Below are 230686 nucleotides of genomic sequence, written 5' to 3'. Positions count from 1 at the left end.
AATTGTAATCGTTGCAAACGATGCATTAAAAAGTACGGCACAAAAACAAGGCTAATATAGCAAATTCCCTCTACCTATGAGGTCATTATATATCCAACCCCGATGCAAAACATCGGGGTTTTTTTATTTATTAATTTCGGTTATTGAAATTTATTTCATTATTTGAAATTTCTTATAAAAACAATATCTTTGAATAATGGTAATACTAATCAAAAAAACACTTTCGTTATTTGCAGAGAAGTATCCATCATCAGCTATTCCATTAAATAACTGGTATGAAATTACCAAAAAAGCTGATTGGAATAAATTTGCTGATATTAAAAAAAGCTTTAACAGCGTTGATTATATAGGTAATGATAGGTACGTATTCAATATAAAAGGAAACGATTTTAGAATTATTGCCATGATATTTTTTGATAAGCGTACAATCTATATTCGTTTTGTTGGTACTCATAGTGAGTATGATAAGGTAGATTGCTCAACAATTTAAATTTTGTAATGATGATTGATAAGATTAGAAATGAAACACAATACGATTCAGTTATGAACTTAATTGAAGGATTTATAGCTAAGGCTACAGCTGGTGGCGGGTTTCATTCATTATCTGAACTAGAAACTAATGAACTCGAAAAACTTAGTTTATTGGCTGAAAAATATGAAGATAATGTTTTAAAATTAATGCCATTGCCATTAACCATAAATGCAGTAGTTCAGCGTAAAATAGAGGAATTAAATATCAATCAGGTTAAATTGGCTAAAATGCTTGGTTTAGGCGCTCCAAAACTTTCACAAATATTAAGTGGCAAGCGAGAACCCGATGTATTGTTTCTGAAGGCTTTGCACAATAAGTTAGGTATTAGTGGTGATTTTCTTTTAGAGTGTGTTTAAGAATAAATATCTTCAAAGTAACTCACCACCAGCGATTTCATCAGCAATTCCTGTTCAAGCATAGTATAAGGTGGAATCGCCTTAACCAGTTTCCAGTGTGGCCAGCCATCCTGATCCAAACCCTCCAGTTCGTAAAAACCCATTTCACTTAATAATCGGCATGTTGCAATATGCATTAATTCTTCTTTTTGTCGCTTGCTGTATTTTTTAGGCCCTTTTCCTAATTCCTGTACACCAATAAGAAAAAGCATCACTTTTAAATCAGGGAAATCTGAATCAAATTCTTTAGAAATTCTTTCTTGTAAAATTTTCCACTTGCTGTTAATCTCCGACGGTTTCATATTCTGCAAAGATAGTGTAAAAAGGTTTAAGCCATAAGGTAAAAGGTTTATGGTTTAGCGCTTAAGATTAAATCATAATTGTATTTTTGGTTACATTTATAAGCTATGAGTACAAATTCAAATAAAACAATTACAGCAGGCTTATTAGCCTATGGCATGTCGGGTAAAGTTTTTCACGCACCTTTTTTAAGTACCCATAGCGGCTTTAATTTAAAAGCAATTGTTGAACGCAGCAATAAAAATGCGGTAAAAGACTATCCTGATATTTTAAGTTACAACAGTATTGATGAACTTTTAAATGATTCGGAAATTGAACTGGTTGTTATAAACACGCCAAATAACTTGCATTATGAACACTCAAAAGCCGCACTCGAAAAAGGTAAACATATTCTTGTCGAAAAACCATTTACGGCAACATCAGCTCAGGCGAAGGAATTATTTGATTTGGCAGATGGGGTTGGCAAACAAATTTTTTTCTATCAAAACCGTCGCTGGGATAGTGATTTCGCATCAGTAAAGAAAGTTCTGGCTAGTGGAAAGTTGGGTAAATTAAATGAAATGCATTTACGCTACGATAGATACAGAAATGTTATCGGACCAAAAGCCTTTAAAGAAAAAGCAATTGAAGCGAGCGGTTTACTTTATGATTTAGGTCCGCATCTTTTGGATCAGGTAATCAGTTTATTCGGAAAACCCTTAAGTTACCACAAAGTTTTAGGTAAAAACAGAAAGGATACCGAAGTTGATGACTATTTCACCATCCAGTTAAATTATCCGGATAGCGTAAATGTATTTGTTACGTCGAGCATGCTGGTTGTAAATCCGCAGGCAGCTTTTGTTCTGCATGGGGTTTATGGAAGCTTTATTAAACAACGGGCCGATATACAAGAAGAGCAATTACTTGCCAGGATGAAACTTACTGATGAAGGTTATGGAATAGAACCTGCAGGCAAAAATGGTTTATTAACCACCATTGATAATGAAGGAAATAAAACGGAAGAAATTATTCCATCTGAGGTTGGAAGTTATTTGCCACTTTTTGATGCTGTATATCATTCGTTAATAGAAAACAGGCCTTATCCGGTTACGAGAACAGATGTTATCATTCAGCTGGAGATGCTGGAAAGTTAGTGGCTCATGGTTTATAGCCATTATGTAGTAACCTAATCTATCAGCCATTGGCTATCAACCTCATTTATTATTCTTCAAAAACCAAATATGAATTCATTACCATTTGCTTATTTGCTCCCGATTTTTCTTATCGCTTTATATTTTATCCTGCGGAAGAAAAAGCCAGCAATTGAGCCCTTAACTGAAACGGACAGGCAGATTTTAAACGATTATGTAAGTTATTACCATCACCTGGATTCGACTGATAAAATAAAGTTTGAGCAAAAAGTCGCAGAATTTTTCAGTACGGTAAAAATAGAAGGTGTTGGCGTTGAAATGACAACATTAGATGAATTGTTAATTGCATCAAGTGCGGTAATACCAATATTTGGATTTAACGATTGGCAATATAAAAACCTTACAAGCGTTTTGCTTTATCCGGATACCTTTAATAAAGATTTTCAATTTGAAGGGGGTGAAAGAAATATCGAAGGAATGGTTGGCAGCGGTTATATGAACGGACAAATGATTTTATCCCGCTCCGCTTTAAGGCTTGGTTTTTCAAAAAGCGCCGGTAAAGAAAACACGGCAATTCATGAGTTTGTACATCTTCTGGACAAATCTGACGGGGCAACGGACGGTATTCCTGAAAACCTGATGAGCCATGAATATACTTTACCGTGGGTAAAAATGATGCATGAGGAAATGGAACGAATTGAAGATAATAAATCGGATATTAACCCTTACGCAATTACGAATCAGGCCGAGTTTTTTGCTGTGGTGTCAGAATACTTTTTTGAAAAACCCGAATTATTGAAAGACAAACACCCTGACTTATATCACCAACTTAGCCGTATTTTTGCACAGCAACCAGCTGGATAATAATAAATCACAATTACCAAAATTCAATAATCAAAAACCGATAGTCAAAGCTCAATAATCAATTTTCAAACAATAAACGAGCGATCAGTTTAGCAATCAAACAATGAAAGCAATAAAAATTTTATCAGTTATTCTTTGCCTGTTATCATTAAGCGCCTTTGGCCAGAAAACTTATATTTTGAAACAAGAATATCCTGTTGGTAAAAAATACAGCTATGCTATTAATTCCGATCAGATAATTAATCAAAAAATTGATGGTAAAGAAATCAGTTATATTCAAAATGTTGGAACGGATTACATTTTTAATATTAAAAGTTTGAAAGGAATAGATAAAACCATTCAGGTAACCTATAAGCGGTTAACAATTAAATCTGTTGGCATGGGAAATGAACTTATTTTAGATTCAGATAAGGAAGAAGCGGGAAAGCCAAATCCTTTTTCTGGCTTAAAAAATGCCGGTTTTAGTATGTTATTAGCATCAAACGGAACTGTGAAATCTATTTCAGGCGTTGATAAAATGGTTGATAGTATAGCCGCAAAAATGACGACTGATACAGCTCAGCTTAAACAAATGAAGCTTTCTTTGGGCAAGCAATTTAACGCAGAAGTGATAAGGCAAACGATGGAATCATCATTAAAAATATTTCCTGATAAAGCAGTTAAAATTGGCGAAAGTTGGGTTGTTAATACTAAAATGCAAATTACAATGCCCATTGAGGCTATCACAACCTATACATTAAAGGAAGTTAAAGATAATGTTGCGACAATAAGTATAAAAGGCAGTTTAATTTCTAAAGGAAATTTTGAAACGATGGGCAACAAAATGCAAACCGATTTGAAAGGCATGAACATTGGAGATGCACAGGTTGATATCAGAACCGGTATAATTTTAAACAGCCATACCAGAACCGAGTTATACGGTAAAATGAAAGCTTCGGAGCAGGATATTGATTTTGATCTGGAGGGTATAAACAAAATTGTTGGCAAGGAGATTAATTAATTTTCCTTCGCCCGGTTTCAATTAATGAAGCAATCTTAATTTTTTGGGTTTTTAAAAAGGTCGTCTTCTCGATCCGATAGCTATCGGATGACGAAGCTTCGAGGAGATTATCTCCTTTATCGTCCTGTCATTTATATTGATTTTTATACAATAAATTACGCCTCAACATAACGATAAATTATTATACAATGATTAGAATCCAAAAGCATTTACAAACTCCCTATTAAAGCCACCAGAAACTCAGTCGTTATTTCGATATGTGGAATATGCCCGCAGGCTTCAAATTCTACAATTTTAGAGCCTTTTATTTTAACAGCTGTATTTTTCCCAAGAAACTTATACTGCCCGTAAATTACTTTCTGATCATCAGTTAACAAAGCTTTGCCAATTATCGTTCTATCTTCTTTACCAATAAATAAAATCGTTGGTACTTTCAGGTTTTGAAATTCATCCGCAACAGGTCCGTCGTAAATCATTTTATAAGTTAATGCGGCAACTTTAGCATACCTGGGGAAATCAGCACTATAAATTACACCTGCTGCCACATTCACCAGGGTCTCATAATCAGGTTTCCAATAGGTAAAGTAGCTTCTGTAATACTGGCGAATGCTTTCCGGTGTATTTTTAAGTTCACGTTGATATTGTTCCTCAACAGTAGAGGCGGGAACAAATGTTTTATAATCTTCCAAACCAATCGGATTTTCGAGCAGCAATTTATCTACCCTTTCAGGAAACATTAACGCAAAACGGGTGGCTAACATTCCGCCCATGCTATGCCCTAAAATTGAAGTTTTTTGTATGCCTAAAGTATCGAGCAATTTTTTATTCCAAGCTGCAAGCTGTTGGAAAGTGTAATTAATAATAGGTTTTGATGAACGTCCGAATCCAATCTGATCAGGAACGATAACCCTAAATCCACTTCCCGTTAAAGCTTTTATAACATTTCCCCAATAATACCCGCCAAAGTTTTTACCGTGGAAAAGCATAACCGTTCTACCATTAGGGAATTTAGTTGGCGCTACATCCATATAAGCCATTTTTATATCCTGGCCTTCCACTGTAATTGGTAAATAATTAATCTGGTAAGGATATTTTACATTTTCCAGGTTAACGGATAGGGTATCTATTTTTTGAGCATATGTATTTGAAAGTGATAATAATGCAATGGCAATAAGAAAGAAAAATTTTTTCATGGTAGAATAGATATATCTGCTAATCGGCCTAATTTAATAATAATTAATACTTTTGAGCCGACCAAATAGATTAAAAATCATGCCCATTTTTTATTTAGGTGATGGCCAGCTCCATATAAATACAATTTCAGAAATTACATCAGGCAATTACGTTATTGCCCTGAGTGAAAAAGCGATTGAACGCATTAATAAATGCAGAACCTATTTAGATGATAAGCTGGCAATTAATAATGAGCCCGTTTACGGCATAAATACAGGTTTTGGATACCTTCAGAATGTTAAAGTAGAACAAGAAAACTTAACTAAATTACAACACAATTTATTGCTTTCTCATGCCTGCGGAACTGGCGATGAAGTGCCAAAAGAAATTGTAAAGTTAATGTTGCTTTTAAAAATTCAATCCCTTAGTTATGGTTTTTCTGCCATTGCTATATCAACGGTACAACGTTTAGTCGACTTTTATAACCATGATATTTTTCCGGTTGTTTACACACAGGGTTCTTTGGGCGCTTCAGGCGATCTGGCGCCACTGGCGCACCTGGCATTACCGCTCATTGGAGAAGGCGAAGTGATTTACCAAAACACTAAAATTAAAACTTCAGCACTTTACAAAACGTTGAACTGGCAACCGCTTTCTCTACAATCTAAAGAAGGCTTAGCTTTAATAAACGGGACCCAGTTTATGAGTGCTTACGGGGTTTATGTTCTTATAAAAACACAAAAACTAAGTAGCTGGGCAGACAAAATAGCGGCGATTTCTATAGACGCTTTTGATTGCAGAATAGAACCTTTTGATGAATTGAGTCATCAGATAAGACCTCATAAAGGACAAATTGAAACCGCACAAATCATTCATTCTTATTTACAAGGGAGTGAAATTATAGTTCAGGCAGGAAAGCAAACACAAGATCCGTATTCGTTCCGTTGCGTGCCGCAGGTGCATGGAGCCAGTAAAGATAGCATTGCCTACATCCGGTCGGTTTTTGAAACCGAAATTAATGCTGTTACCGATAACCCGAATGTATTTCCTGATGAAGACAGAATCATTTCTGCAGGGAATTTCCACGGACAGCCATTAGCCTTAAGTCTGGATTTTCTATGTATTGCTTTGGCGGAATTAGGTTCTATTTCGGAGCGGAGGGTTTTTCAGTTAATTTCCGGTCAGCGGGGACTACCGCCTTTTCTAGTTAAAAATGCAGGCTTGAATTCAGGCTTAATGATTGCTCAATATACCGCAGCATCTATTGTAAGTGCAAATAAACAGCTTTGTACGCCATCATCAGTCGACAGTATTGTGAGTAGCAATGGCCAGGAAGACCACGTGAGTATGGGGGCAAATGGTGCAACGAAATGTTTAAGCGTAGTTAAAAATCTAGAAAACATTTTAGCCATTGAACTTTTAACGGCAACGCAAGCTTTAGATTTACGGAGGCCGCTAAAATCGTCAGTTATAATTGAAGAAACATGTTCAGCTTACAGAAAGTTGATAAGTTTTAATGATGCCGACAGGATTCTGGCAGATGATGTAAAAAAATCAGTAAGCTTTATGCAGGAATTTGATGCATAAAACTTACTGAAAAGCGTATTCTTATTTATTAAACATCGTTTTTAAAATCGATGCGGGCATAACGACTAATGTAGAATCAGACAGGCTTCCTGAAGATTTTTTTATACTGATATCAGATATTGTTAAAGAACCTTTACCGCCAGTTTTTACCACTAGATTATCGATGCCAAATTTATTTTCATTGGCCTCACCACCATCTATAAATATATTTGATTTACCGGAAGCATCAACATTGAGTGAGTTGTAAGATGTTAACTCTGTTTTTAAAGTCGAGCTTTTTAAAGTCAGTTTAAATTCTTTTATAGAAGATTGATTGATATAAAGTTCTTTTACACTGTCTGCCAAGAGTGTTAAATGATTAAATTTAGCATCTGAATCCAAATCAATATTAGCAATTTTATATGCATTTAGCGTAAAGGCGTCCTTGCTATCAACAGCTAAATCTAATCTTTCACCTTTAGCAAAAGATAAGCCACTAAAGTTTGGCGCATAAACAACCAGCGATAAATAAGGGCCTGTTTCTTTAGTAATATCTTTAACCGAAATTTGTAATACCCCTTTTTCATCAATTTTGTAATTTATCAAATCTTTATATTCCTCTGGTATTTTTAATCCGGTTTGCGTATCAGTTATCAAACGAATATTTATTACCCTGTTTTTAGCATCGGCTAAATTTAAGGCGGTAAAAGGTTGTGTAAGTTTTATGCTGATATAGCCTTCGGTTTTTGTACCAAAACTGTTTATACTTTTACTTTCAGCAGCCATTGTTTTGGCATCGCTATAATTCATTTTAACAGTTACTGCAATCACCATGATCGGAATTATGATGAGTGAAACTGCTAACGCAATTAATAGTTTATTACTTGTTTTCATGTTTTAAACGTTAAAATTTTCTTTAACAAATGTTTCATATTTGGCTTTAAGTTCATCAAAACCGATGTTTAACAAATAGATGTTTCTGAATACGACAGGTAATTCATCATCTATAAATTGCACTTTTCTATAGCCTTTTACATTTTCTATTGCGCTTTCATCAACAAAGAAACCAATGCCCCTTTTGTTGTTAATGATATTTTTATTCTGCAGCAATTCGTATGTACGCATCACGGTGTTTGGGTTTACTTCCATTTCTACAGCGAGTTCTCTAACTGAAGGTACTTTTTCCTCGGCTTTCCATTTTCCCAGCAAAATATGTTCGCAAACATAATCTGCTATTTGAAGGTATATTGCCTTATTATCTCTGAATTCCATATCTCTACCAATTAAAAAATTAAACCTCTTTTTCTTTCAGGCGGATATAAGCTATCGCCCAGAATATTAATGTTAAGGCTGTTGTTATCAAGAGAATTAGCAGAAGAGCAGAATCTCCATTATTTCGATAGTTGCCGTGATTAACCCTAACCATATCACTTGTTAAAATATCTGCCGCCTTAAAAATTATATAGGCCGTAATACCAGAAAAAATCATGACCGAAATCGCTGTTTTTATGTAATGAAACCGGTTGAAATAAACAGAACCCAAAAGGAAAATGCTTGTGATAAGAAATGGTGAGGCAAAGAAGTACCCGCAATATTCAAGGTAATTTTTGTCATTAAATAGTTGATGCGAGATACTTTGAGCTTCAGTTACTTTAGGATTTATACCTTTAAACGCATCGATATTGGAATTTAAATATTTTACAAAAGCCAGGTCGGTTAAATAGAATATTAGCAGGTAACTAAACAAGCTGATTATTGCCGTGTAAAATATGCCTGATAAAAACTTTTCGAAAACAGATGCTGGTGTCATTAATTCTAAAATAGCCCTTGATTTTTGCCCCAGCAGATTAAAATAGTTACTGGCTATAATGCTGATAAACAAAAAGCCCAGAAAAAGGAATAATCCATATCTAAACCGCATATCAAGGTTGCCATCATAATCTGTAATGTTATTACTGTGAATAGATGGAATGAAATAGCTGTAAAAGCCGATAATAATTCCGATCAGCACAACTAAAGTTCCTAGGTAAATTTTTCCAAAATCCAACCATTGTCTTTTAAGCAATAAGCCAAATCTGTTTATGTTAAATGTATTGTTCATCGCTAATTGAATAAGGGTTTAAATTTGATTTTTTCTGCGAGAATAGCATTGAATAAAAGTTCCATATCCAGCTTGCTGTCTTCATTATGGTAATTCGGCATAACGGCATTATATCCGGATAAAGATGCCTCCGCGTAGATAATGCTCTCATCTAATTCCTTCACTTTTTTGAAAGTCAGCTTTTGTGTAATCTCATCAACCGAAGCTTTCAGCGCAACGTCATGCTCATCCAGCATAATTACAGTATCTATTAAGTTATCCAGATCTCTAACCTGGTGGGTAGATATGATGATGCAGCGATCGTCTGTTAAAACCGATGCCATAATCTTTCTGAACTGCGCTTTCGAAGGAATATCCAATCCATTAGTAGGTTCATCCATAATAACCAGTTTTGCCTGGGTTGCAAGCCCGAATGCAATAATGAATTTCTTTTTCTGGCCATAACTCATATTAACCAGTTTATTACTGGCCGGAATATCAAATTCTTTTAATAACTGCGAAAAGTAAGTATGATTAAAGTTTTTATAGAAAGGCGCATTTGCTTTTACATACGAATCGATTTTTACCGATGGCAGATAGAATTCTTCAGGTATAAAGCAAATTTGCTCCAGCAAAGCAGGTTGGCGTTTAACAGGATTAAAACCCATTACGTCCAATGTTCCGCTTTGGGCATAAACCAAACCGGCAAGATTTTTTAGTAAACTCGATTTGCCTGCGCCGTTTTTTCCAAGCAAACCGTAAATATGGCCATTGCTTAACTGCATATTCATATTTTTAAATAATGGTTTATGCTTGCTGTAACCAAAATTCAGATTGTTAATTTTTATCATGCTTACTGTATTAGTTAAATAATACACTAAAATATGTTGTATTCTGATAACCTCCAAATTATTTTTGAAATATTTTATTAAATGCCCTTTTATAACGTTTTTGTAAAATATCAGTTTAATAATTGTTGCATCAAAACATCCTTAACCCGCAGATTGTATGTTTGTATAGTAACACCGTTATATGGATAAAAAATGGGCATACTTACTGGTCAGACTAGCAATTGGTTTAAGTTTTTTTGGTCATGGTTTGGTTCGCTTACCAAAACTTAATGGTTTCAGCAATTGGATGATGGGGCAATTTTCGAAATCACTATTGCCCGATTTTCTGGTTCAGCCTTTTAGTTATGCGTTGCCGATGCTTGAATTTGCTTCAGGATTAATGATTTTAATTGGCTTATTCACCCGGCAAGGTTTGTTGCTTGCCGGATTGGTCTGTTTGGCTTTAATTTTTGGTACAACCATGATAGAAAACTGGGAAGCTTTGCCCTCACAACTTATCCACGTTGCATTCTTAGCCATGTTACTGGTATACCTTCCGCAAAACAGTTATGCGGTGGATAAACTTTTTAAAAAATAATTATGGAATACAGAAAAATTGGAAATTCAGATTTAGAACTTTCGGTCATTACGTTTGGTGCCTGGGCAGCAGGTGGCTGGATGTGGGGCAGTACCGACAGAAACGATGCAATAAATGCAATTAAGGCAGGCTACGATTTAGGCGTAACCTCAATTGATACTGCGCCGATTTACGGACAAGGTGATAGTGAGGAAATTGTTGGCGATGCCATTAAAGGAATCTCCAGAGATAAACTTCAAATTGTTACGAAGTTTGGCATGCGCTGGGATCTAGCCAAAGGCGATTTAGCGATGAAATCTAAAAACAATAATGGTGAAGACATTGATGTTTATAAATACGCTGGAAAAGAAAGCGTAATTTATGAATGTGAGCAATCTTTAAAGCGTTTAGGTACAGATTATATCGATTTATATCAAATTCACTGGCCGGATGTAACGACACCCATTAGCGAAACCTTTGAAGCAGTTAGCCGATTAATTGAGCAAGGTAAAGTGCGTTATGCCGGCGTTTGCAATTATAACGCAGCACAATTAAAAGAGGCAAATGAAACATTAGAAATCGTTTCTAATCAGATTCCTTTCAGCATGGTTAATCGCGCTGTTGAGGATGAAACCGTTCCTTATTGCATAGAACATAACAAATCTGTTTTAGCTTATAGTCCGATGGAACGTGGTTTATTAACGGGAAAAATGACGGCTGATTACGAATTCGAAGAAGGAGACCATCGCAAGGGGAATAAATTTTTCTCCCCTGAAAGCATTGAGAAAACGAATGCATTTTTAGCGAAGATTAAGCCTTTGGCTGATGAAAAAAATGCAACTTTATCTCAGTTGGTTCTGCGCTGGACAATTGAGCGTCCGGGTATCACAATTGCTTTGGTGGGTGCAAGAAATGAAAAACAATCTGTTCAAAATGCAGAAGCAATAAATGTAAAATTGAGTGCTGAGGAAATTCAGTTTATCAATACGGAATTGAAAAACGCAGGGTTTTAATATTAATGACAGATTACGCAAAGATTTCTTTTATGATGATAAGTCTTAGTGTACTCTGTGTATAATTTTTGTGCCTTGTGGTTAAAAAAAAAGATATGTCTAAATTATTTTTCCCTTTAAAATTAAAGGATGTTACCTTAAAAAATAGAATTGTAATTTCACCAATGTGCCAGTATTCTGCCGTTGATGGCTTTGCGAACGATTGGCACCTGGTTCATTTGGGAAGTCGAGCCGTTGGCGGAGCCGGATTGATCATTCAGGAAGCTTCGGCCGTTGTTCCGGAAGGAAGAATCACTTACGCTGATTTAGGCATCTGGAAAGATGAGCACGTGGAGAAACTGAAACAAATCGTTTCTTTCATCCATGATAATGGTGCAATTGCAGGTATTCAGCTTGCGCATGCAGGAAGAAAAGCAAGTTGCGATTTACCCTGGAACGGAGGCGAACAAATTGCTGAAGGCGAAAACAGTTGGTTGCCGGTTGGTCCATCGCCTATTCCATTTAAAGCAGGGCAAGTAACGCCGCACGAATTAAGCATTCAGGAAATTCAGGACATCGTTTTTGCCTTCCGTGCTGCGGCAAAAAGAGCTGTGGATGCAGGTTATAAAGTAATTGAAATTCATGCCGCACATGGTTACTTATTACATGAGTTTTTTAGCCCTTTAAGTAATAAGCGCACCGATGTGTACGGTGGAAGTTTCGAAAACAGAATTCGTTTAACAATTGATGTTGTAGAGGCGGTTCAATCAGTTTGGCCTGAAAACCTGCCGATATTTGTTCGCATTTCGGCTACCGACTGGACTGAAGGCGGATGGGATGAAAATGATTCTGTTCAGTTGGCTGCGGTGTTAAAAGATAGAGGCGTAGATTTGATTGATGCTTCATCAGGTGGAAATGTTCCCGACGCAAAAATCCCGGCAGGACCAAATTACCAGGTGCCTTTTGCTGATAAAATCAGAAATGAAATTGGCATTTACACCGGCGCTGTTGGTGTAATTGTTGAAGCACATCAGGCAGAAGAAATTTTGGAGCAAGGCAAAGCCGATTTAATTTTTATCGCTCGTGAATCGTTAAGAGATGCTTATTTTCCAACCCATGCTGCCCAGATTCTAGGCGATGATACCGAATGGCCAAATCAGTATGTGCGGGCAAAAAGGGAAGTTTTTAAAAAGTGAGGTTAATATTTAGCCACAGATTTACAGATTATAAGTGTTGATTAATCTGTAAGTCTGTGGCTTTTTATTTGTTTCATCTTCCAGCCCATTTCAGCCGCCGAAGCCTGCCCACCACAGACAGGCAAGCTTTTATACGGGTACTACTTCACTAAAGTAAAAGGTACATACAATCCAAAGGTGATGTTCCTTCCTGTATTGTAAACCCCTAAGTTCGGATTTTCGTAATCGAAACGACCCGGTTTAAACCGGCTTAAAGCATCGTAATATTTTTGGTTTAGCAAGTTATTTGCAGAAACTGATAATTTAACAGGTTGTTTACCTAAATTAAAAGTTGCTCCAATGCCGGCGTTTAATAAAGTATAACCACTTGTAGGGGTTTCAAATACAGCATCAACACGGTTTTGTTTAAACGCAGAGTTTATTCCGACAGATAAATAAGCATCGTTTGTGCCTTTTATTTTAGGCTCAAAACGCAGTTCATTTCTAAGTGTTCCGGCAGGAATAAAAGCCAATGGTCTGCCTAAAGTATTATTCTGTGCATGAACATAACCAAAGGTATTTTCAAAATGGATAAACGAAACCGGGTGGATGGTTAAGCTTGCTTCTGCACCGTAAAGATTTGCATTTACTTGCCCGTAGCGGTAAACCGGGTATTCGTCGCCTTCAGCCGTAATGATTTCACCATTGTTTGATGCATAAATGAAATTGTGTACGTAATTATTATAAATGCTTGCACTGGCACTTACTACCTTACCTTCATATTCCAAAGCGGCATCTACCTGGTAACTGCGCTCCGGACTTAAATTCGGATTACCGATTTCATAACGGAAAGTACCTTCATGCACGCCGTTTGAGCCTAATTCAGCCGGGTTTGGTGCGCGAAATGCAGAACCCGCATTTGCTTTAAAGTTCCATTCTTCGTTAAACTGATGTGTAAAACCTAAGGCACCGCTTACATTCGAGAATTTATTTTCAAACGCAGGGAATTGCTCATCGCCATCCACAAACAATTGTTTGCCAATATTTTTACGGTAATCGTAACGGGCACCTAAGCTGAAGGTATTGTTTTCCCAGTTTTTCTTTGCGTAAGCAAAAACACCGACACCATAGGTATTGTAAGCAGGAATTAAAAACTCGATGCCTTTATTCTGACTTTTACCTGCATCAGCACTTATACCAAATACAGGTTGCCAGCCGTTGCTGGTTTCGTGGATGTAATATTTTAAATCGGCATTGTATGTTTTAAGGTCAAAAAATAAAGAAGGATCAGGGCCGTCTTCTAACTCGCGGCGTTGGTTTTGCTGGTAACCAAAATCTGCTTTTAAATTCCCGTCACCAATTATAAAGTTGTTGTTTAAAGCAATTTTAAAATGCCTGATGTCCTGACGGGGATACTCTAAATCCCTGCTTTTGAAATCTGACGATGAAAAAGGATTGCCGTCTTCTTTAACAAAATTCCCTGCAGCATCTAAAGTTGGTTCATAAAAACCGATATTATTACGAAAATTGGAAACATTTAAATGCGTGTAGCCCCAGCTTTTATTTAAGCCAATCATACCACTTAAATCTGTTTCATTAAAGCCGGAGTTAGGAAAATAACCGGTTGGCGTTTTAAAAGAATAGGCGTTTTTATACGTTCCACGGGCACGCCATACAAATCCATTTTCATTGCCATTTAACATCAATGAGTTTGCGGTCAGGCCATTGTTGGTTGCGTAATTGGTGATAAATTCACCTTTAACTTGTCCTTCCGGAGCCGAACTTGGCTCTAATAAATTGATAACGCCACCAAGCGCATCAGAGCCATATATTAATGATGCAGCGCCGCGTAAAACCTCAACCCGGTCTGATTTAAACTGGTCGATTTCGATGCCATGTTCGTCGCCCCATTGCTGGCCTTGCTGTTTAATTCCATCGTCCAAAGTTACAATTCTGTTGTAACCTAAACCCCGTATAACAGGTTTTGATATGGACGGACCTGTTGTTATTTGTGATACCCCGGGAATTTTTGTTAATGCATCAATTAAATTTGTTGATGGCTGTAGTAATTGATCCTTACCTAAAACAGCAGCCGAAGCACTGTTTCTTTTGCTGGTGCTGCTGATTAAGCTTCCGGTGATAACCACTTCTTTAGTTTCTATCGCAGTAGGCTGAAGCGAGAATTCCAGTACACTTGCAGTTGCAAAATTTATAGTCTGTGTTGCGGTTTTATAACCAATAAAATGAACTTCTACTAAATAGGTTCCTCTCGATGGAAGGTTATTTAACGTAAATTCCCCATCGCTGTTGGTTTGTGCGGTAACCTTTAAATCCGGGATAAATATGGTTGCTCCAGGTAAAGTTTGTTTTGTTGAAGCATCTGTAACCTTACCTTTTATGTCTTTTAGTACGTTCGCAAAAACTGAAGTACTTAATAATGTATATAGAATTACAAAGCCTATAAGCTGTAATTTTTTCATGATATGCGTGTTTTGAATTGTATCGGATAGCCAAACAAATAGCGCTTACATAGCCGCTATGCTTTAGTATCTCATAATTAAAAATTTGATTAAATACCCTAAAGGGTTTTGAGCTGAAAAAAAATTAGGCTAAAGGAGGGCCGCGTAAACTGGTACGCTTTATTTCTGTAAAGAAACTTTTAAGTACAGGGTTCGCCTGACTGAATATTTTTGCGGAAAGAAATATTTTATAAAGTTGATGCGTTTGAACGTAATTTTTTTCGAAGCCGGCGTTACAAATTAAGCAATTATCGGCATGTGCCTGTACATGGCTTAAATGTTTGCAGTTAACTTCTTTGGTTACAACCGGAACAGGCTGATGATGATGGATTAAATTCCATGGGGTTAAGGCAATAGCAAAAACCATCAGCATTACTGCTGATAAAAAACGGTTAATATTTTGCTTATGCTTTTTCAATTTGCCAAAAATAGCAATTACTATTCAATTAATATTTTTACTTACTGGTTGGTGTCCCACCAAACAGCTAAGTTAAGTTTCGGTCGGTGAGACACCAACCGATAGATAGTTAAAATATTTTGCTTATGCTTTTTCAATAAGTCAAAAATAGAAATAACTATTCAATTCTATACCTTTGAAAGGTAACATTGCTTTTATAGTACGTATTTGCCAAACTCATCACCAGGTAAAGCTTATTTTAACAAATCCAGAATACCTAAAACGGTTAATTTCTTTTGATCGCCGCTTTGCATATCTTTCAGGGTTAATTCGCCGGTTGCAATTTCATCGCCACCGATTAAAATTACATAAGGAATTTTCTTGGCATCGGCATAGGCCATTTGCTTTTTCAGCTTTGCGGACGATGGGTAAAGCTCGGCTGAAATGCCCGCATTTCTGAATTGTTGTAAAATGGGTAAAGCATATTTTTCTGCTTCAGCATCGAAATTACTGATTAAAACCTTTGTTCCGATTTCTGCTGATGCGGGAAAAAGGTTCAGCTCTTCCAATACATCATAAATTCTGTCTGCGCCAAAAGATACACCAACACCGGTTAAATCTTTCAAGCCAAACATGCCGGTTAAGTCATCGTATCGGCCACCGCCGCCAATGCTGCCCATGGCAACTTCATTGGTCTTCACTTCGAAAATGCAACCCGTGTAGTAGTTTAAGCCTCGAGCTAAAGTAATATCCAGTTCAAGCTTCGCTGTTAATGGCAAGGCGTAAGAAATTAAGCTTTCTACATATTCGAAAACCTGCTCAATTTCAGCAATACCTTTTAAGCCGGTTGCTGATGAAGATAGTACGGTTTTTAAACTTTCCAACTTTTCAACGTTCGAACCTTGCAACAATATCACCGGATGAAGTTTTTCCAAATCCTCTTCCGTAAAACCACGTTCTAATAATTCTTTACTAACACCATCCAAACCTATTTTATCCAGTTTATCGATGGCAACCGTCATATCGATAATTAAATCAGGTTTGCCTATAATCTCGGCGATGCCTGATAGAATTTTTCTATTATTAATTTTTATACTGAAATCCTTCAGGCCTAATTTGGCTAATGCTTCGTTGTAAATCAGGATAAATTCGGCTTCATTTAATAAACTTGTTGAACCAACCACATCTACATCACACTGGTAAAACTCACGGTACCTTCCCTTTTGTGGCCTGTCGGCACGCCAAACCGGCTGCACCTGGAAACGCTTGAAGGGTAAGGTTATTTCGTGCTGGTGCATCACCACATAACGAGCGAAGGGTACGGTTAAATCGTAACGCAGGGCTTTTTCGGAGATTAGCGGAATCAGCTTATTGCTATTTTCTTCTTCTGAAAAGTCGAAAGATTTCTTTTTAGGGTCTTTTAAATATTCCCCGCTGTTCAAAATTTTGAAAATCAATTTATCACCCTCGTCCCCATACTTTCCCGTTAGGGTAGAAAGGTTTTCAAAGCTTGGGGTTTGAATTTCTGCATAACCATATTTTTTAAAAACCGATTTAATGGTGTCATAAATAAAGTTGCGTTTCACCATTTCAACAGGTGTAAAATCGCGTGTACCTTTTGCTAACGAGGGTTTAATAACTGACATAGCCGCAAAAGTACAAAAAGGTTTATTAACCGCCGACATGTTTTACCACCAGGGCACTAAGAACACAAGGTTAAAGTTACCTGTCAGAAAAGATAAATTATATTATTGGCGATTCGCTATTAATTTGCCAACACTGCAATCAGTAAAATCCTCAAATCGGTGAAATCAACCTGCAGAAAAATCTTCATAATCAATCCGCAGGAAATATCGAATATAATACCTTGCTTTATAGGCAAAAAACTTAAATTTGCGACAACAAAAAAAAATATAATGAGTTTCAGAATAGAACACGATACCATGGGCGAGGTGCAGGTGCCTGCCGACAAATACTGGGGTGCACAAACCGAACGCTCACGCAATAACTTCAAAATCGGACCTGAAGGTTCAATGCCTAAAGAAATTATTCATGCTTTTGGATACCTGAAAAAAGCAGCTGCTTTAGCAAATACGGAGCTAGGTGTACTTTCTGCGGAGAAAGCCGAGTTAATTTCCAAAGCTTGTGATGAAATTATCGCGGGTGATTTAGATGACCAGTTTCCATTGGTTATTTGGCAAACCGGTTCTGGTACACAAAGTAATATGAATGGAAATGAAGTGATTGCCAACCGCGCGCACGTCATTAACGGTGGCGCACTGGCTGACGATAAAAAAGTACTTCACCCGAACGATGATGTGAATAAATCGCAATCCTCAAACGATACTTATCCAACGGCGATGCATATTGCAGCCTATAAATTAACGGTAGAAAATACCATTCCCGGTTTAGAGAAATTGCGTAATGCACTGGCAAAAAAAGTAGAAGAATTTTCCGGAATTACCAAAACGGGGCGTACACATTTTATGGATGCAACACCATTAACTTTGGGACAGGAATTTTCCGGCTATGTGCAGCAAATCGATAACAGCATTAGGGCAATTAAAAATGCTTTGGTTATGGTTGCAGAGTTAGCTTTAGGCGGTACTGCTGTTGGTACAGGTTTAAATACGCCAAAAGGTTATGATGTTCTGGTCGCACAAAAAATTGCTGAATTAACAGGCCTGCCTTTTGTAACCGCTCCGAATAAGTTTGAGGCTTTAGCGGCCCACGATGCTATGGTTGAGCTTTCCGGTGCTTTAAAACGTACTGCGGTTGCCTTAATGAAAGTTGCGAATGATGTGCGTATGTTAAGTTCAGGGCCGCGTTGTGGTATTGGTGAAATCGTTATTCCAGATAATGAACCAGGTTCCTCGATCATGCCGGGAAAAGTTAATCCAACGCAACCGGAAGCATTAACGATGGTTTGTGCGCAGGTTATTGGTAATGATGTTGCCGTTTCTGTTGGCGGTATGTCCGGGCATTTTGAATTAAACGTTTTTAAGCCTTTAATCGCGGCGAACGTATTGCAGTCGGCACGTTTAATTGGCGATGCATGTGTTTCTTTCACAGATAAATGTGCGGAAGGCATTACGGCTAACTTACCGGAAATTGAGAAACACCTGCAAAATTCGTTGATGCTGGTTACCGCTTTAAATCCACATGTGGGTTACGAAAATGCAGCCAAAATTGCGAAAAAAGCACATAAAGAAAATAAAACTTTAAAAGCGGCAGCTGTTGAATTAGGCTTATTAACCAGCGAACAATTCGATGAATGGGTTCGTCCGGAAGATATGGTTGGCAGCTTAAAATAAGCTACAGGCTCCTAAGTATAACTTAAGAACGCTAATCAAAGATTTGGGTTCTTAAGTTTAAACATCCTTTGTAAAAAACACTGAGATTGTTAAGGTGTTGTATAACTTAAAAATAATTTAATCCATAAGAATATGAACAATTCGATAATGGCAACACTTTTTAGCCTGGTTTCCATCATTTCTCCTTTGCTCGTGTTAATAGGAAGTATATACTACATTAGCAAAAAGGTTGGCGCTGATTCCATTTTACTGCTCATCGGCTCGGGTATCGGGTTTCTGATTAACGTGTTTTATATTTTAATTCCTTATTTAATAAGCAGGAATAATATGCCAGCATCAAAAGTAACCCAGCTTTACCCTATTGTCGGTATTGTAAGCATTTTTTCAGGTATTTCCTTTGCTGTGGGGTTCTTTATCCTCGTTTATAACACCATTGCCAAACAAAATAGTATCGGGAATCAATTTTCTTTTAATAAAGATTGAGACATTAAATGCAGAACTTAAAACCTGGGAAAACACCATTAGCGAGATTAGGAATTTTATCTGTTTTGCTCTTCACATTTTTTCTTTTGTTGTTGGCCAGCTGTTCACCGCGCCCAAACATTCAGGGTAAGGGGGAAGCATTTATGCAGGGTGTTTGGAATGAAGATTCGGTGGCTTTCAGTAATAAATTGAGTAATTATACGCAACACCATTTTAAGTTTACCTGCGATTCGGTTTACATAGATTTAGTAACGCACAGCAAAATAAATTTTTACGAAGATTCCTGCTACAATAAAGGCATCTGGAAAGAATACGCCAAAGGTGTTTACGCAGTGAAAGGCGATACACTATTTATAGGTGCAACTTTTACACATGCCAATTACAAACAAAAAATTTCAGGGTGTTACCGCATCGGCAGATATGATAAAAACTTCCTGATTAAGAAAAAAGCTGCTGATACATTAGTTTTGGAAAGTTTAAGCGACCAACGCGAAATCACCTTATCGCTCAAAGAAAAAGTTACCTGTGTACAAAAAGAATTATAATATGATATTTGAATCAATAAAAAAGAAACTTGCCATTATTGCAGTAATTAGCTTATTAAGCCAGTTGCCAATGCAGGTAAATGCCTGGGGAATGATTGGCCATCGCGTAGTAGGCGAAATCGCAGACAGCTATTTAAATGCAAAAGCCCGAAAAGCAATTCAGTCTATTTTGGGTACCGAAAGCTTAGCCATGTCGGCAAACTGGGGCGATTTTATAAAATCGGATTCTGCCTATAATTACATGTACAACTGGCACTTTGTAAATCTCCCTGGCGGTTTAGATAAACAAGGTGTTTACAATATTCTGGAAAGTGAAAAAGCGCCAAATCTTTATAACAAAATTATAGATTTAACCGCTGTTTTAAAGAAATCGGGCAGTACAGTTGAAGAAAAGAAATTAGCGCTTCGTATGCTTGTACATATGGCGGGCGATTTATGCCAGCCCATGCATGTAGCACACAAGGAAGATTTAGGCGGTAATAAGGTTTCTGTACTATGGTTTAATGAAAAATCTAATTTACACCGCGTTTGGGATGAGCAGCTAATCGAATATCAGCAATTAAGTTATACAGAGTTTTCCAAAGCAATTAATCATCCATCAGCTGTTCAGTTATACAATTGGAGAAATACAAGCTTAAAAGATTGTATTTACGAATCTTATCTGGTTTGCGGTAAAATTTATGACAACACTAAACCCGATTCAAAATTAGGCTATCGGTATAATTTTGAATGGGTAGATACGCTGAATCAGCAATTGTTAAAAGGTGGTGTTCGCCTGGCGAAAATGTTGAATGATATTTATGGTTAAAGTTATAATTACCTCTTTTTATTATTTAGTGTAGCGAAAATTAACAAGGTTACGTTTAGTAATTAAAGCCCAAACCTCATGAAAAAAATATTAGTCATTTTAGCGTTTTGTACAGTTTTAGGCTGTAAAAAAGATGCAGATAAGACGCTTACCAGTAAAAACTGGAAAATAGAATCTGCAACAGTTACACCTGCTTTAACGATTGGCAACAAAACAAATACTAATTATATCGAATTAATGGGTGGCGGTAGCTGCATTGCAAATATGATGATTTCATTTTCTGCTAACGGGACTTTTACTTCAGGTTCTAATGGCGCCCTTTGCGATATGATAGCGACTACTGATATTAAAACCTGGAAAAGAAACGGAGACCAGATTATATTATCCGGGAGCGAAAATTTTCCAATGATATTAAAAGATAATAAACTAACACAAACGATAACAACAAAACCTATTGGAGGAATTGTTTACACTTATGTTTATGTCTATAAAGCCCAATCTAAATAATTTTGAAAATTTTAATGGTTTGCTTGGGCAATATTTGCCGTTCGCCTTTAGCGGAAGGGATTATGCGTCATTTATCTGACGAAAAAAATCTAAACTGGGAAATTGCATCTGCAGGAACAGGAAACTGGCATGTTGGAAAAGCACCGGATTATAGAAGTATTGCCGCAGCGAAAGCAAGTGGATATGATATTAGCACTCAACGCGCTCAGCAGTTCGACCATTCCATGTTTGCTAAATATGATTTGATTTTTGTGATGGACAGGAATAATCTGAAAGATGTTCAAAGCCTGGCTAAAACCGAAGAAGAGCGTAAAAAAGTTAAATTATTCCTGGATAACGATGAAGTTACAGACCCTTATTGGGATAATGCCCTTTTCAGCCCGGTTTGTAAACAGGTTGAAGAAAGATGTAAGGCAATTATCAAACAACTTTCTTAATTTAGAACTAAATTAAAGAAAAAACACACGCTAACCATCTGTTATGAAAAAGCTATTTTCTATTTGTCTGCTACTTGCGGCTATAATTTTATTTCAAGGTTTTGTTTCTGGAAAAAAGAGTCCCAGGGTTTTAGTTTTCTCTAAAACGAAAGGCTACCGACATGCATCTATAGAAGCCGGAAAAACAGCTATCCAAAAATTAGGCTTAGCACATCATTTTTTAGTTGACACGACTGAAAATGCAGCATTATTTACAGAAGCCAATCTTAAGAATTACTCGGCAGTTATTTTTTTAAGTACAACCGGAGACGTTCTGAGTGATGCACAGCAGGCCGCATTCGAAAGATATATTCAGGCCGGGGGTGGTTATGTAGGTATTCATGCAGCAACAGATACTGAATACGGTTGGCCATGGTATGGAAAACTTGCCGGTGCTTATTTTTTAAGTCACCCAGAACAACAAAATGCCCGATTCATCATAAAAGACAAGAAACATCCATCAACCAAATTCATGACAGATTCTGTTTGGATGCACAGAGATGAATTATATAATTTCAAAGACATTAATCCCGATATTAAGGTGCTTATTACACTCGATGAATCTTCGTATAAAGGTGGTAAGAACGGCAATTTTCATCCTTTCAGCTGGTACCACAATTTCGACGGGGGAAGATCTTTTTATACTTCAATGGGGCATACGGATGAAACCTGGAACGAGGAGCAGTTTCTAAAGCATCTGTATGGTGGAATTGAATACGCAATTGGCGGACAGAAAAAACTCGACTATTCAAAAGCCCATACTAAGCTGCCTTAAACCGGCCATTAGTTAGTGGTTTAACATTTTCGTTAACGAGGTAAATGTATTTAAGCATACAAAAGGAAGCAACCGCTCCGAATGTGTGCCATAAGAAATGCGTGCCTGTACTTAATATTTCCCATTTATCAGTAATACGAAAGGTTAAAGCAAATATAAAAGCTATTAATGCAAAGCCGACCCATTTTCCATTTCGCCATTCGGTTTTAAACAGGTATCCAAAAACAGGAAATAGAACTAAAGCAGCCATAAACGCATAGTTGATATTGATAAATATCTGAAAATCACCGCCAGTAAATTGTTTTCGTAAAAAGAACTGGAAAAAAGCATAAATCAGGACAATAAGGGCCGCGAAATACCATTTCGTAATTTTAGCCAGAAAGTAAGTTCCTGCAGCCAGACAAAGCAACATTATCGGTATCCAGTCCATCATAATAAAAACAGGCCAGCGCCTTAAACCATGATAGGTTGTTCCACCAATGCCACCTACATATAATAAAATTAATGCGATGGTTAAAAAAGTATGCTGTTTAAAATTTCCCCAAAGTTTAAAAGTCCAGTATACCGCAATACCCAGGAAAAAACAACTCGTAATCGTATTTAACGGTTCGGGGAATAATTGACTGAGGTTTGTTTCTGTGTAAACCGTACCGCCATCAGGAGGATTCTGAATTAAAATGTTCATGATTTTTATAACATTTTATGAAATTTAATGTTTGCTCAGAATATTTTTTGAGGCTTTTAAGCACTAATAAGTAAGCGGCCGGCGGAGGCAAAACATATTTCTTCGGCGTCGTGTATTCACATTAATGTACGTTAAGCTTGATCGGTATTTAAACGGGAGATTCGATTACCTGCAATACTTATCCATAAGAATATAAACAATTAACTGCTATAGCTTATAGGAATAGAATTTTTATAAAAATGACAAACCTTTTCTGTTTAGATCATGTTGAAATAGTACATAAATCTATAAAAAACATGAAAACGACAACAGTAACAACAGAAGTTTTAAACGACCTTGTTCAAATTAATAATGACCGTATTGAGGGTTATGAAAAAGCACGCAAAGAATTAAAAGATGGCGATGAAGATTTAAAATCTTTATTCTTAAATATGATTGAAGAAAGTCAGAAATATAAATTAGCATTAGCTACAGAAATTTCTGCTTTAGGAGAAGATATAGAAACCGGTACAACAACATCAGGTAAAATTTACCGAGGATGGATGGACGTTAAAGCTTTATTTACAGGTCACGACCGTCAAACTGTTTTAAACAATTGTGAGTTTGGCGAAGATGCTGCTCAGAATGCTTATAAATTGGCTTTAGAAGAAGAGGATTTACCTTCAAACATCAGGTCATTAATTTCTGATCAGAAAGCATCTTTAAGACAGTCGCATGATGAAATTAAAAGATTACGCGACGCTCAGGCATAAGTGAGTGAAATATAAAACGGAAAACCTCCTTCGATTGATTAATCGGAGGAGGTTTTTTTATTACGGTCGTTCGTCATTGCGAGGAACGAAGCAATCCTAATGCGAAGGCTAGTAGCGATCGTTGTAAGATTGCTTCCTCGGCTGAAAAAGCCTCCTCGCAATGACGACCTTAAGCCTCCAATTCCTTATCCAAATGTTCTGTAACCCGTTGAATCGTATTATCAATTGTGTTACTTAAAATCGTTAAGTAAGAACCTTTTTTAGCATTGTCAATTGCAATTTGTAAACACTCTGTACTCTTATTATTAATGATAATTTCTTTGTTGGGATCAACTTCTTTAATGCCTTTCACCAATAAATCAATTAATTCATCCTGTGTTCGCCCACGCAGGTATTTTTCCTGGCAAATGTAAATTTTATCAAACATTTGTGCTGCAATACGGGCCGTTTCGATAATATCTTCGTCTCGCCTGTCGCCGGTTCCTGAAATTATGCCCACATGTTCTGTTGATTCTACACTTTGCAGGTAAGCCTTAACGCCATTAAAGCCATCCGGATTGTGTGCAAAATCAACCAGTACTTTAAAATCCTTGAACCTGAAAACATTCATTCTACCAGGCGTATGTGCGGCCGATGGGATAAAAGTTTCAAGCGATAAACGAATATCATCGGTTTTATAACCCCATAAGTAGGCTGCAAGTGTTGCTGCAAGCACGTTTTGAATCATAAAGTTTACCGAACCACCAAAGGTTAAAGGAATGTGCGTAGCCTTATCAACCCTTAATTTCCAGTCACCGGTTTTTATGGTAATGTAACCATTTTCATAAATCGCTGCAATACCACCTTTCCGGCAATGTTCTTTAATAACCGGATTATTTTCATCCATACTAAAGTACGCTACATTACAACGGGCATCCCTGGCAATTTTAACACAGTAACCATTGTCGGCATTTAAAACGGCCCAGCCTTTACGTCGAACAGCGCCAACAACTACTGCTTTTACCCTGGTTAAATCATCCAGGTTATGAATATCAGAAATACCCAAGTGATCTTCCTGAATATTTGTTACCACGCCGATATCACATTGATTAAAGCCTAAACCCGCTCTTAAAATACCGCCGCGGGCAGTTTCTAAAACAGCAAATTCGACTGTCGGGTCTTTCAATATAAATTCTGCACTAACCGGGCCTGTGGTGTCACCTTTCATCAACATGGTGTTGTGTACATAAACGCCATCAGATGTGGTATAACCAACTCGTTTACCATTGCTACGAATAATATGTGCAATTAACCGGGTTGTGGTTGTTTTTCCATTGGTACCTGTTACCGCAATAATCGGAATCTGCGATAATTTTCCCGGCGGATAAAGCATGTCAATTACCGATGCAGCTACGTTTCTGGGTAAGCCTTCGCTAGGTGCCAGGTGCATTCTGAATCCTGGTGCAGCATTTACTTCTAAAACAACACCACCATTTTCAGTTAGGGGTTGTGTTAGGTTTTGCGCCATAATATCAATACCGCAAATATCCAATCCTATTACCCTGGAAATCCTTTCGCAAATGAAAATATTTTGCGGATGAACGATATCGGTTACATCAATAGATGTTCCGCCGGTACTTAAATTGGCCGTAGATTTCAGGTAAACAACCTCACCTTTCTCCGGAATGGTTTCTAAAGTGTATTCCTTTTTGGCAAGTAAATCCAGTGTATCCCTATCAACCGCAATTTCTGTCAGCACATTTTCATGTCCATAACCGCGGCGCGGATCTTCGTTTTCCTTGTCAATTAATTCCTGTATGGTATGGATACCGTTGCCCTTTACATGCGCCGGATCACGTTGTGCAGCTGCAACAACTTTATGATCAATAACCAGTACACGAAAATCATATCCGGTAATAAATTTTTCTATAATAACCCTGCGGGAATAGGTTTTAGCATAGTCGAAAGCTGCTTTCGCAGCCTCCAGCGTTTTCACATTAATGGTCGCACCCTTACCGTGATTACCATCTAAAGGTTTAAAAACCAATGGGAAACCTACCTTTTTAACAGATGCTTCCACATCATCAGGATTTGAAATGGTCACGCCAGATGCGACAGGAATGGCAGCTTCAGTTAATAAACGCTTTGTTTCTTCCTTATTACTTGCGATATCTACGGCAATGCTGCTGGTTTTTTCGGTCATGGTTGCCCTGAAACGAACCTGGTTTTTACCATAACCCAATTGCACCAGGGAACTTTTATTTAACCTGATCCATGGAATACTTCTGCTAACCGCTTCCTGAACAATGGAGCCGGTGCTCGGACCTAAGGCTTCCAGTTCGCGAATTTCCTTCATCCGGCGGATATCGTGATCCAGGTCATATTCAACATTATCAATTAAAGCCTGTGCAATTTTTACCGAAGCTTCTGCGGCATAAACGCCAACTTTTTCCTCCAGGTAACTGAAAACCACATTATATATGCCTTCGGTTTTAGTTTGGCGTGTTCTGCCAAAACCGGTTTCCATACCTGCAATGGTTTGAATTTCCAGTGCAATATGCTCAATAACATGCCCCATCCAGGTACCTTCTTTTACCCTGGTAAAAAAGCCGCCTTCTACACCTTTAGAGCAACGATGGCTGAACATGCTTGGCAAAAGTTTTTCTATCCGTTCACTAAATCCTTCAATTGTATTTGTTGGCCTTTGTTCCAATTCCTCTAAATCGAGGCGCATTTGGATTAATTTTTTGCGGTTTATCGACCAGATATTTGGCCCTCGTAGCACTTGTATGTTTGATATCTTCATGTAATATTTTGTCCTTTTTATTTATCAGGGGTTTGGGATAACCTATAATTCAATTTTCAGAAATAATTGATGATTGTAAATTATACATTTATTTTGAAAATAGATACTGCATTTACCTAAATCAATTTTAAGCGAGAATTGTTTTGTTTTCAGGGTACAGCAATTAAACTTTTGATATAAATATTTCAACTTTTGTTAATAAAGTTAAGATTATTGACAAAAAAAGTCGTGTTTTTTATCTTATCCTGATATATTTGGGTTTTTTGATACAATAATAATACACGAAGAATGGTTCCGAAAGGTAAACTCATCATCATAGGTGGCGCAATAAACACTGGCAGTTTTGCAGAAACGCAATTTGGACTACCGGATAATATGAATTTTTTTGAACGCGGAATTTTAAAAAGAATTACCACTGAGTCTATTAAAAATACCGAATCACGCTTTGAAATCATTACCACTGCTTCACTAATGCCTGAAAAAGTTGGCGAAGAATATATTAAGGCTTATGCACAGCTGGATGTTCATAATGTTGGGGTTTTGAATGTAACCAACCGTGAAGAGGCAAATGCCGAAGAAAATTATGAACGTATAAAAGCTGCTGAAGTAATTATTTTTACCGGAGGTGACCAGTTGCGTTTATCGTCTATATTCGGAGGAACTAAAATCCATCAGATTCTTTTAGAAAAATATAAAAATGAACCGGTAGTTATAGCAGGGACATCAGCCGGTGCGGCCGCAAGTTCTAAAAACATGATCTACCAGGGAAGCAGTAAAGATGCTTTACTAAAAGGTGAAGTAAAAATTACCGGTGGCTTAGGTTTTATTGACGATGTAATCGTTGATACCCACTTTGTACAACGAGGAAGAATCGGTCGTTTATTATATGCCGCCGCCAGTAACCCGGGTATTTTAGGCATTGGTTTGGGTGAAGATACCGGACTTTTCATTTCCGACGGGCATATAATGGAGGCAATCGGTTCTGGTATGGTAATTTTAGTTGATGGCCGCCAGATGGCGGATACAAACCTTACCGACGTGGAAATGGGTCAGCCGGTTTCAATAAAAAACATGGTTGTGCATGTAATGTGCGATGGCGATGTTTATAATTTAACGGATCATAGTTTAGTTATTCATCACCCAAAAGTTGTTCCGATAGGATAATGCAGTGTCCAGTTAAAAGTTATCAGTTTGAGGCGTTCCATTTCTTGATACTAACTACTTGACACTAAAATCTCGATACTAAAAAATGAAATTAATTATACACGGTGGTTTTTTCAGCGAATCATCTACCAACCAGGAAACAAAGAAAGCCAAGCAAGATGCGCTGGCAAATATCGTTACCCTAGGACACCAATATTTAAAAAACCATACGGCTTTAGAAACGGTAGTTTACACCGTTGCTTTGTTGGAAGATAATGATTTATTCAATGCAGGTATCGGTTCTCAGATTCAAAGTGATGGAAAAGTGAGATTAAGTGCGGCGCTGATGGATGGTAAAACCGAAAAATTCAGTGGTGTAATTAATGTTGAGGATGTTAAAAATCCAATTGAAATTGCTCAAAATCTTTTAGCTTATGATGATAGGGTTTTAAGTGGAGATGGTGCCCTGAAATTCGCCAGAGATAATGGTTTTGAATATTTTAATCCGATAACTGCACAGCGCCAATCTGAATACGAAGCAAAATTAAATCAGCAGAACAATAAAGGCACCGTTGGCTGTGTTGCTTTAGATGCAGCGGGGAACTTAGCTGCCGCAACTTCAACCGGTGGTAAAGGTTTCGAAATTCCCTGCAGGGTTAGCGATTCAGCAACTGTTGCAGGCAACTACGCAAATCAATTTGCCGGCATCTCTTGTACCGGTGTTGGAGAAGATATTGTGAGTGGTGCATTGGCCGCAAAAATTGTAACCCGAGTTACCGATGGATTTTCTTTAAAGGAGGCCTGTGATAAATCTTTTTCCGAACTTAAAGCATTTGATGGCTTTGCCGGTGTCGTCGGCATTTCTGCCAATGGCGAAATTTACCACTGCGATTCACATCCATATATGGTTTGGGCATCTTTCGATGTTAATTTACAGGTATTTAGCTGAAAATTGATTTAAAGTATTATTTTTGTTGCATGACTAAAATGGTGTTGGCTTTTTTAAGCCTTTTTGCCTCTTTACAACTTTACGCACAAAATATTGATAAATCTGATCAGGATCCTGGCTTTGGCGGGAGCGCAATAAATATTGCGGTTTCCAGGTACGACCTCGCAGAAGGAACCAATTATTTTGAAGACGCAGAGGATTTAGAGAAAAAAGGCGATTTTAATGAAGCGCTTACCTTATTTGGTAAGGCGGCCTTTGAATTTAATGCGGTAAAAAATTTCGGATTATATTGCCAGGCGCTGCTAAAGATGAGCAATATGCATTACCTGTTGGGCCGTTTCACTGATGCAGAACAAATCCTTTTAAATGTTGTGCTGAAAAATTACTCAAAAATGGGTAGTCGCATTGGGCAGATGAACACTTACAATATTTTAGGTAAAGTTTACCTTGCCGAAAATAAATACACGCAATCGATGTGGTTCTACACACAACAAGGTATTCTGGCTAAGCAGACAGGCAGCAATAATTCTTACATTGAATCGGTATTGGGTGTAGCACAGGTAAAAATCAAAAAGAAAGATTTTGTCTTGGCTTCGAAAGATTTAAACCGTGCAGAGCTTTTGGCTAAATCCATAAAGAGCAACCAATATAAAGCGCAGATAAAAGAGTCTCGCGAAATAATTGCGGGAAAAACAACTTCGAAGAAATAATCTCCTCGGTAAAAAAAGCATTCAGGTTAAATCCTTTCTAAAAATCATTTACTTTTATAAGTAAAATTGATTGAGAATTAGCAATATTGTCATTCTACACCCTAAAATCAATTGTCGGCCCAAGACAGAAATTTGAATTAATCTGTTAATTTTTGTTAAAATTATATTGCTCTAATGTGCTGATTTTAAAACAAAAAGTGCCTTAACGCGTTATTTTAACACAATTGCCAGATAAAAATCTTTTAGTTAGATTTGATAGAATTAACAAGAGACGGTAATAATGCTGTCTCTTGTTTGTTTATTTGCTAAAATGGTATCATATTGGCTATATAGAATATAGAAATGGATTTTAAATTATTTAAAGAGATGTTGAAGAGAATATTTTTTGTGCTTTTTACCGCCGCAGTGCTAGCTTGCCACGCGGCCCCGAAAACCCAGCCAGTTGTAGAAGGTATAACTAATGTGAAGCCCGATGAACAACAACAACTGGTTATCAAAGAAGTGGTGAACCTGATTGAAAGCTATAATTATAAAAAGCTCGAAATCAATGATTCCATATCTTCGCTCATTTTAGATAAGTATATCAAATCGCTGGATCAGGGAAAGAATTATTTTCTGGCATCGGATATAAAGGAATTTGAAAAATACAGATACACCCTTGATGATGATTTCAAAAATGGAGATTTAAGCGGGCCATTCTATATATACAATGTTTATGCTAAACGCCTGAACGAATATTTTAGCTATTCTTTAGCGCAGATTAAAAACAAATACGATTTCAATCAGAACGACACCTATGTTTATGATAGAGAAAAAATGCCTTGGGCCACATCTGTCACAGCCTTAAACGACACCTGGAAAAAACGCATTAAATACGAGTTAATTAATTTAAATTTAGCCGGAACCACACAGGTTAAAAATGTAGAAACGCTAACCAAGCGTTACCAGAATTTACAGTCGCAGACTTCTAAAACCAATAACCAGGATGTGTTTCAGATTTTAATGGATGCTTTTACAGAATCTATAGACCCGCATACAAATTACTTTAACCCGGTGAATGCCGTAGCTTTTAATGAAGATATGTCTCGCTCATTTGAAGGTATTGGTGCACGTTTACAATTGGAAAATGAGGTCGTTAAAATCTCAGAAATCATTGCCGGCGGACCAGCATTTAAAGACAAACAATTAAGTCCCGGAGATAGAATTATCGCAGTTGCGCAAGGTGATGGCGAATTTGTTGATGTAGTTGGCTGGAGGTTAGACGCTACGGTATCGAAAATCAAAGGCGCTAAGGGCACTAAAGTTCGCTTGAAAGTAATTCCTGTCGGAAAAGAAATGTCATCGAAACCGGTTATCATTTCTTTGGTGCGTGATAAAGTAGTTCTTGAGGAAACGTCAGCTAAGAAAAAAGTAAAAACCATCACTCAAAATGGTAAAGAATATAAAATGGGTATCATTACCCTACCAGCTTTCTATGCCGATTTTAAAGCTGCAAATGCCGGCGATAAAAACTATAAAAGCACAACCCGTGATGTTAGAAAACTTATCGATTCACTAAAAACTTTCGATAAAGTTGATGCAATCGTAATGGACTTACGCGGCAATGGTGGCGGCTCATTGGTTGAGGCCATTTCATTAACGGGCTTATTTATTGACAGGGGTCCGGTTGTTCAGGTTAAAGATTTACGTGGCAAAATAGAGGTTGATGAAGATGAAGCAACTGGTGTAGCCTGGGATGGTCCTTTCGGTGTAATGGTAGACCGTTTGAGCGCTTCGGCTTCTGAAATTTTTGCCGGTGCGATTCAGGATTATGGTCGGGGAATCATTATGGGTAGCCAAACCTATGGTAAAGGAACCGTACAATCTTCTATCGATTTGAACAAACTGGTTAATCCAAGCATGCTTCAAAGAGTTGCAGGTTTAATCACTAAAAATAAAACGACAGGAACCGCACCATCATCAGCAACAGCTGCCGATATCAACCTAGGTCAAATTAACCTTACAATGGCTAAATTCTACCGTGTAGCCGGGAGCAGTACGCAGCATAAAGGTGTTACACCTGACGTTGTTTTCCCGTCATTATATCCAATGGATAAAATTGGTGAGGATACGGAACCATCAGCTTTGCCTTGGGATGTTATTCCGAGTTCAAACTTTAAAGCTGTAGCAAACTTAACAGCAGTTAAACCTAATTTAATTAAAAACAGCGAGCAACGTATCGCGAACTCTTTAGATTTTAAATATTTGAAACAAGATATCGCAGAACTTAAAAAACGCGATGCGGAAACTTCAGTTACTTTAAACGAAGAAAAATTAAAAGCAGAGCGCGATGCCCAGGAAGCTAAAACTTTAGCCAGAGCAAATGAGTTAAGAACTGCAAGAGGCTTACCTCCAATTAAAAAAGGGGAAAAAAATACCAAACAGGATTCATTTGATTTTATTGAAGACGAATCATTACACGTAATGGGCGATTTTATGCAACAATCTGGCAACTATGTGATGAATCTTGGTTTAATGCCGAAGAATAATTAATTACGATAATTCAATGAAAAACCCGCTAAAGTTTAAACTTTAGCGGGTTTTTTTATAACCATCATATCTTAAAGAGACTTCTTAAGTTTTATTTAGCCTGCTGACCAGGTTGGTTCTGCCGGTTCAATTGCATGGCCATCATTTCTTTCATTGTTTTGTTCATGCCTTCTGTACTGCCATCAAGAAAGATAATATTGCCTTCGCCATATTCAGCAAATTGTTTAATTGCTTCAGTCCACATGGTGAACAGAATTACCGAAGTATCTAAATTGGCTTGCTGCATTTCATGAGCAGCATTGGTCATACCTTTTGCAACTTCTTCCCTAAACAATGCAATACCTTGTCCACGTAACTGAGCGGCTTCACGTTCGGCCATAGCCGCAATTTTAATGGCATTACCATCCGCTTCCGCGCCTTTAGTTTTGGTAATCAGCAAAGCCTGACCTTCGTTTTCTGCTGCAGCCTTTAAGTTATTAGACGCTACAACTCTGCTCATCGAACGCATAATTTCCTCATCAAAGGTAATGTCGTTCAGTTGTAAATCCTGTAAGTGGTAACCCCAGCCATCTAAAACCTGATCTATTTGTTCCTTTACATGAAGCACAATTTCATTTCTTTGTGCCAAAACGTTTGCCTGTTTCTGTGTAGCAACATATGCACGAATGGAGCCTTCGATTGTTCTGATTAAAGCCTGCATAAGGTTCGTTGCATCAACAAATTTGAAGGCTACATTTTTAATGGTTTCTTCATCCTGATTAACAACGGAATATAAGAGCATTGCCTTAAAATAAACATTTGCCTGATCTTGTGTTACCGCCTGGAAAGATAATTCAACAGAACGATTTTGGATTGAAATACGGGAGTAAATCTGTTCAATTAGTGGGATTTTGAAATTCAATCCCGGCCTCAGCTGCCTTTGGTATTTACCAAAAACGGTAATTACAGCAATGGTGCCCTGTTTTACCGTAACGAAAGAGCTTAACAGGATAATAATTCCGAAGAAAATTAGAATGTAGACTATGTATTGCATCATATTAGATTTTTTATGAAGTTATAAAAAAATTCATACAAACTACATCATGGTTTTTGTAGCTTTATTCTTTACGAACTTAAATACATAAAAATGAAAAACAATTTATTTCTGCCTGCTGCAGCTTTATTACTCTTCGCAGCTTGTCGGAACGATAAAAGCCATCAGGCAACAGAAGCCGATCAGAGAACTGTATTTTTCGACACGGCCGGAATGGATACTACCGTAAAACCCGGTGATAACTTTTTTCTTTATGCAAATGGAAAATGGATGAAAAATGCTCAGATTCCGAAAACAGAAACTGGCTGGGGTTCATTTTATACACTTTATAATGATAACCTTAAAAATTTAAAGAGCATATTGGAACACGCTGCAAAAAGTAGTTCGCCCGAAGGTACTGCCGAACAAAAAGTTGGCGATTTTTATGCAAGCGGCATGGATTCATTAACCATAGAGAAACTTGGAACAGCGCCGATAAAACCACTGTTATCGAAAATTGACGCCATAAAGAATGATAAGGATTTGATCAGTTTCGTTGCAGATGGATTTAAAAATGGCGAAGGCGATTTGCTGGGTTTCGGTATCGAACCTGATGACAAAATCAGCTCTAAAAATGCTTTAGTTTTTTCACAATCGGGAATAAACCTGCCTGAACGCAGCTATTACCTGGATCAGGATGATAAGGCAAAAAAAATCAGAACGGAGTATGTAAAGTATATCACGAAGATATTCAGTTTATCCGGCGATTCAGTAAATGCGGCTAAATATGCTGATGATATTTTGAAATTGGAAACGGCAATTGCAACTGCTCATTCAACTCCGGTAGAACTTCGCGACCCGCAAAAAAACTATAACAAATTCGCTGTTGCCGACTTTCAGAAGCAAATGCCAAACATTGATTTTAAATCTGTTTTGAGCAAATTAGGTGCAAACACCGATAGTGTTATTGTTCGCCAGCCGAAATATTATAAGGCGTTATCTGGCTTGATCAAAAGTCAGCCAATTAATATCTGGAAGGAAAAATTAAAATTCGATGCCCTAAATGCTGCAGCAAATGCACTTACAAAGGATTTTAGGACAGCCAAATTCGATTTCTTTGGCAAAACATTGTACGGACAGCCATCGCAAACAGAACGATGGAAAACAATGGTAAGCAATACCGATAGAAATCTTGGCGAACTTTTAGGACAGCTTTATGCCGAACAATATTTCAAGCCTGAAGCAAAAAAACGGATGCTTGAGTTGGTAAATAACCTTCAAAAAGTTTATGAAGACAGGATAAAAAAAGTTGATTGGATGACTACGGAGACCAAGAAAAAAGCGCTGGAGAAGTTAAATGCTTTTGTAAAAAAAATAGGTTATCCCGATAAATGGAAAAAATATGATGATGTAGAGATTTCAAAAAATACCTATTACGCAAATCTTCAATCGGCTAAAAAGCATGATTATAAAGAAATGATGGATAAGCTGGGTAAACCCGTTGACAAAACAGAATGGGGTATGACGCCGCCAACTGTAAATGCTTATTATAACCCTTCATTTAATGAAATCGTATTTCCAGCCGGAATTTTGCAGTTTCCGTTTTTTGCATTTAATGCCGATGATGCAATAAATTACGGTGCAATCGGTGCTGTTATTGGTCATGAAATGACGCACGGCTTTGATGACCAGGGCCGCCAATATGATGCGGCAGGTAATTTAAAAGAATGGTGGACAAAAGATGACGCCGCCAAGTTTAAGGCTAAAGCGGATAAAGTTGTGGCATTTTACAACAATTTCTCTTTGCTGGATAATCAGCATGTAAATGGTGCATTAACTTTAGGTGAAAACCTGGCAGATATTGGCGGGTTAAATATTGCCTATGATGCTTTTAAGCTAACCAAACAAGGTAAAAGCAACGATAAAATCGATGGCTTTACACCAGACCAGCGTTTCTTTTTAGGTTTTGCACAGGTTTGGAGAATGAAAAACAGGGACGAGAGTATGCGTGTTCGCTTAAAAACTGACCCGCATAGTCCGGAAATGTTCCGCGTAAATGGACCGGTTTACAATATGGAAGCATTTTATAGAGCTTTTAACATTCCGGCAACAGCCAAAATGTACGTTGCACCTGCAAACAGGTTAGGTGTTTGGTAGCCGGATTACCAAATAATTTTACCAAAAAGGCATACTAAGATCTATTTTTAAGCCGCAGGTTTACAGATTAAAAATCTGCGAATCTGCGGTTTTCATTTTCAAAACCTTAAACTTTAAAACAAAAACCGATAATTATTGTCTTTACTCTGATAATTTTAAAACTATGAATGTAAAACGCACTTTTGGCACAGTCCTGACTATTTTAGGAATAATTGGATTAATTTATGCAGGTTATGGATTTGTACAACACAGCCAGCAAACCAGAGGATTATTAGTTTATGGTATAATCGGATTAATATTCTTCGTTTCGGGAATTGGTTTGGTAAAAAATACTAAGGATGAGGTGTAGGCTATTATCTCCTCTTCAAATATTTTCCCGAAAAAGATATAGCAAAACTGCTGCACCAATCGCGAAACCAAGGTAAGCACCATCTTTAAAATCGGTAGTTCTCTGTAATAGAAGTACAATTAGCATAATTATTTCTTCTTGCCCTTAATTATTAGAAACTGGCTATAAGCAACCAATGAACCTGCCAAAATAATAATACCTGCAGATAATAAGTTTTTTGGATTTTTATTAATGTAAAAAGCTGCGGCTAAAACCAGAATTGCTGCGGCCAGGCCAACGATGTAGTGAAGAATTAATCCTTTTTTCATGTTTAAAATTAGCGATTTTAACCGCTTAGTTAAGTAGTAATTAATTAAATGAGTTTCGACGTTCTATCATTAAAAGATTCAAAAAAGTCGTCATCTCGATCCGATAGCTATCGGATGAAGCGCAGCGAAATGGAGAGATCTATTTAAACAGATTTCTCGGCTTCGTTCCACTCCGCTACCATTGACGTTATTTATTAACTTTCTTTAAATCAATATTTTATAAATAATGCATGTTTGCAATTTATAAGGCCTTAGCACTGTTTCTCCGTTCTGCTTTAAATCGGCCTAACAAATTTTTGGGATGCACTATCCAAGCCAAAGCACAAGCTTAAATACAAAAACGGCGTAGCCCTCATGAATACCTATTAAAACGATAAATACTTATGAATAATTTTCAGCCGGCAATTATTAATTAGTTATCATTGTTTTTAATTGTATTAATGAGCTCGCAAAATGCTCGGTTTTGTTTCTTTTGTTGCCAAACCTGCGAAGCAAGCTTGAAGACCAATAAAAATATAAACTTCTCTGAAAAACAAAAAAGCCTGTCCGGCCAGGACAATAAAACACCCCGCCCTGCGGGCACCCCTCTAAAAGAGGGGAATGCAAATAGTAAATGTCATTTATATTGATTTTATGAAATAAATTGATCCCCTCAATATGAGACAACTTGCAACCTATTCTTTTACTACAGAAATCCTGTTATTTTCAAACAGCAGCTTGTGGCCTTTAAAATCTTCATCCGTTAAATCCTTAATTCTTTTGAAAGCAGTACCATTTTTATCAATAGTTAGTCTGCTTATTTTATCCTGCTTAACAGAAACAACATCAGCATAAAGGAAATCGCCCTTACCATTTATTTTAAGCTGAATCAGGGGCGCAAAGCCATTATTGCCTTTTAAGCTGAACATGCCGTAGGTACAAAAATTACCCATGCTGTAGGCAATAAATTTATTTTTATAAACCTCAACAGCACGGCTTACATGTGGCCCATGGCCTAAAACAGCATCAGCTCCGGCATCTATCACCGCATGGGCAAAAGCATATACATTGCCCCTGTTTTCATTGTAAAAGAGTTCATTTTTTCGGGTTACATGTTCAAATCTTGCGCCTTCACCGCCTCCGTGAAACGAAACAATAACAATATCCACCTGTTTTTTTAAGCGGGCTACCAATGCTTTTGCGCTGTCTATTTTATTAATAGAAACCGTATTTTCATTCGGTGCAAAGGCACAAAAGGCATATCTAATGCTATCTCTCTCGAATATTTCATAAGGTTTATTTACTTGCCCTGCATAATGAATTTTCAAAGAATCTAAAATTCTGGCGGTATTTTTTCTGCCTTTTGAGTCAAAATCACCAACGTGATTATTTGCGATACTCAAAACATTAAAGCCTGCTTTCTTGTAAATACCAGCATAACGTTCAGGCATACGGAAAGCATAGCAATTATTTGGGTTTATGCCGTTGCATTTGGTTGAATTGCCTGAATTTAAAAAACAGCCTTCCAGGTTTCCGAACACAATATCACCTTTTAACAGGCTATCAACGGCCTGAAAGCTATTTATGGCATCATCTGGCGGAAGATTTGCTGTGGATGGAAAAGCCGAACCAAGCATAATATCACCAACTGCGGTTATGGAAATCGTATCCTTAATTTTTCTGATGACAGTATCAGCAGCTTTTGGCTCAACGATAATAACCTGCGCACTATTACTGGTACAGCTTATAAATATGATGACGACGAGGAATGATAAAATTATGCTATTGGTTAACTTCATTAACTGATTTTATAATAAAAAAATCCTCCAAAATTGCTTATGGAGGATTATATATGTTCAATCTGAAATCGCAAATCTACGATCGTAAATTATATTTTATTCTACCGTAAAATCCTTTTTAAAGGATTCAAGAATTCTTCCGCCTTTATAAAAATAGCGGCTGTAGTAAGGTTCATTCAAATTACTAATCACAACGCCACGGGAACTTGATGCATGTGCGAATCTGTTATCGCCAAGGTATATGCCAATGTGTGAAATACTTCTGCTTTTTATTTTAAAGAAAACTAAATCGCCTTCTTTTAAATCTTCTTTAGACAATGGGTCTACCATGCTGAAGATATCTCTCGAATTTCTTCTTATTGTTGTGTTGAAAACTTTGTCGTAAATCGCTTTTGTAAAAGCGGAGCAATCAATACCCTTTTTTGTATTTCCACCGAAACTGTAAGGGGTTCCGATCCATTCATATACAAATTTATATAGTTTTAAATTCGAAGTCGCATCAACTGCAACACCCATAACCTGAGAAAAATACTGCGATGCAAGATTGTCTGGGTCGTTTAATTCTTTGCCGGATTCTTTTGTTTTTGTTTGCGAAAATGCGGCTGAGAGCGTGCAAATAGCGATTAGAGATGAAAACAAAATTTTTTTAATCATGTTATACAGTTATGTTTGGGTAAACTACTTACACATTAACGTACACCACATGGGCTTATTGTTGGTTGTCAAAAATATCAATAATACAAATGTTATCCAAATGTTTGACGGTAAAAATCAAAAGTTATTAACATTTTCTGCTTTTAAGCTAAAGTTTTTTGGCTCAACATATGAAAATAGTCTTTTTAATTATAAATGAATTTTTTTCTGTAAACGGATTTGAAAATTAGGGTGAAATACGTTTTTACAGAATTTAATTTCTCGTCGAATAAACAACTAAAGGATATAAAATTGCAAAGTTTTAAAACCATAAAATCAGAACTAATCTCTAAATTCCGCATATAATTGTAAAACAACTGTTAAAACAACAATTAAGGTGAATAACATGATGTTTTTACATTAGAAAGTGCCAAAAATTACAATAAAAAAATTAGATTTGCTGTCGCAAAAAAACAAATATCCTAAATGAGTGCAGTAGAAATAAATAAAGATACCTGGTTAAAGTGGTTCGAATCGATGTTGCTTATGCGCAAATTCGAAGAGAAAACAGGCCAGTTATACGGACAACAAAAAATTCGTGGCTTTTGTCATTTATACATTGGACAAGAGGCTGTAGTTGCAGGCGCAATATCTGCCATGCAAAAAGGCGATTCGATGATTACTACTTACCGTGATCACGCTCATGCGTTAGCTTTAGGTGTTAGTGCCGATAGCATTATGGCAGAAATGTATGGTAAAGCTACAGGTTGCTCTAAAGGTAAAGGTGGTTCAATGCACATGTTCAGCAAAGAACATAATTTTTATGGTGGCCATGCCATTGTAGGAGGTCAGATTCCACTGGGTGCAGGTGTTGCTTTTGCAGAAAAATATAAAGGAACAGATAATGTTAACATTTGTTATATGGGCGATGGTGCTGTGCGCCAGGGTGCATTAAACGAAACTTTTAACATGGCTATGCTGTGGAAATTGCCGGTAATTTTTGTTTGCGAAAACAATGGTTATGCAATGGGTACTTCGGTACAACGTACTACAAACATGACCGATATTTATAAAATTGGTTTAGGTTTTGATATGCCATGCGCGCCGGTTGATGGTATGGACCCGGTTGCTGTACATAATGCAATGGATGAGGCTATTCAGCGTGCCCGTAAAGGTGAAGGACCTACTTTCTTAGAAATGAGAACTTACCGTTACCGTGGTCACTCCATGTCTGACCCTGCAAAATATCGTACTAAAGAAGAATTAGAAGATTATAAAGCAAAGGATCCGGTTGAACATGCAAGAGAAACTATTCTTAAAGAAAAGTATGCAGATCAGGCCTGGATTGAAGAAATAGAAGCTAAAGTAAAAGGTATTGTAGATCAGGCTGTGAAATTTGCAGAAGAATCTCCTTGGCCAGATGCATCTGAGTTATACAAAGATGTATACATGACGGAGAACTACCCTTACGTAATGGACTAATTTTAAAAAGATTTCAATTAATTAGATATAATGGCTGATGTAATTAAAATGCCCAAAATGAGCGACACCATGACCGAAGGGGTTTTGGCGAAGTGGCACAAAAAAGTGGGCGATAAAGTGAAAAGCGGCGATGTTTTGGCAGAAGTAGAAACTGACAAAGCAACAATGGATATGGAATCTTATTGGGACGGAACGCTTTTATACATAGGTGTAGAAGAGGGTACTGCTGTTCCGGTTGATGCAGTAATGGCCGTTATCGGAAAAGAAGGTGAAGATTATAAAGCGGCATTAGAAGCTGAATCAGGAAGTCAGGCGTCGGGAAGTCCGGAGTCTGAAGATACGGCGCCTAAAGCTGAAAGTGAAAAGCCAAAAACGGAAAACGAAGAAGCCCTTGCTCAGGGTGGTGGTTTAAGCGAAGAAGAATTAGCAGCAAAAGGTGTTACGGTTATCCGCATGCCTTTGTTAAGCGATACCATGACTGAAGGTGTTATAGCTGAATGGCATAAAAAAGTTGGTGATAAAGTTAAAGATGATGATGTTTTAGCTGATGTAGAAACCGATAAGGCCACTATGGAAGTTATGGGTTATGCAACCGGTACTTTGTTACACATTGGTGTTGAGAAAGGTCAGGCAGCTAAAGTAAATGGAATTATCGCTATCGTTGGTCCGGAAGGAACAGATGTTAGCGGGATTTTAGCTGGAGGAGCTCAAAGCTCAAAGCCTAAAGCAGAAAGCGAAGAAAAAACAGAAACTCCGAAAGAAGAAAAACAAGCTGCAACTGCTGATGCAGGTTCATCTGCGCCGGTTCAGGAAAGTTCTTCTGACAGCAGGGTGAAAGCGTCGCCTTTGGCTAAGAAAATTGCTAAAGATAAAGGAATCGATTTATCGCAGGTTGCCGGTAGCGCAGAAGGTGGGCGTATCATTAAAAAAGATATCGAAAACTTTAAGCCAGCTGCTGCACAAGCAGAAAGCGGTAAGGCAAAAGCGGAAAGCGCACCAGCAGAAAAACCTCAGGCTGCGGCACCAGTTATTCCAACATTTGTTGGCGAAGTTAAATTTACTGAGCAGCCAGTTTCGCAAATGCGTAAAGTAATTGCAAAACGTTTAGCCGAAAGTTTATTTACTGCTCCACACTTCTACTTAACTATAAGTATTGATATGGATAACGCAATGGCTGCCCGTACGGCAATTAATGCAGTTGCTCCGGTTAAAGTTTCTTTCAACGATATCGTAATTAAAGCGGTTGCTGTTGCACTTAAAAAACATCCTGCGGTTAATTCATCGTGGGGTGGCGATAAAATCCGTTTCAATGAACATACAAACATCGGCGTTGCTATGGCTGTTGAAGATGGTTTATTAGTACCTGTAGTTCGTTTTGCTGATGGTAAATCATTATCGCACATTTCTGCGGAAGTAAAAGATTTTGGTGGAAAAGCAAAAGCTAAAAAATTACAGCCTGCAGATTGGGAAGGAAGTACTTTCACGGTTTCTAACTTAGGTATGTTTGGTATTGATGAATTTACATCAATTATCAATTCTCCTGATGGTGCAATTTTATCAGTTGGTGCAATTCAACAGGTTCCTGTGGTTAAAAATGGGGCTGTTGTTCCTGGAAACATAATGAAATTGACTTTAGGTTGCGATCACCGTGTGGTTGATGGTGCAACCGGAGCGCAATTCTTACAAACTTTAAAAGGTTTACTGGAAGAACCAATCAGGTTATTAGCTTAATAATTGTCATCCTGAACTGGCTTACACTGCGCCGGATTGAAGGATAAAATATACTCAAAGCCATTCCTTTTCAGGAGTGGCTTTTTTTGGTTTAATAGCGTTGCTATTTTTTTTTATAACTGTATAAATTTGCAATAATGAATCTCCCGCTGATTTACGCTAATTAGGCAGGTGTTATATGCACTTTATAAGCAGGAATAATTTTAACACAAAAATCTGGAGGAATCTTCCTGATCTGCAGGAAATACCAAAAACAATCTGATTTTTACTATTTTTGATTAGAACCCTAAATCAAACTCAATGAAAAAGATATTTCTCTTTATAGCATGTACTTCAGCTCTGATGGCTTGTAAGCAAAGTAATAAAACCGACAAAACGGAAGCAAACAAAAAATTTGCCTCGATGTGTGAAACCTATTATCAGGATGGATTAAAATTAAGTCCAATCGCAGCGACATACATTGGCGATGAACGCTATAATGATTTATTACCGAATGATGGGTCGCAGGCCTATATTGCGGCGAATAAAAGCTTTAATGAACGCTACCTCGATAGTTTAAAAAATTATGATAGAGAAAGCCTGGATAACAACGACAAACTCTCTTTCGATTACATGAAAGATCAGCTTGAAATGAACATCGAAGGTTTTAAATACCATTCAGAATATTTTCCTTTCAACCAAATGTTTGCTTTGCCCTTAACTTTTGGCCAGTTAGGTTCGGGAACAGGTGCACAACCTTTTAAAACGGTTAAAAACTACGAAGATTGGCTTAAACGTGTAAATGCATTTTCTGTGTGGGCAGATACTGCTATTGGGAATTTCAAAAAAGGAGCCAATGCAGGTTTTGTTCTGCCAAAGGCGTTGGTAGTGAAAATGATTCCTCAAATGCAAAGTATGGTTGTAGCCACGCCTGAACAAAGTTTGTTTTATGGTCCGGTTAAGTTAATTCCCTCCTCGTTTTCTGCAGCTGAAAAACAAAAAATTACTGAAGATTACCGCAAAGCGATAACCAACGTAATTGTACCTACCTATAAGAAACTAGCCGATTACCTTAAAAACGACTATTTACCAAAAGCAAGAGCCACATCGGGTTATTCGGCTTTACCGGGTGGTGCTGAGTGGTATGCATATTTGGTTAGGCAGCAAACCACCACGAATAAAACCCCTGAAGAAGTTTATCAAACAGGTTTAAAAGAAGTAGCCAGAATTAAGGGCCAAATGGATAGCATTAAAAATCTGGTTGGATTTAAAGGGGATTTGAAAGCTTTTTTCGAATATATGAAAACGGATAAGAAATTTATGCCATATAAAAATCCGCAGGAAATCCTGGCTGCCTTTGAAAATATCCACCAGCGTATGAAGCCCAATTTGAAAAAGATGTTTGAGAAAGAGCCTAAAACGCCTTTCGAAATCCGTCAAACAGAAGCATTCAGAGCGGCGTCGGCGAGTGCAGAATACAATCAGGGTTCGGCAGATGGCAAACGTCCCGGAATATTCTATGTGCCAATTCTGGATGCAAAAACTTTCAATACCACATCGGGAATGGAGTCTCTTTTCTTGCATGAGGCTATTCCTGGTCATCATTATCAAATTTCATTAACACAGGAAAATACATCACTACCCAATTTTCGCCGCTTTGGTGGCCATAATGCTTATGTAGAAGGTTGGGCTTTATATTGTGAGTCTTTGGGTAAAGAACTTGGCTTATATCAGGATCCTTATCAGCATATGGGTGCTTTGGGCGATGAAATGCATAGAGCCATTCGTTTAGTTGTTGATGTGGCGATTCACACTAAAAATATGACCAGAGAGCAAGCGATAAAATATATGACAGATAACGAAGCCATCAGCACAGAAGGTGCAACGGCCGAAATAGAACGCTACATGGGTATACCGGCACAAGCTTTAGGCTATAAAACGGGCGCCATGAAAATCAGGGAATTAAGAACTAAATATGAAAAAGAATTAGGGACGAAATTTAAACTTGCAGCTTTCCATACCGAAGTTTTGAAAGATGGGTCTTTGCCGCTATCAGTTTTTGAATCGAAAATGGATGTTTGGGCGGCAAACCAGAAGTAGATTTATTCGTCATTGTATATAGTTATCAAAGAAGTCGTCATTTCGAGCGAAGTGCAACGCAGCCGAGAAATCTGTCTAGATAGATCGCTCCATTCCGCGATGCTCCAGTCGAAATGACGATTATTATTTACGCCGTGGTTCATGTCCGCACGAGTCACTATCATCCCAATTCATCAAATCTCGAAACCCTTTTCTGATAACATTGTTAATTATAAAACACTTAATCATGGATAAAGAAAAATTAATTCAGGAAGCATACCTGGTTTCGCATACAATAGAAGAGAACGGAAATTTCCCTAACAATCCGGTTTACCCTTTAATGATTTATAAAGGCGCATTTTTAATTCATCCTGATGATAAAATTGATGTGATTAAAACTGTTTTTGCACAGAATGGCTATTCAAATGCTTGGGTTGATGGGATTTTTGATTACCACCATTACCACAGCAATACACATGAAGTTATGGGGGTTTTTTGTGGGAATGCAGATGTGCAGTTTGGCGGCGAACATGGTGTTTGTATAGAATTAGATAAAGGTGATGTGGTTGTAATTCCAGCCGGCGTTGCGCATAAACGACTTAGGGCCAGCGATGATTTTACAGTTGTTGGTGCATACCCAAAAGGTTCGGATTATAACATGAAATATGGAAAGGCTGAAGAACGTCCGGAAGCAGATGAAGCCATAGCTCAAGTAGAACAGCCCGACAGCGACCCGGTTTATGGTAATAATGGCCATTTATTCGAATGCTGGTACAATAAAAATTGTAAGAATGTGTAAAACTCTTTGCTTTTAACGCTTCAAAATTCTTTAATTTTCGGGTTTTAAATTTAGTCTGCCTGAATACATGAATTTTAGATATATTAGTGCTGCATTTTTCATCTCTATAACGCTCCTCATCGCTTGCAACAGTAAAAAATCAGAAGAAAAAAAAGCTGCTGATGCGAAAATCAGAACAAAGGAAGACGATAAAGCCGACAGCCTGCTTTTAGTTTATAACCCAGCAAAGGGCGATAAATGGATCGCCGATTTCGTGGATAATCTGCATAAAAAATACGGATTCAACGGAAATATGCTGGTAGCAAAGGATGGTAAAATTTTATATGAAAAAGCAATTGGTTGGGCAGATTACCTTCACCGCGATAGCTTAACTATAAATTCAGAATTTGAGCTTGCTTCTATTACCAAAACTTTTACCGGAACTGCAATTATGCAATTGGTTGAGTCGGGAAAAATATCCTTAAACGATAATGTTAAAAAGTTCTTCCCGAATTTTCCTTACGAAGGCATAACTGTAAAGTTACTGCTTACGCACCGCAGCGGGATGATGAACTATGTTTATTTTATTGATGATATCTGGCGCAAAGAAAAGCGTAATATGAAAAAGGGTGTTACCAATCAGGAAGTAATGGATATTATAGCTGAGCGCAAACCAAATCCCTATGTAAAACCCGATAACCGTTTCCATTACAACAATTCAAACTTCATGGTTTTGGGTGCAATTATCGAAAAGGTAACCGGTCAGCGTTACTCACAATACATGATGGAACATATTTTTAAACCTGCAGGCATGAAGCACACACATGTTTACAGTACTACTGAATATGAAAAAGTGCCTGTTGATGTTGTAGGGCACGACCGCAGCTGGAGGTATTCTGTGGTTCAAAACTTTTTAGACGGACCTGTTGGTGATAAAGGAATTTATAGCACCGTTCATGATTTGGTATTATATGACAAATACTTAAAAAATAATCGATTCATTAATAAACAAAGTACCGATTCATCTTACGTGGGTAGAAACAAACCTGTTAACGGCCACTTCAATTATGGTTATGGCTGGAGAATGTTCGATGGCGAAAGTATGGATAAAGTGGTTTACCATACCGGCTGGTGGCATGGTTTCCGACATATTTATGTTCGCGATTTAAATAAAAACATCGTTGTAATTTTCTTAGGAAATTTAACAAACGGAAGCTTAATGCATCTGGATGATTTATACAAACATCTAAATATGCCAATCATAAGAAAAGGCGCCTACCACGGGAACGGTAGTTTACCCGGTAGCGATGAAGATTAAAATTAAAACCTCGAATTTATTCGAGGTTTTTTTATAAATATCCTTTTCGTTGCATTTGATTTACATAAAAACATCAATCTAAAAAACAATTTAGCTTAATTTCGTTTTATTATAAAAACAACAAATTATGTTCGATAAATTATTCGCGGCACAACAAAAGGCCGAAGAGATTAAGAAACGTTTAGATACCATTTCGGTATTCGGCGAAGTTGAAAATGGCGCCATTAAAATTACCGCAACGGCTAATAAGGCAATAACAGGTGTTTCGATTGATGAGGAATTTTTAAAAAATGCTGATAAAGAGGAGTTGGAAGAATTACTGTTAACGGCAATTAATAAGGCACTTGCAAATGCAGAAGAAGTTAGCTCAACAGAAATGCAGGCTTCTGCTAAAGATATGCTGGGTGGCTTAGGCGGTATGTTTGGTCAATAAGCCAAAAGCGTAAAGTCTAAAGCTGAAAGCAAAGATACCATCGTAAATCATATTGTTTGATTGCTTTATTGTCTTTTTTCATGCGCCCTCTTGATACCTGATATTAAAATCTTGATACTAAAAAACTATGAACTTAACTTATTACGGCCAATCATGCTTTTTAATTGAAGCTGACGGCAAAAAATTTCTTTTTGATCCATTTATAAAACCTAATCCTTTAGCCAAAGATATCGACACCTCGAAAATCGAAGCTGATTATATTTTGATTAGCCACGGTCATGGCGATCATGTCGCTGATTTAGTTGAACTTGCAAAGCAAACCAATGCGGAAGTATTTGCTATGGTAGAAGTAGCCAAGTGGATTAAAGAACAAGGTGTGGAAAAGGTTACGGACATTAACTTCGGAACCCAGGAACTTTCATTTGGGAAACTTCGTACGGTTTGGGCAGTTCATAGCAGTTCGAATCCTGATGGCAGTTATGGTGGAAATCCGGCTGGTTTTGTCTTGAATTTAATGGGTAAACAAATTTATTTTGCCGGTGATACGGCTTTAACTGTGGAGATGAAGTTACTTGCAGAACTGCATAATCTAGATTATGCTATTTTACCAATCGGTGGACACTATACAATGGGTGTTGACGATGCTGTAATTGCGGCTAAATACATCGATTGCGAAAAAATCGTTGGTGTACACTACAATACTTTTCCCCCAATCAGTATTGATACTGAAGATGCGGTAGCGAAATTTAAACGCGAAAATAAAACCCTGCTGTTACCTCAAATTGGTGAGACGATAGAGCTATAAACCCGCCAAATAGCCACAGATTTACAGATTACATTGAAATCTGCAAATCTGTGGCTTAGATTTTAGATGGTAAGGCATAAAAAAAGGGTTCCAGAAAAATCGGAACCCTTTCAATTGTAAACCTAAAACTAATTCTTTTTAGCTGCAGCCTTATTTGCTTTATAACGCATATCTGCAGTACCATCTTTCTTCGTTGGGCCTGCAACTTTAGTTACTGCTTTTGCTTTATTTTCTTTAAAACGCATATCTGGCGTTCCGTCGGCTTTCATTTTTGATGCCGTTGTAGTCGTTTTAGTTTCTACTTTTTTAGCATCCTGTTTAACGCCTGCTTTTACTGGAGCAGTTGTAGTTTTTACTTCTTTTTTTACAACTTTTTTAGCCGGAGCGGTAGTTGCAGGTGTTTGAGCAAATGCTGTAGTTAAACCAAATGCTGCGATTGCGATTAAACTCAATAATTTTTTCATGTTCTTAATTTTTGTTTTACTCGTTTATTTGTTGATATAAAATTGATTAATCGGGATGAAGATTTAATGAAGATAAGAAAAACCAGAATTCGTACATCAATTGAGTGAAAAGTTTATATTCAAAGTTTGTTTCATATCAACGGGTTTTCCGTCTTCAGTCGCGGGAATCCATTTTGGAGAACTCATTACAACTCTTTTTGCTTCAGCAGTGAGGCTATCTCCGGGTGAAGAAACAACTTTAAAATCCTTAGGATTCCCTTCTTTATCAATCGTTAAAAGAAAATAAACCTTTCCTGTTAATCTTGCATTGAGTGCATCTGCAGGGTATCTTATATTTCTCACGAGGTACTGGTAAAACATTTTTAAACCACCCGGAAATTGAGGACGGGTCAGATTCAATAATTTAACAGCACTTTTATCCGGGGTTGACAGCACGCCGTCTTTGAAGACTTTAATGGAAATCAGCTTGCTGTCTTCACTATAAAATTTCCATTCGCCGGTCATTTTTCCGTCTACATAGTTCCCCTGTTCCATTATTTTTCCATTAGGATAGTATGATGTAAAAGGTCCGTTCAGTATATTTTCGCTGTATGTTTCAGATTCCATTAATTGCCCTTCAGGATGATTCCTCGTCCACAAACCGGTTTTATTTCCGTTTATATAAATGCCTGAAAGACTAACCTTTCCACCTTGATATTCTACGTAAGCCCCATTTAACATATTCAGTTTGGAATCCGCAAAAGTTTCCTTTTTAAGTAGGTTAAGATTTTTATCAGAGGTTATCCTTATCCAGCCGGTACGGTCACTTTTATATACTTTATAAACATTAACAGCTTTTTCAGACTTCTTTATTTCTTTACCGCCGATGTTGGTGTAGCTATACAAAGTATCGCTTTGTTGTGCAAAAGCCGACAACGAGATAATACTAAAAATCAAAAATAAAATCCCCTTCATGACAATAATTAATGGGCTGCCAGCCAGTTATCGCCCTCACCGATCTCAACTACAATTGGAACAGTTAATTTAATTGCATTTGCCATTTTATCCTGAATAATTGCTTTCATTGCATCTTTCTCCGTTTTCAAAACATCAAAAACCAACTCATCATGCACCTGCATGGTCATGGTAGATTGTAATCCCTGTGCTTTCATCTCCTTATGAATGTTGATCATGGCGATTTTAATCATATCGGCCGCCGACCCTTGTATTGGGGCATTAATGGCATTTCGCTCTGCGAAGCCACGAACAGTCTGGTTAGCAGAATTAATATCCCGTAAATACCGTCTTCTGCCCATAATCGTTTCCACAAATCCATTTTCACGGGCGAAATTCATGGTATCGCTCATATAACGTTTAATGCCCGGATATTGTGTAAAATATTGTTCAATAATTTCGGCGGCCTCTTTACGTGGGATACCTAAGTTTTGAGATAATCCGAAAGCCGATTGTCCGTAGATAATACCGAAGTTCACGGCTTTTGCATTTCTACGCTGTGTGCCATCAACTTCTTCGATACCGATTCCGTAAACTTTTGCTGCGGTTGCGGTATGTATATCGATACCTTTGCTAAATGCATCGAGCATATTTTCTTCCTTACTGATTTCGGCAATAATTCGTAGTTCTATTTGTGAATAATCGGCAGAAAGCAGGATATGATTTTCATCCCTTGCGATAAATGCTTTACGAACTTCCCTGCCCCGTTCGGTACGGATAGGAATATTTTGTAGATTCGGATTATTAGAGCTTAATCTTCCCGTAGCTGCAACGGCCTGGTTATAGGAAGTGTGTACACGACCTGTTTTTGGATTTACCATCAACGGTAACGCATCAACATAGGTAGATTTTAGCTTCTGTAGCTGGCGGAAATCTAAAATATCCTGAACAATATCGCTTTTGCTTGCCAAAGCCGTTAAAACATCTTCACCGGTTTGATATTGGCCGGTTTTGGTTTTTTTTGCTTTCGGATCCAATTGCAGTTTATCGAATAACACTTCGCCCAACTGCTTTGGAGAAGCCAGATTAAATTTAATTCCGGCTTTATCATAAACGTTCTGTTCAAACTTAATAATATCCGTTTCAAGTTCTTTCGAATAAGCTTTCAACGTTTCTATATCAATGCGGACACCTTCTTTTTCGATATCGGCTAATACATACACGAGCGGGTTTTCAATTTCCTCCGCTAATTTAGCCGCATTTAATTCTTTTAACTTTGGTTCAAAAATGTGTGCCAGCTGCAAGGTTACATCCGCATCTTCTGCAGCATAATCCACCACATCAATTACCGGAACATCGCGCATGGTTCCCTGGTTTTTGCCTTTCGGGCCGATTAATTTTGTAATCGAGATAGGCGAATAGCCCAGGTAATTTTCTGATAACACATCCATACCATGACGGGTATCGGGGTCGATCAGGTAATGCGCCAGCATGGTATCGAAAATTTTCCCTTTAACTTCCAGTCCATACCATTTGAAAACTAAAATATCGTATTTAGTATTTTGACCTATCTTTTCGATTTTTTCATTTTCTAATACGACTTTAAACTCATCAACAATGGCCTGGGCTTCTTCACGATGTTCAGGAACCGGAATATAATAACCTTCGCCCGGTTTTATCGAAAATGATAAACCTACCAATTCGGCCATATTTGCGTCTGTACCTGTTGTTTCGGTATCGAAAGAAATTCTTTCCTGTGTAAGTAATAGTTTAATCAGCTCGGCACGTTGTGCAGCAGTTTCTATTAATTGATAGTTGTGCTCCGTATTTTCTATTGTTCTGGCCGGAAGCTTTTCAACAGGTTCTTCTTCCTCCAATGTATTGGTATACTGGATGGCTTCCCCCGGATGATTGCCAAACAAATCGGTTTGCGTACCTTCCTGGAATTTGGCTGTTGTTACAGAGAATTCATCGCCAAAAACGCGGCGACCTAAGGTTCTGAATTCGAGTTCCGTAAAAAGGGGTTCTAATAAATCTTTACTTGGATCGCAAAGTTCTAAACTTGCCTCATCTAATTCAACGGGAACATCTAAAAGAATGGTCGCCAGTTTTTTAGATATTAGGCCCTGTTCGGCAAAGTGCTCTACATTTTCGCGTTGTTTACCTTTCAACTCATGCGAATTGGCAATGATGTTTTCCATCGAGCCATATTGCTTAATTAAAAGCTTGGCCGTTTTTTCGCCAATGCCCGGAATGCCGGGAATGTTGTCTACAGCATCGCCCCACAAACCCAAAATATCAATAACCTGAAGCACGTTTTCAATCTCCCATTTCGCCAAAACCTCTTTTACGCCTAATATTTCCATATCGTTGCCCATACGGGCAGGTTTGTAAATGAAAATATTTTCAGAAACCAGTTGTGCAAAATCTTTATCAGGGGTCATACAATAAACCTGGTAGCCCTTTGCTTCCGCTTTTTTGGCCAAGGTCCCGATAATATCATCCGCTTCGTAACCATCGGAGGTAATTACCGGAATATTGAAGCCCGTAATCAGTTTAATCACATAAGGCATGGCTGCGGCCAAATCTTCCGGCATGGCCTGTCGATGTGCTTTATAAGCTTCGAAAGAGGTATGCCTTTCTGTCGGGGCATCCGTATCGAAAACAACGGCAATATGCGTTGGTTTTTCTTTCTTTATAACATCAAGCAATGTATTGGTGAAACCCATTACGGCCGATGTATTTATCCCAGTTGAAGTAAAACGGGGGTTTTTGCTTAATGCGAAATGCGCCCTGTACATCAGCGCCATTCCATCTAAAAGAAAGAGTTTTTTATTATTCATGTGATTACACAGATTTGAGATTACACCGATAAGTCGATTTCATCCATTGATAAATTAACCAAAGTTAATAATCTGGTGAAACTAAAACGTATGAAATTTTAGGAATGATGTGTCAAAAGCATTAAAATTGCGTTATCCTAAATATTGACCTTTACTATGAGAATTTTTCTTTTTCTGACGGCTATTCTTTTCTTCGGTTTTCGAATGGCTTCTGCACAGGATTTTATCGTTAAAAATAATGATGATGTGATTCGTGGAACGATAAAGGGAACGGATTACTTTTCTGTTTTTATCAGTGCTAATGATGAAGCAGATGTAATTTTGCCCGCAAAGGATGTTAAAAATTTCTTTTGGAATGGAAATAGTTATTTAAGCAAAGGTTTTGCAACGGGTAAAAATTTAGAGTATCGGTTTGTAAAAGTGATTGAGCTGGGAAAAGTGAATCTTTATTCATTTGGAGGGGAGACTTTAATGCCCGTTCAAAAGCAGAAGAAAGTAAGGTTTAGTCCATCAATAGGAATAGGTACCGGAACCGGTGGCTATGGCGGTATGGGAATGGGCGGCGGAATAAGCATTGGTGGCGGCAGGAATGCGCCAGAGCGACCGGCCGGCGCACCCATTGTGAGGTATTTTATTGAAAAGCCAGGTGCAGGGCCACTTCAGGAAATCCCGGTTAAAGCGATAACCGAAGACGCAAAGAAAGCAGAGGTTAAAACAATCTTACTTCAAAAATTAGGTGATGATCCAAATTTAAAAGCACAGGTTGAAGCAAACACAACTCTGAATAGTAAAGACGTAACAGAGTTGGTTAGGGCTTATAATGAGGTGTTCAGGATTAAAGGATAGACCAGGATTTTTACGATTTAAGGATTGGTTTATCTTCAATCCTTAAAGTCGCTTATGCACTTGCATTCAATTCATCCCAGTATTCAACAGCTCTGCGGTAATGAGGAATTACAATGCTTCCGCCAACTAAATTGGCAATCATAAATATTTCGTTCATTTCTTCGCTGTTCACACCTGCCTCATGGCATTTGCCTAAATGATATTTAATGCAATCATCGCAACGTAAAACCATAGAAGCCACAAGACCAAGCATCTCTTTTGTTTTAACATCCAATGCGCCATCGGCGTAAGATGTGGTATCTAAAGCAAAAAACCGTTTAATATTTGTATTGGCGGTTTCCATTATTCTATCGTTCATTTTCTCGCGATAGCCGTTAAATTCTTCTACTAACTTGCCCATATTTTTTAATTATTGATTGAGTGCTATTTGAATGCGTAAATATTGATGGTTTCAAAATTAATTGTGAACCTGCTAATCGAGGTTAATTTCTTCCATCGGGTTCCAAAAAACCTTTTTAAAATTCACAACTTTATCGTTTTTTACTTCCACACCTTCAGCAGCCAAAAGTTGTTCCATTAACTCTGGCGGACTAAAATGGAACTTCCCGGTTAATAAACCACTACTGTTTACCACACGGTGTGCAGGCACTTTCGGGTGCGCCATACCGGCATAAAGCATTGCATGACCAACCATTCTTGATGATTTTGCCGCGCCTAAACTTTTAGCAATTGCGCCATACGATGTTACCCTTCCTTTTGGGATCAACCTGGCAACCTCATAAACCTGCTCGTAAAAGTTAGTGTTCATTATTCAAATGAAAATTGAATGTAGTTTATGTTTTTATCGTGCAACAAATATTTTTTCTCGTAATAGGTTTTTATCGATAAAACGTCATCCACCAGTTCTGATGTATATAAATGGTCGGTATTTTTAAAAACTTTTAAACCTGATTCTTCAACCTTTTCGCAAGTATATGCATACAGCTGGTCATTATCCGTTTTAAGATTTACCCGTCCTCCCGGTTTTAAAATGTGCTTGTATTTATTTAAAAATGCAGGGAAAGTTAAGCGTTTCTTTTCTCTGCTGATTTGGGGCTGAGGATCGGGAAAGGTTATCCAGATTTCATCAACTTCGCCTTCACCGAAATAATCAAGCAAGTTTTCAATCTGAATCCTTAAAAAAGCAACATTATCTATTCCGTCTTCAATTGCAGTTTTTGCACCACGCCAAATGCGGTTACCCTTATAATCGATACCTATAAAGTTTTTATCGGGGAATAAACGGGCTAAATTGACTGAATATTCACCTTTTCCACAAGCAAGTTCCAATACAATCGGTTTGCTGTTTTTAAAATGTGCTGCTGCCCATTTGCCCTTTAGTGGCTTTCCCTCTTCTAATTGATATACGTTTGCGAAAGTCTCTATCTCCGCAAAACGCCTAAGTTTATCTTTACCCAACAGTTTTTTTTCAGCAAAAGTAAGATTTAAATTATTTACCGGATTATTTTTCTTTTTGAATGGTTATATTATCTGTAATTCGTTGTATTTTTGAAAAATTTAACTCATTACCATTGGAAAAAAATGCTAAGATATATGTTGCGGGTCATCGCGGCATGGTTGGTTCTGCTATTTACCGTAAACTGCAAAAAGAGGGTTACACTAATCTCCTCACAAAAACATCATCAGAACTGGATCTGCGCAACCAGCAAGCTGTTACTGATTTTTTTGCAGCAGAAAAACCTGATTATGTATTTCTTGCCGCAGCTAAAGTTGGGGGTATTGTAGCAAATAATACTTACCGGGCCGATTTTCTTTATGAAAACCTGGCGATACAGAATAATGTAATTCATAATGCTTATTTAACCGGCGTTAAAAAGTTAATGTTTTTAGGATCCAGTTGTATTTATCCTAAATTAGCAGCACAACCGCTTAAAGAAGATTATTTATTAACCGGGACTTTAGAAGAAACCAATGAACCTTATGCCATAGCAAAAATTGCCGGCATAAAAATGTGCGATGCTTATCGCGACCAGTATGGCTGCAATTTTATATCGGTAATGCCTACAAATCTTTATGGCTATAATGATAATTACCATCCACAAAATTCGCATGTGCTTCCGGCATTAATCCGCAAGGTGCATGAAGCCAAAGTAAATGGCGAAAAACAAGTTACGGTTTGGGGTTCAGGTTCACCAATGCGCGAATTTTTATTTGCTGACGACCTGGCGGATGCCTGTTATTTCTTAATGGAAAACTACAATGAACCAAGCCTGATTAATATCGGCGTTGGGCATGATTTAACCATTAAAGATTTAGCACTTACAATTGCGGCTGTTTTAGGCTTTGAAGGGGAACTGGTTTTTGATGCGAGTAAACCCGATGGCACACCACGTAAGTTAATGGATGTTACGAAGCTTCATAATTTAGGCTGGAAACATAAAATAGAATTACCCGAGGGCATTGCTTTGGCTTATGAAGATTTTATGAGCCGGTATTAATAACATATTTTGTAAAAAAGGGTCTGCCTAATAAATCAATTTATGTTTGAATCTTATTTTTCCAAGCTTTCGGCTATCATTTGGAGATAACAAAAAGCAGCTGTCTTACTGAAATTGTCGAAAGATAAAGTTTCTATCGGTTGGTGTCTCACCAGCCGATAGGTTAAAAAAAGAAGCTGTCTCATAATCAAATTATCTCTGACCTTGTCGGTAAGGCCTTAAAAGCAATTTTTACAGGTCTTTCAACAAACCCGCATTTCGTGTTTATAAGACAGCCTCGAAAGCTATAGCATAAATGCTTTTAAATAAGGTTGTGCATAATCCCCATCGTCTTTAAATACAGCTATTAAAACTTTTTTAAGACCCGCATTATCTATCGGTTTGCCTTTAGCGGGTGGTAGCAATTCCTTTTCGGGAACGGTAACCTCCGTTATTTTTGTTGCAAACCAGGTAATGTTATCATGCGGTAAGGCCAGTCCAAGTATCATTCCCGGTAAACCGGTAAAAGATTCCGGTCCGCCCGATACGGCAATCTGATTACAATAATAAGCAACCACATAAACTGAATCCATTATAATTGCGTTCGCTCTCCGGCATTCGTATCCTGCAATATCACGGGTTTCATCTGTAATCTTCCAGTTAATTTTACGAACACTATCCTTTACCAGATATGTTGCCTCATATACACTTTTCTGGATAATGCTTGTTTCAGTTTTAAAATCAGTGGCGATAATATTCTTTAAGTCGGCTATTGGATTGTTATACAGCCAGTTATTGGTTGCGGGTGTAGATTCATCATCGAACTTATAAAGAGCCCTATCACTGTTAAATTTTAAGGTGCTTTTTGCTGCTTTAAACTGGGGGTTGTTCTTTTTATAATTGTCGAAAGCTTGTTGCATATAACTTTCATTATTCTTATTTATTTTTTTCTTTATTAAGGCATACATATTTGATCTTTTCTCAAATTCTATTATGCCATTTTTTATAAAGTGTACATTCTGTGCAAAGCAATTATTAGCTAAGAAAATAATTGTGCAAATAATAATATGTTTTAATGTCGTTTTCATAGTGATTACTTTTGAGGTTTAACGCCGCCGCCCATTCTGGTAAAATCCCAGCTTACTGTGGCCATAAAATATCTTCTGATTGTTGTATAACTTGTTTGTGTAATGTTACCGTTAAAAGCAGAACGGCTGAATCCCTGATTTTGATTAAGAAGATCATTACCTTTAATGGATGCCCTTAAATTCTGGGCCTTAAAAAACTTTTTGCTAAATGTTACATTCAATAAAAATTGCGAAAAGGATTCGTTAAAGGCCTGTGTTTTTCCTCTGTATGTATATTCTCCATCTGAATTGATTTCAAATTTACCGGGTAATTGTACAGACCCTGAAAAATAACCTGAAGCACCCCATCCATTACTATTAAATGCCTGCTGTACAGAGGCTTCGGTTGTTGTATAATCAGGACCGAAATAAGCATAAAAATTATATTTTCCCTCTTTATATCGGTTTATATTAATTTGAGGAGAGTAAGTCATATTTTTAGTTTCATTCAAAACGTTATTAATATAATTATATGAATTGTTTCCATTCATATTGAAGCCTAGTCCCATGGTAATGCCTAAAATCTTTCTGTCGATACTCGAATAGACACTAAAGTTAGCGGGTACTTTATCAGTGAGATTTACGGCCTGGTAAGTACTTTTACCTGCAGCATCGGTAAACACGTTATTTACAATCGGGTTGTTCGTAAAGCTATAATATCCACTGATGTATAGGGACTGACTTGTTAATACCTTATATGTATTATAGCGCACGTTTAAGGAACTTCTAAATGAAGGCTTTAATTCAGGATTACCAAGCGTGATGTTCAGCGGATCGGTATTAACTCTGATTGGCTGAATTTGATCTAAAGATGGCTGATTTGTGTTACCATTATAATTTATTCTGAAAGATTTTTGTTGAGAAAAATTGTATTGATACATGGCCTGAGGCATGTAGTTTACGAAGTTTCTATTATACGTTTTATTGTTGTATAAATCTTCCTGTTTAAAGTTGACACCGCTAAATTTAGAACCGGCATTAATTACCGTTTTACCTTTTTTGTAATTGAAAATAGCACCACCCTGATTTATGGTTTGATTCAACTGATAATCGTTACTGAACTGATTATCTAAAATATCGTACCTTCCAGACATTGACTCGTTAAATGATTTTCGATCTGATCTGCCGGTTATCAGGTTTAACCCATAGTTTACAATCAAACTTAAAGATTTGGAAAGCGGTTCCGTGTAGGCAAGATTTGATTTAAATGCACTGTTTGTGATATCATTAACCTTATACTGATTAACTCGAGCAATGCTATCTAATGTTCCTGCAGTATTATAAAAACTATTTGTAGAATTTAAGTAGCCTTCAGTTTGACTGTTCGTGGAAGACTGACTTAAATTAAGAGACAACGTTCGTCCTTTTTTCTTCAGTTTTTTAGTCAATAAGGCATTGAAATTAAATATCTTATCATCCGCATCATTTGTCAAAGTTCTTGAGCTGGTATTCAGAAGGCTATTATCGCCCCGGGTGCTCAGCGTTCCATAATCCTGAAAAGTTTTGCTTTGTTTTAATGTGCCATCTACATTTACTTTTAAAGTCAAAGTTGTATCCAGCTTAATCTCATACATCGCATCCAGTTTTTGTCTGAATATATCATTATCAAAAGTTTGGTTGGAGGTATTATTTATAATGCCGGAAGCCAAATTATTCTGGCTGATGGTATTTCTATCTCCGGTAACCTTTAACGAACCTATCTTGTAATTTGTATTCAGGGTTTCTTTATCGCTATTCCATTTATTATCGAAGTGTAAACCACCGGTTCTTGCCACAGGAATACCCTGGTCATTGTATTGTCCGCCCCATCCTTCAAATTCATCGCCACCTCCGGTAAAATAAATGCCGCCATCATCGCTAACAGTAGCATTGCCAGATGATCCGAGTTTTTGGCTATCTTCCCAGTTTAAGCCTACCTGGCCATTATTGCCCAATAATCCATAGGCGGAAAATTTCTTTTTACCTGTAAACTTGTTGAACAGCAGCTGACCCTGATAGTAGTTATCGGTACCAATTCCTCCGGTAGCTTTCCCAAAATAACCATTCTTTGCATTTTCTTTTAATTTAATATTCAGCGTTTTGGTTTTTTCGCCATCATCAATACCCGTAAAAGTTGCCTGATCGCTTTTTTTATCATATAGCTGAACCTTATCCACCATATCCGCCCGTATATTTTTGGTTACCAGGGTCGGGTCATCACCAAAAAATTCTTCTCCATCTACCAATACTTTAACGTTTTTTTGCCCTTGTGCGGTAATCTTTCCGTCTTTATCAACCTGAATACCCGGGAACTGTTTAATTAAGTCTTCCACCTTCGAATTCGGCTCTATACTATATGCCTGCGGATCAAATTCTGTTGTATCGCCTTTAATTTTTATCGCCGAGCGATTACCTTTTATAATAACATCCGCTAAAATCTGCGCTTTACCGGTGAGGTTAATCTTGCCATAATCAATATCTTTCTTGGTAGAATCTAACGTAAAGTGATCTACAAAATCTGCATATTTTGGATAAGAGACTAAAAGGATGTACTTGCCATTTCGGATGTTACCCACTTCGAAAGAGCCATTATCCAATGCCCTGGTAAATTTTACCATTGTCGAATCTTTGGCATTTAAGATCGAAATAGAGGTATTCCCTAAAATTGTTGTAGATGCCGTGTCTATAATACGACCTTTGATAGTGTGTAAATTTTGTGCGTTTACCGAAACAAAACAGAAAATCAGAAAGCACAACGAGAGGAGTTTTCTTTTCATAGATGGAGTTGGTTTATCCATCGAATATAGAACTAATTAATTAGTTTAAAAGAGCATTAACACTTTTTAACAAAAATGTTATATGGGGCTAATTGCTTTGTTAATCGTTTTAGTGAATTGTTAAAAAGATAAATAAGTTTTCGTATAGATATTACAGGCGTTCGTCTAGAATTACAGCTTAGTGGTATAATTGCGGCATTTCGGCTGAAACGTTTTCGAAATGTTGTGGTCTTATATTCAAAACAACCTAAAAATTAAGGGTTTAAGAAAAAAGATTTATAACATATAAAATATTAAAGTCATGAAAAATTCTATCAAAAACGTATTCGTTGCCGCTTTAACAATAGTTGCTTTAAGCAGCGCAACAACAGTAGCAAGGGCTACAGAAATTAATGCAAACTATACTGCTTTAACTCAGGTAAAAAACATTACTAAAATTGCTGTTTCAGGAAATGTTAAACTTATACTTATTCAGGATAATAAAGAAAGTATCGAAGTTTTCGATAAGTATTATTCGAACAATGCATTGGTACAACAACAAGGTTCAGAATTGCGCATAAGTTCTTTCAGCAAAAACGCTTTAACAGTTATCGCACACGTTAACAATATTTCATCAATAGAAGCTTCAAATACTTCAACCGTAGCAACTGCCGGAAAATTCAACTTGTTAAACTTAAATGTGGTTTTAAAAGACAAAGCTACTGCCAACATTAACGCAAATACAGTTAATCTGACTACAATAATTAATGATGGAACAAGCTTAAATTTAGAGGGAACAACTGAAAGCCATACAGCGGTTTTAGGCAATGAAGCGAAAATGAAATTAGACGATTTTGCTTCAGCAGATACTAACATCAGCATTTCACCAAAAGCGATTTACGCCGGTAACTTATCTCGCTACGAAGATTTAAAAATCGACTTATTAGAAAAACTTTTCTGAGTTAAACTAGAGTTACTAACTTTTTAAAAGTTAGTAACTCTTTCGCACTATTAATGCCCTGTTTTCTGAATGAAAATTAAAATAATCAGCCCGGTCTCCAAACCAATTAATTACTTCATCTTTTTTTAAATTGCTTGGTTTATCAATCAAAATTCTTTCATAAGAACTCCATCTCCAATCTCTGAAATCTTCTAATAAGCCATGCTTTTCTGGATTTGCATGAATGTAAAAAACCATTTGTGTAAAATAATCTTCTGAATCAATTATCGTCCTTTTAAAAGGCTTCTGAAATAATGAACCAACCCGGGTATTTTGTTTATTAAATGCCATGGCATAAGATTGAAAGAATTTTTGAAACTGATGCGCGACGATGTCATGAGCACTTTTTCCCAAAATATTTAACGTTAATTCATCTTTAATGCGGATAAGTAAATGGAAGTGATTCCCCAACAAGCAATAAGCATATGTTTCTACAAACGGTGTTAAATATTTGTTATACTGTTTCAGGAAATACGTATAATTTTCATTGCTTTTAAACATTAGCTGTTTATCTATCGTGCGGTTATAAATATGGTAGAAACTTCCACATTCTAATTTTTCATGGTAATGTTCTTTTTTTGCCATGTTGAGAATTATATAAAGTTACTAACTTTTTAAAAGTTAGTAACTTAGCACATAACTACAAATCAAACTTTATTCCCTGCGCTAGAGGTAGCGTATTTGAATAATTTATCGTATTCGTCTGCCTCCGCATATAAGCTCTCCAGGCATCAGAGCCACTTTCCCTACCGCCTCCTGTTTCTTTTTCACCACCAAAAGCACCGCCAATTTCAGCACCTGAAGTTCCGATATTAACATTCGCTATGCCGCAGTCAGAACCCTGATTGGAAAGAAACTGTTCTGCTTCCCGCAAATTTAACGTCATAATTGCAGATGATAAACCTTGTGGAACACCATTTTGTAAGGCAATTGCTTCATCTAAAGTTTTGTATTTAATCAGGTATAATATTGGTGCAAAGGTTTCATGCTGAACAATTTTGTAATCATTTTTTACCGCTGCAATACAAGGTTTAACATAGCAGCCACTGATGTATTTATCGCCCTGTAAAACGCCGCCCTCTACAATAAAATTTCCACCTTCGACTTTACATTTTTCAATTGAATCGAGATAAGCTTTTACAGCATCGGTATCGATCAGCGGACCGACATGATTATTTTGATCTAATGGATCGCCAATTTTTAATTGCCCGTAAGCTTTGACCAGCTTGGCTGTAAATGCATCGTAAACACTTTCATGAATAATTAACCTTCGGGTAGATGTGCAACGCTGACCTGCCGTACCAACCGCACCAAAAACAGCACCTATCAAACTCATATCTAAATCCGCATATTCTGATATGATGATGGCATTATTTCCACCCAACTCCAATAAGCTTTTACCTAAACGGGCACCAACGGCCGCACCGACTTCTTTACCCATCCGGGTAGAACCGGTCGCTGAAATTAAAGGAATGCGATTATCATTCGACATGAATTCGCCGATTGTTCTATCACCTGTAATAAGATTCGAAACACCTTCCGGGATATTGTTTGCCTGCAAAACTTCAGCTATAATTTTTTGACAGGCAATTGCCGTTAAGGGTGTTTTTTCTGATGGTTTCCAGATGCAAACATTCCCACAAACCAGTGCCAGCGCCGCATTCCAGCTCCAAACGGCAACCGGAAAGTTAAATGCGGAAATGATACCTACAATTCCAAGTGGATGCCATTGCTCATACATTCTATGGCTCGGACGTTCACTGTGCATGGTTAAGCCATAAAGCTGACGAGATAAACCAACTGCAAAATCGCAGATATCTATCATTTCCTGTACCTCGCCAAAACCTTCCTGTAAGCTTTTACCCATTTCGTATGAAACCAGTGTGCCTAAAGCTTCCTTATGATGGCGTAAGGCATCGCCTAACTGACGCACAATTTCACCCCTCTTTGGCGAAGGAACTGTTTTCCAAAAGATAAAAGCGTTCTGCGCTTTTTCAATTACTGAATTATAATCTGCTTGAGTAGTCACCTTTACCGATGCAATTTTGTGTCCGTCAACAGGAGAAAAACTATCAATAATTCCGGCGTTTGAAGCGCCTCCCCATTCGCTTCCCGTACTAAAAGCAGGGTTATTGGACGCTATTCCCAGTTTATTTAAAATCGATTGAACATCTGTTTTCATAATATATTTGCTCGTTAAAATTCTTATCAGCCCGATTTTCAAAGCTAAGATTTACATTGGTCTTTTCTTCTGGTATCAATAATATAAACGATTTGCCAGCCTTTTTCACCTTTAACCAGTTGAAAGGAATTCACTCCGCAGTGGCTGAACTGCTCATCAACATAAAATTTATAATCTGTCCATACGCTGGCTAAAGGTCCATCAATTAATACCTTTGTAAAAACAATTCGCTCATCGTATTTCTGCTTATGTGGCGTACCGATAAATTTTATAAATTCCGGCACAGGCTCTGTTCGGACAGTGTTTTTTCCATCTTTACTAACAATGGTTTGTAAAATGCTGTTCGGTGCAAAGGCAGATGCCGCCAAAGTACTGTCGCCGGTTTTCATTCCCAGGAAAAGATTGTTGACTGTTTTTTTAACCGCGTCTTCATCAGGGCTTTGCGCCTTCAAACTCTGACCAAAAAATGCACATATAAGTGCTAAAACGAATACGCTTTTCATGACTTGCTGATTAGATTAGGAATATAAAATTATGTTATTTTTGTAAAAGAAGGGAAAAGGAACCGCGTTATAGAAAAATTTGGTGATTATTCACACATCTAATTACAATCAATATGGTTTATTTCAGCGGTTTACGTTAAAATAAATAGCCAATGTTAATAATTATTTTTTAACCCCATTGGTAAATATTGTAAACTTATAATGTGTTTTTCTGCTAAATGGCACGGTTCTTTAATAGTATAACGATATGGAAGAAGAATTCTTTTTTGAATCCAATGAAGATGCTCAACGCTCGGTAGAACGTTACGAAGAAATGATCCGGAATAAGGATCAGTATTTTTTCGATGCAGGCGCTTTTGAATACATTGTTGATTTTTACATCGAAAAAAATGATCCGGTAAAAGCTTTACAGGTTGTTGATTATGCAATAAGTCAACATCCTTATGCCACTGTTTTTTTAATTAAGCAGGCGCATCTTTTTATTTTAACAAATAATAACGAGCAGGCATTTTTAGCCTTGCAAAAAGCAGAACTGTTAGAGTCATCAGAACCTGATATTTATTTACTTCGCGGGAATATTTATCAAAATACAGAGCGTTACAGTGAAGCGCTGGAGAATTATGAGAAGGCTTTGCTTCTGGCTGAAAGTACAGACGAAATTTTGCTACAGATTGCTTATGTTTACCAGAACATGTCTGATTATGAAAGTGCCATTACTTATATAAAAATGAGTCTGGAACAAAATATGGAAAATCAGGATGGTTTATACGAACTGGCTTTTTGTTATGATGTATTAGACAAGCAGGAAGAAAGCATTAAATTTTATCAGCAATATATTGATACCGATCCGTATTCATACGCGGCCTGGTATAATTTGGGCAACAGTTTTCATAAGCTTAATCTTTTTGAAAAAGCGATTGATGCCTATGATTACGCCATCTTAATTAAGGAAGATTTCAGTTCGGCCTATTTCAACAAGGGTAACGCTTTGGTTCAGTTAGATAAATATGATGAAGCGATAGAGGTTTACAGACAAACTTTTGAATACGAACAACCAAATGCCGATACCTACTGTGCTATTGGCGAGTGTTACGAAAAGTTGGAAAAAATGGACGAAGCCCGTTCTTATTATAAGAAATCGGTGAAAATGGATCCAAAAATGGCAGATGCGTGGTTTGGAATCGGTGTTACCTTAAATCATGAAGAGCGTTATTTTGAATCCTTGCATTTTTATAAAAAAGCAATCGATTTAGAGGCGGAGAATCCTGATTTCTGGTTTGCAATGGCAGATGCCTATTATAAACTGAATCAGATAGAAGAATCGATAAATGCTTATGAAAAAGTTTTAGAATATAATCCGCTTGATATTGAGGCATGGTTAGATTTTAGCACGGTTCTTTACGAACAGGGAAAACTTTTGGAAGCCTCGGAAACAATGGCTGAAGCAATTAAGAATAACCCCGAAGCTGCCGAACTATATTACAGGATGGTAGCGTATTTATTTGCTTTGGGCAGTTATGCCGATGCATTAGGTTATCTGGAAACCGCTTTAACAATTGACCCGGAGAAACACTACATTTTATTTGAATATTTACCGCAGTTACAGGATAACAGTGCCATTATCAACGTTATAAACAGATTTATCCGGTAACAATCCGTGTGAGAAAAATTTAACAAATAAATCTCAAAATTTTTTTCACTTTTGTACACATATGAATTACCCATTATTAAACGTTCCCGAACGTCCGTCTAAACCACGCCAGAAAGGCTTAACAATGGTTATGGATAAGGGATTAAGTCTTCGTCAGGTAGAAGATTTTATTGAAGTTGCCGGTGTACATACAGACATTGTAAAATTAGGATGGGCAACCTCGCATGTTACGCCAAATCTTAAAGAGAAATTAGCTTTATATAAAAGTGCCGGTATACCGACTTATTTTGGCGGAACACTATTCGAAGCATTTATTATTCGTAACCAGTTTGAAGATTATCAGCGTGTATTAGAGCAGTACGGGATGGAATATGCAGAAGTATCCGACGGCTCTATCGAAATTGAACATGATCTGAAATGTGAATACATCAGCAAACTTGCGAAACAGGTTACCGTAATTTCCGAGGTTGGAAGTAAGGATGCGGCGAAAATTTTTGCGCCATACAAGTGGATTAAATTAATGAATGCTGAAATTGAAGCCGGTTCGTGGAAAGTTATTGCCGAAGCCCGCGAAGGCGGAAATGTTGGTATTTATCGTGGTAGCGGTGAAGTAAGAGAAGGCTTGGTCGATGAAATATTAACTCAAATCCCCGAAGAAACCATTATTTGGGAAGCGCCTCAAAAAGAGCAGCAGGTTTGGTTTATCAAGTTAATCGGCTCAAATGTAAACCTTGGTAACATTGCCCCTGCCGAAGTTATTCCTTTAGAAACCATTCGTTTGGGCTTACGTGGCGATACGTTTGACCATTTCCTTAATTCAGGTAAATAAAAATAACCCGTCATTGCGAGGTACGAAGCCTGCCTGCAATGTCATTAAGTTTAGAGAAATGTTGTCAGTCTGAGCGTAGTCGAAGACTTTTCAATGGTCGAAAACAAAATAATAGTTTGTCCTGCACTGAGCGAAGTCGAAGTGCAGGCTCGCTACCATTGACAGGTCAAAAGAAATTCGTCGTCTCGATCCGATAGCTATCGGATGACGGGATCTAGAGGGTTTGATTTTCCTAAATTTTTCTGTCATTTATATTGATTTTTATTAAATAAATTAGCCCTTAAAATGACGTAAATACAACTATGAAAACTTACGGTTTAATCGGTTATCCGCTATCGCATTCTTTTTCTAAAAAATATTTTACCGAAAAGTTTCTTCATGAAGGAATTGCCGATCATCAATATGAGCTTTTTCCTATAGAATATATAACATCATTGCCAGGTTTACTTGAAGTAAATCCATCACTTTGTGGATTAAATGTGACTATTCCGCATAAGATAAGTGTACTCGATTATCTGAATGAAATTGAAGAAGCTGCTGAAAAAATTGGAGCGGTAAATTGTATTTCAATTAAAAAATTTGGTAACGAAATTTATCTGAAAGGGTATAATACCGATGCATATGGATTTGAAGCATCTTTAAAGCCTTTATTAAAACCTCAACATGATAAAGCTTTGGTTTTTGGAGATGGTGGTGCCGCCAAAGCCGTAAAATACGTTCTTCAGAAATTAAATATCGATTACCAGGTTGTGGTTCGCAAAGCCACTAATGGAGCTATTTTATATGGTGATGTTACGCCTGAAATTTTAAAATCCCATAAATTACTCGTTAATACAACCCCTTTAGGAATGTTACCTGATATAGCTACGTATCCTGCTATTGATTTTATGCAGTTAGATGCAGGTCATTTAGCCTACGATTTGGTTTACAATCCTTTAGAAACAACATTTTTAACAAAAGCGGCAGAAAGAGGTGCTGCGATTAAAAATGGTTTGGAAATGTTATATAAACAGGCAGAAAAGGCGTGGGATATCTGGAACAATATCCCTTAATTAGCGTTATTATTGCATGCTGTTTAAATAAATGATGAGGCGATCTGCAAAATTAAAATACCTGTTTTTTATTCCACTGTTAATGCTGCTGTTTATGGCTGCATGTCAGAACAATGAATACAGTCCGAAGCCGAGGGGCTATTTCAGGATACTGTATCCGGAGAAAAAATATCAGGAATTCAAATCTTCAGCGCCATTTACTTTTGATTATCCCGTTTATGCAAAAATGGAAGCAGATAAAGGCAAAAATGCAGAAGAGAACTGGTACAATATGCATTTTATTCCTTTTAACGGATTTCTGCATTTAACATATTATGATGTTGCTAATAAATCGGAATATGAAGAAATGGTAGAAGATGCCAGGAAGCTGGCCTTTAAACACACCATTAAAGCAAGCGCCATTGATCAGAAACTGATTAATTATCCTGATAGAAAAGTATATGGTATTTATTATGCAATCGAAGGTAATACGGCTTCGTCGGTTCAGTTTTTTTTAACGGACAGCACAAAACATTACTTCAGAGCTGCACTGTACTTTAATGAGCGGCCGCAGTATGACTCCATTGAACCGGTTATAAAATTTATAAAGAAAGATATCGATAAAATGATAACCACTTTTAAATGGAAGGATTAATTTTCCAATCTTATAAAAATGATTAATATAAAACTATTTACATTTAATGCTTACAGCGAAAACACGTATGTTTTGTTCGATGAAACAAAGGAATGTGTTATCATCGACCCAGGCATGTACGAGGGTTTTGAGCAAAACGAACTTGTAAGCTTTATAAAAGAAAATAACCTTAACCCGGTTCTACTTTTAAATACGCATTGCCATTTAGACCACGTTTTCGGAAATAAATTTGTTTTTGATACCTGGGGTTTAAAACCACAATTTCATAAAGGCGAATTACAGGTTTTACAATCTGTTCCGGGTTATGCACCGCAAATGGGTTTTTCGAAGTACGAACTTTCGCCGGAACCGGAAACTTTTTTAGAAGAAACAGGAACGGTTAAATTTGGTAATAGTACCTTGGAATTGATTTTCGCACCCGGGCATTCACCTGCCCACCTGTGTTTTTACGGCAAGGCGGATGGCTTTTTAATTGGCGGAGACGTTCTTTTTTACGGCAGCATTGGCCGTACAGATTTACCAGGCGGCAATCATCAACAGCTGATTAATAATATTGAAACGAAATTATTTAAACTTCCGGATGCGGTAAAAGTTTATCCCGGCCACGGCCCGGCAACAACCATCGGATTTGAAAAAGAACATAACCCATATTTTTGATGTAAGATGGAATAACGGATGATGGGGGTTGACATGTTACATTATCCATTTTGCCTTTTCCATCTTACCTCTTCCATTATATCCGTCTTACATTTTTATTTATATTTAACCTGTGAATACACCTCTATATATTGCCAAAAGGTATTTATTTGCTAAGAAATCGACGAATGCCATCAACCTGATTTCTGGCATCTCTATGGTTGGTGTTATGGTGGGCAGTGCCGCGCTGATTATCATTCTATCCGTGTTTAATGGGCTTGAGGTGACTATTTTAAATATGTTTAATACGATGACCCCGGAGCTTGTCATTCTTCCTGCCAAAGGGAAAACATTTAATCCGGATACCAAATATTTTAATGAGCTGAAAAAAAGTAAGGCAGTTTATTCCTTTACTGAGGTTCTGCAAGAAAATGCTTTATTAAAATATAATAATAAACAAGCTGTTGGCATGGTTAAAGGTGTAAGCTACGATTACCTGAAAAATCCAAAGTTAGACAGCACAATACGGGAAGGCAGGTTTATACTCAGTAACAAAAGTGGCTATAGTTCTGTAATAGGTTCTGCGCTGCAGACTTATTTGGCCGTAAACACCGTAGATCCGTTTACAGAACTGGAAATTTATTCGCCAAAAAAAAACATAGCTGTTAATAATCTAAACCCGGCTGATGGTTTCTTAAATAAAAGCATTCGGGTTAGTGGTGTATTTGAAGTTCAGCAGGAATTTGATAATGGAATAGTAGTGCCACTCGATTTTGCCAGGGAACTTTTAGGAGAAGAAAAAAACATTTCCTCGATAGAAATTAACTTCAAACCGGGTGTAAATATTGATAATTTTCAGAAAGAGATTTCAGAAAAGGCAGGCAATGCATTTGAAGTACGTAACAGAGCCGAACAAAACCGTTCGCTATACCATATTTTAAATACCGAGAAATGGGCCGTATACATCATCCTTACGTTTATTTTAATTATTGCTATATTCAATATTATCGGTTCGCTTACCATGCTGGTGATAGATAAAGTAAAAGATATTGCCATTTTAAGTAGTTTGGGCGCAAGTAAGAAACTAATAAAACGAATATTTCTACTGGAAGGAATGATGATTACCATGTCTGGCTGTATCCTTGGCTTGATAATTGGCCTTATATTTTATTTCCTGCAGCATCATTATGGTTTAATCAAGATGGGAGAAGATACACTTGTAAGTTCTTATCCGATAGGACTTAAATGGAAAGATTTTATTTTAGTTTTTCTAACCGTTGGATTTTTCTCATTTTTGGCATCTGCTTTGTCATCAAATTTAAGCGTAAAAAAGATAGATCAGCTAAATCAAACCTTATAAACATGAAGTTATTTAAACAGGCAACCGTATTCATTATGCTATCTGGTGTAATCCTTACCGCTTGTAACAGAGAAGAGAAGCCGGAAGCGATTAGTAACATCAAAATTGTTAAAGGTTTATATAGCTTTGGTCCGGAAATGAAGTCATTTACTTTTTGTGAAGATGGCAGGGAATATTGGGTTGCGGATAGTGTTAAAAATCTTGAACTATCCTATAGTAACTTAAACTTCGAGAAACCCTACGAACCCGTTTATGTAGAATTACAGGGTTATTTTGCAAAGTCTGATACGGCAACCGTTGCAGCTGATTTCGACTCCACACTCGTGGTAACCAAAGTGATTAAAATAAGCAAGGAAATTCCTGAGGGGCCTTGTGCTCAATAGTTATTTGAACGATAAATAAGCGATTAGTTTTTCTTAACGTTTAATATTAACCTTCGTTCGATTATTAAAAACTCCTTTTATACTGTTTTAACTGCGCTTTAGATTGAAATGGTCGTCAACCTGATCCGATAGCTATCGATTCCTGCCTGCCGCAGGCAAGGTATTTCAGGGGCTTCATGCCAGAAAGATAATGAAATGAATGGCTTAATCTTCATGAATGCCAATAAAAGTATTATCACCTGAAAAACTCAGCACGACGATGAGACTAAGTTAGGTGCTTATAAAATGTGATTTTCAATAAGAAATTATCGAATTCAGGTTATTAAGCTTGAACTTAAATGTTGACAAGGTCATATATAACTCAACTAATTTAGTCAAAAAAAAAAACGCTCCGGTTTCCCGAAGCGCTTACCTGTATTTTCAAATTTGCTTCTACCAATAAATGCTGTAAAGGGCAACCAGCAGACCTAAAATCAGCAAGGCGCCGACAGCAAAACTTGTTGAAGTTTTGAACATTTTAGTGTCTATTTCCAAACCTTTAGGATTTACGCCATTTTTATTTTCTGTTAAACTAATAATTAACATGCCAATAATACAGAACAGAAATACAAAGCCCATCCGGTCTAAGAAAGGTATTTCGTAAATCCCTGCTGCATTTTTAATTGAAAAGCCCATTCCCGATAGCCAGGAAAGATCAGTCATTCCCGGCAGAAACTTTAAAAGAAGTGATAACCCAAAACCGCCAACGGTTGCAAAAAGCGCTGCATTTGAAGTTGTCCTCTTCCAAAAGAAACCTAAAATAAACATGGCAAAAATACCAGGGGAAACAAAACCGGTATATTCCTGAATATATTGAAAACCGCCTTTTTTATCGATACCTAAATGCGGTGCAATTAAAACGCCCAGTATCATTGCAACAACAACCGCAACCTTACCGGTTGAAACGAGATTTTTTTCTGAAGCATCTGTTTTAAGCACTTTCTTGTAAATATCCAGTGTAAAAATTGTGGCAATACTATTTGCTTTACCCGCTAACGAGGCAACTACAGCAGCGGTTAAGGCTGCAAATGATAGCCCTTTTAAACCTGCCGGCAATAAGTTTAACAATACCGGATAAGCTCTATCCGGATTTACTGAACCATCCTGAAGCATTTCGGCTTGAAAAGCGCCATCCTTGTAAAGTACGTATGCAGCAATACCAGGTAATACCACGATAATGGGCATCAGTAATTTTAAAAATGCAGCGAATAATATACCGCTTCTGGCGGTTTTTAAATCAGCACCTAAGGCCCGCTGGGTGATGTATTGATTACAGCCCCAATAATTTAAGTTTACAATCCACATACCCCCTACAAGAACACTGAGGCCCGGCAAGTCGATATAATTTTCATTCTCTGGTTTCAAAATCATATGGAAATGTTCTGAAGCTTTAGAAGTCATCAGGTGATAACCTTCGAAAATACCTTTAGTTCCGTAGTGATCTGAAACTAGGTTTAAGGCCAGATAGGTCGTCGCAAGTCCGCCTAAAATCAGGAAAAACACTTGAATAACATCGGTATAACCAATAACTTTCATTCCGCCTAGAGTAATCACAATGGCAAATATGGCAATGGCGTACATACAGAATTCTAAACTAAAGCCCGAAATACTGCTTACTGCTAAAGCACCCAAATAAAGAATTGATGTTAGATTTACCACAACATAAAGCAATAACCAAAATACCGCCATTATCATTGCAACCGTTCCGTTATAGCGTTGATGCAGAAACTGTGGCATGGTTGAAATCTTGTTTTTCAGGTAAACCGGAATAAAAAATACCGCTACAACAATTAACGTTGCTGCGGCCATCCATTCGTAGGTTGCAATGGCCAGCCCCATTTTAAAGCCAGAACCACTCATGCCGATAAACTGCTCTGCAGAAATGTTGGATGCAATTAATGATGCGCCAATTGCCCACCAGGTTAAAGAACCTTCAGCCAGGAAATAATCCTGAGAGCCTGTAGACAAAGATTTTTTCTTGTTGTAAATGTACAGGCCGTAAGCCGCAACGATGACGAAATAGATTAAGAAAACGATATAATCTTTCGTATCCAGTAAGTTATTTTTCATTAATTATCCAGATTATTTGGTTTAGAGGGTTAAATGTAATAAATCAAAAAATAAAATTGGGTTTTATAACAAAATTAATATGTTAAAAAAAAATCGTATTTGCTTGACAATCTGAATTTATACTTTTGCATTCTTGATAATATACAACAAACATGGAGGAAATAACCTGGAATGACTTTGAAAAAGTAGAATTGCGTGTTGGAACAATACTGGAAGTTTTTGATTTTCCGGAAGCCAGGAAACCAGCTTATAAATTAAGGGTAGATTTTGGTGCGTTCGGAATTAAAACAAGCAGTGCGCAAATTACAAAATACTATACAAAAGAAGATTTACCAGGCAGGCAGATTATTGGGGTCGTTAACTTCCCAAAAAAGCAAATAGGTAAGTTTATGTCTGAGTTTTTGGTAACGGGTTTTGCAGATGAAAATGGCGATATCGTTTTAACCTCGCTAAGCTCAAAAGTTCCTAACGGAAGTAAAATGATATAAGTTATCTTTGAACCATGAGTTTTTATAATTTCGAAACCAACGATCCGGAGGCAGAAGACATTCATTACATGAAGCTTGCCCTGGCAGAGGCGCAAAAAGCTATAGCTGAAGATGAAATCCCGATTGGAGCCATAGTTGTTTCAAAGAACAGAATTATCGGAAGAGGTTATAATTTGACCGAACGCTTTAATGATGTTACCGCACACGCAGAAATGCAGGCTTTTACATCAGCCAGCCAAACCATTGGCGGCAAATACCTGACAGATTGTACCCTATATGTAACTATCGAACCATGTGTAATGTGTGCAGGTGCAAGTTACTGGACACAAATAAGTCGGATTGTTTATGGTGCACGTGAGGAAAAACGAGGTTTTCTATCTAAAGGGACAAATTTGCTCCACCCAAAAACACAATTGAAAGGTGGTGTTATGGCCGAAGAATGTGCATCTCTCATGAAGAGCTTCTTCGCAAAAAAAAGATAAAAGATTGCTTAGTCATACTTTTTAGCAATAATTAATCTGTAAATCTGTGGCTAAATACTAACGCCTTGGTCTTTGTCTCACAGACCGAAACTGATACTTAATCATTTAGCATCTTTTTGACAAATATAATATCCTGAAATACTTCGCCCGCGGCGTGCAGTATTCCAGACAAGCACTAATAAAAACCATTTGATGATAATAACATGAACAAAACTTAACCTTCGAATGTTATATTTGCTTCAAGAAACATTTTTTAAACTTTAAACATATAAATATTATGGCTTTTGAATTACCTGCGTTACATTACGCAACCGATGCATTAGAACCGCATATTGATAAAACAACCATGGAAATACACCATGATAAACATCATCAGGCTTATGTTACCAACTTAAATAAAGCATTAGAAGGTAAGCCTGAGGCGACTTCAAGCATTGAGGATATTGTTAAAAATATTTCAAAATTCCCTGCTGCTGTTCGAAATAATGGTGGCGGACACTATAACCACTCCTTATTCTGGAATATTTTAGGTCCGAATAAGGGTGGTGAGCCAAGCGGTGATTTAGCTAAAGCAATTACAGCTGCTTTTGGTTCATTTGCCGACCTGAAAACTAAAATGCAGGAAGCCGGTGCTACCCGTTTTGGTTCTGGCTGGGCCTGGTTATCTGTTGGTGCTGATAAAAAACTTCAGGTTTCTTCTACGCCGAATCAAGATAATCCTTTAATGGACATCGCTGAAGTAAAAGGTACGCCGATTTTAGGTATTGATGTTTGGGAGCATGCTTATTACTTGAAATATCAAAATAAACGTCCTGATTATTTAGCTGCAATCTGGAATGTTATAAACTGGGATGCTGTTGCTGAGCTTTATAAAAAAGCGTTGTAAGCTGACATATATAAAATTCAGAAAGCCTGCAAACACAATTTGCAGGCTTTCTTATTAATTGATACCTTCGCATATAATATTCGTCGACATGAAAAAGGTTATTTTTTTATTTTTATTGATAATTGGTATTGGAACGTTAGCTAATGCACAGCAAAAGGCACCAACGCCAACGGAGATTGCGAAGAAAAATGTAGATGATTTAGATAAAAAACTAAAGCTTAACGAGACCCAGAAAAGCATTATTTACAGCTTAACTTATAATCAGGCAAAAGAGCAATCTGATTTGATTAAAAAGCAACAAGCCGGAAATACTAGAGAAGAAGATGTCGACAAGTTTTATAAACTTCAAAATGAAACCTCCAAGAGTATCCGTAACGTCTTAAAAGGTGAACAACAAGCTCAATATGATAAAATTATTGAAGATCGTTTGAGCGGAAAAGCCAATAAAAAGAAGAAAAAAGGTGAGGAAGAAGTGGAAGGCGATATAAGCGGACTTTTATTAAAGCCTGAAAAAGTAAACTAGGCGTTAAATAAAAAATGCCGGAAATACTTATTGGTTCTGTTGTACTTTGCCTGTTATTATCACCACAACTTCTGGCAGGTTTCCTGGCTAAAAGAACAGGCAGAAATTTCTGGTTCTGGTTCCTGATATCATTTCTGATTCCTGTAATTTCTTTAATTATTTTGATCTTTTTAGAAGATAAAAATCCCAGAACAGAAAGTTATGCCTTAGCCGATCATGTTGATAAAGGATAAAAGAATTAAATGTGCTTAGGATTAATTTCTGCTAAATACCAATTACATCCTTTTTCTTTTTTTGCTTCATCGCTTTTGGAATAATCTCTAAAATTTCATCTTTTAAGGCACTTAGCATTCTTTTTTTGATGAAGTTTTTATGGGTAACCAAACTAATTTCCCGAACAGGTTCCGGTGATTTAAAATGCCTTATTTTATTTGTTTGTTTTGTGTTTAATTCAGCTATTGCAAGTTCCGGAAGCAAAGTTGCACCACCGTTTAAGTCAACCATTCTTACTAAAGTTTCAACGCTCCCGGTATTGTATTCAAGTCCCTGCAATCTATTGTTTTTCGTGGAGCGGCAAATATTTAAAACCTGGTTTCGCATACAATGGCCTTCATTCAAAAGCCAGATATTTTCGTCATTTAAATCTTCAGCATCAACGGCCTTCTTTTTGTAAAGCTTACTGTTTTTACTAATATAACTTACAAAATTTTCATAATAAAGTGGTATTTCAGTCAGGTTAGTATCTGTTAACGGTGTTGCTAAAATGCCACAATCTAATACCCCTGTTTTTAAATGATGAATAATATCTTCAGTTGTATATTCCCAGATGATTAATTTTAACTCCGGATACTTTTCTAACATTGCAGAAATTACTTCAGGCAGTAAATATGGTGCAACGGTTGGTATTACTCCAATACGTAATTCACCTAAAACATTTTGCTGCTGACTACTGATTAATTCTTTGACTTTACTGCTTTCCTGCAGAACAATTCTGGCTTGAGCTATGATTTGAGCGCCAATTTCGGTCGGACTAACGGGCTGTCGGCTTCTGTCAAATATTTTTACACTCAATAGTTCTTCAAGCTTTTGCACCTGCATACTTAAAGTTGGTTGCGTAACAAAACACTTTTCTGCGGCGGTTACGAAACTTCTGTACGTATCTACGGCAACAATGTATTCCAGCTGAACTAAAGTCATATAGTTAAAATTGATTAATATTATCAAATATATAAATTATAGCTATTATTTTTTATTGTAATGTTTTAACTTATTTTAAATTTAATGTTACGTCTTGTTTTTAAGCTGAAAGCAAAAATTTTAAATCAATAAATTGTTAAGACCAGAATGTAACTAATCCATTTATCTTTTTTGGCAACGATTGCATAGATTTCTCTTCTGTTTTACAGTTAAACACCGTACACTTGCTTATAGTAACAACCAGATATCGTTTAATTGCGCAAAATATGAATCTTTTAAAGTAAATTCTATCCCGCCTTTATAAGGTTAATAAATAGCACAGGAATAATTATACTTGTGTATTATCTGTGTGCAGAACATAATTAAGTCTTTTAGATAACCAACAACTTAATTGGTCATTGCTTGTAGCTCAATGGCCATAATTTCAATACAATGATTTTAAACAAAGAGAATTTAAAGAACATCAGCGGGGAAAAAGTAAATGTACCTGCAGCAGAACTTTTAGAATTGCCCGAAAGAATAATTCAATTTGGTACCGGTGTTTTGCTTCGCGGCTTACCCGATTATTTTATCGATAAAGCAAATAGGGAAGGAATTTTTAATGGCCGTATTTTAGTCGTTAAATCAACTTCAAGAGGTGGCGCAGATGCTTTTTTTAAGCAGGATAATCTTTATACGCTTTGTGTAAAAGGCATCGAAAATGGTGAAAATTTTGAAGAAAATATAATTAACTCATCGATAAGCCGTGTTTTAGCTGCTTCGGAGGATTGGGCAGAAATAGTAAAGGCCGCACACAACCCGGATATGCAGACCGTAATTTCGAATACAACAGAAGTCGGAATTGTGTTAAGCGAAGATAAAATAACGGATAACCCGCCACAATCCTATCCGGGAAAATTACTTGCCTTTTTGCATGAGCGCTATAAAGCCTTTAACGGTTCTGCAGAAAGCGGAATGGTCATCGTACCAACTGAATTAATCAGCGACAATGCCGATAAATTAAAGGACATTTTATTAAAACTCTCTGTTCAAAATAAATTAAGCTGGGATTTTGAGCAATGGCTTAAAACGGCTAATCATTTTTGTAAAACCTTGGTTGATAGAATTGTTCCGGGAAAACTTCCTGCAGATGCGCAAGAAGCTATCGAAAGTCAGCTTGGTTATACCGATGAGTTAATGATTATGGCCGAACCTTTCCGGCTTTGGGCCATAGAATCATCGAATGAGCGGGTAAAAGAAATCTTATCTTTTGAAAAAGCAGATAAAGGAATTTTTATTGTTCCGTCTATTGACAAATTTAAAGAGTTAAAGCTGCGCTTACTTAATGGAACACATACATTAAGTTGTGGTTTGGCCATATTATCAGGGTTTAATACGGTAAAGGAAGCAATGGCGGATAAAGCTTTTGCCGGTTATGTTTCTAACTTAATGCGAAATGAAATTGCGCATTCATTAGGGAATGATGATATCAGTTATCAGGATGCTGTTGATTTTGCCTCGAGCGTAACAGACCGTTTCAGCAATCCTTTTTTGGAACATCAATGGCAGGCGATTACGCTGAATTTCACGTCAAAAATGCAAATGCGTAATATGCCTTTAATCAGAAAGTATTACAGCCTGAAGAATGAAGTTCCGCCGTTTATTGCATTAGGCTTTGCGGCTTATATCATCTTTATGAACACAACAAAAGACGGCGCAAATTATATGGCCAGCGTAAATGGAAAAACTTACCCGATTCAGGATGAATTTGCCGGAATTTTATATGAATACTGGCAAAATCCTGAAACCGCAATCGACAATATTTTAGGCGACAGGCGTTTATGGGATAAAAACCTGAATAATTACCCGGGCTTTAACGCGGCAATAAAAAATTATGTTGAGTTACTGCAAAATGCAGGTACAAAAAAAACATTAGCTAACTTGCAGGCAGAAAGAACAATTTAAAGATGGTTACAAGAATTTTAAAAATTCACCCGAATGACAACGTGTTGGTTGCCTTACAAGATTTAGCTAAAGGCGAAACAGTTATCTACGACGGGCACGAATACACTTTGCAAGACGACATTCATGCAAAGCACAAATTTTTTATGCAGGATATGAATCCCGGCGACCCGATAATGATGTATGGTGTTTTGGTGGGGAAAGCACAGCATTTTATATTAAAGGGCGCGTTAATGCATACCGAAAATACTAAACACGCTTCAGAACCTTTTGAATTTCGCCCTTATCAATACGAGTGGCATGCCCCTGATGTGGCGAAGTTTGAAGGTAGAACCTTTAACGGATATATCCGGAGTGATGGCCGGGTAGGAACGGCGAATTACTGGTTATTTATACCAACAGTGTTTTGCGAAAACCGCAATTTAGATGTAATTCGTGAAGCGTTACACAATGAATTAGGTTACGCCGTAACTGATAAATACAAGTCTTACACGCATCAATTGGTTGATGCCTATAAAAATGGCGAAAACCTGGAGGAAGCCGATACCAGTTCAATTGCGCAAGCCAATCCGGTAACAAACCGCATCTTTAAAAATGTGGACGGCATTAAATTCTTAAACCATCAGGGTGGCTGTGGGGGTACTCGTCAGGATGCGGCCGTTTTAAGCAAATTATTAGCCGCTTATGCCGACCATCCAAATGTTGCCGGTATTACTGTTTTAAGTTTAGGCTGCCAGAATCTACAGGTTCAGGATTTCATAGATGATTTAAAACAACGTAGTCCCCATTTCGATAAGCCCTTATTTATTTTTGAACAGCAGCAATCGCAAAGCGAAGAACAGCTGGTTAAGGAAGCCATTAGAAAAACTTTCATTGGCTTAACCGAAATCAATAAAATAGAACGCCAGCCCGCGCCATTAAGTAAATTGGTTTTAGGTGTAAAATGTGGCGGAAGCGATGGCTTTAGTGGCATCAGTGCTAACCCTGCGGTTGGCTATACTTCCGATTTATTAGTTGCTTTAGGCGGAACGGTTTTACTGGCTGAATTCCCTGAACTTTGTGGTGCGGAACAACAATTAATCGATCGTACGAAAGATGAAACTGCCGCCCGTAAATTTATTCAGCTCATGACATCTTACAACCAACAGGCAGAAAATGTTGGTTCAGGTTTTTTTATGAATCCTTCACCAGGAAACATTAAAGATGGCTTAATCACCGATGCAATTAAAAGTACAGGTGCCGCAAAAAAAGGAGGTACATCGCCGGTTGAAGATGTTTTAGACTATACAGAACCGGCAACCAAACCTGGTTTAAATTTGGTTTGTACACCAGGTAATGATGTTGAAGCCACGACAGGGAAAGCAGCCTCAGGTGCAACTTTAATTTTGTTTACGACAGGCTTGGGTACACCAACAGGAAACCCGGTTTGCCCGACAATTAAGGTATCTACAAATAATGCGCTTACAAAACGTATGGGTGATATTATCGATATCAATTGTGGTCCCGTTATAGAAGGTTTAAAAACCATAGAGCAGATGGGTGAGGATATTTTGGAATATTGTATTAAAGCAGCAAGCGGAGAAGTAATTCCCAAAGCAGTTTTGTTAAACCAGGATGATTTTATTCCTTGGAAACGCGGGGTAAGTTTGTAGCCAACCCGCAATGACGATAAAATATGAGTCTCACAGACCATTATAATTAACAGAGCAAAGACGATTGAGTATAAAATATTATGGCAACTGTCTTAAATACAACACCCCTTAAATGAAACCTTTTTTAGACGAAAATTTCCTCCTGGAAACTAAAACAGCGCAAAAGCTTTACCATGATTTTGCGAAGTTGATGCCAATTATCGATTACCACAATCACCTGATTCCGGAGCAAATTGCAAATAATGTGCAATTCTCAAACATCAGTCAGGTTTGGCTTTCCGGTGATCATTACAAATGGCGGGCAATGCGTGCGAATGGTGTTGATGAAAAATTTATAACCGGTAACGCTTCGGATTACGAGAAATTTGAAAAGTGGGCCGAAACCGTACCATACACACTTCGTAATCCGTTATACCACTGGACGCATTTAGAGCTGCAAAGATATTTCGGAATCAGCGAGTTGCTTTCCGGCAAATCCGCTCAAAAAATTTACGATGAATGTTCTTCAAAGCTTCAAACTCCGGCATATTCAGTTCGGGGTTTATTGGCTAAAATGAATGTTGAAGCCGTTTGTACTACAGATGATCCTTTGGATAGTTTAAACTTCCATCAACAATTGGCCGGGGAAGGCGTAAGCCTTAAAATGTTGCCTGCATTCCGCCCGGATAAAGCAATGAACAGCGATGATATTGATGGATTAAACGACTATATTGATAAACTGGAAGCTGTTGCCAACAAAACAATCAGCAGTTTTCAGGATTACCTCGACGCTTTAAAAAGTCGCCACGATTATTTTGCAGCAAACGGCTGTTCCGTATCTGATCATGGTTTGGAACAAATTTATGCTGAAGATTATACCGATGCTGAAATTAATTCAATATTCGAGAAAATCAGAAATAAAGCAGGCATCTCTTATCACGAAAACTTACAGTTTAAATCGGCAATGTTAATCTGCTTTGCAGAATGGGATCATGAGAAAAGTTGGGTTCAACAATATCATTTAGGTGCTTTGCGGAATAACAATGCCCGTATGTTGAGGCAATTAGGTCCTGATACAGGCTGGGATTCTATTGGCGATTTTAGCCAGGCCAGAATGCTTTCCAAATTCTTAAACCGCTTAGATAATCAGGATAAACTGGCAAAAACGATTATCTATAACCTGAATCCTGCTGATAATGAATTAATCGCAACCATGATTGGAAATTTTAACGACGGTTCAGTTGCCGGTAAAGTACAGTTTGGTTCAGCCTGGTGGTTTTTAGACCAGAAAGATGGTATGATAAAACAGTTGAATGCCTTATCAAATATGGGCCTTTTAAGTCGTTTGGTTGGCATGCTTACCGATTCAAGAAGTTTTCTTTCCTTCCCTCGTCATGAGTATTTCAGAAGAATAGTTTGCAACCTTTTCGGTAATGATGTGGAGAACGGGGAATTACCTGACGACCTGGAATGGATTGGCAAAATAATACAGGATATTTCGTATTTTAACGCAAAAAACTACTTTAAATTCTAATTCCTCGGTTTGTGTCTTCACAGAACGAAATATAAAGAAAAGATAATGGCCTGTGAAGACACAGACCAGGGTAACAATAGCTTAACCGGCTAACCTGATATAAATGAGTAAACAGATATTTCTATCTCCTCAGTCTGTGTACCCACAGAATGAAATACAAAGGAAAAGATAATGATCTGTATCCTCACTGACCAAAAAAACAAAGAAAGTAATGGGACATATAACGGAATTACAGTCTTATAACTAAACACAATAAATGAGTAATCCAATTTCATCTACATTTAAAAAAAGAAAAAAAGTTTTAAGCTTTGGCGAAATTCTGCTGCGCATTTGTCCGGACATGGATGGCCAATGGTTACAAGAAAATAAGTTGCCCTTTTATGTTGGTGGGGCTGAATTAAATGTTGCAACTGCTTTGGCGCTTTGGGATGTGCCTTCTTCCTATTTATCAGCCATGCCGCAAAATTCGGTTACCGAAGAAATTGCCGGTTACCTGAATAAAAAAAATGTAGATACCAGCTCAATGGTTTACGGAGGTGATCGCTTGGGTTTATACTATCTGCCAAAAGGTAAAGATTTAAAAAATGCAGGTGTTATTTACGACAGGGCGAACTCATCTTATGCGGATTTAAAAGTTGGCCAGATAGACTGGGATGAAATTTTTGAAGGTGTAAGCTGGTTTCATTTCAGCGCCATTTGCCCGGCAATTAATCAGTCTGTTGCCAATGTTTGCCTGGAAGCATTAAAAGTAGCGAGTTCAAAAAACATCACCATTTCTTTAGATTTAAACTACCGTGCAAAACTCTGGAAATATGGTAAAGATCCGATAGAAATTTTACCTGAACTTGCTGAATACTGCACCTTGATTATGGGCAATGTTTGGGCGGCAAATAAAATGCTCGGTACAGCACTTCACGATGATTTAAAACCGGCAGAGGGCTACACAAAAGAAACCTTACTGCAGCAGGCTGCTGATACCTCCAAAGAAATATTAAGTTTGTTTAGCGCCTGTAAGGCCGTAGCAAACACCTTCAGATTCGACAATGGAAAAGGCATTAAATATTACACTACGCTTTACACAAATACACATTTAACTGTTTCTCCGGAATATATTTCAGAAGAGATTCTAGATAAAGTAGGTAGTGGTGATTGCTTTATGGCGGGTTTAATTTATGGTTTTTATAATAATTTTACTGAAGAAGAAACCTTAAACTTTGCCACCGCAGCAGCCTATGATAAATTATACATTCCCAGCGATGCAACAACAAGTACAGTTACCGATATAGAAAAAAGAATAATCAGATGATAAGCAATAAGCATAAAATTTTAGACGCGATTTTAGATCAGGGCATGTTGCCTCTTTTTTACCAGGATAGCGAGAAAGGAAGTGTGGAAATACTTCGTACTTTATATAAAGCTGGTGTTCGTGTTTTTGAGTATACGAACAGAGGTAAATCTGCATTGCCAAACTTCAGGAAGTTAAAAGAAGTTCGCGATGCTGAAATGCCGGATTTATACTTAGGTATCGGTACCATAAAAACACCTGCCGATGCGCATGCATTTATCGAAGCCGGAACCGATTTTATTGTTGCACCAATCGTAAACCCTGCTGTTGCAGAAATTGCAAATAAAATCGGCATGCTCTGGATTCCGGGCTGTATGACGCCGACTGAAATTAGCATCGCGCAAGAACATAAAGCAATGTTGATTAAAATTTTTCCGGCAAATATTTTGGGCCCTGAATTTATTTCATCAATTAAAGATTTGTTCGCCGGACAATTATTTATGCCAACAGGTGGTGTAGAAATTAATTCTGACAACCTTAAAAACTGGTTTAAATCGGGTGTTTGTGCGGTTGGTATGGGTAGTAAATTAATCAGCAAAGAAGTAATGAGCAAAGGCCTGTATGATGAACTTTTAGATAACACCAAACGAGCGCTTGATTTGATTCAGCAGAGTAAATAAAAGAAAAGCAACCTAACCAAATGAACCAACCAAAAATAGGCAAATACAGGTGGACGATATGTGCACTCTTGTTTTTTGCAACTACAGTTAATTATTTAGACCGCCAGGTATTGAGCTTACTTTCAGGTAAGCTTGAAACGGAATTCGGCTGGACAAACAGCGACTATGCCAATATTACTGCCGCATTTCAATTTGTTTACGCCATTTCCATGTTATTTGCAGGAAGGATTATCGATAAACTGGGCACTAAATGGGGTTACGCAATTGCAATTATTATATGGTCGTTAGGTGCCATCTTGCATGCGAAGGCCATTCCGCTTGGAGGCGCAATTTCATCGCTCTTAGCTCTAATTGGCATTACAGGTCTGTCTGTTTCCGTTTTGGGCTTTATTGTTTCACGAGCGGTTTTGGGCTTTGGGGAGTCCGGTAATTTTCCTGCAGCGATTAAGGCTACTGCAGAATATTTCCCTAAAAAAGAACGGTCTTTCGCAACAGGAATTTTTAATTCCGGCGCAAATGTGGGCGCCATATTAGCACCTGCAACTGTGCCGTATATTGCTAAAGCCTGGGGCTGGGAAAGCGCATTTATGATCATCGGAGCCATTGGCTTCCTATGGTTAATATTCTGGTTCATTTTCTATGAAAAACCAGAGCAGCAAAAACGTTTATCCAAGGCTGAACTGGAATATATTTTACTCGATCCGGATCAAAAAGCTATTATTCCATCAGAATCTGAAGTAGAGGCTAAAAAAGTTTCCTGGATTAAGCTGCTCGGTTATAAGCAAACCTGGGCATTTACTTTTGGTAAGTTTATGACGGATGGTGTATGGTGGTTTTTCCTATTCTGGCTGCCGTCTTACCTTAAAGCACAATATGGAATGGAAGGAACCTCCATTTCCTTCCCATTGCTGATTTTATATAGCATGACAATGATCGGTAGTATTGGTGGAGGCTGGTTTCCTGCCTATTTTCTTAAAAAGGGTTATAATGCATATGAAGGACGGATGAAGGCTATGCTGGTTATAGCTTTGTTTCCATTGGTTATTTTATTGGCACAACCTTTTGGCCACTATACGTATTGGATTCCAGTAGTCTTAATCGGAATAGGTGCATCTGCACATCAGGCATGGTCGGCTAATATTTTTACGACGGTATCAGATATGTTTCCTAAAAAAGCCATAGGCTCCATTATCGGAATTGGTGGTATGGCAGGCGGTATTGGTGGTGTTATTGTATCAAAGGTTGGTGGTGCTTTGTTCGATCACTACAAAACACTCGGGCACATCCAAACCGGTTACACCATAATGTTTGCTTTTTGCGCGGTTGCCTATATTATTGCATGGACGATTATGAAAACATTGGTTCCAAAAATGAAGATCATTGAACTTTAAAATTTATTGAAGGATTTGCTTTAACGTTCTTCAATTATTTAAACCAAAATCTATACTTAAACTATGGAGTAACAATATTTATAAACCCTAAAACAAACCAAATTGAGCACAACTTTAAATCTCGAAAGTATTTTCGTTGATGAAAGCCAGATTCCGGAGGAATTCAGGCTCAAGGAAGAAATCAATCAAAAAGAATTTCTTTCTAACGGCGAAATGAAAACCTGGACCGGTCCTTTTAATGAAGTATTTTCCCCGGTATGTGTAAAAACTGCCGATGGACTAAAGCGAAAACGCATCGGAAGTTTTCCTGTTTGTACAGAGAAAGAATCTACCGAAGCGTTAGATGCAGCAGTTGCTGCCTATGATAATGGTCGCGGACAATGGCCAACCATGAGTGTGGCCGATCGCATTACCTGCGTGGAAAATTTCACGCATAAAATGATTGAGCAAAAAGATATCGTTGCAAAATTAATTATGTGGGAAATTGGTAAATCTTATGCCGACTCGGTAAAGGAATTTGACCGTACTGTAGAATACATCTATGCAACAATTGATGCATTAAAAGATATCGACAGGCAATCATCCCGCTTCGAAATTGAGCAGGGAATTGTTGCCCAGGTTCGTCGTTCACCGCTTGGCGTAGTGCTTTGTATGGGGCCTTTTAACTATCCCCTGAACGAAACTTTTACAACGCTTATCCCGGCCTTAATTATGGGGAATACACTTTTATTTAAACCACCTAAGCACGGAACTTTATTGCATTATCCATTACTTGAAGCCTTCCGCTCCAGCTTTCCGAAAGGCGTTGTAAATACGATTTACGGCCGCGGAAATACGATTGTTCCGGGATTAATGAAATCAGGGAAAATTAATGTATTAACCTTAATCGGCTCAAGTAAGGTGGCTAACGAACTTAAGAAGCTGCATCCTAAGGTAAATCGTTTGCGGGCAATTTTAGGTTTGGATGCAAAAAATGCGGCCATTATAACAAAAGATGCTGATTTGAATTTGGCCGTTTCTGAAACTGTTTTAGGCTCACTTTCTTTTAATGGCCAGCGTTGTACGGCAATTAAAATTGTTTATGTGCATCGCAGTTTGGCGCAGGAATTTTTAAAACGTTTATCTGCTGAAGTGGAAAAATTAAAATTCGGTATGCCATGGGAAAAAGGCGTTGCATTAACACCGCTTCCCGAATTGAATAAACCAGAATATTTAAAGGAATGTATTGATGATGCGATTGCTCATGGCGCTAAAGTGGTTAACAAAAACGGCGGACAAACATTGGAAACATTCGTTTATCCGGCAATTATGTATCCGGTAAACGCCAATATGAAATTGTATCGCGAAGAACAATTCGGCCCGGTTATTCCGGTCGTTCCGTTTGATGATCTGGAAGAACCTATTGAGTATTTAATCGGTTCGCCACACGGCCAGCAGGTAAGTATTTTCAGTAACAATGCTGCAGTAATATCTTCATTAATTGACCCTTTGGTAAACCAGGTTAGTCGTGTAAATATTAACTGCCAATGCCAGCGTGGTCCGGATGTTTTCCCTTTTACAGGAAGAAAAGATAGTGCCGAAGGAACACTTTCTGTTGTTGATGCGTTACGTTCTTTTTCTATTCGCTCTTTAGTCGCTACCAAACTTACGGATAGCAATAAGAAATTATTAAACGAGATTGTGAGTGGCGATGATTCGAATTTCCTCAGCACAAAGTATATTTTTTAGCCATAGTAGATTAATACATTAAGTTTAGCTTTGACAGCTTTTTGGTTATAACCGCATAAAAGTTGTCAAAGCTTTTTTTGTAATGTAGATGTCGAAATCTGCCAATCTTTGGCTGGCTTTTTAGGAGCCGTTTATCTATACACACGCTTTCAACAATCTTAAAAAGATATTTTTTGTAACTTGGTAGCAAGTTCATGAAATGAGATTTGAAACGTCAACCATAAAAGATATTGCTAAAGCCCTGGGGCTTTCTACCTCTACAGTTTCCAGAGCCCTGAGAGATCGGTACGAAATTAGTGATGAAACAAAGAAGCTCGTTTTAGCCTATGCAGAAAAGGTAAATTATCGCCCTAATCCTATTGCCCGCAGTTTAAAAGAACGTAGAAGCTATTCCATCGGCATTATTGTAAGCGAAATTGCCAACAACTTTTTTTCACAGGTCATAAATGGGATTGAATCTATTGCTTACGCAAAAGATTACCATGTTATTATTTCTCAAAGCCATGAATCACATAAGCAGGAAAAGCTTAACGTTGAGCACCTGGCCTCTCGTTCTATTGATGGTTTACTGATTGCGCTTTCCTCGGAAACACAGGATGTCGATTATTTAAGAGCTTTGTATGCAAAGGGCTTACCAATTGTTTTTTTTGATAGAGTCCCCGATAATTTCGACACACATAAAGTTATAGCAAATAATTTCAAAGGCTCTTTTGATGCAACCGAGCACCTTATTTTATCGGGAAAAAGAACAATTGCAAACCTTACCAGCTCACAAAATTTATCGACTACAAAGGAAAGACTGGAAGGCTATAAAGCGGCATTAGCGAAACACCATATTGATTTTAATCCACAATTGGTAAAGTTTTGCCAGCACGGCGGCATGCATAGTGATGAGCTGGAGCAAGCTGTTAAAGCGCTGCTACCCTTAAACCCGGATGGAATTTTTATATCAGCCGATAGGCTTACAACAGGTTTTATCATGGCTTTAAAAAAGACCAATCCCGAAATTGTAAATAAGATTGCCATCGCCGGCTTTACAAACTCAAACCTCGTTGAACTTTTCAGTCCGTCGTTAACCTCCGTAAAGCAACCTGCTTTCGAAATTGGGCAGGTGGCAACCGAATTACTTATTTCTATGATTGAGGCAAAAAGGCCTGTCACGGAATTCGAAACAAGGGTTTTGGATACGCAGTTAGTGACCATGCAGGAAATTTAAAAATCGTTTTCTTAATTGTCGAAAAAGCCAGGCTGAAATTATCAAATCTCCATACTAAAACTAATTATTACCTTTGCGCCATGGTCGATATCATATTAAAAAAGGGCAAAGAAAAAGCAGCATTACAAAGGCACCCATGGGTATTTTCAGGTGCTTTGGAAAAAATTAAGGGAAAACCGGAAGATGGTGATGTTGTAAAAGTATTTGCTTTTGATAATGAATTTCTGGCATACGGCTATTTTAATAGCAATTCTCGCGTTGCTGTTCGCCTTTTAGAATGGGATGAAACGCAAATTATTGATAAAAACTGGTATCAAAATCGTTTAAAACAAGCGATTGCCTCACGTCAGTTCATTTTATCGGAAGAAACCAATACATGCCGTTTGGTTTTTTCTGAAGCCGATTTTTTACCCGGCTTAATTGTAGATAAATACGCTGATTTTTTATCACTCCAAATATTAAGTTCCGGGATTGAGAAAGTAAAAACGGATATCGTAGAAGGTTTAAGAACAGAATTAAACCCGAAGGGGATATTCGATAAAAGCGATGCTACAGCTCGTGGACATGAAGGCTTACCTATTGAAAACGGCTTGCTTTGGGGTGAAAATCCGCCAGAGTTTTTAGAAGTTAAAGAAAACGGAATTGCCTACAATATTAACATCGCCGAAGGACAAAAATCAGGGTTTTATTGCGACCAACGCGATAACCGAAAAATTCTGGCCAGCTATACAAAAGGTAAAAACGTTTTAGATTGCTTCAGTTATAGTGGCGGTTTCAGTTTAAATAGTTTGGCCAACGGCGCCGCAAGTATTACCAGTGTAGATAGTTCGGCATTAGCGGTAGACACTTTAAAGCAGAATGTTGAGCTTAACAATTTTGATGTTGCTAAAGTAACCGCAATACAGTCTGATGTGAACAAGCAGTTGCGGGCTTTTAAAGAATCAGGAGAATTGTTTGATGTGATCGTTTTAGACCCGCCAAAATACGCCCCGTCACGTTCGGCTTTAGACAGAGCCGCAAGAGCGTATAAAGACTTAAACCGTTTAGGTATGCTGCTGCTGGAAAAAGGCGGTTTGCTTGCTACATTCTCTTGTTCAGGCGCGGTTGATATTGAAACCTTTAAACAAATTATTGCCTGGGCCGCACTTGATGCCGGTAAAGAAGTTCAGGTAATCAAACAATTCTGCCAGCCCGAAGATCACCCGGTGAGGATTTCCTTTTCCGAAGGGGAGTATTTGAAAGGTTTATTGTTGAGGGTTTTGTAAAAAGTCCATTAGCACGGAAATACGAATTCACAGAAAAAAAACTTCCTGTTAATCCGTGCTTCCGTGGCAAGCCAAATCTTTAAACCTTTTGCGAATTTTCAAGGTTTTCATATTCACCCTTCCAGGCGTAAAAGCCGAAAATCATTAAGCCTAAACTAATCGGGAAGAAGATAAAAAGGATAATCGCCCATTGCAACAGGGTATTTGTTCTTTCCACCTCTGTATGTGCCAAACTAACTTTATCTATCGCCTGGATAAATAAAAAAGTCATTGCAACCGGGCCTAAAATCATCCAGACTAAACCTAAAAATTTCTTTAACGCATTCATATTTTAATCGTTAATATTTTCATCTCTTTTGTTTGATAAATAAACCGTTCCGATAACCAGACTCAGCGCAGCTATCCCTATCGGATACCAAAGCCCGGATAGCGGTGTAGATCCTGAAAAACTTGCAATTAATGTTGCAATAAATGGGACTAAACCACCAAATACGCCATTGCCGATATGATAAGGTAAGGACATTGATGTATAGCGGATTTTTGTTGGAAAAAGCTCAACCAGAAAAGCGGCAATTGGGCCGTAAACCATCGTGACTAATAAAATCTGAAAAAACACCAGGCCTACAAATTTCCAGAAAATTGATTGAGGTAAAATTTTGCTTTTTAATACATCATTTCCATGCAAAAAGACTTTAGACAGCGAAACGGTATCGGTAGTTACTTTAGTATATCCGGAGCCGTCTTTAAACGAAAATTTCGTTTCTACTATTCTTAAGGTATCGTTTGTGTTCGGAATTGGAGTAAGTATGGCTGAACCCTGTAGCTTTGAAACCAAGTCGTTTTTAGCAAACTTTTCCTCACTCGTATCATTTAAAAAGGTTTGATAAATAGGCCGATAAAAGATTATTCCTAAGAGCATTCCTGTAAGCATAATCCATTTGCGACCAACTTTATCGCTCCAGGCACCGAAGACAACAAAAAACGGTGTTGCAAAAGCAATGCCCCAGAGTAAAATGTAACGGGAGTCATTAAAATCGAGTTTGCAGGTGTTTTCTAAAAAAGATTGCGCGTAAAACTGACCGGTATACCAGATTACGCCTTGCCCCATTGTTGCACCAAATAATGCTAACAAAACCATTTTAAAATTAGCCTTATTGTTAAAACTTTCTTTTAACGGGTTTTTAGATACTTTTCCTTCCGACTTCAGTTTAGAAAACAGCGGTGATTCGTGCATTTTCATTCGGATGTAAATGGAAACCCCAACCAAAACGATGGAAAGTAAGAAAGGGATTCGCCAACCCCAATCGCCAAAAGTTTCGGCGCCTAAAATGTTTTTCGTAATTACAATTATCCCAAGGGAAAGAAATAAACCAAGTGTTGCTGTCGTTTGAATCCAGCTGGTAAAAAAGCCCCGTCTGTTTTTTGGCGCATGTTCAGCAACATAAGTTGCTGCACCGCCATATTCGCCACCAAGTGCTAATCCCTGTATCAATCGTAAAATTAAAACTAAAATGGGCGCGGCATAACCGATAGTTTTATAAGACGGAATTAAACCGATTAAAAAAGTAGAACCACCCATTAAAACCAGCGTTAATAAAAAGGTATATTTTCTTCCGATTAAATCGCCAAGCCTGCCAAAAACTAAAGCCCCAAAAGGGCGAACAATAAAACCTGCGGCAAAAATGGCCAGTGTATTTATAAGCGCTGAAGCACCTGCGTCTTCAGGAAATAACTGATGACCGATAATTACGGCTAAACTTCCGAAAATGTAGAAATCGTACCATTCTATCAGCGTGCCTAAAGACGAGGCACCGATAACTTTAAAAATATTATGCTGCGGTAATGTTTCATTCATAAGGATAGGCTATTTGGCTTTCTAAGATAAACATTTAAGCAACAAAACGATAACTGCTGGTCATGCAAATTTAATTTCTACAAGTGAAACATTTCTCCTTTAGTTTTGTATTTTCATACGAAAAATAAATTTATGCTTTTAATACAGAACATCAGACTATCAAGAATTTTAAGAAATACATGGCAAGTCGATTTAATCATGATTGCATCCTGTACCGCTGCTTACCTGGTCAGGGCATATTTGATTGCACACCATTTCGAAATCCCATCAATTATACCAACCGTTTTAGGAACTGCAATTGCTTTTTTTATAGGTTTCAATAATAACCAAGCCTACGACAGGTGGTGGGAAGCACGGAAAATTTGGGGCGCTTTAGTTAACGACTCCAGATCTTTTGCCAGAGCGTTAATTAATTATGTAGATGACGACGATCCTACCGTAAAGAAAATGGTTTACAGGCATATTGCGTTTCTATATGCTTTAAAGGCAAACCTGCGTGGCGCCGTTGATGAAATCTACATCAAGTACCTGACGGAGGAAGATTTAAAAGAAATTGAGAAGCATAATAATGCTCATAATGCGCTTTTAAATATTCAATCAAGGGACCTGCAAAAGCTATCAAAATCTAATGCTATTGATGGTTTCAGGTTTATGGAAATAAATGAAATGTTAACTCGGTTCTCTGATTCAATGGGTATGAGTGAAAGAATAAAAAATACGATTTTCCCAACAACATATACCTACTTAACTAAAGTTTTTATCTGGCTTTTTGTTGTGTCGTTTACTTTGGTTATCAGCCAATCAGCAGGTGTTGCGTCGATTTTCTTAGGCTGGATGATTGGTTTTGTATTCGTTTCTACTCAGATAAACGGCATGAGCCTGATTAACCCATTCGAAAATAATTCGGCAGGTGTGCCGCTTAATCAAATTACCAGAACAATTGAAATTAATTTGCTGCAAATGCTTGAAGAGGAAGAAATCCCTGAACCTGTTAAGCCAATAAATGATGAGTATATTCTTTAATTTTTCTTAGGTGTGTTTCTTAATTTAATCGGTTTTTTACTATTCTTTTTCATTTTCAGGTTAAGCATTTCTACCAGTACGGAAAATGCCATTGCGAAATAAACATAACCTTTAGGTATATGTTGGTCTAAACCTTCAGCCAGCAATGAAACGCCTATTAACAATAAAAAGGATAGGGCCAGCATTTTAACCGTTGGATGATCGTTAACAAAAGCACTGATAGCACCTGATGAAAATAACATAATAATAACAGCAATAACTACCGCAGCAATCATAATTTCGATGTGTTCTGCCATTCCGACCGCCGTGATTACAGAATCTAAAGAGAAAACAACATCAAGAAGCAGAATCTGGATAATTGTTGCCCAAAAAGAAATTGGTTTGGTTTTTCCCTCCTCATCTTCTTCGCCTTCCAATCTGTCGTGTATCTCATGCGTGCTTTTATAAATCAGAAATAACCCTCCGCCTATCAAAATTAAATCACGGCCGGATATGGCTAATTTTTCAAACCATTCGCCGCTATTTATGCCAATCCAACTCCCGATATTAAACAACGGCGAAGTAAGGGTCATGATCCAGGCTAGTGATAATAGTAGCAACACCCTTGTAATCATGGCTAAACCTAATCCCAGTTGCCTTGCTTTCTTTTGCTGATTTGCCGGAAGTTTTCCTGAAAGGATAGAGATAAAAACAATATTATCAATGCCTAAAACGATTTCCAGAACAGTAAGTGTTATTAATGAAATCCAGGCTTCCGGTGTACTTAAAAAATCCATATTTATTTATCTGATAAGGCGAAGATATAAAAAGCTGTTTGAATTACTCAACACATTTTATCTGCTTTAGTTTAAATAATTATTTGCTTACCTTTAAAATTTCAGCTTTAAGTTTCGCCTCAAAATCTATGGTTTGCGCCTTTACAGCAGGTAGTTCATCACTGAACGAAACGGAGCTTATTGCTTTAATTATTTTACCATCATGCCCCACTAAAATATTAGAAGGATAACCGTGATTAATATTTAGCTTCCTGATTTCATCGCGTGATAAAAAGATTACCTCATATTTATAGCCAATCTTTTTGCTAAACTTTTCTGCTTTCTTCGGCTCATCATAGGTAATGGCAATGAACCGGATTTGTTCATTTTTATATCTATCAACAAACTTATTAAGTTCGGGGATTTCTTTGATGCAGGGCGGGCATTCTTCAAACCAGAAATTAACCAGCACGATTTGATTTTTTAGGTTTTGTTTAGAAAAAGGTTTTCCGGCTAAAGTCTCGCCTTTAAAATCAGGTAAGTCCTGTCCAACTAAATCTTCAAAAAAAGTTTCCTGAGTGGCCCATTTTACAGGGGCTGTTTGGGCGCGGGCTAGTGTGGATGAAAAAAGGAAAAAAGTAAAAATGTGAATTTTCATTGCAGGTTAAATATAAAAAAGTCCTGCCAAATAGATGGCAGGACTTAAATTTATTATCTGTTTGGTTTAAATGCTTATTTAAAAGTTACTGCGCCATATTCGGTTTTCAAACTAAGAGTCGACGAACCACCGTTCCCAATTTTTCCGGTATATCTTTTATTTTCATCATCATCGCTAACCAGTTTAGATGTTACATTAGAACCATACTTGAAACCGGCATAAGTTGTAGAAATATTAAAGTTAGCATTATAATTATCACTGAAACCTAATCCAACACTAGCATATTCACCTGTGAAGTTAAAATTCTTACACGCAGCGGTAATTTCGTTTACACTCAGCCTGTTGTAATCCATGTCGATTATAGCATCGCCATTCAGACTTCCGAGCGTTACATTTGTATATTCAGTTTTTAATGAAAGTTTACCGACGCTTGCGAGTGTTAAACTACTATAACTTTGTTTAATTACAGTGTTTCCTTTAATACTGTTGATATTAACCTTAGCATATTCACTGTTCAATAACAAATTACCACCAATTGAACCTACAGTTAAACCTGCACCATATTGAATTTTAATATTGGCTGATTTTGAAATCGTGTTAACATTAACCGGAACATATTCTGCATCTAATTGTAAGGTGCCAACTGAGCCAATACTAATCCCACCACCATATTCATGTTTAACAACTGCCGTATTTAAACTCTGTACCGTCATTTTCCCGTATTCAACATAAAGGTAGTTATTGGTGCTACTTAAATTTCCGGCGGTTAAATTTCCATACTGAACTTTTAATGAAGTAGGGCCTGAAAAATCGCCAAGGTCTATACTTCCATATTGCTGCTGTGCTGTTAAAGCATTTGCGGCAGGCATGTAAACTACGTAATTTACTTTAATTTCCCGTCTCCAGGTAGTAACGCCGTTTCTCGATTTTCTTCCGTAATTTCCGTTTCCATCGTTCATATTTGTTTTAACAGAAACCAGATCCCCGGTTTTATTCGCATCAATGCTCACCTCATCAATTAATTTTTGAACATCTTTGTCAGAATTGCTGTAGGCTTTAATTTCTACATCTACTTTAACTTCTTTTCTGTCCCAGGTTTTAATTACCATAGAACCATATTGATTGTTAAGGCTAATTTTATCGCCATTATCTACACTAAATGTTTTGCTGAAATTCTTGGAGCGTTCTGCATCACTACCTGATTGAATATCATTTGAACTTGTTACAACTGAATTAACTCTTGTACTCGTTGCACTATTAACTGCATAAGTTTCTGCAGGACTACTGACCAAAACACCTTGTTGGGCATTCGTTTTTACGGCGATGAAAGCCATAAAGGCTAATAATAATTTTATTGTTTTCATTTGTTTTAATTGTTAAACATTTATATGTCCTAAACCTGCCGACCGATTCAGGCCTATAAATGTGGTGAGCGCATGTTAATGGTATTAATTTGGTGTCAGGTATTAAGTATCAAGTATCAAGGCGATGTAGCCAATTTTGATTGTGCTTTATTCTTGAAGCTTTTACCTTTAACCTATATCTGATTAACTTTTTTATAATCGTCTACCTGGTTAATAATTAATAATTGTTGTTTTAATAAGTTTAACTGAATTTCGCGGTTTTTTACCATCGCCTTCACCACGAAAACCTGATTTGGTGTAGTTGGCAACTCAGCTTTTAGCCTTTCATAATCTTCATCCAGTTTCTTTAAATCATCCGTAAACTTTTTATACAAATCAGGATTTGCTGAAGCAAAAATTGCAAGGCTATCTCTCTTCTCTGTAATTAAGCTTGCAAACTGAATTTCTTTTTTTGCTGCTGCGGCGTTAACGTCAGCGATTTCTAAATCGTGATTTCGAGATCTTCCTGCGTACAGCCAAACTAAACTGAAAACAACTACGATAGCTGCCGCTGCACTCATCCATAAATACAGCTTTACCGGCTTTTTTTGATTCTTTTTTTCTATCGTTTGCCTGGCATCTAATTCCAGTTCAATTTTTGCCCAAAGGCTTGCCGACGGTTCAAAAACATCGAAATCTTTCCGATTTTCTTTAACGAAGGTTTCTAATCTGTTATTCATCTCTCATCCCTTTCTGTTCTAAAATATTCTTTAACTTCTTTTTTGCCCGCATATATTGTGTGCGGCTTGTATTTTCACTTATTTTTAAAATGTGTGCGATTTCTTCGTGATCGTAGCCTTCTAAAAGGTACAAACTCAAAACCACCCGGTAACCATCGGGCAATTGTGTTATGGCTTTTCTGATTTCGTCAGCCTGCAATTGCACTTCATATTCATCTGCACTAACTTCATCAGGAACTTCCGAAACCTCATCAGTACCCACAAACTCAAATTTGCGTTTGCGGAGGTAATTAATAGACTTGTTTATCACAATCTGTTTTAGCCAAAGTCCGAAAGTCGTTTCCTGCCTGAAATCAACAATTCTGGTAAATGCATCTAAAAATGCTTCCTGTAAAACATCTTCAGCCTCTTCCTCATAATTTAAAATGCGCAGCGCAACATTGTACATCGCTTTAGCATACAGTTTATACAATTCAAACTGTGCTGCTCTGCTGCCACGCATGCATTCTTGTACAAGTTCCAGGTTTTTATCGACGTAAACAGCTTCCAAAATTTTGAATATTCTGATTATAAGACATAAGGGATTTTAAAACGTTGCATCAAGGTAGAAAAAAAGTTCTGAATAGATAAACTAAGTTTGTTCTGTGGAAATCAGGTAACCTTATCATCATAAATTTGAAAACCTGAAACAAAGAATTAACTTCATGCTATGGAAACCGATTTAATAATTTCTGCAATTAACGAACTTCACAAAAAAGCCAATGCCGCTTTAGAAAGTAGGGATGCAACGACCTATACATCAATTTTTGATGAATCTTTTACATATACCCGGGCTGATGGAATAAAATTAGATAAAAAAGACTATTCCAATGATATAGAAAGGTATTTCAGAAGAATAAAGCGAATGGAAACCAGTCATTATCGCATAAAATCTTCTTTCGAAAACGAAGTTTTTACAGAGAAAATTGCCCGCAAATCGATAATTATCAGGTCGAAGTTATTGCTGTTATCTAAAAAGCAAACCATTCAAACAGAAGAAATTTTTCACTGGAAAAATATCGATAATGAATGGAAAGTTATCGCGGTAGAAGTGGTTCTGGAGGAAAAATACTAAAGGTTTCAAGTCCTTTTTAATACAGGGCCTCTATTAAAAAATTTCCTTAAATCTTCCCTGCCAAACTTTAAAACAAAATCGGTATTTTTGCCGCTTAATTTAGAATTACAAATATGTTAAGAACAGTAACTTGCGGTGCATTAAGCCTTGAAAATTTAGGCGACAGTGTAACCCTGTGTGGTTGGGTACAAAAATCAAGAGATTTGGGCGGGATGACTTTTATAGACATTCGCGATCGTTATGGTATTACTCAATTGGTTTTTAACATGGATGATAATCGTGCACTTTGCGAAGCTGCACGTACTTTAGGACGCGAGTTTGTAATTAAGGCGACTGGTACCGTTGTAGAGCGTAGCAACAAAAATCCAAAAATGTCAACCGGTGATGTGGAAATTAAAATTTCTGCATTAGAAGTGCTTAACGCTGCAAAGTTACCACCATTCTTAATTGACGATGAAACAGATGGCGGTGATGAATTACGCATGAAATACCGTTACCTGGATTTGCGCCGTAATCCGGTTCGTAATAACCTGGTTTTGCGCCATAAAATGGCTCAATCGGTTCGCCGTTATTTAGATGCGTTAGATTTTATCGAAGTAGAAACTCCGGTTTTAATTAAATCTACGCCAGAAGGTGCACGTGATTTTGTTGTGCCTAGCCGTATGAATGCCGGTGAGTTTTACGCACTGCCTCAATCACCGCAAACCTTTAAGCAATTGCTTATGGTGTCTGGCTTCGACAGGTACTTCCAGATTGTAAAATGTTTCAGAGATGAAGATTTAAGAGCAGATCGCCAGCCTGAGTTTACACAGATAGATTGTGAAATGTCTTTCATCGAACAGGAGGATATTCTAAATACATTTGAAGGTTTAATCCGCACTTTATTTAAAGAAGTCCGCAATTACGATTTGCCGGAAGTTCCTCGTATGCAATATGCAGATGCGATGCGTTTATACGGATCGGATAAACCTGATACCCGTTTTGCAATGCAGTTTGTAGAACTTAATGATTTGGTAAAAGGCAAAGGTTTCCCTGTTTTCGATGGCGCTGAACTGGTTGTAGGTATTAATGCAAAAGGTGCAGCCAGTTATACCCGTAAACAATTAGATGAGCTAACTGATTTTGTTAAACGCCCGCAAATTGGTGCTACAGGCTTAATTTATGCCCGTCATAATGAAGATGGAACAATTAAATCTTCTGTAGATAAATTTTTTAATGAAGAAGATTTAAAACAATGGAGTGAAGCTTTTGCAACAGAAAAAGGCGATTTAATTTTAGTGCTTGCCGGTTCAACCGATAAGGTGCGTAAGCAGTTAAACGAACTTCGGTTAGAAATGGGCAATCGTTTAGGTTTACGTGATAAAAATACTTTCTCTGCGCTTTGGGTATTAGATTTTCCGCTCTTGGAGTGGGATGAGGAAACTGAACGTTACCATGCAATGCACCATCCCTTTACTTCTCCAAAACCGGAAGATATTGCTTTGCTGGATACAGATCCTAAAAACGTTCGTGCTAATGCATACGATATGGTGATTAACGGAACAGAGATTGGTGGTGGTTCTATCCGTATCCACGATAGAGCGTTACAAGCTTTAATGTTTAAACATTTAGGTTTCAGTACAGAAGAAGCTCAAAAACAATTTGGGTTCTTAATGGATGCTTTTGAGTTCGGCGCACCTCCTCATGGCGGTATTGCTTTTGGTTTCGACCGCCTAACGTCAATTTTTGCAGGCCTGGATTCAATTCGTGATGTAATTGCTTTCCCTAAAAATAATTCAGGAAGAGATGTAATGATTGATAGTCCTAGTACAATTGACGAAAAGCAGCTAAAAGAACTTAAAATTAAAACGGATTTATAGTTGTTAAATGGTTCATTAGGCATTTGTTTATTGGTTACAAATAGCAAAAGATAAACACAAAAAAGCCACTTAGCATTTTGCTAAGTGGCTTTATATTTTAAGCACTCCTTATCTGGGCATCCTAAAGAATGAACCGTTGACCAATGAACTAATAGGTCTCACTGTCTGGTGGAATACCATAATCAATAAATTTTTTATCTTTTTTATCCTTTTTCTTGGTAAAGAAGCCTTTAACAGAGTTAAATATAGCAGATAGGTGTTCTGCATCTAAAGATTTTCCAACCTTACCAGAAATTAACCCGACAGCCGCCTTTGTTAAAAATCCTGCGCCTCTGAATAAAGTTTTATTCATAAACATCGGCAGTAGCAAAGACATTGCTGTTCCACTTAAATTTAATTTATCATCTACTTTAAAAAGATTGCCGGGCGTGGCGTACTTTTTAATTAACGAACCTAAAGTAAACTGGTGAAAAAAGTTTTTAGTATCTGCCTTTAGCTTATTTTGCTTAAGGATATATTCTACTTTCAGTTCAATTTTCTTGGCTTGAAGATCTTCAAGATTTCTGATGTCTTTATAACTTCTCATCATCTTCCTCCTTATCTGCAAGTTTGTCAAAATATTTTCTAATTGCAATATTTATGATAGCTTTCTCTATATACTTATCTTTAGTTAAGTACACAATTACCGCTAATAAAATATAAATTAAAGATACACAACCAAATCCACCTGCATAACTATTCAGAACATCTGACAGATAAAGCGCAAGTGTTACAGAGCCGAATAAAAAGGCTAATATAAAGCATACAATTACAAAAGTATTTGTAACTAAATCTGCAAAAATTTTTGAGCCTTTTTCTACAAGGTGGAGTCGGGTATGTTCAACCCTGGCTTCTAAAAAGCCTTTTGCGTCATCTATCAGATCTTCAATACTTTTATCTTTGTTTTCCTGCATAATTCAGATGAGGTTTAACGCGTCGTCTAAACAACCGGTTATTATTTATTTTTATGCGTGTTCTACGTCGTCGCTATATTCTTCTTCAACACTTCTCAATTTCGTTTTGATTGAGCTAACGACTTTATCTTTTAAATTCGATAAATTATTGATTTCATCAGCAGCTTTATCTTTAATCGAATCACCTAAATCTTTCAACGATTGACTTAATTTATCACGTGTTTCTTCACCTTTTTCAGGCGCAAATAAAATTCCTAGCGCAGCTCCTGCAGCTAATCCCGCCAAAAGGGCAACTATAACTTTTGAATTATCATTCATAATAATGTATTTTAAGGGTTTAACATTTACAAATAACGATGCTATTTTATTGTTAAGCTATAATTATAACTCATTATACTCATTATTTGTTTTAATTCTTTCCAATCTTTCTGATGCAAGCGTACTTGTTTCATAAATTTTAATGAGTAATATAAAATAAGACAGTAGCAGAGGGCCAAAAACCAGGCCCAATATTCCGAATAATGGAATACCAATAATTACGCCAATCACTGTAATTATCGGGTGAATATTACCAACTTTTTTGGCTATCATAAATCTGAGTACATTATCGATGTTGATAATAACAACGAAACCAAAGATTAACATTGCCCAGCCTGCAAAATTATTTCCGTTTGCAATCTGCAGTATTGCAGCGGGTACAAATACAACAGGTGGTCCTAAAATTGGTACAAAAGAAATAAATGCGGTTATAATCCCCCAAAAAATCGGATCCTTATACCCAAGGACAAAAAATGACAAACTAAGCAACGAACCCTGAACCAGGCAGATTAAACCTTGTCCGATGACGTTTGCATATGTCGTATTCCTCATTTCATCACCGAAACGCAATGCATTTTGTTCTCTGAACGGCGCATATTTTATTAAAGAAGCCTCAAAACTTTTCCGCTCTATAAGCATGAAGTAGAGTAAAAAGTACATAACCAGTAAGCTGAGCACGATATTTACAGCACTTGAAATTAATGATGGAAACAGTTGTGTAGCCCAGCTGCCCAGGCGATTCATACCTTCCTGAATTAAGCTTTCATTTATTTTTACAGGGATTAAATGCTGAAATTTGACCAGTAAATTTTTAAAGAAAATTTCGTTATTTCTAAGTTCAGATATCTTACTGATGACCATACTGCTTAATGCATAAAAAGGCAGTACAATTAAAACGATACTTACTGTAATGAGCAATATTGCGACAAGTCTTCTGTTCCATCCTTTAACTTCGGCCAGGAAAATATAACCCGGACGCATAATGGTATACAAAACAAGTGTACTTAAAATCGCACTAAAAATTTCCTGTAATGAATACGCAATTAATAGCCCAAGCGCTATTATAATAACAAGGTTAATGTTGTTTCTTTGTTTATAGGAAAATACCGACATATATAATTTACCTGGTATTTATTAATAGCAAAATTGTATATTTTGTTTGGCTTTTAATATTTTATTCTAAATTTTCTGCGTTTTAGCTTTAATCTTATTGTAAAGTGTTTTTCTATCGATACCCAGAATTTTAGCTGCTTTGGTTTTATTAAAGTTTACTTCTTCTAAAACACGCAGAATCGTTTCAAATTGCGCATGTTGAGCCGCATTTTTTAAATTTTTAGATGTATCTAAGCATTTTAATTTAAGCTGATCCGGCATTTTTTCCTGGACATAATCCTTTGCGTAATTCGCCAATTCTAATGGTAAAACATCTGTCTGAATTTCATTGCCCTCACTTAATAAGGCAACTCTTCTGATAACATTTTTTAATTCACGCACATTTCCCGGCCAGCTGTAATTCAGAAAGCAATTTTTAACCTCAGCAGAAAACCCTGTTATATTTTTATTTAATTCTTCATTTGTTATGGCGAGAAATTTATTTGCAAAAACCAGAATATCATTTCCCCTTTTCTTTAAAGGTGGAATATGAATTGAAAACTCATTAAACCGGTGGTATAGGTCTTCTCTGAAAGTTCCTTTTAAGATATTATCAGCTAAATTTTCATTTGTCGCTACAATAATTCTGACATCCAAATCAATTTCCTTTGTGCTGCCAATTCTTTTTATTTTTCGCTCCTGAACAGCTCTTAGAAGAGTTGCCTGTATTTCGTAAGTCAAATTTCCTATTTCATCCAGAAACAAAGTTCCGCCGTTCGCTTGTTCAAAATGACCAATTTTCGTGTATAAAGCACCGGTAAAAGCACCTTTTTCATGTCCGAAAAACTCACTGCAGGCAAGCTCTTTTGTTAAAGAACCACAATCCATTGCAACAAAAGGTTTATTTCTTCTCAGGCTGTTTAAATGAATGGTTTTGGCAACATATTCTTTACCCGTACCGCTTCTCCCTGTTAAAATAACACTATATGATGTGGGGGCGATAAGCTGAATTTGTTTTAATAAAATAGTCGATAAATTACTTTTACCTTCAATATAATCGGAGTGATTAATATATCCGGCTTCAGACAGCCTGTTATTATTGTTTTCCGAAAATTCAGGATGTTCATTTAGTGTGCCCTGTGTTTCCAGTGATTTATTAATCGTATTTAAAATTTCATCCGGATAAAGCGGTTTTGTAATATAATCATAGGCACCAAGCTTAATTAATTCTACAGCTAATTTGATGTCGGAATAACCCGTAATTATTATTACACAGGTTTTTGGATAGTCTTTTTTAATTTTAATCAGAATTTCTTTTCCGTCAGTATCGTCAAGTCGATAGTCACACAGAACCAAATCGAAGGCTTTTTTAGCCAGAATCTCTATTGCGGAATTTCCTGTAGCGGCGTTTACAACGTCGAAACCGTTTCTGGTTAAAAATTTAGTTAATAAAAGCCTGATATTTACTTCATCATCAATTATAAGAATTTTTCTTTTCATTAGGAGAACTCATTGATTGCATAAGTAAGTAAAAAAAATTACAACCTGAAATTTCTTTAGCAACAAATTCTCTAATTAATTAGACAAAAATTATTTTCCAATAAACGATGCTTTACGCTTTTCAATGAATGCAGTAACACCTTCTTTAAAATCTTCGGTTTCGAAACACTTACCAAATTCTTGAATTTCTTTTGCATAACCATCTTCTTCATTTAAAGAGGCAATTACTGATTTTATTGCAGCCGCAACAGCCAGGGGTGCGCGAAGTTTAATTGTGTTTAACAGTTCTTCCGCTTTACTGATTAAGCTTGCCTGCGGTACAACATAATTTACAAGGCCAATATTTTCGGCTACGGTAGCTGTTACCATGTTGGCCGTAGTTATCAGTTCTATTGCTTTACCCTTTCCAACTAACTGTGTTAACCTTTGTGTACCTCCATAACCAGGAATTAAACCTAAAGTGACTTCTGGTAAGCCAAGTTTTGCAGTATCAGCGGCAATACGCATGTGGCAGGCCATCGCTAATTCTAATCCGCCACCTAATGCAAAACCATTTATTGCGGCTATGAATGGCTTTGGAGAATTTTCTATTGCATTGAAAACATTTTCGTGGCCTTTTCTCGCTAATTCTTCGCCTTGTTTTCCGCTATAATCAGAAAATTCTTTTATATCTGCACCAGCAACAAAAGCCTTTTCTCCAGCACCTGTTAAAATTACACCCCTTACTTCATCCGTTTTCCCGGCGTACTCAATTACATCTGCAAGTTCTGAAAGTGTAGCGGCATTTAAAGCATTTAAAGCTTTTTCGCGGTTTATGGTAACATATAAAATGTTTTCTTTTAATTCTGATATTAAATTCTGGTAAGCCATAATTTTAAAAATTTCTGTTTTCTGTAACCCAATTTTGAATGTATTCTACGATGCTTGCCATTGTTGTGCCAGGCGGGAATAATTCTCCTACACCCATTTCTGCAAGTTTTTTTCTATCGCCCTCCGGAATAATTCCGCCACCGGTTAACAATACATCATCCAGTTGTTTTTCTTTCATGAAATGAATGATTTTTGGAAAAACGGTCATATGTGCACCTGATAAAATAGAAATGCCTATGGCATCGACATCTTCTTGCAGGGCTGTATTAACCACCATTTCGGGCGTTTGACGAAGGCCTGTATAGATTACTTCCATGCCGGCATCGCGAAGGGAAGTCGCAATTACCTTCGCCCCTCTGTCGTGCCCATCAAGCCCGACCTTTGCAACCAAAACACGTATCGGCCTGTTTAATGCTTTGCTCATAACGAATATTAAGTTGATGTAAATGTATTGATTTTTGTTGCTCGTTTCTCGCTTTTTGTCATTCGTTTTTTGCTTGTTGAATAACGGGAAACGGATAACGAACAGCTAAAGGCCAATTAACCAATAATCATTACCTAATTACGCTCAATCTTTTTACATTTGCATTCCTAATTTACAGGTTTTTATGAGTGAAGAAAAGTCATTGAACTTTATTGAAGAGATTGTTGAGAACGACTTAAATAGTGGCAAGTATGAAACTTTGGTTACGCGTTTCCCGCCTGAACCTAATGGTTATTTACACATTGGCCACGCGAAAGCGATATGCTTAAACTTCGGACTAACACAAAAATACGGCGGTTATACCAACCTGCGTTTTGATGATACCAATCCGGTTACGGAAAAAACAGAATATGTAAACAGCCAGCAGGAAGACATTAAATGGTTAGGTTTTAACTGGAAAAACGAATTGTATGCCTCAGATTATTTTGATGAGTTATATTCTTTTGCCGTTAAACTAATCGAAAAAGGCCTGGCCTATGTTGATGAAATTTCTGCAGATGAAATTGCAGCATTAAAAGGAACGCCAACAGAACCTGGTCAGGATAGTCCTTATCGCAATCGCAGTGTTGAAGAAAATTTAGACATTTTCACTAAGATGAAAAATGGCGATTTCCCTGATGGCGCTTATATTTTGCGTGCAAAAATCGACATGGCTAGTCCGAATATGCTGATGCGCGATCCGATAATTTATCGTATTAAACATGCCGAGCATCATCGTACAGGCAACAAATGGTGCATTTACCCGATGTACGATTTCGCCCACGGACAAAGCGACAGCATAGAAAACATCACGCATTCCATTTGTACATTGGAGTATGTTTCGCACCGGGAATTGTACGATTGGTTTATCGAAAAATTAGAGATTTTTCCCTCAAAACAATATGAATTTGCCCGTTTAAACCTTACTTCTACTGTAATGAGTAAACGCAAATTGTTGCAATTGGTTAACGAGAATTTAGTAAGCGGCTGGGACGACCCACGCATGCCTACAATTTCTGGTTTACGCAGAAGGGGGTTCACACCAAAAAGTATTCGTGAGTTTTGCGAGCGTATTGGTATTGCCAAACGCGAAAACCTAATCGAATTAAGTTTATTGGAATTTTGTATACGCGAAGATTTAAATAAAACTGCCAGCCGTGTAATGGCCGTCTTGGATCCGATTAAATTAATCATCACGAATTACGAAAAGGGAACGGAAGATTTAATTGGCGAAAACAATCCTGAAGCAGAAGATGGTGGCGGTACACGTGTGATTCCTTTCAGCAATGAGCTTTGGATTGAACGTGACGATTTCATGGAAGTACCGGCGAAGAAGTGGTTCCGTCTGGCACCAGGCGCAATGGTGCGCTTAAAATTCGCTTACATTGTTAAGTGTGAAGATTTTGTAAAAGATGAAAATGGAAACGTAACAGAAATTCATTGTACTTATATTCCGGAATCGAAAAGCGGAAACGATACCAGCGGCATAAATGTAAAAGGAACCATTCATTGGGTAAGCGCACAACACGCAAAAACTGCCGAAATTCGTTTATACGATCGGTTGTTTACATCAGAAACACCAGATGCAGAAGAAGGCGATTTCAAAGATTATTTGAACCCTGAAAGCTTAAAGGTTTTACCGAATGCTTATATAGAACCTGCTTTAGCCGATGCTGATTTAGAAGGTCGTTATCAGTTTATCCGTAAAGGTTATTTTTGTTTAGATAAAGATTCTACTGCGGATAAGTTGGTATTCAACAGAACGGTTACTTTGAAAGATACGTTTAAGAAACCGAACTAAGCCCCTCCCAAACCCGCTCCGGAAGGGAGGTTTTGACGAGCTTTAATAAGACACGGATGAACACATATTCATCCGTGTTTTTTTTGGCCTGACTAGCTAAAGAATTTCCACGGAAACACAGCACTCACGGAATTATTTTATACATCAGGTTTCACCTGAACCCTTTAATACTTCAAATAAACATTATAAAGTACCAAAATATCAACAGGTGTCAGCGTTTTGGTAATATCTGATTGTATAAAATGGATTTTAAAAGCTTCAATTGCGGCAGGGAGGTTTGCGGTATTGTAACCGATATATTTTAGCGCCTTTTCCGTATCGAAATCTGCAGGAGGGTTCTTCAAAACTTCATCATACCAGAAACCAAAGCCTTTATCAGCCAGTTTTTTCCAGGGGAAATTTTTCGGGTCGTTTTTACGCCCAGGTGCAATATCTGCATGGCCAATAAAGTTCGCCGTTGGAATGTTATAGGTTTTTTTCAGCGTTGCTAATAATTTAATCAAGCTGTTTATCTGCGCATCCTGCCACACATCGCCAATACCATTATTATCCAGTTCAATACCAATTGATGAAGAATTCAGATCGGTATCTTTGCCCCATTTACTTACGCCGGCATGGTTTGCCCGGAGGTAATCATTTACCATGTGTACTACTTTTCCATCGCGGCTAATTACATAATGTGCGCTGGTTCCGGCTTTTGTTGAATGAAAGGTTTTAATCGTTTGGTTTAAACTATCCTGAGCAGTGTGGTGAATAATTACAAAATTCGGTTTCCGGATGCCAAAATTTACGGAGCCGATCCATTGTTGATTTGCAGCATTTATTGAATCGTAAAGCTGTCCTTCAGGTGGCGTTGCAAGAATAATCTTCGAAAACCCCTTGGCTTTTTCCTTATACACTTTTTCGGTAGCGGCATATCTGTTTGAGCTGCAGGAAGACACAAGGAGAACGAAAACAATTAGAAGTGACTGACGGTTTCTTACAAGATTGATTAATGACATAATGTATTTATTAATGCAATGAAGGTACAAAGTTATGCTAAAGTTCATCCTTTGCATCAAACTTTATACAAAGCTTTCAATTTTTACTAATTTAGTAGCGATATACATTTACAATGAAAAAACTTTATAAAGCAAATAGGCTTTTCTTCGCGCTGGCATTATCAGCAGGTCTATTTTCAGCTTGCACAAATACACCTAAAGCAACCGATGGGAAAACAACCGCCGTTAGTCAGAAAGATAGTTTGATAAATTATGTTGCTCAGCGTTTACCGATTTACGAAAGGGTTAAATTAACGACCAACCTGAACCAATTAAGTATAAATGACAGAAAGGTTTTGCCACTACTTATTCAGGCGGCCGAAACTATGGATGCGCTTTATTGGAAGCAGGCCTACCCCCAGAAAGACAGTTTATTGGCTTCTATTAAAGATGAAAAAACCCGTGATTTCGTAAATATCAATTATGGTCCGTGGGATAGGTTAAACAATGATAAACCTTTTGTTGCCGGCATTGGAGCCAAACCAGAAGGTGCTTCATTTTATCCTTACGGGATATCAAAAGGAGAGGTAGAAAAATCGGCATTAACGGATAAATTCGGAGCTTATTCAGTAATTAAAAAAGATAGTACAGGAAAATTAAGTACGGTTCCTTATCATATTTTATTTGCTTCCGAATTACAGAAAGCATCGTCATTGTTAAAACAAGCGGCCTTAATTACGGAAGATGCCGGTTTAAAAAAATACCTGAATTTAAGGGCTGATGCCTTGGTTACTGATAATTTTACCGCCAGTGATTATGCCTGGCTCGACATGAAAACCAATGGTTTGGATTTAATTATCGGCCCGATTGAAAATTATGAAGATAAGCTTTTTAACGCCCGTACCAGTTACGAAGCTTACGTTTTAATAAAAGATAAAGAGTGGAGTAAGCGTTTGGAGAAATATGTAAAACTGCTCCCAGAGTTGCAAAAAAACTTACCTGTTGCGGCTAAGTATAAAACTGAAACACCAGGAACAGATTCTGAACTAAACGCTTACGACGTGGTTTATTACGCCGGCGATTGTAATGCTGGTTCGAAAACGATTGCTGTGAATTTGCCTAATGATGAAAAAATTCAGCAGGAAAAAGGTACCCGTCGTTCTCAGTTAAAGAATGCAATGCAGGCTAAATTCGAGAAAATTTTAGTTCCGATATCAAAAGAACTTATTGATGCCGAACAGCAGAAATACATCAAGTTCGATGCATTTTTCGCAAATGTAATGTTCCATGAAGTTGCACATGGTTTGGGTATTAAAAAGACAATTACCGGAAAAGGTTTTGTTCGCGCCGCATTAAAAGAGCAATATAGCTGGCTGGAAGAAGGCAAAGCAGATATATTAGGCTTATATATGGTTACAGGCCTGCTTAAAAAACGCGAACTACAAGGTGATATTAAAGAGTATTACACCACGTTTATGGCCGGTATTTTACGTTCTGTTCGTTTTGGCGTGTCAGAAGCACATGGAAAAGCCAATATGCAATGCTTCAATTACTTTAAGGAAAAAGGTGCCTTCGAACGTACATCAAAAGGAACGTACAAGGTTAATTTCGACAAGTTTGCTTCTGCGATGAATGATTTAAGCGCATTCATTATTACTTTACAAGGTAACGGAGATAAGGCAGCTGTAGAAAAAGCACAGAAAACTATGGCGATAATTCCAACTGAACTGCAATCTGATTTAGATAGGTTAACCAGAAAAAACATACCCGTTGACGTTGTTTTTGAACAAGGTGTTGATGTACTTGGAATGAAATAAAATCTCAGCAGTAATCATAGCAGCCACAGATTTTCAGTTATTTAAATAGCTGAAGGTCTGTGGTTTTTTTATGTCTTATCCAGATTTCCAAAAAATCCTGTAACCTTTTTAAAAAACGGTCGTCTTATTAATAACTAAACATCGGGAACAGTTCGTTTCTGAAAGCTAAGCTTTAAACAGATCGCCATTTGATTGAAATGCATTATATGCGTTATGGAAATCATTTTGCCTGAATTTTTAGAAAAATAAGACCTAAACCAATGAAAAATTTTTACAAAATAGCACTAATTGTTATAGCCGTTTTTTCTTCAGGGAGCATTTTTGCACAAACAACAACAAAAGCAAATGTAACGGGTATCATCCTCGATGAAAATAAAAAACCTGCAGATTATGTAACGGTTGTGCTTTTAAAAGCCGCCGATTCGAGTGTTGTAAAAACAGCGTTAACCGATCAAAATGGCTTGTTCGGATTTAGCATTTCTGCCAAAGGCGATTACTTTTACAAAGCCAGTAACATGGGTTATAAAACGATTAAAAGTAAAACGGTAGCACTTACAGATGAAAACCAAAAAATAGACTTTGGCTCAGCGCAACTCGTATCAACTTCACAAAATTTAAAAGAAGTTACCGTTGCTGTAACCAAGCCATTAATCGAGCGAAAAATGGATAAAGTCGTAATGAACGTTTCGGGCAGTGCAGTAATGACAGGTTCCAACGCACTGGAAGTTTTACAAAAAGCACCGGGCGTTTCTGTCGACCAGAATGATAATATTTCCATGCAGGGAAAACAAGGGGTACTAATTCAGCTTGATGGTAAACAAACTTACATGAGCAACGCAGATGTGGCTAATTTGCTTAGAAATATGCAAAGTTCAGAAATAGAGACCATAGAACTGATTACCAATCCCTCGTCTAAATACGATGCTTCAGGCAATTCCGGAATTATTAACATTAAAACTAAAAAAAGTAAAAATGGGGGTACAAATGGCAGTGTAAATGCAATGGCAGGATATGGAAAAAATTTCAGAGGAAATGCGGGATTAAATCTGAATCACAGGACGCAGAAACTAAATCTTTTCGGTAATTATAATTATGGGAATAGTGAGCGGGAAAATTTAATAACGATTGATCGTATTTCGAACGGTACGCCGGATACTTATTTTATGCAAAGTGGTGTAAGTCGGCGGAAACAACAAAACAATAATTTTAAAGCAGGTTTAGATTATTTTATTGATAAGAAAAATACCATTGGCTTATTGGTAAACGGGTATTTTAACCATGGAACCGAAGCATCTATGAACAACACTTTGATTGGCCCATCATTTCAAAAAGTCGATTCAACGTTGGTATCTAATAGCTTGCAGACTAATAAATACAATAACATTGCTTATAACCTTAATTATAAATCAGTTTTAGATACTGCGGGTTCTGAACTTTCTGTTGATGTAGATTATTCTAAATACAACGGTAACGACGGCTCAGATTATGAAAATGATTACCTGTTTGCAAATGGAAACAGAATTCGCCCGGTTATTTATACCAGAAACAACACACCTTCGATAATTGATATTAAAGCATTTAAAGCGGATTACAATGTTTCTTTAAGTAAGTCGGTAAAGCTCGAAGCCGGCGTAAAAAGCAGCTGGGTTAAAACCGACAACGATTTACAGGCACAAGAATTAATAAATAACATCTGGCAAAATGATGTTCGCCGCAGTAACCAGTTCATTTATAATGAAAATGTAAATGCCGCTTATACAAACATCAATAAACAGTTTAAAAATACAAGTGTACAGCTGGGTTTGAGAATGGAACAAACCAATTCTAAAGGGAATTTAATTACCACAAATACGATAGTAGAACGTAGTTACTGGGATTTCTTTCCAACATTATTTGTACAGCAAACACTTAATAAAAACAACCAAATGGGATTCTCTTACAGCCGTAGAATTGATCGCCCGAGTTATGATGCCTTAAATCCATTTATTTACTATCTGGATCAATATACCTATAGCAAGGGAAATCCATTCCTTAAACCCCAGTACACAAACAATGTTGAGCTGAGTTATACTTTCATGCAAAAATACATGTTATCTGTTGGCTACAGCAGAACAACAGATGTGATTACCGAAGTATTACTGCCTGATGCAGCTCAAAAAGCATTGTATCAAACTAATGAAAACTTAGCCAAAAATACCAGTTACAATGCCAACCTGAATGTACCTGTTAAGGTTGCCAAATGGTGGTCGATGAATAATAACTTAAATGTTTTTTACCTGAGTTTTGAGGCACCTGATTTAGCCGGAGCTGCTTTAAAAACCGGTAAAACTTCCTTTCAGTTTAAATCGCAGCAAAGTTTCACAATTGTGAATGGCTTTACCGCCGAATTAAATGGTAGTTATGAATCGCCGCTTGATTACGGCACTTTAAGTATAAAATCCCGTTATTCTATTGATGCAGGTTTAAGTAAATCGTTAATGGATAAAAAAGCGAGCTTAAAGCTGGCTTTATCTGATGTATTTAATACTTATAAAAATGATTTATCGAGTGGCTATCCGGGTTTGAAATATGATGTTCACCAAAAAAATGAAAGCCAGATTGGAAGAATTAGTTTTACCTATCGTTTCGGTAAAAACGAGATTAAACCCGCCCGCAGACGCTCAACAGGAACCGAGTCGGAGCAAGGTAGAATGAAGAATTAGATAATGTTTCAAACCTCGCGGGTTTTCAAAACCTGCGAGGTTTGACTTTTAAACTTTTTTTCTCTAAAATAGGTAAACGGAGATTAAGCTTTTTGAAGTTCCGGCAGAATTGCCGCATATTCAAAGAATAAAGTTTGTTGATTGGAGCGAATAAATGTCAATAACAAATGCTTTTATGATGAGATATTTATGTTTACTTTAGTTAAAAACTATATCTAAAGCTCAAAATTTATGAAAAACTTTTTGCTCATCGCTCTATTATTATGTTCATGCAAAATCTATTCTCAACTTAGTATAAATGGAAGTTTTGAGGAACTTGACGGGAAAAGAATGCCAAAAGGCTGGTTATTTTCATTTGATGATATCCAGAAAAAAGCATATCCTGTAGCTGTTGACAGCCTGATAAAGCAGGATGGAAAATACAGCCTTTCAATTGAAAAGAAAGGGGTGGAATCTTCATACGGCGTAATTGATTATCCTGTAACCCAAATTTTTGATGGCAAGAAAATAGAACTAAGGGCATACCTAAAAACAGAAGGTATTTCTGCAGGTTATGCTGGCTTATGGGTAAGAATAGATGATGCTAGCGGTAAAGTGATTGCCTTTGATAATATGGGTGAAAGAGGTGTAAAAGGCACAACAGATTGGAAACAATATTCTATAAAACTCGATTACAATAGTGATGAAATTAAAACCCTGCACTTTGGTGGATTACTTTCGGGAGATGGAAAAGCATGGTTTGATAACTTCCAGATTTTTATTGACAATAAACCATTAAGTGCTGTTCAGTTAAAGAAAATCGTAATGCCAAAAGCGGAATTAGATACCGCTTTTGCTAATGGATCTGGTATAAAAGACTTTAAACTTAGTGAGCAAATCAGCAATAATTTAATTATTACCGGGCAATTTTGGGGCTTTCTGAAATATTATCATCCAGCCATTGCTAAAGGAGATTACAACTGGGATGCAGAACTATTCAGGCTGTTGCCATCAGTTATCAATGCCAAAAGCAATAGAGAATTAAGTACTGAAATGGAAAAATTTTTAGACAGATTGCCAAAGCCTGATTTATGTAAAAATTGCAACAAAATTGTCAATGAGTCATATGAAATTAAACCCGATTATGGCGCATTATTCGATAATAAAATTATTAATGCATCTCTTCTTGAAAAGCTGACTTATGTTAAGGAGAATCGAAATACCGGCAAAAATTATTATATAGAAATGGCTCCCGGCGTATCAAATCCGGTTTTCAAAAATGAGAAACCCTATTTAAATATGAGTTATCCGGATGCCGGTTATCGCCTGCTATCACTTTATCGTTACTGGGCAATGATTAATTATTTTTTCCCTTATAAAGACGTTATAGGACAAGACTGGAATAATGCGCTAAAATCTTCTTTAGCTGATTATGTAAATGCCAAAAACGAATTGGATTATGGTAAAGCCGTTTTAAAGTTAATTGCTAAGGTTAATGATACGCATGCAAATCTTTGGAACGGAAGCAAAGCAATAAACGAATTCAAAGGAAAATATGCGCCGCCGCTTCAGGCAAAATTTATTGAAGGTAAATTGATAATCACAGCCTTACATACCGATACACTCGATGTTAAAAGTAAATTAAAAATCGGAGACGTTATTGCTTCAATACAAGGAAAAGATATCAATAGCCTTATTAAAGAATATCTTGCTTTAACGCCTGCATCAAATTACGATACACAGCTGCGTGATTTACCCATAAATTATTTGCTGAGGAGCAATGAAACAAGTTTAAACATTAAAGTTAACAGAGACGGAAATATGTTTGACTATAATTTGCCAATGGGAAAATTAAGTCAGGTTTATAAAAATCCTGATTTTGAAAAGGCCGAAGCCTATAAACTTATTGATGAAAATACCGGTTACGTTTTCCCCGGAAAATATAAAAATGCCATGCTTGCTGACATTAAAAAGAAATTCGAGAATACCAAAGGAATCATTGTTGATATGCGTTGTTATCCATCAGAATTTATGCCTTTTACTTTTGGCAATTACATTAAAAGTACTTCAACGCCTTTCGTAAAATTTACTATGGGAAGTGTAGATTACCCGGGCTCATTTAAGTTCGGCCCAGCGTTAAAAAATGGGCAAATGGCACACGATAACTATAAAGGTAAAGTTGTCGTAATCGTTAATTCAACCTCGCAAAGTCAGGCGGAATATACAACGATGGCCTTTCAAAGTTCACCTAATGTTAAGGTAATTGGCAGCACAACTGCCGGGGCAGACGGAAATGTTTCGGCCATTGTTCTGCCTGGTGGTTTAAGAACAATGATATCCGGAATTGGTGTTTTTTATCCCGATGGTAAACCTACACAAAGAGTTGGCGTAAAAATCGATGAGGTAATTTACCCAACTATTAATGGAATTAAACAAGGAAAAGACGAGCTTTTAGAAAAAGCGATTGAAACCCTAAATAAAGGCTGGTAGAAATTTTCTCAATAATATATAAAACAAAAGGCCGATGCTTTCAAACATCGGCCTTTGCTATTATTTACTTAAATACATTGATTTATCTTTGTAAAGCTTGCGGAAATACGGGTCTTCCAAATCTTTGATGAAGCGGATGGCTTCACCGGTAGATTTCATTTCCGGGCCTAATTCTTTCGCAACTTCAGGGAATTTCTCGTAAGAGAAAACCGGCTCTTTAATCGCATAACCTTTCAGCTTACGTTCGATGGTGAAATCTTTCAACTTCGCCACACCTAACATAATTTTAGCCGCGATGTTGATGTAAGGCACATCATAAGCTTTGGCAATAAACGGAACCGTACGGGATGCTCTTGGGTTCGCTTCGATTACATAAACTTTTTCATCTTTAATTGCGAATTGAATGTTCAATAAGCCACGAACATCTAAAGCCTTTGCAATTTTAACCGAGTATTCTTCCATTGCTTTGGTTACCTTTTCAGATAAGCTAAACGTTGGTAATACGGCAAATGAATCGCCTGAGTGAATACCTGCAGGCTCGATGTGTTCCATCATACCTACAATATGAACGTCGTCACCATCAGAAATCGAATCTGATTCTGCCTCTTCTGCTCTATCTAAAAAGTGGTCAATCAGTACACGGTTACCCGGCAAATCGCCCAATAATTTTACTACGGCTTTTTCCAGGTCTTCATCGTTAATTACAATGCTCATACCTTGTCCGCCCAATACATAACTCGGACGAACCAAAACCGGATAACCCACTTCGTTTGCAACAACGATGGCTTCCTCAGCGTTTTCGGCTACACCATATTTTGGATAAGGAATATTTAATTCTTTTAATAAATCAGAGAAACGCCCACGGTCTTCAGCAATATCCATATTCTCAAAAGATGTTCCGATGATTTTGATGCCTTTTTCCGTCAGCTTTTCTGCCATTTTCAAAGCGGTTTGGCCGCCTAACTGAACAATAACACCTTCCGGTTTTTCTAACTCTATAATTTCGCGAACATGCTCCCAGAAAACCGGTTCAAAGTAAAGTTTATCGGCCATATTAAAGTCGGTAGAAACTGTTTCAGGGTTACAGTTTACCATAATGGCTTCAAAACCTGATTCTTTTGCGGCTAACAAGCCATGTACGCAAGAATAATCGAATTCAATCCCCTGACCAATGCGGTTAGGACCAGAACCTAATACAATAATTTTTTTCCTGTCTGACGGTTTTGATTCATTTTCTTCGTCAAATGAGGAGTAATAATATGGTGTTTGCGCCGGGAATTCCGCAGCACAGGTATCAACCATTTTATATACCCTGTTTATGCCTAAGGCCTTACGGCGGTCGTAAACTTCATCCTCCGTAACATTTCCTAACAACCAGGCAATCTGAGTATCAGAGAAACCTTTTTGTTTCAGCGTGAAGAAGAAATCCTGTGGAATATTGTTTAATGAATACCTTTTTAACTCTACTTCTAAAGCGACAAGCTCCTGAATCTGATTTAAGAACCATTTATCAATTTTGGTAACCTTACGGATAGATTCCAAAGGCACGCCCATTGTCATGGCATCTTTTATTAAGAACAGACGGTTCCATGAAGCATGCTCCAAACCATCCATAATTTCGTTGATGTTGCGGTTTTGACGGCCATCGGCACCTAAACCTGCACGACCAATTTCTAAACTCTGACAAGCTTTTTGTAAGGCTTCGATGAACGTACGGCCAATAGCCATTACCTCACCTACAGATTTCATTTGTAAACCTAATTCTTTATTGGCGCCCTTAAATTTATCGAAATTCCAGCGAGGGATTTTAACGATTACATAATCCAGGGTAGGTTCGAAATAGGCTGAAGTTGTTTTTGTAATTTGATTTTCAATTTCATCTAAGTTGTAACCAATAGCCAGTTTTGCAGCGATTTTAGCAATCGGATAACCGGTCGCTTTACTGGCTAATGCTGAGGAGCGTGATACACGTGGATTAATTTCGATAGCAATAATTTCATCATCGGCAGGATTGACCGAGAACTGAACATTACAGCCGCCTGCAAAATTACCAATGGCACGCATCATTTTAATTGCCTGGTTGCGCATATCCTGGTAACAACGGTCAGACAATGTCATTGCTGGTGCTACTGTTATTGAATCTCCGGTGTGGATTCCCATTGGATCGAAGTTCTCAATCGAGCAAATGATAATCACATTATCATTGCTATCTCTTAATAACTCCAGCTCATATTCTTTCCAGCCTAAAACTGCTTTTTCAACTAAAACTTCATGTGTTGGGGAAGCCTCTAAACCGCGTTTTAAAGCGGCATCAAATTCTTCTTTCTTATGCACAAAACCACCACCAGAACCACCTAAAGTATAAGATGGGCGGATAACCAACGGATAACCGATTTCCTGTGCCGCTTCTTTACCTTCTAAAAATGAATTGGCAATTTTGGATTGTGCTACGCCTACGCCTATATCTACCATCAGCTGGCGGAAAGCTTCACGATTTTCGGTTTTTTCAATTGCATCAACATCTACACCGATAACTTTTACGCCGTATTTTTCCCAAACTCCGCGTTCTTCAGCCTCTTTACAAAGGTTTAATGCCGTTTGGCCACCCATTGTTGGAAGTACTGCATCAATTTTCGGTAAATCTGGCGAGTCGATGTGCTCTTGTAAAATTACCTCGATTGAATCAACAGACAAAGGGCGTAGATAAACATGGTCGCCGATTACCTTATCCGTCATAATTGTAGCCGGATTAGAATTGATAATTGAAACGGTAATTCCTTCATCTTTCAAGGAAAGTGCCGCTTGTGAACCCGAGTAATCAAATTCGCAGGCCTGGCCAATAACAATTGGGCCTGATCCGATAATTAGTACTGAGCGAATGGAAGTGTCTTTAGGCATGGTACAGCTTAATACAATAATTAAAATTCTAAAGTGTTGACCTTTTTAAAGGCTAGAAGCAAGGAGGTTTTTGCTCTTAAGAAGAAATCCCAACTGTTCTGTCGGGATGCAAAGATACAGCTTTAGAAGTATTTTAAGCCGATTTTTTTAAAATAAAAAAGAGCATATAAAATATACGCTCTTTTAAATTTTTCTTTTGTTAAAACTATTATTGTTGCAATTTTATTTCGCCTAAATCAGTCGTAGAACTATCTTTTACTGCAACGTTCTCAATTGTGGCGTCTTTATAAGGCGCATTACCTTTTATCCAGACTTTATAAACGCCTTCTTTTAAGTTAGTAAAAGAGAAAATGCCCTGATTAAGTTCTGCACGTAGGGTATCTGTTCCTGCAACTAATGCTACTGCCGAAGTACCGGTTACCGGTGTAATTTTACCTGTAATTCCGCCAAGCTTAATGTTGGCAAAAGCGCATAATATTAATGGAAGCATTACCATTATGACGACTATAATATTCAGCTTTTTCATACACTATATATTTTGATCAATAATTCTGGTATTTGTTCTGTGGGTATTAAATGACATTAATATAAACGTATAAATCCGCATTTAGTTTTATTATTGAACTCAAAATCGAACACTGTATGTTTATTTGTACATGGTTACAGTCTGTGTTAATACATTTAGCGATATGAAAGTATACATTTTTTAAAAACAGAACTTTAAAAACTCGCTTCAAGTCATGTTTACGTCACGAAACTGTGATGTTCTTAAAATTGGCAATAATGTTGTAATAAGTCGAATGTATTTGCGTTTTGTAAATACTTTAGTTCAATCTAAAGCTTCCTCGCGGAGTAGTTAACCGCAACGAGGATTTCTTCATAAATAGTTTGTTTGGTTTATTATCCGGTCGGAGGAGCCCTCCTCGACCGGATTTTTCTTTAATAGCCTTTTTGTTCCTATTTTTGAATCAGATGATATTAGCTGCCAATTCTTTCCTTGATTTTTTAATAGACCAGTTTGTTCACACAAGTTTAATTGAATGGCTTGCGGTAATAACGGGTTTTATCTGCATTTATCTCGCGGCTAAAGAAAGCATCTGGAACTGGCCGGTTTCGTTAATTAGCGTAATGGCTTATGGATTTTTATTTTATAAAGAAGCCATGTATGGCGATATGACGTTACAGATTTATTTTCTGTTTACAGGTTTTTATGGCTGGTATTTTTGGCTGAATAAAAAAACGGAAACACAGAAGCCAATCACACTATTATCCAATAAAGGCTGGCTAATTACAATTGCATCAATTGCTGTTTTGAGCTTATTTTTAGGTTGGTTCATGGCAAAATACACGAATAGCACCGTTCCTTATGCTGATGGTTTTTGTACCTCAGTTAGTTTTGTTGCGCAGATTTTACTTACCCGAAAAGTCTTGCAAAATTGGTTATTATGGGTATTTGTAGATATTTGTTATATCCCATTATTTATATACAAGCATTTAAACTTAAGCGCTGTTCTGTATTTCGTGCTTATTGCAATTGCATATAAGGGTTATCTGGATTGGAAAAAGACATATCGTGAACAAATCAATTAAAAAAATAGCCCTGGTTGGCCCCGAGAGTACAGGTAAATCGACCATGTCGCAGCTTTTGGCTAAATATTATAAGGTTTCTTGGGTGCCCGAATATGCCCGCTATTATTGCGAAAACTTAAATGCACCTTATACCTTACAGGATGAATTAAATATGTATTACGGGCAACTTGCGCTGGAGGATGCCATATTGGTTACTACTGAAAATGATTTTATTATTTGTGATACTACCTTTTTAACTGTAAAAATATGGAGCGATGAAGTGCTGGGCGAAACGCCACAACTGGTTTTAGATGCATTACCAGAACATCCTTATGATCTTTATCTTTTAATGGATATTGATTTGCCCTGGCAAGACGATCCGTTAAGGGATTTTCCGAATCAAAGTACATATTTTATGGAGGTTTGGCATAAGGAATTAAAAGCACTCGATGCAAATTACAAAGTAATTAGCGGAACGGGAGATATAAGATTTGAAAATGCAAAAGCCGCTATTGACCAGTTTTTAAAATTGTAAAGTATTTTTATTCATAATTGTTTTCTTAAAATATTTTCTACATTTGCCACATCATTAGGGGTGCCTTGTTTTAAATAACACAAAAACGGGCTGAGATCATACCCATTTTGAAGCAGAAAGAGGAAAGCAAAAAGCTGAAAGCTCTGGTAAATTACCAGGCTGTAGTCTTTAAGCGCTAAGCCTTAAGCTTTAAATGCACCTGATCCGGGTAATGCCGGCGTAGGGATTGGAGTTATGGAAGTTTAACTGAAGTCGGGAGTACCCCTATTTCCGATGGGTTTAACTAAAACAATCAAAAATTGAAAAAATTACTTTTTGTGGTTTTAACCGCAATGATGCCATTCTTTGCTTTGGCACAAATTTCTGTCACAGGAAAAGTGACCGACAACAATCAAAAACCTTTGCCGGGTGCAACCATTAAGTTAAGAAACCAAAAAACGGCAGTATTAAGCGATGGTGATGGGAATTTCACACTATCAAATCTATCAGCAGGTAAGTATGTTATTGCTGTAAGCTACCTAGGCTACAAGTCAACTGAAAAATCGATTGAACTTAGCCAAAATCAAACTGTAGATTTTACGCTCGTTCCTCAGGCATTTCTTGCAGATGAAGTTATCGTTCGGGCAACCCGGGCAAATGAAAAATCGGCCACGACCTATAAGAATGTAACAAAAGCTGAAATTCAGGAGAATAATTTCGGACAGGATTTACCTTTTATCCTTCAAAATACACCTGGTGTTGTGGTCAATTCTGATGCAGGCGCAGGTGTTGGTTATACGGGAATTCGCATTCGCGGAAGCGACAACAGCCGGATTAATGTTACGGTAAATGGCATACCGATTAACGACAGCGAAAGTCAGGGGACATTCTATGTAAACATGCCCGATTTCGCTTCATCGGTAGATAATATTCAAATTCAGCGTGGTGTTGGTACGTCAACAAATGGTGCGGGCGCTTTTGGTGCGAGTTTGAACATTCAAACTACAGCCAGCGAAATGGAACCTTATGCCGAAGTTAACAATACTTACGGAAGCTTTGAGACCTGGAAAAACACGGTGAAAGTTGGAACAGGCCTTATCAACAACCGCTTTAGTTTCGACGGCCGTTTATCAAGAATAAGTTCAGATGGCTATGTGGACAGAGGTTCATCCCTATTGAAATCCTACTTTATGTCGGGTGCATACCACGGCAATAAAGATTTACTTCGGATCAATGTATTTGCAGGTGCAGAAAAAACGTATCAATCATGGAACGGAATCCCTGAATCGCGTTTAACTAATGACGTTGCAGGTATGCAGGCTTATATAGACAGGAATGGTTTAAATGCCGAAGATGCTGCCAATTTATTAAACTCCGGGCGAACTTATAACAGCTTTTTATACAACAATCAAACAGATAATTATTGGCAAAACCATTATCAATTGTTGTATGCACGGCAGTTTTCTGATAAATTTTCTTTCAATGGTGCCTTACATTACACACAGGGCGAGGGCTATTATGAAGAATACAGAGTTGCCAATAAGCTAAGCGATTACGGTTTAAGTCCGGTTGTTATAGGCGGAACAACGATAACCACCACAGATTTAATTCGCCGCCGCTGGTTGGATAACGACTTTTATGGCGTTACCTATGCTTTCAATTATGTACCGGAAAAGAACCTGAACTTTACATTGGGTGGGGCTTATAACGAATATAAAGGTGCTCACTTCGGCCAAATTATCTGGGCGCAATATGCTTCAAACGGAACCATAGACCGGCATTATTACGATAATGATGGTTTTAAAACAGATTTCAATATTTATGGAAAGTTGAATTATAGTCCTGTTGAAGCCTTAAGTTTATTCGCTGATTTACAATACCGCCGGGTATATTATGATATTGCCGGAACTGAAAATAAGCTGAATACTTTAGCAATAAATGAAACGTTGAATTTCTTCAACCCTAAATTTGGAGCAACCTATTTTATCAATCCTGAAAGCAATTTATATGCTTCGTTCAGCGTGGCCAACAAGGAGCCAAACCGCGATGATTACACAGATGCTGCGGTAGGTATTTATCCAAAACCGGAAAGATTGAATGATGTAGAATTGGGCTATCGTTTTAAAAACAAAGTTTTTAATTTGGGTGCAAATGCTTATGGCATGTTCTATAAAAATCAGCTGGTTGTAACCGGAAAAATAAATGATGTTGGGGGTAATTATCGCCAGAATGTTGATAAGAGTTATCGTTTAGGGATTGAGCTGGATGGTTCTTACATTATTAATAAATCTTTCGCTTTAAATGCAAATGCGGCGTTTAGCAGAAATAAAATTAAAAATTTTATTGAATATTACGATGATTATGATAACGGCGGACAGGTTATAAACAACTATTCATTAACCGATATTTCGTACTCACCGGCTGCGGTACTTTTTGGTGAGCTGGTTTACAAACCTGTTGCAGGTTTCGCTGTTGCTTTGCAAAGCAAATATGTGAGCAAACAATATATGGACAATACGCAAAATAATGATCGAACGATAAATGGTTATTGGGTAAGCAATGCCCGTTTAGGTTATGATTTCAAATTTGCAGGCGTTAAAAATGTTAATCTAGGATTACTTGTAAATAACCTTTTTGATAAAAAATATGAAAGCAATGGTTACACTTACGGATACCTTTACGGTGGAAGCAGGATTACAGAAAACTTTTATTACCCACAGGCAGGCACTAATTTTTTGTTAAGTTTGAATGTTAAGTTTTAAGGGAGCAGAAAGACTAAAGCTGAAGACTTATAATCCTGGCATCCTTAAATCCTAAGAATCTTGTTTAAAATCCTGTTATGAAGTATATTGAAAAGTTCCAGTACATTACAAATGATATTCCTCATCTAACACATGTCGAACAGGCACAAAATGCATGTGAAGCTGGTGCTAAATGGATTCAATATCGTTGCTTAACAAAAGCAGATGACGAACTTTTAAATGATATAAATGCCATTGCCGAAATTTGTGATGACTGGGGTACAACGCTTGTTGTAACCAATCATATTCACTTAAATGGTAAAGCCGATATTCAGGGTTTTCATATTGAAGATATGGGGGCTGATTTTATTGCGTTGCGCGAACAAGTTGGAGAGGATATTACGCTGGGTGGTTCAGCAAATACACTCGAAAACCTGGTTAGAATCGCCAAAGAAGGTGCTGATTATGCTGGCTTAGGTCCGTTTGCCGCGACCGAAACTAAACCAAATAACTTTCCACTCATTACTTTAGAACAATATAAAAGGATTACCGATGAGTTAAGAAAATCGGCGTTAAGCATTCCTGTTGTAGCTGTTGGAGGCATAAAAATTTATGATGTAGCAGCGCTGATGCAAACCGGAATTTATGGTATTGCTGTTTCGGGCGCAATAAATTTTGCTGATGACTTTATTGAAGCTTATCAGGATTTTTACGAGGCAGTGAAATTTTAATCTTGATACCCGTATACTCAATTCTTGATACTAAAATATTAACTTCGCAATATGTCTTCACACCATATCGTAAAAGAAAAACAAGAACCGGCTTTATATATTGATGAGCTGGGAAATTTTAATGAGGAGTTGTTAGGCCAGCTATTGGAGTGGAGTCCAACACTCTTGGTAAATGGCGATAATTATGATAAAATCCGTTCGTTAGGTATCAAAGTTGATGTTTTAGTAAACGGAAAAGAAACGGATATCCAGGAAGATACTAAAGTTATTCAAGGTCCGGTTGACGCTTTAATGGTCGCCGTTAACCATCTTTACGAAGAGAAATTTCCCGCAGTAAACGTCATTACTAAAAAATTTGATTTAGAAAAATTTGCAGGATTTGAAGATAAAATCAACCTTGTTGTATTTACCGAAAGAGCAAAACATTATCCGATAAGATCGGGTTTTTCGGTTTGGAAGCCGGCCGGAAGCGAGTTCCTGATTCATGGCAATCGCTATCTGGAGGTTACTAACTTAATGCAGACTGAAGAGGAAGTTTTTGAAGTTGTTAAAGATGGTTTCGTAGAATTTACGTTTTCAGGGCAACCAATTTTTATTAGTGAACCGCTATGATTACCCTTAGAAAAGCAAAAGAAGAGGATATCGAATTAATCCGTGATATTGCTGCAGCAACATGGCCGTCAACTTATCTGGAGCTAATCGGTCAGCAGCAAATTGATTATATGTTAGATAAAATGTATAACAGAGGCGAATTGCTAAAACAATTGATGGAAGGGCATATTTTTCTAATTGCAGAAGATGGTGAAAATCAATATGGTTTTGCAGGTTACTCAATTATCGGTCATGAAGAGCGGATTTATAAGCTCCACAAACTCTATGTTTTGCCTTCGGCCCATGGAAAAGGAGTAGGCAAAATTTTAATTAACGAAGTGTTTAATCAGGTTAAAGATGCAGGTGCTACTGCCCTGGAACTTAACGTGAATAAAAACAATAAGGCAAAAGATTTTTATATAAAAGCAGGTTTTACGATTAAAGAATCGGTAAAAATTGATATTGGTAAAGGCTTTTTTATGAATGATTATGTGATGGAATACAAATTTTAGAACCCAGATTCACGATAAAATCGTGGGGTTATTATGCACTCGTTAAAAACGAGCGCAAGCGAGAATGTATAATTAAAGTAAACCACAGATTCGCAGATTAACATGTGTCGTCATTTCGACCGTAGTGGAGAAATCTTTTAGCTAAAACACCCTTTAAAAAGATTTTCTATTCCGCTATGCTTAGCTGAAAAGACGTTGTAAAGTAGGCCACAGATTTGCAGATTATGTAGTGTAATCTGTAAATCTGTGGCTTTATTAGGGCTATAAATAAAATACTATTGTTTTAATTTCGGAATTCTTGTTGGCGTATCCGTTCCATTTACAATTGTAACTGCACTTTGTGCAATTGCTTTAATTGTTGATAATATATTTTCTACATCCAAAGAACTGTACTCATCTTTTACCGTGTGGTACAATTTATCAATATCAATTTTATCGGTGCTGATGGTATGTGCCGGAACACCCAGCGCGGCTAAAGTCGCATTATCGCTTCTGTAAAAGAGATTTTGCTCGGGATATGGATCCGGGTGAAAAGTAAATGCTGTTCCTGTTAAATTTTTCTGTAAAATTTTGCCAAAATCAGAACGCTCGTAACCCGTAATAAATGCGGTGTTTTTACCGAATTTAGAATCTTTTCCAATCATTTCGATGTTAAACATCGCCACAACATCATCAGGATTTAATTTTTCTGAAAAATACCTTGCGCCAAAACCGCCGATTTCTTCAGCCGTAAAAGCTACGAAAATTAAAGTACGCTCATTGTTTTTTTGTGCCTTATAATATTTTGCCAAAGCAATCATTGCGGTGGTGCCCGAAGCATCATCATCCGCACCGTTTGCAATGCTATCGCCTTCTACTGATTTTGTAATCCCCAAGTGATCATAATGCCCGGAAAAAACAACCAATTCTTTAGCTTTTGATTTTCCCGGAATCATACCGGCTACATTAAATAAAGGTAATTTCTCTATTTTATTTTTTACTTCAACGGTGAATTCTTTAGCATCGTTTACGCCAAGTACAAAAACCATGGCATCTTGAGTTGGATTTTGTAAGTCCTTCTCATCTAACATCGTACCGCGTCCGGCGAAAGATTTATATCGTTTAAAATCAGCAGCAAACTTAGTATCAACTAAAATAATTTGCTTTTTTCCTGCGCGGCTTAATGCCCGGTATTGCGCAGCAAATGCTTTTGTCGTATCTAGTTTAATAACTTCACCATTGCTTTGATTAAAGGTAACCATAGGTGATTTACCTGTTACAAGAATACTTTCTTGCGGTATCACTTGTCCGTTAATCAATAGTTTTGTCGGTTCAGGCGTTAATTTAATTTTATAAAAACTCTGGCGGAAAGTTTTCTCGCCAGTTAAGGGCTGTAAGCCGATTTTTTTAAATTCTGATTCGATAAACGTGGCCGCCTTGTCAATTCCTGGTGTAAACGTGCCACGACCTTCCATATCATCGGCGCTTAAAGTTTTGATTAGATGGTCGGTATATTCTCTTGTGATAATTTTATCGATATTTTGTGCGCTTAGCTGCAAAGTAGCCATTCCGGCTAGCGCTAAAAAGAAAAGTTTTTTCATCTGTTATAATTGTTTGTTTTGCTAATTTGGTTTTTATTGTGATTCTTATTTCGATTTAACTTTGCTGTTTAACCAGTTATCTCTAAAGCGCTGCATTGCATTTGTTAAACTTCCGCCTGCTTTTTCAACAGATACGATTTCTAAAGCCGGGTTTTCTGTAAAGGTAAGTTTTGTTGATTTTGCTTCACCACGATACGTATAGGTAACATCTACAACATCCCCGGGCTTGTGCGCTTCAGTTACTTTAGTTAGGGAAGTCTGATCTTTTATTTCTTCACCATCGATTGTTAAAAGTACATCATCAACATCTAAACCTGCCTGGTAGGCCGGTGTGCCTATTGTCGTTTGTGGTAGAACGGCTTTTCCATTATCGAAAGTTAAACGCATTAATCCGGTATAAGCTTTTCCTGGATTTGCTTTACGAAGTACAAAACCCGCGTTAAGCAAGAGCCTGGCGTAATCGTTTTTTTCCGTTCCATAAATATATCTTTTAAAAAAGTCGGCAGCAAAAGCAGGATTTTTAGTTAATGCAGCCAGTGTTTTTTCTAAATCAGGAATAGTGTATGGGATTTCAGGTTTGCCATAGGCTTTCCATAAGGCACGCATATAATCATCGAGCGTTAAGTTAAAATCAGCACGTAAACGTAAATCAAGCGCAAGCGCAGTAGCCGCACCATATGTATAGTAGGAAAGGAAAATATTGCCTTTGTTGGTTTGATCGATTGCCACACCGGCATCGGCAAAAACAGCGTAGCGACTTGCCTGAATCGGTGAATAATTTTTGGCTCCGGGTGAAGTCAAAACCGCATTTATCAACCCGTTAAAAGTTTGTGTTGCATTATCTACCGTTTTAAAGCCTGCTCTGGTTAATAATAATGCACCATAATATTGCGTAAATCCTTCAGCTAACCAAAGTTCGTTACTAATATTAGAGTGGTTAAAATTAAAAGGTTCTAATGTTTTTGGTCTTAGTCTTTCAACGTTCCAGCTGTGGAAATATTCATGAGAAAATGTGCCCAGTAAATTCGATTCGAAACCACTAATTTTTGCTGTACGCTGAACAATTACGGTCGAATTTCTGTGTTCCATTCCATCACCAGCATTATCAGGATAAACGTCGTGCAAAAAATAGTAATTTCCATAATCGTAACTTGGAAATTCACCCCACACTGCTAAATGCTCATCAACCATTTTCTTAAGCATTTCGGCATAATTATCAATGGTTTTCTGCTCATCATTTGAATGCGAAACCAGGTGAATGGTTTGCATTTTTCCATCTATATTTTTAACCTGCCAGCTTGCCGTTTTGTAATTGGCGAGCTCTGTCGGGCTATCCATAAAATACTGAAGATTGGCCGCATAATAAGTATTGTTACCCATTGGTTTCAGCTGGGTGGCAACTTTCCAGTTTTGCTTTTCGCTGTAGTTGAATTTCACTAAACGGGCACGGTTATCCATCCCTATGGGAAATGCAAATGTTGCCGGAATATTCATATGGGCGTGGGTCTCATCAAAACCTGCGTAAGTGCCGTCGATCCAGTTACCGAAAATTGTATAGGTTATTTTAACACTTTTACCGTGATTTGGGATTTCGTAAACGTCGCCTGCAGATTGATTTAACGTCAGTTCTTTTCCCGAACCGTCGAAAGCTTTGAGACTGTAAACATTCTTGCCAAACTCATGTGTAGCGTATCTTCCCGGTGATGATCGGCTCATTCTTACTGTCAAAGTTCCTGCAGGAACATTTGGAATTAACATACTCACCTGCGCTTCGTGGTGAACTGCATTAGGAAAGGAAACCGTGTAGCTGATTTCATTTTGAGCAAAAGCGCCTAACGATAATAGCATAAACGCCGCGGATCCAAGAATTTTCTTCATAAAAAGGTTTTGATGGCGTTAAATTACATAAAATGTAAGATGTTTTATGTAAGATGGATGATGGATTGTAATATGTGAAATGTATGAAGATTAATGTAATATGGTTAACTAATGTTTCAATCACTTATTTATCCATTTTCCATGTTATTTTTCCATCATCCATCTTACATCATCCATCTCCCTATCATTCCTTATCCCAATCATATTGCTCCAAATCGCGGTAGGCTTTACCTTTGATAATTTCCTTTCGCTTAGATGATTCTGAATCAACCCTGGTTTCGTGAATATTATCGGCCACCTCAAAACGGAAATCCTTATCTTTTTTCGATTCATAAATCGAGGCTTCATCACCATCGGCAATTACATAATCGTAAGGTCCGCGCGCACTCATTAATTTTACAAAAACAGGTAAACATTCGAAAAAGATAAACAATAAGCCTATAAAAGTTACTGCTAATGCGGTATTATTATCTTTGGTGCCATCAGCATTAAATTTCAGCTGACCTAAGGCCCAGTTTCTGTCGGCAAAACCAGCGATATTTGCCAGGCTATCCAATTGTTTATCGGTAAAAAGTTTAGCTGTGAAAAGCCCGTCAAACTCTTTGCGCTTATCGATAAAAGACTCTGCTTTGTTAATGTTGGCTTTCAGGCTGTCTAACTCTGCAGTTCGTTGTTGTATTTCGGCTTCCTTACGTTTTGCAAAAGGACCGTAACCCATAACGCCCGAAGTTTCAGTGGTTTTATTCCCAAAAATCTCAAAGTTTAGTTTTTGCCGGTCAGCTTTAATGCCTTTTTCCAAAGAATCTCGTGTCGCTTTTTGTCGATTCAGTCGGCCAAATTCTACCTGGTACTTATTTTCAAAAGCTTTATTCAGCGTGTCTATTTTAGAGCGTTGCCCGTTCAGGTAACTCACTTTTAAGCGCTCTTTAATTTCCTTATCAAAAATCTTCAGTTCAATAGGACGGGAGATTACAATACCAATCATTATTGCCAATAAAATACGTGGCGTAGCCTGCAGGATTTGTTTATTGGTTGATGCACTTTTGTTGATGCTGGATACAATATATCTATCCATATTAAAAATTGCGGCACCCCATAAAAAGCCAAAAAGAATGGCGAAAACAACGGCTAAATCATCACCCTTAAAAACGAAATACATGGCATAGCCGCCGGATAATGCTGCAAATAAGCCTGTAAAAAAGATGGTGGCACCAATGCCAGTATATTTATTTTGTTCTGAAGAATACTTTTCCAGGGTCGGGATGTGGGCGCCAGAGCAAAACCAAAAAAATCGGTTTAGTTTATCCATATGTAACTATTTTTAGTTAAACGCCCGGGAGGTAGATATGTTACAGGTTCTGTTAAAATATTTTTCAAATAACCTCTATTAATGGATTTGTTAAACTGCACGTAAACAACCATTTAGAGACTCATTTTTTTCGCAGAATTGCATTTTTACAAACGAAAAACTAAAAACAGCAACGGGAGGTTTAAGTTAACCCGATGCGTTAAGTGTTTTTTGTATATTTGAAAAAATATATTTTACATGAAAGAGATATCGGTACAAGAACTAAAAGAGAAAATCGATAATAAAGAAGATTTTCAATTGATTGATGTTCGCGAAACATTCGAATATGAAGTTTCTAATCTTGATGGAGAAAACATTCCTTTAGGCGGAATTTTAATTGAAGCTGATAAGGTTGCTAAAGATAAACCTGTTATTATGCAATGCCGCAGTGGCAAGAGAAGTGCCGCCGCAGTAATGCAGTTAGAAGCACAATACGGTTTTGATAATCTATATAATTTGAAAGGCGGAATTTTAGCCTGGCAGGAAGCTTTCGACCCGAATATGCAGGTTTATTAAAAATAATCAGTAAGCAAATTTCAATTATCAAACTTTGTAAATAGCGAAAATAAATTTTTAAATATTTTTGCCTCAGATGAAGGTTTGATAATTGAAGATTGTTATTTGGTAAGTAATAGATAACTTTTTCTTGATTAAACTGTTAAATTTTGGGTAAAAAATTCGCATTAAATATCTTTTATAATCTAGGCATCATTCTATCTATTTTCGGATTGATCTGGTGCTATAATAATGGCAAATACTTACCAGCAGCATTTCTTGTTGGAACAGCGGCATGTCTTTTTTACTTTAAGATTCAACTGATGAAGGAAATCAGGAAATCGTATAGGGAAAAAGATCCGGAGTAATACCTTCCAACCCCAAACCCGGTAAACCTTTCAGGATATACTTCCCGTTTTCGAATAAAGGATTTGCAAATGGATTATTTTTAGTTAACCAGGGCCCATCTAAATCAGCCCAATTGCAAAGTGGTGCTAAAGCGGCTGCGGCCAGGGTTGCACAGCTGGTTTCGCTCATACAACCGATTAAAACTTTCATCCCGAAAGAACGGGCCTTCAAAATCATTTGATGGCCTTCATACATCCCACAGCTTTTCATCAGCTTTACGTTTATGCCATGGTAAGCACCTCTTAACTTATCCATATCAGCCAGGCGTTGCACCGCTTCATCTGCCAGTAAAGGTACCGGACTTCGTTCGGTTAACCAGGCATTTCCATCTAGGTTATTTTTATCCATCGGTTGTTCAATTAAAACAACGCCTTGATTATGCAGCCAGTAAATTAAATCAATCGCCTGAATTTTATCTGCCCAACCTTGATTTGCATCGACATACAACGGCACGTTAGTCATGCTGCGAATCGTTTCAATTATCTCTTTATCGTTATCCCGACCGAGTTTAACTTTTATTACTTTAAATGCTTCTGCATCTTTTAATTTTTCCCGAATAACTTCGGGTGTATCAATGCCAATTGTATAAGAGGTAACAGGCATTTTCGAAGGCTCCGCACCATAAATTTCATAACACGGTTTATTCAGAATTTTACCATTAATATCATTTAAGGCAATATCGATGGCGGCTTTAATCGCTGGCTGGCCAGGTGCCAGACCATCTAGGTAAGCAATGATTTTCTCAAAATCGAATGGATAATGAATTTTATTCCAATCTACAAGTTGTAAAAAGTTGTTAGCAGTTTCATAACTTTCGCCCATATAAGGCACCATCGATGCTTCACCATAACCAACAACGTCTTCATGCTGAATTTTTAAAAGCATCAACGGTGTACTGTTGCGGGTAAATTTTGATATCGAAAAAGGGTGTTTCAACTCTAATTCAAACTGCTTGCAACTAATTTTCATTATCAATCGTCTATTAAATAAATAAGGCAAATTTGGCCTTTACAAATTATATTTGTTTAACGCAAACCACTCCTGCCATGAAAAACATTTCAAGATTACGGTATTTTATTTATTTATCCTTCATAATTATCGGAGGATGTACCACAGGAAAAAAAGCCTTGCAAAAAGGCGATTATGATGCTTCTGTTTCCAAAGCCGTTAGCCGCTTACAAAATTCACCAAAAAATAGTGAAGCCTTACAGGTTTTATCTACTGCATATAATTTAGCCTTACAGGATCATTTAAGAAAAATTGACGAGGCAAAAGCGACAAGTGATAAGTACAAATGGGAAACGATAATGTATAACTATCAAAAAATTAATCAGCTAAGCGATGAAATTAATGGTTGTCCTGCCTGTTTAGTTATTGTGCCAAATCCGTCGAAGTATATAAGTGAATTAGCAGAAAGCCGGTTAAATGCAGGCATAGCAAGGTATAATTCGGGCATAACGCTGCTCCATCTAAATAGTCGCCAGAGCGCTAAAAATGCCTATTACGAGTTTGAGAAAGCACAAAACCTGGCGCCGGGTTATAAGGATGCTGAAGCAAAAATGGAAGATGCTTATTGGGCTGCTGTTACCAGAGTTGTCGTACAACCTATTTATGTGAATAGCGGGTTATATAAATTAAGCGGCGATTATTTTCAGCAACAAATCGACCAGTTTATTGGCAACTATTCACGAAATAAATTCGTAATCTTCTATTCTGAGCAACAAGCGGCGAATCAAAAAATTGTTCCTGACCAGGTTTTAAGCTTAAACTTTGACGATTTTGTTGTTGGCCAAACTTATGTTAAAGAACGTGTGGAAAAGCTAAAAAGGGATAGCGTACTAATTGGCGAAACCCGGGATAGAAAGCCAATTTATGGAACCGTTAAAGCAAGTCTAAGCATTTTTGAAAAGAGCATTTCTTCATCAGGCTTACTGGATATGACCATTACCGATTGGCAAAGCAAAAAAGTTGTTCGTCAGCAGAAATTTCCAGGCACCTATGTTTGGAGAGATAGCTGGGCAAGTTATAACGGCGATGACAGGGCTTTAAACAAACAGCAATTGGCCATGACCAGGAGGAAAGAAATTTTACCTCCGCCCCCAAGTGCTTTATTTCTGGAATTTACAAAGCCGATTTATAACCAGCTGGTTGATGATATCAGTTACTATTATAATAATTATTAAATGTAAAGAGTTTCCCGAAGATATTCGCAGATAGGAACCGCAGATTCACGCAGATTTAATCAGTCAATTTTCTCGGTATGTGTCTCCACAGCGTCATTGCGAGGTACGAAGCAATCTATTTTATAGAAAAGATTGCTTCGTCGTTCCTCCTCGCAATGACGACTTTTTTTAAGAGATGAATCTATTGTTGTAATTTCAGCGTTAAAATAAAAAATCGTTGCAAGGCCCTTGAAATATATTGGCTAATATTGCAGCGATGAACACCGGCTTATACAATCCCTTCCAGAATTTTGATTTTTTATATAAGAAATGCTTCTTAAGTGGCAGCACTTTTAATTCTCCGGTATTGCAGGTTCCATTAATTCCAAAATGGCTGCTGGAGCAGGCAGGCCTGACCGGCGAAGAGCAAATTCAGTTTTTGGATGAAAGTATCCGCTCTTATAATACACTTGTAATCCCGGTTAACAGCGAAGTAAATGAGCAATTTTTAAATCCTCTGGAAACAAAAATTGAGCAGGCTTTTAAAGGTGGTTTTGATGCAATATCAGCCCTGCCGGAGTTAGATTTATTCAACTGGATTGGTAAGTTTTTATATGGTTTTGTTTACATTGAAATGCATTCGGCTTTGCGCAAGGAAATGACTGCAGATGGCTTAAATATGTCGCAATCTTTAATGATGAAATTTGCCAATCTGAATTTCATGATGCAGAACATGTATACCAGTCTGGAATTTGAGGATTTTACGCCCTGGTCTATCACCGTTGTTAAACTCGAAAACGAAGAAACGCCATTTAGTTTCCGTGACGAAATAAACACGCTGACATTTTCTTTAAAGATGAAGGATTTCGGAATCATTGCCTGCTTGCAGGATAATGGAACCAACAAACGTTATCATCATGAAATTATTGATGAAATTAAGGGAAAGGCATTAACCGCCGAACAATTTGAAGAATTAACTGCCCGTTTTTATTATTCCGCTTATTTATTCAATCGCTTACCTGAATATACATTTATGCCGGTTGATGGCACCACTTATATCGAGGCAATGCCACTTCGTGGAAATATGACCAAGCCACTTTTCGATGTCTGGCAGCATAAAATTTACGCCCAGGTTTTAGAAAATTTCTGGAAACCCTGGGGTTATGTAAAATTCGAGATTATCAAAAATCCGGATGAACCCATGAGTTTCTTCGAGAAGCCTTGCTTACCTGCTGCCGGTTAAAACGGTAATAAAATTCTGGATAATTCCGGGCACAAAAATTATCGTAAAAATTAAACCGGTTAAGGCGCCGTAAAAATGGGCATCGTGGTTTATTCCATCTCTCGAGTTTTTTGATGCGTAGGCACAGTAAATTAAGTATAGAAATCCGAAAACTACTGCTGGTATCCCTATTGGGATAAACATGATATAGAGTTTCGCCATTGGATTAAACAAAATGTAGCTAAAAAGCACGCCGCTTATTGCGCCTGAAGCACCAAGGCTATTGTAGTTAAAGCTATCTTTATATTTATAAACGGTAGGTATGTCACTTAAAATTAAACACACAAAATAAAGGAAGCCAAATCGCCAGCTGCCCATCAACGATTCTAAGGTAAAGGCAAAGGCAAAAAAGGTAAACATGTTAAAAGCCAGGTGCATCCAGTCTGCATGAATTAAGCCGCTTGTAATTAGTGTAAATACATTTTTTCCTTTCGAAACGCTATATGGATGCAGCATGAATTTTCCGTAAAGACCATTATCATAAAAAGCATAAAGGCTTGTAATAATGGTAAAAACAAAAATAAGTGAGGCAACAGGTGCCACGTTAAAGTATTCCATTTGAATTTTATTTTAAATCCAGTTTCACATTTTGTAATAAACGCGAAACCGGGTAACGGTTGTTGGTTTTTTCGTAATAATCAGAATTTCTATATACAAATTCTAATTGTGCAGAGCCATTTTTTGCAAAAGTAGTATCAGCTGCTTTTTTCTCTTCGAGCTTAGCTTTCAGGTCAGGATTATTTTTTAATAATTGTGCAGCCGTATCTTCAAAAACATAAGCCGAATAATGTTCTTTCATATCCAATATCGAATCGAAAAAATTCCAGTTGAAATAAGAATCCGTTGCCTGGGGTTCTAAGGTTTCGATAATATAACGATTACTAACCTGATTTGTGTATACAACATAATCGCCGGCGTAATATTGTAAAGTTTGTTCAACAGGATTTACTTTTACGCCCGAATGCAAATAGTGTCCTTCGTAAGGCCTGGTTCCGGTTTTAAAATCACCAATATAATAACTCTCAACTTTTATTTTTGCATCAGTTTTAAGCTGTTCTACTTTTACATTGTTTAATTTTAGCAGGGCGATAGCCTTATCCCAGGCTTTTGGAATGATATAAGCAATAGGTTTTGTGATGGTTACAGATGGTTCAAATTTATTCCACTCTTTTATGGTTTTGGTAAAAGGTTTAGTTCTATCGTAATAAAGTCTGTCGAAACCACTAACCTCACTTGGTTTTTTCCCGGCTTCGAAACCTTTAAAAGGAATGCTATCTACTTCGTTTTTATTGAGTACCCACTCCAAAGGAAACTCTTTTTGAGCGGCAACAAATTCATCCGCCTTGCGCTTATTTTCGCCGATAATTTTCGCATCGCGCTGTATAATATCCAGGTAACTTTGCAAAAGTTTATATGTAGCATCCACACGTAAATCAAACGATTTTAACATATGTGTTTCCGGCATAAAACCAATTGTATTGTGTAAAGTCGTATATCCGGTAGAGTAACGGGGAGATTCTATAAACCCTGTAATACCTGTTTCAGGGGTTTGCCCGATTGAGTTAACATAAGGAATCATAGGATAACCTTTTGCTGCCATTTCTTGATATAAATCGGGTACCAGCGTTTTGGTTAAATAACCTGAAAGAATGGAATTCAACTTATCTTTTTGAGTTGGAATAAGTGTCATCACATATTGATAATCGGCACCGTTACTGGTATGTGTATCGACAAAAATTTCAGGCTGCCAGGTATTGAAAATCAATTGAAAAGCTGCTGAATTTTTTGAATCTGTTTTGATAAAATCACGGTTTAAATCAAGATTTTTGCTATTTCCTCTAAAGCCATAAGCTACCGGGCCATTTTGATTTGCTCTTGAAGTTCCGTTTCTGTTAAAACTGCCATCAATATTATAAAGCGGAATGATACAAATCACCACATCTTCAGGCAGCTTATTTTGCTTAAGTAAATCTCTGGCCAGCATCATCGATGCGTCTATCCCCTCGGGTTCTCCCGGATGAATACCGTTATTGATGAGAAAAATTTGTTTATGCTGCTTTCTTATTTCCGCAGGATTAAAAACCCTGTCCTTCGATAAAACCAATAAATGAAGTGGTTTGCCGAAATCGGTGCTGCCGTAAGTTAGTAACTTTGATTGTGGATAGGTTTTAGCTAAGTTTTGATAATATAAAATCGCGGCATCGTAGGTTGTTGTTTCCTTTTTACCACTTTTTTCATAAGGGGTTTGTTGAGCTATTGCCAGCAGGTTACAAAAAAGCAGCAAAAACAAAATGATTTTTTTCATGCTGAGTATGCCAATTAAAGAAATAATTAAAGTGTTCTTTTATAAATTTTAGTATAACCTAAATAGTACCTGAAACCAATGCTGTAAACATTATAGGTGTCTGGAGCGTAATTTTTAAATTTCGAAGAAGAATCATCATAACCATCCAAACCTTCTCCAAAAGTAAAGTTACTTTGTGCATTAAGGTTAAGTGCATAACGTATAGAACCCCATTTATCATTAAAGTAAAAGTTGATGCCTAAATTAATCGGGGCCCAAAGATCTACGCTTTTATCTTTACCCGGAAAAGGGCCATAACCAGGGTCATTGGCAGCCCAGCTGGGCTTATAACGAACAATATCCGTTATTTTATTTTTTATGGCCCCTAAGCCGATTCCCCCATATAAACCTCTTATTTTGTATAAAAAACTGGTGCTTTTATAATCGATAAACTCACCCAGGGCAATTTTTAGGTTTGCATTGATGCCATTGTATTTATTTACAAACTGCCTGTTGTGGGGATCAGTTACAATATCGCCACCCTGAACCATACCGTATTGAGCTTCCAGACCTAACGTTACAAATGGTGTAAAATGATGGTCAATATTCCCGCTAAACGTATAGCCCCAGTTGCCATGAACTACATCCGTTCTGGAATAATTTACCCCCGCCCCAAAACCATATGACCATTTAAAATAATTGGATTGAGCATTGCAAAAAAAAGTAACGAATAATAAAAATGTCGTCAGGGATTTAACTTTCAGAAAATTATAGTACATATGTTTACAAAAATAATATGTTTATTGAATATCCTAACATTTACCTTTGGAATTATGACAATGTACCAAAACTTTGATAAATCTTTAGAGCGTAGATTTATCAGATATGCTAAAATTGATACCCAATCTGATCCTGAGTCCCCAACCTGTCCCTCCACAGAAAAACAAAAAAAGCTTGGTATTCTGTTGGTCAAAGAACTTTTGGCACTTGGGCTTACAGACGCAGAAATTGATGATAATGGTTATGTTTATGCAACCATTCCTGCCAATACAGATAAGCCTGTCCCCGTAATTTGTTTCTGTTCACATATGGATACATCGCCTGATTGCAGCGGCGAAAACGTGGTGCCAATCATCCATTCAAACTATCAGGGGGAAGATTTAATTCTGCCGGATGACAGATCGATAATCATTAAACTTTTAGAACATAAAGATTTGCAGCACCAGATCGGGCATGATATTATTACGGCAAGCGGAACGACTTTGCTGGGTGCCGATAACAAAGCCGGCATTGCCGAGATTATGGAAGCTGCAGCTTTTCTTGTTAAAAACCCCGACATACAACATGGTGTTATAAAAATACTTTTTACGCCGGATGAAGAGATTGGAAGGGGCGTAGATAAGGTTGATTTGAATAAGCTATCAGCTGATTTTGCTTACACCATAGATGGCGAAACTTTAGGTTCGATTGAAGATGAAACCTTTTCTGCAGATGGGGCAACGTTAACGATAAACGGGGTAAGTAGCCACCCGGGCTTTGCTAAAGGTAAAATGGAAAGTGCTATAAAAATCCTTGCCGAGGTTTTAGTTGCTTTACCAAAAGATAAACTAACGCCCGAAACCACATCAGGCAAGGAGGGCTTTATCCATCCTGTGGGCGTAAAAGGCCAGGTTGAACAAGCCGAAGCACAATTTATTATTCGTGATTTTACAGATGAAAAGCTGGCAGAACACGAAAACCTGCTAAAAGAAACTGTTGAAAATGTAATGAAGAATTACCCTAATTCAACTTATAATTTAAACATTGCGGCGCAATACCGAAATATGAAACAGGTATTGGACCAGCATCCAAAGATAATTGAATACGGTATTGAGGCAATAGAAAGAGCCGGCGTTAAAGCAAAGAAACAAAGTATCCGTGGTGGTACAGACGGTTCTCGGTTGTCTTTTATGGGTTTACCTTGCCCTAATATATTTGCCGGGGAGCATGCATTTCATAGCAAGCAGGAGTGGGTAAGTGTTCAGGATATGGAAAAAGCAGTGCAAACGATTATAAATATTGCTTGTATTTGGGAAGAAAATAGTTAACCAGTTTTCAGTTAGCAATTGGCCGTTGTCAAAATGAAAACGACCAATCGCTAACTGAGCTGTTCAATCTCTAAGCGACTTATTTTTCCTTCTTTATTAATTTGGAATTTAAATATTGTTTTGAAAACTCCCCATTGGTCGGAATGAAAATCGCCATAAATAGCTAATCCATTATTTTCAACTTTATCTATTTTTATAAACCGTTCCTTTCCAAGCGCTTTCCTGAAAAAATTATTGAATTGCATCTGGTTTCCATCATCGTAAAAAATTACCTCTTGTGCGAAGAAAGTAAACCATGCCTTCGCATCACCTTTTTGTAGGGCTTCAATTGCGCCTTTTACTTTTGAATTCTTTAATTTACTTAAATCGATATTCATAATTATTATAGGGCATTAACTTATATACAGTCCTGTCGCAGTTAATCAAACTTAACTAAAATAGCCGCAATTAAATGATTTAAAATATTGTTTTCCGGACACCTAGCTGGTTACTTTTCTGTTTTTTTTTAAAAGGCGCTGAATTATCATCAAATTTGCTACTTTTAATGTAATGACAACACTAGAAAACGACTTTTTAAAAGTTGAAATAGCGGCAAAAGGTGCAGAATTGCAGGCCCTTTTTAGCAAAGAAACTGAAATTGAATATTTATGGAGTGGCGATGCTAATTTTTGGGCTAAACACAGCCCGGTTTTATTTCCTATAGTTGGTGCCTTAAATAATGACAGTTATGTTTATCAGGATAAAACCTATCATCTGCCAAGGCATGGTTTTGCCAGGGATCATGAATTTGTAGTAGAAAAAATCAGTAATACCGAAGCAATATTTACTTTAAGTGATACCGAAGAAACTTTAAAGGCTTTTCCTTTCCCGTTTGAATTAAAACTTACTTATCAAATTATAGACAGGAAATTAAATCTTAATTATTCGGTTACAAACAAAGGCTCGAAAAAAATGCTTTTCTCTTTAGGTGCACATCCTGCTTTTGCTGTCCCAAATACACCCGATACCAAATACGAAGACTACTATCTGGCTTTTAATGATGATGAAAGGTTAACTTATTGGAAACTTAAGGATGGTTTGGTTGCCGATGAAACCGAAACTATAGAACTTAACGGACATAAATTAAATTTAAAACACGATCTTTTTTACAACGATGCGTTGGTTTTTAAAACCCTTCAAAGTAATTGCATCAGTTTATTAAATACTAAAAATGATTACGGAATACACTTCCATTTTGATGATTTTCCTTTTTTTGGAATCTGGGCCGCTAAGGACGCACCATTTGTATGTTTAGAACCCTGGTGCGGCGTTGCTGATGGGGTAAACCATAATCAAAAGTTAGCTCATAAAGAAGGAATTGTTAAACTCGATGCGGGCAAGAGCTGGGCTCGGTGCTGGGAAGTGGAGTGTTTTTGAAAATAAAGCGCTTAAATTTTAAGCACTTTATTTCTTGTTTTACTTAATGGCTAATTGTTGTTGGTCTGCATCTACAACTTGAATAAATGCGGCCTTAAATGCTTCCGCTTTTTCCGCCGGAACATAATCTTTTTTCAGTGTAATCTTCCTGTTAAAAACCACCTTGTTTCCAACAGATTTACTGGTTATAGAAAAATCTATATATTCATTTGAAACGTTAAGTGGTTTTAACACTTCTACCAGTTTCTTACCTTCAGGTAACTGCATTGTTATTTCTTCGGAGCAGTTTTCTGCTAAAAACATTTGCGTTAGATCAATTCCAAAATTACGCGGTTGTGAAATCTGTAATTGATTTGCTTTAGCAGACATAGACCATGGCAAAGAAAAAATGCTCATACCTGCGACCGGCTTGATGGTTTTCATCAGCGCATATTCAGTATAAGCCTTTAAAGTATCTGAAGATGCTGTAAGCGGGCTTAAGTTGGTAAATTCTATCTTATAAACGTCATTCTCAGGAAATGTTTCAACTAAATTTTCCTTGAGCTTTTTAATCTGATCTTTGTTTGACAGGTTATCAAACATATCCCTTATACTGCTTGCTACCGAACCTGTAGAATAATTAATTTCTTTAATCTGTATGTCAGTGCCTTTAAGCGTAATGTTTGTAGTATATTTCAAGGTGTTTTTCGGGCGCTGTGTTGGATTTAACCTGCTTAAATCAAATGTATTATTATTAATTTCTAAAATCTGTTCATTTAAAGCACTATTATAAAAGGTGCCGAAAGGCAAAGTTCCGGATGTTAATTCGACATAATAGCTTTTACCGTTGATAGTTGCCTTCGCAATGCAGTGGTTAAAATCAATTGTTGGTAAAAGCATTGTGTTCTGACCATTATCCCTGGTTTTTACTAAGGCCAATTCTGCACTGATTCCGGCTTCTTTACACATGGTAATAAACAGTGTTGAAACATCTTTACAATCACCTATTCTGGTATTAATAACCGTTGCCGGGTTTTGAGGAATAATACCACTCTGCCTAAACGAAACCGAGCTGTAAGAAATATTCTGTGTGATGTATTTGTAGATTAGTTTAATCTTGTTTAAATCATCCAGATTATTTTTCCCCTTAAACAAATCATTAATAACAGTTTTAATTTCATAGCTACTTCTGGCTTTTGCCGTTGCAATATTATGATACCAATTGGCCACAAATTGCCAGTCAGGAATTGATGAAACATAAATAATATTAGTAACGTCATCCATCGGCGGCATCTTATCTTCGTAAATTAATGCCTTTTGATTTTCGGCTTTCCATATATATAGGTCGAATTCATCCTTCTGTATTTTAACTGGGGCTATCTCTTTCTGCGAAAAGCGATACTTAAATTGTTTATTGCGGTGAATTAACAATGAGAATTTAGTATTAATGTACGTGGCGCCATGTGTAAAATAAAACGAATCCCAGAAATGGGTAGCTAAACTTCCTTCATTGAAGTTTTGCGTTTTGTAACGTAAGTTAATTACATCGCCAACCTCAAGATTTGTAAAAATAATCTGGCTGCTGTTTTGCTCTGCAGGTACTTTAATTCCGTTAGCCTTAATAACTTCGGCGATTTCTACATTAAGATTTTGAGAATTGTAATACGGAATATTATATTCTTTAAATCCTTCAAGACCTTTTTGAGTTAAAATTTTGGCAATGTAAAAATGTTTTTCTTCTGACCCTCCATTTTCATAGGCAACTTTTTGCACTTCCTCATTCAGAATCACATAATGATCATCCGGGAAATCTGTAAGTTTCGGGGCTTTGGAAACTATCGATTTTACATCAGGCTGCTCGAAATAGTCAAAAACATCTTTTTTATCTTCTAATTTTCTCAATGCCTTTATGGCATCGTAATTATTCGGATTTAATTTTAAACTTTTTTGATATGCTGCAATTGCTTTTTCTTTTTGTTTAGCGATATCATGTATGCGTCCTAATGATTCGTAATAATTGCTTGTGTTTGGCGCAATTTCAAGACACTTGATATATAACTTTTCGGCTTTATCATATTGCTGAAGGTTATAGTACTGGGCAGCTAAATCCATATAAATTCCAACACCAATCGGGTCGTTATCAATTTCCTTCTGATAAACGTTAATCCCTTCGGTAATAGCTCCTTTATCGAAATACGCTTTGGCCAAATATTTGGAAAAATCATAATTATCATGATTATCAACAAATTTTTTTAGATAGGTAATGGCATTAGCATTTTTCTTGATTTCTTTTTCACAAAGGTATTTAAGCCAAACCATTGTAGTTGAGTTAGGGTGCAATTGATAGCCTTTTTCTACCAGGTTTAAAATTTCCTCCTGGTTATTCCGCTTACCTGCAATCTGTATTTTTTTGGCAATAATATTTTCGCTTTCTCCATAAACTTCTTCAAGCTTTTTGGTTATCAGTTCTGCATTATTGTAATCGTTTTGGGCAACGTAATCGTTATAAACCAAGCTTAATGCAAATGGCGATTCCGGATCGACAGTTTTAATGGTTTCCTGCAAAGTCTCGGTACCGGTTCTGTTAGCTTCCTTATCAAATAACTCTATGTATAAATTATTTATAAAAGTACTTTCAGGGAATTTCTCCTGTAATTTTTCTAAAATTTTTCTGGCTTCAAATGCATTATCAATTCTTAAATACAGCTTTGCTAAGAGTATTTTATTTAAATAGCCATCGGGTTGTTTAGCAATTTCATTTTCGAAAAAAATTATAGCTGGAAGTCTAACGCCGGATGGTTTAAAAACAGTTTCTTTCGTGTATTTTTGAGGCGTTGTGGTAGATGTTATTCCTTCCAAGGTTTTTCCATTTTCATCTGTTAAGCGAACAAGAAAATTAGAACGACCTGCATAACTTTCGCCAATCTGAATCAGAATACGATTGTAACCCGTATTTAATTTTATCTTGCTGATATAGGAATCAAGATCATTATTACGTTCATCTGCTTCAGAAATTACCAATTGGTCGTTTACCCATACTTTAACAGAACCTGAAACACCAATGCGTAACTGAGCATTGATATCGTTAGTAGTTTTAACAAAATTCTGAGCAAAAATTATAGAATTACGGTAATTATTATAGAAAGTAAAATCAAACCATTTGTTATGTTTTGTATAGGGAACGGTTCTCCAGCCAAACTCCAGCCCCTTTTTTCCGGTAAACTTTGCATCCAACTGTGGTTTCTCTAAAACATCGTAAGTTTTATCAAAGCCACTTGTAGAAATGTTTTCGAATTCGGAAGTGATTAACCAATTGTCTAAGCTACCAATCTGTGCGTAAGCCTTATCGGCCAGCACATAGTTTTTATTACTTTCATAATATGCTCCAATCCTTGAATTTGCCATGCCATAAATCATGCCGTCAAATTTTCTCTTCAACAGGCTATTATAAAAATCGAAATGTTTTTTATTATCATTTCCATCTGTGCCGATTAAAGCATAGCTTCCCCACATGGCCAAAACATAAGGCTCAGGATTGTCAGATAAATCGTAAAATTTCTTAAAATAATCAAAACCAGTTTCAGACGATTGATCGAATTCAGACATTAAGCTCAGCACCAAGTTGGCTTCCTGGGCTGTAGCTTCGTTTTTTGAAAGTTGAGTAAATTGAATACGGGCTGTTTTTCTATCGTTTTTAAGGAAATTTTCCCAGGCAGAATTTATTGTAATTTGTGCATTCAGACTTAGTGAGACGAATAAAAGAAACGTTAAAGTAGTATAATTTTTCATAATCCAATGATAAAATAAATTTTTATTATTCACTACTCAAAAGCAAAAATTTTGCGAATAAAACCCCCGGCTTATGCGTTTTGTAAATGAAATTTTCTGAATAAAATATTCAAGACAGAAAATGCTTTAATAATGCCCGTTTTTTGGATTAGACAACTTCGTTTAATAAAAAAGTTATGATTAATAGCCACCTTATTTAAACGATAAACTGTTAACAATTTTTAAAAGTTGTCAAAGCTTACTACTTTGTCAACGCCTCCCAAATCACATTATAAACATCCGGTGCTTCAAGCTTGCCGCTAATTTCTGAGTCTGTAATCAGCACTGGCTTAAATGCATCAGGTACGCCAATTCTTCCATGAGAACCTTTAACCAAGGTTGCGTCGAGGGGAATCACATCCATTACATACCTGAAACCGGCCTTTTTTCGAAGCAATTTATAACCTGCGCGCAGTTTCGACGACATAAACATTTCGACAGGGTCATAACCGGGTTTTTTATGAATGTCTACACACCTTGCGTAATCAGGCGCCTTCGCATCATCTAACCAGAAATAATACGTAAACCAACTGTTTTCTTTAGCGGTAACGACGAAATCGCCCGAACGTTCGTGATTAATGTTGTACTGCTCCTGCTCCGTTTTATCTAAAACTAAATCAACACCTGCCGCCTTTTTGAGCAAGATTTTAACTTGCTCGGTTGCGCTTTTATCGTTGATATATACATGTGCAATCTGATGGTCGGCAACTGCAAAAGCTTTTGAAGCACCCGGGTCGAGCAACTCCAAACCTCGCTCTTCTCTTATTCCGATTAGACCATTTTCCCTGAAAACCCGGTTCAAATGAATAGGGTTAGTTACTGGTTCAATACCATATTCCGAAAGCAGAATAATTTTGGCGCCTTTCTTTTCATAAAAGTTAACCAGCTCTTCAACAACCTGGTCTATTTCTTTTAATTCAGAACTTATTTTATTTAATTCAGGGCCGAATTTCTGAAGGCAATAATCCAGATGTGGCAGGTAAATTAAAGTAAGCGTTGGGTTATGCAGTTGTTCTGTTTCCATTGCCGCATCTGCAATCCACCTGGTCGATTTGATGTTTGCGCCGGGGCCCCAGAATTGAAATAACGGAAATTGACCAAATTTTTGCTGTAAATGATCGCGTAATTCGGCTGGCTGAGAATAGCAGTCGGGCAATTTACGGCCATCGGCCAAATAATTCGGACGAGGTGTTACCGTATAGTCAGCATTTGTATACATATTATACCACCAGAACATATTCGAGCAGGTAAAAGATGGATCTTCTTTTTTAGCTTTATCCCAAATTTTTTCTGCATCAACAAGCTTGTTCGATTGCTTCCAGAATTTTATTTCGCTATCTGCATGATCATACCAGCCATTACTAACGATACCATTTTCGGATGGATATTTTCCGGTAAGGTAGCTGGATTGAACGCTTGTCGTCACTGCCGGTAGCAGGGGTTCGATATTCGTAAAATTCTTTCCTGCAATATATTTTTTAAGAAAGGGCGTATGCGCTCCAATAACGGATGCAGATAAGCCAACGATATCAATAACAACTGTTTTATGCATGATTTAAGATTCTAAAATGTTTTTAACCCATTGTAATTCACGAACAATTGAGTCGTTTAAGGGTACTTTTAACGAAGCGGGAAGCACTTCCCAGGTATACGTTTCAACTTCCAGGTGATTGGTAAAAGGCATGCTTTTATGGTAATCCAACACGGCCTTTATATCAGATTGCGTTGATTGTATAATACCCATATCTTCAATAAAAATCGGTACGTGGAAGTGTGCCCGCCACTCTGTAGAATTTTTATTTTTCTTATCGGCCAAAGCATTTGATAAATCAGGATAGCGAATTAAATTTCTATCATTTTGCTTCGCAATGACCTGGTGCAAATAAGTTGGCTCATCGAAATGGGCAAGCTCATTAATCACTGCAATCCTTGCTGAAACTGCCTCTGGTAATTTCGCTTTCAAAGCCGCACTAATCTGAATTTTTCCAACTGAAATGCCCTTTGCTTTCAATTCATCAATAATTGCAACATGTGGTTCGTAGCCAATAGCGAAATGGCAAACATCATAGCACAAACAGATGTGTTCTTTTATAATGTCGTTGTGTAATTTTCCCGATTGAAGTAAGACATTTTCATACCAATCGATAAATTCAGGGCCGGATTCTAAAAAGCCATCCGGTTCTGGTTCTATATCAAGGTGAAGGACTTTCCCGGTTTGCGCTTTAATTTCTTTAAGTTTCCCAGCAACTTTTAAAATATTTTCAGTTGCCGTAGCTGTTGCAACCTCACGCTCCTTGTCAGTAGAAAACCAGAGTTTATAACTTAAGGGAGAAGTCGAAATGCCGCCATCCATACCTTCAGGAAGTATCTCAGCGAGGATATCAAACAAACGAATTGTATAATCAAGGCGTTCGGCAGTTGTCCAGTCCGGTGCGTGAACCTGATCTTTTACCCTGGTGTGGTGAAAGCCGCCGTAGGGAAATCCGTTCATTGTAAAAACATAACTACCTACTTCGTTAAGCCATAGTTTAAATTCTTCCAGATGATTTTCCTGTAGCAACTCGATGCTTGCAAGGTTGGATAAACGCAGACCAATACCCATCGGTTTTTCGGGCGATAACTGCGCCTTTAAAACCGGAAAGCTATCCTTTAAAACCGCAAAATGTGCCGCCCAGCTTTCGCCTGTATAAATATTGGTACAGAAAGTTAAATGTGCTAAATTAATTTCCATATCAATTAAATTGAAGATTTGCCTGATGGTTCAATATTTCCGCAGCTTGTTTCAACAGCTCTGTATCCATTTCATGAACTTCTTCGCCACTGCCAATCCCTGTTAATAAAGTAATGGTTAATTCGCCACCCAAGTGCTCTCTGAATTCTTCCAAGCCTTGTAAAATCGGGCTGTTGCCTGCGGTTACCTGCAACAATGGGTGCGTCAGTTCAAAACCAAGTGCCTGAATCAATTTTATAACCCTTTGCGAGTCATCAGAACTTATTCTTCCTGATAGCTGTGAGTAAATGGTATCTAAAGCGATGCCCATGGCTACGGCTTCACCATGCCTGACTTCGAAATTCGTCAGGTACTCCAATTTATGCGCACTCCAATGCCCAAAATCTAACGGACGGGCAGAACCGCTTTCGAAAGGGTCGCCACTTCTGATGTGCTCCATATGCAATTTTGCACATTTCCATATCTGATAATTCATTGCCTCTATATTTCGGTTTGCCATGGCATCGGCATTTGCTTCCAGCCATTCGAAAAATTCGCGGTCTTTTATCAAGGCCACTTTTATTGCTTCCGCGATTCCCGAACGCCAATCGCGGTCGGAAAGTGTTTTTAAAAACTGTTCATCGTTAAAAACCGCAGCCGGAGGTGAAAACGTACCTAAAAAGTTCTTCTTATTGAAATAGTTAATGCCATTTTTAACACCGACACCCGAATCGTTTTGAGATAACACCGTTGTAGGGATGCGTATGTGTTTAATACCCCGGTGTGAAACGTTGGCTGCATAGCCCACCATATCCAATAAAGCACCGCCACCAATAGCCGCAATAAAGGAATGACGATCGATGCCAAAAGTATTTACAGCTTCCAAAACCTTATCAAAATATTGGGTTTCATTCTTTACAATTTCACCTCCCGGGATAACCAGAATGTCCTGAACCAGTTGTGTTTGATTGTACTTGCTGAAGTAATTTTTTATGTTTTGACTTAAGTCGGGATGCGCATTTGCGACACCTTCATCTACAACAAAGAAAATCTTTTTTACCGCCTTCGCCGGGTTTAACCCTGCCAGAAAATTGCTAAACAAATCATTTTCAACTGAAAAAAGGGCAGCAGTAAAGAAGACATTAAAATTGTATTGAACGTTAAAGGATTGCTGTAAATGTTCCATATAAATTGGAGAATCTTTTTGATAAATTAAGAAAATCAGGTAACTGCGAATAATTTAGAGAGCCACAAAGATAAGGGCAATAGTGCAGCAATGATAAAGGCTAGAACCAGTACATCAAAAGTTACAGCCCAGGCGGCGTCCATTAAAATTAAGGAGATAACGCCGGCTTTTACGGCACCACCAATATTTTTACCAATCGGGTTTTTAATGGCTTTGGATAAGGGCTTGAAAATCATCCAGCCGAAAGGTAAAAGAAAAAGTAACGACCATAATAATCGTTCGTTTACAAAAGTAAACCAGGCGATTGCGCCTATAACAATTGCATATAAACCTGCAGCAATATAAAGGTTTTTCGTGTTGCCACCATGCACTTCACCTCTGCTGGTCATTGTGATTGAAAAAATATAAATTACCGGAATTATTGCCAAAAAGTAATGTTGATGCAGCATTTCGGGCACAATGCTTAAACCTAGCAATAAGTTTAAACCACGGCAAATTCCCATACTCAGCGGACCGAAAAAAGGATGGTGTTTACCGACTTTGTTGTACAACAGTGCAAAGCAACTCACACCAAAGGCGAGTAAGCCAGAAGTTAAGCTGGTTACCGAGGCAAGTGCAATTCCCGAAACCAGCAAAAGCGTTCCTAAAATGGTAGCGTTTGTTAAACTGATTACTCCACTTGGAATGGCACGCTCGGGTCTTTCGATTTTATCCAGCCCGGCATCAAAAACATCGTTAAAAACGATACCTCCGCCATACAGGCAGGCGGTAGAAAGGCAAAGACAAACGATAGTAAACCAGGGCATAGTTACGCTGCTAATCAGCACGCCGGAAATGGCTATACCTGCAAGAATATCGGCAACGGATGTTACGATGTTTGCCGGGCGCATAATGCGCAAATAAGCGACTAATTTTCCCAATTCTATTTAGCTGATGATGATGGAAGACTTATCTGTACGTGGTTGTTGGCCACCGCGTAAAATGGTATTGCCTTCGAATTTTTCTGTTTGATCAATATTTTTCGGAGCCGTAAAATCAGCTTCATCTATTTGTCCGCTTTGCGCAAAGGCTGTAATTGCATTGCGATAAGTGACCAATTCGATAGCTGCATCGCTGATGCCTTTCAATTTCATTAAAGCAGCAGTTTTAGGCACGGCTAACGGATCGCTGATGCCCCAATCAGCGGCAGAGTTTACCATAATGCGTTCTGAACCATATTGTTTAACGATTTCAACCATACGTTCGTTACCCATTTTGGTAAAAGGGTAAATGGTGAAGGCCGCGAAAAAGCCTCTGTCTAAAACTTCTTTTACCGTTTCTTCATTATTATGGTCGATGATGATTTGGTAAGGATCTAAACCATGTTCCAAAGCAATATCCATGCTGCGTTGTGTGCCTTTTTTCTTATCGCGGTGCGGTGTATGAACCTGAACAGGAAGGCCGGCCTCTTTTGCCAACTCCAGTTGCTGGCGATAATATTTTTCTTCGGCAGCAGTCTGGTCGTCGAAACCGATTTCACCAATACCAACAACGCCTTCTTTATAAATAAACAAAGGCAAAATTTCCATAACCTGCTCGGCAAGCGCTTCATTGTTTGCCTCGCGGGAGTTTAAACCAATGGTACAATAATGCTTAATCCCAAATTGTGAGGAACGAAATCTTTCCCAACCGATAAGGCTGCTGTAATAATCCCTGAAACTATCTAAACCGGTACGTGGCTGCCCCAGCCAAAAAGCAGGTTCAATCAATGCAACAACCCCGGCATCGGCCATGGCCTGGTAATCATCGGTTGTGCGGGAAGTCATGTGCACATGCGGATCAAAAAACTTCATTCCCTTAACGGCACTTATATCAAACGCTTTGGGTTTACCCATCGTCGCTTTATCTCTTTCTATTGAATTGCTGCAGCACATTTTATAAAAATTTAATTTGGAGTCAAATCCTTAGACCTATTTACTTAACTGACTAAGTTCGGGAATTTGACTGATATATACTTTTGCCGGTTCATAATCAGACGCAGAAATGGCAAGCGCAATCGCGTTATGTTCTTCTTTATCCTGATTAGTTAAACCGATTTTAATTGCTTCGAAAATCTGGTCGTTAATAAAAGGAGCGACCAAACGCCACAGCTGCGGGTTTATTTGCCGCCCGGCGGCATAACGTTCACGGGCATAATCGCTTAAGGTTAAAGCCAGTTGTTCGTTCGCACGCCCATCCAAACCATTTATTTTGTTGATGTCTTTTTCTGTAAAAAAGGCTTTTAAAACCAGCTGATTCCAAGCGGCTTCGTTGAGGTATTTTGCAGGATAAGGATTGTTTTCCATAATGGCTTCCAATACTGAGCCAATATTACTTCTGATGCCTTCGGCACATCTTTTTACCCAGGTTTCGGGCTTAGCTAAAAATGGCAATGCCGAATATAAAGCAACGGCTTCATTCACCTCGGCCGACAAAAATAAATTTTCAATTACAGGGTGAGACTTTTCTGTATCAGCAAAACTCTGCACGCCTAGCAACCAAACTCTTGACAGCCGGTCGATGCTCCAGCTGGTTAGGTAACTTATGCCCGATTCTTCGAGTTGTTTTTTTTGTACTTCGGAAATGCGTAGAGCAGGTTTTCCGGTTTTACGGGGAAGCATCACAAAGGACTGCCCCAGTTTATCGATTTCGTTTGCCGAACCGGCCTTTATAAGCCATTCAAATGCAGCATCCTCGAGGTTATCTTTTATGATGTTTAAAAGCAGTTCATTTATATTTCCGAAGCCATCACTAATCGCCATAACAAACACATTTTATTTTATGCAAAAACCCCTGCCGAAACCAGATAATTTATCAGCAAGGCACCTGCAATAATAAGCAATCCGAAAAACTCCCTGGTTTGCTCTATGTAAGGTTTTGTCGCCTGCATACTTTCAACCAGGCTGGGTTTATTGTATTTGGTTATCCAATCGCGAACACCATCTTTAGCGAAGAAAATTTTTGTTGCATAAATCAGGTAAAACACAATTAAAGCCAGGTAAACGTAAGGGTAAAACAAACCCGCAGCAGCCAACCCGCAGCAAATTGCGGCAGCCATATAAATTGGAACCCAAAGCCAAGAGTCTTTATCGTTAAGGTTCACGTAGGCAAAACCTATAAATGAAATGCAGAAAATTACATTAAGTATGATTAAAATCATTTAAAAAATATTTCTAAAGAATAAGCTAAATCGATTTTGTTTGATAAACAAAGTTATTTAATTCGACTACTATTTTACACTAAAGATTGTAAATTATATATAGCTTTTAATTTTATGACAAAAAATATCATGGCAGATATCTGGTTCACAGCACAAACAGCCACATTTGACCAGTAAATGGGGTTTGTTAAGTGACAACTTATTTAAGACAGCTTTTGAGAACCTCATCTGGTAGCTATCAGATAATAAACGGCAAGTCGCTCTACTGGTTTCCAACAGACCAATAATGGATGACGACTTTTCGGAATGCGAACTGAAGGACTGAGTTTTTTACTCTACTGGTTGGTGTCTCACCAACCAGCTAAGTTAAGTTTCGGTCGATGAGGCACCAACCGATAGTTCAAAAGTTTTTAATAAAAAAAACAAAGAGTAAAAAATCTACGAAACGAGTTTGTGTTATATCTCCGTTAACCTGATTCCTAAGTTTTTATTCCACAGGTCGATAGCTACCAGATGATGAATTAAATACTCTAAATTTTAAAAAAGTTTAAGAGCATTAATTCTGAACTTTAATTTCGGTTCTTCTGTTTATCATTCGGCCTTCTTCGCTATCATTACTACTTATCGGGTCTTTTTCGCCATGACCAACAATTGTAAAATTTGACGCTTTAAGCCCAGCATTTACAAAATAAGATTTTACGGAATTTGCCCTGTCGACAGACAGCGACATATTATGTTCAGGAGTTCCTTCCGCAGATGAATAGCCGTTTAACACAAATTTCGTATCAGGTGATTTTTTCATTTCGGTTACGGCCTTATCTAAAATAGCAAATGAAGCAGTTTTCAACACAGCAGAGTTAAATTCAAACTGAATATTATCTAAATTGAAATCAGGTTTCTCAGTCGGGGCAGGTTGTTCGGCTTCTTTCTGAGGAGCAGGTTCCGGTTTCTTTTCTTCTACAGGTGGTACAGGTTTTGCAACCGGAGCGGGATCAGGCTTGGCTACCATTTTCTTCGCCTTACATGAATACATGGTTATAACCGATAATCCGATGAGCGCAGTAAATAAATAGTTTTTAATTAAGTTCATTTTTTTAAGGTTTAACTGAAATCTGATTTTGATAATAATAACGGAATTTTTTTAAATAAGTTATAATAGCGTTAAAATCAATGCGGCCACGGCTCGTTATCAAGCAAATACCAAACGTTTAAATAAATATCTATACTATTTAACCCTATCTAAAAGTTATGTTAAATTCTGCCTCGCTCGATATTTTATTATTATTTTTGCTTTGTCCCTGATACTTAATTTTTAAATCTTGAATCCTGTTTTTCTAGGCGTAATTGGCGCGATTTTTATTTTTTCCGTCGTTATTGTAAAGCTTTTTCTCTATGGCCATCATAAAAGGCAGCTCAGTATTTTACTTTCAATTTCTGTAACCGGGATTATATGGTATGCGTTGATTTACCTGCTTACAAACTCTGGTGAGATCAGAAATTACCCATCGTTATTTAATAAGGGGCTTCCACTTTATTACCTGATAGCACCTTGTTTATTTCTTTACATCCGGGGTTCTTTAAACGAATCATTTTCTGAGTTGAGGCGAAAAGATTTCCTGCATTTAATTCTAATTATACCTGCAATATTAGATGTACTGCCCTACAATTTGTTAAGTAATGCTGAGCAGCAAATTATTGTAGATCGGATTGCAACAGATTTAAATTTTGCATTCAGCAGAAGCAGGTATATTGTAAATCCATTACATTGGCTTGCCTTTCCGGCATCAGCATGTGTATACACCTGCCTTCAGGTTAACTTGATACATAAGGCCTCAAAAACCAGAAGCATTAACCATAAAAATGTTATATGGCTTTATTTTTTTACCGCAATTTGCGGCCTGATATTTTTCGGAATCCTGGCCATTGATTTTTCCGTGCTTAATAACGTACATAAAGCCTGGTTTATGCTTAATGAAAGCAACCTGGTTTTTTTATTGTGCTTTTGTTTATTAACGCTGAGTTTTCTCTTCTTTTTAAATCCTGAATTTATTTATGGATTAAATAAAACCGGGTTGATTAGAGTAATAAAGGAACCGCAAATTGGCGAAAAAATTATACCTAATCTAAAATCGGAAAAAACGGATTTTAAAGCACGTAAGGTGGATGACAACCTGATAGGCCTCTTAGAAAATTTCATTAACGATAAGCAAATTTTCAGGCAGGCAGGTCTTACACTTAGTGAGTTTGCATCTTTAATTAATGTTCCAAACCACAAATTGACAGAAGTCTTTAACCAACATTATAAAGTTAACTTTAACAGCTATATCAATAACCTCCGAATTGAGTATGTTAAGGAAAGGCTGGATAGCGGAGACTGGAAACAATTTACTTTAGAGGCAATTGCAAAAGAGGCAGGTTTCTCTTCAAGAAATACTTTTTTTCTGGCCTTCAAAAAAGCCACAGGTTCCACACCATCTGTTTACATTGCCAATTTAAAACGTAAATAGCAGTTTGCTGTACTGATTTTGAAAATCAATACATAATTGAAACGGTCTTTATTAAAAAAGACATAATCTTTCGGGATTTTTGAAAGCTAAATCGGGAATGCAAATGTATCCGATGCAGAACGACCAAACAATCTATTTTAGCCATGTCAAATTCACCATTAAAACCTGTAATGTTATTCAGGCTTTCACCTGAAAAAATCTCGGAGTTAGGCAGATTTATTCATTCTGATTCTAATTCTTTAACTGTATTTACGCCAGTTCAGAAAATTTCAAGCGGGGCAGTGTTTGAAGAGAAATCAAGTCTGGAAATTCTTTTTGAACAATTTGAGAAGGCTTGTTAATAATCTTTGCTTAATTCAATAAATCTATTTAAATTGTTGCGCACAATCCAATTAAAACAAAAATGGAACCTGCAGTTGCAGATCCCATTTGAGGGTTTATAATCAGAATATTTGGTATTCCCTATAATCAAAACATTTCCCTCACCATCGCGGCGAGTTGATTATTTAACCGAACTGCGCAGGTAAATATTTCCATAATTCGAACTGATGTCGTAATCTGGGCCTTTACCAGGCATAGCTGTTATTGACGTAAAAAAGTTTTGTTCCTTTTGTGCTGTTGGCTTTAAGTTAAGGTTACTGTAAATCTTCCCGAAATGATTGGTTAACGTAATTTTACCAATTTTATCCTCCGTTAAGCTGGCATCGATACCGCCATATTTCGCATCAACTTTTATTGGCCCGTCAAAATTACGGAGTTCTACTATACCGTAAACCGAGGCCAAATCGGTTGTTACATTTGCAGGTACCTTAATATCCAGCGTTACTTCTATATCTTTTTGCTGGTAATAGGAGATATTGTTTGTGCCAGTTTTTTCTTTTCTGTAATTATCCATATCAGCCTTCGTTGTAAAGCGGGTCTTAATGCCATTCTCTACGAGGAAATAGGTTTTAGGAATATTATCCATGTCAAGTTTATTGCTTATCGAAACTTTTCCATTTCCGGAATATTCAACCAGGCTAAAAGCATCATTATTTTCACCCTGGTTAATCTTAACTGATGCTTCGATTGAAATTTCATTCTTATCCCAGGTGCTTACACGGATAACGTTAGGGTAATCGAACCGCAGCTCAATCATTTGGCCTTTGGCAACCGGGTACGACTTCGTTATTTTCGTTTGAGAAAAGGCAATGCATGGCAGTAAGGCCATAAATAGCCGGAGCAATAATATTTTCATAATTAAGATTTTTAAAAGGTGAGCCTGCCCCGAAAAAGAAGAAATTACGTTCGGGAAGTTTAATATTTGCGACAAGACTTTATTTTTCTCTTAAATAAACATTTTTATAGTTCGATTTTAATATCACATCTGCACCCCCACCATTTAATTTGCCTTTAAGTGTTTCCCGGTCTCTTGAACTATACGAATTTAAACCAATAACACTGCCCTGACTATTTATGGAATAGCCGGTTGTTTTTGTTAGTCCCTGAACTGAATTTATTGTACCTGCTGACTCTGTTTTTTCATTTGTGCTTTTTTCTACCGCGATTTTAAATCCTTCGCCTGCATATAAGTTACCATAACTTGTACCAAGTTCAACATTTGCTTTTGTCGTGGCAGGCATAGATACATCTACATAGCCATAAACCGAAACTATAGAAACCGGACCTTTTATCTCGCCGTTGAAAATTGCATCAACCGAACCATAAAGCGTTTTAACATTCATCGGACCGGTGTTATTCTCCAGTTTTATTTTGGTATAACTTACCGATATTTCAATCTCGTTTTTTAAATTTTTCAAGATTAATTCGTCCTGGTTAACATTGGTATTATTGAATGCGATTTTAATGTTTTGAGGTACTTTAATGGTTACAATTCCCGTAAGAACGCCTTTTCGAACCGGATTTACATTAATTTCATCACCTTTTTCTGATACATCGATACCCATTCCCGTATTATCTGCAAAACCAGATCCGCTGATTACGCGAAGACCCTTTGCCCTTTCATCTACCACATCATTTTCAGATTTTGCCATGCTGAAAATAATTTCATTGCCGCTGTAGCCTTCTACAATTGCACCGCCAATGTTTAAGTTTAACTTACCTGAGCTTTTAGCCAGCTTATATTCTTTTTGTGCTGAAGCCGATATCGTGATAGCCACGAGTGTGAAAAGTACTGCCAGTTGTTTTTTCATTTGTTTGCTTTTTAAATTCATTTATTATTATAGTTTGTCGTCTTTCAGTAATATACTATAGGCTTCGTCTTTAACGGCACCGAAGGTATTGGGGTCGTAGGCAAGGGCATAAAGCTTATCGTTTATATTTAAGTTTTTCATTTTGCCCAATAAGCTCACCAGGCCAAGCTGTACCAACGGGTCGTTTTGTATACTCAGCGAATGGATAAGTAGTGCTGCAACATGTGCATCGTAACTGTATTTTTCGAGTACACTTAATGCCGCCAGCCTCACATTACTGTTTTCATCATGATTTAATGTTTTAGCTAATCTATCCAGTACATCGTTACTTATCTGCCCTGATTTTTCAATATCCAATATGGCCGCAAGCCTGATGCTCGAAGAACTGCTGTCACTAAGCTTTGCATATGAATCAGGCTGCGGATCGCTTTCTAAGTGCTTTTTTAAATTTGGTTTCTTGTACACTTCAGCTACTATTGGCCTGGCTTCCGGTGTAACCAGACTTGCTATTTTAATTTCTTCATGTTTAACAGCGGGTTTAATTTTTACAGGCTTTTTATGTATGCTATTCGCCAATTTATCAGTATCAGAAGACTTATTATATTCTTTCAACATCAAAAAGGTTGTGCCTAACACAATTAAAACCGATGCGGCCACCAGCCATTTGGTATGCAGGAGAATCCTTTTAGTTTTCTTTCCCTGAGCCGGATTTAATCTTTCTTTAAATGCTTCAAGGTTAAAAGGAGGCGCTTCAAGTTCGTCGAATGCTGCCCTGTTCTGCTCCACAAATTCTTTTATCGGATCATTCATAATAAGACCTGTCTTTTAAATTTTCTATTATTTTTTTCTTTGCACGGTGGTATTGCGTCCTTACTGTGATACGTGATATACCAAGCATTGCTGCAATTTCCTCCTGATTCATTTTTTCAAATAAATACAGGTTTAATATCGTCCGGTAACCATCGGGTAAATCATTAATACTTCGTTTCACATCTTCAACTCTGCATTCAAAGATTTCATGCTCCTCTGCATCGTAATCTTCTTCGGCAGCGATTTCCATGTCTGTTAAGTCGGTGAAAGCAATTTTTCTCTTCCGTAAATGGTTAATTGCTTTGTTAACGGCCATTCTTCTTACCCATGCTTCAAAACTAACCAGGCCTTTTAATTTTTCAGGCTCGCTAAATACAGTAAAAAAAGTTTCCTGAAGGATGTCTTCAGCTTCACCGCTATGAACGATGAGGCGGCTTACAGAATTATATATGCGCCTTGCATACCTGTTGTAAAGACCAGTATAGCCTGAATCTTTACCTTGGAGGCACATTACAATCAGTTCCTGATCAGTTATCTGTTCTTTCTGCTGCAATATTGTTTCGTTAAATTAGCTTCGTAAATAGGTTTCTATCTGCAAGTCGCAAGATGATATGTAATGTTGCATCATATTAAGAATTATTTTAAAATAGTTTCTGAAGATACCATTAAGAAAGAACTCTTTTAAAGCAAACGTCGTTCTCAAAAAAGCTGATTAATTGATTACTTTTGCGGCTATGATTTCATTTTTTGAAGCTTCACTTAAGCAACTTTCAATTCACCATACGGGTAATAAACTGGTTGAAGAATATTATAAATTATCTGATGCGCCATTAAAAATTGATGATGAATTACTTGGCAATTTATTGATGCAATTCTTTCTGAAACCTTTTGAGAAAGTTAATGAAGTTTATCGTTTTTATCATCCTAGCGATAACCTGCAACTGAATGAAGTATATCATTTTGCCACAGAAATTTTTGAAAACAACGCACTTTTTCATGAAGATTCTCAGCAATTGGCGAAGCACTTATATGATGTTGCGAATCACCCAAAAATTAAATCGGGTGAACTATATGTAGCTTATTTTGAGCAGGTGCAGATTGAAGGTGAACAATTGGATGTTATTGGCATATTCAAATCAGAAACTAAAGATACTTACCTGAAAGTTTATCCAGAGCAGGATGGTTTTGGAATGAGTTATGAGCAGGAAGCCATCAGCATTAACAAATTGGATAAAGGTTGCTTAATATTTAATGTTGATAAAGAAGAGGGTTACAAGGTTGTGGTTTTGGATCAGGCAAAAAGCAGCAATGATAGTGCTGTTTACTGGAAAGACGAATTTTTAAAATTGAAAGTCCGCAATGATAGTTACAACCAAACCAATAATGTTTTAGGCGTTTATAAGAATTTTGTAACCCAAAAACTCGATGATGATTATGAGATAAGCAAAGCAGATAAAATTGATTTGCTGAACCGATCGATGAAATACTTTAAAGAAAAGGAAACTTTCGATATTGAAGAATTTGGTAATGAAGTAATCGGCAATGCTGAAGGAATTGAGTCGTTCAAAAATTATAAGAAAAACTACGAGCAGGAATATGAATCGCCCATCCCCGATTCATTTGAAATCGCTGAATCTGCAGTAAAAAAGCAGGCCCGTGCATATAAAAGTGTATTAAAACTCGATAAAAACTTTCACATCTACATTCATGGAAATAAAGATATGATAGAGAAAGGCTACGATGACGATAAATCGATGAATTATTATAAGGTTTATTTCAGAGAGGAAGAGTAGTTCAGTTAACGGTTTCAGTGCTCAATTGACAATTATATCCCCGCGAAATGTCATTAACTTAAGCAAAAAAAACACAAAAATACTGTCATCCTGAGCCTGTCGAAGGACATATATTTTTTATTTTTTTTCCATTAAATGGTCTTCGACAAACTCAGACTGACAACATTAATGCTTAAGTTGATGACTTTGCCCCCCGGTTTGTGTCCTCACAAACCGGAACTTTACAATCTCTTGGTTTTTGTTTAACTATTGCTCTGTGAGTACACAGACCATAGAGTTAGCTAACAACTGCCAACTGAAAACTGCCAATTGAACTAAATTCGCTGTTGTGCTTTCAGCGCCAGGTAACGATTAATAACATTTATAGTTAACTTTTGTGGCGGCGTTAAAATTGAAAGTATCCCATGCTTATTTAACTCGAGCGCCATTAGCTTTTTCTCATAGATGAATTTTTCGGCAATCGTTTTGTGATATATGCCTTCAACATCCTTTGCAGGTTCACTGCTTAAGCTTTTTAGTTCTGTGTTTTCAAAAAATACGACCAGTAAAAGATGGTATTTAGCTATCCGCTTCAGGTATGGCATTTGCCTTTGCAGGGCAGATAAACTTTCGAAGTTGGTGAAAAATACGATCAGGCTTCTTTGTTTAATTACAGAACGGATGGTGGAATATAAAGACTCCATATTACTTTCCAGGTATCGGGTTTTTTCCTTGTGTAAAACCTGCATAATGTGTCCGAGCTGAGCGGCTTTTCGCTCTGCAGGAACAACAGTTCCAATGGTTTCTGATAAGGTTATCAAGCCTGCTTTATCCTGTTTAAGCATGGCTACTTTTGATAAGGCAACACTTGCATTAATGGCATAATCCAGCAAACTCAACCCTTCGAACGGCATCCGCATCACACGCGATTTATCTATAATGCAATATACATTCTGCGAGCGTTCATCGGTATATGTGTTTACCATTAAGCCACCTTTTCTGGCCGTTGCTTTCCAGTTTATGGTACGGATATCATCGCCGCCAACGTAATTTTTAATCTGATCGAATTCAGAACTTTGACCAACTTTTCTTATTTTTTTTATGCCAAATTCAGTTAAATGATTCGACGCGGCCATCAGTTCGTATAAACCTAAATTGATAAACGATGGATAAACAGGCAGAATTCTGGAACCATCAAAGTTATATCGCCTGTTTACTAAACCGATTGACGATCCGGTATAAATTCGAATAAATCCAAAATCATATTCACCTCGTTTGGTGGGCCGTAAATTGTAGTGAATGGATTTTATATCTCCTGGCCTTATATTCAATCTGAAATCCTTATCACGAAGCTGAAATTGAAAAGGCACTTCATCAATAACACGCAGATTAACACTAAATCCATAACGATTTTTAATTTCTATCTGAATCGGGTTTTCATCTCCATTGCTTAATCTTTTTGAAGTTAAACGATGTGCCTCAATACCAGCTTTGTTTCGATAAAGAATTACGATATCTAAAATCAGTAATGCGAATACCACTCCGGTTGCCATTTCTGGGATTTCACCCAACCAATTCAAAAAGAATTTCAAAATGAAAAGCAATACACAAAAAGCCAATGCTATGAATAAGCGATCGGTTAAAAATAAGTTGATGTAATATTGCTGAACTATTTTTTTCAAGTGATTTTGTGGTTAACTGTTCAAATTGTTTAACTGTTTCAATACTGTGAACTGAAAACTGCCAACTGGGATTGTTTACCTCGGTATTTCCATTCGTTTAATAATCTGATTTACGATATCAGTGGTGGTTAAACCTTCCATTTCCTTTTCCGGTGATAACAGAATACGATGCGCCAGCACCGGAACGGCTACTGTAATAATATCATCAGGAGTAACAAAATCGCGGTTTTGGATGGCGGCTAAAGCTTTGGCACTATGTACTATAGCCAACGACGCTCTTGGAGAAGCGCCCAGGTAAAGCGAAGGATTATTGCGGGTTTCGTTTACAATCTTTGCGATAAATTCAAGCAATTTCGGCTCGACAAAGAGGTTGCGGATTATACTTCTTGCCGACTGAATTTGCTGTACAGATAAAACCGGTTGCACCTCATTTAAAAGTGTTTTGTTAACCAGGGAATGCTGAGCCATTAAAATTTCGGTTTCTTCTTCCAGTGAAGGATATTTAACCTCGATCTTAAATAAAAATCTATCTAATTGCGCCTCCGGCAGGCGATAAGTGCCTTCTTGTTCAATCGGATTTTGAGTAGCTAATACCATAAAAGGTTCGTCCATTATGTAAGTTGTGCCATCAATGGTAACCTGGCGTTCTTCCATAACTTCAAATAAGGCCGATTGTGTTTTTGCCGGCGCACGGTTAATCTCGTCAACTAAAATAATATTGCCGAAAATCGGGCCTTTTCTAAATTCGAAATCACCTGTCTTTGTATTGAAAATCGGCGTTCCCAGTACGTCAGAAGGCATTAAATCCGGCGTAAATTGCACTCGTGAAAAGGCTGCGTTAATAGATTTTGCCAAAAGTTTTGCACTTAATGTTTTAGCAACGCCCGGCACACCTTCTATAAGAATATGTCCATCGGCAAGCAAGCCCACAATTAAAAAGTCGATGACCTGTTTTTGTCCGATAATTATATTGCCCAATACGCTGCGGATTTGAGCTACAGCCTCGTTTAATGCGCTTAAATCTGTACGCTGGTTAAATTGTTCCTGTTCTTGCTCCATTAGGTTTAGTGTTTTTGTAAAATTGTTCAATAATATTGTTGAGACCGATTAAGTCGGCATCGCTGAAATCGTTTAAGGCAGGTATCTGAATAAAATACCTGGTTAAAGTTTTGGCTAATGTTTCGTTAATCCCGGTTTTTAATTGTAATGTTTCTGCGAAATCAATTTGTATATCGTTTGTTTTAAGGTAATACTTGCTTCGCAAATGTTCCAGTAAATAATTTATCGTCTTTTGAGCAATATCCAAATTATTACGTTTGTGGTAATATATACTTCCAACAACATGTGCAAATTCAACTGATGTATTGGTGTACGGATCGGCAATGGGTATAATTCTTTGTCTGCGTTTTATATCGAAAAAAACGAAAAGTAATAAGCTGAAAATGCACAGGTAATACGCGTATTTTAATTCCGGATGTTTAAAGAAAACCCTTAATAAATCGGTTTCTCCTGTTTTAGGAATTGTAAAATACTCATCATAAATTAACGTTTTTGTATCTTGAAAATAGCTCAGGGTTTTCGCCGCATACTCCGCGCCGTATTTATCTAGCAGATTAAAATTGCTGTAAAACCCTGGTCCTGCAATTAAATAAAGGGAGCCTTTCCCATAATTATATTTTATGTAGTTGGGCTTGCTGTTCGCATCAATACCTAAAACGATTGCTTTGGCGGTATCCATTTTGCTGAAATACTGATTGCCAATACCTTTCTCAAAACCATAGTTAACAACGGTCTTTAATTTTGGATTGGTAAAATTTAAGGAACTCCCATTTTGCGAAAATGAAGTTGAAATGTTGAGCTTCAATGCCTTTTCTGCAAAATCTCCCAAATCATAGCTGGCTATGAAAACATCGTTTCCGGCGGTGATGTATTTTTTTAACTGTTCTAAATCAGCTTTTTCAATTTTTATTTGCGGGGCAATAATAACATAAGTGCTGTTGCTATAGCCTTTATCCTTTATTGTATTATATATTGCTGAATTTGATGTCCTAATCGTCGCTTTTGGCAGAATATCTTTTATTCGATTGTAAAAAATAAAGGTTCCATAAGGTATTTTATCTTTTTTGGCATAGGTTGGCGACCAGTCTGTCGGGGTTGGTTTATTATATTGGGCAATCAGATAAATCAATATTAAAATGATGCCGATTGCAAAATAAATTTTATAGCCTTTAATCATTTAATCTTCGAATTAAAATGATTAAAGGATTGGTTTATTGGCTCAAATTTTTGAGCATCGACAGGGAAATCGCCATACCAGATGTAATCAAACTGATGTGTTAGCGAACCAAAGGCCTGCTTGATTTCGGATTCAGAGATTTCAGTAAAGTAATTATAATTGGTTTTTTCAGGTTGCCATTGGATGATTCCGGCATCGCTTAATTTTTTTAGCGTTTTTAGATATAACAAACGTACCGCGAGACGATATTTTCCTTGTTCAATTAATTTCCTGAGTTCGGTATCATAGTCAATTTCATGAATGTTCTCATTTAAAATATCGTAAGGTAATATCGTTTCCTTTGATTTTCTGGCAAAGATATTTTCTGATCCGATTATTTTAATAATGATATAAAGCAGAATTGCAACACCAATGCCGATAAAGAAATATTTGGAAATCGGATTTGAGGCTGCACCCGTAAAAAGCTTACTGACCATACGCCAGAACCACATCCAGAATCTATCCCAGAGGGATAAATCTCTTCGAAGTGAATCGTCGTATTGAAATTCTTTTTGTTCAGCATAAGCTTGCAGCGCTTCTTTATTGAATTTTGCCGGTGTTATCTGGCTGGTGTCGGATTTTACGATCTGCTTTACCTGCGGCTTTAAATTTTGAGCATAGCTATATCCGGATGCAAAAAGCAGGCAAAATAGTATCAGAAATTTAAAGGTAATCTTCTGCATCCTAATAGTCTTCCGGTCTGGTATCAATTGGTTTTTCAGTAGTGCCGAAATTTGAAATACGCTCCATTAAACCTGTACTTTCTTTTTCTTCAACAAGATTGAAATACGATAATGTTATGGTGACCACGGGAATGATTGTAAATACCTGGCAAAGGTATTGTAACACCGTACTGAACATGGTAAAAACTAAAGACATTTGCGGCTTTGTAGAGGAAAATAAACCTATCATGCTGAACAATGTTGTTGGCAAAACAATGAACGACATACACGCATAAACGATTATCCATATAATAATTAAAGTGCCGAAGGTTAACCAGAAATTATCTTTAATCAGTTTAAAACTTCTGCTAAAGGAATAACTAAATGTGCCATTCTCTATAATCATAATTGGAAATACTAAGGAAACAAAAGGTAAAAGCCAAAGTCCGGGGATTAAACAAAAAACAAGGCCAATACCTACCATTAATGATACTAACAATGAACTTCCTAAAACCTTCAAAAAATAGTGTTTAAAATAGCCCCAAACTTCATCGGTTGTGGGCGTTTGATTCCCTTTTTTTACGTAAATTCCGATATAGGATAGTGTTGCAACCGTTGTACTGGCATATCCGGCAATAGAGAATAATATAGAAAGAAAATATTCAAGTCCAAATTGAGCACCAAAACCAAAAGTGCTGCTCGCTGTTTCGGGAGTAACATTATTAATCATATTTACCGTTTTGTACTGTTGTAAAAGCATAGACAGCATTCCGCCCAGTACGAATAGACCACAAAAAATGAAATAATTTTTTACCAGCGGCTTAAAATGCTGGCGGATAAATGTAAAGCTGTCGTTTATAATCTGACCGAAATCCCTTCTTTTTTTAAACTCTATTTTTGAAGACATATTAAAAGCGTGTTTTTCTGTTAATTTTAATCGGGTAGATAAATACATACCATATAATAAATGCAGCTGAAGCGAGTAAAATAAATCCGCTTAATAACACTGGCATTTCGGTATGTCGGGTAATAAAACTTTCTAAAAAAGCGGCAACAATAAAAATAGGCACAAGGCCTAAAACAATTTTTAATCCGTCTTTTGCCCCTTTTAAAATGGAAGCCTTTCTGGTGTAGGTTTTTGGAAATAACATACTGTTGCCCAAAACCAATCCGGCAGCACCAGCTAAAACAAGTGCCGAGATTTCCAGTGTACCGTGTATCCAAATTACTAAAACAGATTTCATACCCAAGCCTTTGCTAAAGAAGAAATATTGAAAAGAACCCAGCATTATGCCATTTCTGAAAAGCGATACAATGGAACCAAATGAAAAAATTATACCCATAACAAAGGTTAAAAGGGATACATAAATATTGTTTATGCCAATTTGCATAAACATTAAGAAAGGATTTTCTTGTTTATAAACGCCGAATGGGTCGCCTTTTGAAATGTTGTCGTTGGTCATGTTCACATAACCATCACCTAAAATTAAACGAATAAATGTATCGTCATATTTCGCAGAAAGTGTACCGATTGCGCAGGAAATTAAAAAGAATGCGAGTGCATAAATGATCTGCTTTTTATGTTCAAAAAAGAGCATTGGTAATTCAGTTTCCCAGAAATGAATAAACCTGTTCGACTTTTCTTTCTTGTTCTTATATACTGAACGATGCAGTTTTGAAGCCAACCCATTAAGGTAAGCCGTTGTTTTTGAGTTCGGATAAAAGGTTTTTGCATAAGCCAAATCGTTTGTAATTTCGGTAAAACGATCAGCAAGTTCATCAGGATTCGCCAGTTGCATTTCATCAAAGCGTTTCCACTTTTCAGTATTCTGTTTTACAAATAGGGCTTCTCTCATTGATTGCACAAATCTTTGGTTAAAATAGTTTAATTTTTTATGGATACAAAAAATAGCATTCAAAATATAGAAATTTAAATCAGGCTTAGGGAATAATTTTTTTAAGTGGCTGATAACTTCTTTATGACTAAAAAAAATTATGTTTGAAATATGGAAACCATCAGAATTAGCACAGCTCAAAATGTTGATATCGATTATGAAGTTGCAGGCTTAGGCGAACGAATCGCTGCAAGATTAATTGATTTGGCGGGATTTCTAATCCTGTATATTATCGCTGCAATCTTGATGATCGTTGCCTCGATTAGTCGTTCTGAAACTTTAATCGTAGTTCTTCTGATCATATTTTTAGTCATTTTTATGTTTTACGATCTGGCTTGCGAAATATTTATGGATGGACAGACTTTCGGAAAAAAAATTATGAAAATAAAGGTAATTAGTCTTGATGGCGGACAACCTACCTTTGGGCAATATTTAATGCGATGGATTTTCAGGATTATAGATTTCGGGTTTTTTCTTGGCTGGGGAGTGGTTGCGCTGATTTGTGTGGCTGTATCTAAAAACCATCAGCGGGTTGGTGATATGCTCGCGAAAACAATTCTTATTAAAACCGTTCCGAGAACTAAGATTGATAATGTAGCATTTGCTTTTACCTTACCTGATGATTATGAACCTGTATTTAAAGAAGTCTTGCATTTAAGCGACCGTGAAGCAGAATTAATATATGAGGTGCTAACAGGGTTTTATCAAACCGGAAATGCACAGTTAATTTATGCAATGGCAGATAAAACAAAAAAACATATTGGAGCAGCTACCCCTGAAGGTATGAATGAATTACAGTTTTTAGAAACAGTAATGAAAGATTACAGACATTTAACAGCTAATATGCATGTTTAGTTAGGCTGCAAGATACGTAAATGGATAAGCAGGAATATTTCTTATTATCCAAAAAACAATAACTATTATCAGGATGATTTTAGGTACAACAGGGTTATACCAAAAATTAAGAATCACATCCTTTTTGCTCAAATGAGCATATATTCGAAAGAATAAATGGATAAGAAGTAAAGGAATACTCATTACCAGTAATAAATTATAATCGAGAGCCGCCATTATCTGTCCGTTTAAAATTGCATGAATTGCTCTCTGCGAGCCGCAACCAGGACAATCAAGATCTAGAAATTTGTGAAACGGACATTCCGGAAAAAAGAAGTACATCTCAGGATTGAAATTATAGTAAACAACACCTAATGTTATCACTATAACAAAGCCCAAGATGTACTTTGTATTCATTATCTGTAATTGCCCATCATTGCGCCACCCATGCCTAAAACGACAAAGAAAATAACATAAATAACCATAACTCCAATTCCACAAAAGAAGCCTATTTTGGTCCATTTACCAGCTGCAGCAGATGCGGCCTGAGCACCTAAATAGTCTCCGGATGCATATTTCGAGTTTACATTTGCGGCATTAACGATTCCGGCAATGCCAAAAGGTAAACAGCAGAACAGGGTTACAAGAATTGATTCCACCAGCCAGTTCTTCGGTATAGGCGTCGGGTTGTTTCCAAATGGCGACTGGCCAAATGGTTGTTGACCAAATGGTGCTTGACCTTGAGGTTGTTCTTCCATAGTAATTTAATTTTAATTTAAGATTAGATAGTTAAACTAAAATTATAACTTTTTGTTTAAAAAAGAAATAAACTGGAAATCAAATTATCTTACAACATCCATAATTTTGGGGCCCAGCGCATTAACCCAGTCGGCATACATTTTTCCACTCGGATGCAGGCCATCACTTGCTATTAATGAAACATCGTTTGCCGCAACTCTGGAATTTGGTGTAATGTTCGTAAAACTTACCCCTGCTGCTGTTGTAATTTGTTCAGCTGCGGTATTGTAAGCATCAATTTCCGAAGCAATAACCTGAGGTGATTTGGAATAATTTTTTGCAAACGGCGTTACACCCCAATCCGGGATAGAAATTACAAAAACCCTTGCTTTTCTTCCGCCGGAAAAACCAATTGCGGTTTGTAATAATTCTGAAAATTCTTTTTTATAGGTCTCTATCGGGTAGCCTCTGTATTGATTGTTCACACCAATCAGCAAGGTTACAAAATCAAACTTTTGGGTAATTTTTGCCTGTGTAATTGCATTCTGAAGTTCGTCTGTTGTCCATCCGGTTACCGCAATAATTTTCGGGTCTTCTACATTACGCCCATTCTTTTTCATTAAAGCCTGCAATTGATAGGGAAAAGATTCTGCCTGTGTAACCGACTGGCCGATGGTATAAGAATCGCCTAAGGCTAAATAAGTGAAATTACCAGATGTATTTGTCGTAATAAATGGATTAACAGTATTATCAGTAACAGGCATGCTATTTTCTTTAGTGCAGCCCGAAGATAACAAAGAAAATAAAATGATGACCGGCAAAAGTTTCATAGCTCAATTTACGCAAAAATATTATGCTCAGATTTTAAACCAATTTCATTCTGAACAAGGTAGCAATATGGTTTTTAAGCTTTTCTTTCACTTTATTAATATCCGGTTGATAACCCAATTCATTTTCTAAAGAAGTTACGGCCTTATCATCAATGCCGCAGGGCACAATGTTTTTAAAATAATCTAAATCTACATTTACATTAAAGGCAAAACCATGCATGGTTACCCAACGGCTGCAACGAACGCCCATGGCACAGATTTTTCTTGCTTTTTCATTATCTGCATCCAGCCATACGCCTGTATAACCCGGGTAACGACCGGATGCTATTCCATAATCTTTTAAGGTAAGCATTACAGCTTCTTCCAAAGTACGTAGGTAAAGATGAATATCCGTGAAAAAGTTATCCAAATCTAAAATCGGGTAGCCTACAATTTGTCCCGGACCATGGTAAGTGATGTCGCCACCTCTGTTTATTTTATAATACGTGGCCTGTTTAGCCTTAAGGCCTTGTTCATCCAGTAGTAAATTTTCGGGATGCCCGCTTTTTCCAAGTGTATAAACATGCGGATGCTCATTAAAAATAAGGTAATTTGGTGTAGGTAGCTGCGTTCCGTTAATTCTGTTTTCCGTTTTAATGGCAACAGTTTTATTTAGTAAATCTTCCTGCTTATCCCAGGCCTCCTGATAATCAGTTAAACCCCAGTCAATAAATTGAGTAGGGATACCTGCTGAAGAAGACTTTTCCAATTCTTCGTTTATATTGTTTTGCATGGTAATATGCTTTATACTATTTTCAATCGGTTATTATATGGGATTAGCGGATTGGCGCTTTTACATAGCCCAACATATAACCATCCTTCGTTTTGAAATAATGCACAGTTAACTCCCGGGTACCTGACGGCAATTCTACAAGTGCATTTAAGTCGCCTTCATTTTTTAATTTAAAAGGTTTAATGTGAATATGCTGCTTAAATTCAAGGCCTTTTTTTCCATGCCATTTATATATGGCTTCCTTTGCACACCAGCAAACATATAATCCGTCCGTATTATCGCCAATTTGCTTTTGAGCAAGTTCAACATCATTTAAAAACTTATGTTTAATGCTCTTAATTTTATGTTTTATCAGCTCAATATCAACACCTACGGCATAATCCTTACTAATCATAACTGCTGCATAATCGTAAGAATGGCTTAACGAAATTTTATAATCGAAATTGGTCAGGTATGGTTTCCCATCTTCGTCAAACTGGCAGTCGATATATTCAGCAGTGTTGAGTAGGGTTCTTAATAAAAGTCGCGTGCTTAGCCAATGAAGCAGTCTTTTGCCATTGTTAAATGAGGTAATAATATCCCACTCATGCTGCCTGAGTTGTAAGCCGGCAAGGAGCTCAGCCTCCGTTTCTTCAATTTTCCAAATCGCCAGAACCGAACGCTCATCAATATTTTTATTATAAACTACGGGCATTTATAAAATTGAGATTAGCATGCAAAATTATCTTAAATAAATGATAATTTAGACCAAAAATACGCATAATAATGATATTATCAGATAAAAGGATTTTGGAGGAAATTGATAAGGGAACAATTATAATAGAACCTTTTGACGGGAGCTGCCTGGGTACAAATTCATACGACGTACACCTGGGGAAATACCTGGCAACATATAAAAACCGTGTATTGGATGCGAAGAAGCACAATGAGATAGAGCATTTTGAAATTCCTAAAGATGGATATATACTTCAGCCCGGCACCTTATATTTAGGGGTAACGTTAGAATACACGGAAACACACGGGCATGTTCCATTTCTGGAAGGTAAAAGCAGTACAGGCCGTTTAGGTATCGACATACACGCCACGGCAGGAAAAGGTGATGTAGGTTTTTGTAATACCTGGACATTGGAAATTTCGGTGGCACAACCTGTAAAAATTTATGCCGGTATGCCTATCGGTCAATTAATTTATTTTGTGGTGGAGGGTAATATCGAAACCATGTACAACACAAAAGGCAGTGCTAAATACAATAATAAAACAACAAAGCCGGTAGAAAGTATGATGTGGAAGAATACTTTCTAATATAAATAATTCATTTGATCTTCATTAAAATATGCCTCGGGTTTCGTACCTTGAGGCATATTTATTTACCAACACATTAATGAAAATCAAAATTTCGCTTGCGCTGAGCTTTCTGGCTGTGCTTGTAGGTTTCGCAGCTTTTAGGATTGATGACGATCCTTTTTCTCAGATTATTAAAAAACTCGATGAGTATACCACTAAATTTCAACAGGAGAAAGTATACCTGCATTTAGATAAGCCTTACTATGCTATCGGTGATGACATCTGGTTTAAGGCTTATGTTTTAAACAGCAAAACACAGGCACCTTCCAGCATCAGTAAAATACTTTATGTAGAATTAATTAATGAAAAAGACTCGCTAAAAAAATTGGTAAAATTACCATTAATGGGTGGTATAACCTGGGGCGATTTTAAACTTACGGATTCTTTAAGTGAAGGAAATTATCGGATCAGGGCATATACGAATTACATGCGAAACTTCGGCACCGACTTTTTTTTTGATAAGACAATAAAAATTGGCAACAGCTGGGCCAATAAGGTTTTCACTTTTACCGATTATAAATTCAGCAAAGAAAATAATGCAGAAAAAGTAACTGCAACCATTCATTTCGAAGATAAAAATGGCGTAGCTTATAAAGAAAATGAAGTTAGTTACGAGGCCCAATTAGATTTTAGAACGGTAGCAAAAGGAAAAACCAAAACAGATTTAAAGGGCGATGCCGTTATTAGCTTTACGAATAATCAGTCGTTTTTAAACAAAAAAGGAAAAATCGTTGCAACCATAACACTCGATAACAAACAAAAAATTGTAAAGTCAATTCCGGTTACTTCGACCAGTAATGATGTGGATGTTCAGTTCCTGCCTGAGGGTGGAACATTGGTAGAAGAATTGCCTCAAAAAATTGCGATTAAAGCCTTGAATGGTACTGGAAACGGGGAGAATATAGCAGGTAAAATTGTTGATGAGAGTGGTGCAGAAATTTTAGATATAGCAACCCCGTACCTGGGCATGGGCAATTTTACGTTGAACGCACAGCCAGGAAAAACCTATACAGCTAAAATTAAATTTAAGGACGGTTCTGTTAAGGATTTCAAACTTCCGCAGGCACAAAAAAGCGGATATGCCTTATCCGTTAATAATTTAGATACGGGCAAAGTTGTTATTAAAATTATGGCAAGTGCCAGCTTAACCAATAGCGATGAATTAAAAATTGTTGCACAACAGGGTGGTAACGTTTACTATGTATCGAAAGCCAAAGTTGATAAACAAGTATTAGTTGCAACAATTCCTAAAAATAAATTGCCATCCGGAATTGTACAGTTTACTTTGTTCTCTTCTACAAATCAACCTATAGCCGAACGGCTGATTTTTAATAAAAATAAAATCGATGTTATAGACGTAAAACTAAATTCTTCAGGCGCCTCAGGTTCGAAAAAGGGAAAATCGGGTTTTACCTTTGACGCATTAAATAACGACAAGCCTGTAATTGGCAGTTTCTCTGTTTCGGTAACAAATGCGACTAAAGTAATACCCGACGAAGATAATGAAAGCAATATTTTTGCTAACTTATGGTTAACATCCGATTTAGCAGGACATGTTGAAAAGCCTAATCATTATTTTCTTAACAACGATTTAAAAACCATCCGGGAACTTGATGACTTAATGTTAACCCAGGGTTGGAGAAGATTTTTATGGAAAAATGTTATTGGCGGTGCCGGACCGGTAATTACCTATAAAGCCGAACAATCTACATCAATTAGCGGCACAGTTACAAAAGGAGGGAAACCGGTGCCGAATGGTAAGGTAATGCTAATGTCTACCAAAGGTGGTTTTTTTGTAATGGATACGGTAACAAATGCTGAAGGGAAATTTAATTTCGATAACCTTGTATTTAATGACAGTACAAAATTTGTGGTTCAGGCAAGAACAAAAGCCGATAGAAAGTTTGTTGAAATTAATATAGATGCTGTTCCTTATCAGATTGTAACGAAAAATAAAAACAGTGCTGATATAGAGGTAAACGTTAACAATACGTTAATGAAATACATTAAAGAAAGTGATAATTATTTTAATGAAATGACCCGGCTCGGGCTTTTGGAAAGAACAATTAAGCTGGATGAGGTGGTTGTTACTGAAAAAAGGAACATTGCAAAAAATTCATCAAATCTGAATGGTGCCGGAAATGCTGATTTTGTGCTTACGGCAAAAGATTTATCTAATTGTGTTCAGCTTTCCCAATGTTTAAATGGCCGCCTGCCCTTTGTAATATTCAGGGGCGGGATACCTTACTCTACCCGAAGCCAGAATACGCCTATGAATGTTATCGTTGATGGTATGCAGGTTGAACCGGAATTTTTAGATAATTTAAATGCAAATGACATAGAAACGATAGAAGTTTTAAGATCAATTGGCAATACAGCAATATATGGAAGCCAGGGGGCAGGTGGCGTCTTAGTTATAACAACCAAACGCGGTGGAAGTGATGTTTCTTATAATAATTATGCTCCGGGTGTAGTGGTTATCAACCAAAAAGGTTTCTCTGCATCAAGAGAATTTTATTCGCCTAAATACGATTCACAAACAACAACGAGTAAAGCAGATTATAGAAGTACGATATATTGGAATCCGCAAGTTGTTGCAGGCGAGGATGGTAAAGCAAAATTTGATTTTTACAATGCTGATGAAGCCGGAACGTATCGAATCGTAATTGAAGGAATTGATGCCGAAGGGCATTTGGCAAGGAAAGTTTACACTTATGATGTTAAATAAGAAAAAATAAATAAATTTGAATTAGTATGCATGCATAATTATTATTTTTGTTTATCTCGATACTCGATACTCGATACTTGATACTCAATACTCATTACATGCTACTTTCATACTCAAATCTAGATACTATTTAACATGAATACGATTAAAGTAAGTGTAAAAGACCGCCTGGCAACAATAACCTTAAACAGGGGGAAATCAAACGCATTAAACCGCGAGTTGATTACCGAACTAGATGATATGTTAAAAAATATAACTGCTGATAATAATATTGGTGGTGTGGTTTTAACAGGTACAGCACCATTTTTTTCAGCAGGTTTAGATTTAGTAGAACTTTATAATTATAACGAAGAAGAAGTCAGGTCGTTCTGGCAGTTATTCTTAGCCTTTACAGCTAACCTGGTTTCGTTCAAAAAACCTGTAGTCGCGGCAATTAGCGGTCACAGCCCGGCGGGTGGTTGCGTGATGGCTTTAGCCTGCGATTATCGTGTAATGTCTGAAGGTCAATACATAATCGGACTAAATGAAGTTCCGGTTGGTATTATTGTGCCAAACAGTATATTTCAATTATATTCTTTTTGGATAGGCAAGGCTGAAGCAGCTCGCAGTTTACTTACAGGGAAATTATACAACCCGGAAGAAGCGCTGAAAGTTGGTTTGATTGATGAAATGGTCAAAGGCGAAAGTCTTTTAACTGCAGCAGAAAGAAAAATTAAAAAGTTTATGGAACTGGAAAGCAATACCTGGTCGCAGAGTAAACTGAATATTCGTCAGGAATTAATTGCTGCGGTGTCGGCAGATCAATCCGCTACCTTAGAAAAAATGCTCGAGCAATGGTGGTCGCCGGCCACAAGGCATATATTAAAAACCATTTTAGAAAACCTTCAGCGAAAATAATTCAATGCTCGGCCTGTCATCCCGAGCCTGTTAAAGGAATTGTATTTATTCCATGGTCTGTGTCCTCGCAGGCCACGGATTTGACTCCTACAATTAACCAATCCCAACAGCTAACCAACCTATAAACAACCAGATATTATGTTTGCATTCAATCAGCCCATGCTTAGAGACGGAGCCCTAGAGGGCAAAACCATTGTAATTACCGGCGGTGGAACCGGCTTAGGAAAAGCAATGGGAATTTACTTTTTAAAGCTGGGCGCTAACCTCGTTATCACCAGCCGTAAACAAGATGTTCTACAGAAAACTGCCGATGAAATGGAAGAAAAGACTGGAGGTAAGGTTTTGGCTGTTGCCTGCGATGTTCGGGAGATAGAACAGGTTGAAAACGTACTTGCAAAAACAATCGAAAGATTCGGCCAAGTTGATGTGCTTTTAAATAACGCTGCCGGGAACTTTATTTCCCCAACAGAACGTTTATCGGCAAATGCTTTTTCGTCCATTATCGATATTGTTTTAAAGGGTACGGTGAATTGTACACTTACCTTTGGTAAACACTGGATAAAAGAAAAACAAACGGCAACAGTTTTAAATATCGTAACCACCTATGCTTTTACAGGTTCGGCTTATGTGGTGCCTTCAGCCTGTGCTAAAGGAGGGGTTTTGGCTTTAACACGCTCTCTGGCCGTTGAGTGGGGTAAATATGGTATCCGTACAAATGCAATTGCGCCAGGACCATTTCCAACCAAAGGTGCCTGGGAAAGATTACTGCCGGGTGATTTAGCCAAGAAATTCGATTTTAAAAATCGTGTACCATTGAAAAGAGTTGGCGAACACCAGGAACTGGCGAATCTGGCTGCATTTTTAGTCAGTGATTTTTCCGGTTACATCAACGGAGAAGTTGTAACGATTGATGGTGGCGAGTGGTTGCAGGGCGCCGGGCAAATGAACGGTTTGGAAGCAATTCCTAATGAAATGTGGGATATGCTGGAACAGATGACAAGAAGCGCCAAGGGAAGCTAAAAGCAGAAAGATTAAAACTACTTGATACGCGCTACTTAATACTAGATACTCGCTACTTTACACTAAAATATTATCTTTGCCGATATGAATATCTTACTATTAGGTTCAGGTGGCAGAGAAAGCGCATTTGCCTGGAAAATAAGCCAGTCTTCACATTGTGATAAATTAATTATTGCACCCGGAAATGGTGGTACAGGTGCTTTTGGTACCAACATCAACATCAGTGTAAACGATTTCGATTCTATTAAGAAGATAGTGCTTACCGAAAACATCGAAATGGTAATCGTTGGGCCTGAAGAACCTTTGGTAAATGGTATTCACGATTTTTTCCTGGCGGATAAAGCCATTGCACATGTTCCGGTTATCGGGCCTAAAAAAGAAGGTGCGATTTTAGAAGGTAGTAAAGATTTTTCAAAGCAATTTATGGAACGTCATAGCATTCCGACTGCGGCTTCAAAATCTTTTACCCCACAAACTTTAGAAGATGGCTTAGCTTACTTAGAAACCCATGCTTTACCCGTCGTTTTAAAAGCAGATGGCTTAGCTGCCGGTAAAGGTGTTTTAATTTGTACGGAAACCGTAGAGGCACAGGAAGAATTAAAGTTAATGCTTGGTGGTAAGTTTGGTGCTGCGGGTGCAACGGTTGTTATCGAAGAATTTTTAAGCGGTATCGAGCTTTCGGTTTTCATTTTAACGGACGGCGAAAATTATATAACACTTCCATCCGCTAAAGATTATAAAAGAATTGGCCAGGGCGACACCGGTTTAAATACTGGTGGAATGGGTTCCATTTCTCCGGTACCATTTGCAACTCCCGAATTTTTAGAAAAAGTTGAAGAACGAATTATCAAACCTACTGTTGAAGGTTTAAAGAAAGATAATATCGATTACACAGGGTTTATCTTTTTCGGCTTGATAAAAGTTGGTGAAGAACCTTATGTCATTGAATACAATGCCCGCATGGGCGATCCGGAAACGGAAAGCGTAATCCCAAGAATTGAAAATGATTTAGTTGAATTATTTATGGCAACGGCCGCTAAGCAGTTAAACCAGGTAAACCTGGTAATTTCTGAACAAACAGCCGCAACCGTAATGATTGTTGCCGGGGGTTATCCGGGCGAATATTTAAAAGGCAAGGCAATTTCAGGTATCGAGAACCTTCGTCATTCAAATGCATTTCACGCCGGAACATTATTGGAAAACGATGTTATTAAAACCAATGGTGGTCGTGTTATCGCAATTACCAGTTTGCAAAAAGATATGTTTACCGCATTACAATGTGCAACAGCCGATGCCGGTCGAATTTATTTCGATGGTAAATATTTCAGGGAAGATATTGGCTTCGATTTAATTTAATTTCAAAAGGAAACCGCTTTGAAAAAAATACTTAAAAGAATTTCAGAAACTGCCATTAAACAAGGTGAATTTACTTTCACCGATGAACAAATAGAATCAAAGTGGTTGGGAAATGCGCCTGCTTCTGCCGCAGAAATAAAACAGCTGGAAGAGCGATTGCAAATCATCCTGCCGAAAGATTATAAAGATTTTCTTTTAATTACAAATGGATTCACTACACCGAACGAAAATATAGAACCATCATTTGAACCGATAGAAAATGTCGGGTTTTTAAAAGATATAGATCCTGAAATAATAGAAATCTGGATTAATAATGATGCGCTTTTGGATGTTGCCATTAAGCTGGCCCGAAGCATTTTGGTTGGCGGAATAAACCAGGAACAATACTTTCTGTTAATACCACCTTTATTGGAAAATGGCCAGTGGGAATATTGGAAATTTGCTTCGTGGATACCCGGTGAAGATCCTTATGAAGGCATGGAGCATTATTTTATTAATGCACTTGATTTCTTGAAATCAGCTTAAATAATTTAAAAAGATAAAGCCACGACAGTAAATCGTGGCTTTATCTTTTTATAAGGAAGTCATCGTAATGACGATAAATTTGACTTGCTATTTCGTTTTGCTACCCAAAAGCTCCTGAAGTTTAGTTTGTAAAGCTTCTTCTCTTAATCCTTTTGCAATAATTTTACCGGTCGGGTCAATTAAGAAATTAGCAGGTATCGAACGAATGCCATACATTACAGCAACTTCGTTATCCCAATATTTTAAGTCAGAAACGTGTGTCCAGGTTAATTTGTCATCAGCAATTGCTTTTAACCATGCATCTTTTTTACCCGGCTGATCTAAAGAAACGCCTAAAACTGTAAAGCCTTTGTCTTTAAATTTGTTATAAGCTACAACCACATTTGGATTTTCCTGGCGGCAAGGTCCGCACCATGAAGCCCAGAAATCGACCAATACATATTTACCTTTAAAATCAGATAATTTTACCGGTTTTCCATCAGGATCATTCTGCGTAAAATCCATTGCCATTACACCTACAGCAGTTTTTTTTGAGGCTTCTAAAGTTTTCGCTAAAGTTGTTCCGGTTTTTGTTGCTTTTAATTCAGGACTTAAAGTTGGAAAAACTGCTTCAACTTGTGGGAGTTGATCAGGGTCACTTGCTAACTGCGCCAACGACATCAAGCTCACATAAGATTTAGGATTGCTTTTTGCGAAAGCTAAATAAATAGGCGTAGTTTCATCAGCCGCTTTATCATATCGCTCCCTAATACCTGCCATTATAGTTTTATCTTCTTTCTGTGCAGCAGTTAGCTGAGCGAACTCAGCATTAACTGCGTTCATTTTATCCGTAGCAGGTTTTAAACTTGCCTTTAACTTTGTATTATCATTGTTTGAAGGTGTACCAGTAACCTTTATCGATTTAATTGAATCCACAGAACTTGCAACAATGTTTCCTGGTTCGACATATAAGCTTACGTAATCCATGTTGCGGGTATTAGTACCTTTTATGTACGGATTTATGTTTTTAAACAAATTACCCATAACCGGATCGGTTGCGGTGCCTTTAAATTCGAATTTACCGTTTGTTACTATTGCAGAATCTGTTTTGCGTTCGCTATTTACAGTATAAACAAAGTATATTTTGTCGCCTGTTTTTAATGCTTTTGCATCACCCTTTATGGTAAATGGCTTTTGCGCTAATGCTGCTAAAGGCAACAAGGCCATCGCAGATAAGAGTATTCTTTTCATGGTTCTAATTTAATCGTCTTTTTGCTAAAGGTAAATATTTGTAGTTTTCTAACGTAACTACTTGTGTAAAATTATGATAGCTTTTGATAAGTTCGCCACCATAAGTCGGGCATATCGCCATTTATCGCAGTTTGATAATCGTCATAGCGGCATGGAACCAGGTGATAACGCTCATTTTTAGATTGTCCGGATGGATACGGAACCTGCATCCACCAGCGATCTGATTTTTTACTTTTTACAAAAGTCATTTCGCCTGAGCCATCTTTTAAACTGGTTCTGTATATAATAAACTGCGATTTAGGTGTAAGTGGGAAATCCTTTTTACGGGCATAAAATCCATCTACAAAGTACCAAACCATCTGTGCCAGCAGAAAGGCGGTTTGTCCGTTACTATCATATGCCGGATTAAATTCATAGAATCCTATTGATGTCAGTTTATCATTCATGCCAGCGTAACGGGCAATTCTGCAAGCCTCTTCTCCATCAAAACCGTTGGGTGTAGTATTTGCATTGGCCACTGCATCAGCAGATCGAATTGCGCCAATGTCAAAGCTTACCATGTTCGCATTTCGAATAATTGGTTCAGTTAAAGTAATATCCTGAGCGAATTCGCCAATTCGGTGAACATCAAAATAAAGCTTATCCATTACGCTTAAACTTTCCTGATTTACAAAATAAGTTTGGTAGCCAATGTTGCTGAAATTGAAAAGATAATTTGGCTGGTGAAGGAAAATTTTATTCAGATAGCAATCAGAACGGGTTGCAATGCCTTCATGGTTATCGTCCTCGATATCGAATTGATTATCTATAATAACCAAATCAACTTTTTGTTCTAAATCTTCGTAACCCATGTATTGCGCATAGGTTAGATCTTGCCCTCCGCCAATAATAACCGGGATAATATCATTTTTAATCAACTCAGAAACAACCATTTTTACAGCAATATAAGTATCTGCCAATGTTGCACCCGGACGTATATTCCCTAAATCGACTAAACGGCTCGTAAAAGCACCTTCGTTTAATTTATAAAACTTTTCCCTAAAATAATCCGGACCAATTCCGCAGCCCTCGTTATTAATCGCACTTCTGCCATCAAGTACACCGAAAATTGCGATATCAAATTTTGTTTCTTCTAAATCAGGAAATGATTCGGTATAAAATTGTGTTTTTAAACCCAGCTGACTGGTATAAAACCCATCTTTAGGGGTAAATTGTTCGGCATTTAAAGGTGAAAAGAAATCGGTTAATGACATATATTTAAAACTATCGCCCCAAATATCTATTTTTGAATGCGTATTTTCACCTATAGCCCAAAAAAAATATAATGATACTCGTAACCGGCGGCACGGGATTTTTAGGATCTGAATTAATAAAACAGTTAACCGATAGTGGTTTGGCTGTTCGGGCTTTAAAGCGAAAAACTTCTGTAATTCCTTCAGTAATTGATAATAACCCTTTAATCGATTGGTTTGAAGCCGATATAAATGAGCCGGCAATACTGGAAGATGCTTTCATTGGCATTACAAAAGTATTTCACTGTGCGGCATTTGTTTCGCTTAATCCAAAGGATAAAAAGCAACTTTTTCATGTAAATATTGACGGTACATCAAACCTGGTAAATCTTTGTATTGAAAATAACTGCCGTTTATTGCATGTAAGTTCGGTTGCTGCACTGGGTAATGCGAAGAAGGGTATGCCAATAACTGAAAAGGATTTTTGGGAATACGATTCAAAAGCACATGCTTATGGTTTATCCAAGTATGAAAGTGAAATGGAAGTTTGGCGTGGCATCACCGAAGGTTTAGATGCAGTAATTGTAAATCCTTCTATAATTATTGGTAAAAACGCAGGTTTTGATGGTAGTGGTGCCATTTTTAAACTGGTAAAAGGAGGTTTTCCTTTTTATACCGATGGCGCTTCGGGCTTCGTTGATGTTGAGGATGTAGCCAGAGCCATGATGCTTTTAATGGAAAATCCAGTTACGGCCGAACGTTATATCATTTCTTCAGCGAACTACCATTATAAAGATTTATTTACTGCAATTGCGGAGGGTTTTAATGTTAAGCCGCCAACCAGGGAGGCCAAATCATGGATGCTTGGCATCGCCTGGAGAACCTTAAAGTTCTTTTCCAGCTTTACAGGAAAACAACCGTCGATTACCAAAGATACTGCAAACAGCAGTTTATCTTTAAGTTATTACAGCAACGAAAAAATAATTGAAGCAACCGGAATTCAGTTTAAACCAATTACTCAAAGTATCCAGGAGATTACCCAATATTTAAAATAATGCCTAAACAAAAAGCCTATTACATCATTGATTTTGACAGCACTTTTACGCAGGTTGAAGCGCTCGATGAGCTTGCCAGAATTTCCTTAAAAAAACACCCTGATAAAGAAGCTATCTTTCAAAAAATTGAAGATTACACCAACCAGGCAATGGAAGGTAAACTTTCCTTTTCTGAAAGCCTTGCCCAACGCGTTAAATTACTCGAAGCAAATGAAGACCATTTAAAACAGCTCATCAAACATTTAAAGAAAAAAGTGTCCACATCGTTTTCACGGAACGCAGAGTTCTTTAAAAAGCATGCCGATGAAGTGCTTATTGTTTCTGGCGGTTTCAAAGAGTTTATCACGCCGGTTGTAAGTCAGTATCATATTAAAAAGGAAAATATCTATGCCAATACATTTGTAACCACAGGTGATGGGAAAATTATAGATTACGACCATGCCAATCCGTTGAGTGAGGAAGGAGGAAAGGTAAAGCTGCTTCAACATTTAAAATTAGAAGGCGAATTGTTTGGCATTGGGGATGGTTATTCAGATTTTCAGCTTCGCGAAAGCGGCATGATTAATAAGTTTTTTGCTTTTACAGAAAATATTGCCCGCCAAACCATTATCGAAAAAGCCGATCACATTACGCCAAGCTTTGATGAATTTTTATACGTAAATAATTTACCAAGGGCAATCTCCTATCCAAAAAACAGGATTTTATGTCTCGTTATTGGCAATGTAGATCCAAAAAGTATCGCCATCCTTAAAAATGACGGTCTATCCATCAGGCATAAAACCTCGTTCGAAGAAAAATATGTTAAAGATGTCGGTATAATGCTTCTGGCTGATGGGGAGAAGATTGAAAAAGAGCAATTAAAAAATGCAGTTAAGCTTAAAACAATTGGTTATTTGGGTAACTCCAAAAATAAAATTGATGCAGGAATTTGTACCAAAATGGGCATTGTTATTTTTGATGATGTTAAATCAAACCCACGTAACCTCGATTTTATTCCAAAACGGATGATTGATTTTATGAATACGGGCACCACATACCTGAGTAGTAATTACCCGAATTTACAATTGCCTAAAATAGATAAATCGCACCGCCTGATTCATATTCATAAAAATATACCAGGTATTATGGCGCAAATTAATACCGTTTTTGCAAAACATAATATTAATATTGTCGGACAATTCTTAATGACCAATTCTGAAATTGGCTATGCAATTACCGATATTAATACAGAATATGATAAGCAATTATTTAAAGCGCTAAAGAAAATTGAACACACCATAAAATTTAGGGTGTTGTATTAAAGATTAATACCCTTTTGTTTGTCATCCTGAAGCTTTGACAACTTTTTAAATTTGTCAAAGCTAAAATTGTCGAAATGCTTAAAATTCAGTTTTTATAAGTCCTTCGACAGGCTACCATTTACGTTATTTGTTAACTTACTGAAATACATTAAATTATGAACTATGTATGTTTGCGTTTTATAAGGCCAAAGCACTGTTTCTCCGTTCCGCTTTAAACCGGCCTAATAAATTTTTGGGGATGCACTGTCCTAGCCAAAGCAAAACCTTAAATACAAAAACGGCGTAGCCCTCATGAATACCTATTAAAACAATAAATACTTATGAATAATTTTCAGCCGGCAATTATTAATTAGTTATCATTGTTTTTAATTGTATTAATGAGCTCGCAAAATGCTCGGTTTTGTTTCTTTTGTTGCCAAACCTGCGAAGCAAGCTTGAAGACCAATAAAAATATAAACTTATCTGAAAAACAAAAAAGCCTGTCCGGCCAGGACAAATAAAACACCCCGCCCTGCGGGCACCCCTCTAATAAGAGGGGAATAGCAAACGTCATTCATATTCATTTTTATGAAATAAATTACCCCTCAAGGATGACATTTGTATTTATGAGATAGCCTCTAAAATCGCTGATTAGGTTTTTTATCTTAAAAACTGATGCCTTTTCAGCAATAAATGCTTTGGGCTTCCAATAGCTTGCGAATGGTATATACCAGTATGCCCTGAAAATAAATAGGCCGTTGTGCAGGCAAGCGCAATGTAAATACCTGATTCAGTTCCGAACAATTCTAAACCCATAAAGATGCAGGCTAAGGGCGTATTTGCGGCTCCGGAAAAAACAGCGACGAAACCCATCCCCGCCAACAATCCGGCAGGAAGTGGAATAAAAAAGCTTAAGAAACTACCTAAGGTTGCCCCGATAAAAAATAAGGGGGTAACTTCTCCGCCTTTAAAACCGGTACTTAATGTTAAAGCTGTTAAAAATAGTTTAATGGCGAAAGTATAATAAGGCTCTTGTGCATTAAAAGATTCGGATATTACCGGAATACCTAATCCTACATAGCGTGTTGTGCCAGATAAAAAGATAATTACTATTAATATAAATCCACCGATTAGGGGCCGTAATGGCGGGTATTTTATTTGACCAAATATTGCCGACAAACGATGATTTAAAGCTGAAAAACTACGTGCAACCAAACCAAAAATTATTCCGGCACCAAGTGATAATAAAATCCTTAAGCCGTCGATCTGTGGTACTACCGAAATGGAATAATGGGTATGGCCAACGCCCCACATTTTGCAAACATAATCAGCAATAATGGCTGTTATAAAAGATGGTAATATAGCATTATACATTAAGGTACCAATAACAAAAACTTCGAGTCCAAATACAGCACCCGCTAATGGGGTTCCGAACACAGAAGCAAAGCCTGCACTAATACCACATATTAAAATGATTTTTCTGTCTCTGGGTTTCAGTTTAAAGATTTTGGTAAACTGATCGGCAAAAGCACCACCAATTTGAACGGCTGTTCCCTCTCTGCCTGCAGAACCTCCAAATAAATGGGTAATTATCGTTCCTGCAAAAATTAGCGGCGCCATCACTAAAGGAATTACTTTTTTAGGTGTTTGAAGTTCTTCAATTAAGAGGTTATTACCTTTAACAACTTCCTTTCCCCAATAGTGATAAGCCAGGCCAATTAATAAACCTGCAATTGGCAAAAAGCCAATTATCCACAAATGTTGCTCCCGATAATCGGTCACCAGATTTAGGGTTTCTAAAAATAAAGCAGAAGCTGAACCAACAATTCCACCGAGTAACGCGGAGAATAAAAGCCATTTAAAGCTATTCAGCAATAATACGCCAAACTCCATTCTGGTAAGGCGACTCAAGGACAGAAGAAAAGCTTCTGTTGATTTTTTAACAGGCATTTGAAATCAATTTTAATAAAAATCGTAGGAGTCATCAGCCTGTTTGGGCGGTTTTGGCGGTACCCCATCGCCATCGCTTCAAATGTATAAATTTTAGCTATTTGTTCCAAAAATCTTTAACACCTTTGTAGTGATACAACAAAACAATGGATTTTACACCTGAAATAAAAAACAAACTAAATCAGCTTCAAGAGAAATATACGGCAATGGGCCAGGATATGGCATCATATCTCGATGGATTGTTGTATGCCGATTTCTTAACCTACTGGGACTATATCCACCTGGATACACTTTTGAGTTTACAAAGCCCGAAAACGCCTTTTCCTGACGAAGAGATTTTTATCATGTATCATCAGATTACGGAGCTTTATTTTAAACTGACTTTGCATGAATGTAAACAAATTGCAACGCACAAAAATTTAACTGTTGATTTTTTTACAGCTCGCGTAAAACGGATTAATGCCTATTTCAATGCCTTAACAACTTCTTTCGGGGTTATGGTTGAAGGCATGGAAAAAGAACAGTTTTTGAAATTCAGAATGTCGCTTTTACCGGCCAGTGGTTTTCAATCCGGCCAATACCGGATGATTGAAATTTGCGCAACTGATTTTATTCGTTTAGTTGATAAAAGTAAAAGAATTGAATTGAGTACAGCAACACTTGAAGAACAGTTTGAACATATTTACTGGAAATTCGGTGCAACTGAACTCGCATCAGGCAAGCAGACGCTAACCCTGAAGCAATTTATTGAAAAATATTCGGCTCAATTTCTGCAACTGGCAAAAGACAGAGCCTTAACAAACTTTTCTGCTTTGTATCAACAGTTTCAGGCAAATGGCAACGATGTTTCTGCCTTGGGAGAAGAACTTCGCAAGCTTGATCTATATGTAAATGTGGAGTGGCCATTAGCACACTATAAATCTGCTGTCCGCTACCTTGAAAAAGATCCGGTTGATGTTGCCGCCACCGGTGGGACGAACTGGCAGAAATACCTGCCGCCGCGTTTTCAAAAAAGAATTTTTTACCCTTTCTTATGGACCGAAGAACAAATGGAAGAATGGGGTAAAGGTTGGGTACTTAGTGTGCTTAAAACACTAAAGAACAAAGATTAATATCCAGAAATGCTATTAAGATAGCCGCTTTTTTCTTAATTTGCGAAAATTAGTTAATGATATGGAATTGGCGAATATTCACCTTCACTAATTCAAAATTTCCTCATTCAAAATATAACGAAATATGACCGATACATTAGATATAAAAATTGCCAGAGCAGATAAAACACGGTTATCAGTTACGGATTTTTCGCAATTACCTTTCGGTAAAGTTTTTACCGACCATATGTTTACCGCCGATTTTGAAAATGGCGAATGGAAAAACCTGCAAATCTTACCTTACGGGCCAATTCCGATGAGTCCGGCCATTTCTGCACTTCACTATGGTCAGGCAATTTTCGAAGGTCTGAAAGCTTATCGTCAGCCAGACGGAAAGATTAGCGTATTCCGTGCTGATAAAAACTTTGAAAGATTTAATAAATCTGCAGCCAGAATGTCGATGCCGACCATTCCTGAAGAAATTTTTATGCAGGGATTAGCTGCGCTGATAAATATAGATGAAAAATGGGTGCCTTCACAGGAAGATTATGCTTTATACATTCGTCCTGTCATGTTTGCAACAGATCCTTATTTAGGTGTAAAAGCGTCAGAGACTTACAAATTTGCCTTGCTTACCACGCCAACCGGACCATATTACAGCAGCGCTTTAAAAGTTAAAATAGAAACCGAATTTACAAGAGCTGACGATGGTGGCGTTGGCTTTGCCAAAACTGCAGGTAACTACGCCCGTTCGCTTTATCCGTTTGAAGAGGCAAAAAAAGAAGGTTTTGACCAGTTAATCTGGACAGACGCTATTAACCACGAATACATAGAAGAAGCCGGAACAGCTAACTTAATTTTTGTAATTAACGGAAAATTGGTTACACCATCCGTTCGTAGTACGGTATTAGATGGCGTTACACGCGATACAATTATTAAACTTGCAACTGCTGCAGGCATAGCAGTTGAAGAGCGCAGGGTATCTGTTAAAGAGGTAATTGAAGGCATTGAAAATGGTAGTTTAACGGAGGCTTTTGCTGCAGGAACAGCCGCAACAGTAACACACATTGGGGAGATTGGTTACTTGGGTAAAACATATAAACTTACCGATTCGTCTACAAGAACCATTTCTAATGGCATTGCTAAAAAACTAAATGATATCCGTTACGGTTTAGCAACTGATGAATTTGGGTGGAACTGGGTTTTATAATAGAATATTAAATTAAAAAAAAATGCCCTAAACTTTCTCAAGCTTAGGGCATTTTTTTGCTTTAGTCTTTAAGCTATCCGCTTATTTATCTAATATTACAACACCCTTAGCTTCGAAAGCTAATTCTTTTTTGGGGTCTGTAATTTTAGCAACTTCTTCAGGTGTCTTTTTTGCGTCTTCGGCATAATGGCGCAAGGTTTCTACAGAAATGGTCTGTTTTTTTGCAATACCGTCCAATACAACTTTTTTGCCCACAATATCCATTGGCATAAAGAATGCATAATCTTTAAATGTTACACGCATGGGTTCTCCGTTAGGCATTTCCAAAGTCATCCAGCAGCCCTTCTTTTTGCACACATCTACAACTTTACCTTCAATCTTCATGTCAGCCGTAGTTTTATCGCCCATTGCAGCCTCTAATTTTGCAACAGGTTTAACATTGCCCGGCGTTACATTTTCGCCAAATTTCTGGCCTGTAAATGCTGTTTGTGCAAAAGCGAATACGCCGATTAAGCAAAACCCCAGGCTTAAAATAATTTTTTTCATACTCTTTTATTATATTAATTTTTTCATTCCGGAAATTATCTACCTCAAAAGTATTTAAAATTTATTCAATTATTAAAACAAAAAATCCTCGCTAGCACCGGCTAACGAGGAGAATCATCCCTATTGTTGTAAGTCACATCCCATGACGTACATCATAGTATGTAAGACAAACGTTACTCCAAAAATTGAAAAGTTAATTTTATATTGTTAAATACCTTATTATCAGGTTGTTGTAAGAAAATTATAGCTGGGTAGATAATTTTTAATTGGGGAAATGGGGAAAAATGATTTTATAAATGTGGAAATCCGACAACTATATTCCCCAATATTTAAATACTTTAACCGAAGATTAGGCTAAAGACTTCTTCAATTTTACTTACCGCTTTAATTTCCAGGTTATATTTTTCGATGTTTATGCCTTTCATATTATACTTTGAAATATAAATAACTTCAAAGCCTAATTTATCGGCTTCTGCAATTCGTTGTTCTATCCGGTTTACTGCTCTGATTTCGCCTGATAAACCAACTTCTGCCGCAAAACAATTTTTAGAAGAGACCGGAATATCCTGGTGTGAAGAAATAACAGCAATCAGCACCGCTAAATCAATCGCCGGGTCCTCGACCCTTATACCGCCGGCAATATTTAAAAAAACATCCTGGGTGCTTAATCTGAAGCCACAACGTTTTTCTAAAACAGCCAGAAGCATATTCATCCTTTTGGTGTCGAACCCTGTAGCAGATCTTTGTGGTGTTCCATAAGCGGCAGCACTTACCAGTGCCTGGGTTTCGATTAACATGGGTCTTGCGCCTTCCAGCATTGCTGCAATGGCAATACCGCTAAGTTCTTCATCGCGTTGTGTTAATAATATTTCTGATGGATTGGAAACTTCCCTTAAACCGCTTCCCTGCATTTCATAAATACCCAATTCTGCTGCGGCCCCAAACCTGTTTTTAATTGAGCGTAGGATGCGATAAACATGGTGCCTGTCGCCCTCGAACTGAAGAACGGTATCAACCATGTGTTCTAAAATTTTCGGACCGGCAATGGCGCCATCTTTGGTAATATGACCAATCAAAAACACGGGTGTGCCGGTTTCTTTTGCAAACCGCAGCAATTCTGCCGTACATTCGCGAACCTGCGAAACGCTTCCCGGTGTAGATTCGATGTGGGCGGAGTGTAAAGTTTGAATGGAATCGATAACTACAATTTCGGGCTCAAGAATCTCGATTTGCTTAAAAATATTCTGGGTTGATGTTTCTGTTAAAATATAGCAATCAGCAGAAGGCGATTCCGTAATCCGTTCCGCCCTCATTTTAATTTGCTGTTCACTTTCTTCACCCGATACGTATAAAAGCTTTTTACCCTTTAAATTTAAAGCAAGCTGAAGCATGAGTGTCGATTTTCCGATTCCGGGTTCACCGCCAATTAAAATTAAAGATCCTTCAACCAGGCCACCTCCAAGAACGCGATCCAATTCTTTATCTCCTGTTAGCATTCTGCGCTCCGGCGAACGTTCAATTTCGTTTACTTTACTTGGCTTGCTGAGTTTTCGTGCAGGAGCAGCATCATTTTTCCAGGTTGGTACAGTAGTTGGGTTTTTCTCAACAATTTCTTCTACAAAGGTATTCCATTGATTACATGACGGGCATTTACCAAGCCATTTAGCCGATTCATATCCGCAACTCTGACAGAAATACGCTGTTTTTGTTTTTGCCAATTGATTTCAGGTTTAGATCCGATAGCTATCGGATAACAAATTTAAATTTTATAGCACGCAAAAGCTAAATCATTTTTGCACAAAAAAACGCCTGATGCCGTTAAGGCGTCAGACGTTTTCCTTTAATTTAACCTTGTGTTAAAGCTTTATTTCTTCATCTTTCGATGAAATGAAATGAAACTCCGTTAAATGATAAGCAGGTTGTGCTTTAACCTTTACCCACTGGCCATATTTAAAAAACCAGCGACGCTGTAAGTTGAAAATACCTTTTGTGATGTATGCTTCAATATAAGGATGCACACAAAGGGTAACGCCTTTTTCGTTTTGTTCCGATAAAATATAGTTCAGGTTATTTTCAATATCATCCATCAGAACGATACTTGCTTTTATCTCACCTGTTCCGCCACACGCCGGGCATTTTTCAACCGTAACAATATTCATTTCCGGGCGAACACGTTGCCGGGTAATTTGCACTAAACCAAATTTACTAGGGGGTAAAATGGTGTGTTTAGCGCGATCCAGCAACATCAGTTCGCGTAAATAATCGAATAATATTTTACGGTTCGTTGGTTTATGCATATCGATAAAATCGATTACCACTATACCTCCCATGTCACGTAAACGCAGTTGACGGGCAATTTCTTTTGCCGCTTCCTTATTCACCTGTAAAGCGTTTTCTTCCTGATTCTCTTTACTGGCTGTTCGGTTACCACTATTTACATCGATTACGTGTAATGCTTCGGTATGTTCAACAACCAAATAAGCACCACCCGGTAAATTTACCGTTTTGCCGAAAGCATTTTTAATTTGCTTTTCGATTCCAAAATGTTCAAATACAGGTTCTTTATGTTTGTAAAGCTTCACGATTTTTTCCATTTCCGGGGAAATATCGTGTACATAAGAACGAATATCATCATACAGCTCGGGCGTACTTACATAAACATTTGTAAAGTCAGGATTCAGGATATCACGGATTAATGTAGATGACCTGTCCATTTCGCCCCACACCCTTTTCGAAGGTTCGGCTGTAGGTAATTTTTTAATAAAGGTTTCCCATTTTGCAACCAGATCCAGCAGATCTTTTTGCATTTCAGCAACACCTCTTCCTTCAGAAACAGTTCTGATGATTACCCCAAAATTTTGAGGTTTAATACTTTCTATAATCTTTTTTAAGCGATTACGTTCGGTATTACTTTTTATTTTTTTTGATATGGATATGGTATTGGAGAATGGCACCAGTACCACATACCTGCCGGCAATAGATAGATCGGAACTTAAACGAGGTCCTTTTGTAGAAATTGGCTCTTTAGCAATTTGTACAGGCAGGAGCATGTTCTTACTAAGCACATCAGATATTTTACCCGCCTTATTAATATCGGCCTCGAGTTTTAAATTATCTAATAATGTGCCTGTAACCGAGCCATTACGCTTGATCTTCGTTAGCTTAATTAAAGATTGTACCTGAGGGCCTAAATCAAAATAATGCAAAAATGCATCTTTTTCATAACCAACATCCACAAAAGCAGCATTCAGGCCAGGCATAATTTTTTTAATGCGACCTAAATAAATATCGCCTACGGCGTAGTTATTATTGATTTGTTCTTTATGAAGCTCAACAAGTTGTTTGTCTTCAATCAAAGCTATGGTAACTCCGGCAGGAGTCGAATTGATAATTAATTCTTTTACCAACAGCTACAGATTTAAGGCTTTCGCCTATTAACAAATGGATAGTAAAAATAAAAATACAGTGAGATAGCCCCAAATTGTTATACAATAGAAATCATATATAAGTATTTAAACCTCATAGGTGTGCTATGAGGTTTAAAAGGCTAAATCAAAATAAGAAACTATTTTTTCTTATGTCTGTTTTTTCTTAAACGTTTTTTACGTTTGTGCGTAGCCATTTTATGTCTTTTTCTTTTTTTACCGCTTGGCATAATTTTAAGTTTTAAATGTTTTTATTAATCTGTTAATTAATTTTTATTCTTTAGCTCAGCAACTTTTTTATCAATGAATGACGATAAAGTTGGATTTGCCGCTAATTTTTTACTTTTTAAATAGGCTTCAACAGCTTCTTTATTTTTGTTTAAATTTTCTAAAGCCGTAGCCAGATAAAAATAGGCTTCAGGTGTTGGCGCTGTTTCAATAACCGTATTAAAACGGGGAATTGCTTTGTCGAACTGACCTGATTTAATCGAAAATAAACCAAGATTCATATTTGCTTTAACGTTCTTAGGGTCTTTAGCAACAACCTCAAGCAACATTGCAATCCCTTGCATTGGTGCACCTAAGCCGTTAACTATTGTAACACCTAATCCTGTCTTGGCATCTATATTTTCTTTATCTAATGCCAAAGCTTTTGTAAAAGAAGTATTGGCTTTCTGCAATAAGGCAGGTTGCGCTAAACTATCTTGTGTGCTTTCGAAAGCCTTTAGAAACTTGTTGCCCGATGCTAACCAATTTACTGACGATGGTTTTGCTTCTGCTACAACTTCTAAATATAATGCTGATGGTGTTAGTTGTTCAACATCGTCCCATTTCTGAGCCAGTTGTTGAGCCAGTTCAACTCTTTCAGCGCCTGTTGCACCTTTATAACTGTTTTCTAAGGCTGTAATATCAGTTGCTAAACTCTTGTTAATTACATTTTTAGCAGCTTCAGATGTTGTTTGAATATTTAATCCGGAAGATGCGGTTGCTGATTCTGACATTTGACCAGATGCAGGCATTTTACCATTCTCTTCTGTAGGTTTAACTAAACCTTTAATGTCTCTTGTAAACAGAAATGCAACAAGCAATAAAATCGCTCCAATAATGATGGTTTGTTTTAATCTGATGCTACTGTTCACTTGACTGGTTTTAAGCTTCTACTTTAATTTTTTTCGAATTATTTTTCACTTTATCAACAAATACTTTTGCTGGTTTAAAGCTTGGAACAAAATGTTCAGGGATAATTATTGCAGTGTTTTTAGAGATATTTCTGGCTGTTTTTTGAGCCCTCTTTTTAACAACAAAGCTTCCGAAGCCTCTAACATAAACATTTTCACCGCCAATCATGCTGGTTTTGATCACCTTGAAGAATGCCTCAACTGTTTCCTGCACATCAACCTTTTCAATTCCGGTTTTTGTTGATATTTCTGAAATAATATCTGCCTTAGTCATATTTTATTATTTATTATATATTGTGTATTAATATTATCAGTGTTTTGGGGTTGCAAAAGTATTGCTTTTTAATGAGATAGGGAAATAAAAGATGATTTTTTTATCTATTATCTCATCAGGCTATTGCAAGTTTTTTTAAAACCAATAATTACACCGTAATTTGCGGGAATGATATTCCAGAATAAACTTATAACGTGGTATCTGATACATAAAAGAGATTTGCCCTGGCGACACACAAATGATGCTTATGTAATATGGCTTTCAGAAATTATTTTACAACAAACCCGGGTTGAACAGGGACTGCCTTATTTTAATAAATTTTTGGAAAATTTTCCGACTGTTACAGATTTTGCAGCGGCCAGTGAAGCTAAAGTGTTAAAACTATGGCAGGGCCTGGGCTATTATTCGCGCGGAAGGAATATGCATAACACCGCTCAAATTGTTGTGAATAATTATAACGGCATATTTCCGACCCTTCATGATGATCTGATTAAACTTAAAGGTATTGGAGAATATACGGCGGCAGCCATTTCTTCTTTTTCTTCCGGCGAAGCCAGGGCAGTTGTAGATGGAAATGTTTTCAGGGTTTTAGCACGTTATTATGGTATTGATACGCCGATCAATTCGCCCGAAGGTAAAAAACAGTTTTTTAAACTTGCCAATGAATTGCTTTATACAGAAGATCCGGCATTGTATAATCAGGCCATAATGGAGTTCGGTGCCATTCAGTGTAAACCCAAATCGCCTGATTGCAGCATATGTCCGTTGAATATAGAATGTTATGCGCTTAAAAATAATGCTGTTGGCCAGTTGCCGGTAAAGTTAGCTAAAGCAGAAAAAAAACATCGTTATTTTAACTACCTGGTTAGCACGGTAGATGATAAAATCTTGGTAAGGGAAAGACAGGCAGGTGATATCTGGCAGCATCTGTACGATTTTCCATGTATAGAGACCACCGGATTTTCAACTGAAGAAGACGAAACACTGGAATTTACAGTAAAATCAAATTTTGGCGGTGAAACAGAAATTACATTCATAAGCTATAAAAAGCATGTATTAACTCACCAAATTATCCATGTAAGATTTTTTGCTTTAAAAAATTATATATTTAACTTTAATAAACAAAAGGAACTTAATTGGGTTTCTTTTAATACATTGGATGAATTACCGCAACCTAATGTAATCAGAAATTTTATCGAAGAAAATTTTTGATGCTTATGAGGGCCTAACTAACCTTCGTTAATCGGTATCGTGAATCATTTAGAAATAAAACTAACCAAAAAAAGATATTTTATGTCCGGGATTAACAAAGTTATTTTAGTCGGGCACTTGGGTAAAGATCCCGAAGTGCGACATTTAGATGGAGGCGTTACAGTTGCCAGCTTTCCATTAGCTACATCAGAAACGTACAATAAAGACGGAAAGCGTGTTGAACAAACGGAATGGCATAATATCGTTTTATGGAGAGGTTTGGCAGAAGTTGCATCAAAATACCTGCAAAAAGGTAAACTTGTATATATAGAAGGAAAATTAAGAACCAGATCTTTTGAAGATAAAGAAAAGGTTAAAAAATATGTAACCGAAATCGTTGCCGAAAATTTTACAATGTTGGGCAGAAAGAGTGACTTTGAACCAGGGCAACCTGTTAGCCATGTTCAAAATAATGAAACAAAAATCGAAGATGAATTTACCATCCGGCCAAATGATGAAAATGGTGATCTGCCATTTTAAATTGGGTTAAGTTATAAAAATAAAATGTCATCTTGAGGGATAATTTCTAGATCTCGTCCTTTCAAGGGGTAATTTATTATATAAAAATCAACATAAATGACAGGAGAATTTAAAGGAGATAATCTCCTCGAATCTTCGTCATCCGATAGCTACCGGATTCGACCGCAGTGGAGAAATCTTTTTAATTTCATTTCAATACTTGATTCAAAGATCTCTCCATTCCGTTTCACTCCAGTCGAGAAATCTGTCTGGATAGATCTCTCCCTGCCTACCACAGGCAGGCATTTCGACAGGCTCAATGTGAAATGTCATTAAGTTCAGCATAAGTGTTGTCAGTCTGAGCCTGTCGAAGACCTTTTTAACTTAATGACATTGCTCACTGTGACAAGAATCAAAAATAAGTTGATTTATGAGACAGCCTCATTTATGAATAGCATATTTATTCTACAGTAACCGACTTTGCTAAGTTTCTTGGTTGATCTACGTTACAGCCACGCATTACAGCGATATGATAAGATAAAAGCTGTAATGGAATCGTTGCTAATAATGGTAGAAAAGCCTCATCCGAATCGGGAATTTCAATACAATAATCTGCCATTTTATTAACCTCGGTATCGCCTTGAGTAACAATGGCAATTACTTTGCCTTTACGGGCTTTAACTTCCTGAATATTGCTGATTACTTTTTCGTAGGACGAATTCTGAGTAGCAATAAATACCACCGGCATTTCTTCGTCAATCAAAGCAATAGGGCCATGTTTCATTTCGGCAGCAGGATAACCTTCCGCATGAATATAAGATATCTCCTTAAGCTTTAGCGCACCCTCTAAGGCCACCGGAAAACCACTGCCTCTTCCCAGGAATAAACAGTTTCGGGAATCTTTTATTTTTGAAGCAACTTCCTTAATGATATCGTTAGACTCCAATGCCACCTCAATCTTTTCCGGAATGCTGTCTAACTCGGTTAAAAGGCTTATTAATTTTGATTGGGTTATTGTTCCTTTTTGCTGTGCCATGTAAAAGGCTATCAGTGTTAAAACGGTAACCTGCGCCGTAAATGCTTTAGTAGAAGCAACACCAATTTCTGGTCCTGCATGGGTGTAAACCCCTGCATGGCTCAACCTTGGTATAGATGCGCCCGCCACATTACAAATACCGAATATGGTAGCGCCACGTTCTTTTGCCATTTCTATTGCAGCCATTGTATCTGCTGTTTCTCCGGATTGAGAAATGGCAATTACAACATCTTTTTCCGTGATAATCGGATTGCGATACCTGAATTCTGATGCATATTCAACTTCTACGGGAATTCGGGCATACTCTTCGATTAAATATTCGCCAACTAAACCCGCATGCCATGATGTACCACAGGCAACTATGATAATTCTGTCGATATTTTTAAGTTTTTCTATAAACTCTTTAATTCCTCCTAACTGCACCTTACCTTCTGCAGGATAAATACGTCCACGCATACAATCTCTGATTGATCTGGGCTGTTCGTAAATTTCTTTCAGCATAAAGTGTTCGAAACCGCCTTTTTCAAGCATTTCCAATTTGAGTTCCAGTTCCTGAATTAAAGGCGTTTGAACCACATTATCTAATCTTTTAACTAAAAGATCATCTTTTGTAACTAAAGCAATTTCATGGTCGTTCAGGTAAATTACATTTTTGGTGTATTCAATTATCGGCGTCGCATCAGAAGCAATAAAATACTCACCTTTACCAACACCAATAACCATAGGGCTACCTTTTCTTGCAGCAATTAAGCGATCAGGATTTTCCCGGTCCATAATCACAATTGCATAAGCGCCTGTAACTTCTTTCAGCGCCAAGCGAACGGCCTCAAGTAAGTCTAATTGTTCTATATTTTGGATTTCTTCAATTAAATGAATTAAAACTTCTGTATCTGTATCACTTTTAAATTCGTGTCCGCGGCCAGAAAGTTCTTCTTTAAGTGTCGCATAGTTTTCGATAATTCCATTATGAATAATGGAAAGTTTATCATTATTGGAAGTATGCGGGTGTGAATTTCTATCTGAAGGTACTCCGTGAGTTGCCCAACGGGTATGGCCCATTGCGATGGTGCCGGTCTTATCCCTGTTTTCAGCAAATTCTTCCAGGGCCGCAACCTTACCAACTTTTTTATAGATGCTTTGGCCATTATCGTTCATTATTGCTATACCGGCACTATCATACCCGCGGTATTCTAACCTTTTAAGGCCTTTTAAAACAATTGGCCAGGCTTCTCTATAGCCTATATAACCTACTATTCCACACATATTTTTAATTAAATTATTCTGCCAAATATACTAAACAAACGTTTGTTTGTATGTCCAAAAGTCTTTTTTGTGGAATTCACAAAATAAAAAACCCCAGCTGCGATGCAGTGGGGCTTAAGCATTTTAAAGCGATGATTAGTTAATCTTCGTATAATAAATATTCAGTTTCAGGCGATTTGTGGTGTTTCCGAATGTGCCGATAACAGCTCTTGCTGCCGATGAAGCTGATGGAAATACTTCAAATTCTGTTAAAGACGTCGGCGCCAGAAAAGTACCATAATCTATTTTTTTATTATCGATTAAATCCTGAACATAAGCACTAACATTAAAAACATATCTGTTATTCAATGCATCATAGTAGCCTCCGAAAACAGCATCAGAAAGTGCCCGGGGGTCTCCGGCATAACTCGAGCTGGATTGATCATGATCGGGAACATTAACAGGCTGTTCTGCAATATCCCAGCGATAAAGCGACAATCTCTGCGGGGCATTAAACGGATAACCAAAAGTTCCCGAGCTTAAGTCTACAATTAGTTCAGCTTTATTTATGACTGCTTTGCCATAAACAGTGGTGAAATTTTTTAAGTTAGGAAAAGAAATTTTAGTCTTTAAACCTGCAAGGGCCTGTAAATAGGTAACATTATATTGTAATGTCGGGTTATCTAACTGGGTTTTGATAGGCGTTCCTGTATAATCGTGTTTAATATTAGCCGTGATAACCTGCCCGACTGCATTAGCAATCGGAAATTTTTTTGAAAGGGTATCGATACCGCTTGATGAATTTGTTTTTTTGTAAACCAGCTGAAGATAAGAACTTGAATTTGCGAAATCTAAAAAAGCAATTCCGCCTGTACCTGTTGAGGAAGTTTTATTAATCTCGGCGTAAAGACCTTTAAAGTAATCTGAGAATTTGGCATTCGTTGTTGTGCCTGTAGTTGGCAAGCTTAAAATCGTGCTTTGAATAAAGGCTTTGTTTAAAGGAATTCGGATTTGTGCCTTCACCGTTCGTGACGTATCCTTGCCACCAGATACCACATCTGTTATTTTGATAGGCGTATTTGGATAAATTTTGCTGTTAAAGTTGCCGAGCAAGGTACTGTTGTGTGCCTGTACATCAGATGATTTATACTTTGTAATCGTATTGGTTAACTGATAAATATCGATGCTGTATTTTGATGTGGTTGTATCACCATAAAATTGTGTACCCAGATTAAGCACTAAAACGGCAGAATCTAAAGTCGCAGTAGTAAAATCCAGGCTAAGCTCTGACGGAAATACGGTCATAGCTACACTCGATTCTGTTTTTCCAAAAATTGGGTCGTTCATATAACCCAGCGGGTAACGCGCTAAATTTGAAGTCGTAACATCAGCCTCTCTTATCGTTTGTGAACTAACCAACTGGTCGCTTACCAAAGTACCCTGAATAGCCGTATTCGAATCAACATCTAAACCTACGCCTGTCGGATTTTTACAGGATGCAAAAAGAAAAAGACCTATCAACAGGGTTAATAAGTCTTGTTTTATAAATTTCATATTTAAAAATAATAATACCTAATTAAGCAACAGAAACCAATTCTTCATTTGAAATTTCTTCGTAAAAAGTATAGAAGTTTTCAAAATTTTCGGTTAAGTTATGAGCTAAAGTTGGCTTATTTGAATCTTTAACATATTTTAACACAGCTGCATCAAGGTTTTCATCTGCTAAAACTACTGCGTCTGAGTGGCTTACAGCACCGATATGCAGGCTGTTAACATCTGCATCTTCAAACGCTTTTGTATCCTCTTCAGTCATGTTGGCCATTACCGCTTTTTTCGAGAAGTTAGCATTTAATTTTTCAGTAAAACCGCCTTCATAAATGGAATAAACAACTTTTGAATTTTTAAAAGTAGGGTCGTTTTTGTAAGTTGTTTTAATGTAAGCAGGCACTAAAGCACTCATCCAGCCATGGCAGTGAACAATATCTGGTGCCCAGCCTAATTTTTTAACAGTTTCAAGCGCACCTTTGCAGAAAAAGATTGTACGCTCATCGTTGTCATCAAAGAATTTTCCGCTTGCATCAGCAAATACCTGTTTGCGCTGGAAATATTCTTCATTATCCAGGAAATAAACCTGCATACGTGCAGCCGGGATGGAAGCTACTTTAATAATTAAAGGGTTATCGTTATCATCAATAATGATGTTCATTCCCGATAAGCGTATTACTTCGTGTAAACGATTTCTTCGCTCGTTGATGTTACCGAATTTTGGCATCAGAATGCGGATTTCGAATCCTTTTTCCTGCATAGCCTGAGGTAATTGGCGAGTAATCTCAGAAATTTTAGTAAGCTCGAGGAAAGGCGACATCTCGTGTGTAACAATCAGCAGCTTCGTTTTTGCCATCTCCATATTTTAAGAAAATATTAAGTTAAATAAAAGATAATGAGCTGCAAAGATAAGAATAATAATACTATTTATCAATATAGCAAGCATTTGTTTGGTTTCAGTTAGATTAATTTACACCTTTACAGCCTTAACTCATATCGTTTAGTTTGGAAATATTTAAAACCAAAGAAGCGCTTAAAGCTTACTTAAAACCATTAAAGGCCTCTGGTAAAAAGGTAGCCCTTGTGCCTACAATGGGCGCTTTGCACAATGGTCATATTTCATTGATAAAACTGGCTCAGGAGAATGCTGATATCATCATATGCAGTATTTTCGTAAATCCAACCCAGTTTACCGATCCTAAAGACCTCGAAAAATACCCCCGGCCGATAGAACACGATCTGGCGATGCTGAATGATGCGGGATGTAACGGCGTGTTTATGCCAAACGTAGCAGAAATGTACCCATCAGGTGCTGATGAAAACTGGCATATAGATTTAGGAAAAGCAGAGTTTTTATTAGAAGGGGAATTTAGAAAAGGGCATTATCAGGGAGTGACGCAAATCGTAAAAAAACTTTTTGATGCAGTAGAGCCTGATGTGGCTATGTTCGGTCAAAAAGATTTTCAGCAGGTGTTGATGATTAAAAATATGCTTGCTCATTTCAAACTGCCTATTAAGATAATTACTTGCCCGATAATCCGCGAAGATGATGGTTTGGCCATGAGCAGCCGCAACATTCATTTATCTGAAACAGACAGAAAAAATGCCCTGGTATTAAGTAAGTCTTTACAATTTGTTGCTGATAATTTCGCTTCCTATTCATTAAATGAACTCGAAAAACAAGCAAAATCATTTTATCACAATGTAGAAGGCGTGGAACTTGATTACTTTACCATTGCCAACGGTGATACACTGGAGCCTTCAAAGTCTAAAGATGAAAGTAATTTGGTTGCGCTGGTTGCCGCAAAAGTAGGAAATACAAGGCTGATAGATAATATGATTATTAAATGATGTAAGATGGATTAGATGTAAGATGGATGATGTAATCTGATATTTCCTTTCCATCAACCATGAATCCTCATCCATTTTACATATTACATCTCTTTTACATTTTTTTCATCCAATCCTTTATTACTAACTTTGCCGAATGATTATCACGATATTAAAATCGAAAATACACCGTGTTAAAGTAACACAGGCCGAGTTGAATTATGTAGGTAGTATTACGATTGATGAAGATTTAATGGATGCAGCTAACATTATTGCCAATGAAAAGGTGCAGATTGTAAATAATAATAATGGCGCCCGTTTTGAAACTTATGTAATTAAAGGCGAACGCGGCACCGGAACCATCTGTTTAAATGGAGCAACTGCCCGCCTGGCTCAATTAGGTGATATACTTATTATCATGTCATACGGTTCTTTACCAATTGACGAAGCGAAAAAATACAATCCGATACTTGTTTTCCCTGATGATAATAACCACTTGCTAAAATAACTTTGTGGCTTTCGACCTGAAATCGTTGTTCAAGTACATTGTTCTGTTTTTAATAGGAATAGGCATTTTGTACCTGGCTTTTAAAGGTCAGGATTTGAATAAGATCTGGCATGAAATTAAGCAGGCTGATTTCTTATGGGTTGCATTTTCTGGCATTTCAGTTTGGCTGGCACATGTGCTTCGGGCCATGCGCTGGCGGATGCTTTATCAATCCATTAGTTATAAGGTAAGTTTCTGGCATACATACCATGCCGTAATTATTGGTTACCTGGCTAATCTGGCATTACCCCGTTTCGGTGAAATTGGCCGTTGTTCGGTTATTCTTAAGACAGAAAAAGTTCCGATGTTTGCTTCAATCGGTACCGTGATTACGGAGAGGTTAATTGATGTATTGGTGCTGCTTTTATCAGGGTTATTGCTGCTTCTTTTCCAATATCAATTGGTTTCCGACTTTCTTTACCACACCATTTACAGCAACACAGCTGATGCGATAAAATCGTTAAATTATTTCTGGATAATCGGCTTATTTATATTGATGGTTATACTAACAACATTAATCATCTATCTGATAAGGAAAAAGCTGAGCAAGAAATTTTTAAGAATTTTTGCCGGGTTGAGACAAGGTTTTAATTCCTATAGAAAGCTAAAAAACAAGCCATTATTTATGGTTTATACTTTCGGAATCTGGTTTTTCTACTGGTTATCCCTATACCTGGCTTTTTCAGCAATACAAATCACATCCGGTTTAGGTTTTAATGCAGCTTTTACAGCACTTATATTTTCAAGCTTTGCAATGATAGCACCTGTTCAGGGTGGAATTGGGGTTTTCCATTGGATGGTTGCACAAGCTTTGGTTTTATATTCCATTGCTTTTAAGGATGGCCTTGCTTATGCAACCATCATTCATTCTTCGCAACTTTTGCTTATCCTAATTTTAGGTGGATTAAGCTTATTTTCAGTTCTTTTAGTACCTAAAATTAAATAAGCTAAGAATTCAAAGTCATAGTACTTTATAGAAAATATTAATCCAGACCGACGGTGTCAGGTAATGGGTTAAGGTAATATTTTATATTGGAAGTGAGCGCATACGGCCATTGGCGGCCACCTGTCCCGCTGTACGCTGTATCTTTTCGGGCAGTTTTCTGCTCAAATTAAACAAAACTTTACCCAAAAAGGATGCCGCTCCCATCGGGCTTAAAAACAAAGACCGGTACAAAAGAAGCAACCCAAAAGCAACTATATTTTGAAAAATAGCCCTGATTGACGCGGAAGGCCCGCATCCCGATGTAAAATCGGGGAGAGGCGAAGCAAAAGCTTGTCTACCGCAGGCAGACAGGACCGGAACCCGCTTAAACATTACAGCCCTTGTGCTTCAAATTAAATATACTTGTCTAATCCTATGCAGTTCATATTAAATAGACCGCGTTAATCATTCAGCCAAGCTAAACCCTTAACCATTTTAAGCAACTGCTAAAATAATTGCTATGCAGCCATAGTAATTTCAAATGGAAATGCTACATTTGAAACACTAACCTTTTATACATAAATGTTATGCATTTTGAATTAAGTGAAGAGCAATTGATGATTCAGCAAGCTGCCCGCGATTTTGCGCAGCAGGAACTGAAACCCGGTGTTATCGAGCGAGATGAACATCAGAAATTTCCGGCCGAACAAGTAAAAAAGCTGGGAGAACTCGGTTTTTTAGGTATGATGGTTTCTGAAAAATATAGTGGCAGTGGTTTAGATGCAATATCTTACGTACTCGTTATGGAAGAACTTTCTAAGATTGACGCTTCAGCCTCTGTAGTGGTTTCTGTAAATAATTCGTTGGTTTGTTATGGGTTGGAAGCTTATGGAAGCGAGGCTCAGAAAGAGAAATACCTGAAACCTTTGGCATCCGGCGAAAAAATCGGCGCGTTCTGCTTATCAGAACCCGAGGCTGGTTCTGATGCAACTTCACAGCGCACAACAGCAGAAGATAAAGGCGATTATTATTTACTGAATGGCACTAAAAACTGGATTACAAACGGCAGTACAGCTTCAACTTATCTGGTTATCGCCCAAACACATCCCGAATTGAGGCATAAAGGCATTAATGCTTTTATCGTTGAGAAAGGAATGGAAGGTTTTACCATTGGGGCAAAAGAAAATAAATTGGGGATTCGGGGTTCTGATACGCACTCTTTAATGTTTAATGATGTTAAAGTGCCGAAAGAAAACAGAATTGGTGAAGATGGTTTCGGCTTTAAATTTGCCATGAAAACATTGGAAGGCGGCCGGATTGGTATTGCCGCACAGGCCCTGGGTATTGCTCAGGGTGCGTTTGAGCTGGCAACTCAATATGCCAAAGAACGCAAATCATTTGGCAAACCAATATCAGAACATCAGGCGATCGCATTTAAACTTGCTGATATGGCGACTCAGATTGAAGCCGCAAGATTATTAGTTTATAAAGCCGCCTGGTTAAAAGACCAGGGGTTGCCTTATACTCAGGCCGGATCCATGGCTAAATTATTTGCTTCAAAAGTTGCGATGGATGTAACCGTTGAAGCGGTTCAGGTACATGGTGGCTATGGTTTTGTTAAAGAATACCATGTGGAACGCCTCATGCGTGATGCTAAAATTACGCAGATTTATGAAGGCACGTCTGAAATACAGAAAATGGTTATCTCAAGAGAGGTTATCAGGTAGTTTTCAGTTCACATTTGGCAATTTTCAGTTGGCCAGTTAAAAAGCCAACTGAAAACCGTTAATTGAAAACTGTGAACTGAAAATTGCCAACTGAATTACTCCTTTTCGCCGGCTATCGCGCCAAAAATTGCTTTTATCAAAGCCACAACGATGGCTAAAAATGCAGCCGCTAAAAATCCTGTTGTGTTAAAGCTTGTCATCATATTATCAACCAATAAAATCATTAGTACGGTTATGATGAACGACATTAAACCCAGCGTAAGAAAATTCACCGGGAAGGTTAACAGTCTTAATATAAAGCCGATTGTTGCATTTGCAAGGGCAATTAAAACTGCCGCTATAATTGCACTCCCATAACCATCAACGGTTACACCCGGAACGAGTTTTGCCCCAATAAAGACAGCCAAGCCCATTAAAAGGATTTCAATAATTAGTCTCATAATGTTTAATTTAGTAAAATGTTTAAATCTGTTAAATATTTGTTTGTACCTGTTGTTTTGAATTTAGCATCGTGCTCCAATACAAACAAAGCACCCCTGATTAAGTTTTCGGAAGATAGCACTTCTATTATAATTAAAAATATTGACGGCGCCAGTTTATTTGAATTGAGAAAAGATTATAAGTCTAATCCTGATTCCGTTAACTTTATGGCTGTTATATTAATCCCGGGCGAAACAGATAGCTTACAGGATGAAAAAATCATTTCAGGGCGCACAATTATGCAGGGCGATTCAGTTACTTTCAAGCCGGAAACCCCGTTTGTTAAAAACAAGATATACCTGGTAGAAAGCTATATAGGCGTTAGCTTTGCCGATAAAAATAAATTATTTACCGGGACAATAAAACATAACCTCGAACCGCATCGCCAAATACTCAAGCGATAGTTTTGAATGTAAATTCCTGTACAAGAGTTTGATTATTACTAAAAATTTTATACATTTGCATCGTAATCGAAGAAAAGAGAAGGGGACAGTGTCCCCTTTTTCTATGAAATCGGGTTAAAATATGCAGGTAGAAAAGAGAGTTACTGAACTCGTAGAAGAGAAAATTGCAGATCGTCCGGAACTTTTTTTGGTCGAAGTAAAAATGTTGCCAAACAACAAATTAATTATACATGTTGATGGCGATGAGGGCATAAGCATACAGGATTGTGTGGCAATAAGCAGGCATGTTGGTTTTCATCTGGAAGAAGAAAATACAATTGAACAGGCTTATAATTTAGAAGTTTCATCTCCTGGTGTTGGTGAGCCCTTAAAACTTATCCGCCAGTATAACAAAAACATTGGCCGTACAGTAAGTATAAAATTTGCCGGCGGGCAAAAAAAAGAAGGTAAACTTTTAGAGGTTACCGACAACAATATTCTGATTGAAGAATCAGTTAAAGAAAAAGGAAAAAAGGCGGTAGCGGTTGAAACAGCTGTTCCGTTTAATGATATATTAGAAACAAGTGTATTAATAAGTTTTAAGTAATGCGATTTAGGAGCGAAACGAGGTAATCTTGTAATCCTGCTAATCTATTTAATCATGGTAAAAAATGAGTACTACAACAATTAATTTAATCGACTCTTTTCAGGAGTTTAAAGATTTCAAAAATATAGATCGCCCAACGGTGATTAGTGTGTTGGAAGAAGTTTTTCGTAGCATGTTGCGTAAAAAATATGGAACAGACGAGAACTGTGATGTGATTGTGAATCCTGATAACGGGGATTTAGAAATCTGGAGAACCCGAAAAGTAATGGAAGATGGATTTTCTGAAGATGATGATTTGGAAATCGAACTTGCTGAGGTGAATCAGATTGATCCGAGTTTGGAAGTTGGTGATGATTATATTGAGCAGATTACATTAGAAAGTTTTGGCCGCAGGGCAATTTTAGCAGCCCGCCAAACTTTGGTTTCTAAAGTATTGGAACTGGAGAAAGACGAAATTTTCAAAAAATATAAAGATAGGGTAGGCGAAATCATAACCGGTGAAGTTTACCAGGTGTGGAAAAAGGAAACTTTGGTTTTAGATGATGAAGGTAATGAACTTTTAATGCCTAAAACGGAACAAATTCCGGCAGATTATTTTAAAAAGGGCGATTCTGTGAGAGCAGTAATCTCTAAAGTAGAGATGATTAACGCAAATCCAAAAATTATTATTTCCAGAACAGCACCTGAATTTTTACAAAGATTATTCGAACAGGAAGTTCCGGAAATATTCGATGGACTAATTACCATAAAAAAAATTGTTCGCGAACCGGGAGAACGCGCTAAAGTGGCAGTAGAATCTTACGATGATCGTATTGATCCGGTAGGTGCATGTGTGGGTATGAAAGGTTCACGTATCCATGGTATCGTTCGCGAATTAAAAAATGAAAACATCGATGTAATTAACTTTACAGGCAATAGTTCATTATACATTACCCGTGCTTTAAGTCCGGCAAAAATCACTTCTATTAAATTAGATGATGATACTAAGCATGCATCAGTTTATTTAAAACCTGATCAGGTATCATTAGCGATTGGCCGTGGCGGACATAACATTAAACTCGCCGGTAAATTAACCGGTTATGAAATTGATGTTTACCGTGAAGCCGGTGAAGAAAATGATGAAGACGTTGATTTAGAAGAATTCTCAGATGAGATTGATAGCTGGATTATCGACGAATTAAAGGCTATCGGTTGCGATACTGCCAAGAGTGTACTAGCACTTACGGTAGAAGATTTGGTGAAACGCACCGACCTTGAAGAAGAAACCATTAAGGAAGTGGTTCAAATTTTGAAGTCAGAATTTGAATAAGTGGTGTAATTGCCAAATAAACACTACTTTTGTATAAATAAAAAAAAATAACAGGAGCTAAATGTCAGACGACAAACCAATCATTTTAATTAAAGCTATTAAAGAACTTAATATAGGCATGGGTACGGCCGTAGAGTTTTTAAACAAAAAGGGTTTCTCGGCCGAGAAAAGTCCTATGTTTAAACTCTCGGGAGAGATGTATGATGCTTTGTTAAAAGAGTATCAGGGAGATAAGATCGTAAGAGAAGAAGCCAAACAAATAGTGATTGGTAAAATACGTCGTGACGAGCCTGAGACTGAAAAGCCAGCTGAAGCACCGAAAAAGAATACCGATTTTGAGAAAAACGAAGAGATTTTGATTAAAAATGCTCAAACGTTTACCCCTCAGGTCGAAAAACCTAAAGTGGAAGTGCCAAAAGTTGAAACACCACCACCAGCAGCTGTGGCAGAACCTGTAAAGGAGGCGAAAGCAGAAGAAAAAGCTGATGATGGTAGTTTGCCGGGTGTTAAAATAGTAGGCAAGATCGATTTAAATGATCTTAATTCTAAAACAAGACCTGCTAAAAAAGAAGAAGCACCTGCACCTAAAGTTGAAGAGACACCGAAACCGGTAGTGGAACAACCAAAGGCCGAAGCACCTAAACCTGTTGAGGTTAAAAAGGAAGAAATTCCGGTACCTGCACCAAAAGTTGAAGAAGCACCGAAACCTGTTGTTGAACAACCAAAAGCGGAGACTGCAAAACCAGCAGAAGTTAAGCCTGAGGCAACAAGCACTGAGCCTGAAGTAATGAAAGCCCGTTCGGTTAAATTAACAGGCCCGAACATTATTGGTAAAATTGTTTTACCTACAACACCAGACAGAAGAAATGGTCCGGTAGCATCTTCAAGCGATAGTGAAGCGGCAAAACGCAAACGTAAACGTAAGAAAGCACCTGGAGCTCCCGGTCAGCCAGGGCAACATGGTGGTCAGGGTCAGTCCGGACAAAACCCTGCCGGTCAAGGTCAGGGTGGCGCACCAGGACAACCCCGTCAGCCTTATCAGGGAAACAGACCAGGCGGTGGTACACCATACCAGGGTAACAGACCTGCCGGACAGGGTGGAACACCTTACCAGGGAAATAGAAATAACAACAATAACAGACCAGGTTTCCAAAACAGAAATGCGACACCTAGCGGACCTAAAGAAGAACCTACTGAGAAAGAAATTCAAGATCAAATCAAAGCAACACTTGCTCGTTTAAGTGGTGCCGGTAAATCTGGTAAATTTGCTCAACGTGCAAAACTACGTCGTCAGAAACGTGATGATGTTGCATACAATGCAGAAGAAGCAGCAAATGAACTTGAATCGCAATCAAAAATATTAAAAGTAACAGAATTTGTTACGGCTAACGAATTGGCGAGCATGATGGATGTGCCGGTTACCAAAATTATTGGTACTTGTATGAGTCTGGGTATGTTCGTTTCAATCAATCAGCGTTTAGATGCTGAAACATTGACAATCGTTGCTGATGAATTTGGTTATGAAATTCAATTCGTTAAACCTGATGAAGATGAGGAAAATGTAATTGAAGAAGAAGATAACGAGGCAGATTTAATCGAAAGAGCGCCGGTTGTTACCATTATGGGTCACGTCGATCACGGTAAAACTTCATTGCTGGATTATATTCGTAAAGCGAATGTAGTGGCCGGTGAAGCAGGTGGTATTACGCAGCACATTGGTGCTTACATGGTAACTACGCCAACCGGTAAAAAAGTAACGTTCTTAGATACACCGGGTCACGAAGCCTTTACTGCGATGCGTGCCCGTGGTGCTAAAGCAGCAGATATTGCAATTATTGTTATTGCTGCGGATGATGCAGTGATGCCTCAAACCAAAGAGGCGATTAACCACGCACAAGCAGCAGGTGTACCATTGGTGTTTGCTTTCACGAAAGTAGATAAGCCCGGTGCTAATGCAGATAAAGTACGTGAACAATTGTCGGTAATGAACATACTGGTTGAAGACTGGGGTGGTAAATATCAATCACAGGAAATTTCAAGCAAAAGCGGTTTAAATGTTGACTTACTTTTAGACAAAGTCTTATTAGAGGCTGAATTGTTAGAGCTTAAAGCAAATCCGAATAAGCGCGCAACAGGTACGGTAATTGAATCGGCATTAGATAAAGGCCGTGGTATCGTTACAACCGTATTGGTTCAGGCCGGTACATTAAGAGTTGGAGATCCAATCTTAGCGGGTAGTTATAGCGGACGTGTTAAAGCGTTAACCAATGAACGTGGTGCCAAGGTAGAATCAGCGGGCCCATCACAACCGGTACAGGTTTTGGGTATGCAGGGTGCTCCTACAGCAGGCGACCGATTTAATGCTTTAGAAAGTGAAACCGAGGCTCGTGATATTGCAAACAAACGTATGCAATTACAACGTGAGCAGGGATTACGTACACAGAAACACATTACATTGGATGAGATTGGTCGTCGTTTGGCGATTGGTAACTTTAAAGAGCTTAACATTATTGTTAAAGGTGACGTGGATGGTTCTATCGAAGCGTTAGCCGATTCACTATTGAAGCTGTCTACTGAGCAAATTCAAATCAACATCATCAGTAAAGGTGTTGGACAGATTTCAGAATCTGATGTATTGTTAGCTTCGGCTTCTGATGCGATTATCATTGGTTTCCAGGTTCGTCCGTCAACAGGTGCACGTAAACTTGCGGAGGCTGAACAAATCGATATCCGTTTATATTCTATCATTTACGATGCAATCAACGAGATTAAATCGGCGATGGAAGGTATGTTGGATCCTGAATTTGAAGAGAAAATCGTGGCTAACGTAGAGATACGAGAAACTTTCAAAATTACTAAAGTAGGTACCATTGCAGGTTGTATGGTATTAGATGGTAAAATTACCCGTAACAGCAAAATCCGCATCATCAGAGATGGTGTTGTAATTTATACAGGTGAACTGGCATCATTAAAACGCTTTAAAGATGATGTAAAAGAAGTGGTAAAAGGCTACGAATGTGGTCTGAATATTCAGAACTTTAATAACATCGAAGTTGGTGATATTGTAGAGGCTTACGAACAAGTTGAAGTAGCCAGAAAACTGTAAAATACAAACATATTATAATTCAAAGCGGCTCAAAAGGCCGCTTTTTTAGTTTATATATTGTTTTAATCTTAAAATTATCGGATAATATTTAGTTTGTAACTTAAAAATATCGAACATTTGTAGTCAAAACTTCAATAAGTTAATTCGGCAGATAATTGTGTTATAAAGCTAATAATATATGAAATTGCCTTTTAACTAAACTATCCTTAAATTTATAGCAATCATTAATTAATCATAAATCCATCAAGTTTGGATTTAAAAGCATTTAATTTGGAATCACAAACTAAGGCCTACTCATCACCCGGCTGCAGAATCTGCAAAGCTCCGTTTGGAGAATCACTTGTCGTTAAAGAAATGATGTTTGGATTTCGGGACGAATTTAAATACCAACAGTGTTCCTTATGCGGCTGTTTGCAGATAGCAGAATTACCAGTAAACATAAGTAAATATTATCCGCCCTATTATTATTCATTCACAGCCAATACAGCTGTATTAAAAAGACAATCTTACTTTAAGCGTTTATTCGGTTATTTCAGACTTAAAAAGCTTTTTAAAACAAATCGGCCTGTGTTGAAATATTTAAAGCCAGTTAAAATAGCCTTTTCAGATAAGATATTGGAAATAGGTTGTGGAAAAGGACAGCAAATATGCAATTTATTCAATATCGGATTTGAAAATATTGAAGGTGTAGATAAATTCATCCCTGAAGAAATCGATCACGGTTTTGGTGTAAAAATCATGAAAAAAGATTTAGTTGAACTACAGCCTAATCAATATGATCTAATCATCATGAATCATGTTTTAGAACATATGGATCAACAACAGGAGGTATTGAAAAATTGCCGTTCTCTGCTAAAAGAGCAAGGTTGCCTCATGATCGCAATTCCTGTAATAGCTGAAGCTTTTAATATTTACAAAGCAAACTGGGTTCAATTAGATGCTCCACGGCATTTTTTCTTACATACGGTTAAAAGTATGTCCATTTTAGCACAACAAACAGGATTTGAAATAAGAAATACTTATTTTGACTCTGCAAGTTTTCAATTTTGGGCGAGTGAACTATATCAACGGGATATTCCGCTGTTTTCCATAGAAAATGACTATCAGGCTTATCCATTTGAAAAGATTTTTAGCGAAGAGGAAATAGAAACTTTCGAAATGAGATCAAGGCAGTTAAATGAAAAAGAAATGGGTGATACAGTTGTTTTTTACTTATATAAATCATCTTAATGTTTGGCTGTTATTTCGAATAATTATATAGAATATTGGCTTAAAAGTGGTTTAAAATTTATTAGGATGAATTTTTGTTAATTTTGATTAAATTAATTTGTAAATTATGAAAAAGATGCTCTCAATTACTTTTTTATTATTGTGTTCAAAAGTTCTTTTTTGTTCAACACCAATTGGTTTTTTAGACGCAATCGATAATAGTTTATTAGTCACAGGATGGTCTTTGGATGCTGCTGCTCCTTTAACTAATTTAACTATTCATTTTTATGCAAATGCACCAGCAGGATCTCCGGGTAGCGTATTTATAGGTTCAACATTAGCAAATTATCCTCGTCCTGATGTTAATAGTGCTACAGGATACTCAGGAAACCATGGATTTAGATGGAGAATCCCTACAAATCTTATAACACCCTGTCGTTTGGCAATTTATGCTTACGGTATAGATCCACATGGAGTAAACAATAAACTTTTAAACAATAGTCCAATTGAAACACCATATCTTGAAGGACAAATATCTGCTTCAGCTGGAGGCTATCCAATTGTCCTTAAAGCTAATTCAAAATTTGCTGGAGGTATTTATTCACTAACGTGGAATGGTGTAGAATTCATTGATGCAGCTGATCATGGTCGTGAATTACAAACTGCGTCGAGCTTTTATTCATCTTATTCTCCTCCTTCATGGACTGCAGAATGTTATAATCCAACAGAAGCCGGGAATCATGGTGACGGTAGTGGAGGATGTACTTCAAGTGAATTATTGAGCTTTTCTACTGCGGGATATATATTACAAACAACCACTCAAATGGCGTTTTACAGTAATTCATCAGCTCCTACCGGATCTTGTCCTTCCCCGATAAATGGATATACTATTCTCTCAAATCATATAATGAGTAAAACAGTTACAATTGGTATTCCTGGAATGGCTCATGCGATCAAGTATGAAGTTAGTCATTCTGTGCCATCTGATGAGGCTAATCTGGCTATGGGACAATTTGAAGTGGTAACAGGATATATGCCAAGTTCATTCAATACTTTTTGGCGGTTCAATCAAGGAAATAGTACTTTGACTAATGTTACAAATGAGCCTGATAATGAGGCAGGAAGGCCTATTATTCTTGCTAAATCTTCGGGCGATTACGCAATGGGTGTTTATTGTCCTGCTATTGGACAAGCTGCAACAAATGGATATGGCCAGTTTAGCTTCGGCTCTACAAACAAATGGAATTTGGTTCAACGAATACCGAATATTTTTGCAGGGCAAACTTATAATTTTACCGCTTACATATGCGTTGGCAGCTTAGAAAATGTCAGAGTAACAATGGCTCAATTGGTTGCAAATTATCCTAATTAACTATTTATTAGTATAAAAAATAAATAACTTATTGCCCAACAATCCATTTTAACTTGTTCGATTTATTAATCAGATAAACTATAAAGTAACTCGCAAAATAAGTTATAAAAAACCTGGCATACTGAATGAATACAAGTTCCAGAGAACTTTTTCCTGCAGAAGTAATGTGCAGGGGGTTAAATATCGTAGGAAGTATCTGAACAATAATTATGAAGTGAATTAAATGAATTCCATAAGTGCTGCTTCGGGGATTTAACTTTTTTATCCATAATGGATTTCCAAGTTTATAGAGAAAAACAAAGCTTACAATCGAATATATAATGTTGGTAAATCTCAGCGTATTGTATGGATCTGCCTTTACCCCGATTTGTATAAGGTGGTAGCTTTCCCAACAAGAAACAAATAACATAATGGCTGTTGCCAGCGCCAAAGGAAACACCGGGCATTTTTTTATCCATACATTAAATTCAGTAAAGTATTTATGAAGAATAACACCCAGCCAAAGGTAAAAAACGAAACCAAGAACTGCAGTGGTATGCTGACTGAAAATCCATTCATGATATAAATTTAAAGAATAGAACAGTGAGCATGCTCCTAAAAATAAACCTAATTTCCAGCTATAAAGGTACCTTCTGAAGATAAGAAGGATAGATATACTACCCAAAAAGTTCAGAATAAACCAAAAACTGGTATTTACGATAATATCATAAAGTTGTTTGCCAAAACCCCACAAAGGCTGATCAAATACTGGAGACCACGCACCTTTAAGGTATATAACCAGAAAATTAGCATAAATAAATATCAGGAAAACAACCATCCAGAAAAGCCATGGTTTGAATGTGCCGTCAAACCTTCTTTTTAAGTACTGTAAAGATGTTGTGGTATGGATTTTATCGCCAATCAGGAAACCTGCAAGTATATAGAACAAAATCGTTCCGAATTTGAAAACCTGCATAGTGAAAAGTTGAATGGATTGCTCATAAACATCAGTAAAAAATTTAGGCTCGGGCCAAAGATAACTGTGTTCCAAAACGATTGATATGATTGCAATAAATCGGAGTGAATCAATGAAATCGTAATTTATTTTTTCTTTTTGTATTGATGTAGACATAGATGCTGCAATAATAATAACAATAGATTAATCTTTTACTATTTTGCATGTAAGAATGTTGTCTTTTATAACATTTTAACATTCTGTATTATGTGGCTTGAATTGTTATTTTTGCTGTTTAAAACGGCATTTATTTTTACAATTCATGATATCAATTATAATCGCTTCGGTAAATGCACAACAACTGAATGATATAAGAATCAATATAGAGGAAACTGTTGGCATACCGTACGAAATTTTAGTTTTCAATAACGCCAACGGGCATAAAGGCCTTTGTGAAATATACAATCTTGGCGCTAAACAGGCGAAGTACGATTTACTTTGTTATATGCATGAAGATATTTCAATAAAAACCAGAAACTGGGGCCAAATTGTATTGTCTGCTTTTGCAGAAATTACTAAACTTGGGCTTATTGGTATTGCGGGAAGCAGCTATAAGTCTATAGCGCCATCCGGTTGGTTTTGTAATGGCGGCCCGGCAAAAATCAACTACATAAATATATTACAGCGATTTAAGTTTGATCAGCTTGGTACTTCTCATCATCTTCAAAATCCAAAAAATGAAAAAATTTCACAGGTAGTGGCAGTAGATGGGGTTTGGTTTTGTACGACCAAAACATGTGTTACAAAATACCCGTTTGACGAAGTTACTTTTAAAAAGTTCCATTGTTACGATATTGATTATTCGTTGGCCATCAGAAACGAATACAAAGCTTATGTTACCTTTGAGATCCTTTTAGAACATTTTTCAGAAGGTAACTATGATAGTAATTGGGTAGAAGAAACACTGAAGTTACATAACAAGTGGGCAAATTCCTTGCCCGTAAATCTCGAAAATCTATCAGAGAAGGAAATGAAAATTACAGAGAAACATGCGTTCAGGTTTTTTTTCAAGCGAATGCAAATCACCGGTTACAGCAAAATACAAAGGATTAAGGTTCTGTTAAAAAGTAAGCTGAGTAAAAAAATAGGAACCGGTATCTTTTTAAAATTACTTTTTGAAGCTTAAATTTTATAACCGTTTTCAGCAAAATAAGGCCGCCAGAAATTTATGTTTTTTTCCCATGCATGACACCCAAACGGGCATTTATTCCCATTCAACTTAAATGCTTTTTCTGGTTCTGTTTCAATGGCAAAATTTACGGCTTCTTTATAAGAAGGTATTTTAACGATTCTTTTTCTACGGTTTAATTCGATGCTAAAAAAGATATCTTCATTAAATATGCTATTTTCAATTTGTTCATATTTGCTAATTTGGGTTTTATAAACCTGACAGAGTTTTATAAATGTTTCAACCTTTCTTAACGAAAAACCGCCATTTCCAACCTGATTATTGAGTTGTTTATCCAGAATAGGTAGTCCTGATTTCCCTGATAAATTATACCGTCGGTGGAAGTAAGATCTTATGTGCTCTTTAAAAGTTTTAAATTTTGAATAATGATTATGGTTATATAGCCAGGGCGCTCCAATATAATCATATCCTTTGCTGCACCAAAAATCCATTTGATCAGAGAACACAAAGGCATCCAATTGATAAATCAGAATGTAGTCGTATTCGCTAAATTGAGTATAAAAACTTGCTGAAAGCATAAGCTTGTTGTAGCCAAATACACTTTCAAAATAGGAATTATCAAAGGAAACCGATTTGGAAAAACGTTTGTCGGATAACAAAAGTTTTTCAGGTTTTACAGCAATAACAGGGTAGCCCTGAAACACTTTGAAACACTGATTTAAAGCAATTTCTTCAAATTCGGATAGGTTTTCTTTATATAGAGGAACAAGAATTGCGTATTTTGGTTTATTTGACATGCTTGCCTTGAATCTGATGTTTAAATTTACGGAACATATAACGCAAATAAACAGATAAGCCAAGATAATGATTTATCAATTTCGGTTTTTTATGTTCGAAAGCATCATCGGTTTTTAAACTTGATAGTCCGTCTGTTCCGAATTTTGCTGCAACCAGCGGAATGTATTTAAATCTGTAAGCGGAATCTCCTCTGAGTTTTAAATTGAGTTCATAATCCGCACAGATTTTGTATGTCAGATTATAGCTATATTTTTCAAAAACACTCTTCGGATAAAAAATTGCCTGGTGTGAAATATTATACTTTGCAAGTTGATAAGGCTCGGCAGATCTGATAATTTTAACATCATCCATTATTATATCACAATGATAAATGGTATCGGTCTCTTTTAATTGACTTATAACGGTTCCAAAGTTTTCAGTTATTTCATCATCTGCACCTATAAAGTATAACCATTGCCCTTTGGCTAATTTTACAGCATTATTCATTGCATCGTAAATACCTTTATCTTTTTTACTGATTAAGGAAGTGACCAAATCAGGATATTGAGAAATAATTTTCAGGGTATCGTCTCTACTGTCGCCATCAAAGATAATAAGTTCACAATGCTTAGGCATGTTTTTCTTAGCACTTTGAAGAAAAGAATTGATGTGCTGACCTGCATTAAAGGTTACGCAAATTAATGATACAATTGGAGGGACATTATTCATATCACAAAAACTTTCTGATGAAATTCATTTTACTCCAAAATCCCTTCCGCTGCATAAATAATAAGATTTCTTTGTGTTTAAGAATGAAAAGGAAAAGATTTATGTTTGGTTGATTTTCACTACCTCCTGCTTCAAGAAGCTTTAATAAATGAAATGTGAATTTTTGATGTTTATTGTAAGGATAGTTTGAGAAAATTCTTATTCTCTCAATAAATTTTGCAAAACTGATTTTTCGTCCTTCTCTTATTTTTTTTTTTTGTCTTAATATATCCGTACTCATGTTTGAATGCTGACGATACCTGACTAAACATAAGGAACTAAATGCGATACTTCCTATATTGGTTGCTACATACGCCAGCCACCAGTCATGCATCACCAAACCGGTGAAATTATCCAGGTAAGGTATTAGTTTTTTGTGGAATAGAACTGTATGGCCAGATACACAATTTTCAAACAGAAAATACCTGGAATCATTTCCTGCATAAAACCTTCGGACATCAGAGATTTTTCTATCAAGCGACGCGCCTTTATCATCGATAAATGCTGAATCATGATAAACCAGTATATTATCCCCGATTTCGCTAACCTGTAAGGCTATCTTGTTTTCAAGCCAGACATCATCCTGATCGCAAAGTGCAATAAATTCTCCGCTACATAAGCTTATGGCCTTCTCAAAATTTTTAATGTAGCCAAGGTTAAACTCGTTTTGGTAAATTTTAAAATTGTGATATTTAGCCGCGTATGATTTTAAAATTTCATGTGTATTGTCTTTTGAACCATCATCAACGAGTACAACTTCCAGATTAGGGTAAGTTTGGTTTACTATAGAATCTAATTGTTCTTCTAAATGAACAGCCCCGTTGTAAGTACAAAGTGCGATGGAAACCAAAGGATAACTGTTCATGCAATTAATCGTTAAAAGCCTGCATATCAATTAACCGTTTGTATAGGCCATTTTGTGCAATTAATGCCTGGTGCGTTCCGGTTTCAATAACCTGGCCTTTATCGATTACAACAATTTTATCGGCATGTTGAATGGTACTCAAACGGTGTGCAATTACAATAGAAGTTCGGTTTTTCATCAGGTTGTTCAAGGCATCCTGAACCAGCTTTTCAGATTCTGTATCCAGCGCTGAAGTGGCCTCATCCAGAAGCATAATCGGTGGGTTGGCTAAAACCGCCCTGGCAATACAAACCCTTTGTCTTTGTCCGCCGGAAAGCCTGTTGCCCCTGTCGCCTACAAAAGTTTGATAACCTTCTTCTGTATTCAGGATAAATTCGTGTGCATTTGCAATTTTTGCGGCAGCGATAACCTCTTCTTCAGTTGCGTCAGGTTTTGCGAAGGCGATATTATTAAATATACTGTCGTTAAATAAAAAGGATTCCTGGTTTACCGTGCCCATCTGGTTACGGATACTTTCAACGGTTAAATCGCGGTAATCGTGACCATCGATTTTGATGGTGCCTGATTTTGGGTCGTGAAAACGGGGAATTAAATCCATCAGCGTACTTTTTCCGCCACCTGAAGGGCCAACCAAGGCAACGGTTTGTCCTTTTTCGATATTGAGATTGATGTTTTTTAATACTTCTTTATCGCCATAGCCAAATACTACATTTTCAAAACTCAAAGATTTAGTAAACCTATCTAAGCTTTCAGCTTTCGGTTTATTTACAAGTTCTGGTTTGGTATCAATTAAATCCAAAACGCGTTCGCCTGCTGAAATGCCGGAGTGAATGCCGCTGAAAGAATCGGTAATGGCTTTTATAGGTTGCATTACCTGACTGAAAGTTGCGAGGTATACTACAAATTCACCACCTTTGAGATCTCCCTGGCCGGTTAAAATCATTGTTCCACCATATAACAGGATGAAAACTACGACCAATACACCCAACGTTTGAGAAACAGGAGAGGCAAGCTGCTGCCTTCTGGTCATTTTTCGATTTAAAAAAGAATAAAATTTATTCTCTTCCCCAAACTTATTTTTAACTCTTTCTGAAGCATTAAAAGCCTTTATAATTTTAATTCCGCTCAATGATTCATCTAAAAAGCCGATCATTTTTGCAAAAGATTCATGAGCCTGAGTAGCCTGTTGTTTTAACCGTTTAACAATTTTACTAATAATAAAACCAGAAACAGGAATAACCAACAATGAAAATAAAGTTAGTTTGACAGAAATGGAGAGTAATACAATAATAAAAAATATCAATTGCAGGGGTTCTTTAAAAACGACTTGTAAAGTGTTTGTCACGGTAAATTGTACAACCTGAACATCAGAAGCAACCTTTGAGATAATATCTCCCTTTCTTTCATTATTAAAATAACCAACATGGAGATTCATAACATTGTCAAACACCGTTTTACGCATATTAAGTAAGGTGTGTACCCTTAAATCTTCCATGTACCGTTGTGAAAAATAACGGAAAAAATTAGCAAGAAATACTGTAACAACAATTACGATACAAATTATTTTCAAGGCATATACTTCGCCGTGTTGGAAGCTGATCTTATCAATATATGCCTGAAAAATCTCTCTCGGATCCAGCAGTGATTTTTCCTCTTGTGTTGGTAAAGGCTTAGCGCAATCGCTTTTTAGAAACAGCGCTTGCATAAGAGGTCCTAACAACGTAAAAAGGAACGTATTAAAAATAATGGCAAACAAGGTTGCAATTACATACGGAATTGCAAATTTCTCTATGGGTTTGGCAAAAGATAATAAACGGAAATAAGTCTTCATTTTATAGAAAATGGAATATGTATATTGGATAATGTATTAAAAACACCTCCAAAAAAACCGAATTAAAACTTGGCAAATGTACGGTTTTGAAATAAACCTCTCGGGTTTTTAAAAATGCTCAGGCATAAAATTACAATTGTTTAATGCTTTTACCTTGAACTGATTTATCAATAATGTTCATTACATCAGTAACGTTTATAGATGAATTGTATTTCTGTTTTAAAGCGTTAATTCGTTCGCGACTATTATTTATGGTTTCGAAAGAAGCTAGATAATCTTTATAGGCGGCCAAAATCCAGAATTTGCCTGTTAGTAATTTAGGTATTAATTCAGCAAAAATCAAATGAAGCGGTAATAATGTCAATCTGTTTCCTTGCAGTTGAATTCTTTGCAGGAAAAAACGATTGCGGTAATATATTTTCTTTATAAAGTCTGATTTGATTTGGGTTTTTGTACTCCCGCTGATGTGGTGAAAACAAACCGACTGATGTTCGTAATAACATTTCCAGCCCAGTTGCCATGCACGTAAGCTTAAATCAAAATCTTCAGAAGAAAAAGGAGAATAAATTTCATCAAAGCCACCCAGTTCTTTCAGCTTTTTAGCATCAACCAAGGCATTAGCACCAGAAAGGTAAGCCGTGTATACATTTTCATCTTCCGGTGTTTCACTATAATAGAATTTGTTTGCCTTAATTCTGCAACCGCTGTAATAAAGTAAACGTGCGGCATCTTCAATTTTGGTTTCGTCGAAGCTCATTATCCTGGCCATTACACCAAAGGTATCGGGCTTAGCAAAATACTTCCATTGCTGCTGAAAGTAATCGGGTGTAAGCTTAACATCCGAGTTTAAAAGTAGTATGAGTTCATGCTTTGATTCACGGATGCCATGGTTACAGGTATACGAAAAGCCACGGTTTTTATCATTGATTAACAGCTTAACATTTGTATAATTATTTTTTATAAAGTCGACGCTATCATCTTTTGAGCCATCATCAATTACGATGATTTCAAATGCGGTGTTTGCATTTTCAGCGGCGATAAAAACCGAAGGCAGATATTTTTCGAGCAGATGCCTGCCGTTATAATTTGGGATTACAATGGAAACGCTTCTTTGCATCTACTTCACAATTTTGTAGTTACGGTATTCGAATAACCGCAATCCTGTTAAATCTTCTATTTTCTGCAACAGCCTCCGACGGAAATTCATTTTAGGTGTCTGTTTGGTTAAATCCTGTTCAAATTTCCAATTTGCAGCTTTAATTCTGGGTTTCAAAACTTGAGGATGTGTTCCTGTAAAATGAACCAACCTGTCGGCATTGTGCATATCAAACGTATTTTGAACAGGATAATTCTCTTCTATCCACTCCTCTGTTTGATAATACTGGTTGAAATTTCTAACTTTTCCTTGTAAACCTTTAGGCGGTTTTACCCAGCCGTAATGGTAAATATAGGCATCAATAAGTTTAACTTTCAGCTTCCTGCCATTAATTCTGAAGCCCTGGGCATCTTTATAAGAATGTATGCCCGGTAAGTTTTTTAAAATGCGAACCTCTCTCCTGTACCATCGCCTCGATTCGGCAGCATAATCATAAGAGGCGTAAAAATGTTTATATTTTAAAAGCAAAGCTTCAACATCGCGGTTATTCAGTTCTGCTTCCATTTCCTTTTTAATCAGGGGCAAATAATCTTCATGAATGGCTTCATCGCCCTGAATGTAAATCAACCAATCTGTATCTTTAGGGATTTCAGCCAATGCTTTGTTCGTTTCGTCAGCAAAAACGAATCCGCCTTCTTTTAAACTTTCGTTCCATACGGTATCAATGGTTCTGATTTTTTTTGGGTCGATGTTTTTAACCAGTTCTGAAGTTTCATCTGTTGAGTTTCCTAATGCGACAATAAAATCATCGCAGAGTGGTAAAACCGAAAGTATTGCTTCCTTTATCGGATAATCATTGGTAATGGCATTTCTGATAAAGGTAAATCCGGTAACTTTCATTTAAATTTCTTGTTGATTAGGCTTATATACGGGTTATAATTTTGTTTATTTGTACAAATATAGTTTTATTGATGAATCCCCATCGAACTCTTTTAAGTGAAATTAAACAAGGCAATTATAAAGTTCTGGCCAGGGTTTTAACTTTGGTTGAAAATGATATTACGCCTTCGGATTTACTTTTAAGAGATTTAGACAGCAAAACGGCCGTTACGGTTCTGGGTATAACCGGGCCGCCCGGAGCAGGTAAAAGTACCCTGGTTAATGCGATAACAAACTATTTTATTGCTGAGGGGAAACGCATTGCGGTATTAGCCATCGACCCAACTTCGCCCTTTAATTTTGGTTCTTTACTGGGTGACAGAATCAGGATGGCGACTCAATTTAATAATCCTGACGTTTTTATACGGTCGCTTGCAACACGCGGCGCTTTGGGTGGAATTTCTGCTAAAACCATTGAAATGGTTGATGTTTTAAAGGCGTCGAACTTCGATTTGATTTTGGTTGAAACGGTAGGTGTCGGGCAGTCGGAAGTTGAAATTGCGGGCCTGGCTGATAAAACAGTTGTTGTGCTGGTCCCCGAATCCGGTGATGAAATTCAGCATATCAAATCGGGTTTAATGGAAATTGCCGATTGTTTTGTGGTTAATAAAGCAGACAGAGCAGGTGCTGCTGTTTTCGCGAATAACCTTAAGAAGATGGTTCATCAGGGCGCTAAAACAATTCCGATATTTAAAACCATTGCGGATAAAAATGATGGCATTGATGATTTATGCAAATGGATTATTAAACCTGGTGCCGACGGAAAAACTTTAAGGCGGGAATTTTTATTTGCTGAAAAGGCTTGGAAAATTATCCAGCATAACAAAATGAAGCAAACAGATAAAAAAAAGCTTCGTGAAAAAATTCACGAAGCTTTGAAAAAAGACGATTTTAATGTTTATCGCTTTGCAGATGAGTTTGGGGGAAATGGTTAATTGTTTAAATTGGTTAGCTGTTTAATCGGTTAGTTGTCAAACTGCCAACGGAAAACTGAAAACCGCCGGCGGACTACCCGTTCATAATATCTTCAATTTCCGTTGCTTCCAAAGGGATATCGGCCATGAGGTCTATATTTCCTGTTGCTGTAATCAGAATGTTGTTTTCCAGACGGATACCTAAACCTTCTTCAGGAATATAAATGCCGGGTTCTACAGTCAAAATGTTTCCTGCTGCAAAAGAAGTATATCTGCCTGCAAAATCATGAACATCAATTCCTAAATGATGAGAAGTTCCATGCATAAAGTATTTTTTATAGGCAGGCGAAGCAGGGTTTTGATTTTTAACGTCTGCTGATGAAATAAGCCCTAAGCCGATTAATTGTTCGGTCATAATTTCCCCAACCTCTTCATGGTAAGTGTTCCACACTGTTCCCGCAACAAGTAATTTCGTTGCGGCTTTCATTACATGCAAGACAGCATTATAAACCTCCTTCTGCCGTTTGGTAAATTTTCCGTTAACCGGAACCGAACGACTCATGTCGGCATTATAGTTTGCATATTCGGCTCCAAAATCAAATAATATTACATCGCCATCTTTACATTCCTGATTGTTATCGTTATAGTGAAGTATGTTTGCGTTATGTCCCGAAGCAATAATTGGTGTATAGGCATGCCCGGTTCCACCCTGACGAATAAATTCGTGAATAATTTCTGCCTCGATTTCATATTCTTTAACCCCGGGCTTTACAAATTTCAGAACCCTAATAAAAGCATCGCGGGTTATTCCACATGCTTTTTTTGTTAATTCAATTTCGATTTCTGATTTTACGGCCCTTAATTCACGCATTATTGGCGCTGAACGTTCATAATGGTGCAGGGGATATTTCGAACGCATATGTTCGATAAAACGAATGTCGCGGTAAGGAACGGTATGTGCGTACCGGTCATTTTCATTCGTATTCAGATAAATATTGTCAGCATAATTTATTATACTATGCAAAATGTTATCAAAATCCTCTAACCAATAGATACTTTCAATACCGGATGCAGCTTTTGCCTGTTCTTTCGTATATTTATAACCTTCCCAAACTTTTATATGATCATTTGTCTGTCTTAAAAACAGGACTTGTCTGTACAAAGGATTAGGACAATCGGGATATAAGAGTAAAATTGTTTGTTCCTGATCGATTCCTGATAAATAAAATAAATCAGGATTTTGTTTAAAAACGAAGTTTTGATCGCCGCTTCGGGGGAACTCATCGTTAGACTGAAATATAGCTAACGAGTTCTTTTTTAATAGTTTATTGAATTTTATTCTGTTTAATACAAATAAATCATTATCGATTTGAGGGTATTTCATTTTTAGTATTTGCTTTAATGGCTAAAGACCAAAAGTAATAAAATGATTAGTTATACTGAAGTTTGGAACGGAGTTTGTATAAAAGTTTGAAAATTTAATATTTTGATTAATTTTGCAGTTACTGAAAAAATTAATCAATTAAATTGTTTAACCCTTAAAAAAGAAAAAAGATTATGAATTATTCTACTTTAAAGAAAAGTGTTGCACTTTCTTTAGTGGCATTAACAGGAGTAGCTTCTCTTGCTGTCGCTCAGGAAACCCCTGCAACAACTTCTTCAACCAAAGTGTTTGGTGGAAGAGGACAGTACAGAACGTGGTCAATTGGCGTTAACGGTGGTGTTTTAGCTCCTGTTGTTGCTATTGGCGGTTCTAATGATTTCAACTCATGGGATGTTAACTTAGGTTATGGCTTAAATATCCGTAAACAATTAGGTCACTCATTCTCATTAGAATTAGCTGGTGTACGTGGTAAAGTTTCAGGTTCAAATGTTGCTACTAATGGTCCTATTGCTCCTGGTAGTGCTACTGCTAGAGAATTTGAAACTCAGTTACAATATGCTGTAGATTTACGCGGTGTTGTAAATGTAGGTTCTATCGATTTTTTACGTCGTGAAAACTCAGTAGGTTTCTTCGTTACTGCTGGTGCTGGTTATATGGCTTATGCTCCAAAAGTAACTTACACTAACGGTACTGTTGTTGACTGGAAAGGTAAAGCTGTAGGTCCTGCAGGTGATCCGCATGAAGCAAAAGATTATGTTAAAGGTATGTACATCCCAGTGGGTGTTGGCGTTAAATTTAAAGTTTCTGAGCGTGTTAACTTCAACTTAGGTTACACAATGAACTTTATCGATGCTGATAACTTTGATGGTGTTTATGCACAAGGTACTACTAAAGATAAATTCTCTTACGGTTATGCTGGTTTAGAATTCTCTTTAGGTTCATCTGCTAAACCTAGCTTAGAGTGGACTAACCCATTAGCTACAATGTATGATGATTTAAAAGATCCAACTCTACGTCAAGAAGTTGAAGCTTTGAAAAACCGTGTATCTGCTGTTGAAAAATCTGTTGAAGATTTGAAAAAAGATACTGATGGTGATGGTGTTGCTGATCAATTCGACAAATGCCCAGGAACGCCTGCCGGTACTGCTGTTGATGGTTCAGGATGTCCTCTTCCTAAAATGGTAGCTGATACAACTGCAACTAGCAGTGTAACAGGTTTCGAAAAAATCAGTTTCGATTTTAACTCATCTGTATTAAAAACTGAATCTTATCCTACTTTAGATAAATTATCTTCAGTGTTACGTGAAAATGGTGGTAAAGTAACTTTGAATGGTTACGCTTCAAGCGAAGGTACTGCTGCATATAACTTGAAATTATCTAAAGACAGAGCTAATTCTGTTAAAACTTACTTAGTAAACTCTGGCGTTAACGCTAGTCAAGTTGCTACTAAAGGTAATGGTGAAGCTAATCCAATTGCTTCTAACGATACTGAAGAAGGTCGTATCCAAAACCGTCGTGTTGAAACTGCTAGAAACTAGTATTTCAATAAAAAATTTTAGAAAAGGCTTCGATGTAAATCGAGGCCTTTTTTTGTGGCTTTTTTTTCTGTATAAGACTTTTTAACTAAGTTTGTATTATGTATTTCTTCAGGAAAAAAGATCCGAACCGGCCAAATAATATAAATTTGAAAATTATGCATTTTATTAATGCATTGGCTATTTCTGTTTTTCTGGCCGGTATCCTATACAAGCTTGTTCAATGGCTTGTCAAATAATTTAATTTATGAAAAAAATCATTTCAACTACTAATGCGCCTGCGCCAATAGGTCCATATAGCCAGGCTGTGCAGGCAGGCAATTTTTTATTTGCATCCGGTCAGGTCGCAATCAATCCAGAAAGTGGGGAATTGAATATCGGTACTATCGAAGAAGAAACCCATCAGGTTATGCGTAACCTTAAAGCGGTGTTACTGGAGGCTGGTTTAACTTTCGATAACGTTGTTAAATCGACAATTTTTTTGAGTGATATGGGAACTTTTGCCCAGGTTAATGAAATTTATGGACAATATTTTACTGCTGATTTCCCGGCCCGTGAAACCGTCCAGGTATCTGTACTTCCTAAAAATGTTAATGTAGAAATTTCTGTAATTGCCATAGTAGCTTAATTTTGGCATCAGGAAGAAGTAAATACTTTTTAGCAGGTGTTGTTCCTTATATTATCTGGGGAACAATGTCTGTCCCATTAAGGAATATAAAACATTTTCCACCACAGGAGATTTTATATTACAGAATATTTATTTCTATTGTAATGGTTTGGGCAACAATTCTTCTATTCAGGAGGGAGGCGCTTAGAAAAGATATCGCCTACATTAAAGCTTTAGAACCAATAGCAAAGAGAAAATTTGTTCTGTTAACCATCCTTTCCGCTTTCTTAATAACCGGAAACTGGTTTACCTATATTTTTGCAGTAAATAATGTTAGTTTAAAGGCTGCTGCATTTGCCTATATGGTATGCCCTTTATTAACAGCCCTATGTGGATTTATACTCCTTAAGGAACGACTTAGCAAAGTTAAGGTGGCTGCAATTGTAATTGCATTCATAAGTATACTATTGCTTGCAACAGGCTCTTTGTATGAAGTAATCTGGGCGGTCGTTATCGCATCATTTTATGCGCTTTATGTAATCGTACTTAAAGTGATTCAAAACGTTGATAAATTTAATTTTCTGGGTGTACAATTAATTCTTGCAGGGTTAATTATGCTGCCAATGTATTTCATCCATTCTAATGCTTTTCCAACAGATGCTTTCTTTTGGGGTCATATCTTTTTAATTGCAGTAGTTTTTACCATAATTCCTTTGTTTTTAAATTCTTATGCTTTATTGGGAATGCCCTCTTCTGCTTTAGGGATTCTGATTTATTTAAACCCGATAGTTGCTTTTGCGGTGGCATTTTTCTACTTTAAAGAGAAAATCGATATTCATCAGTTATTTGCTTATTTGCTTTTACTCTTATCGATTATTATTTTTAATGCACAATTGCTAAAGAGTGTTGTTTACAAGAAAGTATAATTACTTTGTTTAATTCCGTTTTAGATACGCCTGTTGAGTTTATAAAAGGTGTTGGACCTGCCCGGGCTGACGTTTTGAAAAAAGATTTAGGTCTTTTTACTTTTCAGGATATGCTCGCGCATTATCCGTTTCGGTATATCGACAGAACAAAATATTTTAAGATAAACCAAATTAGTCCTGATGCGCAGTACATTCAGGTAGTTGGGCGTGTTATCAGTAAAAAAGTAATTGGAGAGAAGAGAACCAGAAGAATTGTTGCTGTTTTTAAAGATGAAACAGGCTTAATGGAGCTGGTTTGGTTCCAGAGTTTAAAATGGGTTGAAGACAACATCCTTGTTGGCGTTGCCTATGTTGCTTTTGGTAAGCCTGCTTTATTTAACGGAACTTTTAGTATTTCTCATCCCGAAATGGAGCTTTACCAAAATAAGCCGGTTGGCAGAGGAAATTTAACGCTGCAGCCTGTTTATAATTCTACTGAAAAGCTTAAAAAGTTCACGCTTGATTCTAAAGGTATTCAGCGTTTAATTGCCGGATTACTTGATCAGGTTATTCCACAAGTTCCTGAAAATTTACCTCAATATATACTGAACAAATATCAACTGCCGGACAAGAAGACAGCGCTGCTAAACATTCATTTTCCTAAAAATCAAAAAGACTTGAATGCGGCGGAAAGGCGATTGAAATTTGAAGAACTATTTTTTATTCAGCTTCAATTATTACACAACAAACAATTAAGGCAGTTAAAATTTAAAGGGGTTAAGTTCGATAAAGTGGGCGGAAAAGTAAATCGCTTTTATAAAGAATTTTTGCCTTTTGAGTTAACCAATGCCCAGAAGCGGGTTGTTAAAGAGATCCGTATCGATACGCAACGTGGTATTCAGATGAACAGGCTTGTTCAGGGCGATGTAGGCAGCGGTAAAACAGCTGTTGCGCTCATGAGTATGCTTTTGGCAAACGACAACGGTTACCAGGCTTGTATGATGGCTCCAACGGAAATCCTGGCCCGCCAGCATTATGCATCCGTTACAGAATTGGTTACCGATGATTTGGTTAAGGTGGCAATTTTAACCGGAAATACAAAGAAAAAGGAACGGGCAATGCTGCATGAGCAACTGGAAAATGGTGAGATCGATATCCTGATCGGAACTCATGCGTTAATTGAAGATAAAGTTAAGTTCAGGGATTTGGGTTTGGTTGTAATTGATGAACAACATCGTTTTGGCGTTGAACAGCGGGCTAAACTATGGCGTAAAAATATAATTCCACCACATATTTTAGTGATGACGGCAACACCGATTCCCCGGACCTTGGCGATGACTTTGTACGGGGATCTGGACGTTTCAATAATTGATGAGTTGCCTGCAGGAAGAAAGCCAATTGAAACCAGGCATCTTTTTGAAGGACAAAGGCTCCGTATGTTTGGCTTTATGAAGCAGGAAATTGCCAAAGGCCGGCAGGTTTATATTGTTTATCCGCTGATTAAGGAAAGTGAGAAGCTTGATTTGCTTCACCTTGAAGCTGGCATTGAACAGTTAAGCTATCAATTTCCGCGTCCCGATTATCAAATCAGTATTGTTCACGGGCAAATGCCCAATGCAGATAAGCAATTTGAGATGCAACAGTTTATAGATGGTAAAAGTCAGATTATGGTTGCTACAACGGTAATCGAGGTAGGCGTAAATGTGCCGAATGCATCGGTTATGGTAATCGAGAATGCCGAACGGTTTGGTTTGTCGCAACTCCATCAGTTAAGAGGGCGGGTTGGTCGCGGGTCTGACCATTCATTTTGTATTTTGATGAGTGGTAATAAATTAAGTAAAGAGGGCAAAGTTCGCCTGGAAACTATGGTTAGAACCAACAATGGTTTCGAAATATCGGAAATAGATTTACAACTTCGCGGCCCCGGAGACATTACCGGAACACAACAAAGTGGCGTACTCGATTTAAAATTGGCAGATTTGGCTAAAGATCAGATCATTTTAGCTGAAGCCAGAAACACCGTAATCGAACTTTTTGAAGCTGACCCCCAATTGGACAAGCCCGAACACGCCTTGCTTAAAGCATATTTACAAAAACTCGAAAGGGGAATTTCTTTCGATAAGATATCTTAATATCACTTACCTGATGATCCGGTTTGCATCTGGCCATGGGTGTTCAGAAAACTTAAAAACAATCAGGGTATTAAATGATATTCCAACTATTCCGGAAACCTATGGTTAGTATATGAACCATGGCTTGGAATTCTGGGTAATATCATTTTGCAGTAACGATTTTATAGAATTCTAACGCATTTCAATTATTTCATTTTACAAAGCTTAGTTTTGCAGTATTAAATTTATTCCATTGGCAGATTCAGACCCCAATCCCATTGTTGTGAAACCCGATCCTTACGCGGCTTTACGTTATAAAGAATTTCGTTCTTATTTAGGTATGCGTTTTTTCTTCACGTTTGCCTATCAAATGCAGGCTGTGGTACTTGGTATTTATATTTACCATTTAACAAAAGATCCGCTTGCCTTGGGTCTAATAGGTTTATGCGAAGCCATTCCTGCCATTACGATAGCTTTATATGGGGGGTATATTGCAGATAAGAGCGAAAAGAGGGCTTTACTTTTAAAGATATTTTCGGGTGTTTTTATATGTTCCTTAATTATGCTTACGGTAACGACCAGTTACATGCATAAATATATTCCCGTAGGTTATATTGTGCCGATTATGTATTCTATGGTTTTTGGAATTGGTTTAGCCAGAGGTTTCTTCGGGCCGGCAACATTTTCCCTGATGGCTCAGATTTTACCAAAAGAACTTTATCCGAATGCCAGCACCTGGAGCAGTTCAAGCTGGCAAATGGCGTCTATCTTAGGTCCGGCAGCAGGTGGTTTAGTTTATGGGTTTCTGGGCATTACCATTACATATATTGTGATTATAACCTTCATTTTTATTGCACTGGTTTGTATTTTCTTTTTGGATATTCATCCGCCTTCATTTATTCCGAAAGAGGGGATTATAAAAAGTTTAAGAGAAGGTGTACATTTCGTATTTAAAACCAAGATGATGGTTTGGGCCATGAGCTTAGATTTATTTTCTGTGTTTTTTGGTGGTGCGGTTGCTTTATTACCGGTATTTGCAAATGATATTTTAAAGGTTGGCCCGGAGGGACTTGGTTTTATGCGAGCGGCAGCATCGGCAGGTTCGGTAATTACCATGTTGGCAATGACGCGCTTTTCCCCAATGAATAAGCCCTGGCGAAACCTGCTGATAGCAGTTACAGGTTTTGGATTGAGTATTATCTGTTATGGTCTTTCAAAAAGTTTTTACTTAACGCTATTTTTCCTATTCTTAGAAGGTTCTTTTGATAGCGTGAGTGTAATAATTCGCTCTACAATTATGCAGTTGCTTACGCCCGATGAAATGCGGGGGCGGGTATCGGCGGTGAACAGTATGTTTATAGGTTCATCAAATGAGATCGGTGCATTTGAATCTGGTTTAACAGCCAAATTAATGAGAACTGTTCCCGCGGTAGTATTTGGCGGTAGCATGACCATTGGAATTGCCTTTTTTACCTGGCTGAAAACAAAATCTTTAACCAGGTTAAGCCTTCAGGACATCAATGAGCAAACGACTAAATCTTAGTTTTTTTAAAAGTGTTGAAATCGCAGCTTTGGTTTGCACTGATAAAAACCAGCGCAAGCTAAATTGCATTTTTTTCGGCTGATGGCTCCCGCAGATGACCAAGATTTTCGCAGATTTTGTAATTTTAACTTGGGCTGAATAAAAAAGCCCAGTATCGCTCCGCGTAAATTATCGTATTCCGGGGACGTATTTTTAGTAATCCTCGTATTTAAAAATGTTTATTCTTTCCCCAGATAAGGTATATAATTGAACCTAAAAACGGGGCAAAAAGAATAATGATAAACCACAGTGCCTTCACACTAAAACCCATTTGCCTGTTTCTGGAGATGTGGTACAATGCCGTTAAAATAAGTGCCAGCCAAAGAATGGCTGCTAGTATAATAATAATGGCGAATTCGTTACTTTCTATTTGTGCTAAAACCATAAAATGAAAATTTATTAAGCTTCAACAATTCTTTCGCCAATTTGTTGTCGCCACATGGCCTGGTATAAACCATTTTGTGCAATTAAGCTTTCATGTGTGCCCTGCTCAATAATATGTCCCTTTTCTAAAACGTAAATTACATCGGCATGCTTAATGGTTGACAAACGGTGCGCTATTAAAATAGTCATGTGATCCGTTAGATCGGAAACCGACCTTATGGTTTTAGTAATTTCCTCTTCCGTTATAGAATCCAATGAAGAGGTTGCCTCATCGAAAACTAAAATATCCGGTTGACGCAATAATGCTCTCGCGATTGACAAACGTTGTTTTTCGCCGCCAGAAACTTTTACACCACCTTCACCAATTAACGAATCCAATCCTTTGTCTGCCCTGGCCAACAGCGTTTGACAAGCGGCCTGATGTAAAACTTTATAACATTCCTCATCCGTTGCTGTAGGGTTTACAAATAATAAATTCTCTCTGATTGTACCTGAAAATAGCTGCGTATCTTGTGTTACAAAACCTATTTTTTCCCGCAAAGCATCTAAATCAATGTCGTTACTTGGATTACCGTTGTATAAAATCTCGCCATCTTTTGCCGGATATAAACCGACTAAAAGTTTAACCAATGTCGATTTTCCTGAACCCGACGGACCAACGAATGCAATGGTTTGCCCGTTATGGGTATTAAACGAAATATTTTCTAAAGCATTTCTATTTGCAGTCAGGTGTTTAAAACTAACGTTTTTAAAAGCAAGTTCTTTAATTTTTTTAATCGATATCGGGTTAACAGGCTTCTTATCAACGGGTGTACTTAAAATCTTTTTGAAGTTGCCTAGAGAAACTTCGGCTTCACGCCAGGCTAATATTACATTTCCTAGTTCCTGTAATGGTCCGAAAAGGAAAAATGAGTAGAACAAAAATGAAAAATATTGTCCGGGAGAAATGGTATTATCGAAAATTAAAAGTAATAGCACCACAATCATAGAGCTCCTTACCAAGTTAACGGTTGTGCCCTGAACAAAACTCATACTTCTTACGTATTTCACTTTTTTAAGTTCTAATCCTAAAATTTTGTAAGTGGTTTTGTTCAATCTTTCAATTTCCTGGTCGGCTAAACCTAAACTTTTGACCAGCTCGATATTTCTTAAAGATTCCGTTGTAGAACCTGCAAGTGCTGTTGTTTCGCCCACGATAGAGCGCTGAATGGTTTTGATTTTACGACTCAAAAACCAGCTCACAAAACTGATAATCGGAATCGCGGCGAAATAAACCAAGGTTACTTTATAACTTATGGAAACCGAATAAACGATTACGAAAACCATCCCGATTAAGCTTACGAAAAGCACACTGATAAATGACGTTATAAATTTCTCAGAATCCAATCTCACTTTTTGTAAAACACCTAACGTTTCTCCGCTTCGCTGATCTTCGAAAACCTGGTAAGGTAATTTTAGCGAATGTTGCAAACCGTCGGCATACATTTTTGCACCAACTTTTTGTACGATAACGCTGGTAAAATAATCCTGAAAATTTTTTGCAATGCGGGAAACCATTGCGGCCCCGATAGCCAATCCGATGAAGCCAAGCGCCCCCCAGATGTAAGCACTTTTGCTCGTGAAAGATGCTCTTTTATTGATGTATAAATCTAAAATCCTTCCCGTAAAATAAGGATCCATTAAAGAAAAGCCAATATTTACACCTGCCAGCAATAAAGCTAAAGCCACAATCCACTTGTGGTTTTTCAGGTAGTCTAATAATAATCCCATTAAGTTTTATTGTTTGTTAATGCAAACATAAAAAAAGGGAACGGATAAAAATCCATTCCCTTTTTTTATGACTTTACAGAAAGATACAGATGTACCTTTCGATGTTAAAATCCGTATCTCAACCCAATTTGTGCCTGCCAAGGGTTACCCGTTGGCGTTACAATTCCTGTATTGTTTAAACGGTAATTGTAATTAGAGCTTGCGGCATCAAAACCAGTAACCGCATAAAGTGCTTGTGTACCTAAAGTTTCTGATGTGCCCCAGGTTTTCTTAAATAAGTTTGCTACGTTAAACAAGTCACCAGAAATTTCTAAGCTTTGTTTTTTACGTGGTCCAAAATTAAACTGATAAGCTAATCTTAAATCAACTGTACCATAAAAGCCATTTATACCACCATTACGTTGTGCAAAAGTACCTTCATATTTGGTAATATAATCTTTTAAACTTTGGCTTGCATCGCCATTGGCCAATAAGGTTTGTAAAGCAGTTCTAAGCGCTGCCGGTACATTTGTATTTGTTGTACTAAAGATGTAAGCCAAATCGTTTGTTGCTACAAAATCGCCGTTGGTGTTGCCCCCAGATAATAAACTATATCTGGTACCACCAATACCTGAATAACGAATACCGGCTTTAATGCCATAAAATGATGGCAATGTTCCATAAACTACTACTTTATTTCTGAATTGGCCGTTGGAATAAGTCATGTTGCTTAAATTTCTTGGGTCATCTACAACAGGTAATGATAGTGTAGCTGAGTTGGCAACGTTACCGTTGTAAGATGTGTTATCTTTTGAATCATTCCAGGTAAAGCTTGCCGTAATTTCTCCATCTTTAAAGTATTTCCACGTACCATCTACAACTATAGCAAATTGATTTACTTTGCCTTTGCTGTTTAATTCTAATACTCTACCAAACGCATTAGTTAAACGGCCAAGTTTCCAATCTGTATTTCCGTTCCCCGTATTAATTGTGTTTGCTGGCACAAATACACCCCTGTTTCCTTCATTTGATAATGTAAAGAAAGGATTCGCCACCATATTTCTATCCACATACATATAGTTATGGCGTGCTAAAGTTGCATAACCCGTAATACCTATTCGTATTTTATCATTTATTAATTTGTTATATGATAAGTTGGCTTTATAAACTACTGGTACTTTCGCATCATCAGCATAGGTATTTATGGTAGGAATTTGCAAAGCTGGTAAAGTTGGTGCTGAAACGGTTCCGTTTCTATAACCAGCAAAGTTCGGCGTTGGTACGCCTGTACCGGTAACATCAACTGTCGCTAAGTGTTTACCATCAAATGTTAAGTTGTTAATGGTTACGTAATTGTTCACATCTGAACCGAAAATCCCGGCTCCTAAACGAACATAATCGGTATGGTTTTCGTTAACATCCCAGTTGAACTGGATACGAGGTTGAATTAAAAATTGCTTTAATTCATGATCTGTTCTTACACCAATGGCATCAAATAGTTGTTGATTAAGCGGCGATGTTGGGTATTTGCTATAATCTAAACGTAAACCACCTGTAAAATCTAAACCTTTACCTAATTTAGTTTGCATTTGGCCATAAATAGCAGTATTCCATAATCTACCGATAACACTTGGGTCGGCAACTAAAGGTACTTCTCTGTAATAGCTTATCGGTATTAGGTTATTAAAATTTTGTAAGGAGGTTTGCTGATTTCCTGCTGCAGCAGTACCAGATCTGTTAAATGTAAAGCGTCCGTTCACCTCGCTACCATACAATGATTTGGCATGGGTGTACATAACATCTATACCAAATGTATATTTGATTTTGTCTGTATTATAATATAAATTATCTACCAACTGGAAAACGTTATTGGTAAAACCCTCTTGTCCAAAACGATGTCCGCCAATTTGAACTGAAGTAGCTAACAGACCGCCCGTTGGCGAAGTAGACTCTAAGTTAGAAACAACTGCTCTCGGGATGGCAAAACCTAATTCGTCGTTTTGAGTGCTGGCTTGGTAAGTGTACAAATGCTGCACTTTTAACTCATTAGTAACTTTGCTGCTAATCGTAGAGCGTAATGTGGCTAACAAGCTGTTATCAACGTTTTTATCGTTACCATAACTTTCATAGAAGTTTATCGCTGTGTTATCGGCTAAACCTAATGGGTTTCTATCGTTGGTATAATTATCTCTAATGGTTAATAAGTTCTTATCATTAATTTGCCAGTCTAAACGCAGAAATCCAGCATCTGTACCTCTTTTTTTAGCGAAAGAACCAAACTGTTGTGTGTTGGCAACTCCGTATTTGTTTCTTGCAACAGCTAAAAAATCATTTAATGTTGCATTTGTAATATTAAAACGGGCCACATCAGCAGGCGAATTAATATCGGCAATAATTAATGGGCGAGAATCTCTTTGATGATCCCAGGCTGCAAAATAATGTAATTTATCTTTAATAATTGGGCCACCTAAGCTAAAACCGTATTGGTAAGTAGAAAAATCATTAACTCTTGCGTTTCCTCTAATATCATACTTGCTAGCTAAAAAATCGGCACGGTTGTAAGCAAATGCACTTCCTGTAATTTCATTTGTACCAGATTTGGTTACCGCACTAATGGTTCCACCACCTGAGCGACCCAAGCTAACATCGTATTGGTTGGTAACAACTTTAAACTCTCGTACACTTTCTATCGAGATGGAATATGGAGCACCACTTCGGCTGGTTGTACTACCGGCTGATGTAGGATTTTTTGCCGTCATACCATCTATGGTAAAATTAGTAGATGAGCCTAACTGACCAGAAATACCACCAGGACCCGATAAAGGGGATAAATCTGTTAAACTGGAAAAGTTACGTCCGTTAACAGGTAGTAAATTCATTGTTTTAGATGAAATCTCAGTTGATGCACCAAATTGTTGAACTTTATTCCTTAATGAAGACCCGTTGATTTCCACATCGCCAAGATTTTGCGATGATTCCTGCATGTTGATGGCCACCATTACAGCATCACCCTGATTTAGCATAAAACCAGTTCTGTTTTGCTCGGCATAACCAATATATATGGCTTTTACCGTGTAAGGCCCGCCTAAAGGAAGTTCTTTAAAGGTATATTCTCCTTGTGCATTGGTTGATGTTCTTGTGGTAAAACCCGTTGAGTTGTTTTTAACCTGGACAGAAGCACCTGGAACCGGCTTCTTTTGTTCATCGGTAACAATACCTGAAATGGATGCTTGCGTAGTTTGCGCTTTTAATGAATTTGAAACACAAAAACACAGCAATAATACTGCAAATAGTAAATTTTTGACCATAATTAGTTTCTGATTTTTTATGGTGCAAAGTTGATGTTACTGTGTTAACTGAAGTTCGATTTTAGATTAAGAAATGGTTGTTAAATTGTTGGTTTTTGGGGTGCATGTTAAAATAAAAAACCTCCGCCGAAATTAATCGGCGGAGGCTTTAAAAATCTAAACTGAATTAATCTACTTTTTATCAGCAGTATATTTATCGCTGAATTTTTTATCAAGCTGTTTATGCAGGTTATCCAGGTTAATGTCTCTTCCCTGAATAAAAGCCTGTTCAACTTTATTTGTTCTCATATCCAGGGCATCTCCTGCAGAGATAAATAAAGTGGCGTCTTTTCCAGCCTCAATACTGCCTGTCGTTTTATCTACACCCATAACTTTTGCTGCGTTGAGTGTAATGGTTGATAATGCCTTTTCCTTATCCAGGCCCCAGGCTGTAACCGTTCCGGCCATAAATGGCAGGTTACGTTGCTGCCAGTAACCATCGATACTCAATACCACATTTAATCCCGCATTTGCCAGAATTGCAGCATTTTTATAGGGCATATTCACATCATCATCATTGTTATTTGGTAAAGCATGAGGTTGTTTTACCACAACTGAAATATTGTTGTCTTTAAGGAAATCGATAATTAAATAAGCTTCATCTCCACTTGTGATAACAGGCGTAATGCCGAACTTTTTTGCAAAGTTAACCGATGCAACGATGTCTTTCTGACTTTCTGCCGCGATGAATAATTTTTCAGCACCTGAAAACACCTTTTTCATCGCCTCGAAACGAGTATTGATTACTTCAGGTTTACCCATTTCTGAATACGCCTTCGCTTCTGCGAAGAAAGAAGTTAACTGACTAATCGCCGCTTGGGTACGTTCATTTAACATTTCGGGTGAAACTGCAGGTCTGCCAAAACCGCCGAACCCTCCTCTGAAACGAGGCGTTACAGGCCAGGTCATGTGCATGGCGTCATCGGTTTTAATTGCAGCATCTTCCCAGTTCCAGGCATCTAACTGAACAACTGACGAACTTCCGGAAACCGTTCCGCCCTGTGGCGTTGGTTGTGCCATTAAAATTCCATTGCTACGTAAAGTTGCCGGAACTTTCGAATCTGTATTATAAGCTACGATAGAACGGATGTGTGAATTATAATCACCGATTTCCTGATAATCTAAAGTTGCCTTTATCGATTCTGTTTCAGCCAAACCTAGGTTTGTTGTCGCTGCAATCATACCCGGATAAATATGTTTGCCCGAAGCATTAATGCGTACGACATCACCCTGGGGAACTTGTCCGCCTGCTGTAACTGATACAATTTTTCCATTACTGAAAAGAATGGTTCCATTTTCAATAACCGTTCCGTTGCCTACATGAACTGTTGCGCCTGTGATGGCAATGGTTTTTGTTTGCTTTTTAGCGGGTGATATATTGGCTTGTGCAAAGCACATCAGGCCCGATGCCGATAAAGCCAGGCTTAATAAATATTTTAGGTTAGTGCGCATGTTCTTTTTCATTTAATTCTGCTGAATAATCTTCTAAAGTTTCGCAATTGTAAAGGCGTGGTGCATTGCCAAACGGACGTTGAGTACGAACGCCAGTGCTTTTGCTATCCAACATCTTCTGAATTAAACGAGCCTTTTCTGCCTGTTGTGTTTTGATTGTCTGAGCATCTTTATCAATATCCCAATAAGCAATTCCGTCAACAAAAGTTTTTTCTGCTTTTGCGTAGATGGATAATGGGTTTGCAGACCAAACTACAACATCTGCATCTTTACCGGGTTTTAAACTCCCAACTTTATCATCGATGTGAAGCATTCTAGCAGGGTTAAGGGTTACAAATTTCAAGGCATCTTCTTCAGGAACACCACCATAAAGGACCGATTTACCAGCCTCCTGATTTAAGTGGCGGGCCATTTCAGCATCATCCGAGTTGAAAGCAGTTGTAACGCCCACGTTGTGCATAATTTTTCCGTTATAAGGAATTGCTTCAGCAACCTCGTTTTTGTAAGCCCACCAATCTGAGAAAGTAGAACCGGCAATACCATGCGCTTTCATTTTATCGGCTACTTTATAACCTTCTAAAATATGGGTGAAAGTATTGATTTTGAAACCTAAGCTATCTGCAACATGGATCAGCATATTAATTTCACTCTGAACATAAGAGTGGCAGGTAATAAAGCGTTTATTGTTTAAAATTTCAACAATTGCATCTAATTCCAAATCTCTGCGAACACTGTTGCCCTTTACCTTCATTGCTTTTTCGTATTCTTTAGCACGGGTAAATTCGTCAACAAAAGTTTGTTCAACACCCATACGTGTTACCGGGAAACGGGCACCAGTACCGAAGTTACTTTGCTTAACATTTTCGCCTAAGGCAAACTTGATGAAACCATCTGCACCTGCGAATTTTAATTCTTCCGGTGCTTTACCCCAACGTAATTTAATTAACTGAGATTGACCACCAATTGGGTTTGCAGAACCGTGTAAGATATGAGAAGTTGTAACACCTCCAGCCAACTGGCGATAAATGTTTACATCTTCCGAGTTAATAATATCAGCGATGCGAACTTCTGCCGAAACAGATTGTGCGCCTTCGTTAATACCACCACTACCGGCAATGTGCGAGTGTTCATCGATAATACCTGCAGTTACATGTTTGCCTGTACCATCAATTACTTTTGCGCTTCCAGCAGATAAGTTTTTACCAACAGCTTTGATTTTTCCGTTTTCTAGCAGCACATCGGCATTTTGAAGAACACCTTCTTTTTCATTCGTCCAAACGGTTGCGTTTTTAATTAAAACACTTTCTTGTTTAGGTATTTCTGTATTACCAAAAGCACCAAACGGATAAAGCAATGTACCAACTGCTAAGGCAGGTTTTGGCTCCTCACGTTTTGGCATTTCACGGGCGGCTTCTTTATAAGTTGCCGTAAATTTGCCAAAAGTTC

Annotated in this window: 210 protein-coding genes and 1 riboswitch (2 of these 211 only partly in view); of the genes, 108 read left to right on the top strand and 102 right to left on the bottom strand. The window is 37.3% G+C overall.

Going from position 1 to position 230686, the window contains the following annotated elements; genetic code table 11:
• The 3 genes from O0931_RS11605 to O0931_RS11595 form a co-directional block, all read left to right on the top strand.
• Positions 1-55, top strand: partial view of a YiaD family glycine zipper/OmpA-like lipoprotein gene (locus tag O0931_RS11605; RefSeq protein WP_269415748.1) — the 3' end only. It extends 623 nt beyond the left edge of the window; only the last 55 of its 678 coding nucleotides appear in the window; the start codon falls outside the window, past its left edge; the stop codon is at positions 53-55.
• A 141-nt stretch (positions 56-196) separates the two neighbouring features.
• A complete protein-coding gene (locus O0931_RS11600; RefSeq protein WP_269415747.1) occupies positions 197-490 on the top strand; it encodes a type II toxin-antitoxin system HigB family toxin in 294 nt (97 codons plus the stop codon).
• A gap of 8 nt (positions 491-498) precedes the next feature.
• Complete coding sequence (locus tag O0931_RS11595) at positions 499-888, top strand: helix-turn-helix domain-containing protein (RefSeq protein WP_269415746.1); 390 nt, start codon at positions 499-501, stop codon at positions 886-888.
• Here O0931_RS11595 and O0931_RS11590 read toward each other — a convergent pair.
• A complete protein-coding gene (locus O0931_RS11590; RefSeq protein ID WP_269416259.1) occupies positions 885-1229 on the bottom strand; it encodes a hypothetical protein in 345 nt (114 codons plus the stop codon). The genes O0931_RS11595 and O0931_RS11590 overlap by 4 nt on opposite strands.
• Before the next feature lie 105 nt (positions 1230-1334).
• On the opposite strand from O0931_RS11590, the gene O0931_RS11585 reads away from it, so the two are divergent.
• The 3 genes from O0931_RS11585 to O0931_RS11575 all read left to right on the top strand — a co-directional run bounded on the left by O0931_RS11585 (position 1335) and on the right by O0931_RS11575 (position 4221).
• A complete protein-coding gene (locus O0931_RS11585) occupies positions 1335-2360 on the top strand; it encodes a Gfo/Idh/MocA family oxidoreductase (RefSeq protein WP_269415745.1) in 1026 nt (341 codons plus the stop codon).
• 87 nt (positions 2361-2447) lie between these two features.
• The gene (locus O0931_RS11580) at positions 2448-3221 is read left to right on the top strand and encodes a M90 family metallopeptidase (protein WP_269415744.1); all 774 of its coding nucleotides are present in this window, start codon (positions 2448-2450) and stop codon (positions 3219-3221) included.
• A 103-nt stretch (positions 3222-3324) separates the two neighbouring features.
• Positions 3325-4221, top strand: coding sequence for a DUF6263 family protein (locus O0931_RS11575; RefSeq protein WP_269415743.1), 897 nt, complete (start codon positions 3325-3327; stop codon positions 4219-4221).
• 209 nt (positions 4222-4430) lie between these two features.
• On the opposite strand, the gene O0931_RS11570 is transcribed toward O0931_RS11575, so the two are convergent.
• Positions 4431-5414 carry an alpha/beta fold hydrolase gene (locus O0931_RS11570; RefSeq protein ID WP_269415742.1) on the bottom strand — a complete coding sequence of 328 codons (984 nt, stop codon included), beginning with the start codon at positions 5412-5414 and terminating at the stop codon, positions 4431-4433.
• A gap of 79 nt (positions 5415-5493) precedes the next feature.
• Between O0931_RS11570 and hutH the strand changes: the two genes are divergently transcribed.
• Positions 5494-6981, top strand: a complete 1488-nt coding sequence (hutH, locus tag O0931_RS11565; RefSeq protein WP_269415741.1) for a histidine ammonia-lyase — start codon at positions 5494-5496, stop codon at positions 6979-6981.
• 21 nt (positions 6982-7002) lie between these two features.
• Here the strand turns inward: hutH and O0931_RS11560 are convergent, their stop codons facing one another.
• The 4 genes from O0931_RS11560 to O0931_RS11545 are packed head-to-tail and all read right to left on the bottom strand — an operon-like array spanning position 7003 to position 9891.
• Complete coding sequence (locus tag O0931_RS11560; protein WP_269415740.1) at positions 7003-7854, bottom strand: hypothetical protein; 852 nt, start codon at positions 7852-7854, stop codon at positions 7003-7005.
• A gap of 3 nt (positions 7855-7857) precedes the next feature.
• Entirely contained in the window at positions 7858-8232 is a 375-nt protein-coding gene (locus O0931_RS11555; RefSeq protein ID WP_269415739.1) for a GntR family transcriptional regulator, read from the bottom strand.
• 19 nt (positions 8233-8251) lie between these two features.
• Positions 8252-9061, bottom strand: coding sequence for a hypothetical protein (locus tag O0931_RS11550; RefSeq protein WP_269415738.1), 810 nt, complete (start codon positions 9059-9061; stop codon positions 8252-8254).
• Between the two features lie 2 nt (positions 9062-9063).
• On the bottom strand, positions 9064-9891 hold the full coding sequence (locus O0931_RS11545) for an ABC transporter ATP-binding protein (protein ID WP_269415737.1): 828 nt from the start codon (positions 9889-9891) through the stop codon (positions 9064-9066).
• 181 nt (positions 9892-10072) lie between these two features.
• On the opposite strand from O0931_RS11545, the gene O0931_RS11540 reads away from it, so the two are divergent.
• The 3 genes from O0931_RS11540 (at position 10073) to O0931_RS11530 (ending at position 12635) form a co-directional block, all read left to right on the top strand.
• Complete coding sequence (locus O0931_RS11540; protein WP_269415736.1) at positions 10073-10468, top strand: DoxX family protein; 396 nt, start codon at positions 10073-10075, stop codon at positions 10466-10468.
• A gap of 2 nt (positions 10469-10470) precedes the next feature.
• Entirely contained in the window at positions 10471-11460 is a 990-nt protein-coding gene (locus O0931_RS11535) for an aldo/keto reductase (RefSeq protein WP_269415735.1), read from the top strand.
• Positions 11461-11555: 95 nt separating this feature from the next.
• Positions 11556-12635 (top strand): NADH:flavin oxidoreductase/NADH oxidase, encoded by a 1080-nt coding sequence (locus O0931_RS11530; RefSeq protein WP_269415734.1) that lies wholly within the window; start codon positions 11556-11558, stop codon positions 12633-12635.
• A gap of 140 nt (positions 12636-12775) precedes the next feature.
• Here O0931_RS11530 and O0931_RS11525 read toward each other — a convergent pair whose 3' ends face one another.
• The 3 genes from O0931_RS11525 to hisS form a co-directional block, all read right to left on the bottom strand.
• On the bottom strand, positions 12776-15094 hold the full coding sequence (locus tag O0931_RS11525) for a TonB-dependent receptor (protein ID WP_269415733.1): 2319 nt from the start codon (positions 15092-15094) through the stop codon (positions 12776-12778).
• Between the two features lie 124 nt (positions 15095-15218).
• Positions 15219-15551: a hypothetical protein gene (locus tag O0931_RS11520; RefSeq protein ID WP_269415732.1), complete on the bottom strand. Its 333-nt coding sequence runs from the start codon at positions 15549-15551 to the stop codon at positions 15219-15221.
• Positions 15552-15784: 233 nt separating this feature from the next.
• On the bottom strand, positions 15785-17176 hold the full coding sequence (hisS, locus tag O0931_RS11515) for a histidine--tRNA ligase (RefSeq protein WP_269415731.1): 1392 nt from the start codon (positions 17174-17176) through the stop codon (positions 15785-15787).
• Positions 17177-17446: 270 nt separating this feature from the next.
• On the opposite strand from hisS, the gene fumC reads away from it, so the two are divergent.
• The 7 genes from fumC to O0931_RS11480 all read left to right on the top strand — a co-directional run bounded on the left by fumC (position 17447) and on the right by O0931_RS11480 (position 22438).
• Entirely contained in the window at positions 17447-18844 is a 1398-nt protein-coding gene (gene fumC / locus O0931_RS11510) for a class II fumarate hydratase (RefSeq protein ID WP_269415730.1), read from the top strand.
• A gap of 132 nt (positions 18845-18976) precedes the next feature.
• Complete coding sequence (locus O0931_RS11505; protein WP_269415729.1) at positions 18977-19327, top strand: hypothetical protein; 351 nt, start codon at positions 18977-18979, stop codon at positions 19325-19327.
• Between the two features lie 8 nt (positions 19328-19335).
• Positions 19336-19872 carry a fumarate hydratase gene (locus O0931_RS11500; protein ID WP_269415728.1) on the top strand — a complete coding sequence of 179 codons (537 nt, stop codon included), beginning with the start codon at positions 19336-19338 and terminating at the stop codon, positions 19870-19872.
• A 1-nt stretch (position 19873) separates the two neighbouring features.
• Positions 19874-20680 carry a S1/P1 nuclease gene (locus O0931_RS11495; protein WP_269415727.1) on the top strand — a complete coding sequence of 269 codons (807 nt, stop codon included), beginning with the start codon at positions 19874-19876 and terminating at the stop codon, positions 20678-20680.
• 78 nt (positions 20681-20758) lie between these two features.
• On the top strand, positions 20759-21187 hold the full coding sequence (locus O0931_RS11490) for a hypothetical protein (protein ID WP_269415726.1): 429 nt from the start codon (positions 20759-20761) through the stop codon (positions 21185-21187).
• Positions 21188-21189: 2 nt separating this feature from the next.
• Entirely contained in the window at positions 21190-21624 is a 435-nt protein-coding gene (locus tag O0931_RS11485; protein ID WP_269415725.1) for a low molecular weight protein-tyrosine-phosphatase, read from the top strand.
• A 43-nt stretch (positions 21625-21667) separates the two neighbouring features.
• Positions 21668-22438 (top strand): ThuA domain-containing protein, encoded by a 771-nt coding sequence (locus O0931_RS11480; RefSeq protein WP_269415724.1) that lies wholly within the window; start codon positions 21668-21670, stop codon positions 22436-22438.
• Here O0931_RS11480 and O0931_RS11475 read toward each other — a convergent pair.
• Entirely contained in the window at positions 22425-23123 is a 699-nt protein-coding gene (locus O0931_RS11475; protein WP_269415723.1) for a hypothetical protein, read from the bottom strand. The two genes, O0931_RS11480 and O0931_RS11475, sit on opposite strands and share 14 nt — an antisense overlap.
• Before the next feature lie 296 nt (positions 23124-23419).
• On the opposite strand from O0931_RS11475, the gene O0931_RS11470 reads away from it, so the two are divergent.
• Positions 23420-23875 carry a ferritin-like domain-containing protein gene (locus O0931_RS11470; RefSeq protein WP_269415722.1) on the top strand — a complete coding sequence of 152 codons (456 nt, stop codon included), beginning with the start codon at positions 23420-23422 and terminating at the stop codon, positions 23873-23875.
• 169 nt (positions 23876-24044) lie between these two features.
• Here O0931_RS11470 and cphA read toward each other — a convergent pair whose 3' ends face one another.
• On the bottom strand, positions 24045-26660 hold the full coding sequence (gene cphA, locus O0931_RS11465; RefSeq protein ID WP_269415721.1) for a cyanophycin synthetase: 2616 nt from the start codon (positions 26658-26660) through the stop codon (positions 24045-24047).
• 288 nt (positions 26661-26948) lie between these two features.
• On the opposite strand from cphA, the gene O0931_RS11460 reads away from it, so the two are divergent.
• The 4 genes from O0931_RS11460 (at position 26949) to O0931_RS11445 (ending at position 31994) form a co-directional block, all read left to right on the top strand.
• Positions 26949-27824 (top strand): cyanophycinase, encoded by an 876-nt coding sequence (locus O0931_RS11460; protein ID WP_269415720.1) that lies wholly within the window; start codon positions 26949-26951, stop codon positions 27822-27824.
• An 85-nt stretch (positions 27825-27909) separates the two neighbouring features.
• Complete coding sequence (locus O0931_RS11455) at positions 27910-28752, top strand: isoaspartyl peptidase/L-asparaginase (RefSeq protein ID WP_269415719.1); 843 nt, start codon at positions 27910-27912, stop codon at positions 28750-28752.
• 29 nt (positions 28753-28781) lie between these two features.
• A complete protein-coding gene (locus tag O0931_RS11450) occupies positions 28782-29462 on the top strand; it encodes a hypothetical protein (protein ID WP_269415718.1) in 681 nt (226 codons plus the stop codon).
• A 366-nt stretch (positions 29463-29828) separates the two neighbouring features.
• Complete coding sequence (locus O0931_RS11445; protein WP_269415717.1) at positions 29829-31994, top strand: carboxy terminal-processing peptidase; 2166 nt, start codon at positions 29829-29831, stop codon at positions 31992-31994.
• An 88-nt stretch (positions 31995-32082) separates the two neighbouring features.
• Here O0931_RS11445 and O0931_RS11440 read toward each other — a convergent pair whose 3' ends face one another.
• Complete coding sequence (locus O0931_RS11440; RefSeq protein WP_269415716.1) at positions 32083-33027, bottom strand: SPFH domain-containing protein; 945 nt, start codon at positions 33025-33027, stop codon at positions 32083-32085.
• Positions 33028-33117: 90 nt separating this feature from the next.
• Between O0931_RS11440 and O0931_RS11435 the strand changes: the two genes are divergently transcribed.
• Positions 33118-35160 (top strand): M13 family metallopeptidase, encoded by a 2043-nt coding sequence (locus O0931_RS11435; RefSeq protein ID WP_269415715.1) that lies wholly within the window; start codon positions 33118-33120, stop codon positions 35158-35160.
• Positions 35161-35323: 163 nt separating this feature from the next.
• Complete coding sequence (locus tag O0931_RS11430; protein WP_269415714.1) at positions 35324-35509, top strand: hypothetical protein; 186 nt, start codon at positions 35324-35326, stop codon at positions 35507-35509.
• A gap of 128 nt (positions 35510-35637) precedes the next feature.
• Here the strand turns inward: O0931_RS11430 and O0931_RS11425 are convergent, their stop codons facing one another.
• The 3 genes from O0931_RS11425 to O0931_RS11415 all read right to left on the bottom strand — a co-directional run bounded on the left by O0931_RS11425 (position 35638) and on the right by O0931_RS11415 (position 38249).
• Positions 35638-35817 carry a hypothetical protein gene (locus tag O0931_RS11425; RefSeq protein ID WP_269415713.1) on the bottom strand — a complete coding sequence of 60 codons (180 nt, stop codon included), beginning with the start codon at positions 35815-35817 and terminating at the stop codon, positions 35638-35640.
• A gap of 674 nt (positions 35818-36491) precedes the next feature.
• Positions 36492-37595: a CapA family protein gene (locus O0931_RS11420; RefSeq protein ID WP_269415712.1), complete on the bottom strand. Its 1104-nt coding sequence runs from the start codon at positions 37593-37595 to the stop codon at positions 36492-36494.
• Positions 37596-37691: 96 nt separating this feature from the next.
• A complete protein-coding gene (locus O0931_RS11415; RefSeq protein WP_269415711.1) occupies positions 37692-38249 on the bottom strand; it encodes a C40 family peptidase in 558 nt (185 codons plus the stop codon).
• Positions 38250-38714: 465 nt separating this feature from the next.
• On the opposite strand from O0931_RS11415, the gene pdhA reads away from it, so the two are divergent.
• From pdhA to O0931_RS11380, 7 genes are all read left to right on the top strand, one after another.
• Positions 38715-39710 (top strand): pyruvate dehydrogenase (acetyl-transferring) E1 component subunit alpha, encoded by a 996-nt coding sequence (gene pdhA, locus O0931_RS11410; RefSeq protein WP_269415710.1) that lies wholly within the window; start codon positions 38715-38717, stop codon positions 39708-39710.
• Between the two features lie 30 nt (positions 39711-39740).
• On the top strand, positions 39741-41441 hold the full coding sequence (locus tag O0931_RS11405; RefSeq protein WP_269415709.1) for a dihydrolipoyl dehydrogenase family protein: 1701 nt from the start codon (positions 39741-39743) through the stop codon (positions 41439-41441).
• Between the two features lie 300 nt (positions 41442-41741).
• Positions 41742-43520, top strand: a complete 1779-nt coding sequence (locus O0931_RS11400) for a DUF885 domain-containing protein (protein ID WP_269415708.1) — start codon at positions 41742-41744, stop codon at positions 43518-43520.
• A 226-nt stretch (positions 43521-43746) separates the two neighbouring features.
• Positions 43747-44298 (top strand): cupin domain-containing protein, encoded by a 552-nt coding sequence (locus tag O0931_RS11395; protein WP_269415707.1) that lies wholly within the window; start codon positions 43747-43749, stop codon positions 44296-44298.
• Between the two features lie 67 nt (positions 44299-44365).
• Complete coding sequence (locus tag O0931_RS11390) at positions 44366-45595, top strand: serine hydrolase domain-containing protein (RefSeq protein WP_269415706.1); 1230 nt, start codon at positions 44366-44368, stop codon at positions 45593-45595.
• 127 nt (positions 45596-45722) lie between these two features.
• The gene (locus O0931_RS11385; RefSeq protein WP_269415705.1) at positions 45723-46028 is read left to right on the top strand and encodes a YbaB/EbfC family nucleoid-associated protein; all 306 of its coding nucleotides are present in this window, start codon (positions 45723-45725) and stop codon (positions 46026-46028) included.
• A 127-nt stretch (positions 46029-46155) separates the two neighbouring features.
• Complete coding sequence (locus O0931_RS11380; RefSeq protein WP_269415704.1) at positions 46156-46833, top strand: metal-dependent hydrolase; 678 nt, start codon at positions 46156-46158, stop codon at positions 46831-46833.
• 128 nt (positions 46834-46961) lie between these two features.
• Here the strand turns inward: O0931_RS11380 and O0931_RS11375 are convergent, their stop codons facing one another.
• From O0931_RS11375 to polA, 3 genes are all read right to left on the bottom strand, one after another.
• Positions 46962-47297, bottom strand: a complete 336-nt coding sequence (locus O0931_RS11375; protein ID WP_269415703.1) for a hypothetical protein — start codon at positions 47295-47297, stop codon at positions 46962-46964.
• Positions 47298-47393: 96 nt separating this feature from the next.
• Positions 47394-48251, bottom strand: coding sequence for an energy transducer TonB (locus tag O0931_RS11370; protein WP_269415702.1), 858 nt, complete (start codon positions 48249-48251; stop codon positions 47394-47396).
• A gap of 8 nt (positions 48252-48259) precedes the next feature.
• Positions 48260-51073 (bottom strand): DNA polymerase I, encoded by a 2814-nt coding sequence (polA, locus tag O0931_RS11365; protein WP_269415701.1) that lies wholly within the window; start codon positions 51071-51073, stop codon positions 48260-48262.
• Positions 51074-51229: 156 nt separating this feature from the next.
• Between polA and O0931_RS11360 the strand changes: the two genes are divergently transcribed.
• Positions 51230-51919, top strand: coding sequence for a hypothetical protein (locus O0931_RS11360; protein WP_269415700.1), 690 nt, complete (start codon positions 51230-51232; stop codon positions 51917-51919).
• A 52-nt stretch (positions 51920-51971) separates the two neighbouring features.
• Here the strand turns inward: O0931_RS11360 and O0931_RS11355 are convergent, their stop codons facing one another.
• The 3 genes from O0931_RS11355 to trmB all read right to left on the bottom strand — a co-directional run bounded on the left by O0931_RS11355 (position 51972) and on the right by trmB (position 53377).
• Positions 51972-52319, bottom strand: a complete 348-nt coding sequence (locus O0931_RS11355) for a carboxymuconolactone decarboxylase family protein (protein WP_269415699.1) — start codon at positions 52317-52319, stop codon at positions 51972-51974.
• 72 nt (positions 52320-52391) lie between these two features.
• Positions 52392-52727, bottom strand: a complete 336-nt coding sequence (locus O0931_RS11350; protein WP_269415698.1) for an MGMT family protein — start codon at positions 52725-52727, stop codon at positions 52392-52394.
• Positions 52727-53377 carry a tRNA (guanosine(46)-N7)-methyltransferase TrmB gene (gene trmB, locus O0931_RS11345; RefSeq protein ID WP_269415697.1) on the bottom strand — a complete coding sequence of 217 codons (651 nt, stop codon included), beginning with the start codon at positions 53375-53377 and terminating at the stop codon, positions 52727-52729. The genes O0931_RS11350 and trmB overlap by 1 nt, the downstream gene beginning before the upstream one ends.
• Before the next feature lie 113 nt (positions 53378-53490).
• Here trmB and fcl point away from each other — a divergent pair, with 113 nt between their 5' ends.
• Positions 53491-54417: a GDP-L-fucose synthase gene (fcl, locus tag O0931_RS11340; protein WP_269415696.1), complete on the top strand. Its 927-nt coding sequence runs from the start codon at positions 53491-53493 to the stop codon at positions 54415-54417.
• A gap of 284 nt (positions 54418-54701) precedes the next feature.
• On the opposite strand, the gene O0931_RS11335 is transcribed toward fcl, so the two are convergent.
• Positions 54702-55484 carry a GLPGLI family protein gene (locus O0931_RS11335; protein ID WP_269415695.1) on the bottom strand — a complete coding sequence of 261 codons (783 nt, stop codon included), beginning with the start codon at positions 55482-55484 and terminating at the stop codon, positions 54702-54704.
• A gap of 5 nt (positions 55485-55489) precedes the next feature.
• Positions 55490-58279 carry an outer membrane beta-barrel family protein gene (locus O0931_RS11330; RefSeq protein ID WP_269415694.1) on the bottom strand — a complete coding sequence of 930 codons (2790 nt, stop codon included), beginning with the start codon at positions 58277-58279 and terminating at the stop codon, positions 55490-55492.
• Positions 58280-58580: 301 nt separating this feature from the next.
• On the opposite strand from O0931_RS11330, the gene O0931_RS11325 reads away from it, so the two are divergent.
• On the top strand, positions 58581-59219 hold the full coding sequence (locus O0931_RS11325) for a GIN domain-containing protein (RefSeq protein WP_269415693.1): 639 nt from the start codon (positions 58581-58583) through the stop codon (positions 59217-59219).
• A gap of 30 nt (positions 59220-59249) precedes the next feature.
• On the opposite strand, the gene O0931_RS11320 is transcribed toward O0931_RS11325, so the two are convergent.
• The 3 genes from O0931_RS11320 to O0931_RS11310 are packed head-to-tail and all read right to left on the bottom strand — an operon-like array spanning position 59250 to position 61943.
• Positions 59250-59843, bottom strand: coding sequence for a hypothetical protein (locus O0931_RS11320; protein ID WP_269415692.1), 594 nt, complete (start codon positions 59841-59843; stop codon positions 59250-59252).
• 55 nt (positions 59844-59898) lie between these two features.
• Complete coding sequence (gene amaB / locus O0931_RS11315) at positions 59899-61440, bottom strand: L-piperidine-6-carboxylate dehydrogenase (protein ID WP_269415691.1); 1542 nt, start codon at positions 61438-61440, stop codon at positions 59899-59901.
• A gap of 44 nt (positions 61441-61484) precedes the next feature.
• Positions 61485-61943, bottom strand: a complete 459-nt coding sequence (locus tag O0931_RS11310) for a nuclear transport factor 2 family protein (RefSeq protein WP_269415690.1) — start codon at positions 61941-61943, stop codon at positions 61485-61487.
• A 247-nt stretch (positions 61944-62190) separates the two neighbouring features.
• Between O0931_RS11310 and O0931_RS11305 the strand changes: the two genes are divergently transcribed.
• From O0931_RS11305 to O0931_RS11275, 7 genes are all read left to right on the top strand, one after another.
• The gene (locus O0931_RS11305; protein ID WP_269415689.1) at positions 62191-63594 is read left to right on the top strand and encodes a tetratricopeptide repeat protein; all 1404 of its coding nucleotides are present in this window, start codon (positions 62191-62193) and stop codon (positions 63592-63594) included.
• 61 nt (positions 63595-63655) lie between these two features.
• Entirely contained in the window at positions 63656-64423 is a 768-nt protein-coding gene (locus O0931_RS11300; protein WP_269415688.1) for a phosphosulfolactate synthase, read from the top strand.
• A 302-nt stretch (positions 64424-64725) separates the two neighbouring features.
• On the top strand, positions 64726-65475 hold the full coding sequence (locus O0931_RS11295) for a shikimate dehydrogenase family protein (protein WP_269415687.1): 750 nt from the start codon (positions 64726-64728) through the stop codon (positions 65473-65475).
• A gap of 31 nt (positions 65476-65506) precedes the next feature.
• The gene (gene gldD, locus O0931_RS11290) at positions 65507-66109 is read left to right on the top strand and encodes a gliding motility lipoprotein GldD (protein ID WP_269415686.1); all 603 of its coding nucleotides are present in this window, start codon (positions 65507-65509) and stop codon (positions 66107-66109) included.
• An 18-nt stretch (positions 66110-66127) separates the two neighbouring features.
• Positions 66128-66766 (top strand): MBL fold metallo-hydrolase, encoded by a 639-nt coding sequence (locus O0931_RS11285; RefSeq protein WP_269415685.1) that lies wholly within the window; start codon positions 66128-66130, stop codon positions 66764-66766.
• Between the two features lie 112 nt (positions 66767-66878).
• Complete coding sequence (locus tag O0931_RS11280) at positions 66879-68105, top strand: ABC transporter permease (RefSeq protein ID WP_269415684.1); 1227 nt, start codon at positions 66879-66881, stop codon at positions 68103-68105.
• Between the two features lie 2 nt (positions 68106-68107).
• The gene (locus tag O0931_RS11275; protein ID WP_269415683.1) at positions 68108-68488 is read left to right on the top strand and encodes a hypothetical protein; all 381 of its coding nucleotides are present in this window, start codon (positions 68108-68110) and stop codon (positions 68486-68488) included.
• Positions 68489-68920: 432 nt separating this feature from the next.
• Here the strand turns inward: O0931_RS11275 and O0931_RS11270 are convergent, their stop codons facing one another.
• The gene (locus O0931_RS11270) at positions 68921-70597 is read right to left on the bottom strand and encodes a sodium/sugar symporter (RefSeq protein ID WP_269415682.1); all 1677 of its coding nucleotides are present in this window, start codon (positions 70595-70597) and stop codon (positions 68921-68923) included.
• A 152-nt stretch (positions 70598-70749) separates the two neighbouring features.
• On the opposite strand from O0931_RS11270, the gene O0931_RS11265 reads away from it, so the two are divergent.
• From O0931_RS11265 to O0931_RS11245, 5 genes are all read left to right on the top strand, one after another.
• The gene (locus O0931_RS11265) at positions 70750-71085 is read left to right on the top strand and encodes a tRNA-binding protein (protein ID WP_269415681.1); all 336 of its coding nucleotides are present in this window, start codon (positions 70750-70752) and stop codon (positions 71083-71085) included.
• Between the two features lie 14 nt (positions 71086-71099).
• Entirely contained in the window at positions 71100-71567 is a 468-nt protein-coding gene (locus tag O0931_RS11260) for a nucleoside deaminase (protein ID WP_269415680.1), read from the top strand.
• Positions 71568-71844: 277 nt separating this feature from the next.
• Complete coding sequence (locus O0931_RS11255) at positions 71845-72453, top strand: superoxide dismutase (protein ID WP_269415679.1); 609 nt, start codon at positions 71845-71847, stop codon at positions 72451-72453.
• Positions 72454-72541: 88 nt separating this feature from the next.
• On the top strand, positions 72542-72976 hold the full coding sequence (locus O0931_RS11250; RefSeq protein ID WP_269415677.1) for a hypothetical protein: 435 nt from the start codon (positions 72542-72544) through the stop codon (positions 72974-72976).
• Between the two features lie 14 nt (positions 72977-72990).
• Positions 72991-73209 (top strand): hypothetical protein, encoded by a 219-nt coding sequence (locus tag O0931_RS11245; RefSeq protein ID WP_269415676.1) that lies wholly within the window; start codon positions 72991-72993, stop codon positions 73207-73209.
• A gap of 31 nt (positions 73210-73240) precedes the next feature.
• Here O0931_RS11245 and O0931_RS11240 read toward each other — a convergent pair whose 3' ends face one another.
• Positions 73241-74173, bottom strand: a complete 933-nt coding sequence (locus tag O0931_RS11240) for a hydrogen peroxide-inducible genes activator (RefSeq protein ID WP_269415675.1) — start codon at positions 74171-74173, stop codon at positions 73241-73243.
• 432 nt (positions 74174-74605) lie between these two features.
• On the opposite strand from O0931_RS11240, the gene O0931_RS11235 reads away from it, so the two are divergent.
• The 9 genes from O0931_RS11235 (at position 74606) to O0931_RS11195 (ending at position 86844) form a co-directional block, all read left to right on the top strand.
• A complete protein-coding gene (locus O0931_RS11235) occupies positions 74606-76117 on the top strand; it encodes a tagaturonate reductase (RefSeq protein WP_269415674.1) in 1512 nt (503 codons plus the stop codon).
• A 2-nt stretch (positions 76118-76119) separates the two neighbouring features.
• A complete protein-coding gene (locus O0931_RS11230) occupies positions 76120-77766 on the top strand; it encodes a UxaA family hydrolase (protein ID WP_269415673.1) in 1647 nt (548 codons plus the stop codon).
• A 112-nt stretch (positions 77767-77878) separates the two neighbouring features.
• Entirely contained in the window at positions 77879-79279 is a 1401-nt protein-coding gene (gene uxaC, locus O0931_RS11225; protein ID WP_269415672.1) for a glucuronate isomerase, read from the top strand.
• 256 nt (positions 79280-79535) lie between these two features.
• On the top strand, positions 79536-80585 hold the full coding sequence (locus O0931_RS11220; protein ID WP_269415671.1) for a sugar kinase: 1050 nt from the start codon (positions 79536-79538) through the stop codon (positions 80583-80585).
• Complete coding sequence (locus tag O0931_RS11215; protein ID WP_269415670.1) at positions 80582-81244, top strand: bifunctional 4-hydroxy-2-oxoglutarate aldolase/2-dehydro-3-deoxy-phosphogluconate aldolase; 663 nt, start codon at positions 80582-80584, stop codon at positions 81242-81244. The genes O0931_RS11220 and O0931_RS11215 overlap by 4 nt, the downstream gene beginning before the upstream one ends.
• A 20-nt stretch (positions 81245-81264) precedes the next feature.
• A complete protein-coding gene (locus O0931_RS11210) occupies positions 81265-82635 on the top strand; it encodes an MFS transporter (protein ID WP_269415669.1) in 1371 nt (456 codons plus the stop codon).
• Positions 82636-82737: 102 nt separating this feature from the next.
• Entirely contained in the window at positions 82738-84363 is a 1626-nt protein-coding gene (locus tag O0931_RS11205; RefSeq protein WP_269415668.1) for an NADP-dependent glyceraldehyde-3-phosphate dehydrogenase, read from the top strand.
• A 199-nt stretch (positions 84364-84562) separates the two neighbouring features.
• On the top strand, positions 84563-85579 hold the full coding sequence (locus tag O0931_RS11200; protein WP_269415667.1) for a LacI family DNA-binding transcriptional regulator: 1017 nt from the start codon (positions 84563-84565) through the stop codon (positions 85577-85579).
• An 80-nt stretch (positions 85580-85659) separates the two neighbouring features.
• Complete coding sequence (locus O0931_RS11195; protein WP_269415666.1) at positions 85660-86844, top strand: class I SAM-dependent rRNA methyltransferase; 1185 nt, start codon at positions 85660-85662, stop codon at positions 86842-86844.
• A 79-nt stretch (positions 86845-86923) separates the two neighbouring features.
• On the opposite strand, the gene O0931_RS11190 is transcribed toward O0931_RS11195, so the two are convergent.
• Together O0931_RS11190 and O0931_RS11185 are read right to left on the bottom strand one after the other, a co-directional pair.
• Positions 86924-87172, bottom strand: coding sequence for a DUF6814 family protein (locus tag O0931_RS11190; RefSeq protein ID WP_269415665.1), 249 nt, complete (start codon positions 87170-87172; stop codon positions 86924-86926).
• A gap of 3 nt (positions 87173-87175) precedes the next feature.
• Complete coding sequence (locus tag O0931_RS11185) at positions 87176-88699, bottom strand: MFS transporter (protein WP_269415664.1); 1524 nt, start codon at positions 88697-88699, stop codon at positions 87176-87178.
• A 132-nt stretch (positions 88700-88831) separates the two neighbouring features.
• Here O0931_RS11185 and O0931_RS11180 point away from each other — a divergent pair, with 132 nt between their 5' ends.
• A complete protein-coding gene (locus O0931_RS11180) occupies positions 88832-89722 on the top strand; it encodes a bestrophin family protein (RefSeq protein WP_269415663.1) in 891 nt (296 codons plus the stop codon).
• On the opposite strand, the gene O0931_RS11175 is transcribed toward O0931_RS11180, so the two are convergent.
• From O0931_RS11175 to O0931_RS11155, 5 genes are all read right to left on the bottom strand, one after another.
• Positions 89719-90498, bottom strand: coding sequence for a TerC family protein (locus O0931_RS11175; RefSeq protein WP_269415662.1), 780 nt, complete (start codon positions 90496-90498; stop codon positions 89719-89721). The genes O0931_RS11180 and O0931_RS11175 overlap by 4 nt on opposite strands.
• 79 nt (positions 90499-90577) lie before the next feature.
• On the bottom strand, positions 90578-91135 hold the full coding sequence (locus tag O0931_RS11170; RefSeq protein WP_269415661.1) for a TlpA family protein disulfide reductase: 558 nt from the start codon (positions 91133-91135) through the stop codon (positions 90578-90580).
• Between the two features lie 74 nt (positions 91136-91209).
• Positions 91210-92499: a hypothetical protein gene (locus tag O0931_RS11165; RefSeq protein WP_269415660.1), complete on the bottom strand. Its 1290-nt coding sequence runs from the start codon at positions 92497-92499 to the stop codon at positions 91210-91212.
• Between the two features lie 173 nt (positions 92500-92672).
• Positions 92673-93218, bottom strand: coding sequence for a hypothetical protein (locus O0931_RS11160; RefSeq protein ID WP_269415659.1), 546 nt, complete (start codon positions 93216-93218; stop codon positions 92673-92675).
• On the bottom strand, positions 93211-93720 hold the full coding sequence (locus O0931_RS11155; RefSeq protein WP_428982693.1) for an RNA polymerase sigma factor: 510 nt from the start codon (positions 93718-93720) through the stop codon (positions 93211-93213). Before O0931_RS11155 ends, O0931_RS11160 begins: the two co-directional genes overlap by 8 nt.
• A 207-nt stretch (positions 93721-93927) precedes the next feature.
• Here O0931_RS11155 and O0931_RS11150 point away from each other — a divergent pair, with 207 nt between their 5' ends.
• Both O0931_RS11150 and aspS read left to right on the top strand, forming a co-directional pair.
• Positions 93928-94332, top strand: a complete 405-nt coding sequence (locus tag O0931_RS11150; protein ID WP_269415657.1) for a hypothetical protein — start codon at positions 93928-93930, stop codon at positions 94330-94332.
• Positions 94333-94445: 113 nt separating this feature from the next.
• The gene (gene aspS / locus O0931_RS11145; protein ID WP_269415656.1) at positions 94446-96191 is read left to right on the top strand and encodes an aspartate--tRNA ligase; all 1746 of its coding nucleotides are present in this window, start codon (positions 94446-94448) and stop codon (positions 96189-96191) included.
• A 148-nt stretch (positions 96192-96339) separates the two neighbouring features.
• Here the strand turns inward: aspS and O0931_RS11140 are convergent, their stop codons facing one another.
• From O0931_RS11140 to O0931_RS11110, 7 genes are all read right to left on the bottom strand, one after another.
• Positions 96340-96780, bottom strand: a complete 441-nt coding sequence (locus tag O0931_RS11140; RefSeq protein ID WP_269415655.1) for a hypothetical protein — start codon at positions 96778-96780, stop codon at positions 96340-96342.
• Positions 96764-97144 carry a phage holin family protein gene (locus O0931_RS11135; protein ID WP_269415654.1) on the bottom strand — a complete coding sequence of 127 codons (381 nt, stop codon included), beginning with the start codon at positions 97142-97144 and terminating at the stop codon, positions 96764-96766. The genes O0931_RS11140 and O0931_RS11135 overlap by 17 nt, the downstream gene beginning before the upstream one ends.
• Positions 97145-97195: 51 nt before the next feature.
• Positions 97196-97462 carry a YtxH domain-containing protein gene (locus tag O0931_RS11130; RefSeq protein ID WP_269415653.1) on the bottom strand — a complete coding sequence of 89 codons (267 nt, stop codon included), beginning with the start codon at positions 97460-97462 and terminating at the stop codon, positions 97196-97198.
• 63 nt (positions 97463-97525) lie between these two features.
• Entirely contained in the window at positions 97526-98575 is a 1050-nt protein-coding gene (locus O0931_RS11125; protein ID WP_269415652.1) for an AI-2E family transporter, read from the bottom strand.
• A gap of 66 nt (positions 98576-98641) precedes the next feature.
• A complete protein-coding gene (locus O0931_RS11120; protein WP_269415651.1) occupies positions 98642-100054 on the bottom strand; it encodes a sigma-54-dependent transcriptional regulator in 1413 nt (470 codons plus the stop codon).
• A gap of 90 nt (positions 100055-100144) precedes the next feature.
• Positions 100145-100924, bottom strand: coding sequence for an enoyl-CoA hydratase/isomerase family protein (locus tag O0931_RS11115; protein WP_269415650.1), 780 nt, complete (start codon positions 100922-100924; stop codon positions 100145-100147).
• 4 nt (positions 100925-100928) lie between these two features.
• Positions 100929-101348, bottom strand: coding sequence for a cobalamin B12-binding domain-containing protein (locus O0931_RS11110; RefSeq protein WP_269415649.1), 420 nt, complete (start codon positions 101346-101348; stop codon positions 100929-100931).
• Between the two features lie 184 nt (positions 101349-101532).
• Here O0931_RS11110 and O0931_RS11105 point away from each other — a divergent pair, with 184 nt between their 5' ends.
• The gene (locus O0931_RS11105; RefSeq protein ID WP_269415648.1) at positions 101533-103188 is read left to right on the top strand and encodes a glutamine--tRNA ligase/YqeY domain fusion protein; all 1656 of its coding nucleotides are present in this window, start codon (positions 101533-101535) and stop codon (positions 103186-103188) included.
• 164 nt (positions 103189-103352) lie between these two features.
• On the opposite strand, the gene O0931_RS11100 is transcribed toward O0931_RS11105, so the two are convergent.
• The gene (locus O0931_RS11100) at positions 103353-104189 is read right to left on the bottom strand and encodes an N-acetylmuramoyl-L-alanine amidase (RefSeq protein WP_269415647.1); all 837 of its coding nucleotides are present in this window, start codon (positions 104187-104189) and stop codon (positions 103353-103355) included.
• A gap of 113 nt (positions 104190-104302) precedes the next feature.
• Here O0931_RS11100 and O0931_RS11095 point away from each other — a divergent pair, with 113 nt between their 5' ends.
• From O0931_RS11095 to O0931_RS11085, 3 genes are all read left to right on the top strand, one after another.
• Positions 104303-105985: a dipeptidyl-peptidase 3 family protein gene (locus O0931_RS11095; protein WP_269415646.1), complete on the top strand. Its 1683-nt coding sequence runs from the start codon at positions 104303-104305 to the stop codon at positions 105983-105985.
• Between the two features lie 260 nt (positions 105986-106245).
• Positions 106246-108687, top strand: coding sequence for an outer membrane beta-barrel protein (locus tag O0931_RS11090; protein WP_269415645.1), 2442 nt, complete (start codon positions 106246-106248; stop codon positions 108685-108687).
• Between the two features lie 231 nt (positions 108688-108918).
• Positions 108919-111156, top strand: coding sequence for a S41 family peptidase (locus O0931_RS11085; protein WP_269415644.1), 2238 nt, complete (start codon positions 108919-108921; stop codon positions 111154-111156).
• Positions 111157-111216: 60 nt separating this feature from the next.
• Here the strand turns inward: O0931_RS11085 and carB are convergent, their stop codons facing one another.
• On the bottom strand, positions 111217-114054 hold the full coding sequence (gene carB / locus O0931_RS11080; protein ID WP_269415643.1) for a carbamoyl-phosphate synthase large subunit: 2838 nt from the start codon (positions 114052-114054) through the stop codon (positions 111217-111219).
• 208 nt (positions 114055-114262) lie between these two features.
• Positions 114263-114580 carry a carboxypeptidase regulatory-like domain-containing protein gene (locus O0931_RS11075; protein ID WP_269415642.1) on the bottom strand — a complete coding sequence of 106 codons (318 nt, stop codon included), beginning with the start codon at positions 114578-114580 and terminating at the stop codon, positions 114263-114265.
• A gap of 446 nt (positions 114581-115026) precedes the next feature.
• Between O0931_RS11075 and pnuC the strand changes: the two genes are divergently transcribed.
• The 6 genes from pnuC (at position 115027) to O0931_RS11045 (ending at position 120712) form a co-directional block, all read left to right on the top strand.
• A complete protein-coding gene (pnuC, locus tag O0931_RS11070; protein ID WP_269415641.1) occupies positions 115027-115644 on the top strand; it encodes a nicotinamide riboside transporter PnuC in 618 nt (205 codons plus the stop codon).
• Positions 115628-116158 (top strand): ATP-binding protein, encoded by a 531-nt coding sequence (locus O0931_RS11065; protein WP_269415640.1) that lies wholly within the window; start codon positions 115628-115630, stop codon positions 116156-116158. The genes pnuC and O0931_RS11065 overlap by 17 nt, the downstream gene beginning before the upstream one ends.
• A gap of 299 nt (positions 116159-116457) precedes the next feature.
• The gene (locus O0931_RS11060; protein WP_331283624.1) at positions 116458-118899 is read left to right on the top strand and encodes a TonB-dependent receptor; all 2442 of its coding nucleotides are present in this window, start codon (positions 116458-116460) and stop codon (positions 118897-118899) included.
• A gap of 77 nt (positions 118900-118976) precedes the next feature.
• Entirely contained in the window at positions 118977-119609 is a 633-nt protein-coding gene (locus O0931_RS11055; RefSeq protein WP_269415639.1) for a thiamine phosphate synthase, read from the top strand.
• 51 nt (positions 119610-119660) lie between these two features.
• Complete coding sequence (locus O0931_RS11050) at positions 119661-120221, top strand: thiamine pyrophosphokinase (protein WP_269415638.1); 561 nt, start codon at positions 119661-119663, stop codon at positions 120219-120221.
• Positions 120218-120712: a GNAT family N-acetyltransferase gene (locus tag O0931_RS11045; protein WP_269415637.1), complete on the top strand. Its 495-nt coding sequence runs from the start codon at positions 120218-120220 to the stop codon at positions 120710-120712. Before O0931_RS11050 ends, O0931_RS11045 begins: the two co-directional genes overlap by 4 nt.
• A 275-nt stretch (positions 120713-120987) precedes the next feature.
• Here O0931_RS11045 and O0931_RS11040 read toward each other — a convergent pair whose 3' ends face one another.
• The 3 genes from O0931_RS11040 to O0931_RS11030 form a co-directional block, all read right to left on the bottom strand.
• On the bottom strand, positions 120988-122292 hold the full coding sequence (locus tag O0931_RS11040) for a M20/M25/M40 family metallo-hydrolase (RefSeq protein WP_269415636.1): 1305 nt from the start codon (positions 122290-122292) through the stop codon (positions 120988-120990).
• 45 nt (positions 122293-122337) lie between these two features.
• Positions 122338-124170: a M61 family metallopeptidase gene (locus tag O0931_RS11035; protein ID WP_269415635.1), complete on the bottom strand. Its 1833-nt coding sequence runs from the start codon at positions 124168-124170 to the stop codon at positions 122338-122340.
• 184 nt (positions 124171-124354) lie between these two features.
• Positions 124355-125479: a DUF4407 domain-containing protein gene (locus tag O0931_RS11030; RefSeq protein ID WP_269415634.1), complete on the bottom strand. Its 1125-nt coding sequence runs from the start codon at positions 125477-125479 to the stop codon at positions 124355-124357.
• 237 nt (positions 125480-125716) lie between these two features.
• On the opposite strand from O0931_RS11030, the gene O0931_RS11025 reads away from it, so the two are divergent.
• Both O0931_RS11025 and O0931_RS11020 read left to right on the top strand, forming a co-directional pair.
• Positions 125717-126034 carry a rhodanese-like domain-containing protein gene (locus tag O0931_RS11025; protein ID WP_269415633.1) on the top strand — a complete coding sequence of 106 codons (318 nt, stop codon included), beginning with the start codon at positions 125717-125719 and terminating at the stop codon, positions 126032-126034.
• Between the two features lie 149 nt (positions 126035-126183).
• The gene (locus tag O0931_RS11020; protein ID WP_331283623.1) at positions 126184-126381 is read left to right on the top strand and encodes a DUF6358 family protein; all 198 of its coding nucleotides are present in this window, start codon (positions 126184-126186) and stop codon (positions 126379-126381) included.
• Here O0931_RS11020 and O0931_RS11015 read toward each other — a convergent pair.
• On the bottom strand, positions 126347-127390 hold the full coding sequence (locus tag O0931_RS11015) for a dipeptide epimerase (protein ID WP_269415632.1): 1044 nt from the start codon (positions 127388-127390) through the stop codon (positions 126347-126349). The two genes, O0931_RS11020 and O0931_RS11015, sit on opposite strands and share 35 nt — an antisense overlap.
• Positions 127391-127467: 77 nt before the next feature.
• On the opposite strand from O0931_RS11015, the gene O0931_RS11010 reads away from it, so the two are divergent.
• Both O0931_RS11010 and O0931_RS11005 read left to right on the top strand, forming a co-directional pair.
• On the top strand, positions 127468-128604 hold the full coding sequence (locus O0931_RS11010) for a hypothetical protein (protein WP_269415631.1): 1137 nt from the start codon (positions 127468-127470) through the stop codon (positions 128602-128604).
• 256 nt (positions 128605-128860) lie between these two features.
• Positions 128861-129826 carry a hypothetical protein gene (locus tag O0931_RS11005; RefSeq protein ID WP_269415630.1) on the top strand — a complete coding sequence of 322 codons (966 nt, stop codon included), beginning with the start codon at positions 128861-128863 and terminating at the stop codon, positions 129824-129826.
• On the opposite strand, the gene O0931_RS11000 is transcribed toward O0931_RS11005, so the two are convergent.
• The 3 genes from O0931_RS11000 to O0931_RS10990 are packed head-to-tail and all read right to left on the bottom strand — an operon-like array spanning position 129809 to position 132928.
• On the bottom strand, positions 129809-130423 hold the full coding sequence (locus O0931_RS11000) for a rhomboid family intramembrane serine protease (RefSeq protein WP_269415629.1): 615 nt from the start codon (positions 130421-130423) through the stop codon (positions 129809-129811). The genes O0931_RS11005 and O0931_RS11000 overlap by 18 nt on opposite strands.
• 7 nt (positions 130424-130430) lie before the next feature.
• Positions 130431-132170 carry a M14 family zinc carboxypeptidase gene (locus tag O0931_RS10995; RefSeq protein ID WP_269415628.1) on the bottom strand — a complete coding sequence of 580 codons (1740 nt, stop codon included), beginning with the start codon at positions 132168-132170 and terminating at the stop codon, positions 130431-130433.
• 26 nt (positions 132171-132196) lie between these two features.
• Positions 132197-132928: a hypothetical protein gene (locus O0931_RS10990; RefSeq protein WP_269415627.1), complete on the bottom strand. Its 732-nt coding sequence runs from the start codon at positions 132926-132928 to the stop codon at positions 132197-132199.
• Positions 132929-132982: 54 nt separating this feature from the next.
• On the opposite strand from O0931_RS10990, the gene pepT reads away from it, so the two are divergent.
• Complete coding sequence (pepT, locus tag O0931_RS10985; protein ID WP_269415626.1) at positions 132983-134236, top strand: peptidase T; 1254 nt, start codon at positions 132983-132985, stop codon at positions 134234-134236.
• 50 nt (positions 134237-134286) lie between these two features.
• Here pepT and O0931_RS10980 read toward each other — a convergent pair whose 3' ends face one another.
• Positions 134287-134613 carry a hypothetical protein gene (locus O0931_RS10980; RefSeq protein WP_269415625.1) on the bottom strand — a complete coding sequence of 109 codons (327 nt, stop codon included), beginning with the start codon at positions 134611-134613 and terminating at the stop codon, positions 134287-134289.
• 172 nt (positions 134614-134785) lie between these two features.
• Between O0931_RS10980 and O0931_RS10975 the strand changes: the two genes are divergently transcribed.
• Entirely contained in the window at positions 134786-135652 is an 867-nt protein-coding gene (locus O0931_RS10975; protein WP_269415624.1) for an aldose 1-epimerase family protein, read from the top strand.
• Between the two features lie 39 nt (positions 135653-135691).
• Here the strand turns inward: O0931_RS10975 and O0931_RS10970 are convergent, their stop codons facing one another.
• The 9 genes from O0931_RS10970 to O0931_RS10930 form a co-directional block, all read right to left on the bottom strand.
• The gene (locus O0931_RS10970) at positions 135692-139420 is read right to left on the bottom strand and encodes a DUF3857 domain-containing protein (RefSeq protein ID WP_269415623.1); all 3729 of its coding nucleotides are present in this window, start codon (positions 139418-139420) and stop codon (positions 135692-135694) included.
• A gap of 241 nt (positions 139421-139661) precedes the next feature.
• Positions 139662-141011 carry an alkaline phosphatase family protein gene (locus O0931_RS10965; protein ID WP_269415622.1) on the bottom strand — a complete coding sequence of 450 codons (1350 nt, stop codon included), beginning with the start codon at positions 141009-141011 and terminating at the stop codon, positions 139662-139664.
• A 3-nt stretch (positions 141012-141014) separates the two neighbouring features.
• On the bottom strand, positions 141015-142190 hold the full coding sequence (gene eboE, locus O0931_RS10960; RefSeq protein WP_269415621.1) for a metabolite traffic protein EboE: 1176 nt from the start codon (positions 142188-142190) through the stop codon (positions 141015-141017).
• A 1-nt stretch (position 142191) separates the two neighbouring features.
• Positions 142192-143361, bottom strand: coding sequence for a 3-dehydroquinate synthase (locus tag O0931_RS10955; RefSeq protein WP_269416256.1), 1170 nt, complete (start codon positions 143359-143361; stop codon positions 142192-142194).
• Positions 143362-143390: 29 nt separating this feature from the next.
• Positions 143391-144275: a UbiA-like protein EboC gene (eboC, locus tag O0931_RS10950; protein WP_269415620.1), complete on the bottom strand. Its 885-nt coding sequence runs from the start codon at positions 144273-144275 to the stop codon at positions 143391-143393.
• 6 nt (positions 144276-144281) lie between these two features.
• Entirely contained in the window at positions 144282-145268 is a 987-nt protein-coding gene (locus O0931_RS10945; RefSeq protein WP_269415619.1) for a TatD family hydrolase, read from the bottom strand.
• 36 nt (positions 145269-145304) lie between these two features.
• Positions 145305-146135, bottom strand: coding sequence for an EboA domain-containing protein (locus O0931_RS10940; RefSeq protein WP_269415618.1), 831 nt, complete (start codon positions 146133-146135; stop codon positions 145305-145307).
• Positions 146136-146152: 17 nt separating this feature from the next.
• On the bottom strand, positions 146153-146533 hold the full coding sequence (locus O0931_RS10935) for a transmembrane 220 family protein (protein WP_269415617.1): 381 nt from the start codon (positions 146531-146533) through the stop codon (positions 146153-146155).
• 556 nt (positions 146534-147089) lie between these two features.
• A complete protein-coding gene (locus O0931_RS10930; RefSeq protein ID WP_269415616.1) occupies positions 147090-147623 on the bottom strand; it encodes an OmpA family protein in 534 nt (177 codons plus the stop codon).
• A gap of 229 nt (positions 147624-147852) precedes the next feature.
• Between O0931_RS10930 and O0931_RS10925 the strand changes: the two genes are divergently transcribed.
• Together O0931_RS10925 and O0931_RS10920 are read left to right on the top strand one after the other, a co-directional pair.
• Entirely contained in the window at positions 147853-149040 is a 1188-nt protein-coding gene (locus O0931_RS10925; RefSeq protein WP_269415615.1) for a helix-turn-helix domain-containing protein, read from the top strand.
• Between the two features lie 143 nt (positions 149041-149183).
• Complete coding sequence (locus O0931_RS10920) at positions 149184-149381, top strand: hypothetical protein (protein WP_269415614.1); 198 nt, start codon at positions 149184-149186, stop codon at positions 149379-149381.
• A gap of 161 nt (positions 149382-149542) precedes the next feature.
• Here the strand turns inward: O0931_RS10920 and O0931_RS10915 are convergent, their stop codons facing one another.
• The 4 genes from O0931_RS10915 to O0931_RS10900 all read right to left on the bottom strand — a co-directional run bounded on the left by O0931_RS10915 (position 149543) and on the right by O0931_RS10900 (position 152595).
• Positions 149543-150277: a DUF4097 family beta strand repeat-containing protein gene (locus O0931_RS10915; RefSeq protein ID WP_269415613.1), complete on the bottom strand. Its 735-nt coding sequence runs from the start codon at positions 150275-150277 to the stop codon at positions 149543-149545.
• A gap of 79 nt (positions 150278-150356) precedes the next feature.
• Complete coding sequence (locus tag O0931_RS10910; RefSeq protein WP_269415612.1) at positions 150357-151232, bottom strand: DUF4097 family beta strand repeat-containing protein; 876 nt, start codon at positions 151230-151232, stop codon at positions 150357-150359.
• 27 nt (positions 151233-151259) lie between these two features.
• Positions 151260-152042, bottom strand: a complete 783-nt coding sequence (locus tag O0931_RS10905; RefSeq protein ID WP_269415611.1) for a hypothetical protein — start codon at positions 152040-152042, stop codon at positions 151260-151262.
• Positions 152035-152595, bottom strand: coding sequence for an RNA polymerase sigma factor (locus tag O0931_RS10900; RefSeq protein WP_269415610.1), 561 nt, complete (start codon positions 152593-152595; stop codon positions 152035-152037). Before O0931_RS10900 ends, O0931_RS10905 begins: the two co-directional genes overlap by 8 nt.
• Before the next feature lie 181 nt (positions 152596-152776).
• Here O0931_RS10900 and O0931_RS10895 point away from each other — a divergent pair, with 181 nt between their 5' ends.
• Entirely contained in the window at positions 152777-153835 is a 1059-nt protein-coding gene (locus O0931_RS10895; protein ID WP_269415609.1) for a nucleoid-associated protein, read from the top strand.
• Positions 153836-154149: 314 nt separating this feature from the next.
• Here the strand turns inward: O0931_RS10895 and O0931_RS10890 are convergent, their stop codons facing one another.
• From O0931_RS10890 to O0931_RS10865, 6 genes are all read right to left on the bottom strand, one after another.
• Positions 154150-155496 carry a DUF58 domain-containing protein gene (locus O0931_RS10890; protein ID WP_269415608.1) on the bottom strand — a complete coding sequence of 449 codons (1347 nt, stop codon included), beginning with the start codon at positions 155494-155496 and terminating at the stop codon, positions 154150-154152.
• A 75-nt stretch (positions 155497-155571) separates the two neighbouring features.
• Positions 155572-156555 (bottom strand): AAA family ATPase, encoded by a 984-nt coding sequence (locus O0931_RS10885; RefSeq protein ID WP_269415607.1) that lies wholly within the window; start codon positions 156553-156555, stop codon positions 155572-155574.
• Positions 156530-157732, bottom strand: a complete 1203-nt coding sequence (locus O0931_RS10880) for a DUF4350 domain-containing protein (protein ID WP_269415606.1) — start codon at positions 157730-157732, stop codon at positions 156530-156532. The genes O0931_RS10885 and O0931_RS10880 overlap by 26 nt, the downstream gene beginning before the upstream one ends.
• Positions 157729-158454, bottom strand: a complete 726-nt coding sequence (locus tag O0931_RS10875) for a DUF4129 domain-containing protein (protein WP_269415605.1) — start codon at positions 158452-158454, stop codon at positions 157729-157731. The genes O0931_RS10880 and O0931_RS10875 overlap by 4 nt, the downstream gene beginning before the upstream one ends.
• 1 nt (position 158455) lies before the next feature.
• Complete coding sequence (locus O0931_RS10870; RefSeq protein WP_269415604.1) at positions 158456-159340, bottom strand: hypothetical protein; 885 nt, start codon at positions 159338-159340, stop codon at positions 158456-158458.
• 1 nt (position 159341) lies between these two features.
• Positions 159342-160289, bottom strand: coding sequence for a stage II sporulation protein M (locus O0931_RS10865; RefSeq protein WP_269415603.1), 948 nt, complete (start codon positions 160287-160289; stop codon positions 159342-159344).
• Positions 160290-160439: 150 nt separating this feature from the next.
• Between O0931_RS10865 and O0931_RS10860 the strand changes: the two genes are divergently transcribed.
• Entirely contained in the window at positions 160440-161183 is a 744-nt protein-coding gene (locus O0931_RS10860; protein WP_269415602.1) for an RDD family protein, read from the top strand.
• Here O0931_RS10860 and O0931_RS20145 read toward each other — a convergent pair whose 3' ends face one another.
• The 5 genes from O0931_RS20145 to O0931_RS10840 form a co-directional block, all read right to left on the bottom strand.
• Positions 161184-161504, bottom strand: a complete 321-nt coding sequence (locus O0931_RS20145) for a DUF2752 domain-containing protein (protein ID WP_428982692.1) — start codon at positions 161502-161504, stop codon at positions 161184-161186.
• 74 nt (positions 161505-161578) lie between these two features.
• Positions 161579-161920: a CD225/dispanin family protein gene (locus O0931_RS10855; RefSeq protein ID WP_269415601.1), complete on the bottom strand. Its 342-nt coding sequence runs from the start codon at positions 161918-161920 to the stop codon at positions 161579-161581.
• Between the two features lie 84 nt (positions 161921-162004).
• The gene (locus O0931_RS10850) at positions 162005-162664 is read right to left on the bottom strand and encodes an SGNH/GDSL hydrolase family protein (protein ID WP_269415600.1); all 660 of its coding nucleotides are present in this window, start codon (positions 162662-162664) and stop codon (positions 162005-162007) included.
• A 100-nt stretch (positions 162665-162764) separates the two neighbouring features.
• Positions 162765-163502 (bottom strand): lipoyl(octanoyl) transferase LipB, encoded by a 738-nt coding sequence (gene lipB / locus O0931_RS10845; RefSeq protein ID WP_269415599.1) that lies wholly within the window; start codon positions 163500-163502, stop codon positions 162765-162767.
• Between the two features lie 43 nt (positions 163503-163545).
• Positions 163546-164196 (bottom strand): 4'-phosphopantetheinyl transferase family protein, encoded by a 651-nt coding sequence (locus tag O0931_RS10840; RefSeq protein ID WP_269415598.1) that lies wholly within the window; start codon positions 164194-164196, stop codon positions 163546-163548.
• A gap of 71 nt (positions 164197-164267) precedes the next feature.
• On the opposite strand from O0931_RS10840, the gene dcd reads away from it, so the two are divergent.
• From dcd to O0931_RS10810, 6 genes are all read left to right on the top strand, one after another.
• Positions 164268-164804, top strand: a complete 537-nt coding sequence (dcd, locus tag O0931_RS10835) for a dCTP deaminase (protein ID WP_269415597.1) — start codon at positions 164268-164270, stop codon at positions 164802-164804.
• A gap of 79 nt (positions 164805-164883) precedes the next feature.
• Positions 164884-167574, top strand: coding sequence for a carboxypeptidase-like regulatory domain-containing protein (locus O0931_RS10830; protein WP_269415596.1), 2691 nt, complete (start codon positions 164884-164886; stop codon positions 167572-167574).
• Positions 167575-167709: 135 nt separating this feature from the next.
• A complete protein-coding gene (locus tag O0931_RS10825; RefSeq protein ID WP_269415595.1) occupies positions 167710-168471 on the top strand; it encodes an enoyl-CoA hydratase/isomerase family protein in 762 nt (253 codons plus the stop codon).
• 138 nt (positions 168472-168609) lie between these two features.
• A complete protein-coding gene (locus tag O0931_RS10820; protein WP_269415594.1) occupies positions 168610-169491 on the top strand; it encodes an SDR family oxidoreductase in 882 nt (293 codons plus the stop codon).
• An 84-nt stretch (positions 169492-169575) separates the two neighbouring features.
• Positions 169576-170847, top strand: a complete 1272-nt coding sequence (purD, locus tag O0931_RS10815; RefSeq protein ID WP_269415593.1) for a phosphoribosylamine--glycine ligase — start codon at positions 169576-169578, stop codon at positions 170845-170847.
• A gap of 18 nt (positions 170848-170865) precedes the next feature.
• Positions 170866-171372 (top strand): SMI1/KNR4 family protein, encoded by a 507-nt coding sequence (locus tag O0931_RS10810; RefSeq protein ID WP_269415592.1) that lies wholly within the window; start codon positions 170866-170868, stop codon positions 171370-171372.
• Between the two features lie 87 nt (positions 171373-171459).
• Here O0931_RS10810 and O0931_RS10805 read toward each other — a convergent pair whose 3' ends face one another.
• Both O0931_RS10805 and O0931_RS10800 read right to left on the bottom strand, forming a co-directional pair.
• Positions 171460-172602 carry a TlpA disulfide reductase family protein gene (locus tag O0931_RS10805; protein ID WP_269415591.1) on the bottom strand — a complete coding sequence of 381 codons (1143 nt, stop codon included), beginning with the start codon at positions 172600-172602 and terminating at the stop codon, positions 171460-171462.
• 71 nt (positions 172603-172673) lie between these two features.
• A complete protein-coding gene (locus O0931_RS10800) occupies positions 172674-173855 on the bottom strand; it encodes a formimidoylglutamase (RefSeq protein ID WP_269415590.1) in 1182 nt (393 codons plus the stop codon).
• A gap of 71 nt (positions 173856-173926) precedes the next feature.
• On the opposite strand from O0931_RS10800, the gene O0931_RS10795 reads away from it, so the two are divergent.
• Positions 173927-174889, top strand: a complete 963-nt coding sequence (locus O0931_RS10795) for an NAD-dependent epimerase/dehydratase family protein (protein WP_269415589.1) — start codon at positions 173927-173929, stop codon at positions 174887-174889.
• Entirely contained in the window at positions 174889-176190 is a 1302-nt protein-coding gene (locus O0931_RS10790; protein WP_269415588.1) for an HAD-IB family phosphatase, read from the top strand. The genes O0931_RS10795 and O0931_RS10790 overlap by 1 nt, the downstream gene beginning before the upstream one ends.
• A gap of 639 nt (positions 176191-176829) precedes the next feature.
• Here the strand turns inward: O0931_RS10790 and O0931_RS10785 are convergent.
• On the bottom strand, positions 176830-178119 hold the full coding sequence (locus tag O0931_RS10785; RefSeq protein WP_269415587.1) for a voltage-gated chloride channel family protein: 1290 nt from the start codon (positions 178117-178119) through the stop codon (positions 176830-176832).
• 18 nt (positions 178120-178137) lie between these two features.
• Positions 178138-178200, bottom strand: a riboswitch (Fluoride riboswitch).
• 65 nt (positions 178201-178265) lie between these two features.
• Here O0931_RS10785 and O0931_RS10780 point away from each other — a divergent pair.
• Both O0931_RS10780 and O0931_RS10775 read left to right on the top strand, forming a co-directional pair.
• Positions 178266-179231 (top strand): tryptophan 2,3-dioxygenase family protein, encoded by a 966-nt coding sequence (locus O0931_RS10780; RefSeq protein WP_269415586.1) that lies wholly within the window; start codon positions 178266-178268, stop codon positions 179229-179231.
• A 124-nt stretch (positions 179232-179355) separates the two neighbouring features.
• Positions 179356-180420, top strand: a complete 1065-nt coding sequence (locus O0931_RS10775; RefSeq protein WP_269415585.1) for a branched-chain amino acid aminotransferase — start codon at positions 179356-179358, stop codon at positions 180418-180420.
• 81 nt (positions 180421-180501) lie between these two features.
• On the opposite strand, the gene O0931_RS10770 is transcribed toward O0931_RS10775, so the two are convergent.
• From O0931_RS10770 to O0931_RS10745, 5 genes are all read right to left on the bottom strand, one after another.
• A complete protein-coding gene (locus O0931_RS10770; protein ID WP_269415584.1) occupies positions 180502-180966 on the bottom strand; it encodes a DUF4920 domain-containing protein in 465 nt (154 codons plus the stop codon).
• A gap of 338 nt (positions 180967-181304) precedes the next feature.
• Positions 181305-182684 (bottom strand): DNA repair protein RadA, encoded by a 1380-nt coding sequence (gene radA, locus O0931_RS10765; RefSeq protein ID WP_269415583.1) that lies wholly within the window; start codon positions 182682-182684, stop codon positions 181305-181307.
• A 138-nt stretch (positions 182685-182822) separates the two neighbouring features.
• Positions 182823-184373 carry an Rne/Rng family ribonuclease gene (locus O0931_RS10760; protein WP_269415582.1) on the bottom strand — a complete coding sequence of 517 codons (1551 nt, stop codon included), beginning with the start codon at positions 184371-184373 and terminating at the stop codon, positions 182823-182825.
• Between the two features lie 284 nt (positions 184374-184657).
• Complete coding sequence (locus O0931_RS10750; RefSeq protein ID WP_269415581.1) at positions 184658-185530, bottom strand: tetratricopeptide repeat protein; 873 nt, start codon at positions 185528-185530, stop codon at positions 184658-184660.
• 10 nt (positions 185531-185540) lie between these two features.
• Complete coding sequence (locus tag O0931_RS10745) at positions 185541-185843, bottom strand: HU family DNA-binding protein (RefSeq protein ID WP_269415580.1); 303 nt, start codon at positions 185841-185843, stop codon at positions 185541-185543.
• Positions 185844-186011: 168 nt separating this feature from the next.
• On the opposite strand from O0931_RS10745, the gene mutY reads away from it, so the two are divergent.
• The gene (gene mutY, locus O0931_RS10740) at positions 186012-187055 is read left to right on the top strand and encodes an A/G-specific adenine glycosylase (RefSeq protein ID WP_269415579.1); all 1044 of its coding nucleotides are present in this window, start codon (positions 186012-186014) and stop codon (positions 187053-187055) included.
• 81 nt (positions 187056-187136) lie between these two features.
• Positions 187137-187574, top strand: a complete 438-nt coding sequence (locus tag O0931_RS10735; protein ID WP_269415578.1) for a single-stranded DNA-binding protein — start codon at positions 187137-187139, stop codon at positions 187572-187574.
• Positions 187575-188013: 439 nt separating this feature from the next.
• Here the strand turns inward: O0931_RS10735 and glmS are convergent, their stop codons facing one another.
• The 3 genes from glmS to O0931_RS10720 form a co-directional block, all read right to left on the bottom strand.
• Complete coding sequence (gene glmS, locus O0931_RS10730; protein ID WP_269415577.1) at positions 188014-189852, bottom strand: glutamine--fructose-6-phosphate transaminase (isomerizing); 1839 nt, start codon at positions 189850-189852, stop codon at positions 188014-188016.
• A gap of 135 nt (positions 189853-189987) precedes the next feature.
• Complete coding sequence (locus O0931_RS10725; RefSeq protein ID WP_269415576.1) at positions 189988-191385, bottom strand: DUF4270 domain-containing protein; 1398 nt, start codon at positions 191383-191385, stop codon at positions 189988-189990.
• 22 nt (positions 191386-191407) lie between these two features.
• Positions 191408-192232 carry a glycogen/starch synthase gene (locus tag O0931_RS10720; protein WP_269415575.1) on the bottom strand — a complete coding sequence of 275 codons (825 nt, stop codon included), beginning with the start codon at positions 192230-192232 and terminating at the stop codon, positions 191408-191410.
• 149 nt (positions 192233-192381) lie between these two features.
• On the opposite strand from O0931_RS10720, the gene panC reads away from it, so the two are divergent.
• The 4 genes from panC (at position 192382) to O0931_RS10700 (ending at position 196405) form a co-directional block, all read left to right on the top strand.
• Positions 192382-193227 carry a pantoate--beta-alanine ligase gene (gene panC, locus O0931_RS10715; RefSeq protein ID WP_269415574.1) on the top strand — a complete coding sequence of 282 codons (846 nt, stop codon included), beginning with the start codon at positions 192382-192384 and terminating at the stop codon, positions 193225-193227.
• Between the two features lie 136 nt (positions 193228-193363).
• On the top strand, positions 193364-193714 hold the full coding sequence (gene panD, locus O0931_RS10710; protein WP_109929749.1) for an aspartate 1-decarboxylase: 351 nt from the start codon (positions 193364-193366) through the stop codon (positions 193712-193714).
• Positions 193715-193718: 4 nt separating this feature from the next.
• Positions 193719-194699 (top strand): lysylphosphatidylglycerol synthase transmembrane domain-containing protein, encoded by a 981-nt coding sequence (locus O0931_RS10705; RefSeq protein ID WP_269415573.1) that lies wholly within the window; start codon positions 193719-193721, stop codon positions 194697-194699.
• A gap of 566 nt (positions 194700-195265) precedes the next feature.
• Positions 195266-196405, top strand: coding sequence for an acyl-CoA dehydrogenase (locus O0931_RS10700; protein ID WP_269415572.1), 1140 nt, complete (start codon positions 195266-195268; stop codon positions 196403-196405).
• A gap of 95 nt (positions 196406-196500) precedes the next feature.
• Here O0931_RS10700 and O0931_RS10695 read toward each other — a convergent pair whose 3' ends face one another.
• Positions 196501-196845 carry a phage holin family protein gene (locus tag O0931_RS10695; protein ID WP_269415571.1) on the bottom strand — a complete coding sequence of 115 codons (345 nt, stop codon included), beginning with the start codon at positions 196843-196845 and terminating at the stop codon, positions 196501-196503.
• A gap of 18 nt (positions 196846-196863) precedes the next feature.
• On the opposite strand from O0931_RS10695, the gene O0931_RS10690 reads away from it, so the two are divergent.
• From O0931_RS10690 to O0931_RS10665, 6 genes are all read left to right on the top strand, one after another.
• Positions 196864-197289: a hypothetical protein gene (locus O0931_RS10690; RefSeq protein ID WP_269415570.1), complete on the top strand. Its 426-nt coding sequence runs from the start codon at positions 196864-196866 to the stop codon at positions 197287-197289.
• Positions 197290-197410: 121 nt separating this feature from the next.
• Complete coding sequence (gene rimP, locus O0931_RS10685) at positions 197411-197875, top strand: ribosome assembly cofactor RimP (RefSeq protein WP_269415569.1); 465 nt, start codon at positions 197411-197413, stop codon at positions 197873-197875.
• 64 nt (positions 197876-197939) lie between these two features.
• The gene (gene nusA, locus O0931_RS10680; RefSeq protein WP_269415568.1) at positions 197940-199184 is read left to right on the top strand and encodes a transcription termination factor NusA; all 1245 of its coding nucleotides are present in this window, start codon (positions 197940-197942) and stop codon (positions 199182-199184) included.
• Positions 199185-199245: 61 nt separating this feature from the next.
• Positions 199246-202290: a translation initiation factor IF-2 gene (infB, locus tag O0931_RS10675; protein ID WP_269415567.1), complete on the top strand. Its 3045-nt coding sequence runs from the start codon at positions 199246-199248 to the stop codon at positions 202288-202290.
• A 249-nt stretch (positions 202291-202539) separates the two neighbouring features.
• The gene (locus tag O0931_RS10670; protein ID WP_269415566.1) at positions 202540-203520 is read left to right on the top strand and encodes a class I SAM-dependent methyltransferase; all 981 of its coding nucleotides are present in this window, start codon (positions 202540-202542) and stop codon (positions 203518-203520) included.
• Positions 203521-203626: 106 nt separating this feature from the next.
• Positions 203627-204871 (top strand): hypothetical protein, encoded by a 1245-nt coding sequence (locus O0931_RS10665; protein ID WP_269415565.1) that lies wholly within the window; start codon positions 203627-203629, stop codon positions 204869-204871.
• 28 nt (positions 204872-204899) lie between these two features.
• Here the strand turns inward: O0931_RS10665 and O0931_RS10660 are convergent, their stop codons facing one another.
• On the bottom strand, positions 204900-205982 hold the full coding sequence (locus O0931_RS10660; RefSeq protein WP_269415564.1) for an acyltransferase family protein: 1083 nt from the start codon (positions 205980-205982) through the stop codon (positions 204900-204902).
• A gap of 145 nt (positions 205983-206127) precedes the next feature.
• On the opposite strand from O0931_RS10660, the gene O0931_RS10655 reads away from it, so the two are divergent.
• Complete coding sequence (locus O0931_RS10655; protein ID WP_269415563.1) at positions 206128-206991, top strand: glycosyltransferase; 864 nt, start codon at positions 206128-206130, stop codon at positions 206989-206991.
• Here O0931_RS10655 and O0931_RS10650 read toward each other — a convergent pair.
• From O0931_RS10650 to O0931_RS10625, 6 genes are all read right to left on the bottom strand, one after another.
• On the bottom strand, positions 206988-207791 hold the full coding sequence (locus O0931_RS10650; protein ID WP_269415562.1) for a DUF5672 family protein: 804 nt from the start codon (positions 207789-207791) through the stop codon (positions 206988-206990). The genes O0931_RS10655 and O0931_RS10650 overlap by 4 nt on opposite strands.
• The gene (locus O0931_RS10645) at positions 207781-208500 is read right to left on the bottom strand and encodes a glycosyltransferase (protein WP_269415561.1); all 720 of its coding nucleotides are present in this window, start codon (positions 208498-208500) and stop codon (positions 207781-207783) included. Before O0931_RS10645 ends, O0931_RS10650 begins: the two co-directional genes overlap by 11 nt.
• 1 nt (position 208501) lies before the next feature.
• Positions 208502-209404 (bottom strand): glycosyltransferase family 2 protein, encoded by a 903-nt coding sequence (locus O0931_RS10640; protein WP_269415560.1) that lies wholly within the window; start codon positions 209402-209404, stop codon positions 208502-208504.
• A 4-nt stretch (positions 209405-209408) separates the two neighbouring features.
• Positions 209409-211235: an ABC transporter ATP-binding protein gene (locus O0931_RS10635; protein WP_269415559.1), complete on the bottom strand. Its 1827-nt coding sequence runs from the start codon at positions 211233-211235 to the stop codon at positions 209409-209411.
• A gap of 130 nt (positions 211236-211365) precedes the next feature.
• Positions 211366-212352 carry a glycosyltransferase family 2 protein gene (locus O0931_RS10630; protein ID WP_269415558.1) on the bottom strand — a complete coding sequence of 329 codons (987 nt, stop codon included), beginning with the start codon at positions 212350-212352 and terminating at the stop codon, positions 211366-211368.
• Positions 212353-213231 (bottom strand): glycosyltransferase family 2 protein, encoded by an 879-nt coding sequence (locus O0931_RS10625; RefSeq protein WP_269415557.1) that lies wholly within the window; start codon positions 213229-213231, stop codon positions 212353-212355.
• A gap of 71 nt (positions 213232-213302) precedes the next feature.
• On the opposite strand from O0931_RS10625, the gene meaB reads away from it, so the two are divergent.
• Positions 213303-214205, top strand: a complete 903-nt coding sequence (gene meaB / locus O0931_RS10620) for a methylmalonyl Co-A mutase-associated GTPase MeaB (RefSeq protein WP_269415556.1) — start codon at positions 213303-213305, stop codon at positions 214203-214205.
• A 73-nt stretch (positions 214206-214278) separates the two neighbouring features.
• Here the strand turns inward: meaB and O0931_RS10615 are convergent, their stop codons facing one another.
• Entirely contained in the window at positions 214279-215568 is a 1290-nt protein-coding gene (locus tag O0931_RS10615) for an aminopeptidase P family protein (protein ID WP_269415555.1), read from the bottom strand.
• Positions 215569-215741: 173 nt separating this feature from the next.
• Here O0931_RS10615 and O0931_RS10610 point away from each other — a divergent pair, with 173 nt between their 5' ends.
• The 6 genes from O0931_RS10610 (at position 215742) to O0931_RS10590 (ending at position 222269) form a co-directional block, all read left to right on the top strand.
• Positions 215742-217106: an OmpA family protein gene (locus O0931_RS10610; RefSeq protein WP_269415554.1), complete on the top strand. Its 1365-nt coding sequence runs from the start codon at positions 215742-215744 to the stop codon at positions 217104-217106.
• Positions 217107-217204: 98 nt separating this feature from the next.
• The gene (locus tag O0931_RS20100) at positions 217205-217342 is read left to right on the top strand and encodes a DUF6728 family protein (protein ID WP_331283622.1); all 138 of its coding nucleotides are present in this window, start codon (positions 217205-217207) and stop codon (positions 217340-217342) included.
• Positions 217343-217350: 8 nt separating this feature from the next.
• On the top strand, positions 217351-217731 hold the full coding sequence (locus tag O0931_RS10605) for a RidA family protein (RefSeq protein ID WP_269415553.1): 381 nt from the start codon (positions 217351-217353) through the stop codon (positions 217729-217731).
• Between the two features lie 2 nt (positions 217732-217733).
• Positions 217734-218636, top strand: coding sequence for an EamA family transporter (locus O0931_RS10600; protein ID WP_269415552.1), 903 nt, complete (start codon positions 217734-217736; stop codon positions 218634-218636).
• Positions 218637-218641: 5 nt separating this feature from the next.
• Entirely contained in the window at positions 218642-220747 is a 2106-nt protein-coding gene (gene recG, locus O0931_RS10595) for an ATP-dependent DNA helicase RecG (RefSeq protein WP_269415551.1), read from the top strand.
• 232 nt (positions 220748-220979) lie between these two features.
• Complete coding sequence (locus O0931_RS10590; RefSeq protein WP_269415550.1) at positions 220980-222269, top strand: MFS transporter; 1290 nt, start codon at positions 220980-220982, stop codon at positions 222267-222269.
• 208 nt (positions 222270-222477) lie between these two features.
• On the opposite strand, the gene O0931_RS10585 is transcribed toward O0931_RS10590, so the two are convergent.
• From O0931_RS10585 to O0931_RS10565, 5 genes are all read right to left on the bottom strand, one after another.
• A complete protein-coding gene (locus O0931_RS10585) occupies positions 222478-222693 on the bottom strand; it encodes a PLD nuclease N-terminal domain-containing protein (RefSeq protein WP_269415549.1) in 216 nt (71 codons plus the stop codon).
• Positions 222694-222707: 14 nt separating this feature from the next.
• Entirely contained in the window at positions 222708-224462 is a 1755-nt protein-coding gene (locus O0931_RS10580; protein ID WP_269415548.1) for an ABC transporter ATP-binding protein, read from the bottom strand.
• Between the two features lie 104 nt (positions 224463-224566).
• A complete protein-coding gene (locus O0931_RS10575; protein WP_269415547.1) occupies positions 224567-227749 on the bottom strand; it encodes a TonB-dependent receptor in 3183 nt (1060 codons plus the stop codon).
• A gap of 171 nt (positions 227750-227920) precedes the next feature.
• Positions 227921-229240, bottom strand: a complete 1320-nt coding sequence (locus O0931_RS10570; protein ID WP_269415546.1) for an amidohydrolase family protein — start codon at positions 229238-229240, stop codon at positions 227921-227923.
• On the bottom strand, positions 229230-230686 hold the final stretch of the coding sequence (locus O0931_RS10565; protein ID WP_269415545.1) for an amidohydrolase family protein. Its footprint extends 1576 nt past the window's final position; only the last 1457 of its 3033 coding nucleotides appear in the window; its start codon lies off the right edge, out of view; it ends in the stop codon at positions 229230-229232. The genes O0931_RS10570 and O0931_RS10565 overlap by 11 nt, the downstream gene beginning before the upstream one ends.

The sequence above is a fragment of the Pedobacter rhodius genome, from assembly GCF_027213645.1.
Taxonomy (GTDB): Bacteria; Bacteroidota; Bacteroidia; order Sphingobacteriales; family Sphingobacteriaceae; genus Pedobacter; species Pedobacter rhodius.
Note: the sequence above shows the minus strand (reverse complement) of the source record. Positions and strands in the feature narration are given on the sequence as shown.

Excerpts from the sequence above, each read along its gene's own strand:
- pdhA (WP_269415710.1), top strand. The coding sequence starts at position 38,715 with ATGAGTGCAGTAGAAATAAATAAAGATACCTGGTTAAAGTGGTTCGAA.
- cphA (WP_269415721.1), bottom strand. The coding sequence starts at position 26,660 with ATGAAGATATCAAACATACAAGTGCTACGAGGGCCAAATATCTGGTCG.
- mutY (WP_269415579.1), top strand. The coding sequence starts at position 186,012 with ATGATATTCCAGAATAAACTTATAACGTGGTATCTGATACATAAAAGA.
- O0931_RS11535 (WP_269415735.1), top strand. The coding sequence starts at position 10,471 with ATGGAATACAGAAAAATTGGAAATTCAGATTTAGAACTTTCGGTCATT.
- O0931_RS11420 (WP_269415712.1), bottom strand. The coding sequence starts at position 37,595 with ATGAAGTTAACCAATAGCATAATTTTATCATTCCTCGTCGTCATCATA.
- O0931_RS11175 (WP_269415662.1), bottom strand. The coding sequence starts at position 90,498 with ATGGATTTTTTAAGTACACCGGAAGCCTGGATTTCATTAATAACACTT.
- O0931_RS10905 (WP_269415611.1), bottom strand. The coding sequence starts at position 152,042 with ATGAATGATCCGATAAAAGAATTTGTGGAGCAGAACAGGGCAGCATTC.
- O0931_RS10860 (WP_269415602.1), top strand. The coding sequence starts at position 160,440 with ATGGAAACCATCAGAATTAGCACAGCTCAAAATGTTGATATCGATTAT.
- O0931_RS11155 (WP_428982693.1), bottom strand. The coding sequence starts at position 93,720 with ATGCGTGGCAGCAGAGCAGCACAGTTTGAATTGTATAAACTGTATGCT.
- O0931_RS11110 (WP_269415649.1), bottom strand. The coding sequence starts at position 101,348 with ATGAGCAAAGCATTAAACAGGCCGATACGTGTTTTGGTTGCAAAGGTC.
- O0931_RS10945 (WP_269415619.1), bottom strand. The coding sequence starts at position 145,268 with ATGTGCTGCAGCAATTCAATAGAAAGAGATAAAGCGACGATGGGTAAA.
- O0931_RS11035 (WP_269415635.1), bottom strand. The coding sequence starts at position 124,170 with ATGAAGAAAATTCTTGGATCCGCGGCGTTTATGCTATTATCGTTAGGC.
- O0931_RS10880 (WP_269415606.1), bottom strand. The coding sequence starts at position 157,732 with ATGATTAAAGGCTATAAAATTTATTTTGCAATCGGCATCATTTTAATA.
- O0931_RS11430 (WP_269415714.1), top strand. The coding sequence starts at position 35,324 with ATGAATGTAAAACGCACTTTTGGCACAGTCCTGACTATTTTAGGAATA.
- O0931_RS11275 (WP_269415683.1), top strand. The coding sequence starts at position 68,108 with ATGAAGTTATTTAAACAGGCAACCGTATTCATTATGCTATCTGGTGTA.
- O0931_RS11445 (WP_269415717.1), top strand. The coding sequence starts at position 29,829 with ATGTTGAAGAGAATATTTTTTGTGCTTTTTACCGCCGCAGTGCTAGCT.
- O0931_RS11130 (WP_269415653.1), bottom strand. The coding sequence starts at position 97,462 with ATGAATGATAATTCAAAAGTTATAGTTGCCCTTTTGGCGGGATTAGCT.
- O0931_RS11230 (WP_269415673.1), top strand. The coding sequence starts at position 76,120 with ATGGTTACAAGAATTTTAAAAATTCACCCGAATGACAACGTGTTGGTT.
- O0931_RS11220 (WP_269415671.1), top strand. The coding sequence starts at position 79,536 with ATGAGTAATCCAATTTCATCTACATTTAAAAAAAGAAAAAAAGTTTTA.
- O0931_RS11570 (WP_269415742.1), bottom strand. The coding sequence starts at position 5,414 with ATGAAAAAATTTTTCTTTCTTATTGCCATTGCATTATTATCACTTTCA.
- O0931_RS11245 (WP_269415676.1), top strand. The coding sequence starts at position 72,991 with ATGCCGGAAATACTTATTGGTTCTGTTGTACTTTGCCTGTTATTATCA.
- amaB (WP_269415691.1), bottom strand. The coding sequence starts at position 61,440 with ATGAAAACAGATGTTCAATCGATTTTAAATAAACTGGGAATAGCGTCC.
- O0931_RS10940 (WP_269415618.1), bottom strand. The coding sequence starts at position 146,135 with ATGGCGATTAGTGATGGCTTCGGAAATATAAATGAACTGCTTTTAAAC.
- O0931_RS11405 (WP_269415709.1), top strand. The coding sequence starts at position 39,741 with ATGGCTGATGTAATTAAAATGCCCAAAATGAGCGACACCATGACCGAA.
- O0931_RS10645 (WP_269415561.1), bottom strand. The coding sequence starts at position 208,500 with ATGAATAATGTCCCTCCAATTGTATCATTAATTTGCGTAACCTTTAAT.
- O0931_RS11545 (WP_269415737.1), bottom strand. The coding sequence starts at position 9,891 with ATGATAAAAATTAACAATCTGAATTTTGGTTACAGCAAGCATAAACCA.
- O0931_RS10885 (WP_269415607.1), bottom strand. The coding sequence starts at position 156,555 with ATGGAGCAAGAACAGGAACAATTTAACCAGCGTACAGATTTAAGCGCA.
- O0931_RS11180 (WP_269415663.1), top strand. The coding sequence starts at position 88,832 with ATGCTTTTAATACAGAACATCAGACTATCAAGAATTTTAAGAAATACA.
- O0931_RS11325 (WP_269415693.1), top strand. The coding sequence starts at position 58,581 with ATGAAAAATTCTATCAAAAACGTATTCGTTGCCGCTTTAACAATAGTT.
- pepT (WP_269415626.1), top strand. The coding sequence starts at position 132,983 with ATGACAATGTACCAAAACTTTGATAAATCTTTAGAGCGTAGATTTATC.
- O0931_RS10820 (WP_269415594.1), top strand. The coding sequence starts at position 168,610 with ATGTTTGCATTCAATCAGCCCATGCTTAGAGACGGAGCCCTAGAGGGC.
- uxaC (WP_269415672.1), top strand. The coding sequence starts at position 77,879 with ATGAAACCTTTTTTAGACGAAAATTTCCTCCTGGAAACTAAAACAGCG.
- O0931_RS11320 (WP_269415692.1), bottom strand. The coding sequence starts at position 59,843 with ATGGCAAAAAAAGAACATTACCATGAAAAATTAGAATGTGGAAGTTTC.
- O0931_RS10935 (WP_269415617.1), bottom strand. The coding sequence starts at position 146,533 with ATGATTTTAATCATACTTAATGTAATTTTCTGCATTTCATTTATAGGT.
- O0931_RS11450 (WP_269415718.1), top strand. The coding sequence starts at position 28,782 with ATGACTAAAATGGTGTTGGCTTTTTTAAGCCTTTTTGCCTCTTTACAA.
- O0931_RS10700 (WP_269415572.1), top strand. The coding sequence starts at position 195,266 with ATGCATTTTGAATTAAGTGAAGAGCAATTGATGATTCAGCAAGCTGCC.
- O0931_RS11090 (WP_269415645.1), top strand. The coding sequence starts at position 106,246 with ATGAAAAATTTTTACAAAATAGCACTAATTGTTATAGCCGTTTTTTCT.
- O0931_RS11415 (WP_269415711.1), bottom strand. The coding sequence starts at position 38,249 with ATGATTAAAAAAATTTTGTTTTCATCTCTAATCGCTATTTGCACGCTC.
- O0931_RS11025 (WP_269415633.1), top strand. The coding sequence starts at position 125,717 with ATGAAAGAGATATCGGTACAAGAACTAAAAGAGAAAATCGATAATAAA.
- O0931_RS11115 (WP_269415650.1), bottom strand. The coding sequence starts at position 100,924 with ATGGCTTACCAGAATTTAATATCAGAATTAAAAGAAAACATTTTATAT.
- O0931_RS11355 (WP_269415699.1), bottom strand. The coding sequence starts at position 52,319 with ATGGGCAAGTTAGTAGAAGAATTTAACGGCTATCGCGAGAAAATGAAC.
- O0931_RS10795 (WP_269415589.1), top strand. The coding sequence starts at position 173,927 with ATGATACTCGTAACCGGCGGCACGGGATTTTTAGGATCTGAATTAATA.
- O0931_RS11105 (WP_269415648.1), top strand. The coding sequence starts at position 101,533 with ATGAGTGAAGAAAAGTCATTGAACTTTATTGAAGAGATTGTTGAGAAC.
- O0931_RS10840 (WP_269415598.1), bottom strand. The coding sequence starts at position 164,196 with ATGCCCGTAGTTTATAATAAAAATATTGATGAGCGTTCGGTTCTGGCG.
- O0931_RS10640 (WP_269415560.1), bottom strand. The coding sequence starts at position 209,404 with ATGAACAGTTATCCTTTGGTTTCCATCGCACTTTGTACTTACAACGGG.
- O0931_RS11525 (WP_269415733.1), bottom strand. The coding sequence starts at position 15,094 with ATGAAAAAATTACAGCTTATAGGCTTTGTAATTCTATATACATTATTA.
- O0931_RS10635 (WP_269415559.1), bottom strand. The coding sequence starts at position 211,235 with ATGAAGACTTATTTCCGTTTATTATCTTTTGCCAAACCCATAGAGAAA.
- O0931_RS11120 (WP_269415651.1), bottom strand. The coding sequence starts at position 100,054 with ATGAAAAGAAAAATTCTTATAATTGATGATGAAGTAAATATCAGGCTT.
- O0931_RS10800 (WP_269415590.1), bottom strand. The coding sequence starts at position 173,855 with ATGTCATTAACCGATTTCTTTTCACCTTTAAATGCCGAACAATTTACC.
- O0931_RS11030 (WP_269415634.1), bottom strand. The coding sequence starts at position 125,479 with ATGGATAAACTAAACCGATTTTTTTGGTTTTGCTCTGGCGCCCACATC.
- O0931_RS11550 (WP_269415738.1), bottom strand. The coding sequence starts at position 9,061 with ATGAACAATACATTTAACATAAACAGATTTGGCTTATTGCTTAAAAGA.
- O0931_RS11370 (WP_269415702.1), bottom strand. The coding sequence starts at position 48,251 with ATGAAGGGGATTTTATTTTTGATTTTTAGTATTATCTCGTTGTCGGCT.
- O0931_RS10855 (WP_269415601.1), bottom strand. The coding sequence starts at position 161,920 with ATGGAAGAACAACCTCAAGGTCAAGCACCATTTGGTCAACAACCATTT.
- O0931_RS11185 (WP_269415664.1), bottom strand. The coding sequence starts at position 88,699 with ATGAATGAAACATTACCGCAGCATAATATTTTTAAAGTTATCGGTGCC.
- O0931_RS10965 (WP_269415622.1), bottom strand. The coding sequence starts at position 141,011 with ATGCATAAAACAGTTGTTATTGATATCGTTGGCTTATCTGCATCCGTT.
- O0931_RS10870 (WP_269415604.1), bottom strand. The coding sequence starts at position 159,340 with ATGTCTTCAAAAATAGAGTTTAAAAAAAGAAGGGATTTCGGTCAGATT.
- O0931_RS11470 (WP_269415722.1), top strand. The coding sequence starts at position 23,420 with ATGAAAACGACAACAGTAACAACAGAAGTTTTAAACGACCTTGTTCAA.
- O0931_RS11385 (WP_269415705.1), top strand. The coding sequence starts at position 45,723 with ATGTTCGATAAATTATTCGCGGCACAACAAAAGGCCGAAGAGATTAAG.
- O0931_RS11010 (WP_269415631.1), top strand. The coding sequence starts at position 127,468 with ATGAAAAACATTTCAAGATTACGGTATTTTATTTATTTATCCTTCATA.
- O0931_RS10780 (WP_269415586.1), top strand. The coding sequence starts at position 178,266 with ATGGATTTTACACCTGAAATAAAAAACAAACTAAATCAGCTTCAAGAG.
- O0931_RS11000 (WP_269415629.1), bottom strand. The coding sequence starts at position 130,423 with ATGGAATACTTTAACGTGGCACCTGTTGCCTCACTTATTTTTGTTTTT.
- O0931_RS11350 (WP_269415698.1), bottom strand. The coding sequence starts at position 52,727 with ATGAACACTAACTTTTACGAGCAGGTTTATGAGGTTGCCAGGTTGATC.
- O0931_RS11040 (WP_269415636.1), bottom strand. The coding sequence starts at position 122,292 with ATGAAAAAACTTTTCTTTTTAGCGCTAGCCGGAATGGCTACTTTGCAG.
- fumC (WP_269415730.1), top strand. The coding sequence starts at position 17,447 with ATGAGTTTCAGAATAGAACACGATACCATGGGCGAGGTGCAGGTGCCT.
- O0931_RS11595 (WP_269415746.1), top strand. The coding sequence starts at position 499 with ATGATGATTGATAAGATTAGAAATGAAACACAATACGATTCAGTTATG.
- O0931_RS10720 (WP_269415575.1), bottom strand. The coding sequence starts at position 192,232 with ATGGCAAAAACGAAGCTGCTGATTGTTACACACGAGATGTCGCCTTTC.
- dcd (WP_269415597.1), top strand. The coding sequence starts at position 164,268 with ATGATATTATCAGATAAAAGGATTTTGGAGGAAATTGATAAGGGAACA.
- O0931_RS10695 (WP_269415571.1), bottom strand. The coding sequence starts at position 196,845 with ATGAGACTAATTATTGAAATCCTTTTAATGGGCTTGGCTGTCTTTATT.
- O0931_RS11455 (WP_269415719.1), top strand. The coding sequence starts at position 27,910 with ATGAAATTAATTATACACGGTGGTTTTTTCAGCGAATCATCTACCAAC.
- O0931_RS11235 (WP_269415674.1), top strand. The coding sequence starts at position 74,606 with ATGATTTTAAACAAAGAGAATTTAAAGAACATCAGCGGGGAAAAAGTA.
- O0931_RS11295 (WP_269415687.1), top strand. The coding sequence starts at position 64,726 with ATGAAAACTTACGGTTTAATCGGTTATCCGCTATCGCATTCTTTTTCT.
- O0931_RS11255 (WP_269415679.1), top strand. The coding sequence starts at position 71,845 with ATGGCTTTTGAATTACCTGCGTTACATTACGCAACCGATGCATTAGAA.
- O0931_RS10605 (WP_269415553.1), top strand. The coding sequence starts at position 217,351 with ATGAAAAAAATCATTTCAACTACTAATGCGCCTGCGCCAATAGGTCCA.
- carB (WP_269415643.1), bottom strand. The coding sequence starts at position 114,054 with ATGCCTAAAGACACTTCCATTCGCTCAGTACTAATTATCGGATCAGGC.
- O0931_RS11425 (WP_269415713.1), bottom strand. The coding sequence starts at position 35,817 with ATGAAAAAAGGATTAATTCTTCACTACATCGTTGGCCTGGCCGCAGCA.
- O0931_RS10785 (WP_269415587.1), bottom strand. The coding sequence starts at position 178,119 with ATGCCTGTTAAAAAATCAACAGAAGCTTTTCTTCTGTCCTTGAGTCGC.
- O0931_RS11400 (WP_269415708.1), top strand. The coding sequence starts at position 41,742 with ATGAAAAAGATATTTCTCTTTATAGCATGTACTTCAGCTCTGATGGCT.
- O0931_RS11200 (WP_269415667.1), top strand. The coding sequence starts at position 84,563 with ATGAGATTTGAAACGTCAACCATAAAAGATATTGCTAAAGCCCTGGGG.
- O0931_RS11135 (WP_269415654.1), bottom strand. The coding sequence starts at position 97,144 with ATGCAGGAAAACAAAGATAAAAGTATTGAAGATCTGATAGATGACGCA.
- O0931_RS11600 (WP_269415747.1), top strand. The coding sequence starts at position 197 with ATGGTAATACTAATCAAAAAAACACTTTCGTTATTTGCAGAGAAGTAT.
- O0931_RS10735 (WP_269415578.1), top strand. The coding sequence starts at position 187,137 with ATGTCCGGGATTAACAAAGTTATTTTAGTCGGGCACTTGGGTAAAGAT.
- O0931_RS11045 (WP_269415637.1), top strand. The coding sequence starts at position 120,218 with ATGATTACCCTTAGAAAAGCAAAAGAAGAGGATATCGAATTAATCCGT.
- O0931_RS11215 (WP_269415670.1), top strand. The coding sequence starts at position 80,582 with ATGATAAGCAATAAGCATAAAATTTTAGACGCGATTTTAGATCAGGGC.
- O0931_RS11495 (WP_269415727.1), top strand. The coding sequence starts at position 19,874 with ATGATATTTGAATCAATAAAAAAGAAACTTGCCATTATTGCAGTAATT.
- O0931_RS11125 (WP_269415652.1), bottom strand. The coding sequence starts at position 98,575 with ATGTCGGTATTTTCCTATAAACAAAGAAACAACATTAACCTTGTTATT.
- O0931_RS11300 (WP_269415688.1), top strand. The coding sequence starts at position 63,656 with ATGAATTACCCATTATTAAACGTTCCCGAACGTCCGTCTAAACCACGC.
- O0931_RS10630 (WP_269415558.1), bottom strand. The coding sequence starts at position 212,352 with ATGCAAAGAAGCGTTTCCATTGTAATCCCAAATTATAACGGCAGGCAT.
- O0931_RS11075 (WP_269415642.1), bottom strand. The coding sequence starts at position 114,580 with ATGAAAAAGCTGAATATTATAGTCGTCATAATGGTAATGCTTCCATTA.
- O0931_RS11440 (WP_269415716.1), bottom strand. The coding sequence starts at position 33,027 with ATGATGCAATACATAGTCTACATTCTAATTTTCTTCGGAATTATTATC.
- O0931_RS11100 (WP_269415647.1), bottom strand. The coding sequence starts at position 104,189 with ATGTCATTAATCAATCTTGTAAGAAACCGTCAGTCACTTCTAATTGTT.
- O0931_RS20100 (WP_331283622.1), top strand. The coding sequence starts at position 217,205 with ATGTATTTCTTCAGGAAAAAAGATCCGAACCGGCCAAATAATATAAAT.
- O0931_RS10850 (WP_269415600.1), bottom strand. The coding sequence starts at position 162,664 with ATGCCTGTTACTGATAATACTGTTAATCCATTTATTACGACAAATACA.
- O0931_RS11310 (WP_269415690.1), bottom strand. The coding sequence starts at position 61,943 with ATGAAAAGCGTATTCGTTTTAGCACTTATATGTGCATTTTTTGGTCAG.
- O0931_RS11305 (WP_269415689.1), top strand. The coding sequence starts at position 62,191 with ATGGAAGAAGAATTCTTTTTTGAATCCAATGAAGATGCTCAACGCTCG.
- meaB (WP_269415556.1), top strand. The coding sequence starts at position 213,303 with ATGAATCCCCATCGAACTCTTTTAAGTGAAATTAAACAAGGCAATTAT.
- O0931_RS11085 (WP_269415644.1), top strand. The coding sequence starts at position 108,919 with ATGAAAAACTTTTTGCTCATCGCTCTATTATTATGTTCATGCAAAATC.
- aspS (WP_269415656.1), top strand. The coding sequence starts at position 94,446 with ATGTTAAGAACAGTAACTTGCGGTGCATTAAGCCTTGAAAATTTAGGC.
- lipB (WP_269415599.1), bottom strand. The coding sequence starts at position 163,502 with ATGCAAAACAATATAAACGAAGAATTGGAAAAGTCTTCTTCAGCAGGT.
- O0931_RS11540 (WP_269415736.1), top strand. The coding sequence starts at position 10,073 with ATGGATAAAAAATGGGCATACTTACTGGTCAGACTAGCAATTGGTTTA.
- O0931_RS11050 (WP_269415638.1), top strand. The coding sequence starts at position 119,661 with ATGTCTTCACACCATATCGTAAAAGAAAAACAAGAACCGGCTTTATAT.
- O0931_RS11170 (WP_269415661.1), bottom strand. The coding sequence starts at position 91,135 with ATGAAAATTCACATTTTTACTTTTTTCCTTTTTTCATCCACACTAGCC.
- O0931_RS10830 (WP_269415596.1), top strand. The coding sequence starts at position 164,884 with ATGAAAATCAAAATTTCGCTTGCGCTGAGCTTTCTGGCTGTGCTTGTA.
- O0931_RS11480 (WP_269415724.1), top strand. The coding sequence starts at position 21,668 with ATGAAAAAGCTATTTTCTATTTGTCTGCTACTTGCGGCTATAATTTTA.
- O0931_RS10920 (WP_269415614.1), top strand. The coding sequence starts at position 149,184 with ATGTCAAATTCACCATTAAAACCTGTAATGTTATTCAGGCTTTCACCT.
- O0931_RS10575 (WP_269415547.1), bottom strand. The coding sequence starts at position 227,749 with ATGGTCAAAAATTTACTATTTGCAGTATTATTGCTGTGTTTTTGTGTT.
- O0931_RS10995 (WP_269415628.1), bottom strand. The coding sequence starts at position 132,170 with ATGAAAAAAATCATTTTGTTTTTGCTGCTTTTTTGTAACCTGCTGGCA.
- O0931_RS11530 (WP_269415734.1), top strand. The coding sequence starts at position 11,556 with ATGTCTAAATTATTTTTCCCTTTAAAATTAAAGGATGTTACCTTAAAA.
- O0931_RS10790 (WP_269415588.1), top strand. The coding sequence starts at position 174,889 with ATGCCTAAACAAAAAGCCTATTACATCATTGATTTTGACAGCACTTTT.
- infB (WP_269415567.1), top strand. The coding sequence starts at position 199,246 with ATGTCAGACGACAAACCAATCATTTTAATTAAAGCTATTAAAGAACTT.
- O0931_RS10585 (WP_269415549.1), bottom strand. The coding sequence starts at position 222,693 with ATGGTTTTAGCACAAATAGAAAGTAACGAATTCGCCATTATTATTATA.
- rimP (WP_269415569.1), top strand. The coding sequence starts at position 197,411 with ATGCAGGTAGAAAAGAGAGTTACTGAACTCGTAGAAGAGAAAATTGCA.
- O0931_RS11375 (WP_269415703.1), bottom strand. The coding sequence starts at position 47,297 with ATGAAAAAATTATTGAGTTTAATCGCAATCGCAGCATTTGGTTTAACT.
- hutH (WP_269415741.1), top strand. The coding sequence starts at position 5,494 with ATGCCCATTTTTTATTTAGGTGATGGCCAGCTCCATATAAATACAATT.
- O0931_RS10650 (WP_269415562.1), bottom strand. The coding sequence starts at position 207,791 with ATGTCAAATAAACCAAAATACGCAATTCTTGTTCCTCTATATAAAGAA.
- pnuC (WP_269415641.1), top strand. The coding sequence starts at position 115,027 with ATGATATTAGCTGCCAATTCTTTCCTTGATTTTTTAATAGACCAGTTT.
- O0931_RS10655 (WP_269415563.1), top strand. The coding sequence starts at position 206,128 with ATGATATCAATTATAATCGCTTCGGTAAATGCACAACAACTGAATGAT.
- O0931_RS11160 (WP_269415659.1), bottom strand. The coding sequence starts at position 93,218 with ATGAATAACAGATTAGAAACCTTCGTTAAAGAAAATCGGAAAGATTTC.
- O0931_RS10725 (WP_269415576.1), bottom strand. The coding sequence starts at position 191,385 with ATGAAATTTATAAAACAAGACTTATTAACCCTGTTGATAGGTCTTTTT.
- glmS (WP_269415577.1), bottom strand. The coding sequence starts at position 189,852 with ATGTGTGGAATAGTAGGTTATATAGGCTATAGAGAAGCCTGGCCAATT.
- O0931_RS20145 (WP_428982692.1), bottom strand. The coding sequence starts at position 161,504 with ATGTACTTCTTTTTTCCGGAATGTCCGTTTCACAAATTTCTAGATCTT.
- O0931_RS10570 (WP_269415546.1), bottom strand. The coding sequence starts at position 229,240 with ATGCGCACTAACCTAAAATATTTATTAAGCCTGGCTTTATCGGCATCG.
- O0931_RS10805 (WP_269415591.1), bottom strand. The coding sequence starts at position 172,602 with ATGAAAAGAATACTCTTATCTGCGATGGCCTTGTTGCCTTTAGCAGCA.
- O0931_RS11330 (WP_269415694.1), bottom strand. The coding sequence starts at position 58,279 with ATGAAAAGAAAACTCCTCTCGTTGTGCTTTCTGATTTTCTGTTTTGTT.
- O0931_RS11165 (WP_269415660.1), bottom strand. The coding sequence starts at position 92,499 with ATGAAAACAATAAAATTATTATTAGCCTTTATGGCTTTCATCGCCGTA.
- O0931_RS10910 (WP_269415612.1), bottom strand. The coding sequence starts at position 151,232 with ATGAAAAAACAACTGGCAGTACTTTTCACACTCGTGGCTATCACGATA.
- O0931_RS11285 (WP_269415685.1), top strand. The coding sequence starts at position 66,128 with ATGATTAATATAAAACTATTTACATTTAATGCTTACAGCGAAAACACG.
- O0931_RS10930 (WP_269415616.1), bottom strand. The coding sequence starts at position 147,623 with ATGAACTTAATTAAAAACTATTTATTTACTGCGCTCATCGGATTATCG.
- O0931_RS10615 (WP_269415555.1), bottom strand. The coding sequence starts at position 215,568 with ATGAAATACCCTCAAATCGATAATGATTTATTTGTATTAAACAGAATA.
- O0931_RS10610 (WP_269415554.1), top strand. The coding sequence starts at position 215,742 with ATGAATTATTCTACTTTAAAGAAAAGTGTTGCACTTTCTTTAGTGGCA.
- O0931_RS11555 (WP_269415739.1), bottom strand. The coding sequence starts at position 8,232 with ATGGAATTCAGAGATAATAAGGCAATATACCTTCAAATAGCAGATTAT.
- O0931_RS11240 (WP_269415675.1), bottom strand. The coding sequence starts at position 74,173 with ATGACTTTAGTTCAGCTGGAATACATTGTTGCCGTAGATACGTACAGA.
- O0931_RS11095 (WP_269415646.1), top strand. The coding sequence starts at position 104,303 with ATGAAAAAACTTTATAAAGCAAATAGGCTTTTCTTCGCGCTGGCATTA.
- O0931_RS11390 (WP_269415706.1), top strand. The coding sequence starts at position 44,366 with ATGAATTTTAGATATATTAGTGCTGCATTTTTCATCTCTATAACGCTC.
- O0931_RS11250 (WP_269415677.1), top strand. The coding sequence starts at position 72,542 with ATGAAAAAGGTTATTTTTTTATTTTTATTGATAATTGGTATTGGAACG.
- O0931_RS11585 (WP_269415745.1), top strand. The coding sequence starts at position 1,335 with ATGAGTACAAATTCAAATAAAACAATTACAGCAGGCTTATTAGCCTAT.
- hisS (WP_269415731.1), bottom strand. The coding sequence starts at position 17,176 with ATGTCAGTTATTAAACCCTCGTTAGCAAAAGGTACACGCGATTTTACA.
- O0931_RS11015 (WP_269415632.1), bottom strand. The coding sequence starts at position 127,390 with ATGAAAATTAGTTGCAAGCAGTTTGAATTAGAGTTGAAACACCCTTTT.
- O0931_RS10865 (WP_269415603.1), bottom strand. The coding sequence starts at position 160,289 with ATGAGAGAAGCCCTATTTGTAAAACAGAATACTGAAAAGTGGAAACGC.
- O0931_RS10745 (WP_269415580.1), bottom strand. The coding sequence starts at position 185,843 with ATGACTAAGGCAGATATTATTTCAGAAATATCAACAAAAACCGGAATT.
- O0931_RS10980 (WP_269415625.1), bottom strand. The coding sequence starts at position 134,613 with ATGAATATCGATTTAAGTAAATTAAAGAATTCAAAAGTAAAAGGCGCA.
- O0931_RS10690 (WP_269415570.1), top strand. The coding sequence starts at position 196,864 with ATGTTTAAATCTGTTAAATATTTGTTTGTACCTGTTGTTTTGAATTTA.
- O0931_RS11005 (WP_269415630.1), top strand. The coding sequence starts at position 128,861 with ATGAACACCGGCTTATACAATCCCTTCCAGAATTTTGATTTTTTATAT.
- polA (WP_269415701.1), bottom strand. The coding sequence starts at position 51,073 with ATGAATAATAAAAAACTCTTTCTTTTAGATGGAATGGCGCTGATGTAC.
- O0931_RS11055 (WP_269415639.1), top strand. The coding sequence starts at position 118,977 with ATGAAGTATATTGAAAAGTTCCAGTACATTACAAATGATATTCCTCAT.
- O0931_RS10775 (WP_269415585.1), top strand. The coding sequence starts at position 179,356 with ATGACCGATACATTAGATATAAAAATTGCCAGAGCAGATAAAACACGG.
- O0931_RS11575 (WP_269415743.1), top strand. The coding sequence starts at position 3,325 with ATGAAAGCAATAAAAATTTTATCAGTTATTCTTTGCCTGTTATCATTA.
- O0931_RS10915 (WP_269415613.1), bottom strand. The coding sequence starts at position 150,277 with ATGAAAATATTATTGCTCCGGCTATTTATGGCCTTACTGCCATGCATT.
- O0931_RS10970 (WP_269415623.1), bottom strand. The coding sequence starts at position 139,420 with ATGAAAAATTATACTACTTTAACGTTTCTTTTATTCGTCTCACTAAGT.
- O0931_RS11560 (WP_269415740.1), bottom strand. The coding sequence starts at position 7,854 with ATGAAAACAAGTAATAAACTATTAATTGCGTTAGCAGTTTCACTCATC.
- O0931_RS10580 (WP_269415548.1), bottom strand. The coding sequence starts at position 224,462 with ATGGGATTATTATTAGACTACCTGAAAAACCACAAGTGGATTGTGGCT.
- O0931_RS11265 (WP_269415681.1), top strand. The coding sequence starts at position 70,750 with ATGGAGGAAATAACCTGGAATGACTTTGAAAAAGTAGAATTGCGTGTT.
- O0931_RS10825 (WP_269415595.1), top strand. The coding sequence starts at position 167,710 with ATGAATACGATTAAAGTAAGTGTAAAAGACCGCCTGGCAACAATAACC.
- O0931_RS11360 (WP_269415700.1), top strand. The coding sequence starts at position 51,230 with ATGAGAATTTTTCTTTTTCTGACGGCTATTCTTTTCTTCGGTTTTCGA.
- O0931_RS11380 (WP_269415704.1), top strand. The coding sequence starts at position 46,156 with ATGAACTTAACTTATTACGGCCAATCATGCTTTTTAATTGAAGCTGAC.
- O0931_RS11270 (WP_269415682.1), bottom strand. The coding sequence starts at position 70,597 with ATGAAAAATAACTTACTGGATACGAAAGATTATATCGTTTTCTTAATC.
- O0931_RS11260 (WP_269415680.1), top strand. The coding sequence starts at position 71,100 with ATGAGTTTTTATAATTTCGAAACCAACGATCCGGAGGCAGAAGACATT.
- O0931_RS11190 (WP_269415665.1), bottom strand. The coding sequence starts at position 87,172 with ATGAATGCGTTAAAGAAATTTTTAGGTTTAGTCTGGATGATTTTAGGC.
- O0931_RS11195 (WP_269415666.1), top strand. The coding sequence starts at position 85,660 with ATGGTCGATATCATATTAAAAAAGGGCAAAGAAAAAGCAGCATTACAA.
- O0931_RS11460 (WP_269415720.1), top strand. The coding sequence starts at position 26,949 with ATGGTTCCGAAAGGTAAACTCATCATCATAGGTGGCGCAATAAACACT.
- O0931_RS11505 (WP_269415729.1), top strand. The coding sequence starts at position 18,977 with ATGAACAATTCGATAATGGCAACACTTTTTAGCCTGGTTTCCATCATT.
- O0931_RS11590 (WP_269416259.1), bottom strand. The coding sequence starts at position 1,229 with ATGAAACCGTCGGAGATTAACAGCAAGTGGAAAATTTTACAAGAAAGA.
- O0931_RS10625 (WP_269415557.1), bottom strand. The coding sequence starts at position 213,231 with ATGAAAGTTACCGGATTTACCTTTATCAGAAATGCCATTACCAATGAT.
- O0931_RS11140 (WP_269415655.1), bottom strand. The coding sequence starts at position 96,780 with ATGATGAGAAGTTATAAAGACATCAGAAATCTTGAAGATCTTCAAGCC.
- O0931_RS10770 (WP_269415584.1), bottom strand. The coding sequence starts at position 180,966 with ATGAAAAAAATTATTTTAAGCCTGGGGTTTTGCTTAATCGGCGTATTC.
- O0931_RS10665 (WP_269415565.1), top strand. The coding sequence starts at position 203,627 with ATGAAAAAGATGCTCTCAATTACTTTTTTATTATTGTGTTCAAAAGTT.
- O0931_RS10975 (WP_269415624.1), top strand. The coding sequence starts at position 134,786 with ATGACAACACTAGAAAACGACTTTTTAAAAGTTGAAATAGCGGCAAAA.
- O0931_RS10660 (WP_269415564.1), bottom strand. The coding sequence starts at position 205,982 with ATGTCTACATCAATACAAAAAGAAAAAATAAATTACGATTTCATTGAT.
- O0931_RS11580 (WP_269415744.1), top strand. The coding sequence starts at position 2,448 with ATGAATTCATTACCATTTGCTTATTTGCTCCCGATTTTTCTTATCGCT.
- panD (WP_109929749.1), top strand. The coding sequence starts at position 193,364 with ATGATTATCACGATATTAAAATCGAAAATACACCGTGTTAAAGTAACA.
- O0931_RS10990 (WP_269415627.1), bottom strand. The coding sequence starts at position 132,928 with ATGTACTATAATTTTCTGAAAGTTAAATCCCTGACGACATTTTTATTA.
- O0931_RS10875 (WP_269415605.1), bottom strand. The coding sequence starts at position 158,454 with ATGCAGAAGATTACCTTTAAATTTCTGATACTATTTTGCCTGCTTTTT.
- purD (WP_269415593.1), top strand. The coding sequence starts at position 169,576 with ATGAATATCTTACTATTAGGTTCAGGTGGCAGAGAAAGCGCATTTGCC.
- O0931_RS11500 (WP_269415728.1), top strand. The coding sequence starts at position 19,336 with ATGCAGAACTTAAAACCTGGGAAAACACCATTAGCGAGATTAGGAATT.
- O0931_RS11210 (WP_269415669.1), top strand. The coding sequence starts at position 81,265 with ATGAACCAACCAAAAATAGGCAAATACAGGTGGACGATATGTGCACTC.
- O0931_RS10895 (WP_269415609.1), top strand. The coding sequence starts at position 152,777 with ATGATTTCATTTTTTGAAGCTTCACTTAAGCAACTTTCAATTCACCAT.
- O0931_RS11475 (WP_269415723.1), bottom strand. The coding sequence starts at position 23,123 with ATGAACATTTTAATTCAGAATCCTCCTGATGGCGGTACGGTTTACACA.
- O0931_RS11395 (WP_269415707.1), top strand. The coding sequence starts at position 43,747 with ATGGATAAAGAAAAATTAATTCAGGAAGCATACCTGGTTTCGCATACA.
- O0931_RS11490 (WP_269415726.1), top strand. The coding sequence starts at position 20,759 with ATGAAAAAAATATTAGTCATTTTAGCGTTTTGTACAGTTTTAGGCTGT.
- eboE (WP_269415621.1), bottom strand. The coding sequence starts at position 142,190 with ATGGAAATTAATTTAGCACATTTAACTTTCTGTACCAATATTTATACA.
- O0931_RS11335 (WP_269415695.1), bottom strand. The coding sequence starts at position 55,484 with ATGAAAACGACATTAAAACATATTATTATTTGCACAATTATTTTCTTA.
- gldD (WP_269415686.1), top strand. The coding sequence starts at position 65,507 with ATGATGAGGCGATCTGCAAAATTAAAATACCTGTTTTTTATTCCACTG.
- O0931_RS11435 (WP_269415715.1), top strand. The coding sequence starts at position 33,118 with ATGAAAAACAATTTATTTCTGCCTGCTGCAGCTTTATTACTCTTCGCA.
- O0931_RS11150 (WP_269415657.1), top strand. The coding sequence starts at position 93,928 with ATGGAAACCGATTTAATAATTTCTGCAATTAACGAACTTCACAAAAAA.
- nusA (WP_269415568.1), top strand. The coding sequence starts at position 197,940 with ATGAGTACTACAACAATTAATTTAATCGACTCTTTTCAGGAGTTTAAA.